Annotated in this window: 206 protein-coding genes, 1 tRNA gene and 1 pseudogene; 109 read left to right on the forward strand and 99 right to left on the reverse strand. The window is 63.6% G+C overall.

Features of this window, described 5'->3' with window-relative positions; translation table 11 throughout:
* Positions 1–137: 137 nt before the first annotated feature.
* The 3 genes from RCO31_RS16450 to RCO31_RS16460 are packed head-to-tail and all read right to left on the reverse strand — an operon-like array spanning position 138 to position 2154.
* The gene (locus tag RCO31_RS16450) at positions 138–344 is read right to left on the reverse strand and encodes a hypothetical protein (protein ID WP_308969504.1); all 207 of its coding nucleotides are present in this window, start codon (positions 342–344) and stop codon (positions 138–140) included.
* 58 nt (positions 345–402) lie between these two features.
* Positions 403–882 (reverse strand): DUF2269 domain-containing protein, encoded by a 480-nt coding sequence (locus RCO31_RS16455; protein WP_308969505.1) that lies wholly within the window; start codon positions 880–882, stop codon positions 403–405.
* Positions 883–2154, reverse strand: coding sequence for an SDR family oxidoreductase (locus RCO31_RS16460; RefSeq protein WP_308969506.1), 1272 nt, complete (start codon positions 2152–2154; stop codon positions 883–885).
* Between the two features lie 279 nt (positions 2155–2433).
* On the opposite strand from RCO31_RS16460, the gene ppc reads away from it, so the two are divergent.
* Together ppc and RCO31_RS16470 are read left to right on the forward strand one after the other, a co-directional pair.
* Positions 2434–5205, forward strand: a complete 2772-nt coding sequence (gene ppc / locus RCO31_RS16465; RefSeq protein ID WP_308969704.1) for a phosphoenolpyruvate carboxylase — start codon at positions 2434–2436, stop codon at positions 5203–5205.
* A gap of 53 nt (positions 5206–5258) precedes the next feature.
* A complete protein-coding gene (locus RCO31_RS16470; protein WP_308969507.1) occupies positions 5259–6452 on the forward strand; it encodes an aspartate kinase in 1194 nt (397 codons plus the stop codon).
* A gap of 5 nt (positions 6453–6457) precedes the next feature.
* Here the strand turns inward: RCO31_RS16470 and RCO31_RS16475 are convergent, their stop codons facing one another.
* The 10 genes from RCO31_RS16475 to RCO31_RS16520 form a co-directional block, all read right to left on the reverse strand.
* The gene (locus RCO31_RS16475; RefSeq protein ID WP_308969508.1) at positions 6458–7132 is read right to left on the reverse strand and encodes an HAD hydrolase-like protein; all 675 of its coding nucleotides are present in this window, start codon (positions 7130–7132) and stop codon (positions 6458–6460) included.
* Between the two features lie 99 nt (positions 7133–7231).
* Complete coding sequence (locus RCO31_RS16480; protein ID WP_308969509.1) at positions 7232–8398, reverse strand: mandelate racemase/muconate lactonizing enzyme family protein; 1167 nt, start codon at positions 8396–8398, stop codon at positions 7232–7234.
* 26 nt (positions 8399–8424) lie between these two features.
* A complete protein-coding gene (locus RCO31_RS16485; protein WP_308969510.1) occupies positions 8425–9099 on the reverse strand; it encodes an SDR family oxidoreductase in 675 nt (224 codons plus the stop codon).
* A 5-nt stretch (positions 9100–9104) separates the two neighbouring features.
* On the reverse strand, positions 9105–10091 hold the full coding sequence (locus RCO31_RS16490; protein WP_308969511.1) for a tripartite tricarboxylate transporter substrate binding protein: 987 nt from the start codon (positions 10089–10091) through the stop codon (positions 9105–9107).
* Between the two features lie 37 nt (positions 10092–10128).
* A complete protein-coding gene (locus RCO31_RS16495) occupies positions 10129–11076 on the reverse strand; it encodes a dihydrodipicolinate synthase family protein (RefSeq protein WP_308969512.1) in 948 nt (315 codons plus the stop codon).
* 10 nt (positions 11077–11086) lie between these two features.
* Positions 11087–11914 carry an IclR family transcriptional regulator gene (locus RCO31_RS16500; RefSeq protein ID WP_308969513.1) on the reverse strand — a complete coding sequence of 276 codons (828 nt, stop codon included), beginning with the start codon at positions 11912–11914 and terminating at the stop codon, positions 11087–11089.
* Positions 11915–12163: 249 nt separating this feature from the next.
* Entirely contained in the window at positions 12164–12724 is a 561-nt protein-coding gene (gene eda, locus RCO31_RS16505; RefSeq protein WP_308969514.1) for a bifunctional 4-hydroxy-2-oxoglutarate aldolase/2-dehydro-3-deoxy-phosphogluconate aldolase, read from the reverse strand.
* Positions 12725–12761: 37 nt separating this feature from the next.
* Positions 12762–13688, reverse strand: a complete 927-nt coding sequence (locus RCO31_RS16510; protein WP_308969515.1) for a sugar kinase — start codon at positions 13686–13688, stop codon at positions 12762–12764.
* A 58-nt stretch (positions 13689–13746) separates the two neighbouring features.
* A complete protein-coding gene (locus RCO31_RS16515) occupies positions 13747–14133 on the reverse strand; it encodes a DUF2721 domain-containing protein (protein ID WP_308969516.1) in 387 nt (128 codons plus the stop codon).
* 67 nt (positions 14134–14200) lie between these two features.
* On the reverse strand, positions 14201–15460 hold the full coding sequence (locus RCO31_RS16520) for a PLP-dependent aminotransferase family protein (protein ID WP_308969517.1): 1260 nt from the start codon (positions 15458–15460) through the stop codon (positions 14201–14203).
* A gap of 134 nt (positions 15461–15594) precedes the next feature.
* Here RCO31_RS16520 and RCO31_RS16525 point away from each other — a divergent pair, with 134 nt between their 5' ends.
* A complete protein-coding gene (locus RCO31_RS16525) occupies positions 15595–16236 on the forward strand; it encodes a hypothetical protein (protein ID WP_308969518.1) in 642 nt (213 codons plus the stop codon).
* Here the strand turns inward: RCO31_RS16525 and RCO31_RS16530 are convergent.
* Complete coding sequence (locus RCO31_RS16530; RefSeq protein ID WP_308969519.1) at positions 16214–16798, reverse strand: hypothetical protein; 585 nt, start codon at positions 16796–16798, stop codon at positions 16214–16216. The two genes, RCO31_RS16525 and RCO31_RS16530, sit on opposite strands and share 23 nt — an antisense overlap.
* A 140-nt stretch (positions 16799–16938) precedes the next feature.
* Positions 16939–18180, reverse strand: a complete 1242-nt coding sequence (locus RCO31_RS16535; protein WP_308969520.1) for an acyl-CoA dehydrogenase — start codon at positions 18178–18180, stop codon at positions 16939–16941.
* Positions 18181–18439: 259 nt separating this feature from the next.
* Between RCO31_RS16535 and RCO31_RS16540 the strand changes: the two genes are divergently transcribed.
* Both RCO31_RS16540 and RCO31_RS16545 read left to right on the forward strand, forming a co-directional pair.
* Positions 18440–19594, forward strand: a complete 1155-nt coding sequence (locus tag RCO31_RS16540) for an acyl-CoA dehydrogenase family protein (RefSeq protein WP_308969521.1) — start codon at positions 18440–18442, stop codon at positions 19592–19594.
* A 44-nt stretch (positions 19595–19638) separates the two neighbouring features.
* Complete coding sequence (locus tag RCO31_RS16545) at positions 19639–20466, forward strand: enoyl-CoA hydratase-related protein (protein ID WP_308969522.1); 828 nt, start codon at positions 19639–19641, stop codon at positions 20464–20466.
* Positions 20467–20547: 81 nt separating this feature from the next.
* Here RCO31_RS16545 and RCO31_RS16550 read toward each other — a convergent pair whose 3' ends face one another.
* From RCO31_RS16550 to RCO31_RS16570, 5 genes are all read right to left on the reverse strand, one after another.
* A complete protein-coding gene (locus tag RCO31_RS16550; RefSeq protein ID WP_308969523.1) occupies positions 20548–21540 on the reverse strand; it encodes a tripartite tricarboxylate transporter substrate binding protein in 993 nt (330 codons plus the stop codon).
* Between the two features lie 194 nt (positions 21541–21734).
* Positions 21735–22109 (reverse strand): response regulator, encoded by a 375-nt coding sequence (locus tag RCO31_RS16555; protein WP_308969524.1) that lies wholly within the window; start codon positions 22107–22109, stop codon positions 21735–21737.
* Between the two features lie 270 nt (positions 22110–22379).
* Positions 22380–23360 (reverse strand): tripartite tricarboxylate transporter substrate binding protein, encoded by a 981-nt coding sequence (locus RCO31_RS16560; RefSeq protein ID WP_308969525.1) that lies wholly within the window; start codon positions 23358–23360, stop codon positions 22380–22382.
* A 70-nt stretch (positions 23361–23430) separates the two neighbouring features.
* Positions 23431–24489 carry a tripartite tricarboxylate transporter substrate binding protein gene (locus RCO31_RS16565; RefSeq protein WP_308969526.1) on the reverse strand — a complete coding sequence of 353 codons (1059 nt, stop codon included), beginning with the start codon at positions 24487–24489 and terminating at the stop codon, positions 23431–23433.
* A 40-nt stretch (positions 24490–24529) separates the two neighbouring features.
* Positions 24530–25510, reverse strand: a complete 981-nt coding sequence (locus RCO31_RS16570; RefSeq protein WP_308969527.1) for a tripartite tricarboxylate transporter substrate binding protein — start codon at positions 25508–25510, stop codon at positions 24530–24532.
* Positions 25511–25729: 219 nt separating this feature from the next.
* On the opposite strand from RCO31_RS16570, the gene RCO31_RS16575 reads away from it, so the two are divergent.
* The 4 genes from RCO31_RS16575 (at position 25730) to RCO31_RS16590 (ending at position 30399) form a co-directional block, all read left to right on the forward strand.
* Positions 25730–26533 (forward strand): alpha/beta hydrolase, encoded by an 804-nt coding sequence (locus RCO31_RS16575; RefSeq protein ID WP_308969528.1) that lies wholly within the window; start codon positions 25730–25732, stop codon positions 26531–26533.
* Positions 26534–26558: 25 nt separating this feature from the next.
* Positions 26559–27779: an LLM class flavin-dependent oxidoreductase gene (locus RCO31_RS16580; protein ID WP_308969529.1), complete on the forward strand. Its 1221-nt coding sequence runs from the start codon at positions 26559–26561 to the stop codon at positions 27777–27779.
* 269 nt (positions 27780–28048) lie between these two features.
* Complete coding sequence (locus RCO31_RS16585) at positions 28049–29098, forward strand: extracellular solute-binding protein (protein WP_308969530.1); 1050 nt, start codon at positions 28049–28051, stop codon at positions 29096–29098.
* A 122-nt stretch (positions 29099–29220) separates the two neighbouring features.
* Complete coding sequence (locus tag RCO31_RS16590; protein WP_308969531.1) at positions 29221–30399, forward strand: cobalamin-independent methionine synthase II family protein; 1179 nt, start codon at positions 29221–29223, stop codon at positions 30397–30399.
* 95 nt (positions 30400–30494) lie between these two features.
* On the opposite strand, the gene RCO31_RS16595 is transcribed toward RCO31_RS16590, so the two are convergent.
* Positions 30495–31313: an IclR family transcriptional regulator C-terminal domain-containing protein gene (locus RCO31_RS16595; RefSeq protein WP_308969532.1), complete on the reverse strand. Its 819-nt coding sequence runs from the start codon at positions 31311–31313 to the stop codon at positions 30495–30497.
* A 178-nt stretch (positions 31314–31491) separates the two neighbouring features.
* Between RCO31_RS16595 and RCO31_RS16600 the strand changes: the two genes are divergently transcribed.
* Positions 31492–32109 carry a TetR family transcriptional regulator gene (locus RCO31_RS16600; protein ID WP_308969705.1) on the forward strand — a complete coding sequence of 206 codons (618 nt, stop codon included), beginning with the start codon at positions 31492–31494 and terminating at the stop codon, positions 32107–32109.
* Positions 32110–32155: 46 nt separating this feature from the next.
* Here the strand turns inward: RCO31_RS16600 and RCO31_RS16605 are convergent, their stop codons facing one another.
* Together RCO31_RS16605 and RCO31_RS16610 are read right to left on the reverse strand one after the other, a co-directional pair.
* Complete coding sequence (locus tag RCO31_RS16605) at positions 32156–33238, reverse strand: amidohydrolase family protein (RefSeq protein ID WP_308969533.1); 1083 nt, start codon at positions 33236–33238, stop codon at positions 32156–32158.
* A gap of 14 nt (positions 33239–33252) precedes the next feature.
* Positions 33253–34593 carry a tripartite tricarboxylate transporter substrate binding protein gene (locus RCO31_RS16610; RefSeq protein WP_308969534.1) on the reverse strand — a complete coding sequence of 447 codons (1341 nt, stop codon included), beginning with the start codon at positions 34591–34593 and terminating at the stop codon, positions 33253–33255.
* Between RCO31_RS16610 and RCO31_RS16615 the strand changes: the two genes are divergently transcribed.
* On the forward strand, positions 34592–35509 hold the full coding sequence (locus RCO31_RS16615; protein WP_308969535.1) for a tripartite tricarboxylate transporter substrate binding protein: 918 nt from the start codon (positions 34592–34594) through the stop codon (positions 35507–35509). The genes RCO31_RS16610 and RCO31_RS16615 overlap by 2 nt on opposite strands.
* A gap of 25 nt (positions 35510–35534) precedes the next feature.
* Here the strand turns inward: RCO31_RS16615 and RCO31_RS16620 are convergent, their stop codons facing one another.
* From RCO31_RS16620 to trpS, 3 genes are all read right to left on the reverse strand, one after another.
* On the reverse strand, positions 35535–36401 hold the full coding sequence (locus RCO31_RS16620) for an IclR family transcriptional regulator (RefSeq protein ID WP_308969536.1): 867 nt from the start codon (positions 36399–36401) through the stop codon (positions 35535–35537).
* A 396-nt stretch (positions 36402–36797) separates the two neighbouring features.
* A complete protein-coding gene (locus RCO31_RS16625; RefSeq protein WP_308969537.1) occupies positions 36798–37655 on the reverse strand; it encodes a Ku protein in 858 nt (285 codons plus the stop codon).
* Between the two features lie 109 nt (positions 37656–37764).
* A complete protein-coding gene (gene trpS / locus RCO31_RS16630; RefSeq protein WP_308969538.1) occupies positions 37765–38778 on the reverse strand; it encodes a tryptophan--tRNA ligase in 1014 nt (337 codons plus the stop codon).
* 352 nt (positions 38779–39130) lie between these two features.
* Here trpS and RCO31_RS16635 point away from each other — a divergent pair, with 352 nt between their 5' ends.
* From RCO31_RS16635 to RCO31_RS16645, 3 genes are all read left to right on the forward strand, one after another.
* Positions 39131–40225, forward strand: a complete 1095-nt coding sequence (locus RCO31_RS16635) for a trypsin-like peptidase domain-containing protein (protein ID WP_308969539.1) — start codon at positions 39131–39133, stop codon at positions 40223–40225.
* 206 nt (positions 40226–40431) lie between these two features.
* On the forward strand, positions 40432–41487 hold the full coding sequence (locus RCO31_RS16640) for a tripartite tricarboxylate transporter substrate binding protein (RefSeq protein ID WP_308969540.1): 1056 nt from the start codon (positions 40432–40434) through the stop codon (positions 41485–41487).
* Between the two features lie 17 nt (positions 41488–41504).
* Positions 41505–42350, forward strand: a complete 846-nt coding sequence (locus RCO31_RS16645; protein ID WP_308969541.1) for an amidohydrolase family protein — start codon at positions 41505–41507, stop codon at positions 42348–42350.
* 68 nt (positions 42351–42418) lie between these two features.
* Here the strand turns inward: RCO31_RS16645 and RCO31_RS16650 are convergent, their stop codons facing one another.
* Entirely contained in the window at positions 42419–43297 is an 879-nt protein-coding gene (locus RCO31_RS16650) for a DUF3313 domain-containing protein (protein ID WP_308969542.1), read from the reverse strand.
* Positions 43298–43643: 346 nt separating this feature from the next.
* Between RCO31_RS16650 and RCO31_RS16655 the strand changes: the two genes are divergently transcribed.
* The 4 genes from RCO31_RS16655 to RCO31_RS16670 all read left to right on the forward strand — a co-directional run bounded on the left by RCO31_RS16655 (position 43644) and on the right by RCO31_RS16670 (position 47744).
* Entirely contained in the window at positions 43644–44405 is a 762-nt protein-coding gene (locus RCO31_RS16655; protein WP_308969543.1) for a response regulator, read from the forward strand.
* Positions 44402–45652 (forward strand): ATP-binding protein, encoded by a 1251-nt coding sequence (locus tag RCO31_RS16660; RefSeq protein WP_308969544.1) that lies wholly within the window; start codon positions 44402–44404, stop codon positions 45650–45652. Before RCO31_RS16655 ends, RCO31_RS16660 begins: the two co-directional genes overlap by 4 nt.
* Positions 45653–45827: 175 nt before the next feature.
* Positions 45828–46337, forward strand: a complete 510-nt coding sequence (locus tag RCO31_RS16665; RefSeq protein WP_308969545.1) for a DUF1772 domain-containing protein — start codon at positions 45828–45830, stop codon at positions 46335–46337.
* A 216-nt stretch (positions 46338–46553) separates the two neighbouring features.
* Positions 46554–47744, forward strand: coding sequence for an MFS transporter (locus RCO31_RS16670; protein ID WP_308969546.1), 1191 nt, complete (start codon positions 46554–46556; stop codon positions 47742–47744).
* Positions 47745–47815: 71 nt separating this feature from the next.
* Here the strand turns inward: RCO31_RS16670 and RCO31_RS16675 are convergent, their stop codons facing one another.
* The 3 genes from RCO31_RS16675 to RCO31_RS16685 form a co-directional block, all read right to left on the reverse strand.
* Entirely contained in the window at positions 47816–48142 is a 327-nt protein-coding gene (locus tag RCO31_RS16675) for a DUF2853 family protein (RefSeq protein WP_308969547.1), read from the reverse strand.
* A 184-nt stretch (positions 48143–48326) separates the two neighbouring features.
* Complete coding sequence (locus RCO31_RS16680; RefSeq protein ID WP_308969548.1) at positions 48327–48761, reverse strand: CBS domain-containing protein; 435 nt, start codon at positions 48759–48761, stop codon at positions 48327–48329.
* Positions 48762–48773: 12 nt separating this feature from the next.
* Positions 48774–49253: a DUF2267 domain-containing protein gene (locus tag RCO31_RS16685; protein ID WP_308969549.1), complete on the reverse strand. Its 480-nt coding sequence runs from the start codon at positions 49251–49253 to the stop codon at positions 48774–48776.
* Positions 49254–49721: 468 nt separating this feature from the next.
* Between RCO31_RS16685 and RCO31_RS16690 the strand changes: the two genes are divergently transcribed.
* From RCO31_RS16690 to RCO31_RS16705, 4 genes are all read left to right on the forward strand, one after another.
* Positions 49722–50141 carry a hypothetical protein gene (locus RCO31_RS16690; protein WP_308969550.1) on the forward strand — a complete coding sequence of 140 codons (420 nt, stop codon included), beginning with the start codon at positions 49722–49724 and terminating at the stop codon, positions 50139–50141.
* A gap of 162 nt (positions 50142–50303) precedes the next feature.
* Positions 50304–50624, forward strand: a complete 321-nt coding sequence (locus RCO31_RS16695; RefSeq protein WP_308969551.1) for a DUF3175 domain-containing protein — start codon at positions 50304–50306, stop codon at positions 50622–50624.
* Between the two features lie 76 nt (positions 50625–50700).
* Entirely contained in the window at positions 50701–51087 is a 387-nt protein-coding gene (locus tag RCO31_RS16700; protein WP_308969552.1) for a DUF3775 domain-containing protein, read from the forward strand.
* Positions 51088–51089: 2 nt separating this feature from the next.
* A complete protein-coding gene (locus tag RCO31_RS16705) occupies positions 51090–51602 on the forward strand; it encodes an HD domain-containing protein (protein ID WP_308969553.1) in 513 nt (170 codons plus the stop codon).
* A 7-nt stretch (positions 51603–51609) separates the two neighbouring features.
* Here RCO31_RS16705 and RCO31_RS16710 read toward each other — a convergent pair whose 3' ends face one another.
* Entirely contained in the window at positions 51610–52980 is a 1371-nt protein-coding gene (locus RCO31_RS16710) for a TIGR03808 family TAT-translocated repetitive protein (RefSeq protein ID WP_308969554.1), read from the reverse strand.
* 325 nt (positions 52981–53305) lie between these two features.
* Here RCO31_RS16710 and RCO31_RS16715 point away from each other — a divergent pair, with 325 nt between their 5' ends.
* Positions 53306–54130 (forward strand): glycosyltransferase, encoded by an 825-nt coding sequence (locus RCO31_RS16715; protein WP_308969555.1) that lies wholly within the window; start codon positions 53306–53308, stop codon positions 54128–54130.
* A gap of 9 nt (positions 54131–54139) precedes the next feature.
* On the opposite strand, the gene RCO31_RS16720 is transcribed toward RCO31_RS16715, so the two are convergent.
* From RCO31_RS16720 to RCO31_RS16755, 8 genes are all read right to left on the reverse strand, one after another.
* The gene (locus tag RCO31_RS16720; RefSeq protein ID WP_308969556.1) at positions 54140–55396 is read right to left on the reverse strand and encodes an O-antigen ligase domain-containing protein; all 1257 of its coding nucleotides are present in this window, start codon (positions 55394–55396) and stop codon (positions 54140–54142) included.
* Between the two features lie 333 nt (positions 55397–55729).
* Positions 55730–56779: a glycosyltransferase family 4 protein gene (locus RCO31_RS16725; protein WP_308969557.1), complete on the reverse strand. Its 1050-nt coding sequence runs from the start codon at positions 56777–56779 to the stop codon at positions 55730–55732.
* Positions 56780–56798: 19 nt separating this feature from the next.
* Positions 56799–58109 carry a hypothetical protein gene (locus tag RCO31_RS16730; protein WP_308969558.1) on the reverse strand — a complete coding sequence of 437 codons (1311 nt, stop codon included), beginning with the start codon at positions 58107–58109 and terminating at the stop codon, positions 56799–56801.
* A 259-nt stretch (positions 58110–58368) separates the two neighbouring features.
* Positions 58369–58956, reverse strand: a complete 588-nt coding sequence (locus RCO31_RS16735) for an SAM-dependent methyltransferase (protein WP_308969559.1) — start codon at positions 58954–58956, stop codon at positions 58369–58371.
* A gap of 206 nt (positions 58957–59162) precedes the next feature.
* Positions 59163–60539: a HAMP domain-containing sensor histidine kinase gene (locus tag RCO31_RS16740; protein ID WP_308969560.1), complete on the reverse strand. Its 1377-nt coding sequence runs from the start codon at positions 60537–60539 to the stop codon at positions 59163–59165.
* Positions 60536–61210, reverse strand: coding sequence for a response regulator transcription factor (locus tag RCO31_RS16745; RefSeq protein ID WP_308969561.1), 675 nt, complete (start codon positions 61208–61210; stop codon positions 60536–60538). Before RCO31_RS16745 ends, RCO31_RS16740 begins: the two co-directional genes overlap by 4 nt.
* Before the next feature lie 152 nt (positions 61211–61362).
* Entirely contained in the window at positions 61363–63300 is a 1938-nt protein-coding gene (locus RCO31_RS16750) for a PAS domain S-box protein (RefSeq protein ID WP_308969562.1), read from the reverse strand.
* Positions 63301–63790: 490 nt separating this feature from the next.
* A tRNA-Glu gene (locus RCO31_RS16755) sits at positions 63791–63883 on the reverse strand.
* A 133-nt stretch (positions 63884–64016) separates the two neighbouring features.
* Between RCO31_RS16755 and RCO31_RS16760 the strand changes: the two genes are divergently transcribed.
* Positions 64017–64271, forward strand: coding sequence for a hypothetical protein (locus RCO31_RS16760; RefSeq protein WP_308969563.1), 255 nt, complete (start codon positions 64017–64019; stop codon positions 64269–64271).
* A 70-nt stretch (positions 64272–64341) separates the two neighbouring features.
* On the opposite strand, the gene RCO31_RS16765 is transcribed toward RCO31_RS16760, so the two are convergent.
* Both RCO31_RS16765 and RCO31_RS16770 read right to left on the reverse strand, forming a co-directional pair.
* Positions 64342–64806, reverse strand: coding sequence for a CBS domain-containing protein (locus RCO31_RS16765; protein WP_308969564.1), 465 nt, complete (start codon positions 64804–64806; stop codon positions 64342–64344).
* A 126-nt stretch (positions 64807–64932) separates the two neighbouring features.
* Positions 64933–65088, reverse strand: coding sequence for a hypothetical protein (locus tag RCO31_RS16770; protein ID WP_308969565.1), 156 nt, complete (start codon positions 65086–65088; stop codon positions 64933–64935).
* A 143-nt stretch (positions 65089–65231) separates the two neighbouring features.
* Between RCO31_RS16770 and RCO31_RS16775 the strand changes: the two genes are divergently transcribed.
* On the forward strand, positions 65232–67220 hold the full coding sequence (locus RCO31_RS16775; RefSeq protein WP_308969566.1) for a protein-L-isoaspartate(D-aspartate) O-methyltransferase: 1989 nt from the start codon (positions 65232–65234) through the stop codon (positions 67218–67220).
* Positions 67221–67607: 387 nt separating this feature from the next.
* Here the strand turns inward: RCO31_RS16775 and RCO31_RS16780 are convergent, their stop codons facing one another.
* The 6 genes from RCO31_RS16780 to RCO31_RS16805 all read right to left on the reverse strand — a co-directional run bounded on the left by RCO31_RS16780 (position 67608) and on the right by RCO31_RS16805 (position 72762).
* On the reverse strand, positions 67608–68045 hold the full coding sequence (locus RCO31_RS16780) for a low affinity iron permease family protein (protein WP_308969567.1): 438 nt from the start codon (positions 68043–68045) through the stop codon (positions 67608–67610).
* A gap of 49 nt (positions 68046–68094) precedes the next feature.
* A complete protein-coding gene (locus RCO31_RS16785) occupies positions 68095–68844 on the reverse strand; it encodes a hypothetical protein (protein ID WP_308969568.1) in 750 nt (249 codons plus the stop codon).
* Positions 68841–69236, reverse strand: a complete 396-nt coding sequence (locus RCO31_RS16790; RefSeq protein WP_308969569.1) for a phage holin family protein — start codon at positions 69234–69236, stop codon at positions 68841–68843. Before RCO31_RS16790 ends, RCO31_RS16785 begins: the two co-directional genes overlap by 4 nt.
* A 2-nt stretch (positions 69237–69238) precedes the next feature.
* Positions 69239–69787, reverse strand: coding sequence for a hypothetical protein (locus tag RCO31_RS16795; protein WP_308969570.1), 549 nt, complete (start codon positions 69785–69787; stop codon positions 69239–69241).
* Between the two features lie 14 nt (positions 69788–69801).
* The gene (locus RCO31_RS16800) at positions 69802–70839 is read right to left on the reverse strand and encodes a DUF3618 domain-containing protein (RefSeq protein ID WP_308969571.1); all 1038 of its coding nucleotides are present in this window, start codon (positions 70837–70839) and stop codon (positions 69802–69804) included.
* Between the two features lie 90 nt (positions 70840–70929).
* A complete protein-coding gene (locus tag RCO31_RS16805; RefSeq protein ID WP_308969572.1) occupies positions 70930–72762 on the reverse strand; it encodes an AI-2E family transporter in 1833 nt (610 codons plus the stop codon).
* 567 nt (positions 72763–73329) lie between these two features.
* On the opposite strand from RCO31_RS16805, the gene RCO31_RS16810 reads away from it, so the two are divergent.
* Entirely contained in the window at positions 73330–73527 is a 198-nt protein-coding gene (locus RCO31_RS16810; RefSeq protein ID WP_308969573.1) for a hypothetical protein, read from the forward strand.
* Positions 73528–73721: 194 nt separating this feature from the next.
* A complete protein-coding gene (locus RCO31_RS16815; RefSeq protein ID WP_308969574.1) occupies positions 73722–74693 on the forward strand; it encodes an ATP-dependent 6-phosphofructokinase in 972 nt (323 codons plus the stop codon).
* A 21-nt stretch (positions 74694–74714) separates the two neighbouring features.
* On the opposite strand, the gene RCO31_RS16820 is transcribed toward RCO31_RS16815, so the two are convergent.
* The 3 genes from RCO31_RS16820 to RCO31_RS16830 are packed head-to-tail and all read right to left on the reverse strand — an operon-like array spanning position 74715 to position 75973.
* Positions 74715–75119, reverse strand: a complete 405-nt coding sequence (locus RCO31_RS16820; RefSeq protein ID WP_308969575.1) for a YccF domain-containing protein — start codon at positions 75117–75119, stop codon at positions 74715–74717.
* Between the two features lie 35 nt (positions 75120–75154).
* Complete coding sequence (locus tag RCO31_RS16825) at positions 75155–75340, reverse strand: hypothetical protein (protein ID WP_308969576.1); 186 nt, start codon at positions 75338–75340, stop codon at positions 75155–75157.
* A 33-nt stretch (positions 75341–75373) separates the two neighbouring features.
* Positions 75374–75973: a cupin gene (locus RCO31_RS16830; protein WP_308969577.1), complete on the reverse strand. Its 600-nt coding sequence runs from the start codon at positions 75971–75973 to the stop codon at positions 75374–75376.
* Between the two features lie 217 nt (positions 75974–76190).
* Here RCO31_RS16830 and RCO31_RS16835 point away from each other — a divergent pair, with 217 nt between their 5' ends.
* The 4 genes from RCO31_RS16835 to RCO31_RS16850 all read left to right on the forward strand — a co-directional run bounded on the left by RCO31_RS16835 (position 76191) and on the right by RCO31_RS16850 (position 77330).
* The gene (locus RCO31_RS16835) at positions 76191–76532 is read left to right on the forward strand and encodes a hypothetical protein (protein ID WP_308969578.1); all 342 of its coding nucleotides are present in this window, start codon (positions 76191–76193) and stop codon (positions 76530–76532) included.
* Positions 76533–76545: 13 nt separating this feature from the next.
* A complete protein-coding gene (locus RCO31_RS16840) occupies positions 76546–76713 on the forward strand; it encodes a hypothetical protein (RefSeq protein ID WP_308969579.1) in 168 nt (55 codons plus the stop codon).
* Positions 76706–76885, forward strand: coding sequence for a hypothetical protein (locus RCO31_RS16845; protein WP_308969580.1), 180 nt, complete (start codon positions 76706–76708; stop codon positions 76883–76885). Before RCO31_RS16840 ends, RCO31_RS16845 begins: the two co-directional genes overlap by 8 nt.
* A gap of 292 nt (positions 76886–77177) precedes the next feature.
* A complete protein-coding gene (locus RCO31_RS16850) occupies positions 77178–77330 on the forward strand; it encodes a hypothetical protein (RefSeq protein WP_308969713.1) in 153 nt (50 codons plus the stop codon).
* Between the two features lie 182 nt (positions 77331–77512).
* Here the strand turns inward: RCO31_RS16850 and RCO31_RS16855 are convergent, their stop codons facing one another.
* The 3 genes from RCO31_RS16855 to RCO31_RS16865 form a co-directional block, all read right to left on the reverse strand.
* On the reverse strand, positions 77513–78112 hold the full coding sequence (locus RCO31_RS16855; protein ID WP_308969581.1) for an alpha-ketoglutarate-dependent dioxygenase AlkB: 600 nt from the start codon (positions 78110–78112) through the stop codon (positions 77513–77515).
* A gap of 33 nt (positions 78113–78145) precedes the next feature.
* On the reverse strand, positions 78146–78385 hold the full coding sequence (locus RCO31_RS16860; RefSeq protein WP_308969582.1) for a hypothetical protein: 240 nt from the start codon (positions 78383–78385) through the stop codon (positions 78146–78148).
* 73 nt (positions 78386–78458) lie between these two features.
* Positions 78459–79073 (reverse strand): MarC family protein, encoded by a 615-nt coding sequence (locus RCO31_RS16865; protein ID WP_308969583.1) that lies wholly within the window; start codon positions 79071–79073, stop codon positions 78459–78461.
* A 318-nt stretch (positions 79074–79391) separates the two neighbouring features.
* Between RCO31_RS16865 and RCO31_RS16870 the strand changes: the two genes are divergently transcribed.
* Together RCO31_RS16870 and RCO31_RS16875 are read left to right on the forward strand one after the other, a co-directional pair.
* Positions 79392–79604, forward strand: a complete 213-nt coding sequence (locus RCO31_RS16870; protein WP_308969584.1) for a hypothetical protein — start codon at positions 79392–79394, stop codon at positions 79602–79604.
* Between the two features lie 479 nt (positions 79605–80083).
* Entirely contained in the window at positions 80084–80899 is an 816-nt protein-coding gene (locus RCO31_RS16875; protein WP_308969585.1) for a methyltransferase domain-containing protein, read from the forward strand.
* A gap of 28 nt (positions 80900–80927) precedes the next feature.
* On the opposite strand, the gene RCO31_RS16880 is transcribed toward RCO31_RS16875, so the two are convergent.
* Complete coding sequence (locus RCO31_RS16880) at positions 80928–81197, reverse strand: hypothetical protein (protein WP_308969586.1); 270 nt, start codon at positions 81195–81197, stop codon at positions 80928–80930.
* Positions 81198–81732: 535 nt separating this feature from the next.
* Between RCO31_RS16880 and RCO31_RS16885 the strand changes: the two genes are divergently transcribed.
* Complete coding sequence (locus RCO31_RS16885) at positions 81733–81951, forward strand: hypothetical protein (RefSeq protein ID WP_308969587.1); 219 nt, start codon at positions 81733–81735, stop codon at positions 81949–81951.
* Positions 81952–81995: 44 nt separating this feature from the next.
* Here RCO31_RS16885 and RCO31_RS16890 read toward each other — a convergent pair whose 3' ends face one another.
* Both RCO31_RS16890 and RCO31_RS16895 read right to left on the reverse strand, forming a co-directional pair.
* Positions 81996–82358 carry a hypothetical protein gene (locus tag RCO31_RS16890; protein WP_308969588.1) on the reverse strand — a complete coding sequence of 121 codons (363 nt, stop codon included), beginning with the start codon at positions 82356–82358 and terminating at the stop codon, positions 81996–81998.
* Positions 82359–82374: 16 nt separating this feature from the next.
* Positions 82375–82542, reverse strand: a complete 168-nt coding sequence (locus RCO31_RS16895) for a hypothetical protein (RefSeq protein WP_308969589.1) — start codon at positions 82540–82542, stop codon at positions 82375–82377.
* 96 nt (positions 82543–82638) lie between these two features.
* Here RCO31_RS16895 and RCO31_RS16900 point away from each other — a divergent pair, with 96 nt between their 5' ends.
* The 7 genes from RCO31_RS16900 (at position 82639) to RCO31_RS16930 (ending at position 86794) form a co-directional block, all read left to right on the forward strand.
* Positions 82639–83568, forward strand: a complete 930-nt coding sequence (locus RCO31_RS16900; protein ID WP_308969590.1) for a YihY/virulence factor BrkB family protein — start codon at positions 82639–82641, stop codon at positions 83566–83568.
* 97 nt (positions 83569–83665) lie between these two features.
* Entirely contained in the window at positions 83666–84376 is a 711-nt protein-coding gene (locus RCO31_RS16905) for a hypothetical protein (protein ID WP_308969591.1), read from the forward strand.
* Positions 84377–84407: 31 nt separating this feature from the next.
* Complete coding sequence (locus tag RCO31_RS16910; protein ID WP_308969592.1) at positions 84408–85136, forward strand: methyltransferase domain-containing protein; 729 nt, start codon at positions 84408–84410, stop codon at positions 85134–85136.
* Between the two features lie 155 nt (positions 85137–85291).
* A complete protein-coding gene (locus RCO31_RS16915; protein ID WP_308969593.1) occupies positions 85292–85570 on the forward strand; it encodes a DUF1236 domain-containing protein in 279 nt (92 codons plus the stop codon).
* Positions 85571–85808: 238 nt separating this feature from the next.
* A complete protein-coding gene (locus RCO31_RS16920) occupies positions 85809–86111 on the forward strand; it encodes a CsbD family protein (protein ID WP_308969594.1) in 303 nt (100 codons plus the stop codon).
* A gap of 22 nt (positions 86112–86133) precedes the next feature.
* Positions 86134–86445, forward strand: a complete 312-nt coding sequence (locus RCO31_RS16925; protein WP_308969595.1) for a polyhydroxyalkanoic acid system family protein — start codon at positions 86134–86136, stop codon at positions 86443–86445.
* 37 nt (positions 86446–86482) lie between these two features.
* Positions 86483–86794, forward strand: a complete 312-nt coding sequence (locus RCO31_RS16930; RefSeq protein WP_308969706.1) for a four-helix bundle copper-binding protein — start codon at positions 86483–86485, stop codon at positions 86792–86794.
* A 60-nt stretch (positions 86795–86854) separates the two neighbouring features.
* On the opposite strand, the gene RCO31_RS16935 is transcribed toward RCO31_RS16930, so the two are convergent.
* Complete coding sequence (locus tag RCO31_RS16935; RefSeq protein WP_308969596.1) at positions 86855–87073, reverse strand: hypothetical protein; 219 nt, start codon at positions 87071–87073, stop codon at positions 86855–86857.
* Between the two features lie 133 nt (positions 87074–87206).
* Between RCO31_RS16935 and RCO31_RS16940 the strand changes: the two genes are divergently transcribed.
* Complete coding sequence (locus tag RCO31_RS16940; protein WP_308969597.1) at positions 87207–87437, forward strand: hypothetical protein; 231 nt, start codon at positions 87207–87209, stop codon at positions 87435–87437.
* 365 nt (positions 87438–87802) lie between these two features.
* Complete coding sequence (locus RCO31_RS16945; RefSeq protein WP_308969598.1) at positions 87803–88579, forward strand: Crp/Fnr family transcriptional regulator; 777 nt, start codon at positions 87803–87805, stop codon at positions 88577–88579.
* 219 nt (positions 88580–88798) lie between these two features.
* Here the strand turns inward: RCO31_RS16945 and RCO31_RS16950 are convergent, their stop codons facing one another.
* The 4 genes from RCO31_RS16950 to RCO31_RS16965 form a co-directional block, all read right to left on the reverse strand.
* A complete protein-coding gene (locus RCO31_RS16950) occupies positions 88799–90382 on the reverse strand; it encodes a porin (RefSeq protein ID WP_308969599.1) in 1584 nt (527 codons plus the stop codon).
* 448 nt (positions 90383–90830) lie between these two features.
* Complete coding sequence (locus tag RCO31_RS16955) at positions 90831–91130, reverse strand: hypothetical protein (RefSeq protein WP_308969600.1); 300 nt, start codon at positions 91128–91130, stop codon at positions 90831–90833.
* 212 nt (positions 91131–91342) lie between these two features.
* Positions 91343–91690 carry a response regulator gene (locus RCO31_RS16960; RefSeq protein WP_308969601.1) on the reverse strand — a complete coding sequence of 116 codons (348 nt, stop codon included), beginning with the start codon at positions 91688–91690 and terminating at the stop codon, positions 91343–91345.
* Between the two features lie 102 nt (positions 91691–91792).
* A complete protein-coding gene (locus RCO31_RS16965) occupies positions 91793–92146 on the reverse strand; it encodes a hypothetical protein (RefSeq protein WP_308969602.1) in 354 nt (117 codons plus the stop codon).
* Positions 92147–92188: 42 nt separating this feature from the next.
* Between RCO31_RS16965 and RCO31_RS16970 the strand changes: the two genes are divergently transcribed.
* Positions 92189–92452 (forward strand): hypothetical protein, encoded by a 264-nt coding sequence (locus RCO31_RS16970; protein ID WP_308969603.1) that lies wholly within the window; start codon positions 92189–92191, stop codon positions 92450–92452.
* A gap of 49 nt (positions 92453–92501) precedes the next feature.
* Here RCO31_RS16970 and RCO31_RS16975 read toward each other — a convergent pair whose 3' ends face one another.
* Positions 92502–92633 carry a hypothetical protein gene (locus tag RCO31_RS16975; protein WP_308969604.1) on the reverse strand — a complete coding sequence of 44 codons (132 nt, stop codon included), beginning with the start codon at positions 92631–92633 and terminating at the stop codon, positions 92502–92504.
* A 373-nt stretch (positions 92634–93006) separates the two neighbouring features.
* Here RCO31_RS16975 and RCO31_RS16980 point away from each other — a divergent pair, with 373 nt between their 5' ends.
* Positions 93007–93237 (forward strand): hypothetical protein, encoded by a 231-nt coding sequence (locus RCO31_RS16980; RefSeq protein WP_308969605.1) that lies wholly within the window; start codon positions 93007–93009, stop codon positions 93235–93237.
* A 218-nt stretch (positions 93238–93455) separates the two neighbouring features.
* A complete protein-coding gene (locus RCO31_RS16985; RefSeq protein ID WP_308969606.1) occupies positions 93456–93716 on the forward strand; it encodes a hypothetical protein in 261 nt (86 codons plus the stop codon).
* A 38-nt stretch (positions 93717–93754) separates the two neighbouring features.
* On the opposite strand, the gene RCO31_RS16990 is transcribed toward RCO31_RS16985, so the two are convergent.
* Together RCO31_RS16990 and RCO31_RS16995 are read right to left on the reverse strand one after the other, a co-directional pair.
* Positions 93755–94486, reverse strand: coding sequence for a 50S ribosomal protein L11 methyltransferase (locus tag RCO31_RS16990; RefSeq protein ID WP_308969607.1), 732 nt, complete (start codon positions 94484–94486; stop codon positions 93755–93757).
* Between the two features lie 94 nt (positions 94487–94580).
* Positions 94581–94997, reverse strand: coding sequence for a hypothetical protein (locus RCO31_RS16995; protein WP_308969608.1), 417 nt, complete (start codon positions 94995–94997; stop codon positions 94581–94583).
* A 109-nt stretch (positions 94998–95106) separates the two neighbouring features.
* On the opposite strand from RCO31_RS16995, the gene RCO31_RS17000 reads away from it, so the two are divergent.
* Together RCO31_RS17000 and RCO31_RS17005 are read left to right on the forward strand one after the other, a co-directional pair.
* Positions 95107–95298, forward strand: coding sequence for a hypothetical protein (locus RCO31_RS17000; protein ID WP_308969609.1), 192 nt, complete (start codon positions 95107–95109; stop codon positions 95296–95298).
* A 196-nt stretch (positions 95299–95494) separates the two neighbouring features.
* The gene (locus RCO31_RS17005; protein ID WP_308969610.1) at positions 95495–95698 is read left to right on the forward strand and encodes a hypothetical protein; all 204 of its coding nucleotides are present in this window, start codon (positions 95495–95497) and stop codon (positions 95696–95698) included.
* A gap of 206 nt (positions 95699–95904) precedes the next feature.
* Here the strand turns inward: RCO31_RS17005 and RCO31_RS17010 are convergent, their stop codons facing one another.
* The 3 genes from RCO31_RS17010 to RCO31_RS17020 all read right to left on the reverse strand — a co-directional run bounded on the left by RCO31_RS17010 (position 95905) and on the right by RCO31_RS17020 (position 97804).
* Positions 95905–96297 carry an endonuclease domain-containing protein gene (locus RCO31_RS17010; protein WP_308969611.1) on the reverse strand — a complete coding sequence of 131 codons (393 nt, stop codon included), beginning with the start codon at positions 96295–96297 and terminating at the stop codon, positions 95905–95907.
* A 112-nt stretch (positions 96298–96409) separates the two neighbouring features.
* Complete coding sequence (locus tag RCO31_RS17015) at positions 96410–97063, reverse strand: TerC family protein (RefSeq protein WP_308969707.1); 654 nt, start codon at positions 97061–97063, stop codon at positions 96410–96412.
* A 366-nt stretch (positions 97064–97429) separates the two neighbouring features.
* A complete protein-coding gene (locus RCO31_RS17020; RefSeq protein WP_308969612.1) occupies positions 97430–97804 on the reverse strand; it encodes a hypothetical protein in 375 nt (124 codons plus the stop codon).
* 58 nt (positions 97805–97862) lie between these two features.
* Here RCO31_RS17020 and RCO31_RS17025 point away from each other — a divergent pair, with 58 nt between their 5' ends.
* The 4 genes from RCO31_RS17025 (at position 97863) to RCO31_RS17040 (ending at position 100134) form a co-directional block, all read left to right on the forward strand.
* Positions 97863–98162: a helix-turn-helix transcriptional regulator gene (locus RCO31_RS17025; protein ID WP_308969613.1), complete on the forward strand. Its 300-nt coding sequence runs from the start codon at positions 97863–97865 to the stop codon at positions 98160–98162.
* A gap of 447 nt (positions 98163–98609) precedes the next feature.
* The gene (locus RCO31_RS17030; RefSeq protein ID WP_308969614.1) at positions 98610–99299 is read left to right on the forward strand and encodes a hypothetical protein; all 690 of its coding nucleotides are present in this window, start codon (positions 98610–98612) and stop codon (positions 99297–99299) included.
* Between the two features lie 73 nt (positions 99300–99372).
* On the forward strand, positions 99373–99561 hold the full coding sequence (locus RCO31_RS17035; RefSeq protein ID WP_308969615.1) for a hypothetical protein: 189 nt from the start codon (positions 99373–99375) through the stop codon (positions 99559–99561).
* A gap of 198 nt (positions 99562–99759) precedes the next feature.
* Positions 99760–100134, forward strand: a complete 375-nt coding sequence (locus RCO31_RS17040; protein ID WP_308969616.1) for a nuclear transport factor 2 family protein — start codon at positions 99760–99762, stop codon at positions 100132–100134.
* Between the two features lie 6 nt (positions 100135–100140).
* Here the strand turns inward: RCO31_RS17040 and RCO31_RS17045 are convergent, their stop codons facing one another.
* Positions 100141–100503 (reverse strand): response regulator, encoded by a 363-nt coding sequence (locus RCO31_RS17045; RefSeq protein WP_308969617.1) that lies wholly within the window; start codon positions 100501–100503, stop codon positions 100141–100143.
* A 191-nt stretch (positions 100504–100694) separates the two neighbouring features.
* On the opposite strand from RCO31_RS17045, the gene RCO31_RS17050 reads away from it, so the two are divergent.
* The gene (locus RCO31_RS17050) at positions 100695–102236 is read left to right on the forward strand and encodes a serine hydrolase (protein WP_308969618.1); all 1542 of its coding nucleotides are present in this window, start codon (positions 100695–100697) and stop codon (positions 102234–102236) included.
* A 155-nt stretch (positions 102237–102391) separates the two neighbouring features.
* A complete protein-coding gene (locus tag RCO31_RS17055; RefSeq protein WP_308969619.1) occupies positions 102392–104164 on the forward strand; it encodes a serine hydrolase in 1773 nt (590 codons plus the stop codon).
* On the opposite strand, the gene RCO31_RS17060 is transcribed toward RCO31_RS17055, so the two are convergent.
* From RCO31_RS17060 to RCO31_RS17075, 4 genes are all read right to left on the reverse strand, one after another.
* Positions 104151–105137, reverse strand: a complete 987-nt coding sequence (locus RCO31_RS17060; protein ID WP_308969620.1) for a tripartite tricarboxylate transporter substrate binding protein — start codon at positions 105135–105137, stop codon at positions 104151–104153. The genes RCO31_RS17055 and RCO31_RS17060 overlap by 14 nt on opposite strands.
* 185 nt (positions 105138–105322) lie before the next feature.
* Complete coding sequence (locus RCO31_RS17065; RefSeq protein ID WP_308969621.1) at positions 105323–106621, reverse strand: MFS transporter; 1299 nt, start codon at positions 106619–106621, stop codon at positions 105323–105325.
* Positions 106622–106795: 174 nt separating this feature from the next.
* On the reverse strand, positions 106796–107164 hold the full coding sequence (locus RCO31_RS17070; RefSeq protein ID WP_308969622.1) for a hypothetical protein: 369 nt from the start codon (positions 107162–107164) through the stop codon (positions 106796–106798).
* 116 nt (positions 107165–107280) lie between these two features.
* Positions 107281–107889 carry a S24 family peptidase gene (locus RCO31_RS17075; protein WP_308969623.1) on the reverse strand — a complete coding sequence of 203 codons (609 nt, stop codon included), beginning with the start codon at positions 107887–107889 and terminating at the stop codon, positions 107281–107283.
* A 116-nt stretch (positions 107890–108005) separates the two neighbouring features.
* Between RCO31_RS17075 and RCO31_RS17080 the strand changes: the two genes are divergently transcribed.
* The 10 genes from RCO31_RS17080 to RCO31_RS17125 all read left to right on the forward strand — a co-directional run bounded on the left by RCO31_RS17080 (position 108006) and on the right by RCO31_RS17125 (position 116666).
* Positions 108006–108248 carry a hypothetical protein gene (locus RCO31_RS17080; RefSeq protein ID WP_308969624.1) on the forward strand — a complete coding sequence of 81 codons (243 nt, stop codon included), beginning with the start codon at positions 108006–108008 and terminating at the stop codon, positions 108246–108248.
* Between the two features lie 34 nt (positions 108249–108282).
* A complete protein-coding gene (locus RCO31_RS17085; protein ID WP_308969625.1) occupies positions 108283–108774 on the forward strand; it encodes a helix-turn-helix domain-containing protein in 492 nt (163 codons plus the stop codon).
* Positions 108775–109635, forward strand: coding sequence for a hypothetical protein (locus RCO31_RS17090; RefSeq protein ID WP_308969626.1), 861 nt, complete (start codon positions 108775–108777; stop codon positions 109633–109635).
* Entirely contained in the window at positions 109632–110195 is a 564-nt protein-coding gene (locus tag RCO31_RS17095) for a hypothetical protein (RefSeq protein WP_308969627.1), read from the forward strand. Before RCO31_RS17090 ends, RCO31_RS17095 begins: the two co-directional genes overlap by 4 nt.
* Positions 110195–110704, forward strand: coding sequence for a hypothetical protein (locus RCO31_RS17100; protein ID WP_308969628.1), 510 nt, complete (start codon positions 110195–110197; stop codon positions 110702–110704). The genes RCO31_RS17095 and RCO31_RS17100 overlap by 1 nt, the downstream gene beginning before the upstream one ends.
* A 133-nt stretch (positions 110705–110837) precedes the next feature.
* Positions 110838–111470: a spore coat U domain-containing protein gene (locus RCO31_RS17105; RefSeq protein WP_374991495.1), complete on the forward strand. Its 633-nt coding sequence runs from the start codon at positions 110838–110840 to the stop codon at positions 111468–111470.
* A gap of 11 nt (positions 111471–111481) precedes the next feature.
* Complete coding sequence (locus RCO31_RS17110; RefSeq protein ID WP_308969629.1) at positions 111482–112204, forward strand: molecular chaperone; 723 nt, start codon at positions 111482–111484, stop codon at positions 112202–112204.
* The gene (locus tag RCO31_RS17115) at positions 112173–114596 is read left to right on the forward strand and encodes a fimbria/pilus outer membrane usher protein (RefSeq protein WP_308969630.1); all 2424 of its coding nucleotides are present in this window, start codon (positions 112173–112175) and stop codon (positions 114594–114596) included. The genes RCO31_RS17110 and RCO31_RS17115 overlap by 32 nt, the downstream gene beginning before the upstream one ends.
* Before the next feature lie 17 nt (positions 114597–114613).
* Positions 114614–115570 carry a spore coat U domain-containing protein gene (locus tag RCO31_RS17120; RefSeq protein ID WP_308969631.1) on the forward strand — a complete coding sequence of 319 codons (957 nt, stop codon included), beginning with the start codon at positions 114614–114616 and terminating at the stop codon, positions 115568–115570.
* A gap of 556 nt (positions 115571–116126) precedes the next feature.
* Positions 116127–116666: a hypothetical protein gene (locus RCO31_RS17125; RefSeq protein WP_308969632.1), complete on the forward strand. Its 540-nt coding sequence runs from the start codon at positions 116127–116129 to the stop codon at positions 116664–116666.
* A gap of 20 nt (positions 116667–116686) precedes the next feature.
* On the opposite strand, the gene RCO31_RS17130 is transcribed toward RCO31_RS17125, so the two are convergent.
* Together RCO31_RS17130 and RCO31_RS17135 are read right to left on the reverse strand one after the other, a co-directional pair.
* On the reverse strand, positions 116687–117004 hold the full coding sequence (locus tag RCO31_RS17130; protein ID WP_308969633.1) for a DUF1648 domain-containing protein: 318 nt from the start codon (positions 117002–117004) through the stop codon (positions 116687–116689).
* 54 nt (positions 117005–117058) lie between these two features.
* Positions 117059–117208, reverse strand: a complete 150-nt coding sequence (locus RCO31_RS17135) for a hypothetical protein (RefSeq protein ID WP_308969634.1) — start codon at positions 117206–117208, stop codon at positions 117059–117061.
* Between the two features lie 230 nt (positions 117209–117438).
* On the opposite strand from RCO31_RS17135, the gene RCO31_RS17140 reads away from it, so the two are divergent.
* The 3 genes from RCO31_RS17140 to RCO31_RS17150 all read left to right on the forward strand — a co-directional run bounded on the left by RCO31_RS17140 (position 117439) and on the right by RCO31_RS17150 (position 119033).
* On the forward strand, positions 117439–117660 hold the full coding sequence (locus tag RCO31_RS17140) for a hypothetical protein (protein WP_308969635.1): 222 nt from the start codon (positions 117439–117441) through the stop codon (positions 117658–117660).
* A 20-nt stretch (positions 117661–117680) separates the two neighbouring features.
* Positions 117681–118154 (forward strand): GcrA family cell cycle regulator, encoded by a 474-nt coding sequence (locus tag RCO31_RS17145; protein ID WP_308969636.1) that lies wholly within the window; start codon positions 117681–117683, stop codon positions 118152–118154.
* Between the two features lie 84 nt (positions 118155–118238).
* Entirely contained in the window at positions 118239–119033 is a 795-nt protein-coding gene (locus RCO31_RS17150; RefSeq protein ID WP_308969637.1) for an alpha/beta hydrolase, read from the forward strand.
* A 205-nt stretch (positions 119034–119238) separates the two neighbouring features.
* Here the strand turns inward: RCO31_RS17150 and RCO31_RS17155 are convergent, their stop codons facing one another.
* Both RCO31_RS17155 and RCO31_RS17160 read right to left on the reverse strand, forming a co-directional pair.
* Positions 119239–120498, reverse strand: a complete 1260-nt coding sequence (locus RCO31_RS17155) for a serine aminopeptidase domain-containing protein (RefSeq protein ID WP_308969638.1) — start codon at positions 120496–120498, stop codon at positions 119239–119241.
* 107 nt (positions 120499–120605) lie between these two features.
* Positions 120606–121113: pseudogene (locus tag RCO31_RS17160) on the reverse strand (GrpB family protein).
* 611 nt (positions 121114–121724) lie between these two features.
* Here RCO31_RS17160 and RCO31_RS17165 point away from each other — a divergent pair.
* The 3 genes from RCO31_RS17165 to RCO31_RS17175 all read left to right on the forward strand — a co-directional run bounded on the left by RCO31_RS17165 (position 121725) and on the right by RCO31_RS17175 (position 125591).
* Complete coding sequence (locus RCO31_RS17165) at positions 121725–123143, forward strand: FAD-binding oxidoreductase (RefSeq protein ID WP_308969640.1); 1419 nt, start codon at positions 121725–121727, stop codon at positions 123141–123143.
* A 317-nt stretch (positions 123144–123460) separates the two neighbouring features.
* Positions 123461–125014 (forward strand): Fic family protein, encoded by a 1554-nt coding sequence (locus tag RCO31_RS17170; RefSeq protein ID WP_308969641.1) that lies wholly within the window; start codon positions 123461–123463, stop codon positions 125012–125014.
* A gap of 148 nt (positions 125015–125162) precedes the next feature.
* A complete protein-coding gene (locus RCO31_RS17175; protein ID WP_308969642.1) occupies positions 125163–125591 on the forward strand; it encodes a cupin domain-containing protein in 429 nt (142 codons plus the stop codon).
* A gap of 85 nt (positions 125592–125676) precedes the next feature.
* On the opposite strand, the gene RCO31_RS17180 is transcribed toward RCO31_RS17175, so the two are convergent.
* The 3 genes from RCO31_RS17180 to RCO31_RS17190 all read right to left on the reverse strand — a co-directional run bounded on the left by RCO31_RS17180 (position 125677) and on the right by RCO31_RS17190 (position 129700).
* On the reverse strand, positions 125677–126906 hold the full coding sequence (locus RCO31_RS17180) for a patatin-like phospholipase family protein (protein ID WP_308969643.1): 1230 nt from the start codon (positions 126904–126906) through the stop codon (positions 125677–125679).
* 28 nt (positions 126907–126934) lie between these two features.
* Complete coding sequence (locus RCO31_RS17185; RefSeq protein ID WP_308969644.1) at positions 126935–128605, reverse strand: serine hydrolase; 1671 nt, start codon at positions 128603–128605, stop codon at positions 126935–126937.
* Positions 128606–128701: 96 nt separating this feature from the next.
* The gene (locus RCO31_RS17190) at positions 128702–129700 is read right to left on the reverse strand and encodes an SMP-30/gluconolactonase/LRE family protein (RefSeq protein ID WP_308969709.1); all 999 of its coding nucleotides are present in this window, start codon (positions 129698–129700) and stop codon (positions 128702–128704) included.
* A gap of 213 nt (positions 129701–129913) precedes the next feature.
* On the opposite strand from RCO31_RS17190, the gene RCO31_RS17195 reads away from it, so the two are divergent.
* On the forward strand, positions 129914–130387 hold the full coding sequence (locus RCO31_RS17195) for an FKBP-type peptidyl-prolyl cis-trans isomerase (RefSeq protein ID WP_308969710.1): 474 nt from the start codon (positions 129914–129916) through the stop codon (positions 130385–130387).
* Positions 130388–130483: 96 nt separating this feature from the next.
* Positions 130484–130831, forward strand: coding sequence for a Lin0512 family protein (locus RCO31_RS17200; RefSeq protein WP_308969645.1), 348 nt, complete (start codon positions 130484–130486; stop codon positions 130829–130831).
* Between the two features lie 93 nt (positions 130832–130924).
* Here RCO31_RS17200 and RCO31_RS17205 read toward each other — a convergent pair whose 3' ends face one another.
* On the reverse strand, positions 130925–131317 hold the full coding sequence (locus RCO31_RS17205) for an endonuclease domain-containing protein (protein WP_308969646.1): 393 nt from the start codon (positions 131315–131317) through the stop codon (positions 130925–130927).
* A 229-nt stretch (positions 131318–131546) separates the two neighbouring features.
* Between RCO31_RS17205 and RCO31_RS17210 the strand changes: the two genes are divergently transcribed.
* Entirely contained in the window at positions 131547–133244 is a 1698-nt protein-coding gene (locus RCO31_RS17210) for a GMC family oxidoreductase N-terminal domain-containing protein (RefSeq protein ID WP_308969647.1), read from the forward strand.
* 154 nt (positions 133245–133398) lie between these two features.
* Here the strand turns inward: RCO31_RS17210 and RCO31_RS17215 are convergent, their stop codons facing one another.
* Both RCO31_RS17215 and RCO31_RS17220 read right to left on the reverse strand, forming a co-directional pair.
* Positions 133399–134616 (reverse strand): tetratricopeptide repeat protein, encoded by a 1218-nt coding sequence (locus tag RCO31_RS17215; protein ID WP_308969648.1) that lies wholly within the window; start codon positions 134614–134616, stop codon positions 133399–133401.
* A gap of 44 nt (positions 134617–134660) precedes the next feature.
* Positions 134661–135824, reverse strand: a complete 1164-nt coding sequence (locus tag RCO31_RS17220; protein ID WP_308969649.1) for an LLM class flavin-dependent oxidoreductase — start codon at positions 135822–135824, stop codon at positions 134661–134663.
* 149 nt (positions 135825–135973) lie between these two features.
* Between RCO31_RS17220 and RCO31_RS17225 the strand changes: the two genes are divergently transcribed.
* From RCO31_RS17225 to RCO31_RS17255, 7 genes are all read left to right on the forward strand, one after another.
* Entirely contained in the window at positions 135974–137254 is a 1281-nt protein-coding gene (locus RCO31_RS17225; protein ID WP_308969650.1) for a CoA transferase, read from the forward strand.
* A gap of 150 nt (positions 137255–137404) precedes the next feature.
* Positions 137405–138511, forward strand: a complete 1107-nt coding sequence (locus RCO31_RS17230) for a TRAP transporter substrate-binding protein (RefSeq protein WP_308969651.1) — start codon at positions 137405–137407, stop codon at positions 138509–138511.
* Positions 138512–138563: 52 nt separating this feature from the next.
* Positions 138564–139127: a TRAP transporter small permease subunit gene (locus RCO31_RS17235; protein ID WP_308969652.1), complete on the forward strand. Its 564-nt coding sequence runs from the start codon at positions 138564–138566 to the stop codon at positions 139125–139127.
* A complete protein-coding gene (locus RCO31_RS17240; protein ID WP_308969653.1) occupies positions 139124–140545 on the forward strand; it encodes a TRAP transporter large permease subunit in 1422 nt (473 codons plus the stop codon). The genes RCO31_RS17235 and RCO31_RS17240 overlap by 4 nt, the downstream gene beginning before the upstream one ends.
* Before the next feature lie 223 nt (positions 140546–140768).
* Positions 140769–142277, forward strand: a complete 1509-nt coding sequence (locus tag RCO31_RS17245; RefSeq protein WP_308969654.1) for an AMP-binding protein — start codon at positions 140769–140771, stop codon at positions 142275–142277.
* Positions 142278–142364: 87 nt separating this feature from the next.
* Positions 142365–142694, forward strand: coding sequence for a hypothetical protein (locus tag RCO31_RS17250; RefSeq protein ID WP_308969655.1), 330 nt, complete (start codon positions 142365–142367; stop codon positions 142692–142694).
* A gap of 186 nt (positions 142695–142880) precedes the next feature.
* The gene (locus RCO31_RS17255; protein ID WP_308969656.1) at positions 142881–144050 is read left to right on the forward strand and encodes an acyl-CoA dehydrogenase family protein; all 1170 of its coding nucleotides are present in this window, start codon (positions 142881–142883) and stop codon (positions 144048–144050) included.
* Positions 144051–144101: 51 nt separating this feature from the next.
* Here RCO31_RS17255 and RCO31_RS17260 read toward each other — a convergent pair whose 3' ends face one another.
* Positions 144102–144722: a VTT domain-containing protein gene (locus tag RCO31_RS17260; RefSeq protein ID WP_308969657.1), complete on the reverse strand. Its 621-nt coding sequence runs from the start codon at positions 144720–144722 to the stop codon at positions 144102–144104.
* Between the two features lie 178 nt (positions 144723–144900).
* On the opposite strand from RCO31_RS17260, the gene RCO31_RS17265 reads away from it, so the two are divergent.
* Positions 144901–145272: a VOC family protein gene (locus tag RCO31_RS17265; protein ID WP_308969711.1), complete on the forward strand. Its 372-nt coding sequence runs from the start codon at positions 144901–144903 to the stop codon at positions 145270–145272.
* Between the two features lie 78 nt (positions 145273–145350).
* On the opposite strand, the gene RCO31_RS17270 is transcribed toward RCO31_RS17265, so the two are convergent.
* Together RCO31_RS17270 and RCO31_RS17275 are read right to left on the reverse strand one after the other, a co-directional pair.
* Entirely contained in the window at positions 145351–145776 is a 426-nt protein-coding gene (locus tag RCO31_RS17270; RefSeq protein WP_308969659.1) for a hypothetical protein, read from the reverse strand.
* Positions 145777–146133: 357 nt separating this feature from the next.
* Complete coding sequence (locus RCO31_RS17275; protein ID WP_308969660.1) at positions 146134–146466, reverse strand: hypothetical protein; 333 nt, start codon at positions 146464–146466, stop codon at positions 146134–146136.
* 155 nt (positions 146467–146621) lie between these two features.
* Here RCO31_RS17275 and RCO31_RS17280 point away from each other — a divergent pair, with 155 nt between their 5' ends.
* The 3 genes from RCO31_RS17280 to RCO31_RS17290 all read left to right on the forward strand — a co-directional run bounded on the left by RCO31_RS17280 (position 146622) and on the right by RCO31_RS17290 (position 148261).
* Positions 146622–147131 (forward strand): NUDIX hydrolase, encoded by a 510-nt coding sequence (locus RCO31_RS17280; protein WP_308969661.1) that lies wholly within the window; start codon positions 146622–146624, stop codon positions 147129–147131.
* Positions 147132–147227: 96 nt separating this feature from the next.
* Positions 147228–147680, forward strand: coding sequence for a mobile mystery protein A (locus RCO31_RS17285; protein ID WP_308969662.1), 453 nt, complete (start codon positions 147228–147230; stop codon positions 147678–147680).
* Positions 147677–148261 (forward strand): mobile mystery protein B, encoded by a 585-nt coding sequence (locus tag RCO31_RS17290; RefSeq protein WP_308969663.1) that lies wholly within the window; start codon positions 147677–147679, stop codon positions 148259–148261. The genes RCO31_RS17285 and RCO31_RS17290 overlap by 4 nt, the downstream gene beginning before the upstream one ends.
* A 6-nt stretch (positions 148262–148267) precedes the next feature.
* Here the strand turns inward: RCO31_RS17290 and RCO31_RS17295 are convergent, their stop codons facing one another.
* Complete coding sequence (locus RCO31_RS17295) at positions 148268–149146, reverse strand: DMT family transporter (protein ID WP_308969664.1); 879 nt, start codon at positions 149144–149146, stop codon at positions 148268–148270.
* A gap of 220 nt (positions 149147–149366) precedes the next feature.
* Here RCO31_RS17295 and RCO31_RS17300 point away from each other — a divergent pair, with 220 nt between their 5' ends.
* The 8 genes from RCO31_RS17300 to RCO31_RS17335 all read left to right on the forward strand — a co-directional run bounded on the left by RCO31_RS17300 (position 149367) and on the right by RCO31_RS17335 (position 156908).
* Positions 149367–149717, forward strand: a complete 351-nt coding sequence (locus RCO31_RS17300; protein ID WP_308969665.1) for a response regulator — start codon at positions 149367–149369, stop codon at positions 149715–149717.
* A gap of 121 nt (positions 149718–149838) precedes the next feature.
* A complete protein-coding gene (locus tag RCO31_RS17305; protein WP_308969666.1) occupies positions 149839–150003 on the forward strand; it encodes a hypothetical protein in 165 nt (54 codons plus the stop codon).
* Positions 150004–150212: 209 nt separating this feature from the next.
* The gene (locus RCO31_RS17310) at positions 150213–151820 is read left to right on the forward strand and encodes an alpha-amylase family glycosyl hydrolase (protein ID WP_308969667.1); all 1608 of its coding nucleotides are present in this window, start codon (positions 150213–150215) and stop codon (positions 151818–151820) included.
* A gap of 199 nt (positions 151821–152019) precedes the next feature.
* Positions 152020–153168 (forward strand): glycosyltransferase family 4 protein, encoded by a 1149-nt coding sequence (locus RCO31_RS17315; RefSeq protein ID WP_308969668.1) that lies wholly within the window; start codon positions 152020–152022, stop codon positions 153166–153168.
* 10 nt (positions 153169–153178) lie between these two features.
* Positions 153179–155389: an amylo-alpha-1,6-glucosidase gene (locus RCO31_RS17320; RefSeq protein WP_308969669.1), complete on the forward strand. Its 2211-nt coding sequence runs from the start codon at positions 153179–153181 to the stop codon at positions 155387–155389.
* A gap of 322 nt (positions 155390–155711) precedes the next feature.
* Positions 155712–156032 (forward strand): DUF1236 domain-containing protein, encoded by a 321-nt coding sequence (locus tag RCO31_RS17325; protein WP_308969670.1) that lies wholly within the window; start codon positions 155712–155714, stop codon positions 156030–156032.
* 232 nt (positions 156033–156264) lie between these two features.
* Positions 156265–156495, forward strand: coding sequence for a hypothetical protein (locus RCO31_RS17330; RefSeq protein WP_308969671.1), 231 nt, complete (start codon positions 156265–156267; stop codon positions 156493–156495).
* 32 nt (positions 156496–156527) lie between these two features.
* Positions 156528–156908 (forward strand): hypothetical protein, encoded by a 381-nt coding sequence (locus RCO31_RS17335; RefSeq protein ID WP_308969672.1) that lies wholly within the window; start codon positions 156528–156530, stop codon positions 156906–156908.
* Positions 156909–156947: 39 nt separating this feature from the next.
* Here RCO31_RS17335 and RCO31_RS17340 read toward each other — a convergent pair whose 3' ends face one another.
* Both RCO31_RS17340 and RCO31_RS17345 read right to left on the reverse strand, forming a co-directional pair.
* Positions 156948–157475 carry a periplasmic heavy metal sensor gene (locus RCO31_RS17340; protein ID WP_308969673.1) on the reverse strand — a complete coding sequence of 176 codons (528 nt, stop codon included), beginning with the start codon at positions 157473–157475 and terminating at the stop codon, positions 156948–156950.
* A gap of 102 nt (positions 157476–157577) precedes the next feature.
* Entirely contained in the window at positions 157578–157775 is a 198-nt protein-coding gene (locus tag RCO31_RS17345; RefSeq protein ID WP_308969674.1) for a hypothetical protein, read from the reverse strand.
* Between the two features lie 239 nt (positions 157776–158014).
* Here RCO31_RS17345 and RCO31_RS17350 point away from each other — a divergent pair, with 239 nt between their 5' ends.
* From RCO31_RS17350 to RCO31_RS17360, 3 genes are all read left to right on the forward strand, one after another.
* Complete coding sequence (locus tag RCO31_RS17350) at positions 158015–158200, forward strand: hypothetical protein (protein WP_308969675.1); 186 nt, start codon at positions 158015–158017, stop codon at positions 158198–158200.
* Positions 158201–158333: 133 nt separating this feature from the next.
* On the forward strand, positions 158334–158531 hold the full coding sequence (locus RCO31_RS17355) for a hypothetical protein (RefSeq protein WP_308969676.1): 198 nt from the start codon (positions 158334–158336) through the stop codon (positions 158529–158531).
* A gap of 346 nt (positions 158532–158877) precedes the next feature.
* Positions 158878–159051, forward strand: coding sequence for a hypothetical protein (locus RCO31_RS17360; protein ID WP_308969677.1), 174 nt, complete (start codon positions 158878–158880; stop codon positions 159049–159051).
* Here RCO31_RS17360 and RCO31_RS17365 read toward each other — a convergent pair.
* The 4 genes from RCO31_RS17365 to RCO31_RS17380 all read right to left on the reverse strand — a co-directional run bounded on the left by RCO31_RS17365 (position 159048) and on the right by RCO31_RS17380 (position 160662).
* Positions 159048–159251: a hypothetical protein gene (locus RCO31_RS17365; RefSeq protein WP_308969679.1), complete on the reverse strand. Its 204-nt coding sequence runs from the start codon at positions 159249–159251 to the stop codon at positions 159048–159050. The two genes, RCO31_RS17360 and RCO31_RS17365, sit on opposite strands and share 4 nt — an antisense overlap.
* Before the next feature lie 118 nt (positions 159252–159369).
* Positions 159370–160092, reverse strand: coding sequence for a DUF72 domain-containing protein (locus RCO31_RS17370; protein ID WP_308969681.1), 723 nt, complete (start codon positions 160090–160092; stop codon positions 159370–159372).
* Positions 160093–160169: 77 nt separating this feature from the next.
* Positions 160170–160400 (reverse strand): hypothetical protein, encoded by a 231-nt coding sequence (locus RCO31_RS17375; protein ID WP_308969682.1) that lies wholly within the window; start codon positions 160398–160400, stop codon positions 160170–160172.
* A gap of 52 nt (positions 160401–160452) precedes the next feature.
* The gene (locus RCO31_RS17380; protein WP_308969683.1) at positions 160453–160662 is read right to left on the reverse strand and encodes a hypothetical protein; all 210 of its coding nucleotides are present in this window, start codon (positions 160660–160662) and stop codon (positions 160453–160455) included.
* 927 nt (positions 160663–161589) lie between these two features.
* On the opposite strand from RCO31_RS17380, the gene RCO31_RS17385 reads away from it, so the two are divergent.
* On the forward strand, positions 161590–162219 hold the full coding sequence (locus tag RCO31_RS17385; RefSeq protein ID WP_308969684.1) for a histidine phosphatase family protein: 630 nt from the start codon (positions 161590–161592) through the stop codon (positions 162217–162219).
* Between the two features lie 177 nt (positions 162220–162396).
* Here RCO31_RS17385 and RCO31_RS17390 read toward each other — a convergent pair whose 3' ends face one another.
* Positions 162397–162984 (reverse strand): hypothetical protein, encoded by a 588-nt coding sequence (locus RCO31_RS17390; RefSeq protein WP_308969685.1) that lies wholly within the window; start codon positions 162982–162984, stop codon positions 162397–162399.
* Between the two features lie 100 nt (positions 162985–163084).
* Entirely contained in the window at positions 163085–163405 is a 321-nt protein-coding gene (locus tag RCO31_RS17395) for a hypothetical protein (RefSeq protein WP_308969686.1), read from the reverse strand.
* A 179-nt stretch (positions 163406–163584) separates the two neighbouring features.
* Between RCO31_RS17395 and RCO31_RS17400 the strand changes: the two genes are divergently transcribed.
* The 6 genes from RCO31_RS17400 (at position 163585) to RCO31_RS17425 (ending at position 170420) form a co-directional block, all read left to right on the forward strand.
* A complete protein-coding gene (locus RCO31_RS17400; protein WP_308969687.1) occupies positions 163585–163923 on the forward strand; it encodes a hypothetical protein in 339 nt (112 codons plus the stop codon).
* Positions 163924–164028: 105 nt separating this feature from the next.
* Positions 164029–164280: a hypothetical protein gene (locus tag RCO31_RS17405; RefSeq protein ID WP_308969688.1), complete on the forward strand. Its 252-nt coding sequence runs from the start codon at positions 164029–164031 to the stop codon at positions 164278–164280.
* A 247-nt stretch (positions 164281–164527) separates the two neighbouring features.
* Positions 164528–166981: a PAS domain S-box protein gene (locus RCO31_RS17410; protein WP_308969689.1), complete on the forward strand. Its 2454-nt coding sequence runs from the start codon at positions 164528–164530 to the stop codon at positions 166979–166981.
* Between the two features lie 173 nt (positions 166982–167154).
* Positions 167155–167409 carry a hypothetical protein gene (locus RCO31_RS17415; protein ID WP_308969690.1) on the forward strand — a complete coding sequence of 85 codons (255 nt, stop codon included), beginning with the start codon at positions 167155–167157 and terminating at the stop codon, positions 167407–167409.
* A gap of 9 nt (positions 167410–167418) precedes the next feature.
* Positions 167419–167607: a hypothetical protein gene (locus RCO31_RS17420; RefSeq protein WP_308969691.1), complete on the forward strand. Its 189-nt coding sequence runs from the start codon at positions 167419–167421 to the stop codon at positions 167605–167607.
* Between the two features lie 161 nt (positions 167608–167768).
* Complete coding sequence (locus RCO31_RS17425; RefSeq protein ID WP_308969692.1) at positions 167769–170420, forward strand: EAL domain-containing protein; 2652 nt, start codon at positions 167769–167771, stop codon at positions 170418–170420.
* Positions 170421–170484: 64 nt separating this feature from the next.
* Here RCO31_RS17425 and RCO31_RS17430 read toward each other — a convergent pair whose 3' ends face one another.
* A complete protein-coding gene (locus tag RCO31_RS17430; RefSeq protein WP_308969712.1) occupies positions 170485–171987 on the reverse strand; it encodes an AMP nucleosidase in 1503 nt (500 codons plus the stop codon).
* 287 nt (positions 171988–172274) lie between these two features.
* Here RCO31_RS17430 and RCO31_RS17435 point away from each other — a divergent pair, with 287 nt between their 5' ends.
* Positions 172275–174077 (forward strand): FAD-binding oxidoreductase, encoded by a 1803-nt coding sequence (locus tag RCO31_RS17435; RefSeq protein WP_308969693.1) that lies wholly within the window; start codon positions 172275–172277, stop codon positions 174075–174077.
* An 87-nt stretch (positions 174078–174164) separates the two neighbouring features.
* Here RCO31_RS17435 and RCO31_RS17440 read toward each other — a convergent pair whose 3' ends face one another.
* The 3 genes from RCO31_RS17440 to RCO31_RS17450 all read right to left on the reverse strand — a co-directional run bounded on the left by RCO31_RS17440 (position 174165) and on the right by RCO31_RS17450 (position 177293).
* Complete coding sequence (locus RCO31_RS17440; protein WP_308969694.1) at positions 174165–174893, reverse strand: SDR family oxidoreductase; 729 nt, start codon at positions 174891–174893, stop codon at positions 174165–174167.
* A gap of 164 nt (positions 174894–175057) precedes the next feature.
* Positions 175058–176008, reverse strand: a complete 951-nt coding sequence (locus RCO31_RS17445; protein WP_308969695.1) for an MBL fold metallo-hydrolase — start codon at positions 176006–176008, stop codon at positions 175058–175060.
* A 79-nt stretch (positions 176009–176087) separates the two neighbouring features.
* The gene (locus RCO31_RS17450; RefSeq protein ID WP_308969696.1) at positions 176088–177293 is read right to left on the reverse strand and encodes an NAD(P)/FAD-dependent oxidoreductase; all 1206 of its coding nucleotides are present in this window, start codon (positions 177291–177293) and stop codon (positions 176088–176090) included.
* A gap of 735 nt (positions 177294–178028) precedes the next feature.
* Between RCO31_RS17450 and RCO31_RS17455 the strand changes: the two genes are divergently transcribed.
* The 3 genes from RCO31_RS17455 (at position 178029) to RCO31_RS17465 (ending at position 180432) form a co-directional block, all read left to right on the forward strand.
* Positions 178029–178976, forward strand: a complete 948-nt coding sequence (locus tag RCO31_RS17455; RefSeq protein ID WP_308969697.1) for an AraC family transcriptional regulator — start codon at positions 178029–178031, stop codon at positions 178974–178976.
* Between the two features lie 131 nt (positions 178977–179107).
* Positions 179108–180055, forward strand: a complete 948-nt coding sequence (locus RCO31_RS17460; protein WP_308969698.1) for an AraC family transcriptional regulator — start codon at positions 179108–179110, stop codon at positions 180053–180055.
* A 152-nt stretch (positions 180056–180207) separates the two neighbouring features.
* Positions 180208–180432 (forward strand): hypothetical protein, encoded by a 225-nt coding sequence (locus RCO31_RS17465; RefSeq protein WP_308969699.1) that lies wholly within the window; start codon positions 180208–180210, stop codon positions 180430–180432.
* A 94-nt stretch (positions 180433–180526) separates the two neighbouring features.
* On the opposite strand, the gene RCO31_RS17470 is transcribed toward RCO31_RS17465, so the two are convergent.
* The gene (locus RCO31_RS17470) at positions 180527–181123 is read right to left on the reverse strand and encodes an HXXEE domain-containing protein (RefSeq protein WP_308969700.1); all 597 of its coding nucleotides are present in this window, start codon (positions 181121–181123) and stop codon (positions 180527–180529) included.
* A 328-nt stretch (positions 181124–181451) separates the two neighbouring features.
* On the opposite strand from RCO31_RS17470, the gene RCO31_RS17475 reads away from it, so the two are divergent.
* The 3 genes from RCO31_RS17475 (at position 181452) to RCO31_RS17485 (ending at position 183219) form a co-directional block, all read left to right on the forward strand.
* Positions 181452–182162, forward strand: coding sequence for an SDR family oxidoreductase (locus RCO31_RS17475; protein ID WP_308969701.1), 711 nt, complete (start codon positions 181452–181454; stop codon positions 182160–182162).
* Between the two features lie 218 nt (positions 182163–182380).
* Positions 182381–182629: a hypothetical protein gene (locus RCO31_RS17480; protein ID WP_308969702.1), complete on the forward strand. Its 249-nt coding sequence runs from the start codon at positions 182381–182383 to the stop codon at positions 182627–182629.
* A gap of 182 nt (positions 182630–182811) precedes the next feature.
* Positions 182812–183219 (forward strand): VOC family protein, encoded by a 408-nt coding sequence (locus RCO31_RS17485; protein ID WP_374991496.1) that lies wholly within the window; start codon positions 182812–182814, stop codon positions 183217–183219.
* Positions 183220–183287: the final 68 nt, after the last annotated feature.

The raw sequence follows: 183287 nt of genomic DNA on the forward strand, positions 1-183287 counted from the left end.
TACTTTGCAGCGAGCTCAGAGCGAACTTCGGATTCGATCAGGACACTAGCAAGTTTATGATTCTAGTGTCGTTTATGGATCAGAAATTCGCACGATGGACTCGCGGCAACGATGGTGCGAATTTCTGATCCACGACACTAGGCCGTGTGGCCTGGATCGACGTCCGGCGGCATCTTTTTCCTGCGCTGCGGCGTCATTTGTGCGGGATCGGGCTTGCCCGGCTCGCCACGTGGGCCAAGTTCGGCACGCTGGATATCGTCCTCGGACAGTCGCGGCCGGCCGTCATCGAGCTGGCGGCGGCGGCCGTCGAGGAATTCATCGAGGAAGGTTCTCTTAGCTGGCATGGCTCGCGGTAACGCCCGGGCCCGTCGCGTGTTCCGGGTCCGCTCCCTGAGACCGGGGTCAGTAGAAGAACTGGATCTGCGGCCGGGCAATCATCAGCCAGATGATGATTGTAACGGCGATGAAAGCCGGCACGCCAAAGGCGCACCACCACATGAAGATCCGGTAGTAGGCGTCGGGCAGCGGCTGGTTGTTTTCGACGGCCTCGGTCGCAAGATCGCGCAGGCGCATCTGCATCCAGACCACCGGCAGCCAGAACAGGCCGGTGAAGACATAGAGCACGATCGACCACATGATCCAGCCTTCGGTGATCGAATAGCCGACCTGCCAGACCAGAAGCAGGCCGGTAACCGGTTGGGCGACGACCGCGGTGGCGGTGAACAGGAAGTCGGCGATCACGACGATGCGGGCGACGCCGGCGATGACCGCCGGTTTTCCCTGCAGTTGCGCTGCGAGCATAAAGAACGCGATACCGGAGCCGGTGCCGAGCAGAACGGTGGCACCGATGATGTGCAGATATTTAAGCACGAAATAGAGCATTCAGCGGTCCTCGCGAATGGCAAGGGCCACGAGATGCAGGACGATGATCGGCCATATCTTGAGCATGGGCCCGAGCGGATCGGCCCAGAGCCTTGGGACGAGAATGGTGCCGATAATGGCATAGGCAAAGGAAATGACGATTGCCGCATAGAGGCCGAGCCGGCTGGTCGGCCGGTAGGCGATCGCCAGCCCGATGCAGAGATCGGCGAGCGCACCCGCAATCACCGTCAATGTAGCCGCCGTGCCTTCGACGCCGCCCTCGCGCATGAGGCCGATGCCGTGATCCCAGCCCGGGCCGAGCGAGACCAGCGCCGTGGAAATCCAGAACAGTGCCAGCACCGCAAAGATCAGCGGCTTGACGAAATACATCCGGGCGAACCAGCGTTCCTGCACGGATGCGGGCTCACGCGCCAGCGCCTGACGAAGGGGCGTTGCCGTCAGCGGCATTTGCACGGCCGTCGGGTCGACAACCGCGCCGCGGGTCATCTCCTTTTGCGCCGTGCTGCGCACTGGCGGGCGCCATCCGAGCAGCGAAATCAGGTCGCCTGCCCAATAGGTCAGCTTGGCAAGGCCTGCCGGCAGCCGAATGGTCGATGCCGCCGGCCAGCGCATCCACTTGCGCAGCGTCGCCACGACATCCTCGAAGGAGAACGTGTCCGGTCCCGCAAGTTCGACGATCTGTTTGCCCGCCGCGTCGGGCGACAGAAAATGCTCGACTGCTGCCACAACGTCCTCGAGCCATATCACCTGCAGCGGCGCGTTGGCTGGCATCACCGGGCAAATGGGGAGCGCGGCCAGCCCGCGCATCAGCGCGCTCCCACCATAGGCGGCCCGGCCCATCACCAGCGAAGGTCTCAAGATCACCCAGTCGAGATCGAGCCGCACCAGGGCTTCGTCACCCGCGCGCTTGCTCTTCGAGAAATTGCTCGGCGTCGCGCGGTTTACGCCCATCGCCGAAAAATGGATGACCTTTCCAACCCGCAGCGTTTCGCAGGCCTTGAAGAGACTTGTGATGCCGGTGTGATGTACCGCCGCGGTTGACTCGCCGGGTGCGTCCTGCAGCAGGCCCGCGCAGTTGACCACGGCATCAACACCCTTCAGGTGCGCAAGCCAGAATGCTTCGTCCGCTTTTGCAAGATCGACAGCCAGGCGGTCAGGCACGGTGGCGGGCGGATGGCGGCTTGCGATGATGACGGTATGTCCCCGCGCCGACAACCTCGCTGTGATTGCTGAACCGATCAGACCCGTGCCGCCGAGAACCAGGACTTTCATGGTATGTCTACGCGCGCGCGGCTACTCGCCGCTCGCGCGCAAGCCCCCGATCGGCCCTCCCGCATGGGACAGCACCTCGCATATCAGTACCGTGCACATTACGTAACGCCACGGTGGCAGTCCGGTTTCACGGCGAGCGCCGTCCGCAGTGCTGATATCTTCAGCTGGACGGCGAGTCCAGCGAAGCTAGACTGATGCTCTGCACGCCGGCAACGCCGGCTCATTTGGCGAGACGCACGATTGATCGCACGAGACTCCAAGACCCGACGCAGCAAGGGCCTGGCGACGAGCAGCGCCGGCGGCGCGCACGCGGACGATACCAGGCTGCGCGACGACATTCGCCTGCTGGGCCGGGTGCTCGGCGACACTGTCCGCGACCAGGAGGGCGTCCCGGTCTTCGATCTGGTCGAAACCATTCGACAGACGTCGGTTCGCTTTCATCGCGATGACGACGAACCGGCGCGGCGCGAGCTGGAAGACATTCTCGACAGCATGTCGATGGACGACACGCTTCGTGTGGTCCGCGCGTTCAGTTATTTCTCGCATCTGGCCAATATCGCCGAGGACCAGCAGAACATCCGCCAGCTCCGCGCCCAGAGCACCGGACCTCACGATGGCGCCGGCATGGCGTCACAGCATGGCATGCTGGCCGCCGCGATTTCACGCGCGCGTGACGCGCAAATCTCGACGGACGATCTGCGCAGCTTCTTCAACGGCGCGCTTGTGAGCCCGGTGCTGACCGCACATCCGACCGAGGTGCGGCGCAAGAGCACCATCGACCGCGAGATGGAGATCGCGCGCCTGCTCGACAGGCGCGAACGCATGCAGCTCACGATGGACGAGTTTGCAGCCAGCGAGGAGCAATTGCGGCGCGCGGTGCTGACGCTGTGGCAGACCAACCTGCTTCGCCGCACCAAGCTCGGCGTGCTGGACGAGGTCGCCAACGGCCTGTCCTTCTACGACTACACGTTCTTGAGCGAAGTGCCGCGGATTCATTCCAGGCTCGAGGATGAGCTTGCATCGCCCGCGGGCGACAGCGCGCCGCTCGCATCATTTCTGCGGATGGGCTCCTGGATCGGCGGCGACCGGGACGGCAATCCGTTCGTGACGGCAGACGTCATGCGCGGCACGCTGCACATGCAGTGCCGTCGCGCGCTGAATTTCTACCTCGAGGAACTGAACGAGCTCGGCGCCGAATTGTCGATCGCAGCCAATCTGGCGGACGTGTCGGTGGAGCTGCGGGCTCTCGCCGAGAGCTCTCCCGATCCCTCGCCGCACCGTGCGGGCGAGCCTTACCGGCTGGCGGTGAGCCGGATCTATGCCCGTCTTGCAGCAACCGCGCGCAAGCTCAAGGTCGAAGTGCGGCGGGCGCCGGTTGCGGAGGCAGCGCCGTACGCGGACGTGACCGAGTTTCAGCGCGATCTGGACATTCTGCATCGTTCGCTGATCGCCAACCAGTCCGGGGTCATCGCGCGTGGGCGGCTGCGATGGCTGCGCCGTGCGGCCGATTGCTTCGGCTTCCATCTGGCGAGCCTGGACATGCGGCAAAACTCCGCCGTGCATGAGCGGACGATTGACGAGCTGTTCGAGAAGGCAGCTCCCGGCACGCACTATGCCAAACTCACCGAAGACGCGCGCATTGCGCTGCTGACGACGGAGATCACGACTGCGCGGCCGCTGATTTCGCCGTTCATAAACTACAGCGAAGAGACGCTGAGCGAGCTCGCAATCTTCCGCGCGGCGGCGGAGGCTCACACGGTGTTCGGCGAGCGTGCCATTTGCCAATGCATCATCTCGATGACGCGTGGCGTCTCGGATCTTCTGGAAGTCGCGTTGCTGCTGAAGGAGGTCGGGCTGGTCGATCCGGCAGGGACGAGCCGGCTCAATATCGTGCCGCTGTTCGAGACGATCGACGATCTCAGGCATTGCGCGCAGATCATGGACCGGCTGCTGGCGCTGCCGGACTACCGGCGGCTCGTGGCGAGCCGAGGCAATATCCAGGAGGTGATGCTCGGATATTCCGACAGCAACAAGGACGGCGGGTTCGTCACATCCGGCTGGGAGCTGTACAAGGCGGAGATCGAGCTGGTCGAGGTGTTCGAGCGGCACGGCGTGCGGCTGCGCCTGTTTCACGGTCGCGGCGGTTCAGTCGGCCGTGGCGGCGGGCCGAGCTACGACGCAATCCTGGCGCAGCCCGGCGGCGCCGTCGATGGACAGATCCGCATCACCGAACAGGGTGAGACGATCTTCAGCAAGTATGCGAACCCGGATCTCGGGCGCAACAACCTGGAAGTTCTTGCCGCGGCCACACTGGACGCGAGCCTGCTGCAGCCGCGCCACAGCGCGCCGCGCGCCGAATATCTCGCGGCGATGGAGGAGTTCTCGTCGTTCGCTTACGCGGCCTATCGCGGCCTCGTCTACGAGACGGAAGGCTTCGTCGACTATTTCTGGGGCTCCACGGTTATCGCCGAGATCGCGACGCTGAACATCGGCAGCCGCCCCGCGTCACGTTCGACGACCCGGAAGATCGAGGACCTTCGGGCCATTCCGTGGGTGTTCAGCTGGGCGCAGTGCCGTCTGATGCTGCCCGGATGGTACGGATTCGGCAGCGCCGTCGAAGCTTTCATTGCCAAGCATCCGGACAAGGGCATGGGATTCCTGCGCGAACTTTACCGCGAATGGCCGTTCTTCCGCATGCTGTTGTCCAACATGGACATGGTGCTGGCGAAAAGCAGCATCGCCATCGCCTCGCGTTATGCCGCGCTCGTGCACGATGAGACGCTGCGACAGACGATCTTTGCCCGCATCCGCCACGAATGGCAGACATCCATCACCGCGCTTCTGGAGATCATGGGGCATGAGCGTCTGCTGCAAGGCAACCCGCAGCTCGAGCGGTCGATCCGCAACCGCTTTCCCTATCTGGACCCGCTCAACCACGTGCAGGTCGAATTGTTGCGGGCGCACCGCGAGCGCGGCAGCGACGAGCAGGTGTTGCGCGGCATCCATCTCACCATCAACGGTATCTCCGCCGGGTTGCGCAACAGCGGATAATGCTGTGGGTGCTCTTAAGGTATTTTTATAAATGGAATGCGCATATAGATAGAATGCACAACAAGCCCATCATCGTGCAGAAGTACGGCGGCGCTTGTCTTGAGACGCCGGAGAAGCTGCGCGCAGTCGCGAGCAGTCTCGCCGAGCTGCAGGGCCGTGGTCATCGCGTCGTGGTGATTGTCTCGGCAATGGGCAAGACCACCGACGAGCTTATCAGGATGGCCTATCAGGTCAGTCCGCATCCAAATCGCCGTGAACTCGATATGCTGCTGACCACCGGCGAACGGATCAGCATGTCACTGATGAGCATGGCGCTGTCGGACCTCGGCGTGCCGGCGATCAGCTTTACCGGCAGTCAAGCCGGCGTGATGACCGATGAATCCCATTCGTCCGCGCGCATCGTCGATGTGCGCCCGGTTCGTGTGCGCGAAGAACTCGACCGCGGGCGCATCGTCGTGCTCGCGGGTTTTCAGGGCGTGAACCCCATCACCAAGGAGATCACCACGCTCGGGCGCGGCGGCAGCGACACGACAGCAGTCGCCATGGCCGCGGCGCTGAAAGCCGAGTTCTGCGAGATCATCAAAGAGGTCGACGGCGTGTGTTCGGCCGATCCGCGCATCGTTGCGAATGCGTTGCCGCTGCGCCGGCTGGATTTGGCGTCGTTGTCGGAAATGTGCTTCTGGGGCGCCAAGGTTTTACATTTCCGCAGCGTCGAGTTGGCGCAGAGCCAGAACGTCCCCTTGGTTTTGAGGCAATGGGGGGGTGCCGAGCACGCGACGCGCGTGGTGAAGGAGGTCGCAGGCATGGAAAGCGGAAAGGTCTTGGCGGTGAACTCGATGGCCCGCATCGAGCACATCGAAATCGACTCGACGGATCTCAATGAGGGCTTTGAGAAGTTCGCGCAGCATCTTAAGCAGAACGGCCTGTCCTGGCCGCAACTTCTCGCGTCGGCCTTCACCGCTGGCAAAGCGCGCATCATGCTGACGTCCGATCCGGAGTCGCTCGACGCGTTGTTGCGCACGCTGGAAAAGAGCCGAGAGTTGCGCAAGCAGCGCGAGACGCTGAGTTCTGTGAGCCTCACCTGCTTCGGCGGCGTTTCTTCAGATCTGCCTGCCCGGGCGGTCGAGATATTGCGACGTCACGGGATCGTCGCCGACAAATATGTGTTCTCACCGCAATCGGTCAGCCTGTTTGTTCCGGTGGAGAGCCGCGAGGCTGCCGTCAAGGCCTTGCACGCGCTGATCTAGCAGGCTCATCGAGTCCGGCCGCCGACCGTCGCAAGAACGGCCGGCGCGAGATCTGTAGTGGATTCCACCAGTTGATCCGCGCCCGCAGTCTCGAGTTCATCTCGGGTCCCGTAACCCCAGAGCACGCCAAGACCGCGTATTCCAACCGCATGGGCGCCGGAGATGTCATAACGTCGGTCGCCGACCATCAGACTCTGGTCGGGCAGGAGATTGTGCTGCGACAGGACATGGGCGAGCAGTTCGGGCTTGTGATCCAGCGCTCCGCCCGGCACTGATCCGTGAATGCCATCGAAGTACGTCGCAAAGCCCAAATGGTGCAGAATGCGACTGGCGAACGTTTCGCGCTTCGACGTTGCAAGGTAGATCCGCAATCCGGCCTGCCGCATCTCCTCAAGGAAGCTGCCGATTCCCGGATAGGGCTCGCTGCCGAGGAAACCGGTCTCGCCGTAGTGTTGACGATACGCGGCCACCGCGTCGTCGACCCTGTCGTCCCCATACGCTTGCAGCAGCACCCGCATGATGTCGTCGATCGGCGGGCCGATGATGCTTCGGATGTCGAGTGCTTCGTCCGGCTCATGCCCAAGCGCACGCAGCGCCGCCAGGCAGCTCGCGAGAATGCCGGGCTGCGAGTCGATCAACGTGCCGTCGAGGTCAAGGAGAACGGAGCGGGGCGGGGTCATGGCCTTAACATAATGGCCAGAGGCCAGCCGGTACAGATCCGGTCGATCCCCGAGGCCGCTCCGCTCTGCTGCGTGCAAAGACAGGATAACCAGTCACGTTCACGCGAGCGCCGCCATCTCGGTTCTGAGATCGGTCTTGCCTTCAAATCCGATGCCCGGAAGATCCGGCAGCGTCACGTAGCCGTCGATCACCACAGTGCCGTCGGGAAAGCCGCCGTAGGGCTGAAACAGGTCCGGATAGCTCTCGTTGCCGCCGAGGCCGAGCCCGGCCGCGATCATCAGCGACATCTGATGGCCGCCATGGGGAATCACGCGCCGCCATGACCAGCCATGGGTCGCAAGCACATCCAGCGTCCGGCGGAATTCGACAAGACCGTAGGAGAGTGCGCAGTCGAACTGCAGGAAGTCCCGGTCGGGCCGCATGCCGCCGTAGCGCAGCAGGTTGCGTGCGTCCTGGTGGCTGAACAGGTTTTCGCCCGTCGCCATCGGCGCGGGATAGAATTCCGCGAGCGCCGCCTGCAGGGCGTAGTCGAGCGGGTCGCCGGCCTCCTCGTACCAGAACAATGGATATTGCATGAGCATCTTGGCGTAGGCGATCGCGGTTTCGAGATCGAAACGGCCGTTGGCGTCGACGGCGAGTTGGGCACGCGAGCCGATCTCCTGCAGCACCGCCTCGATGCGGCGGGAATCCTCGGTGAGGCTGGCGCCGCCGATCTTCATCTTCACGACCGTGTAGCCGCGTTGCACATAGCTCGCCATCTCCGCCCGCAGCATGTCGAGATCCTTGCCGGGGTAGTAGTAGCCGCCGGCGGCATAGACGAAGACCTTCGGATCGGCCGCGCGTCCCTCACGCTCGGCCAGCAGGCGAAACAGCGGCCGGTCCGCGATCTTGGCCACCGCATCCCAGATCGCCATGTCGATCGTGCCGACGGCGACGGAACGTTCGCCGTGACCGCCCGGCTTCTCGTTCGACATCAGCGTTGCCCAGCATTTTGCGGGATCGAGATTGTCACCGGTCGCATCCGCCAGTGACGCGGGCTCCGCCTCGAGCAGGCGGGAGCGGAAGCGTTCGCGGATCAGCCCGCCTTGGCCGTAGCGGCCGTTGGAATTGAAGCCGTAGCCGACGACGCGCTTGCCGTCGCGCTCCACGTTGGTGACGACCGCCACAAGGCTGGTCGTCATCTTCGAGAAATCGATATAGGCGTTGCGGATCGGCGAGGCGATCGGCTTGGTGATTTCGACGATGTCGAGAATACGAACGGTCATGGTCTCTTTGCTTGCTGGCGGCGGCGCTAAAGCGATGCGCCGCCGCAGATGGATATCTCTTGTCCGGTGATTGCGGCAGCGTCTTTGGACAACAAGAACGACACAAGTGCGGCAACCTCATCGGGTCTGATGCGGCGTCCGATCGGCGGCGTTTCCGGTGGCACGATAGCGCGATCCGGATCGGTCATCATCGCCGTTTCAGTTGCCGCCGGCGCGACGACGTTGACGGTGATGCCCCGTCCCACGACTTCCTTCGCCCATGCCCGCGCGAGTGCGGTCAGCGCGGCCTTCGCCGCGCCATACTGGCTCTTCGCGACCACGCCCTGGGCGGCCCGGCTGCCGATCAGGACGATACGGCCGCCGTCGCGAAGCCGAGGCGCAAGCTGATCGGCGAGCCCGATCGCGGCGTCCACATGAATTCGCCACAACAGGTCGCCTGCCTCATGATCGAGATCGCCCAGCCGTCCGCCGCGCATGACGCCCGCGGCGTGCACCAGCGCGTCAACGTGCCCGATCTTTGCGATCGCGTTCTGTCGGGCGGCGCGATCGCCGAGGTCGAGCTGGATCGGCGTGAACGCGGCGTTCGCAAGCGTCGGCGGCGCCCGATCGAGACCGGTGACGCGCCAGCCGCCCGCAAGCAGGCGCGTGGCGATTGCAGCGCCAATACCGGAGCTGGTCCCGGTCACCACGGCGGTTCGCATCGCCGTCAGCTCGGCTTGAAGTCGACGCTCTTCAGCAGCTCGCCGGCGCGCACGATTTCGCTGCGGATGAACGCCTTGCTGTCGTCGATGCTCTCGGCCACCGGTTCGATGAGCGTCTTACGCAGTTTGTCGGCAATCGCCGGATCGCGCATGGTGTCCTGCACCAGGCGGTTCACCTTTGTTGCAACGTCGGTCGGAATCCCTTTCGGCGCCCACACGCCGTACCACGAATTGAACTCGAAGCCGGGAAGGCCCGCCTCGGCCATGGTCGGAACGTCGGGGGCGAGGACAGACCGTTGTTTCGTTGCGATGCCCAGGGCGCGGACCTTGGTGGGGTCTTGAGCCGCCGGCAGAAGGGCGAAGCTTGGGTCGATCAAGAGTTGGATGGAGCCACCCATCAGGTCCGTCAATGCCGGCTGGGTGCCCCGATAGGGCACCATGTCGATCGGAACGCCGGTGCGCCGGATGAACTCGATCGTGGCGAGATGTCCGGCCGAACCCAGCGACGAGATGGCGAAATTCCATTTCTTCGGATCGGCTTTCGCCGAGGCCAGCATCTCGGCAAGCGTCTTTTCGGGTCGACTTGCGCTCATGACGCAGACGAGCGGCGCAACCGCAGTTCGTGCCAGCACCTCGAGATCGGTTTCCGGATTGAAGTCGGCGGACTTCAGAACGAGCGGCATGACGGCGGTGTTGAACGCGCTGGCGAGGAATGTGTAGCCGTCGGGCTCCGACTGGATCACCGCCTTCGTTCCGACAAGGCCGGCGCCGCCGACCCGGTTCTCGACGATCGACGTCACGCCATATTTGTCCTGAAGTCGTTCCGCCAGCAGACGTCCCAGCGCGTCATTGGCGGCGCCGGGCGGCCAGGGCACGATCACCTTGATCGTTCGTTCCTTCTGCGGCCACGCCGTCTGCGCCACCGCGGGGGATTTCAGGGCAGCCAAGGCCGCGGCGCCTGCCGCCGCCTTGATCAGATCGCGTCTCCTCATTGCGCTTCTCCCTTCGGCTATGATCTTTGTTGTTCGGTTATTCGGCTGCGGCGGCGGGCTTCAGTCCGGCGGCGGCAACGGCCGCTTCGATCTGGGCGAGCTCGGCCCGGTTCGGCGCTATTGTCGGCGGACGCATCGTTCCGTCCTTGAAGATGCCCGCCGCGACCATCGCCGCCTTCATGTTGGCATGGGCTTCGCCAGTCGGCTCGCCGCCGCCATAGACGGCGTCCTTCAAAGGATCGATGCGGGCCTGAAGCGCCACGGCGCGATGCAGGTCGCCGGCCTTGACCGCCTGAAGCAGCTCATGAATGAGACCCGGAATGAGCGATGCGAAACCGACGAGCGCGCCGTCGACGCCCTGAACCATCGACGCGAGCAGATACTCGTCGTGGCAGGTCAGCAGGGCCTTGTCAGGCGCCACGGCGCGGATCGCCTGCAGGTCGCGCTTGTATTTGTTCATCTCGCGCGTGCCGATCTTGAAGGCGCGGACCGATCGCAAATTCGCGAGTTCGGCGAGCAGCTCCGACGAGAATGACGCTTTGGTCCACGCCGGATAGACGTGCACGATCAGTGGAAGGCGAGTTGCTTCACCGATGGCATTGAAATAGGCGAGCACGTGATCAGCGCGAAAGCCGAAGCGCAGCCAATGGTGCGGCGGCATGATGTCGAGCGCCTGTGCGCCGGCCTCCTTGGCCCAGCCGGCCTGCTCGACGGCGTCGTCGATGCCTTCGCAGACGACTGACGATATCACCGGGCAGATGCCGTCTGCCGCTTTGGCGACGATGCGCGTCACCTCGGCGCGCTCGCGCGGCTTCAGCGAAAAGACTTCGCCGGTATGGCCGTTGGTCATCATGCCGACGACACCCGGCTGCACCGCGAGCCAGCGGCTGAATGCCGTCAGCTCTTTTTCGTCGATCGAATGATCGGCGCGAAACGGAACGGCCATGGCTGGTATCAGGCCGTGAAAGTTGGTCATGACGGGCATGGGCTGGTCCTTAACTGCGAGGAGATTGGCGTTTTATCGGCATGGTGCCGGCGCCTGCCGCCTGAACGGCACGCGACAGTTTCTTTGCGGCCGCAATCACCGGGCCACGACTTGACGTCTCGAATGTCTTGAGCGGCATGGCGAATGCGGGTGCGGCAACAGACAGTGCGGCGAGCGGAACGCCGTCGGCGTCCAGCACAGGCGCGGCGAGAACCCGTAAGCCCGTGACGTTTTCCTGGTCCGAGAGCGCGAAGCCTTTCTGTCGGACCTGCTGCAGACGCGCGAGCAGCGCATCCAGCGCCGTCAATGTCGTTGCCGTCAGCTTGCGGCGCGGCGCCGCATCGAGCGCGGCGACCTGCGCGTCGCGCGGCAGATAGGCCAGAATGATCTGTCCGACCGCGGTTGAATAGGCCGGCACGCGGCTGCCGATGCGGACATCGACGCCGAGGCGGGCGAGGCCGGCCTGCACCCGTTCGATATAGACCACCTCCGAGCCGTCCGGCACCGCGATCGATGCGGCCTCGATGGTCTCGTTGACGAGTTCGCGCAGCAGCGGCCGCGCCAGCTCCCGCAGGTCGGTCCGCGCAATCGCGCTGAAGCCGAGATCCAGACATTTCAGCGTCAGGCGGAAGCGCTTGGTCTCGGAAATCTTCTCGATGTAGCCGAGCTGGACGAGCGTGTTCAGGAAGCGAAACGCTGTCGCATTGTCGACGCCGGCAGCCCGCGCGACCTCTGCGAGGCCCATTTCTAGCCGCTCGGCAGTGAAGGCCTCCAGCACGCGGAAGCCTTTGGCGAGGGACTGCACTGAATTCTTCTCTGACGGCGCCGTGTCGCTCACGAAGATCACTCGCTGGGTAAGTTCGGATTGCGAACTTTTATTCGCAATAACCAGTGTGCAAGCGCAGACGCTTTGCGTCAAGGCACAAGGTGAGAGCTTCGGGAGCGCTGGCGCCAACCGTCATTGCGAGGCACAGCCGTTCGTAAGAACGGCGTCGCTTCACTCGCCTATGGCGACGAAGCAATCCAGCGCTGAGTCCGTATTTGGTTCAGCGCTGGATTGCTTCGCTTCTGCGCTCGCAATGACGAGTCACACGTTGCGCGGGATGATCCACGAGCCGCCGACGGCGAACACGTTCGGCAAGGCGAGATAGCTTGCCACGTTCGACTGATCGATGCCGCCTGTGGGGCAGAACTTCACGTCCGGCAAGACCGGGGCCACGGCTTTGAGGAAACTCGTGCCACCCGCCGGTTCAGCGGGAAAGAACTTCAGATGATCGAAACCGGCCTCGCTGAGAAGCATCGCTTCCGATGGCGTAGCAATGCCGGGCAACCACGCGTGCTGTCCGGAGCGCGCAGCATCGATCAGTCGCTGACTAGCTCCCGGCGACACCAGGAACTTCGATCCAGCGTTGCGGGCAGCATCCATCTGCTGCGGCGTCAGCACCGTGCCGGCACCGACGATCACGTCGGGCAGGGCGTCGACGATGGCGCGAATGCAGTCGAGCGCGCGGGGCGTTCTCAGCGTGACCTCGATCGCGCGTATGCCTGCGGTGGCGAGCGTCTGCGCGACGCGGACGGCCTGTTGCGGATCATCAAGCGTGGCCACAGGGATGATGGTTACGCCGGCAAAGATCGTTGAGAAGTTCATCGTCGGACAGTCCTGCTGCGGATGAAACGTCGCGCAATCATGCGCCTGACTCCAGTGCCTTCTTCACCTGGTCTGCGCGCGGGATCGGCGCGACGGCGCCGAAGCCGGTGGTCGAGATCGCCGCGGCGACGGCTGCATACCGGCCCGCGGTTGCAAGATCGTCGCCCAGGAGCAGCCGGGCGACGAAGGCGCCGCCGAATGTATCGCCCGCTCCGGTGGCATCCTGCGCTCTGACGGGGAAGGGCGCAATGTGATGCCGTTCCGTTGCGCTGGCGACGATCGCGCCCCTGTCGCCGAGCTTCAGCGCAACGATCCTGGCGCCGCGCGCGAGCGCGAAATCCACCAGTGCCTCCGCATCGTCAATTCCGGTCAGCGCGAGCATGTCGTCATATGACGGCAGGCATATATCGCAGAGGCTCATCATGTCGGTTGTGACCGCCCGCGCGCGATCCTTCGGCCAAAGCTTGAGCCTGAGGTTGGTATCGAAGGACACCATCCGCCCGGCTGCCTTGGCCGCTTCGACGGCGGTGTAACAGGCGTCACATGCGCTCGCGGAGATGGCGAGGCTGATGCCGGAGCAATGAACGACCCGCGCACTGGACACGTAGTTGCGGTCGATGTCGGACGGAGCAAGGCGGCTCGCCGCCGAGCCGGTCCGGTAGAAATGGAAGGCGTGTCCGCCGGCATCGTGGGTGACGAAGTACACAGCGGTCGGCGCCGTGGGATCGATCTTGACGGCGGCGGAATCGACACCTTCCGCGCGCCAGAGATCGAGAAACATCCGGCCATAGGCGTCGTCGCCGAGCGCTGTCAGATAACCGGTGCGCGCGCCCTGGCGGGCAGCCGCAATGATGAAGTTGGAGCTGTCGCCGCCAAAACCTTGCAGATAGTGCAGCCCGTCATCCTGACCCGTCTGATTGAACTCGATCATCGGTTCACCGATGGCGACGATGTCGAACGACATGGGTCTGGCTCCCGGTGCTATGCTGTCTCGAACGCGCAGGTCCTCTCGCGGCCGGCCGTCACCGCGGGCCGAACTTGAGATTGCTGATCGCGAGATGGACTTCCCGCACAAAGACAACAAGTGCTGCAATGAAGGCCAGCATGGCCGCGACGAACAGCAAGCCAATCGGCACGCCCAGGCGGATCTCGAAAAACGAGCTGGCGAACAGCCCGATGATGACGCTGCAAATCAGAAGCGCGCACAGCACGCAGAGCGTCATCGCTGCATAGATCAGCTTGCAGCGACGCTCCTGCAGCTTGAGCTCGGCATTCAGCCGGTCCCGCTCCAGATCGGTCGCGGCGTCGCGTCCTTCAACCAGGCGGGCACGGTCGACGGCGCGGCCGAGGCGGCCGCTCAGCACGCTCAGCATGGCGCCGACGCCGGTCAGCAGGAACACCGGCGCCACGGAGAGCTGAATGACGTGACCGATCTGAATGACGTGGCTTGCAGGATCCATCGCCGCGATCGCGCCGTCAGCGGGTGACGTTGGCGCTGCGCTCCGGCACGCCAAACTCGCGCCGGCAGGTTTCCGCAAGCACGGCGACGCCGTCGCGGATGGCCTCGAGCGAAGGGCTCGCGAAGCAGAGCCGCAGCCGGCTCCTGGCATGCGCGGCATCGACCGACCACTCAGGGCCGGGATTGATGGCGACGCCGTCGGCGAGAGCGGCTTGCCGCAGTTTCATCGTATCGACGTTGTCCGGCAGCTTCACCCAGAGGAAGATGCCGCCTTTCGGATCGTCGAACTCGGCGGCCGTACCGAATTGCTCCGCCAGCGCCTCCATCAGCGCCTCGCACTTCACGCGCAGGCCCTTCTTGAGGCTGCCGACATGGTCGTGGAAGTGCGCCGGGCAGAATTCGGCCAGCACCATCTGTTCCAGCGAGCCCGTGCCCGCGTCGGTCTTGATCGCCAGGATGCGCGACATCACGTTCCAGTTCGCGACGATGTAGCCGACGCGCAAGGCCGGTGCGATCGACTTCGAGAACGAGCCGATATAGATCACGCCGCCGCTCCGGCTCATCGCGTAGAGTGCCGGCGGGCGCCTGTCCTCCCAGACGAGGTCGGCGTAGCAATCGTCTTCGAAGATCGGCACGCCATAGTCTTCTGAGAGCCGCAGCAACTCGCGGCGGCGCGTCTCGCTCATGATGGTGGCGGTGGGGTTCTGCACGGTTGGGATCGTGTAGATGTATTTCGGCCGTACGCCGCGCTGCTTCAGCTCGGCGAGCACGTTGGCCACTGCATCGGTGCGCATGCCGTCGCGGTCCACCGGGATGCCGATCGGCGTGACGCCACGTCGCATCAGCCGGCTGATCGAACCCTCGTAGCAATCCTGCTCGATCAGCACCGTGTCGCCGGCTTCCGTGAGCACGCTGTTGACGAGATCGAGGCCCTGCAACGACCCGGACGTGATCAGGATGTCATCGGCGCTGCAGGTAATGCCCGCATCGCGCTTCAACTTTCCGACCAGGAACTGCCGCAAGGGCAGGTAGCCGAGCGGGCCGGTCAGGAGATTGTAGGTGGCGAGGTTTCGGCCCTCGCGCTGCAAGACGCTGGTCGCTGCCGCTAGCAAACGGTCGACCGGGACCTGGTCGGCATCGTTGTTGCCGCCGATGAAGTGATACTTCTGCAAGCCGCCCCACTTGGCCGCCGGCGGCGGCAGAGTGCGCGAAAACAAGGGGCCAAAGTCGAACGGAACAGCGGCGATGTCGGCCGCGCGTGGTGAAGCCGGGCTCATGTGTTCTCTTTCGTGATGTCAGCCTGGTGCGAACCATAGACGCAAAGCGGGCCTCGTGTAACGCTGCACTGCAGCTTGGCCACAACGACGCATGCAACGAAGTGCACGCACGGGCTTGCCGCGCCGAAGCCCGAATGGGCGAAAGGCGGGACTTGCGTGTCTTCGTGGCGCAATGGCATTACACCGGCCCGGAAGAAAAGGACCGCCGCATGCGAAGCATCGCCATTGCATTGATTGCCCTGCTGTGGGCAGGGGCAGCGCTTGCGCAGGGCGCGACCTATGACATTGCGGTCAAGGTCGATGCGACCAAGGCCTCGAAGAGCCCGTGGGATGGCGTGCCGGGACTCGGCGCCAGCCGAGCAAACATCAACGCTGCGCCGGACATCGCCATCTGCCTCGTGCGGGCCGAGGGCAGGCCGCAATGCCTCTGGCGCCCGCAAGGGCGGCGATTGCTGTCACAATGCCAGAACGCGACCAGCTGCACTTTCGAGCAGGTTTCGCTCCGGCCGGTACCGATCGGGCTTCTGTTCATCGACATCGACGCACGTCGGCACGACCTGATCGACATCGTGATCCTGTCCGGCAATGCGACGGCCGAGGGTGAAGCCGACGTCGAGCGCGCACTGCGCGCAGCCCTTGCGAAGCTGGTGCCGAACCTGTCGGAAAGCGCGAAGGAGCGGGGACTGGACAAGGCAAGAGTGCTGCCGCTGGATCAATGCAGCACGTCAGCGTGCAGGCTCACCCAGTCCGAGTTCAGGCTGACGCGCCGGGACTAGGTTCGAGCTCCGGCCGCTCAGGCTTTGTCGTCGCGGTGAGGTTCGCGCGGCGCAGCACGAAGGTGTGCGGGCTCGGCTCGGGACGCGGCTGCCGCGCCTCGGGCGCGGGGGACTGTTGCTGATGCACCAGCCACTTCGCGGCGTAGTCGCTGGTCAGCGCCTTGACGAACCGGCTCATCTCCTGTTCCAGCGCGCGAAGAATGAGTGCCCAGTCGCGCGGGCCGAGCTCGTCGGCTGCGTGCGCAATCCGCTTGGCCGTCAGGTGCGATGTCTGCCGGTGAATACGTGCGACAAGGGAATCCGGGACGAAGTCCTTGTTGATCTGGTAGCTTGCAACCGTGAACATGCGCGGATCGAAGTCGCATGCCGGCCGGTCCTTGTAGAACTCGATCAGGTTGCGTGCGTGCAGGAGGAAGGCTTCGACCAGCGCATTATGTTCGGCGGCAGGCTTGGACGCACGCGCGAGATCATAGGTCGCACGCAGCATGCTGATCTCGTAGGGAAGATGTTCGTTGAAGAACTCTTCCTTCAGATGAGGCGCTGGTTTCTTGTTCGTCGTCACTCGGCGCTCCGCGTTAGCTCCCGACTCAAAACCCCTTTCGCCATTATGCACTGCTCAGGCCAACGGCCAAGGCGATGATGGCGGGGCGGAAGCGGGCCGGCGCCGTCAAGACAGCGCCGGTTCACTCGGAAATCGTGCGGTCAGCGCCCCTTCACGGCGATCTTGTTGAACGGGACGTCCTTGTCGACCCGGATGTCTCCCGGCAGGCCGAGGACGCGCTCGGCAATGATGTTGCGGAGGATTTCGTCGGTGCCGCCGGCGATTCTGGCGGATGGCGACCGCAGCAGCATCGCCTGGAACTCGCCGGCCGCGTCGGCTGTGGCAGGATCGGAGACCACGCCCGCGGCGCCCTGCAACTCGAGCGCATAGGTGGCAATTTCCTGCAGTGTCGAGCCGGCGACCAGCTTGCCGATGGAGTTCTCCGGTCCCGGCCGTTCCCCCTTGGAGAGCGCCGACATGGTCCGGTAGCTGGTGTACTTCAGGCCGCTGGTTCGCACCGCCCAGGTGGCGAGCTTTGAACGGACGGCGCGGTCGTCGATCGCAGGTCCGTCCTCGAGCATCAGGTTGTTGCAGAATTCGAACACCTCGGGAAAGCCGGTCGCCACGCGCGCGCCGATCGACATCCGTTCGTTCATCAGCGTCGTCAGCGAGACGCTCCAGCCCTCGTTGACGTTGCCGAGCCGCTGGCTGTCGGGAATGCGGACATTGGTGAAGTAGACTTCGTTGAATTCCGACTCGCCGCTCGCCTGCTTGATCGGCTTCACCTCGACGCCCGGGCTTTTCATGTCGAGGAAGAACATGGTGAGTCCCTGATGCTTCGGCACGTTGGGATCCGTGCGGGTGATCAGCAGCCCGTAGTCAGAGTAGTGCGCCCCCGACGTCCAGATCTTCTGGCCGTTGATGACCCAGTCATCGCCATCGCGTTCGGCGCGGGTGCGCAGGCCTGCCAGATCGGAGCCGCCGGCGGGCTCGGAGAAGAGCTGGCACCAGATCTCCTCACCGGAGGCGAGCTTCGGCAGCCGCTCGCGCTTGTCCTTTTCGCTGCCGAAGGCCATGACCGTTGGCCCGCACATGCCCTGGCCGATGTTGAACGGCTGGCTCAGCTTGATGTAGTTGCCTTCCTCCTGCTGCCAGATCACCCGCTGGATCGGCGTCGCATCGCGGCCGCCATACTCGCGCGGCCATTGCATGCACGCCCAGCCGCCGTCGGCCTTCTTCTTCTGCCAGGCCTTCGCCGTTTTCAGGAAATCTGCGCCGCTCACCGCCTTGCGCGCGCCCGACTGCGAAAGCTGATCGGCAAGTTCCTTGGGCGCATTCTGATCGATCCAGGCGCGGACGGTGGCGCGGAATTCGGCTTCCTGCGGGGTGTCGTCGAAATTCATGGACCTGATCCTTCCTGTCGCGGTGAGCGCCCTGTTTCCGCCCCGTCCGATTGATCGAAAGGCCAGAAACACCACACCAACGTGGCCGGATCATAGCGGCCAAGATACCTTGCCGGAAGCTATTCCAGAGGGGTGCGTCAACCCTCTCGTGCATTGACGCATGTCCGCTTGGCGCTTGACGCGGAATCTCAGGACCATAAACGTTGTCTCGACATGCCGCCGCAGAACCTCGCGGCGGCCAAGACGAAGGGGAAGCCAAGTGCAATTGGACGACGACACCAGGATGATCCAGGAGACGGTCGCGAAGTTCGTGGACCGCGAGCTGATCCCGATCGAGAATGATGTTCTGAAAGCCAGATCGCATGGCGGCGAGGGGCCTGGTCCGAACGAAACGCAGAGCGAGCGCTTGCGGAAGGTTTCGCGCGAGCTTGGTCTGTGGGGTCTGGACGCGCCGGTCGAGCTCGGGGGCCAGGATCTGCCGGCGGTGACGATCGCGGCGGTCAAGGAGGAGATGGGGCGTTCCTGCGTGAACTTCACGCTGCCGCCGGATTCGCCGAACCTGCGCATGCTGGCTGCAGTCGGCACCGAGCCGCAGAAGCAGCGCTACCTAAAGCCGTACATCGAGGGGCGGATGACCTCGGCCATCGCGATCTCCGAGCCGGGTGCCGGCGGCGATCCGGCCGGCATGAAGACCCGCGCCGTCCTGCAAGGCGGGCAATGGGTCATCAACGGACGCAAGATCTGGATCTCCAACGCGAAGAATGCGGATTTCGTCATCGTCATGGCGCGGGTCGGCGAGGGCGAACGCCGCGGCGGCATCACCTCGTTCATCGTCGACAAGGGCACGCCCGGCTTCATCATCGAACGCGAGATCCCGATGGTGGGCGGCGCGCGGACTTACGAAATCGTTTTCGACGATTGCCGAATTCCCGAAGATTCAGTGCTCGGCGTCGTCGGGCAGGGCTACGCGCCGATGCAGCTACGGCTTTTGACGCGCCGTCTCGAGATGGGCTCGACATCGATCGGCATCGCCCGGCGCGCGCTCGAGATGATGTGCGAGCACGCCAAGCAGCGCGAGACATTCGGTGTCCGCCTTGCGGACCGTCAGGCGATCCAGTGGTGGATCGCCGACACTGCAACGCGCATCCATGCCTGCCGGCTGATGGTGCACGACGCGGCGGAAAAGACCGACCGCGGCGAAGACGTCCGTCACGAAGCGTCGATGATCAAGGTGTTCGCGACCGAGATGGCCTATGACGCGTGCGATCACGCGATGCAGACGCTCGGCGCGCTCGGCATGACGGTGGAGCTGCCGCTCAACGCGCTGTGGCAGAAGGCGCGCATCATGCGGATGTACGAAGGACCGAGCGAGGTGCATCGTCAGACGATCGCCCGCAGGGTGCTCGGACGCTGAAGGACAGATAATAAAGATTTCAACATCGCGATCTGGAGGACGCCATGACCGCTTCGACTGCGACTGCAGCTTCAAGTGCAACTTCAACTGCCACGCCGCTGCTGGAAAGCCGCGACGGGCGCATCGTCACGCTGACGCTGAACCGACCGGAGCGGCTGAATGCGCTGTCGGCGGAGATGAGCGACATGCTCTACGAGGCCGTCATCCGCACCGACAAGGATCCGGATGTCGGCGTCGTCATCGTCACCGGCGCCGGCCGCGGCTTCTGCGCGGGCGGCGACGTCAAGAACATGGCCGAGCGCAAGAACCCTAACCGCGAAGAGCGCCTCGAGCATCTCAAGCGCTCGCACCGCGTGCCGCTGGCGATGCGCAACAGCTCGAAAGTCTTCATCTCCGCGATCAACGGCCCCGCGACCGGCGCGGGGCTCGGCATCGCCACCGTCGGCGACATCCGTATCGCGGCGCGCAGCGCGCGCTTCGGCGCAGCATTCGCCAATGTCGGCCTCGCCGGCGACTGGGGCGTCTCATGGCTGCTGACGCGGACGATCGGTCCGTCGATGGCGCGGCAGATGCTGCTCTCGGCGGAACTGATCGATGCGGCCCGTGCGCTGCAGATCGGCCTCGTTCACAACGTGGTGGACGATGCCGCGCTGATGGACGAGGCGAAACGGATTGCCACGCGCTATGCCGAAGGACCCGGCATGTCGTTCAAGCTGATCAAGCAGAACCTGCTGCACGCGGAAGGCGCGACCTTCGCCGAGTCGCTCGACGTCGAGGCCGAGAACCAGGCCACCGCGATGATGACCGAGGATCACAAGGAAGCGGTCGCGGCCTTCCTCGGCAAGCGGAAGGGGAATTTCAAGGGCAGGTAGACCGGCCGATCGTCCGCTACGGTTGCTGCGAGTGCCCGCCGGTTCACGCCGGCGGGTTCAAGTCCACCCTCAATTGATGCGTCAATTGGGTGACAGTTCGAGCTTGCCGGTCAGTTCGGACCAGACGGGTCCTTCCTCGGTCACCCACCGCTTGAAATCGGCCCGGCCGATCGCCCGCTGCTCGGCGCCGGCGATCATGAACTTTTCCCACGTCGCCTCGTCGCGGCCGGCGTCGACCGCGAGTTTTGAAATCGTATCGATGATGGAATCCGGAAGGCCGGCCGGCGCCAGGATGCCGGTGACGCTCATCAGCGAAAGCCCCGGATCCGGCGCGCCCAGCTCGAGGAATGTCGGAACGCCAGGATATTTCGAGAGCCTGTTGCGGCCCTGGATTGCGAGGGCCGTCCCCTTGCCAAGCTGGATGACATTCATTCCCACCGCCCCGCTGGCGATGCCACCTTGCAGCGAGCCAGCGGCGACATCGGCCCACATCAGTCCGCTGCCGCGGTAATGCACCGCCGTGAACGGCGCCTTGTAAAATCTCTCCAACGCGGCAACGCCAACATGCGCCAGTGATCCGGCGCCATAGGTGCCGATGTTGGCTGGATTCTTGCGGGCGTATTCGACGAACTGGTCCATGGTTTTAACGCCGGTCGATACGTTGACGATAAGCGGCAGGCCTGCAACGGGCTGGGCGGCCACAGGCTCGAAGTCCTTGACGGGATCGTAAGGAAGATTCTTGTGAAGAATCTTCTGCGTCATCAACGCAGAGCCCACCATGTAAAGCAGCGTGTAGCCATCGGCGGGAGCGTTTTTCAATTCCGTGGCCGCAACGACGCCGTTGGCTCCGGGCCGGTTGTCGGCGATGACGGGTTGGTCCAGCTTCTTCGAGAGATACTCGACGAAGATGCGGGAGACCTGATCGGTGCCGCCTCCTGCCGCATCGCCGATAATCATCCGGATCGGCTTTGATGGACGCCAGCTTTGTGCAATCGCCGGCGCCGCAAGGAGCGACGCGCTTGCCGCACCAACACCTGAAACAAGGATATCACGACGCGTGAAACGCCCGGTCATCTGCGCAACCTCCACATTTATTGTTCTTGCGGAGATGAGCGTAACCGAAATCGCAAACGCAAGCCACTTCGACGAGCTCCTTCGTCGACATGGCTTGACTGTCATGTCGAGGGGCCGCTCGACCGAGTTGCGCGCGATTCAGAAAACAACCGAAGCAGATCGCGAATCTGACCGGCGGGCCGGTCAGAGCGCTCTCAGAGCTGTGGTTGGCGGGACCGTTCGGCCTCGCGCATCAGATCCAGCGGCCGCCACGGCTTGAGCATGAAGGCGGCGCCGGGCGGAAGCTGAGTCGACAGATCGCCTGACGCGACGACCACATGCACGTCCGGGTAGCGCTGCCGGGCAAGCCGAGCGAGTTCGAGGCCGCTCATGTCGCCGCCGAGGTGGACGTCGGCATAGATCAACGACAGATCGCCGCCCGCCTCCTTCAGCACGGCGGTCGCAGCCTCCGCGCTGTCGCAGGCGATTACCTTCATCTCGCATTCTTCGAGCAAGAACGTCACCATCGAACGCTGGATGTCGTCGTCTTCGACCACCAACGCAGTTGGTCTTATCGCTGTGATTGTCATGTGATGCCCTGCCATCGGCGCGACCATGCGCGCGTGGCATGCATAGAACCGAGGCGTGGCCGCTCGCGATATCGGAAAAGCTACCCTTTCAAAGGCAGGGAAAACCCGTATGTGGCACAATTGCCGATGCAAAGCATTTGAGACAAAGTGTTCGTCATTGCGAGCGGAGCGAAGCAATCCAGCCGCGCGAAGCGTGCAAAGAAAGCGCGGCATGTGCGTCTGACTCAGACTGGATTGCCGCGTCGCTGCGCTCCTCGCAATGACGAAGTGCTATTCGATCGACAGCTTCAGGCTCTTGATCAGTGGCGCCCACCGATCCGTTTCTGACTTGATGAAGCTGCCGAGCTCTGCCGGCGTCGAGTGAACGAGCTCGATCGCCGTCAATCGCTCGCCGAGATCGGGCGCCTTCACAATGCGCGCCATCTCGGCGTTGAGCTTGTCGATGATCGGCTGCGGCGTTCCGGCCGGCGCCAACAGGCCGTACCATTCGGTCGTCACCACGTCGAAGCCCTGCTCCTTGAAAGTCGGCACCTCGGGGATCGACGGATAGCGTTGGTCGGAGGAGACGGCGAGCGCCTTCAACACACCCGCCTTGTACTGCGGCAGCGCCTGAGCGACCGTGCCGAAGCTCATCGGCAGATGCCCGGCGATCAGGTCGTTCATCGCCGGCGTGCCGCCGCGATAGAGGATGTGGGTCATATCCACTTTGGCGTTGGTCTTGAACAGCTCCGCGGTGAGATGCGTCATCGTGCCGACGCCGGCGGAGGCGAAGTTGAGTTTCGTCTCCGTCTTCGCGTGAGCGACCAGCTCCTTGAGGTTGTTCGGCGGGAATTTCGGGTTCGCGTAGAGGACCACCGGCGCCTTGGCGAGCAGGGCGATCGGCGCGAAGTCCTTCTCCGTATCGAACGGCAGCTTGGTGCTGAGGCTCGGATTGGTGGTGTGGCTGCTCACCGCGATGATCAGCGTGTAGCCGTCCGGTGGCGCCTTTGCGAGCGCAGTGGTGCCGATGATGGTGCTGGCGCCGGCGCGGTTCTCGACCACGACCGGCTTGCCCCAGGCATCGTTCAGCTTCTGGGCGATGGTCCGCCCGAGCACGTCGACCGAGCCGCCCGGCGGGAACGGCACGATGATGGTGATCTGGCGTTCGGGGTAGCTTGCGGCCGATTGGGCGTGGCTGTCGCCGCTGGCCAGCACGGCCAGCGGGATGATGAATGCGGCCCAGATCAGCATCGTTCGCCTGCGCATTGTCATTCCCTCTATATCCCTTATCCCTTGTGCGCTTCATGCGCGGTGTTTTCCGTCATGGTATCGCCGCGCCCGCTTACTCAAGCTTGGCACCGGATTCCCGGATGATTGGCAGCCACCGTTCGCCTTCGGCCATGATGTAGGCGTGCGTGCGTTCCGGCGACATGCCGGGCGTTTCGACCGAGCCAAGTTCCTTGATGCGGTTCGAGACGGTCTCGGTCTTCATGATCGCGTCGATGTGCTCATAGAGAAACTGGACGATAGGCTTCGGCGTACCCTTCGGCGCCGACCACGGCGTCCAGCTTGTCGCAACCAGTTCGGGAAAGCCGACGTCGGTGGCGCTTGGCGTGTCGGGCATGGCCGGCACGCGCTTCTCTTGCCAGACCATCAGCGCGCGTCCCTGTCCGGCCTTCACGCGCTCGACCCAGGTGGAAACCGTGTCGATGGTGAAAGACACACGGCCGGCAAGCAGGTCGCTCACCACGCTGGCTGACCCCCGATACGGCACGTGTTGCGCGGAGGTGCCGAGCTTCTTCATCAGATAGAGTGCGGCGATGTGGGCGCTGGTGCCGACGCCCGCCGAGCCGAAGTCGTGCCGGTTCGGCTCCCGTTTCAGCAGCGCCTGAAATTCGCTTAAGTTGGCGGCAGGCAGATCCTTGTTGACGATGAGCACGAGAGGCGCACCACCGGTGATGGTGATGTGCTCGAGATCCGTCATCGGATTGACGGCCGGGTTCTGATGCAGCGCCAGATTGTAAACGTGGGTGCCGGGTGAGCCGGCGATCAGCGCGTATCCGTCGGCCGGTGACTGGGTGGTCGCAAGGATCGCCACCATGCCGCCACCGCCGGTTTTGCTTTCCACCAGCACGGGCTGTCCGACGCGTTCGCTCAGCATGTTCGAGATCAGCCGGACGATGATGTCGGTGTTGCCGCCCGGAGTGAACGGAATCAGCACCTTGATCGGCTTGTTGGGATAGTTCGTCCCGGGAGCGGTTGCGTGCTGCGCCAGTGCTGGGAGAGAAACGGTGCTCGCAGCGACGAACGCAGCGCCGGCGCGCAGAACGTCGCGGCGGCGCACGGCCCTGACAGGGAGGTCCCGGTTTCGCAGGTCGCGATCGAAAGAACGATCCGTCATCAGCGTCCCCCGCGTTCGTGGTGTCGGCTGCGCGTGCCGCTCATTCCGCCTTGATGCCCGAAGCCTTGATCACCCGGTCCCAGCGCTCGATGTCCTGTTCCAGGAACGCGCGAAACTCGGAGGAACTGCTGCCGACGACATTGCCGCCGAGCTTTTTGATGCGCTCCATCGTCTCAGGTTTCCGCAACGACTGCTGCAATGCCCCGGTGAGCTTCTGCACGATGGGCGCAGGCGTCTTCGCCGGCGCAAACATGCCGATCCACGGCGCGGTGTCCTCGAAGCCGCTCAGCCCTGCTTCCGCCATCGTTGGCACATTCGGAAAATCCGCCTGCCGCTGCTTTGTGCCGCTTGCGAGAACCTTCAGCTTGTTGTCGGCGACGTAGTCGGCGATGCCGATCATCGGATAGAACATGAACGAGATGCGGCCGGCGAGCACTTCGGTCAGCGCCGGCGCGTTGCCGCGGAACGGCACATGGCCCATCTTCACGTCGGCCGCGCGCGCGAGCATCGCCGCCGCAAGATGCGCCGAGCCGCCGTTGCCCGCGGAGCCATACAGCAACTCGCCGGGCTTCTGCTTGGCGGCCGCGATCAGCTCCTGCAGCGTGTTGTACGACGAACCGGCGGCGGTCACGATCACCAGCGGCGTCACCGCAGCGTTGCCGATCGGAACGAAGTCGTTCAACGGATGGTACTTCACGTTCGGCACGATCAGGAAGTTCACGACGTGCGACAGCGAGGTGCACAGCAGCGTGTACCCGTCCGCGTCCGCGCGAGCCACGGCTTCGGTCGCTACCTGCGCATTGGCGCCCGTGCGGTTCTCGACGACGACCGACTGACCGAGCGTGGCGGACATGTCCTGGGCGACAATGCGGCCGATCACGTCGGTCGGGCCGCCGGCCGCAAAGCCGATGATCAGCCGGATCGGCCGATCAGGATAATTGGATTGTGCGGTGGCGCGGTCCGGGATGCCCGACGCGAGCAAGGCCGCACCCGAGGCCAGCATCTGGCGGCGTGAGATCATCGCTCCTCCCCAGGGGCTCGGCGGCCCGCACGTTCTATAATATTTATTTTTCAACCAGCTTATGGAACGTCTTCCGCGTGTCAAGGCGATGGTCGGTCAGGCGCTGTTTCGAGCCGGAAAAAGCCGCAAGGCGCCTTGACGGCAAGGTGGCTGACGTCTCATGATATGGTAGGAAGAACCAGAATATAGAACGTCGGCAAAACGACAATGGACCCGAGGATGACGCATAAATTGAACACGACAGAAATCGCTGTCGCGGGCGCGAAGATCAAGGTTCTGGAAGGCGGGCAGGGGCCGGATCTGCTCTTCCTGCACGGCGCCGAAGGTCCCGACACATACTCGTCGGTCTACCTCGAAGAGCTTGCGAAGAACTTCCGTGTGATCGCGCCATGGCATCCGGGTTTCGGCCATTCGGAGCGGCCGAAGAGCTTCACGAAGGTCGACGACCTCGCCTACTTCTACCTGGACCTCGCCGACCACTACGGTCTCAAAGACGCTGTGCTTGCGGGGGCGTCGTTCGGCGGCTGGATTGCACTGGAAACGGCGGTGCGGTCGGCCGCGCGTTTCTCGCAGCTCGTGCTATCGGCGCCGTTCGGCTTCAAGGCGGGCGGGCGCGAGACGCGCGACATCTTCGACCTCTATCTCGTCGGACCCGCCGAATGGCCGGAGTATTTCCTGGCCGACAAATCGCTGCTGCCTGACTATCCCAAACGTTCGGCGGACGAGTTGATGGGAATTGCGCGCAGCCGCGAGGCCATGACGCTCTACGGCTGGCAGCCCTACATGCACAATCCGGTGCTCGGGCGATGGCTGCACCGGATCAAGCTGCCGACGCTGTTCGTCTGGGGCGACAAGGATCGGATGGTCAGTCCGGACTATGGGCGCGCCTACGCGGCGCGCATTCCGGGCAGCCGGTTCGAGCTCATCACCGGCGCCGGGCATCTCGCTCATGTCGAGCAGCCGGCGAAGTTCCGCGATCTCGTTCTGGACTTTGTCGGCAACAAGAAAAGCGCCGCAGCCTGAGCTTTCGGCTGTCACGGAGGATTCGATGAAGATCTGGCATTTTTCCGAACAGGCCTATCCCGACGCATGGACCAAGGATCCGGTGTCGCTGCGGGTGACGCTGCCGAACAAGCATTTCGATCCCGTCGAAGGCGGCAAGCTCCTGAACCGCTATCTGGACGAGTGGGCGTATTGCGACGAGATCGGCACCAACATCATGGTCAACGAGCACCACAGCACGGCGACGTGCCTGAGCTCGTCATGCACGCTGCAGCTTGCGATCCTTGCCCGCGAAACCAAGAAGGTGCGGCTCCTGTGTCTCGGCGTGCCGCTCGCGAACCGGACTGATCCGGTGCGGGTCGCGGAGGAACTCGCCTATATCGACTGCATCTCCGGTGGCCGGCTCGAAATGGGGTTCGTGCGCGGAATCCAGTACGAAATCTCCGCCGTCAACTCGAACCCGGTCAACATGAGCGAACGCCTGTGGGAGGCGCATGACCTGATCATCAAGGCGATGACGACCCATGACGGCCCGTTCAACTGGGAGGGGGAGCATTATCACCACCGTCAGGTCAACATCTGGCCGCGGCCCATTCAGCAGCCGCACCCGCCGGTGTGGTCGAGCACGGGCAGTCTTTCGAGCGTCGACAAGATCGCCGAGAAGAATGCCACCGTGACCGCGATGAACAGCGGCTTGCGCGCGAAGGGACTGTTCGCGCGGTACCGTCAGCGCCTGGCCGAATTCGGCCGTCCGCGGCCGGGCCTCGACAAATTCGCTTACATGAGCCTTGTCTCCGTCGCCGACACACAGGCGGAAGCATTCAAGCGCCTCGACAAGATCCGCGGCTATCTGCGGACGACGACAATCGTCGGCAAGGGTCTCGCCAATCCGCCGGGCTATGCGGCGGCTGGCATCAACGCGGATCTGCTCGCCAATCCGCAAAAGGGCGAGCTAGGCATCATCGATCGCGATTCCAAGCCGGTGAACCTGCGCACGGCGCCGCACGAGGCCCTGATCGACGCGGGCGCGGCGTTCGCCGGCACGCCGGATCAGGTGATCAAGCAGATCAAGCGTTTCCACAACGATATCGGCGGCATCGGCAACTTCATCATGATGGGGCAGGGCGGCGACCTCACCCACAAGGAGACGCTCGACAATCTCGGCCTGTTCGCGCGCGAAGTGACGCCAGCGCTGCAGGACCTCAAGGAGCCGGAAGACGCGGCATCCGAGGCGCACGAACGTGTCCGCGAGCGCGCCGCGAGCTGATAACACTGATCCCCTTCGGGGATGCCGAAGATGCTGCGTCGACGGTCTTGATGGCGCGTTCGGGTAACGGCATGGATCTCGCATGCACGTGCGGTCCCGTACCCGAAAAGCGGCTTTGCACCCGATCAAATATGGGAGATGCTGATCCGGCGAGCCGGGCGCGGCCACCAATAGCGCGTTGCAACGCGGCGAAGTGGTCGAGGACGTGACAAGAATATCAACGGCGCCATAAGCATCGGCAGGCCGACGCCCACGGGAGGACCGCAATCGTGCGAACTTTCGTCCCGCAATGGTGCAGGAGACGGATCATCGTCCCTGCCGCAATCTTGTTCGTAGCCGTGTTCGCATGTGCCGCCCATGCGGCCGAGCCCGTCTACGAGGCGCCGGCCGATCTGCTGGCCGCGGCGAAGAAGGAAGGCAAGATCGTCCTTTACGCGGCCAACTTTCTCGACACTGAGCAGGCCGTCGCCAAGCGCTTTTCCGAGCGCTTTCCCGGCATCGCGATCGAGATCGTGCGCGCGCCGACCGGCCAGTTGATCACACGCATCAAGACCGAGGCGGCGGCCAACCGCATGATTGCCGACGTCATCGACATCTCCGACCGTGTACAGGCGCGGGCCATGATCGAGTTGTTCGCGCCTTATGCGCCGCCGAACGCAGCCGACTATCCCGAGGTGGCGCGCACGGCCGACCGCCTCTGGCCACGGTCCGGCAACGCCTGGACGATCACGTACAACTCCGAACTCGTGAAAGACCCGCCGAAGTCGTGGGCCGACCTGGTGAAGCCGGAATTCGGCAAGCTGCGCCTGGGGCAGACCGTGATCGCGTCCGGTGGCGCACCTTTCAACCGCGCGATGTTCGAACGCAAAATGTTGGGCGAAGACTACTGGACAAAGCAGGCGGCGCTCAAGCCGCTGCTGTTTCCGAGCCAGGCCCCGATGGTCGATGCCATGATCCGCGGCGAGATCGCGATTGCGCCGCTGGTGACCAACCTTGCCATTCCACTGGCCGCTCAAGGCGCGCCGCTCAAATGGTTCTTTGCTCCTGAGGGCGTTCCCGTCACGGTGTTCAGCGCCGGCATTGCCAAGGGCGCGAGCCATCCGAATGCCGCCAGGCTGTTCCTCGACTGGGCGCTGTCGCGCGAAGGTCAGGCACTGATGGTCGAACTCGGCTCGTTCTCCTCCATGGCGCATGCGCCGATGCCACCCGGCGTCGACGCCAGGGCCATCAAGCCCTGGTATCCCGACGACGCCGAGATCGAGAAGATATTCAAGTCCTGGACCGACGACTGGAACAAGGCCTACAACTACCGCCAATAACGCCGGCGTCGTAGCGCCTCTGACTCTCCTCATCGACTCCGTCGCAATGCTGCCGTGCGCGATCGCCGGCATCAACGGGAAGACGGCTGCTCTATCATTTGCCCGCAACCGAGGAGGCGCCCATGCTCACCGTCACACGCGATATGGTTCTGCCCACCACCATCACCGGATCCTACCCGCGGCCGCTTTGGTTCGACCGCAGCCTGGAGGGCCGAGCGTTCAAGTCTGCGCTCGGCGATTCCCTCTTTCGCGAACAGTACCTTGATGCGGTCGCCAGCATCATCGCCGAGCAGACAGCAGCAGGGCTCGATATCGTAACAGACGGCGACAGCCGTTTTGATCTCACCGTGGGCGGCAAGTCCTGGTTTTTCTATCCAATCGAACGTCTCGGCGGCGTCTGCGGTCACCGCGACACCTCGCGGGGGTGGATGTCGAGACACGGGCTGCGCCCAGGCAAAATTTTGTGGGAGGTGCAGGAGGCCTACCAGCCCGGTGTCGTGTGTGAAAAGCTCACGCGTGGTCCGCTCGAATACGCCGCGCTTTGGCAAGTCGCGCAACGCATGACTGACCGGCCGGTGAAGTTCGGCACCATCTGCGCTCCCGCCATCGCCGGGATGCTGTGGAACGAGTTCTATGCTGACGACAAGGCGATGATCCTCGACCTCTGCGATATCATGAACGCTGAGCTCCGCGATGTGGCCGCCGCCGGCTGTCCATTGATTCAGGTGGAAGAACCGCCGCATCATATGCGCGCTCAACAAGCGGAGTGCACGGACGCCGATCTGGAGTTCCTCACCGAGGCATTCAATCGCCAGCTCGTCGGCGTCAATGCCGAAATCTGGGTGCATACCTGCTGGGGCAATCCGAACCAGCAGCGCGTCCATTGGAAGGTGCCGAGCTACGAGCGCGCCCTGCCGCATCTGTTGCAGCTCAACTGCGATGTGCTGACGATCGAATGCGCGAGTTCAGACGGGCAGGACCTGCATCTCTTCAAGCACATCAAGACCGACAAGAAGATCGCCATCGGTGTGGTCAACCATTGCGACACGGTGGTCGAACCGGCCGAGCACGTCGCGGCGCTGATCCGCAAGGCGCTCGAATACATCCCCAAGGAACAGCTCGTCATCAGCACCGATTGCGGCTTTGGCCGCGAGGGCCTGTCGCGGCGGATCGCATTCTACAAATGCGTCGCGCTGGTTGAGGGCACGAACATCGTTCGCCGGGAGCTCGGCTTGCCGCAAGCGCATGTGCGCGCCGCCGACCCGAAGCTGTGGTTCGCGGGCCGGGAGCTCGCGCAGTGAAGTCCGCAGTTGGTGCACGAGGATATTGCCACTGACGTGTTCGACGATTGCTACTGCAGGCAGCGCTGTCGACGCCGGGTGTCGCTTCGCTGCGATCAGTTGCGCGCCGGCCCGCGGGGAAGCCGGATCTCGTCCGGCGGCAGGTGGTCGTAGGGATTGCGGAAGCGCTCCGGCTCAAGCTGGATGACGCCCTCGATTCGCCTGGCCGCCGCGACGACGGTGGCGAGGACTTTCGGCCGGTTCGACTTCACGGCGAGCGATCCGCCCTGGACGGCGATCGACGCCAGCGCCTCGCCTTCGATACTGCGGATCGGCACGGCAAGCTGGCCGCCCGCTTCGGCATCGGACAGCGACAGGGCGTAACCCTGGGCACGGATTTCGGCGAGCCTCCTGCGGATCGCCGCCGGCTTGCCAAGCTTGTGCTTCTGGACCCAGGCGAGGTAACGCTCGAGCCTAGCCTTGGGCAGGAACGCGAGCAGGGCCAGGCCCGAAGCGCTGTTGTGAAGCTCGACGCTGCTGCCGACGGGTGCGCGATCGGCGACCTCATTGAGGCCGAGCACCGTCGCGACCGTCAGCGCGTACCAGCCGAGCGGGACGCACAGGGTGGTCGTTTCCTGACTGGCCCCGGCGACATAGCGCAGATAGTGCAGCGATACGCCACGGACCGCGAACCGCGCCAGCAGCGCCTTGGTCAGCTGCTTGGTTGCGCTCGCAAGCACATAGCGTGACCACATCGGATGCTGCGCGATGTATCCGCTTTGCTCGAGCGTGTGGATGCCGCGGTGCGTCGTCGTGATCGGCAGTTTCAGCCGGTTGGCGATCTCGATCGCGCTCGGCGGCTCGGGCGCCGTCGCCACGAGCTCGAGAATGTCGAAGATCCAGTGTGACGACTCGTTACGGGTTGCTGCAGCCATCTTGATAACGCCCGGGCTGTGGAGCATGTTGAGCTGGTGACGCCATAGCCGCTAACACTGGTATATTGCGTATCGTCATTATAGCAACGGTGAACACGTGAGCGCGGCGCGGAAGCAGAGGGTTGTCCAAGCCAAGGCAAAGCCCACCGACGACGCCGAGATTGCGGTCCGTCAGAGAATGATCGATTCGGCGGTTGCCTTGTTCTCGGACAAAGGCGTGGACAACGTATCGGTGCGGGAATTGACAAGCCACGCTCAAGTGAACGTCGCGGCGATCAACTACCACTTCGGCAGCAAGGAGCAGCTTGCAGAGCTCGTGTTCGAGCAACTGACGGCGCGCATCAGCAAGAGCCGGGCAGACGAGTTGGAGCGTGTGCTGGCCGCTGCCAAGGCGCGAGCATCCCGCCCCGAACTGGAAAGTATCGTGCGGGCATTCATCAGGCCGTATGTCGACCTGTCGATGCGAACGGAGGGCGCGCTCCTGGCGCAGTTCATCCTGCAGCATCGCCTTCGACCCAGCGCGATGACGGCGCGCCTCATCGGGAAGTATTTTGATCCGTTGGCCCGCGCGTTCATCGACGCCATGGCCCAAGCTTGCCCAGCTGTTCCGCGCACGGAATTCTACTGGCGCTATACGTTCATGGTCAGCACTGTCGTCCTGACCGTCAGCGACACGACGAGAATAAATCGGCTGGTTCGCCTTTCTGACGGAAAAGCAGATCCCTCCGACACAACCGCTCTGGAAGGAGCGCTGACGCGATTTCTGCTGGGCGCGCTCAGCGCGCCGAAGGCTTAAGCTGATTGAAGCGCTGCGTTCGGACTGCCCCGTCCGGAACCTGACCCTAAGCCAAACGGCGCCCGGTCAATCGCTCCGCGTTGCTGTGGCAGATCTGTTGGACCTCCGCAGTCGTCAAGCCCGGGACCTCGGCGAGAAATCCGTGGATGTCGTACATGCCCATGTCATACGGATAGTCCGATCCAACAACGATCTGGCTCAAGCCGACGACGTCGATGAGATGACGTAACCCGAGCGGCTCGTAGACGATAGAATCGAACCACATGCGCTTCAGATAGGCGAGGGGTCGTTCGCTCGTCGTTCGAGCGTCCGGCCGTACGCACCACGCATGCTGAGAGCGACCAACATAGCTCGGCAGGTAGCCGCCACCATGAGCAGCCAGTATTCGCAGGCCTTGGTGACGGTCCAGCACGCCGGCGAAGATAAGCCTTGAGAGCGCGATGGTCGTTTCCAGCGGCTGACCAACGACGTTGGTGAGGTATTGTGAATCAAGTCGTGGCCACACAGAGCTTCCCAGAGGGTGGATGAACACGACGCATTCGAGCTCGCTCGCCGCGGCCCAGAATTCCTCAAAAGCGGGATCGGCGAGCTCCAGGCCCTGCACCGCCGATGAGACCTCGACACCCAGCAGGCCATGATCCCGTACGGCTCGCCGGAGCTGCGCCACGGCCAGTTTTGGGTGTTGCAGTGCGACGTTTCCGAGAGCCAGAAAGCGTCCCGGATGCTGCCGACATAGCTGACCAAGATTGCAGTTCTGGCGCTCGACGATGTCTTCTGCAAGCGGAGGTTCTGCCCAATAATAGTATTGGGTCGGGGCGGGACTGAGGACCTGCATGGCTACGCCCATCTCATCCATATCGGCCAGTCGTCGCTCCACGCGCGTGAGCGGTTCGGCAACGCGAGGCGCCAGGACTTTTGCGTTATATGCAGCGGATTCTGCACCGAGCGTCTGGGCGGCTTCATTCCTTTCCCGGGCCCGGCCCGGATGGTCTGCGAGCAGTTGCTCGACGGTCAGGTCTAGGACGTGTGCGTGAAGATCGACGGTGAACGTCTTGACGTGCGCTGCGGTCGGCGGCGCAGACGAGCGTTTGGACCCGCAACCGCAACTGCAGAAATCGATGAGCGGCATGGCCGGACCTTCGTTCAGTTACCAAGATTGAGATTCTTGACCCTTACCAACGTCGCCCACATCTCGGCCTCATCTTTCAGTCGCTTGATGATGGCATCGGGGGCGATGATTAGCGGATCGTATCCCATATCCTGGAGTTTTTCCCGCACCTCCGGTCGCTCGGCTGCCTTCTGCATCTCCGCCTGCAGTCTCCTGAGCACCGGCGCGGGCGTGCCCGCGCGCGCCCAGATGCTATGCCACCCAAAGATCGCAGTGCCACCTGTGATCTCCGGCAATGTAGGGACGTCCGGCAGCGACCGGTGGCGCTTCGATCCCGTATAGGCGATTGCTTTGATATGCTTTGACTGGATGAGAGGGAGCGCAGTGCCGACAGGCTCGGCGAGCATCGCGATCTGGCCTCCGATCAGGTCCTGCAGCACGCCGGTCCTGTATGGGACGTGGATCAGGTCCAGGCCATGACCCTGAGCGATCTGCTCAATGGCAAGATGCGGCAGGCTGCCGGCGCCATAGGATCCATAGCTTATCGCTCCCGGGCGCGACCGCACTTGTGCAATGAGCTCACTCATGTTGGTCGCGGGAAATGCGTTGTTGGCGACGACCACGAGTCCCTGTTCAATGGTGGTGCCGACCGGCTCGAACGCGTCGAGGGGCTTTCTCACAAAAGACGGGCTTGCTTCCTCCTTGCCGTAGATCAGGGGATTGACCGTGAACACGTTGTTCACGGCGTAGAAGAGCGTGTAACCATCCGCAGGTGCCTGAACGACCGCAGTCATGGCGATGATCGAACCGACGCCAGTCTTGTTTTCCACGACGACCGGAACGGAAAGCGAAGTGCTGAGCGCCGATGCAAACATGCGCCCGATCAGATCGGGCGGTGTCCCCGGAGCACCCGAAAGAACCAGCTTGATCGGTCTCGAAGGCCAGGAGGCGGGCTGAGCGTGAGCCGGAAGGCACAGAAGGCTCAGGCAAAGAACGATCATGGAAACGTACGGTGCCATACTCTGTCGCCTAAAACGTATGATTAAAACAGTTGTTTTAATTCTCCTACCTGACTTGTCACGGTCGATCAAGCGTTGCTCGCGTCGGAAGTGCGAACCCGGCGACGACGATGGGGCAGGCGCCATGGCGATCGGTTTGGATGCGCGCACATCCCGAAATGCTTGCCGATGGCCCGCATTGACAACGCGCTCGCGTGTTTGATTAAATGAAATCAAGAACCAAAATATAGAAAGTTGGCCGACCGGTTCCGGTAGGTCGGGGATCGCGGACGCGAGGTGGAGCATGCTGAGTTGGCGCCAGCTGACCCATGTCTTGGTGCTTGGCTTCTTGGTGCTTGGTTTGGCCGTGGTCTCCATGGCTTCCGCCGCGTGGGCCGATCAATATCCGTCCAGGCAGGTCACGATCGTCGTGCCGTATCCGGCGGGTGTGCCGTTTGACCTCTTGGCGCGCGCACTTGCCGAGCGCATACGTCCGAAACTGGGCGCACCGGTCATCGTCGAGAATCGTCCAGGAGGGAACGGGATCGTTGCGACGCAAAGCGCGCTTCAAGCCAAGGCGGACGGACACACCCTTTTGCTGGGCTCCTCGGCGTTCACGTCCATCCCGTTGCTGATGGACAAGCCGGGCTATGCGACGACAGATTTCGTGGCGGTCGCGCCGCTGGGCATGGCGTCGTACATGCTGTTCGTCGGTGGCAACGTTCCCGCAGGCGATATTCCCTCGCTCATTTCGTACATGAAGGCGAATGCCGGCAAGATCAATATGGGTGTTCTGGCTGCGGGCGGGACCGTGCAGCTCCTCGCCAGGCGGTTTGCCGCCGTTGCCGGCGTCGAACTGACGGAAATTCGCTATCGGGGATCCACGGACATGGCCGCAGCGATGGTGACGGGCGACATCCAGATGATGTTTTCCGCCTACAATTCGGCGAGGCCGTTCCTGGAGAGCGGCAAGATCAAGGCTGTCGCGGTCGGTACGGACGATCGTTCGAGCCTTCTGCCAGATCTGCCGACGTTCAAGGAGAAGGGATTTCCGACGGTGACCGGCTCGGGCTGGCTGGCCCTGTATGTCAGGGCGGAGACGCCGCCTGAGATCGTGTCGAAGATCAAGAGCGCTGTCGCCGAAGTGATCAAGGATCCTGCGTATCGCGAGGCGTTGCGAGCAGGCGGCATGGATCCCTGGCCGATGCCGCTCGAGAACCTGCAAGCCTATATCGATGAAGACACCAGGGCCTGGGATCGCGACATCAAGGAGCTCAAGCTGAAGCTCCAGTAGGCCGCTTGCCGCGGCCAGCATCTCGCTAGACCGTCTGTTGCGAGATGAAGATGGGGCTTGCGTCGAGCAGCGACGCCTCCCGATTGAGTTCTGCCATCACGTCGGCAAGCTGCGGGATCAGCGCATACATCTTGTCTTTGGTGAAGCGTTCCTTCGGCCCGCCGATGGTGATGGCGCCGTGCGGTCGGCCGAACTCGTCGAGCACCGGGAATGACACGAAGTTCGATCCGACAACGCGGTCCTCATAGCCGATGGCATATCCCTTGCGGCGAACCAGCCGCACTTCTGCGCGCAGCTTGTCCGGATCGGTGATGGTCGTCGGCGTGATCCGCCTGAGCGGCGTCGCAAGGCGGATGTATTCCTCGATCTCGTCGTCATGCAGGAACGACAGGATTGCGCGCGAGCCGGGGCTCGCATGCAGCGGGACTGGCACCCAGTTGACGCGAAGGAAGCGTCTGCCCGTTTGGTCGACGCCATCGATGGTCACGAGGTTGGATCCCATCGGCACCGAGAACACGACGCTCTCGCCGCTGATCTCCTGCAGGATGTGCATGTACTTCACGCACAGCGCCCGGATGTCGGTCTCCTCGCTGCCCGCGTCCATGAACATGAGGACACGGTAGCCGAGCTCGTACCGCTTGCCGGTGGCGTCGCGAACGACGAAGCCTTCGTCGAGCAACGTGCCGAGCGCCCGGAACGCCATGTTCTTGGTGATGCCGAGCTTTGCCGCGAACTCGCTGACGCCGAACGACTGCTGCTCGCTGGTGAACGAGTAGAGCGCTTTCAGGATCAGCACCGAGGACTTGTTGACGGGCGGCCCGGAGGCGGCAGCGCGAGGTTTCGCCTTTCGGGCCGGGCCTGCGCGCCTGGACTGGGCTTTCTTCGTGCTCATGCGAACGGTGACACGGCCGATGCGAACAAGGAGGTCGCAACGAACTCTGAGCGCTCCCTCTCCCTGGTCGAAGTCGGATGTTTCCGACTTCGACCACTTGATAGTGCCGAACTCGGGTAAACCCGAGTTCGGGTGGGGAGAGGGGCGGGGTGAGGGGCAGTGAATCCGTCGTGTCGCACAGCTGATCGTCGAGAGTGCTTTCTTTTGCGGCGTGTCGAGTCCGGGCCTTCGCACCACAGCGGCCCGAACCCCCTCACCCTAACCCTCTCCCCGACGGGGAGAGGGGACGCCGCCGAATGCATGGCTCGCCTCATCTGCGATGGACTTGGATGCAACGAGTGCTCGAAGCCTGGATTCCATAGCAGCGATGACAACCGGCATGCAAATCGAAGCTGCTCAGGCGGCCCGGCGGCGGGCGCGGCGCTTCGGGGCCTGCGCGGCGGATCGGCGCGAGGTGCCGCGCGCCCGGCGGGCCGTCGGCCGCCGTCCGAGGCTTTGCTTGAGCGCCTGCATCAGGTCGGCGGGTTGCTCCTCCGCCTCCTCGCGATCGGGCACCTCGATGGTCTTGCCGGCGGCCTTGCGGCGGACAAGCTTCTTCAGTGCCATTTCGTACTTGTCCTTGAACTTGCGCGGATCGAACTTCGCAGCCTTGGTGTCGAGGATATGGGCGGCGAGGTTGACCATCTCCTTGGAGACGCGTGGGCTCGGAATATCCCGGAAGTAGTCCGCTTCATCGCGAAGCTCGTACGGGTATCTCAGCGTGGTGCCGAGCAGGCCCTTGCCGAGCGGCTTCAACGCCATCACGTGCTCGCGGTTCGTGAGGACGATGCGGCCGAGCGCCACCTTGCCCTTGCGCTTCATGGCATCGCGAATGACGGCGAAGGCGTCGGCGCCGGACTTGCCGTTCGGCGCGATGTAGTAGGGGCGGTCGAGATAGCGCTCGTCGATCTCGTCCTGCGGCACGAAATCGTCGATCTCGATCGTGTGGGTGCTTTCGACCTCGACGGCTTCGAGCTCCTCTTCCTCGATCTCGACGTAGCGTCCTTTGGAAACCTCATAGCCGCGGCCCTTGTTCTCCTTGTTCACCACGCGGCCGGTTTCGGAATCGACCATCTGCTGCCGCAGCCGATTGCCGGTCCGCTTGTTGATCTGATGAAAGTGCGTTTTCTCGGCTGCGGTGGATGCCGGATAAAGCGCGATCGGACAGGTGACGAGCGACAGCTTCAGAAAGCCCTTCCAGTATGCGCGCGGCATCTCGCTGCTCCGTTTTCATCGGTCACCGATTTCATGAGAAACCGGCCATCAGGCACGAGTTTTCAACGGCAGCAGACACGTATCGTTCCGTGCGGTAGGGGGCGTCGGCTCAGAGGCGAAAAAGCCCCAGGCCGGTGATGATCTCCTCCTTCGTTTGTTCGGTGATAGCCCGGCCGCGCTTTGCGCCTGTTCGCAGCATGTCCATGATGGCGTCCGGATCGCGGCCGAGTGCCGCGCGGCGTTCCCGGATCGGCGCGATCGTCGCTTGAAGAATGTTCGTCAGCCGCCGCTTCAACGCCATGTCGCCGAGGCCGCCGCGTCGATACTGCGCCTTCAGATCGGCGACCGCTTCGACATCCGGGTCGAAGGCGTCGAGATAGATGAAGACGACATTGCCTTCGACCTGTCCCGGGTCGGATGCACGAAGGTGATTGGGATCGGTGTACATGCGCTGCACGGCAGCGGCGATCTCCGAGTCACTCGCAGACAGCGGCACGGCGTTGCCCTGGGACTTGCTCATCTTCGCATCGCCATCGACGCCGGGCAGGCGCCCCGTCTGCGAAATCAGCGCTCTTGCCTCCGGCAGCAACGGATGGCCGATCTGCCGGTTCAGCCGGCGGACCAGCTCATTGGTCTGCTCGATGATTGGCACCTGGTCGTCACCGACCGGAACCACGGTGGCCTTGAACGCGGTTATGTCAGCCGCCTGCGCTGCCGGATAGCACAGGAAGCCCGCGGGAATATCGCGACCGAAGCCTCGCATCCGTATCTCGTCCTTGATGGTCGGGTTGCGCTCGAGCCGGGCGACGGACACGAAATTGAGGTAGAGAAGCGTCAGCTCCGCCAGAGCCAGCAAGGCGGATTGAACGCAGATCGTGGACAGCTCCGGATCGATGCCGATCGCGAGATAATCCAATGCGACTTCGATGACGTTGCGACGCACCTTGGCCGGATCGTCGGCATTGTCGGTGAGGGCCTGAGCATCGGCGAGCAGCACGTATTGCTCGTGGGTATGCTGCAGCGTCACGCGGTTGCGAAGCGAGCCGACATAGTGTCCGAGATGCAGTGGTCCCGTGGTCCGGTCGCCGGTCAGGATCACCGGACGCGAGGAAGAAGAGGGCATTGGCAATTCTCCGAGAATTGCCGCTGCTGTCGCCGGACGAAATTTTCTGAAAAAACCTGGCCGCCGAGAGCAGCGGCTGAGGTCAAAGGTTATTGACTGGCCGCGCTTAGATCGCGGGCCACCAGCATTGCGTGGTGAGCGGCAGGCGGTTCGTCATGGAGCCATCATAGCAGTCTGGTGCGCTGCGCCAAGAAAGGAATATCGGTCCGCGACTTTTGAAATGATCTCTTTTCAAATTTTGCGCCGGCGGAGTGCGCCGGATTCATGAAAACTATATCTCGGCGCCACAAAGGTGGAACCTAACGGCGGTCTGAGGTTTAAGCCTTGCCCGCCCACAATCCTGCATAGGCGCATGAGAAACCTGCTTCGCGCTATCCTGCTTCTCGCCGTCGTGCTCGGTGGACTCTGGCTGTTGCAGCCGCACCTGAGACAAATGTTTTCTGCGGCAACCGAACAGCGGGCGATCGCGCCACGCGGAGCGTTGGCGGACTACGAGCAAACTGCGATCAGCCTGTTCGAGCGCGTCTCGCCGTCGGTGGTGCAGGTCGTGGTGCAGCGACATGGATCGCCGATCCAGGGCGAGGATCACGCGGGCGGGCAGCAAGGCAGCGGCACGGGCTTCCTCTGGGACGGCGCCGGCAACATCGTCACAAACGCGCATGTGGTCGGCGACAGCGATCAGGTGATGATCCGCACCTCGACGGGCGACGTGATGCCGGCAGAAGTCGTCGGACGCGCGCCGAACTACGATCTCGCCGTCGTGCGGATTGCCGCGCGCGGCACATTGCCCCCGCCGGTATCGGTCGGATCGTCTTCCGATCTGAAGGTGGGCCAGTCGGTGTTTGCGATCGGCAATCCGTTCGGACTCGATCAATCGCTGACCACGGGCATCATCAGCGCGCTGAAACGGCGGATGCCGACCGCGGGCGGCCGCGAGGTCGCCGATGTGATCCAGACCGACGCTGCCATCAACCCGGGAAACTCCGGCGGACCGCTGCTGGATTCCGGCGGACGGCTGATCGGCGTCAACACCGCGATCCTCTCACCGTCCGGCACCAACGCCGGCATCGGCTTCGCGATCCCGGTCGACATCGTCAACCGGGTGGTGCCGGAACTGATCCGCACCGGCCGCGTGCCGACGCCCGGCATCGGCATCGTTGCCGCAAACGAGAGCGTTGCGACCCGGCTCGGCGCCGACGGCGTCGTCATCGTCAATGTCGCGCCGGGATCGCCGGCGGCCCGTGCCGGCTTGCGCGGCGTCGACATGAGGACGGGGACGGTCGGCGACGTGATCGTCGAAGCGAACGGCAACCCGGTGCGTCGTCTGGCCGATCTGACCGATGTTCTGGAAAAGACCAAGATCGACGACAACGTCACCTTGACGGTGCTGCGCGACGGCGCACGGCGCAACATATCGGTCGGCGTCGTCGATATTTCCCGAAGCTAGGCGATCTGCGCTCGACGGTCACGCCTGGAAGCTTGCCGGCTTCGCCCCTTGCACCGTTCAACGACGCAGAAACGATCGCTGCAGGCCTGCCGCGCCAAGAGTTCGAAGCCAGCGTGCCACGGTGTGGAATGCGCGAACAACTTTTGGCGGCCGCCGGCGATTGCATGACATGATCGAATTTCGAGAAGTCATAAGGGGCCACACCAATGATGGCGCTGGGAGGGAAGGTCGATCTGCTCTGCGGAAGGGCCGGCGGTATCACGCGTAACAGCGGGCTGGACGCAGCCTGTTCGGTTGCTCGTACGGTCGGCGCGATCGCTCTTGCCGCATGCGCAATGGTTGTCGCGGCGCCAACGCTGGCGCAGGCGTGGCCCGACCGCCCGGTGAAGGTGATCGTGCCGTTCCCGGCCGGCGGATCGAACGATGTAGTGGCCCGCATCTTTGCCAAGGTGCTTGGCGAGAAGCTCGGCCAGCCGTTCGTCATCGAGAACAGGGCGGGCGCCAATGGCAATCTCGGCGCTGCCGCGGTGGCGGCCGCCCCGCCTGACGGCTACACGCTGCTGTTCACCAGCACCGGCCCGCTCGTCTATAACAAGGTCATCTACAAATCGAGCATGACCTTTGATCCGGCGAAGGACTTCACGCCGATCGTCGAGGTGGCGAAAATACCGCTGATCATCGCCTCGAATTTGACGCTTCCCGCGAAAAGCTTCCAGGAGATGGTCGCTTATGCCAAGGCCAACCCGGGCAAGGTGACCTTCGCGTCACCAGGCAACGGTTCGATGGGTCATCTCACCGCCGACCTCGTGCAGACGAACCTGGGCTTCCGGCTGACGCATGTGCCGTATCGCGGCTCGGCGCCGGCGATGAACGACCTGCTCGGCGGCGTCGTCAATATCAATGTCGATTTTGCATCGAACTATGCGCCGCATGTGCAGGCCGGCACTTTGCGGGCACTCGCCATCACTGCGCCCAAGCGGTGGTCGCTGCTGCCGGATGCGCCGACCTTGTCCGAACTGGGGATGCCCGATTTCGACGCGACAGGCTGGATCGCCATCGTCGGCCCCGCCGGAATCCCTGTCGAGGCCGTCGGCAAGATCAACAAGGCGGCGAACGATTTCATTGCCACCCGTGAGGGAATCGAGGCGCTCGAAAAACAGGGCATGGTTCCGGTCGGCGGTTCGGCAGAGAATCTGCGCAGCTTCATGGCCTCCGAGCTTGAAAAATGGCGGCCGGCGGCGGAGAAGATCACGCCGGAGTGACGGCGGGATCACGTTCGATGCAACAGACTGATGCGGAGCAGGTGAGGGGGCGTTCGAGCGAGGGTCCCCTGGTCGACACCCACGCACATGCCTACACGCTCGACATGCCGCTGAGCCCGACGGCGTGGCACCGGCCGCCGCATGACGCGCCGATCGAGGCTTATATCAAGGAGCTCGATGCACATGGGGTCACTCACGCGGTGCTTGCCGGCGCGAGCATATTTGGAGACTATAACGACTATCAGATCGCGGCATTGCGCAAGTATCCGCGCCTGCGCGGCACGGTGATCCTGAACAATCCGGCGACCGATCGCTACATCCTCGAGATGATGAAGGCCGACGGCGTGGTCGGCGTCCGCTTTCAGCGCCGCAACGTCGCGAACCCACCCGACTTGTCTTCGCCGGAGTACAAGCTGCTGCTTCGGCGCATCGCCGATCTCGATTGGCATGTGCATCTTCTCGAGAACGACGGCGAACGGATCATCGCGCCGATCGCCGCGCTCGAGACGGCCGGCGTCAAGCTGGTGATCGATCATTTCGGCCGCCCCGATCCGGCAAGGGGCGTCAATTGCGAAGGCTTCAAGGCGGTTCTTCGCTCGGTCGAGAAGGGCAACACCTGGGTCAAGCTCTCGGCCGGCTACCGCCAGGGATCGGGCGAGGTGGCGAAGACCCTTGCCGCCGAACTGCTGAAGACGGCCGGGCCGGAGCGGTTGTTCTGGGGCAGCGACTGGCCGTTCGCCGCCTTCGAGGACAAGGTCTCCTATGCGGACACGATCCGCGATTTCTTCGACTGGATTCCCGACCCTGCCGCACGACGGAAGATCGGCGGGGAGACAGCATTCCGCTTCTATTTCGGCGAGTGACTTGGCGCTCGGATCACGTCGCGGCGGGACGGCCGCGGGCATGACGGCAACCTAATTTTCGTTATGCACTAATTGCCGGCCGCGGCTTCATTCTTTTTGGCACCTTTGTCGGTCCATTCAGGCGGCAGTCCGAGCCTGTCGCCGACGACTCCGACAAGTCCGGGCGCCCGGCCGTAGCTCTCGCATGCGGCGTACTTGGGCGCGAGGCCCACGGCGGAATTGATCTTTTGCAAGGAGGGGATGCTCGGCGTGGTCTTCTTGAAGGGGCTTTCGCCTTTGACGAGCAGATAGCCGAAATCGTCGCCGAATGCGGCAGCGAGGTCGTACGCGTCGCTGGCCTTCGATGCTTTGGGCGAGCTGAACAGCGCGGTCGCGCCCCGTCCCCAGAGCATCGCCGCCTGCTGCTGACCGAATTGATCGATCGCCTCGGCCTCAAGCGAAAGATTGCCCAGGCCGATCGGAATACGCGGTATCGGCACCGGCGCGCCCATGTCCACGAATTTCGTGCCGATCGAGACGGCGGCGGAAAGGCCAGCCGCGACCTCGTCGGTTTCCGTTGCCTGCGTGACGACGGCGCGGACGGTCAGGTCGGCCGGCAGCTCAGGCGCGACGACCGTGAAGCGGTCGCTGAGGCTGACACATAGCGCGCGGTTGATGGCATTCGCCACCAGCGCGCGCTGTCGGTCGGTCAGCTTCGGCGCCGCCGTTGCCGTGAACGACGCGGGGACGATTCTGACGGTCTTCGCCTCCTGCACGAAGGGCTTGTTGACGTGAATATGCGACTTTGTGAGCATGCCGTCGGACGGGGCAAGACCGCCATAGGACGACAAGGTGCGCCCCTGCACCAGCGGAGCGGACGCGCAGGCCGGCAGCAGACTGACAATGGCCAGGGCGAGGACGGCGCGTGCCGGGCCGAGGCGCAGTCCCGCGTGGCGCCGTGTCGGCAAGGTGTATCTCTCGTGAACTCTGGCAAGACCGCGCATTCGCCCCCCAAGTGTTACCTCGGGATCTCAATAGACCGCTCTCCTGGACCAAAATCTGGCCTCAGATGTCTGAACATTTCTGTGCGACGGCTTTTTGTGTCGAAACATGTCTGGCCGGTCTGCAGACAGAATTTCGTTACAAATTTGTCCTCTGAGCTGTCGTAGCCGGGCATAGTCGCTCGACGAACGGCGTCGCTTCGCTCGCCTATAGCCGTTCGAAGAACGGCGTCGCTTCGCTCGCCTATGACCCGGCATCCCGCTTAGGGGCGCAGTGCCTTCCTGATCGGGATGGCCGGGTCAAAGCCCGGCCATGACAAAGACCGCGACCATTCCGTACCCGCCGATGACCAAGCACACGCCTCAAATTCTCGTTGTCGATGACGATTCCGAGATCCGAAAGCTTTTGTCCCGCTACTTGCAGGAGCAGGGATTTCGCGTGCGGCTCGCGGCCAATTGCAAGGAGGTCCATGAGCGGCTCGTCACCAATCAGATCGATCTCATCGTTCTCGATGTGATGTTGCCGGATGGTTCGGGGCTTGATCTGTGCCGCAACCTGCGTTCGCAGCGCTCCAAGGTCCCGATCATCCTGTTGACGGCCCTCAAAGAGGACGTCGACCGGATCATTGGCCTCGAGACCGGCGCTGACGACTATCTCGGCAAGCCGTTCAATCCGCGCGAGCTCGTGGCCCGCATTCGCGCGGTGCTGCGGCGCGGTCAGGTCTCCCGCTCCGCGCCGGGCGAGGCGGCGCGTTATCACTTCGAAGGTTTCGTGGCGGACCCTTTCACCCGCACACTGACCGATCCGGATGGCGGCGACATACAGCTCACCGGGGCCGAGTTCGATCTGCTCATGACATTCCTGGATCGGCCCGGCCGCGTGCTCTCGCGCGATCAGCTTCTCGACCTGACGCGCGGACGCGACGGTGACGTCCTCGACCGTTCGATTGACGTGCTGATCAGCCGTCTCCGCCGGAAGCTTTCGGACGGTGGCGCGGCGCAGATGTTCAAGACCGTCCGCAATGGCGGCTACCAGCTTGCCACCAAGGTGAGTGTCATGGATCGGTCGACGTGAATACGCTTCGTGCCAAGATGGCGCTGCTGCTTGTGGCCTCGATCGTCTCGGTGGTGGCGCTCATCACGCTCGCGATCATCTACGCGTCCGTGGTGCCGGGGAGCGTCATGATCGACATGTTCGCCAGACAGTGGATCACGATGGAGCGCCTCGCCAGCCACGGACCGGGCGCCGCCGACTTGTCGCCTCGGCCTGCACCAGGTGAGGTGGATCAGGAGCAAACCGAGTTGTTTCGTGCCGCAACCGCGAGGCTCGGCACGCCACTTGACCTCGTGATCACGCACAAGGACGAAACGGCAAGCCCACGATTTCGAACGCTCTCTGTTCGCGTTGGGACGTCCGGCTGGCTTCTGCACGATATCGTTGTTCCGATCCGGGATTCCCGCCGCTGGATGTGGTTTGCCTTCATCGCGATCGGTGTCGGCACGGTCGCGGTGTTCTCGGCCTATCGGATGACCAAGCCCTTGGCGATGCTCGAGAGTGCGGTCGAGGCGGTGACGCCGGACGCCATTCTCCCGGTACTCCCCGAGCGCGGGCCGGCCGAGGTGCGCGCGACCGCCGCGGCATTGAACTCGCTTTCCGCGCGGCTGAAGCGCGTGATCGAAAGCCGCATGCGGCTTGTTGCTGCCGCAGGGCACGATCTGCGCACGCCGCTGACGCGCATGCGGCTGCGCGCCGAGTTCGTCCGTGATGATGAGGAGCGTTCGTTGTGGCTCAAAGACATCGATGAGCTTGGACGTATCGCCGACAGCGCAATTCAACTCGTGCGTGAGGAAAGCGCGAAAGAACTGACTGAGATCGTTCCAATCCATGAGCTGGTGAGAAGCGTCGCGGCCGAACTTCGTGATCAGAACTTTGAAATCGACGTGGGCGATACCGGCGAAGCTTACGTCAAGGCCAGCCGTCTGGCGCTAAACCGCGCCTTGCGGAATCTGTTGATCAACGCGGCAACGCATGGTTTGCGCGGCATTGTGAGCGTCACCGGAGGTGCAATGGCGCAGATCACGATCGCCGATCAGGGACCGGGCATTGCGCCCGATCTCCTGGACCAGGTGTTCGAGCCGTTCTTCCGCGCCGACCGCGCGCGGATTCAGCAAATTCCCGGCGCCGGCCTCGGTCTCACCATTTCCCTTGAAATTGTTCGCCGGGCAGGCGGCGACATCAGCATCGCCAATCGGCCGGACGGTGGCCTGCTTCAGATCGTCGAGCTGCCAACGGTGAGCGTATCCGCTGAGGTGATGGCCTAGCGCGGCTGTCCATCGTCCGAAAGCGGACAGGTCTTCGCGCCGCCTGATTACGCAATCTTAATGCGGCACCGGGGAACAATCGCCGACGCCGTCTCTTCCTCCCTGAACGTTTCTAACGATCGGGCCCCGCGGATCGGGCCCGCTTGCGCCCGGACGAACGTGCCGGCGAGGTTTGATGAGAGATTCCCAATCAAGTTCCAGCCAAGGTCTCACCGCCAGTGACATGGTCGCTTTTGTCGCGTTGCTTGCAACAGCGCTGGCGATGGGCGCAGCGCTGGCGCATGCGCTCGAATTTCCCAACAAGATCGAGCTTTCGCCCGACAACTATTTGATCGTCCAGACCGCCTATCGAGGATGGTCGCTGCTCGCCTTTCTGCTCGTCATCGAAGTGGCCGCGATGCTGTGGCTCGCTGTTCGTTATCGCGCCGTGCCGCGTGTATTCTGGCCGACGGTTGCTGCGCTGGCCTGCGTGGCCGCGGCGCAGGCAATCTTCTGGATCTGGACCTTTCCTGCCAATCAGGTGACCGACAACTGGACGGTGCTGCCCGACAACTTCGAGACGCTGCGCGCGCAGTGGGAATATTCGCACCTGGCCGGAGCGGCTTTTCAGGTGCTTGCGATGGCGGCCATCGCCATTGCCGTGATTGCGCGCTGCAGCGCGCGCGAGGCAGTCGAGACGCCTTAGATTCGTTTGTTTGGTCGCATTTTCTGCGGAAAACCGGTGTCCACTTTTCCGGAAAATGCTCCAGCATTCACCTCGCGCAGAAGATGCGAGACAATATTGCCCTCGAGCGCCGATGCCGGTAACAACGACTCGGACAAAATGACGTGCCACTGAAAGCACGCTTGGAAAGTGACCGGGAAACAAACAGGGCAGGGCGAGAGTAGCCGAAATTCTCGGTTGCCACGGCAGGCAGACTTCTGGCGACTTTGGCTCGTCGGACTGATGATGTTCACCGTGCGCTGGATCGAGCTGCTGGTCGTCGCGGTTTTCACTTACCAGGTCACCGGCTCTGCCTTCATCGTCACGATGATGACGCTGCTGCGCCTTCTGCCGATGGCCTTGTTCGGCGCATTCATGGGCGCATGGGCCGACCGCCTCGATCGCAGGCTGGGTATTCTGGCCGTGCTCGTGGCCCTATTGCTATCGTCCGCAGCCATTGCAGGTCTTGCCTGGGCCGGTCGGCTCGAGGTGTGGCATCTCGCCGTATCCTGCTTCATCAATGGCACCGCGTGGGCGACGGACAATGCGCTGCGGCGCATCATGATCGGCGAGGTGGTCGGCGCCGACAAGATGGCGACCGCGATGGCGTTCGACATCGGCGCAAACAATGCGAGCCGCATGGTCGGTCCTGCCGTGGGCGGCGTACTGATCGCGACCGCCGGTATCGAGCAGGCCTACATCGTCAGCGTCGGGCTTTACCTTGTCGGCATCGGCGCCGCGTTCGGCCTCAAATACCGCGAGCCCTTCACGCATCTCGCCGGCGCGGGCTCGACGCTGAGCCGCATCGTCGAAGGATTGCGCGAGGCGCGGCGCAGGCCCCACCTGCTTGGCATTTACCTCGTGACCGCGATCTACAATATCTTCGGCTGGCCGATCTACAGCCTCGTGCCGGTGATCGGAAAGGACAATCTCGACCTTGGGCCTGGAGGCGTTGGGCTTTTGTCCAGCATGGACGGCGTGGGCGCGATGCTGGGCGCCGCGTCGGTCGCCATGCTGGCGAGGCCCGCGCATTTTCACGCGCTCTATGTCGGCGCCGTCGCGGTTTTCCAGCTGATGATGGTCGGCTTCGCGCTGATGTCCGAGCCGTTCATGGCCGGAACGTTCCTGGTGATGGCGGGCATCAGCGGCGCCTGTTTTGCCGTCATGCAGACGACCCTCATCTATCGCGCGGTGACGCCGGAGTTGCGCTCGCGCATGCTGGGCCTGCTGTCGGTCAGCATCGGCATCGGGCCGATCGGGTTTCTGCAGATCGGCCTGTTCGCAGAGGCACTCGGCGCCGGAGCCGCGGTGATTATCAGCTCGCTCGGAGGTCTGCTCGCGCTCGCCCTGACATTTCCGCTATGGCGCCCGCGCGGCGACGCCGATTAGCTGGGTGTCGGGCCAATGACTGGAAAAAAATGCCCGCGCCGATACTGCGCGGGCGCGCAGTGTGTTTGCGCTCAGGAAAAGAGCGAAAGCTTGCCGTGTCGCTCGGCGAGCAGATAGTAGAATGCGACGCGGGACTTGTCGCGATCTCCGTGCATCTTCTGGCAGACCTCGACAACGGATTTGTCGAGCTCGGCGTCGGAAGCCGTCAGCCCAAGCTTTTGCTTGAGGAAGCTTTCGCGAACACGATCGTGTTCGGCCTTGTCCTCGCAGGCGACGAACGAACTGTCGCGGCTATGCAGCGCGGCACCAAGGTACTTTACGATGCCGTTGACCGCCGATTCATTGGCCGCCGCAACGTATTTCTTCACGTCGTGCGACCAATCGTGAACTGTCGTCATGCCTCAACTCCCCTCTCATGTTGGAAGCGGGCAGGATAGGCGGTCGTCCGGAACAGATCGTGATCGCAGGATCGCGCGTTTGAGCTAAATTGAATGCAGGCCACGCGCTTTCGATCCAGCTACGCCAGCTGCTTCTGCAGGCGGCTCGGCAGCTCGCGCACGCGGATACGGATAGACGCAGTGCCTATGCGCCGCCTGGATTGTGCTGAGCGCTCGGCCGCGCAATCCCGCGCAACGCGGTCGCGGCACCTGAGCCGTCGGTCAGAGCGATGTCGCCGAGCGAGATGATCCCGACCAGCTCCTTGTCGCGGTTGAGCACGGGCAGCCGCCTGACCTGGATGTCACCCATGTTGTCGGTGACGTCCTCGATCTCCTGGTCGTCGAAGCAATACATCACTTCCGACGACATGACGTCGCGCACCTTGGTGTCCGGCCCCTTGCCGCCTGCGACCGCGCGGACCGCGATATCACGGTCGCTGAGCATGCCCACCAGCCGGCCTTCGTCACCTACCGGCAGAATTCCCGTATCCATGACCGCCATCATTCTGGCGGCCTGTTGCAGGTTCTCCTCCGCATTGATGATCGCGACGTCGCGTGTCATTGCTTCACGAACTCGCATGGCATGTTCCTTTCAGCTTGGCTGTTTTTCCCGCGCAGCTTTCCGCTCCGGAGCAGTCTTGCTTTGCTCAGTCGTGAGCCAGGATTGCCGAAGATCTTCGGGAAGAGCATCCTGAACCTTCGCGACCTGGCCGGCAGAGACGTGCCGCGAGAGCACGCCGAACACACTGCGTATGCCTTGCTCGGCATTCACCGGCCGGATATCCGAAAGCCATCGCTGAACTTCAGCGACGAATGCATCGCGATCCCAATCGGTCGGCTGCTTGGAGGGTTGGAACTGATCGTAATAGACGCCGCGGACCAGCAGCGGCAGCTCCGCACCGAGATGTACTGCAAGAGTAACTGGCAGCCGATCGCGCAGCTTGTGGAGCACGACCGAAAGCACCTTCCAGGCGACCTGCCGATCAGGCCCGACCTCGGCCTGGATTTCGTTCAGCCAGATGTTCGTGGTTTGCAGCGTCTTGTCGAACACGTCGAGTCCGGATGCGCTCATCTTGTCCTCCGGGGTTCGTACGGGTTCAACGGCGAACGCTAGCCGTTGCTTATCGTTCCTCAGCCGACTGTCGCGACATCCTTTCAAGATTTCCCGCGCCGCTTGAGGAACGCTGCGGCGTTGCCGCCTCGCAAGGATCTGATCGCGGTCGTCAAACGCCATCTACGGCGACTGCACCGTGAGCAGCTTCGGAAAAATTCAGTGCGGCGTTCGCCGCCGCAAGCCTGCCGCCCGACAGTCTGGACGCGATGGGGCGGCGGAGAGGTCTGCGGCCGGACACCGGTGTTCTTCGGCCCGAACAGGACGCTCTCCGGGAGGTTCCCCGGCCGGCGGGAGGCGTCGCGGGGGCACGACAATTTGACCCAGCCGGATGCAAAATTCTGCAGAAAATCGAGGAACCGCCCGCCACAAGGCCTGATTGATATACCGCGGACGTGGAATGGTCCGTGCAAGCACGGGAGATAACCTATGTGCGACTACAGCCTTGAGAACGTTGCATCAAGAGCAGCAATCGCCGGCGAGAAGCTCATATCGACTCGATTCCCGAATGCGATGACGAAGGGATTCGCCGGCGTCGGTGAGCCGGGCATTGCCGTTTGCCTCCGCCCGGGCACCGAACTCGCTTTCGACGATACTGTCGAATTCGAGAAAAGCTGTGTCGAAACGATGCGCACAAACCAGAAGGTCGCGACCTTCCGGCAGATCGACCTCGACAACCGCTTTGCGCATCATGATGCGCTCGAGTTTTCCGACGGACAGATTGTCAGGCTGTCGAGTCTGATTCCGGGGCAGACCGCAGTGATTGTGCAAATGCCGTACGACGCGACCGAAGAGCCGGCCGCTCATGAGCATGAGCACACCGAGCTCGACAAGGTCACGCCGCTATAGCGGCGCGATGAGGTGACGGGATAACGCGAAGGTAGCTCCATCCGAGACTACCTTCGTCCGTCGAGACGACGCGTGAATAGATTAATCCGCGAGCGCCGCGGGTCGGCGTCAATCGCGGACAGAAAGCTAGTGCGCCCGGGTGAGCATTGGAGCAGGCCGAAGATGCCAGCCAAGCAACCAAGAAAGACGACGAAGAAAGCGGGTCGAAAAGCGCCCAAGCGCTGGTCGAAGAAAGTGACCGAGACCAGCGACGCCATGACGTTGGACGAAGGCGTCTTCAAGAAAAGCCCCCATGCCATTGCACTGTCGCTGAAGCGATCGGCGGAGCGCAGCCGCCGCCGTAAATCGACACCATTCCGCTCCGCCATGTCCATGCTGACGTTCTATGTCAACCGCGGAGGCAAGAATCTTTCCGCCGCGCAGAAGCGGAAGCTCAACGAAGCGAAGGACGAACTGCGCGAACTGTACGGCAAGGCGGGCTGAGCGTCGCGGAACCGTCCGCGGCGCGCCCGCATATCTCTCACGTACTTGCATTTGCTGTCAGGCGCGGAGCGTGGCGATGCCGGAACTTTCGATCTCGAAGGACAAAATCGACTTTCTCGTCACCAAGGCGCGCGAGTTCGCCGGCAAGGACATCGCCGTGGATCCGGACGATGCCTCTAACCCGACCGACGACCGTGTCGTCGACGTGCTGGAGGACCGTGGTTCTCATGACGCAGTGGTGCGCGAGTTCGTCGGCCTGGTCAACGCACTGAGCACCGACGAGCAGGTCGATCTCGTCGCCTTGATGCGGCTCGGTCGCGGCGACGGCGGCGTCGAGCAGTGGCAGGAGCTGCGTCGCGAAGCCGCGCGTGGCCATAACGCCCACACCGCACGGTATCTGCTCGGCGAGCCACTATGCGGCGACCTGATCGAGGAAGGCCTCAACCAACTTGAAGCGGCCTGACCATGGGCACAGCCGATGGCTCCACCCTGGTGTTGCGTGCCGCCCGCTTTGCCTGCGAACGTCACGCCGGCCAGAGCAAGCCGCGCCAGAAGCGTCCGGTCGCCGATCATTGCCTGGAGGTTGCGCTGCTCGTGAGCGAAGCCGGACAGCCGCCCGTGGTGGCGGCGGCGGCGCTGTTGCATGACACGCTTGAAAAGACGGCAACGACGGCGGATGAGCTCGAGGCGGTGTTCGGTCCGCGCATCCGCGCGCTGGTCGAGGCCGTCACCGACCTGCCCGGCGAGTCCGACGAGACAACGCGAGCCCGCCTGCAGCGCGCGCCTGCCGAGGCGCAGTTGATCAAATGCGCCGACATCGTCAGCAATCTGGAGGCCCTGGCGCGCGCCGGCGAACTGACCGGCAAGGATCTCAGTGACAAGGCGGCAACGCTGCAGGTGCTGCAGCACGCCGAGCCGTCGCTTGCCGAACGCGCAGCGCGCATCATCGCGCGCGGGACGCCGGGCGGCGCCGGTTGAGGCGCGTCTAGCGAATGAGGTTCGAGCCGATCGACAGCTGCGGGTGCTTCGCGGCGACATCAGGTGTCAGCTCGCCCGTCACCCGCGTGTAATGATCGAAGCCGATCACGCCGCCGGTCTTGACGTTATCGATGATGTTGCTGTGCACCAGCGCCGGCCCGGCGCCGGGCGCGACCGATAAAGCGATGCCGACGTCGGCCGTGCGGATAACATTGCCGGTGATCGCGACGTCGCGCAGATAGCGACCCCAGCCGGCATAGATGCCGAAGCTTTCGGCGTTCTCGATCACATTGCCGGTGACCGAGACATCCGCCTCGACGGAGATGGCGATGCCTGAGCGGTCGTCCGGCGCCGGGTTCTTGCGCCGGTTGAAGACGTTGCGCAGGATATTGCCCTGCACGACGGCGATGCGGCCGCCTTCGTTGAAATTGGCGGCGACCGCGCCGATCGCGCACATATCAACCACGTTGTTGGCGATGATCGCGCCCTCGAAGCCGAACTCCGAATAAAGCGCAACCTCGCGCACGTCGGTAACGCTGTTGCCGACGATCTGGATATTGGAGGCGGAATTGCCGCGGATGGCCGAGAAGTCGCAGTTGCGGATGCGATTGCCGCGCACGATCACGTTCGCCGCCCGATACGCGTTGATGGCGTTGCCATACTGACCGGAGCCGCCGGGCCCCGCGACGATGTCCTCGAGGCGGTTGTCGATGACAAGCGTGCCATCGTCGCCCATCTGGTGGCGGATGATCTCGATGCCGTTGCTGCGCGTGCCGAGGATGGTGTTTTGCGCAACCAGCAGACCCTGCGCGTCGAACGAGGTGAAGGCGGTGGTCGCGGTGTTGCGGAAGATGTTGTTGCGCACCTCACCGGAAACCTGATCGAACCAGATCGCATTGGCGCCGCTGTCGATGAATTCGCAGTCGACGACGCGCACCTCACGACCGTTCTCGCAGTGGAACAGGCCGCGACGGCTCGGCAGACCGATCAGGCTGCCGTCCAGCGTCAAGGCCGTGAGCGAAACGTTCGATGCGCCTTCGCTTGTGAGCAGCGACGGCCCGCCGCCGGCAAACTCCAGCCGTGTGGCACCGCGCACGCCGACGAGATGTGCATTCGCCGGCAAGCGCAGGGCCCGTGTGCGGTAGACGCCGGGCGGCAGCGCGAGCGGTGTGCCCGTTCTTGCCGTATCGTCGACTGCGCGTTGCAGAGCGCGCGTCTGATCGTCAGGGCTGCCGGGCCGGACACCAAGCTGGGTCGCATCGCGTCCAAGTGCCGACATCAGCGGCGCGGCGCTGGCCGGCGTTGCAACAGCGCCGGCAGCACCCGCGGCGAGCGCAGTGGCTGACGTGTTCAAGAGGTGACGGCGGCTCACATCCATGGGTCTACCTTTGGCTAAAGCATGATGAGTTCAAGTTTGCCGTCATGCCTGCAAGGCGGACATCCAGTACTCCGCAGCAGCATTTGCGACGACGCCGAACGGTGCTCATCGACCCTACAAACCTGATTTCATCATGCACCAAATCGTCATCCGGCGAATGAAGCATCTGTTCCGGATTGGGGTGGAATTAGCCATGAGGGATTAGGTTAAAGCTAACGATACGCATCAAAGCTTAGGCTGTTCGCACCGGGCTGCGCAGGCGCGCTTGACCACGGCGGCCGTCGTTGCGACTTACGTTCCACCCGCAAGTGGAAAGAGCAGGTTAATGCCCGACGTCGCCGTTGTGGTGGCCGCATATAACGCCGAGGCGACGATCCGCGAGGCCGTGGAGAGCGTGCTGTCGGCGAAGGTCGACTGCGTGGTCTATGTGGTCGACGATTGCAGCCGCGTGCTGGCGAACGAGGTCCTTCACGGTCTCTCGGACCGCATCGTCTTCATCCGCATGGAGCAGAACAGCGGGCCGGCTGCGGCCCGCAACGCAGCGCTCGAGCTGATCCTGCAATCGGACTTCAAATACGTCGCCATTCTCGATGCCGACGATATCTCCGCGCCCGGTCGGCTTGAGAAGCAGGCGGCCTTTCTTGACGCCCACCCCGACGTCGGCGCATGCGGCTCGTATATGCGCGAGTTTCACGAAGTGACCGGCGAGACGATCAGGATCTTCAAGCGGCCCGCCGCGCCGGACGACGTTCGTGACATCATGTTCTTCAACATGGGCGTCAACCATGCGAGCGCGATGATCCGGACGGACGCGCTGCGCAAGGTTGGATTGTACTCGCTGGATTACAAGGCCGCGGAGGACTACGAACTGATGCGCCGGATCGGCACGCATTACAAGCTCGCCAACATTCCCGAGTGTCTGGTGCACTACCGCATCTCCTCGCGCGGCCAGTCGCACCGGCTGCGCCGGCGCCAGGTCTACGAGCGGATGCTCGTGCAGCTGAAATACTTCGAGATCTCTCAGTGGCGTGCCTGGGCCGGTATCGCCCGGTCGTTCGCGGCGATGATCGCGCCGCCGCGCATCATGCAGGCGGGCGAGGCGGCCCGGGCCGCGCGCGGAAGCGCGAACGAGCTTCCGTTACCGCGGTAGGGCATTCCTTCACGGCGCGAGGCCTGCGCGGCGCCGCATCGTATAGCGTGCGCTGGCGATCGAGATGCCCCAGACGAGCCCCAGCAGCATGTAGTAATGGCGCCAGTGATCCACGTCGATGATGAAACTCTCGAACGTTGTCACGACGAAGGTCGAGAAGACAATGATGTAGAGGTTGCGCCACGGTGTCGGCTGCAGGACGGCTCGCGTGCCCAGGAGGAGTGTCGTGGCGATCAGGATCAGGTAGATCAGGCCGCTCAGCCATCCGCCCGACATGAAGGCGTTCAGGAACGAGTTGTGGGTATGTTCAGTGAAGAAGCGCGCGAACTGCAGCGGGCCAATGCCGAAGGGATAATCCAGCGCCATCTCTGCGCCCAGCAGGTGACGGCCGAAACGGCCGAACCGACCCACGTCGTAGGATTGAGTGAGGCTCGCGCGCTCTTCGAACAATGATGCGACCTGATCGGACGACAACAGCGCGATGATGGCTATGACGCCGAGCGCAATGCTGAGCGACGCAAGCAGAATGATGCGCACGCGCTGGCGATTGGTCGGAGCCGTGATGTACATCAGGATGACGGCCAGCATCGCCGATCCGACGAACACGGCCCAGGCTCCGCGCGAGAAGGCGAGGAAGTTCGCCAGCGACAGGATCAATAGCGCGCAGGCGCTGCGAAAGGCGGGCCAGAACGAGCTGTCGACGATGCGCTGGACGCAATAGACCGCGGGATAAACCAGGAACGCGCCGAGCACGTTGGGATCCTTGAAGGTGCCCTTGGCGCGTCCGGCGTAGGTGAGAAGCTCCTCCGTGCCGGGGATCAGATGAAAGTAGCCGACAATGGCTGCGACCGCGGCGATCAGCGCGCCGAACAGGTAGCCGCGGCTGAGTGCGTCGAGCCGCCCGGCGGTGTCGTCGACGAGCGTGAGCGCAAAGAACGTACAGGCGAGCGCCATGTACCAGGAGGTGAGGATCCAGTAGATCACCTCCGGCTTCTCCATCACCTGGATCGCACTGACCGAATAGCCGATATTGAGGCCGACCAGCAGCACGATCAGAGGAAATGCCGCGCGGGGCAGCCGCAGGCCGGTGACGATCATGACGATGAACGCCATGATCATCGCGAGCTCGAACGGGCTCGGTTCGATGAAGACGATGGCGCCGGCCGCCCCGATCAGCCAGAAGAACTTGCGCTGCAAGGCCGCAATTCCTTGCGTCACATGCGGAGACTGCAGGTCCGTGCGGTCAGTGCCGGCAAGATAGGTCATTCGTCAGCCTTATCGACGCGCAGCCCGTGCGCCGTGTCGATCGTTCGAGATTGCACGCGTCAGGCGAGGAATGACCGACGTTTGCCCTCCGATGAAAGGCGAACTCCGACGCCTCGCAATAGTGAAAACATATGGTTAAAGGATCGCTAAGGTCCGGCGCGGATTGCCGTTCGCATCGACGATCGGCGGCAACATGGCTACAATTCCACAAGATTTGCAGCGATCGTGCCCGCGTCGCTAAACGAGCGGCGGGCGAAGTCAGCAAGCTTCCGGGCACGACCGATCTTGGCAATGCACGAGGAGTGGCTTTGCCAACGTCAGGTTGATCCTGAACTACTCGTTCACCTGACCTCCGATTGCGCTTTTTGACAGAGTTGCCTCACGGATCAACCGCTCGCAATTGTCCATCAGTGCCGACTTGCTGAAGAGCTTCAGGTGCTGCGGAATTTGCGCCTTGCAGCTTTCATAGAGCGTGGCATCCGTGGTCAGCCGTGTCAGAGCTGCCGCAAGCGCCGGCGCCGAGTCCTTGGCAACAACCATTCCGCAGGGGCCGATGGCCTCTGGCAGGCCGCCGCTATCGGCTCCAACCACGACGCAGCCGCAGGCGAGCGCCTCGACGGCGGAAATCGGCAGGCCTTCGAACCAGCGCGAGGGCATTGCCATCAGGCGATGGCGCGCGAGCGTGCGCGCCAGGGTTTCGCCGCGCAGCGCGCCTGTGAATTCGACTAGCTCAGCAAGGCCATGTGCTGAAGCCTGCGTCTTGAGCGCCTGCTCCTCCGGTCCCGAGCCGATGATGGTCGCACTGAGCGGCGTTCCCTCCGCCGCGAGCGACGCCAACGCGTCGATCAGGATGTCGGCGCCTTTCTCCCGCACTAGTCGTCCGAGAAACACGACGTCGCGATCCCGCACGACATCGGGCCACGCATGGAAGGTCGCCTCGTCATAGGTGTTGTAGATGACCCGGCCCGGAAGATCGGCGGCTTCGCGATACGCCTCGCTGACAAAGGCGTTGTGTCCAAGCATGCAAGCCATACGCTTGAGCGCGCTGAAGCGCGGACCTGGCCCTGTATCGGTCGCAAGCGGAGAGTGATGCACGAGCACAAGCGGCCTGCGCACCAGGAGGATCGGCCAGAGCAGGCGGAGGCTGACCTGATTGTGCCAGACAAGATTGGCAGCCTTGAACAACCTCAGCAGCTCGAGTGGGCCTGGGTTGCGGACGATGCGAAAAGGAAAGGTCGCAGTGTCCTCGTCCGTCGCCGGGCTCACGGTCACAACGGTGATGTCATAACCGCGCTCGGCGAGCCCGGTGGCGAGCGTCAGGCCGGCGGTCTCGGTGCCGCCGATGCGCGGGTAGAAGTCGTAGGAGCAAATCAGAATCCGCATAATCATTCCGTCATGAAAATCATGAATGTGAAGTCAGGTCTCTCGCCGCCGCCCGGCTCACCAGGAATCTCGCCGTCAGCAAAGCCGACGACGTCAGGATGTAGGCGAGCGCGGATCCCCATAATCCCGCGAGCGGCGTCAGCACGAGATTGAGCGCCGCCGACGTCAGTGCGCCGCAGACCGCAATCACTGCGATGGCGCGGTCGCGATGGAACGCATAGATGGCGAAGCCGTAGCTGTCGGCGGCGATGCGCACCAGCGTCGCCAGCAGGATCAGCCAGAACACCGGCAGATAGTCGTTCATCAGCGGCCGATCGAGAAAGCTCACGAGAAACGGCGTCAGCGCCGCGACGCCGCCGGCGAACAGCACCGCCCAGCCGGAGGCCGTGATCTGCAGTTGCCGCTCCAGCGCGCGGAATTCCGCGCCGGTGCGCTCCTTGGCGGCGGTGATCAGCGATGCGATGCGCGTCTGCACCACGCTGAAAACGACGAGCGAATGCACGACATTGGCGATGGACCAGAACAACGAGTAGACGCCTGAGAGCTCGAGTCCCAGGAACAGCGAGATCAGGAAGCGATCGGCGAAGGCGCTGACAGTGCCGCTGATGTCTCTGATGTAGAGCAGGAAGCTGCCGCGCAGCGCGCCAAGCAGCATGTGTCCTTGCAACTGCACGTAGCGCCAGCGGCCTTGTCGCAGCAGCAGACAGACGAGGATGAGACACGTCAGGACGAGCGCGGCGCACCAGAAGGCCAGCAGCATGTTCAGGCTGCGCGTTTCCGGGACGAGCAGCCCCAGCGCGATCACCGGCAGCGGCCAAAGCCCCTGGCGCAGAAAGTTCAACCAGTTGGCCAGAAAAATGCGCCGGCGTGCGATCAGCACGTCGCTGATCTCTGTCGCCAGCGTTTCCATCAGGAGGATCGCGCCGCATAGCAGCGCAAGCGTCAGCGGTATCGGTCGCCCGGCGAGAATGAAGCCGAGCAGCACCAAAGGTTGGCCGATGAGGTGGATCAGGAGGGTAAGTGCCGAACGGCTCGCGACCAGTGGCAGCGCCTGGGCCAGCGGCAGCTCCACGATCCGCCGTACGATCCAGTCGGTGAGGCCAAGTCCGGCGACGGCCGGGACAATGATGGTGCTGCCCACCAGCAGTCCGTAAATGCCGAGGTCGGACAGGGAGAGATAGCGCGCGGTGTAGATCGCCAGCAGGAACTTCGAGCCGGTCATGCCGGCGCGCAGGCCAAATAGTGTCAGTTGACCGAACGTCTGCCTGAACTTCCCGCCTGGAATTGACAACGACACGCCCTTCATCGAGCCAAATAGGCGGTCGATCATAGTTTCAATAGCTTAAAGAACTCCGGCATGGCGGCCGCGCGGACTGGCCTCATGCGAACGTTCAGAGCGGCTCCGTGTCCTGCGCGGACAAGATCGCGTTCACATCGTCGGCGCGTTTATTGCTGAAGTGCAACGTCTGGCGGCGTTCCCGAACTGAGATTGAACAACCGGGTGTTAGCAGCGCAATTCAACTTGCCACCAGGGTTAAAATGGTGAGTGGCGGAACGATAAAGATCACACACGAACCGGCGATCGGCCGTCAAAGGTGCGCGAACCTGCCCGGCGCCCGCCTGGTCAGGCGATAGACAGCCGCCGGCGGCACATTGAGCAGGGCGCGGTCGAGCAGCGTCGCCTTCAGCCCGAGCCTGTCGAGAACCGGCCGGGGCACCGGGCATCGCATGCCGTAGGTGAACTGATAGAAGGCTGCACCGGGCCGCATGTAGCTGAAGGCGCCGCTGAGAATGGCGACGATCTTGCGCGTCGACATGTTCAGAAGCGGCAGGCCGCTGATCACCGCGCCGACCGGCGCCCCCTCGAACAGCCGGCTGCCGGCCAGCCGTCCGGCATCCATCCAGAGCACGCGGGCGCCAGGAAAACGCATTTGCAGCAGCCGCGTGAAATCGGAGCCGTATTCGATCAAGGTGAGATCTTCCTGCGGAACGCCGCGCTGCAGAAGCTTGGTGGTGAAGGCGCCGGTGCCGGGCCCGAGCTCGATGATGGGTCCGGTCGATGCGGTGATCTCGCGGGTGATCAATTCCGCCAGCGCGATGCCGGACGGCGCAATCGCTCCAACACGGCCGGGCTCCGACATCCAGGCGCGAAAGAAAGAGAGCAGGTCCTGCGACATGTCGGCTCCGACGTCATCTGATGCGAGCGAGATGCCTCTCGATTCAGACTCACGTCTGACGCGTGGCGTGCAAACGTCGCTGTCGTGCATTACGACAACATTGCGCGCGGCTGCGTCTGGCGGAAATTCGTAGTCACGATCACGTTGCAAGCGAGGTCGCGCGCCCGCGACAGCTCTGTGCGCGGCGGCTACTGTGCCGGTGATCGCTACTGTGCCGGCGACAATGGCGGGAAGCTCATCCGCAGGCGGGCGCCGCCATGTGGTCCGTCGAGCGCGGCCACCTCGCCGCGATGCAGACGGACGATCTCGCGGACCAGGTTGAGGCCAAGCCCGGCGCCGTGATCACGCGGACGCAAGCGATAGAACGGCTCGAAGATCTGCTTGCGCTGGTCCGGTGGAATGCCGCCGCCCTGATCGCTGACGTCGATGCTGCCGGACGCGCTGACGCGGATGCTGATGGTGCCGTGGCGGTCGCCATGCTGGATTGCGTTCTGCACCAGATTGGTAAGGGCGCGTTCGAGCGATGCCTGATCGCCAAACACGTCGACACGCGCGGTCTCAGGCTCGAACGATATGTCATAGCCGGCGGCAATCGCGATCGGCGCAAGATCGGCGGCGACGCGGCGCCCGATCGCGACGAGATCGACGCGGTCGAAGCGGGGACTGCTCTGATCGAGGCGCTGAATGTCGAGCAACTGTTCGGCCAGAATCGCCAGCCGGCCGACATCTTCGAGCAGGCGGATCTTTTCTGCACTCTGCGGCAGCGCTTCAAGCCGCGTGTTCAGGATCGCAATCGGCGTGCGCAGTTCATGCGCGGCATTGGCGACGAACCGCTGGTGGCGGGAATAGCCCTCGTCGAGCCGAGCCAGCGCGTCGTTGACCGCGGTGACGAGTGGCGTGATCTCGGTCGGGACGCTCGCCACCGGCAGGCGCGTGCCGCGCTTGCCGAAGTCGATCTGCCGCGCCTGATCGGCCGCATCGTCGAGCCCGGCCAGCACGCGATGGACGACGATCGGTGTGGCGATCAAGGTGGCGAGGGTCATCAGCAGAACGCTTGGAAGAACGAAGCTCAGGAACAGCGTTGATGTCGCCCGCACCGCTTTGCTGGCTGACATGCTGCCTTGTGTTGCGGTCATGATCTGGACGTCGCCCGCGGCGCTTTCGACCCGTTTGAGCCGTGCAGCAGGTTTGCGCGGGTCGTCGTGCAGAAGCTGCCAGCCGAGCCGCGCCTGGCTGACCTGATCGAGGGCGTCGCCGATCCGCGCGAACTCCTGTGGGACCGTACCTTCCGACAGGGTGTGTCCCTGCGCGTCCCTGATCACGAACCAGAGGTCCGGCGCCTCCGCTCGCAACGCGGCAAGCTCCGGCGTCGCACGCAACGCAAGTCCGCCGGCGGGGCTGCGCTCGATGGCCTGTTGCAGCACGTCGATCGCCTGGTCTTCGTCGCGCTCGGCGAGCAGGCAACCGGTGGCCCACAGCGTGCCGACGACCAGCAGCGCGAGCGCAGCGAACATCGCTGCCTGCAGCGGCACCAGCCGCCGGACGAGTCCGGTCCCGAGACACGGCGCGTGTGGTGATGTCATTGTGCCTGTTTCAACAGATATCCGACGCCGCGGATGCCATGAATTTCAACGCCGGCCTGCACCTCGGCAAGCTTGCGCCGAAGCCGGGACACGTGCGTATCCAGCGCGTTCGACTGGATCTCGTCGTCGAAATTGTAGACTGCTTCTTCAAGCGACGATCGCAGCACCGTGCGCCCCATGCGCCGCAGTAGCGTCTCCAGCACGAGCAGCTCGCGACGCGGCAGCTCCAGCGTCCGTCCTTCGACGCTGGCCTCGCGGTGGGCGCAATCGAAGGCGAGGCGGCCGACCCGCAGCAGGTCGCACTGCAAGCCGGCGGGCCGACGCAGGACGGCGCGCAATCGCGCCAGCAATTCCTCGACGGCGAAGGGTTTCGCAAGATAATCGTCCGCGCCGTGGTCGAGCCCGGCGATCCGATCGGCCAGTTCGCCGCGTGCCGTCAGGACGATGATCGGAATGCCGTCGGCTCTCGCCCGAAGCTTTGGAATGAGGCCGAGGCCGTCACCATCCGGCAACTGACGGTCGAGCAGCACGGCCCGGTGAACATCCGCTGAAATCGCTTCTTCGGCCTGGGCGAGCGTCAGCACATGGTCCACGACCATGTCGTAGCCCTTCAAGGCCCCGGACAAGGCCCCGGCCATCTCCGGTTCATCCTCCACCAGCAGGATACGCATGCAGCCCACTCAATGATGATCAATGCCGATCCTTAGAGACCGTACATTGCGGCTGCATTGCGGAGCGTGCCTGGAGCGGCCAACCACGATGCCGTGACGGCCGGTCGGAATTTAGCAGAAAGCCTCCAATTCCGACCAGCGCAAGCCCAGCCTCACTCGGTCAGGCGGTCCGGGAGCATGATGACGTCGACGGTCAAGCCGCCGGGATTCCAAACGTGGGTGATGCTGCCGCCAAACTGGTCCTTGACCGTTTGCCGGGCGAGCAGGCTGCCGAACCCCTCGCTTGCCGGCGCGCCGGCGAGTGGCGGGCCGCCTTGCTCCGTCCAGGTCAGCCGCAGTCCCTCGGGCTGAACGGACCAGTCGACACGGATACGGCCGGCTGAAGAGGACAGGGCACCGTATTTGGCCGCGTTGGTTGCAAGTTCGTGCAGCACAAGTGCAAGGCTCCTCGCCGCGCGCCCGCCGAGTTGCACATCGGGCCCCGCGGCCGTGACGCGATCTGCGTCCTCCGCGCCATCGAGGTGTGGCGCGACAATAGCGCGCAGGAGAACGCCAAGCGTCGTCGCCCGGTGGGACGCCGGACTTTGCCCGGAAAGGTCAGGCAGCGTGAGATCGTGGGCGCTCGCCAGCGCTTGCAGCCGCCCCTGGACCGCGATGGCCAGGTCCTCCGGCGTTCGGGCTGATCGCTTGCTGAGGGAGACCATGCCACTGGTGAGCGTGAACATGTTTTTCACGCGATGGTTCATCTCTCGCAGCAGCAGCTCCTTCTGCTGCTCGGCGAGCCGGTATTCGGTCATATCCCTGGCGATCTTGGATGCACCGGTCACCCGGCCGGTGGCGTCCCTGACCGGCGACACGCTCAACGATACGTGGACGAGGCTGCCGTCCTTGCGCCGACGGATCGTTTCATAGATCTCGACGCGCTCGCCGCGCGAGATGCGCTCGATGATCGCGGGCTCTTCATCGCTCCGGTCCTCGGGGATGAGGATGTTGATCGGCCGTCCGATCACCTCTTCAGCGCTATAGCCGAAAAGCCGCTCGGCGCCGCGATTCCAGCTGGAAATGATACCCTTGAGGTTCTTGCTGACGATGGCATCGTTGGAGCTCTCGACGATGGCAGCCAGCCGCGCCGCGGCCTCCTGGTCGTGCTTGATCTCGGTGAGGTCGACCAGCATGTTGATCGCGCCCACCAAGCGACCCGAAGCGTCGAATATCGGTGACGGGAAGGGCATGAAGGGCACTCGCGTGCCGTCCGGCCGCTCCGCCACTGCCTCGATGCCTCTGATCGGCCGCCGCTCTTTCAGCGCCAGCGCCATCGGACACTGGTCGTGCGGCAGCGGTGTGCCGTCCGGCCAGTACAGCTTCCAGGTGACACACCATGTATCGACGCCGATCTCGGGCACACGGCCTGAAAGCTCGACCGCGGCCTTGTTGAACATGGTGATGCGTCCGTCGGCATCGGTCATGTAGATGGCGGCCGGCAGCGCTTCGAGCAGATCCGCCGCTGACGGTTCGCCAGCGTGTGATGTTGCAGGCGCTCCAACGCTTGTGAAAAGAATAGGCTTGGCGCGTGCCGCGGGCCTCGACCGCGCTTCCGACTGTCGTTCGCGATCGAGAGCGGCGTTGGTATCGTGATCCGCGCGGGCCTGGACGTTGCTTGCGACACCCATCGTCCGCATGCAGGTGATCGCGCCGACGATCTCTCCAGCACTGTCCCTGAGGGCGTCGATATCCAAAGAAGCGAGAATGCGGGACCCGTCCGGCCGCTCGATCAGCAGCTCCCGACCGCGCACGGAATTTCCGCTCCGCAATGTCTCTGCCACCGGGTATTCCGAATGAGGCAAGAGGATACCGTCCGAACGGTACAGCCGTAGTGATCCGCAGAAGCGCTGCGTGGGATCGCGCGGGGTCGGCGCGCGACCCCACAGTTCAGCAGCATGGCGATTGTAATGGATGATCGCTCCGTCACCTGCGCAAACGTAGCCGGCGACCGGCAGGACATTCAGTGCGTCGCTGGCCGTGACAAGGATCGGGTCGTCGAGCAGCTTGCTGAACGGCGGCTCGCCCGCGGCCTCCGTGAGTGGTGTCATGCTGGTCCTCGACCGTTCGTGCTGTCCACTGTCCCACCCATGTGACGACAGTGGTCCTGAAGGATAGTCGAACCGGCGGGGAGGTGCACGTCCTGCCAGGTGCGAACGCGACCTTCTCGCCTGAATTCCTCCGCTTGCGCGGCGGTCCCCTTTAAGTAACCCGAAAACCGCGCGCGAAGTGTGTAGGAGTGCACATTGGCTACGTGCATTGAAGAATATTTTCTGCACCATCGTCAGCTGTCTGCAGCGAGTGCTGATAACGACAGCACGGGCCGGTTGCACAGACGCTGCACGGGAAATCGGCAGGTGGACGGAGGCAATCGGAGATCGTGCTAAGGATGAGCTTCCCAAGCGGCGCATCACCCGTCTTCCCTCGACAGGATTCACCAGGAGCAAATGCCGACGCGGGACGGCTTTTCGAACGAAAAGCATGGGTGAGGGCGCAGCGTCAGGGCGCGCGGGGCGTTTGGGCAAAGTTGGAAAGAGCGGGTGGCGGAGAGGGAAGGGATTCGAACCCTCGATAGACGTGGAGCCTATGCCGCATCCGAAAACGCGGTGCAATCAGCCGCTCTGCCACCTCTCCGTCGACTTAAGACCTACAGGCGCCGAGCTTTACGATCAGTAAAACGGATGCAGCAAATTAACCCAAAATCGGCGACGCTCTTGCAAGGTCCGGCAGCGTTATGGTGGAGGTAGGGCGACGAAACGGACGCGCCATGCCGCAGATCGTGCCACAACCGAAGCTCCGCGCCGATGAGCGGGCCAACCTGAGCCTCTGGATTGCCGGCGGACTGCTGGCGTACGTGGCCCTGGGCTTTCTGTGCGCACAGTGGACGCACGGCAAGTATCTGCCGGTGGCCATGTTCGCCGCTGGCCCCTTGCTGATGGCGTTGCTGGCGGTCGCCGCCTTTGCCGCGTTTCAGCTCGCGGTGTTCTTTGTGGAGCTGCGCAGCGGCTATACCAAGGATTGACACGGCCGGGTTCGCACCGGCCGTGCTCTAAGCGCGGACTGCGCCATCGCCCCAATCGCCCTGACCGTCATCAATGACTGTTGATCCGGTCGTCGGTCTGCGAATGGGCGCCGCCCGGATGCGAAATTCCAGCCAGCGCCTGTCCGACCTTTTGCATCATCGGCGAGCCTTCCTCCGACACGGCGAGATCGCCGAGCGTCAGGATGCCGACCATTCGCTTCGCACGGCTAAGTACCGGCAGCCGCCGAATCTGCTTGTTCGCCATGTTGTCGGCGACGGCGGCGACCTCTTCGTCCTCGAAGCAGTAGCAGACCTGCGACGACATGACCTCACGCACCGGCGTGTCCGCGCTCTTCCCGAGCGCCACGGCGCGCACGGCAATATCCCGGTCCGTGATCATTCCGACCAGCCGGTCGTTCTCGCCGACCGGCAATGCACCGACGTCCATGTCGCACATGCACTGTGCGGCTTTCTGGATCGGCTGGCCGGGATCGATGACCTCGACATGCCGCGTCATCACTTCGCTCACCCGCATCGGTAACACTCCTCTGAAATTGTGGAACCACGCACAGCAGGGATGCGCACGAAAGCGACGAACAAGTTCGTCCTTTAGTTCCTCAGCGATTGGCGCCACCGCCGGATTTAATTTCCGAGGCGCTTGCTAGCGGTCGGTGACCGCCGGTGCATTCGCCGTCCGGGGGATTTGATTGACCGGCCCGGTGAAATGGAAGCCGAGCGCGAGCGTCAGCAGGATGACTGCCAATCCAAGCAGCACGCCTGTGCCGATTCTGGCGTCCGGTCGATGCAGCTGTTTCATGCGGCCTCGCAGCCTCGGCTGCCTTTGCGGGACAAGCGCGGAAGCCGCCGGTCCGTTCCGCGAGCTCGGTCGGAACGCGGCGGAACGAGGATGTTCGTTCCGCATTGGATTGCTGGAGGGCTCACCCTTACAGCGAGGCGAGAATGCCGGTTTCCGCTGCGCGCGCGAAGATGGTCGAGCGACAGCTCAGCCGGCGCGGCATTCGCGACGAAGGCGTTCTGCGGGCGATGCGCGACGTGCCACGCGAGGACTACGTCGAACCCGGCATGGAAGAATTCGCGTTCGACGATTCGCCGTTGCCGATCGGCGAGGGCCAGACGATCTCGCAGCCCTATATCGTCGCGTTCATGGCGGAAGCCGCGGCGCTGTCGCCGGGCGACAGGGTGCTGGAGGTCGGCACCGGATCGGGCTACGCGGCCGCGGTGTTCAGCCGGCTGGCGAAGGCCGTCTACACCGTCGAGCGTTACCCCTCGCTTGCGGACGCAGCGAAGCAGCGCCTCGCACGCGCCGGCATCGGCAACGTCTTCGTGCAGTTCGGTGACGGCACGCTCGGCTGGGCTGATGCTGCGCCGTTCGACGCCATCATTGTCGCAGCCGGCGCTCCCGAAGTGCCGGCCGCGTTGAAGCAGCAGCTGGCGATTGGCGGCCGTCTGATCATTCCGGTCGGCGCGTCCGGGGAGAGCCAATCTCTCTTGAAGGTCACGCACGTCACGGAAGCCCTTTACGAGACTGAAGAGCTTGCACCGGTCAGGTTCGTGCCGCTGGTCGGTGCCCAGGGCTGGACCGAAGACGGGCGCCGCGCGGCCGCGCCCCATGTGCCTGCCCAGATGAGCTGCCTGACCTTGCCGCAGACCATCGCAAGAGCCGCCGAGCCGCTACCGGATTTCGACGATCCCGCCTTCGGCGCGCTGTTCGACCGGTTTGCCTCCAGGCGTGTCGTGCTGCTTGGCGAGGCGAGCCACGGTACCTCGGAGTTCTATCGCGCCCGGGACGCCATTACGCGACGGTTGATTGCGCAGCACGGCTTTTCGATCGTCGCGGTGGAGGCCGATTGGCCGGACGCCGCCGCGATCGATCGCTACGTGCGCCTGCGGCCTGACAGGCACGGCGATGGCGCGCCGTTTCAGCGCTTCCCGACCTGGATGTGGCGCAACACTGACGTCGCAGCCTTCGTCGTCTGGCTGCGGCGACACAACGAGACCGTGCCGCAAGACCGGCGCGCCGGCTTTTTTGGACTGGATATCTACAACATGCGCAGCTCGATCGCGGCCGTGCTCGCCTATCTCGACCGGGTCGATCCTGACGCGGCCACGATCGCACGCGAACGCTATGGCTGCCTGACGCCCTGGCAGAAGGAGCCGTCCATCTACGGCCGCGCGGTGCTGACCGAGGGCTACAAGACATGCGAGGGCGCGGTCGTGCGCCAGTGCAGGGATATTCTTGCGAAGCAGCTCGACTACACGCGGGACGACGGCGATCGTTTTCTCGACGCCGCGCAGAATGCGCGGCTGATCGCGTCCGCGGAGCGCTACTACCGCATCATGTATTACGGCGGCGCCGAATCCTGGAATTTGCGCGACACGCATATGTTCGAAACGCTCGAGCATCTGCTGCGTGCAAAGGGAGACGAGGCGAAGGCGGTCGTCTGGGCGCACAACTCGCACATCGGCGACGCGCGACATACCGAAATGGGTTCGGTGCGGTCCGAACTGAATATCGGACAGCTCTGCCGCGAACGGTTCGGCGCCGATGCAGCCCTCATCGGCTTCAGCACTCACACCGGCACCGTGGCTGCGGCGGCCGACTGGGACGGTCCGATGGAGACGATGCAGGTCCAGCCCTCGCGTCGCGACAGCTTCGAGCGCGCCTTCCACGACTCGGATGCGCGGCGATCGCTTGTCGATTTCAGCCGTGACGCGGCGTTGCGCGAGCTGTTGCGCGAACCGAGGCTCGAGCGCTTCATCGGCGTGATCTACCGACCCGACAGCGAGCTGATGAGTCACTATGCGGAAGCGTCGCTCTCGCAGCAGTTCGATGCGATGGTCTGGTTCGATGAGACGCAGGCGGTCGAGCCGTTGAGCCGTTCGCGGGGCCAGCAAGGAGTGCCCGACACCTATCCGTTCGGCCTCTGATCAGGGATTTCCGGCGCGGGCGGGTGGGGCGGCGTCTCGGCGGGTTGAGCGGGACGGGCAGGCTGATCGGGTACGGGATGGACCTCCGGCGGACCATGCGGCGGCACACCCGGCGGCGGTTGCGACGGCTGCGGATCGGCAGGGCGCGGAACTTCGGGTGGCGTTCCACCGGGAGGTTCGGTCGGTCCCATGGATCAGTCCGCACGTGTGTAGATGACGAAGTAGGCCGCCGTCATTGCGCCGACGACCAGCATCAAAGCGAGTGCGATCAGCAGTCCATTCGGAAACTCGGTCATCGACATCTTCCTCGACAAGAAGGACGGCTGCATCGAGGTGGTGATGAAGCCGGAACTGCCGCAATAGCGCGAGCCACGTCGCTGCCGCGCGTCATGCCGCTGCGTGCTTTGCCCTGCGCTTGGCGTGTCGTGCGTCTCGATGCCTCTGCGCCGCGTTTTCCTGCGCTTCCTTGGCGCGGCGCTCGCATTTTTCGCGCAGCTCCTCGAGCTCTTCCTCCGTCAGGTGTTCGATGCCGATGAAGGAATTGCCGACCGTGCCGTTGCGGATGATCTCGTCGAGCTTGACCTGGATCGCTGCGCTGTCGCGGTTCTGAGAGCTCTGGATCAGGAAGACCATCAGAAAAGTGACGACGGTTGTCCCGGTATTGATGACGAGCTGCCAGGTGTCGGAGAATCCAAACAGCGGACCAGAGATGGCCCAGACGATCACGACCCCCGCGGCGAGCGCAAAAGTGACGGCCCGGCCGGCGGCATGTGATGCAGCGTTCGCAAGATGAGCGAACGCTTGTGAGGTGCGGCTTGCTTGCATGCGTTCAGAACGCCGCGCCGGCTGTCGCGGTTCCTCTCGCGGGGAGATGTCAGGTCCGCCCTGCGTCGACGGTATCCCTGACATTCTGAACGGCCTCAGCGCCGGTCTGGCGAAGCTGATCGACAGCGTCGCTGGCTGCAGCACGGAATTCCTGACCGGCGTCGCCGGCTGCGCCCTGAGCGGCTTCCGCCACGCGTGCGGCCCGGTCCTTGACCGCATCTTTCACGCTGTCGCTGGCCGAACCGGCCCACTGGTTCTCAAAATCGGTGCTGGCGAGCGCGCTGGCGACACCAGCACCAATCACGAGTCCGATCGCACCGAGCACGAGCGGCTGTGTTTCAAACAGCTCGTTCAGCGTCGATTGCGCGCCGGCATATCCCTTGCGAAGGCTGGGCAGGGGATTTGGTGCTGCGCGAACCGTCTCGGCTCCGCGTTGGAACGCATCGTTGGCGCTGCTCACCGCGTCGCCCATGTGATCCTTCACCGCTGCAGCTTGCTCCGAGACCGCTGACATGCCGCGGGATGCGGCGTCGCTCGCCTTCTGGCTCGCAGACCGTGCAGCTTCCATTGCGGCTTCGCTGGCGCGCGTGCTGGTGTCTTTCATGGTCTCCGCGGCGTTCGACGCGCCGCGCATCCCGGCATCTGCCACCGACCTGGCCGCCGAGCTGACGCCATCGGCTGCGCTGCGCCTGCCGAACATGAGCCATAAGGCGCCGCCGCCGATCAGCGCCGCGGCGAGCGGGTTGTCCCGCGCGGCCTGCCTCAGGCTTGAAACGAAAGTGTCGGTTTGCTGATTCATCGCACAAATCCTTGCACGGTCGCCTTGTCCCGCTCGAGCTGGCCGAGGGTTTCCGAAGGCTTCAACTTTTCGGGTTTCAGTCGTTGCATCCCGACCAATGCGAAGATTGCAGCCAGCACCACGGCCGCGAGTGCGGAGATCAGGTAGGCAACCGGCTCCGACCACCCGCCTTCGACCAGCGCCGCCGAAAGTGCAAACAGCGCCATCATGATCGCGGGGATCACCAGGACCGCGGCGCCGAAGAGGAAGCCGCTCGCAACGCCGACGTGCTGCGCCTTTTCGCCGATCTCTGCCTTGGCGAGGTCGATCTCATTCTGAATCAGCGTCGAGAACTGCGACAGGGCGTCGCCCATCAGCGTGCTGATTGCACGAAGATCGGTCTTGTCGGTCATGGCTACGACCTCCGTGCGTCGTCTTGTTCGGAGGCGTCGCCCGACGTTGCGTCGGACGCCTGAGATCCGCCCCCTGAGGCCTTCAAGAACCGAACAGCAGCGAAGCCGGCAAGCACCGACAGGCCGAGGAAGGCGGCGGGCTGTCGCCGCGCAAATGACGTGACGCTGTCCACCACGTCGTTCATCGAGCCGTCGCGCATCTTGTCAGCCGCGCCATCCACGTAGCCCGCCGCTATTGCGATGGTTCGGGCGGCCATCGGGGTGTCCTGCTGGAATGCCTTTGCCGCACTACGCATGTTGTCGGCGAGGCGGTTGGCATAGTCGGCGCCCACATGCTGCTGCTTATCGAGCTGCCTCTTCACCTCGTCGACCGCGTCGCCGGCCGTCTCCTTGGCGGCCGCGCCGACCTGCTCCAGTTTCTCGCGCGCGGCATCGGAGGTCGCGCCGAGGGCGTCGGATGCCTGCTGCTTCGCGCCTTGACCCGCCTGCTGGAGCTTGTCGGTCAAGCTTTGCGACGCTGGGTTGCCGCCCTTGAAATGGGTATCGCTCATGTTCTGTCCTCGCTCTAACGGTGATCGGTTTGCGACGGATCGAACGCCGTCGTGATGGCTTCGTCGGTAACGGTCTTCAACTTTGCGGTGGCATTTTCCGTCGGACGTGAGCGATCCGCAGCATCGGCGATCGTCTGAGCCGCGGTCTCTGCCGCGTCCTTCACGTCATCCAATTTTTGCGAGGCGGCATCGGCACCGGTCTTGCGCCCCCTGTTGCTTGCCTGACCCATCGTGCTCCGCTCCGTCCTGGTGGACGGCAGCGAAGCTGCGATCAGCGCGCCGAGCGCAAGGCCAAGACCGGCAACGAGTGCAGGTCGGTCGCGCACGATCGTCTCAGCCGATGCGCGGGTGGTCTTGAACGACTCAGCCGCCTTCGTGCGGGTCGTATCGAGCGCAATCCTGGTCGTCTCGGAGGCCGTGTCCATCGTTGAACTCAGCGTCTGTTTGGCTGAACCCAGACTGTCCTTGGCGTGAGCGCTCAACTCTGCAGCGTGGTGCTTGGCGCTATGCGTCAACTGCGATGCTGCTTCACGCATTTCCGCGGCCTTGGCTCCCATCGTGTTGCGTGCATCGTCGGCTGCGTCTTCCGCCTGGCTCCTTGCGGACTGCCATCGTTCACGCGCAGCATCGGCCGCGTCGGTCAGCACATTGCCGCCGTCGGCGGTTTCCAGAGCCTCCGACAACTTGTCGGCGACTGCGCCGCGGACGCGGGGAGAGGTCAGCACCAGCCCGGCCCCGATCATCAGCAACGGCGCTGGCACGCTGCGTATCAATTTCAACGCGGGCACGGCGATTGCGGTGCCGGCCGCCAGGGTCTGCATCGGATTGTCCATCGCCTGCTGCTTCAGGCTGTCGAACCAGTTTCGACCCTTGGCGGTGACATAATCGGAGACGCCCGCCTTGATGTGGTCGGGCGACACCTTTTGCCGGAGATCGGTAGCGGTGTCGTTGATCCTGGTTCGCAGGATCTCCACGGTCTGCGAAAGCTCAGCGCGCGTCCGCTCAGACTCCCGCCGCAGCTCAGCAACCGATCGGTTGTGGTTGTGCGCCATCGGATTCGCCCTTTTCGACAATTCTTGTCGGTCTCGAACGTGCGATGAGGCGGCTTGGTTCCTCCCACATGGGGATGACAAACAGGCACACTAATCCGGCCTGGCCTGCGGTTTGGCACTGTCCGGTTTGATGGCACGCAACGCGTCGATCACGCCGTCGAGCGTGGTGACCGTCGTTTCCGGTCGGGATCTGTGGTCAGGGGCGACATGGCTGCCCAGCGCGACGATGATCAGGGGCTGCTTCGCACCCGTCCGCCGCAGCCGTCGAACGGTGTACCGCTGGACCGATTCACGCAGCGGCGAGACCTGACAGACGCAGACGGCTACCGCGTTGCCGAAATCCGCCAGCGACGGCGCGCTTTGTTTGGGAACCTCGGCCTTGAAGCCTTCGCGGGCAGCGATAAAGGCGACAATCAGCGCTGCAGCCCGATCAAGCCGGCCTCGCCCCGGCAATGCTGCGATGCTGCGCGGGTGATCGCGCCCCGACAGCCGCACGATGTTTGTCGACGCGTCCTTGTCTGAGGCGAGAGGAGCTTTCGGTTCCCGCTCGGTATCGGTTTCCTCAAGCTCTGTCAGGTCGTCGATGATCTCGTCGACGCAGTGGTTGATATCCGCAACTCGATCCGAGTCCAGCCGCCCGCGGTCGAGATCGGCCTGCGCCAGTTTCAGTGCGCCGAGCAGGACGTCATTGCAATAATCGAACACGCTTATTTTCTTCAGCGCGCGAGCCGCATGATCGGCCGCCTCCACCGGATCGCCGGCGAGCATGCGCTGATAGAGGACCTGCTGCGGCGTGAGAGGCGGCTGGTCGCCGAACATGATGTCGATGAATTTCAGACGCTCGACGTGGCGCGACAGCACGACGACGCACAGTGTCAGCGGCGTGGAAACCAAAAGCCCGATCGGGCCCCATAGCCAGGTCCAGAACACCGCCGACAGCACGACCGCGACCGGCGAAAGGCCGGTCCGGTGGCCGTAGGCCAGCGGCTCGGCCACCTGTGCGGTGAAGGGCTCAACCACGGCGAACAGCAGGACGGTCCACAGCACCATCGACCAGTCGGGGCCGACGGCCGCGGCAAGCGTGATCGGCAGCAGCGCGCAGAGGATCGCTCCGACGTAGGGGACGAAGCGCAGGACCATCGCCAGGAGCCCCCACAGCGGCGCGTTCGGCACGCCGATCAGTGTGAGACCGAGGCCGATCACGAATCCGAACGCCGCGTTCAGCAGAAGCTGCATGGCAAACAATCGCTGCAAACGGTGTCCGGCGTCGTTCAGCGCCGCCGTCGTCCGCTCGATGTCGTGCGAGCCGGCAAGGCGAATGATCCTGTTTCGCAAATCTTCGCGCTGAAACAGGAAGAACGTCGCGAACAGCAGCACGATGCCGGTCGTGGTGAGCGGTGAGACCAGTGGCGAGAACAGGCTGACCAGACGCTCGGACACACTCGGCGGCGGCTGATGGATCTCGACCGGCAGCGGCCTCTGCTCCTTCTGCGGGTTCGCTTCGCCCGGTGCGACCGTGATGGTCGTCGAGCGGGGCCGGTCAAGCTCCTTGTCCAGGTCGCTCAGAAGATCCGCCAGATTCCGGAACACGCCCGGCCCGACGAAGTTGTCGCGAAGATGCTGCACCTTCTCGCGCAGGGTCGCCTGATAGCGCGGCAGCTCGCCCGCGAGCTGGTTGACTTGGCTCGCGACCATTGAACCAAGGCTCAGAATGATCATGATGGCGACCAGCGCCGCGGCAATGACCGCGACGGTACGCGGCACGCGCCAGCGCTGCAGCAAAGTGACGATCGGCGTCAGCACGAAGGTGAGCAGGACCGCGAGCACCACCGGGATGAGGATCTCGCGGGCAAGATAAAACGCAGCGACGATGATTGCGCCCGCGAGCAGGTTGATGAAGGCTGGTCCGCCAGCTACGACCACGTCCGTTCACCTCCCGGCGTACCGAAAACCTTTGATGTTGTCGCCGTGTGGGTAACCCGGCGGCGCGGGCGAAGGTTCCTCGGCGCCGACCCTGATCCCGCCCGGGCTCACGCGAGCCGACTGCAGCATCGCGGGACCGGTTCTGGTGTGGTGTCTGATGCGAGACTAACGCCGCTCAAGTTGTACGATGACCAGACAACCATGCGGGACGCGCCGGCGGCGAAGGTGGGCGGGCAAACGGAGAGGGGAGGAGCAGGCAGCAGCAGGCAGCCAGAGAGGGGGGATCGGCGACAGCGCTTCGATCGGAAATCGGTGGCCGGTTGCCGCTGCGTCGACCGGCAAGAGATTTATCTTTGATGACACCTTTATGTTTTATGTGGCAGGCGGCGCGCCTGAAACGTGTGCACGACGGACGCGAAGCGGCCCGCCCAAATTCGGCCGCAGAGGCAGGGAAGTTTTGGGACAGTCGTGATTTGTTGGGCATGAGCTGATCCGAAAGCGAAGATCCACTTTCGGAATTTCATCGACCGCTCTATCCTACGACAAACCAGCAAGGTGCGCCCCCCGATGAAGAACGGACTTGTCTCGCCCCCCGGTTTGGCAGTGATGGGCACTGCGATCGTGCTTGGAGGCTTTGTTGCTCCGCTGCTTGCCTTCCTGGGCGCCGCGTTCATCGGCGGCGCCGTGAGTGCCCGTATCGAGGATCGGCGACGTCGGCTCCTTCCCGTGCCGGTGACCGTAAACGTCAGGCGCCGCGCGTTCTGACATTCGCTGACATTATTGGCCTGCGGCAGGCGATGGCGTCCGGCGTGCGACAGCGCCGGCTTTGCGATTCGCGCTGTTTCCCGATCCGTGCCGTTTCCCGATTCGTGCCGTTTCCATGGCTGCCCGGTTTTTTCGGGACAGCCATTGCCTGCAGGGCATGGACCTGCAACCGCTGCTGATCGTAACATTACCGCATGAAAAGCATTGCGATTCTGACGAGCGGCGGCGACGCGCCGGGCATGAATGCAGCCATTCGCGCCGCCACCCGCAGCGCCCTCGACCAGGGGATGGCCGTCTTCGGCGTGCGGCAGGGCTATCAGGGGCTGATCGAGGATCAGATCCGTCAGCTCAATGCGCGCGACGTCGGCGGCATCATCCATATGGGCGGCACGTTCCTGGGGAGCGCGCGATCCAAGGAGTTCCGCGAGGAGTCCGGCCGCTCCAAAGCATTGCGCAATCTTGCCCGGCACGGCATCGACGGTCTGGTGGTCATCGGCGGCAACGGCTCGCAGACCGGTGCCTATATGCTGAGCAAGCTCGGCTTCCCGGTGGTCGGCGTCGCATCGACGATCGACAACGATCTGTTCGGAACCAACGTCACGATCGGAAGCGATACCGCCGTCAATGTCACGCTCGAAGCGATCGATCACTTGCGGACGACGGGCTCGTCGCACAATCGGGCGTTCCTGGTCGAGACCATGGGCCGGGACTGCGGTTACCTTGCGATGATGGCCGGCCTTGCCGGCGGCGCGGAGGTGATCTCGACGCCCGAGTTCGAGGTTCCGGCGAGCGAGATTGCCGATCGGCTGCGCGCTGCCTATGAGCGCGGCAAGACGCACGCGATCGTCGTGATCGCCGAAGGCGTGAAGGACAATTCAGAGCGCATCCTCAGCTTTTTCGAGAAGGACAAGCGCATGGTCGGGTTTGAATTGCGCGCGACCGTGCTTGGTCACGTCGTGCGCGGGGCTCCGCCGACCGCGTTCGATCGCTTTCTGGCGACCCGCCTTGGCGTCGGCGCCATTGCCGCTCTCAGCAAGGGCCAGTCCGGCGTGCTCGTGGGCTATGAGAGCGGCGACGTCATCGCCACGCCGCTTGCCGAGGTAGCCGGGCGCACCAAGCCTATCGATACCGATCTGGTCGAACTCGCGCGCATCCTCGCGAAATAGCGCGAGCCGCGCTTCCAGCATTCACGCCGGTACGATGGTCTTGCCGATGGGCCAGAGCGCGATACCGGCGAGCTTCAGGTGCGCCCACGCGAACGGGATGCCGATGATGGTGATGGCAAGACCGATCGCGGTGATGAGGTGCGCCAGCGCGAGCCACCAGCCCGCCAGAACGAACCAGATGATATTGCCGATGACGCCAAGCGCGCCGGTGCCGACGTCCTCGCGCCCGGTGTAGAGGTCGCGCGACACGGCGCGCTGGCCGAAGGGCAGCAGGGTGTAGGCGGCAATGTTGAAGGCGGCCCGCGCCCAGGGGAGGCCGATGATGGTGATCGCCATGATGATCGCGGCGATCACCCAGCCGGCCGCCATCCAGAGTCCGCCAAACACGATCCATGCGAGGTTGAGGAGAAAGGACAGGGGCGACATCAGCGGCTCCTTGGCCCACGCGAGATCGGCGGTGCTCAGGACCTATGTCGGCGGCCACGCAATTCAAGGCCTTTTGCCGCGTCATCGGCTGGCTCGTTCGTCGCAGCAGTCGTGTCGTCGCGTGTGACGGACTTCACCAGTTTGCGCGCGTACTGATGCTCGATCACGTCGGCGATCTCGTCCTCGAGGTCGCGAGCGATACTGTCGGGATGCTGCTTCATGACGGCACCTCGTCTGCAGGCGTCAGCTATCTCTTATCTCTTCCACGCACTCACGAGACGTCCTTGCGCGCCATAGATCGGGTCGCGGCGCGGGCGCGGCACCCTGCGGACGGTCTTCACCGCGAGCCTGTGATCTTCGCTGGTGGTGCATTCGTCGTAGGTGCCCGATGGCGGATAGGCGCCCACCACGAGAAAATCCTCGCTGGCTTTGAGACAGCGATGTCCGGTCCCCGCGGGCAGAATCGCCACATCGCCGGCCTGCAGCTTCAGCGTCTTGCCGCGCAGTCCGCCAAATTCGACGGAGGCCTGTCCGCGAGCAACCCCGAGCACCTCGTGAATGCGCGAATGGTAATGGACATAGTCATAGATGCCGTTGCGCCAGGAATTGCCCCAGCCGTTGCTGCGAAATACCTCTTCGACCACCGCCGCCGGATCAAGTCCCTCCCGCAACCAGATCGCGCTGCGATAGACGATCAGCGGCCAACGCGGATGGTTCGGAATGATGCCATCGTCCTGCAGGCGAAACGTTCGGCCCTTGCGCGCGCGAATGAATGTCTGCACGTCGTCGCGCTTCGGACGACCGATGCCGGTGATCTTCCCTGCAAACGTCTTGATGGTCTCGAGCGTGGGCATAGGACTTCAATCGATCCTCGAAGCTTTGGTTCCCTCTCCACAGGAACCACTTGGCCGGCAAGGCTGATTCTTTTCGCCTGCCGTGCTGTCAGGAACTGTCATGATCGGTGCGGCGTTGGCCCAACGGATGGCGTGACCCGCCGGGCGAGGCGTCAGCACAAGCGGACGGCGCCCGCCCTTCGAACGAAGTCGCGCCGCATATCAAGGAGGCTGCGCCATGTTTGACTTTTTCGCAGGCGCCTCGCCGGCGCTGGGCTTATGGGCGCTCGGGGCCGCCATTCTCGGAGCCGCGTTGATCTACGGTGTGATGCGTGCCGGGTGGCTGCGGCCGCACGAGCGCGCCGAACTCGACCACCAGACACGCGTGCAGCAGGGCCGCGAGGACCCGCAAAAGAGCTCGCAGACCACGATGAACAGGAGCGACCTGCGTGCGACGGAGATGCCCGACAAGGGCGCTGACAAGCCGTGGGAACGCCCGGGCCAGCTTAGCCAAAATCCTGATTGGAAAGGGGCGGGCAAACCCGATCTCGAGAGGTGGAAACAGACCGGAACGCACTGAACGGAGAAGCATCATGGCCGAGAAGGAAGCGCTGATGACACAAGCGCAGCGCGAGGAGATCAAACACCTCTGCGACGAAGCCAACGTTCCTGACAAGTCGGGCGAGTTGCTGACGAAGGAAGGTGCGCAGCACTTCATCGACGATTTGCTGCGGCAGGCCAGCGAGCGCCGCCATGGCTGAGACAAAACGGCGCGACGAGCCGGAGAGCAAACGACCGAAAGCGCCGCCGACGGACAAGATTCCGCCGGCCGGTCCGCACGCGAAGCCGGAGCTGACCGACAAGGAGCGGACGCCGGGATCCGGCGTGCTGCCGGATTCTGATCCGAAGGAGACCGAGGCGCCGACCGGCTAGTGCATGTGGAACTCCTGGCCTGCAGCGACCTCGGCGCGCCCCCTCTCCCCCGCTGGGGAGAGGGTTGGGGTGAGGGGCCGTGACACCGATGGCGTCGCGCGTACTTTACGTCCGGCATCTCGTGTCGAAGCTGACACTCTTCGCATATCGCATACGACAGAACGTGCCCCGGCCCCGCACCCTAACCCTCTCCCCAACGGGGAGAGGGAACACCGGCTGCGCGTGGTCACTGTTCGTGCAGATGCGATAGCACGCTAGGAGGCGTGGACCTTGGTCTGTCCGGGAAAACACGATGCAGGATTCCTACAGCAGAATGGCGTTTGGCATGTCGGTAGGTCTCGGCATCGGCGCTCTCGTGGGCGGCGCGATGGACAATGTCGGGCTCGGCATTGGTCTCGGCATCGCGCTTGGCAGTGCCGTCGGTGCGCTGGCTGGTCGCAGCTAAAAGCGCTAGTGTCCCGAATCCGAAGTTCGCTATGCTTTGCAGCGAGCTCAGAGCGAACTTCGGATTCGATCAGGACACTAGCAAGTTTACGATTCTAGTGTCGTTTATGGATCAGAAATTCGCACGATGGACTCGCGGCAAGGATGGTGCGAATTTCTGATCCACGACACTAGATCGCGACGTCAGGGCGAAGGCCGGGAAGGCCGGCTTGCCATCGTACGAAACGTGATCGAGTAGCGCGGTTCATCAACGGCGGGGATGCCGTGCTCCCAGACATGCCGGGCATCGCCGGTGAGCAGATAGAGCGAGCGTGGCTCTGCATCCAGCGTGAAGCGCTGCCATCGATCGCGGGATTTCCTGCGGAAGCGAAAGCGGCATGCTGATCCAAGCGACAGGCCGAACACCTGCTCGAACTGCGGCTTGTCGCGATGCCAGCCGATGCCGACGCCGATATCATATTCCGTGCACAGGACGTGACCGATCGCGCCCGCGGCCAGCTCGCGAAAGCGTTCGATCTTCTCCGCCTGCTGCCGCAGCCAGGCAGGCACGGGTTCGGCGTCTTCGAGCCGCCGCGCCGTGTAATCGTAGTGAAAGCCGAAGGATGCGACCCTTCGCTTGCCCTCATAGGCGCCGAACTGAAACGGCTGAAGCGGCAAGGTCCGGATCATTCCGATCAGATGCCGTTCGTCCTCGGTGGAGATGACGTCGGGCCAATACTCGAGCCCCGCCGGCCGATCCGCGTCGTCGGCGAACAGGGAGAGCTGGGTTGGCGTGCTCATCATGGATGACGATCAGTCGAGTTGCCGGTTCGAGGTTCACTCGCGCTCGCGTCGGTCGCTGCCCGGAAGCTGATCGTAGCCGTGCCGGCTGCTGTAGAACATCAGCGCCATCAGCCCGATGCCGACGACCAGCGAGAACACGATACCGAGCGCCATGGCGGTCCAGCCATGCACGCCGAGTTCGGCGTGATGGCCGCCGACCAATCCGAAATAGACGAAGACGCCGGTGCCGGCCAGCAGGGCCAGGAGCACGACGATGAGCAGGACATTACGCATGATGGGCTCCTCGCTGCGGATGCCGTTCTGAAGAACGCCCCCGGTCGCGGCGGCGTTCCTCCCGCGACAGAGCTTAGAACGTTGCTTTCAGGCCATCGATCAGGAATTGGATCGCAAAAGCCGCCAGAATGACGCCGAGCACCCGCGACAGCACGATGTTGCCGGTGATGCCGAGCAGCTTGGAGATCCGGCCGGCGGCGAGAAAGCAGATCGTGCAGGCGGCGATCACCGCGACGATGACGCCGATCAGCGTGACGAACGCCTCGGCTTCGCCGTCGGCGCGGCCGGACAGCAACAGCGTCGCCGTCAGCGCTCCCGGCCCGGCCATCAGCGGGATTGCCAGCGGGAAGGCGGCAATGTTGGTGACGTGCTCCTTCAGCGCCTCGCCGGCTTCGCGTGCATGATGTTCGGGCTCGGTGCCGAACACCATGCGGAACGCCACGCCGAACAGCAGCAGTCCGCCGGCGATCTGAAACGCGGGGACGCTGATCTTGAGCTGGCCGAGCAGCCAGCTTCCGCCGAGCGCTGTGAGAATGAGAATGCCCGCGGCGATGATCGACGATCGAAATGCGACCTCGCGCTTGAAGCGGGGATCAAGCCCGTCGGTGAGCGAAATAAAGGCCGGCACCAGACCGACCGGATCGATCACCAGCAGCAGCGTCACGAAGGATGAGGTCGCGAACTCCATTCGCCTGCCGCGATCAGTGCGAACGCGCAAGCGCGAACGCACTGATCATCCGACCTCGGTTCTTGTTCCTCGCCGTGATCAACTGGATTGGCGAACCGGTCCGAACAACTCGACAGGAGGTGGCAGCGAACTGTTTACTCGTCATCGACTCACCTCCTGGAGGCGAGGTGCAACAGCCGGACGAGGAAAGAAGTTCCACCGCTTCATTGCAACGGCATGGGAATGCAGCAGATTGTGCTGTTTTGAGACTGCGATCCATCGCACCGATCGTCGCCTGTTCGTGAAGCGAACGCTCCGGTGTGTTCCGCGTTATCAAGCATGTCCGATATTACACACTACTTCATGGCGCATGCCCGGTCCGCGGTCCGAAAGGCGCGTGGGATGAAGCGCGGAACGAGCCATCGCAATCGGCAGCGCACGGTCGCGCGCGTCTATCATCTTCTCGCGAAGGAAGCGGCTTACACGTCGAATGTCCAATACCTGGATGACTTCCGCAAAATCCAGCGACTGGAGCGCGCGATCGGAGGTTGAGGTGTTTCTGTTCTTCTCGAACCGCACCGGCATCATCGGCTCGCTTCTGATCTCGTTGCTGCTTTCTGCAGTGCTGCTTTACGCATGCAGCGGAAACTGACGGCGGAACATCGGCCGCTTAAGAAAGTTTTCAAGACAGGCCGTTCTTCAACGCAGCGCGTCAACCGCGTTGCAGGAGCGCGTGTGGCCGACAAGAAAAACGCGCTGACCAAGGGAGGATGTTATGGGACTCGGAAAGGGTGCATTGCTCTGGCTTCTTGGTATTCCGCTGCCAATCATTCTGCTGTTGGCACTGTTCTGGAATTAGCAGACGCGGAAGCAAGGCCCTTCGGGGCCTTCTTTTTTGCCGATCGTCTTTTGGCGACACTGCAGCTCTGCCGGTGTCGATTGCCGAACATCCGGCTCATCGCTGTCAGAGTGGCAGTCTCTCTCCTGGCGTAATAGGATTTCCCCGGGTGGACAGGAGGGAAGACGCAACCGTGACAACGAATGATGCGGACAAGGTCTTTGCCGGCTCGATCCCGGAGATCTACGACGAATATCTGGTGCCCCTGATTTTCGAACCGTACGCGACCGACCTGGCCGGACGGCTATCAGCGTTCAAGCCCGAAAGCGTGCTGGAGACCGCGGCTGGTACAGGAGTTCTGACCCGCGCACTCGCCGCGTCTTTTCCGGACGCGGCCATCGCCGCTTCAGATCTCAACCAGCCGATGCTCGATCGCGCCGCCGCGCGCTTCGGCCGGTCAGCTCGTGTGACCTGGCAGCATGCCGATGCGCTCGCGCTGCCTTTTGCCGACGAAAGCTTTGACGCGGTCGCCTGCCAGTTCGGGGTGATGTTCTTTCCGGACAAGATACGCGGTTACAAGGAAGCACGGCGGGTGCTGAAGCGCGGCCGGCCTTTTGCCTTCAACGTGTGGGATCACATCGAGCGGAACGAACTGGTTGCGGTCGTCTCGGAGGCGCTGGAGACATTCTTTCCCGATGATCCGCCGCGGTTCATGGCGCGCACGCCGCACGGCTATCACGATGCCGACGAGATCAGACGGCATCTCGGCGATGCCGGATTCATCGATATCGTCATCGAGAGGGTGAACGCCCGAAGCAGGGCGCCTTCGGCGTATGATGCCGCGTTCGCCTTTTGCCAGGGCACGCCCTGGCGCGCCGAGATCGAGGCGCGCGGCGGGGCTGGAGGACTGCAGAAGGCGACGCAACACGCCGCCGACGCCTTGATCGGGCGCTTTGGCGCAGGCCCGATCGAAGGCGGTATCGCGGCCCTGGTCGTGATGGCGAGGTGACTATCCGAGCCGCGGGCGGGCGCGTTCGTCAGAACTGATTGCGAAGGCGCAGGTCGTCGTCATACATCCGCTGACGGACATTGGGCGACGGGTCGCGGCCGACGAAGCGGCCCGATGGCGAGTAGACGTTGGGCCCGCGCAGATAACCGTCGCCTCGGTACATGTTGCGGCTGCCACGCCAGTCGCGCTCCTGCTGGTAATAGCCTTGCGCCTGCCGGGGCATCTTTTTCTTCGTGCTTGCTGCGAGCGCCGGAGTGGCGACGAGCACCGCAAGAGCAATGATAGGAACAATTTTCATGGGCTTTCCTTTTCATTTCCCCAGGCGAGAACAGAAGGAGCCATGAGACGTTCCACTTTGCCGCCTCGACGAAGAAACGGATTCATGCCGGATCGCCTGGCCAGATATGCGCGAGGATGATGCTCGACGCGGAACGAGGCGTCGGGGTCGGCGTTAACCGAACAATCCGATTAGCCGTACGTGGAGAAGTGCCACACCTCGGCAGAGGTGAAAGCACGACAGACCCCGCCACTCACGCAAAGTGAATGGCGGGGTTCGTCGTTTCGGCCACCCGCAATGCCGCGGCGACGGCGGGCTCGCGTCTTACGCTTCCCGCCCTTGATCTTGCTGGAAATTCCTCGATCCGATTGGTCCGGCGGCGATTTTTCGCTGTGGATTGCGTGTGAACAGCGGGGAAAATGAACCTGTGCGGGGTCTCTTTTCGGAACCCTTTCATGAATTGCGGCTTGGTATGAGCGGGTTAGCGTGGTGGTTCAAACGTTCTCGTCGCTTGGTTGGCTAACCTCCGATTCGAGACACCAGGTGGAGAGTTGAAATGCAGCAGTACAGTTTCAGCGTCACCGATCTGACGAATTTCGACAGTTCGGCAGGCAGCTTTGAGTTGACCGATGCGGAGGCGATTGAATTCGGCAAGGAGTATGCGGCAAAGCTGCTCGATGCGCAGCCGGAAATCCGCAATCAGGGACTATGCGTGGTCGCCTTCGATCAGTCAGGCCATGCGCGCTTCATTCAGCCGATCGATACCGTTCATTAACCGTTCCGCTGCCGGCGACTGAACGATCGAGCGATCGCGGTCTGCTATTCGTTGCCCGCCGTTACTCTCTCCCAACCCTTCCATCTGCGATCGGCCCACCGAAAGGCGCCGAGCAATGGCCGCTGCAGCAGACGCAGGTCCTGCGACAGGATGATGAGCCCGAGCGGTAGCATCCAGATGCCGAGCACGGGCAGGAACGACAGCACGCCGCCGACCATCAGCAGCAGCGAAACGGCAATGCGGATGAGCAGCCGTGAGGGCCGACGCAGCCAGATCACAAAGCGGCAGAACCGGGCGGGAAGATATCGCCCGATCGAATCGAGATAGAGGTTCAGTTCGCGCTGAACCGCCGCGTCGCTTGCGCTCAGGCGACGTCTGCGCCGGACGCGAGCACCCGGGACGCTCACAGAGGCGTGCTCCGTATTAGCGACCGTCACGGGCTTCGGGCATCGGGCGTTGCGCCTCGGCGAGCTTCAATCGCCGCAGCAGGATCTTCAGCGGCTCCGGCACATCATCGTCGACCGAGATGTGCGACGAGAGACCGCGACCGATCCCGTCGCGAAGGCCCTTTAGGTCTTGATTGCTGTCCATCAGCCTTCTCCTCTTCGGTGATCAACGGGCCGGTTGCTCAGACCGTTCCGGTGGAACAAGTTGAAGCGAGCCGGGATTTCTTCCCGAGAAAGGCGGATGCAGGTGTCAGCGCAGGCCGGCATGCGAGAAAGCGCCGAACCAGCCCGTGTGGCCCGGGGCTGGAAGCAGATCCTGCTTGGCACCTATCGCAGCATGTCGGAAGACCGGGTCCTTGCGGTTGCCGCCGGCGTCACGTTCTACGGACTGCTCGCCGTGTTTCCGGCGGTCGGCGCGGTCGTCTCGCTCTACGGCCTGTTCACTGACGCCGCGACGATCGAAGGCAATCTCGCCCGCCTGTCGTCGGTCTTGCCGACCGGGGCCCTCCAAATCATCGGCGATGAAGTTCGGCGCGTGGCCGCGGCAAGCGGACGCGCGTTAAGCGCCAGTTTTCTCCTGGGACTGGCCATCGCGATCTGGGGCGCCAATGCCGGCGTCAAGGCCGTGTTCGACGCGATGAATGTGGCCTATGGCGCCAACGAAGAGCGAGGGTTCTTCAAGCTGAATTTCACCTCGCTCACCTTTACTGCGGCAGCGATCGTGTTCGCGGTGCTTGCGCTCGCGGCCGTGGTCGTCGTGCCGGTCTCCTTCCACTATCTGGGGCTCGACGTCGCGCTCGGCGCGATCCTGCTTTACGGCCGCTGGCCGCTGATCTGGCTGGTCGTCGCACTCGGACTTGCCTTGCTCTACCGCTTCGGGCCGACGGATTCCCTCCATCCGAAATGGCGGTGGATCAGCTGGGGAAGCGCGTCCGCCTCGGTGGTCTGGCTCGCCGCCTCCGTGCTGTTCTCGTGGTACGCGGCGAACTTCGGCAATTACAACAGGACCTACGGCTCGCTCGGCGCCGCGATCGGCTTCATGACCTGGATGTGGATCTCCGCTGCGGTGATCATCATGGGCGCCGAGCTCAATGCCGAGATCGAGAAGGCCGCCGACGAGCCGCACGCGCAGCGGCCCAAGAACGCCGAACGCGACAATCGCGCGGCCTGATTGGAGCGGACTTCCACGACTGTCCGAACGCATCGTGCGGGGTGCAACTGGCCCGGCATCGATGGTAAACATCGGCGCGCGAGAGGCGGAAACACGCATGGCCAACGAGATTTCATTCGGACCCCTTCGTTACGAGCGGCAGCGCGGGCTGGATGGCGCGTTCTTTCTTGGCGTTCCGGCCGCGCTCGCGGTGACCATGTCGGTCGTCGGCGGCTATATGAACACGCTGGGCGCGTTCGGCGGGCTCCTGTACGTGGCGGGGCTGTCGTTCATGCCTTGGTGGATGGCCGGGCTGGCGACGGCCGTCGCCCATGTCGGATTGCGGCGCTTCCGCCTGCCGCTGTGGGCGCTGACGGTCATCGGCGCCAGCGCCGCATCGCTGCTGCTGATCCCGATCACGCATGAGTTGAACGGTTGGTTTCGCACACACTGGCCGGGCGGCCTCCTGCTGCACGAGATGTCTTGGCCGGTGACGCTCGATCGCGTGCGCGAAATCGCCATCAGCGCCGGGCGAGCGACCGCGCTGTGGACCGCCTTCTGCTACGTGTTCGCGACGACGCTTGGCTGGTCGCGCTATCAGTATGATCCCGAAGCGGACCGCGCATCTGGTCCAGTGGTCGACACGCCGCCGTCGCGGTTCGAAAACAGCGGCCGCAACTGGACGAAAGAGGCCGATCTGCAGCTCGCCCGGTACGTTGCGGATGGCCTGCCTCCAGGCGAGATCGCGCGGCACATGCACCGGACGGTGGCTGCCGTCAGGATCAGGATCGCAAAGATCAACGCGGCGGCGCGCCGCAAACGCGATTGAGCCGGACCGACAACCAACATTCTTTGTGCAAATGGCCCAGAACATCTACGACAACGCCGAATTCTTTGCCGGCTACAGCGGCCTGAGGCGGTCCGTACACGGCCTCGCCGGCGCACCGGAATGGCCGGCAATCCGCGCGCTGATTCCGAACCTTGCCGGCAAGCGGGTGATCGATCTTGGTTGCGGCTTCGGCTGGTTCGCGCGCTGGGCGCGGGAGAACGGCGCGGAGCACGTGTCCGGCTACGATCTGTCGGAAAAGATGATCGCGCGGGCGAAGGCGGATACCTCCGATCCGAACATCGTCTACACGATCGCTGATCTGGATCGGCTGGAGCTGCCCGAGGCATCATTCGATTTCGCCTACAGCTCGCTCGCCCTGCATTACGTCGTCGATTTCGAACGACTGATAAGAGCAGTGCATCGCGCGCTACTACCGGACTCGCAGTTTGTGTTCACCATTGAACATCCGATCTACATGGCTCCGAGCAGGCCGGGATGGACGGTCGACAGCGAAGGCCGCAGGACGTGGCCGGTCGATGGCTACGCGATCGAGGGCCCGCGCGTCACCGACTGGCTGGCCAAGGGCGTGGTCAAGCAGCATCGGATGCTCGGCACGACGCTGAATGCCCTTATCAAAACCGGCTTCAGCATACGTCACTTGCAGGAGTGGAGTCCGACGGGCGAAGACCTCGCGGCGATTCCTGATCTTGCCGACGAGCGCGAACGGCCGATGATGATGATCGTGGCGGCAGGCCGGTAAGCAACACTGCCCGTTGTTCCGGGACTATTTCCGCAGCGCATTATTCGCAGCTCGCGGAAGTACTCTCCCTTTCGAACCTCCGGAACAAACCGATGTTGCTGTCGATTGGCCGGTGCGGACGGGCGCGAGCCCGGTTCAACCTGGGAGGAGGTATCATGAAGAAGGTTGCAGTCGTTCTGGCGACGCTTGGTGCCTTGAGTGCAACAGCGCCGGCTTTCGCGCAGACGGTCGGTGTCGGTGTGACGTTCGAGCCGGAAGAACGCACCCGCATCAAGGAGTATGTCATCACGGAGCGCGTCGCGCCTGTCACGATGCACGAGCGCGTCAGCGTAGGCACCAGGCTGCCTGCCGACGTTGAGCTCCGCACAGTGCCATCGGCCTGGGGGCCCTCGGTCTCGAAGTATCGCTACGTGTACTCCGACGATCGGGTCTAGTCGAGCCATCGAGCCGCGAAGTCGTGCACGTGCTCGACTGACGCGTCATTGACGAGAAGCGAAACACAGGGCTCCGGCACAGCCGGGGCCCTTGGCTTGTCCACCGCGAAACACCGGGGGCTCGCCCCGAGGCCTTTGCCGGCCGGCCGATGTTCCTGAGAACATTTCGGTTGGCGGTGCGTTGTCCCTTCAGCATGCGCCGGGTGTCAACCGGCCATAACGGAGAAGATGGACGCAGTTGATTTTGCCGGTTTCTAACTGCGGCAGCAACGCATTGGTACGCGTGGCATCTAACCCGTTCCCGGCGCATGCGCTTTGCGCAGGAGTGAAGGATTTGAACAAACTTGGAAGGGCTGCAGAGAAGGTGGCCGGCAAAAGCAAGCAGGCGGTTGCCGAGGTGACGGGCGACGGCAAGCTCGACGAAGAGGGCAGGCGGCAGGTGAAACGAGCCGAACAGCAAACCCGGCGGGACGAGGCCGCGGAGCAGGCCGAGCGTGCAGAGACGCCGAAACTGTCCACCATCGCCAACAACCTGACCTGAGACCCCACGTGAGCGACGTCGCATGAGTGCACCGCTGGTCGTCGAGATCCCGCACCGTCTCGGCAGGGAAGAAGCGGTCCGCCGCCTGAAGGGCGGTCTCTCGCGCGCGAGCTCACAGTACGGCAACGTTCTGCAGGTGCACGAGGAGATCTGGTCGGGCGACCGGATGAGCTTTCGCGTCGAAGCGTTGAAGCAGATCGCGTCAGGCACCGTCGACGTGCGCGAAGACAATGTGCGTGTCGAGGTGACGCTGCCATGGCTGCTGGCGCGGCTTGCGACCGGCATTCAGGCGGCGATCCGCAAATCCGGCACGCTGATGCTCGAGAAGAAGTGAATGCGACCTCACGGAGGTGAAGATGCTCTCTGCCGAGATGACCCGCTGCGTCGAGACCTGCCTGAAGTGCTACGCGACCTGCCTGGAGACCGCGATGAACCACTGCCTCGAAGCGGGCGGCAAGCATACCGAGCCCCGGCACTTCCGTCTGATGATGGCTTGCGCGGAGATCTGCCGAACGGCGGCGCACTTCATGCTGGTGAACACGCCGCATCACAAGCATACTTGCGCCGAATGTGCGGAAATTTGCAACGAATGCGCCGATGACTGCGCCAGGATCGGCGGCATGGACGAGTGCGTCCGCCAGTGCCGTGCCTGTGCACAATCCTGCGCGGCGATGGCGGCGTAGCCGACTTGTGATCAGAACTGCACTCTGGTCACGACTGCACAGCGCAGCGGCGGAGTGCGCTCACGCCGCAACGGCGTCATGCCGCTCGAGATAGATATCGATGGCGATATTGGCGATGCGGATCTTGTGGCTCTCACCCCTGCGGAGCAGATCCATGATGATATTGCCGAGCTCGACCATTGCGGTGTCCGGGTCATCGATCATGCCCATGCGCTCGAGATAATCCCAAGCGATCATGAACGACTCTTCGGCAAGGTTTTCGACATCGAAGGTCAGCATGCGAGGCTAACCGCAAGGAGTCGGGAAAGTTCCTGTGCCGCTGCCGCTCTGGGTGACTTGCATGTCGCGAATTTCGCAACATCAGAAACAAATGCGTGACAACGGCGTTATCGAATTGTCGTTAAACCGAAGCATGACAGGTCTCCCAATGGGCGCTCATCGGTCGTGGACCACCGAGGATACCGAGCGACTTCGCCTGCACATCGAGCGGGGCGGATCGGCCGCGCGAGCGGCGGTGATGTTCAAGCGAACCGGGCAGGCAGTGCGCGCGCATGCGAGCGCTTGCGGTTGGAAGTTTCCGACCATCCGCGAGTTGCGAAGAAGGGCGACAGGCTCGGAGCGCTACACGCCGCCGGAAATCTGACCGCGGATGTTTGGGCCCAGTGTCTGCCGTCGCTCGCGAATGCGGCGCCTGTCAGCAGATTGGCTTGAAAGCCGTCGTCCGGCGTGAACGCGGCCGCGCGCGAAAATCAGGACGAACTGCTCAGTGATTCGTTCGTGTAGGCGCAAGCCTTTGCGCAGTTACCCGTGTTCGGCGCACGATTGCAATATCCTGGTTAGCTGCACCGCTCGCACAACCTGAGCTTGGTCCGATATCGGACCGTCCGGCGGATGCCGTTGCGTTACTTCGCCGCAACACGATAGTCTTAACTTGTGAAATCATAATGTCGCCTGTCATCTCGCGGGGGCGCGCAAAAGCAATCACAAAAACACTGGGAAGAAGACAAGATGCCCACGGCGACCGCGGCGACGGTGACGGCGGACCCTCCGACGTCCTATGTGATTCAGAACCTGGTTCTCTCGACACTCTCTGCGGCAGATTTCGAATTGCTCCGGCCCCTGCTTGTGCCGGTCGAGCTCAAGCGCAACGCAATTCTCCACGACACCAACAAGCCGGTCGAGGCCGTGCACTTCATCGAGAGCGGTGTGCTGTCCCGGGTTGCGCGAACGCAGCTCGACGGTCCGGTCGAGGTAGCGATGGTCGGGCGGTTCGGATTCGTCGGCGTTTCGGTCGTCCTCGGGACGATGGCGGCGCTCCAGCGCACGGTCGTTCAGGTCCCCGGGCTCGCGCTCAGGATCGATGCGAATGACCTGCAACGCGTCATGCAGCAGTCGCCGTCGATCAGGGATCATCTGCTTCGCTACGTCCAGCTGCTGCTGATGCAGAAGGCGCAGCTTTCGCTCTGCAATGCAAAGCACGAGATCGACAAGCGGGTGGCGCGCTGGATGCTGCTGGCGCGCGAACGCCTGCAGAGCGATCAGCTTCCCGTGACGCACGATCTGCTCGCTTCGATGCTGGGCGTAAGGCGGCCTGGCGTGTCGGAAGCGCTCGCCGCACTTGAATCCGAGGCGATCGTTCAGCGATCGCGCGGGTCGCTCCAGATCCTGGATGTGGAGAGCCTCAGGCACAAGAGCTGCGAGTGCTACAGGATCATCCACGACAGGTTCGGGATGCTTCGCGAGATGAACCAGCACGAGCACGTGCTGGAGATCGGCGAGGATTAGTCGGAGATTCTGAGCTGATTCCGCGGTCATGCCCGCGCAGGCGGGCATCCAGTAACCCGCAGCGTTGGCGATAAGAGCGCTGAGGCTCTGGAATGTTAGGTCCCCGCCTGCGCGGGGACGACGCCGAATGTGTGTTGTCGACTTTACAAGCACGAAAAGAAAAATCCCCGGCAGGTTGCCCTGCCGGGGATTGTCGTTTGCTGAGGTCTGATCAGGCGATCAGAAGAAGCGTCGAACCGAGAAGATGCCCGAGAACACGTCCTGATCCTTGATCTCGTAAGACGCATTCGGCTTGAAGCCGGCGATTATCGGCTGGTTGTAGACCACATTGTCGCCGTGGCTCACGCTGTGGTTGGTCCACATGAACTCGACACCGATCGTCAGGTCGCGAACCGGACTCCAGTACGTGCGGCTGCCGACGCCGACGACACGGTAGTCCCAGTTGCAGGCGCCGGTGTTGGAGACATTGACGCCGGCCGCATTGGTCAACGTGCCGGACGAGCTGCCGACCCCGAACCGCGAGCACAGGATCGCATTGGCCGTGTCGCTGTAGTCGAGGAACTGCGCTCCGCCGAACACCGATGTCCGCCACTCGGCGTTCCAGCCGTGCTCGAAGGCGATCGATCCGCCATAGGCGGTCGTCAGCTGCTGGCCGGTGGGACCAACCGCGACGCCCGCGCCGTTGCGCGCCGTCGAGGTGTACACCGAGTCGAAGACGTAGCTGCCGACAATGCTTCCATATGCGCCGAGGCCGTTCGCACCGCCGTAGATGCCGAACGCCGAGCCCTGGCCGATGTTGGCGAACACGTCGGTGGTGGCGCCCTTCGAATACGTGCCGCCGATGTACAGTGCATCTCTGACGCCGGTCGGCATGTTGAACTTGAAGGCCGCGTTCACGCCGCCACCGATCTTGTCGGACGGGGCGCCGGCGAGCTCGGAGCAGCCGCCGAGCTGAACCGTGGTCGTGCTGGAGACGCCGCCGCAGTTATAGGCGACGTGGTTATTGACGATCATGCCGGACAGGTGGAAGCCGCCCCAGGCCTGGTCGATGCGGAGCTGACCGACGATCTCCGGCCAGGTGTTGCCGCCGCGCGTCTCGAGGCCTGGTGAGAGGCCAATGATCGTCAGCGGGTTGGCGCCGTTGTAGTTGCCGCGCTTGCGCTCCTTGCCGTCTTCCAGCGACAGGGTGCCGGACACGCCGTTGCCGAACTGGTGCGTATAGGCGGCAACGAAGCGGCCGCCGGCCGTATCTGGATTGCCGAGCCAGCCGGTGCCGCTCCACTTGTAGGCGTAGGCCCACGGGTTGTCGAAGTACGACGTGCCGGCGCGGCCGATCGTGAAGCCGCCCCACTGGATGATGCCCGAGTCGATCGCGACGACGCCGGCGCTCGAGCCGACGCCGGAGGACGTGAGGCCGGTCGGCGTGTTGACCTCGGCGCGCACCACCGAGAACGTGCGCAATGTGCCGAACGCGGTCTGCGTGCGCGTATCGACGTTGGTGAACACGCGGCTACGTGTAAAGAAGATGTCCCGGTCGCGGGTCTGCGTGTTGTTGCCGTTTCCTGTGTTCCACGACTGCAGGTGCGTCGCACGTGCATTGAAATTGATCTCGGCGCGGATATGGCCGCCGATGCGGATACAGGTGTCGGTACCCGGAATATAATAAAATCCGGCGCCGTACAGAGAGCAGACCTTCACATATTCGACCGGCTTGGCCTTCATCGGAAGATCGGCTGCCTGCGCCCCCGTCAGTGCGACGAGTCCCGCCGCAGAGCCGAGGAGTAGGCTCCTAACCATCGTCATTTCAGAACCTCCAAAGTTTGCGTTTCCCCATCCCGCTTCGCGCTTCTCGAACCCCCGCTTCGGCGCGAGCGACTTTTGAGCGAACCTTGACGGGACGATTCGAATTGTTTCCAAATCGCACTTCGGACGATGGTGCAGGCGCCTGCAAAGGGCACTTGGGATGTCGGTCTGAAAGCAGACGGATCGGAATACTTTCCGGAAGTGAAGCGCAAAAGACGCAAGAAAGCGTACCGAGACGGGAACGCCTCCGAAGCCGCGCCATAAAAAACGCCAGAAGGCCGCGCAGGGGGCATCCCACGCGGCCTCATCTTTGGAAGTTGACGTTGAAGCCTGAAGCCCAATTCGTCGCGTCAAGCATGACAATATTCGCGCGACGACGCAGCAGTTAACTCGGTCTCGAAACAGACCGAGCGGCAAGTTTTCCGCTCACAAGAGCAAACGTAGCTTTCTAATCCGGCCAGCTCGACGGAATTGATTTGTCCTTCGTGTCTTCCGGTTGCACGGGTGGTGCATGCTCCAGGGGCGGTGCGTGGGTCGCGCTGCTGCTCTCCTGAAACAGTTGCCAGATGTGGCTGATCTGGCCCTCGACCATTCGCAACTCTTCGACTGTCAGCGCAGCCGCGCTCAGGATCGCATCGTTGGATTTGCCTTGCGGCGAATTGCACACCGCCACAAGGAACTCCTTCACCTCCTCGGTGCACTGCTCAGCCTTCTGCAGCATTTCGCGATAGTCCGGTTCCGTTGGCATCGTGTTCTCCCGTTGCCGTTGGAGCAAGGCGCGCGTTCTGCGAGAGCCTGCGGGCTTCATCGCCTTGCGATTGGAACGCGCCACCTGCGATCCAGGCCCGGAACGCCTTCCTTTCACGTCAGGCAAATCCGCCTCGCAGGAATGCTTTGAAAGCCAACGCCGGCCCGTGAGCTTGGTTTCCTCGCGTCACGGAACCGGGTCCAGGTGGGGACCTACGAGACGGAGGTCGCTTCCCGCAGGAGATCGAGCGGTGTCCACGGCTTGGGCAGGAACGTCGCCCCGTCGGGCAGCGAAGGTGGAAACTGATCGCCCGAGGTCACCACCACTTTTGCGTCAGGATACCTGACATGTACGAGGTGAGCGAGGTCGGCACCGGTCAACACGCCGGGCAGGACCGCGTCGGTGAAAATGAACGTTGGCGGCTGGTCACGCGCTTCCAGCACGGAAGCCGCGGCTTCGGCGCTGGTGCACGGAATGACCTCCATCTCGCACTCTTCGAGCAGCATTGCCGCAAAGTCTCTCTGGCCTTCGTCCTCTTCGACGACAAGCGCAATAGGCATCAATTGTCCCATCTCTGAACCTCCCTTAGTTGGGCTAATTCAGGAACTCTCCAGGGGTTCACTATTCTTGACGGTTAATTCGGCCGCGTTGCGGTGCGACCACTATTGCAGACGGGCCGGCAGCTGCGCATTCACCGCGGCCTCGAGCTGGCGCGCCAGCGCGATCACCCGTTCATCGCTCGAACTGCTTGCGCAAGTCGCAAACTGATTGACGGATTTCACCAGCGCCGCCTTTTCCTCATCGCTGCGGGTGACGTCCGGATGAGACAGGGCAAGCACGATCTCGCCGAGGCGGATGAGGATCTCGTCGATGGCCTGGTCGAACATGGCGGCTTCCCCACGGATTGTCGGAACCAATCCACGACGGGTACGCGCCGTTCCACCCGAGGCCGCGCACGGTAAACGGCGTCTTAAGCGGTCTTCGATGTGAGCGCCGTCACGGTTTTGCAGGCGCATGCTCTGGCATCCTCCCGTCATCGCAGGAGAAGGACCACGCCCATGAAGACCGTTATCGCAGCGACACTGGTTCTTGTTTGCCTTATCGAGTCCGCGCCTGCCTTCGAGGCTCCGAATATCGACGGCCTGGAAGGTGTTCAGCAGATGCTGCGAAGCCACGTCGGCAGGCGTGGCCAGCAGCGTGTGCAGCAAGGCGAGGAACGCCAGCAGAGATCCCGCACAGGCGGAATGCAGGGCATGATCAAGGGCATCACGGCCGGAGACACTTCGGGTCTTCAGGACATGATGACGTCGTTCGGCCAGTAAAACGAGCCGTTACGGTCTCTGCGTGTGTCTGAACGACAAACCCCGCCGATCAGGCGGGGGTCTTGCGTCGTCGGTAACTGTCTCGTGCCAGTGAGCATCCGATCAGCGCGAGGCTTGCCGCCACGACGGCGATCGGTACAGCCACCACAAAGAGAACACTGAAGCCTGTTGCGACTGTCATTGCGGTCCCTCCAAGCGCGAATCAGTCTCTGCCTGATTCGTTTGCCTGTCCACGGGCCGCAGCGGAGTGGCGCCTGCACTTCTATCCGGATGACTATCGCGGCGTTGCAGGCGTCGTTACAACACTGAAGAAAATTGCAACGAGCCATTGGCAATGCAGAAACGGTGATGCGCTGGTTCGCAGTTGCCGAACGTTTTTGGGCGGCGAACGCATCCCGGTGGCCCGCGGCGAGATGCCGACAGTTGCCACGACCAGGCTTGAGCTTTCTTGCCGGAACCCGGCGCCGGGCCGTCCATTGTTATCTCCCGCCGTGCGGCGGACTGTGCACGAATCTTGCTTTGCTGTTGGACGCAACAAGTCGTTGGAGGATGCCATGATCTACGCGGCGTACGTCCCGAGCCAGGAAGAGGTGGTTGCGGAGCAGGCGTTCAGGATTGCATGGGACTATCTGATCGGCAGCGGCTATGAGGACTGCGTGCCGCATCAGGTGGCAGTCGTCGGCTACATCAACGAGCAGATCGAGCGCGGCGTCACGCACAAGCTGGTGCTCGCCAACAAGGCGATCATTGCCTTCGAAAAGGCCAAGGCGGAATTCGCCAGCTAGTGTCCTGATCGAATCCGAAGTTCGCGCTGAGCTCGCTGCAAAGTATAGCGAACTTCGGATTCGGGACACTAGGCCCGGCCGGCAGAACCTCGAATTCGCGGCCGAAGTGTCTGACGATTTTAAGCTGAATTTCCTGTTGCTGTGCATCACGCACTTGTTCCCAGCGGGCCGGAACGACCCGATCCGGCTGGCAGTTAAGCCTCCAAATGGAGGCGATGATGAAGAAGCTCATCATTTCCCTTGTAGCCGGTTGCGTTGGTTTGTCGTCGGTTGCCGCCAACGCGACGACGCTGACGCTTACGAGCAAAATCGTCGACAACGGCTGGGAAAAGGTGCGCATGAATTGCGACCAGTTCGGCCGCTGCTGGAAGGAGCGCGGTCCGCGCAATGCGCTGCTCGACAGCTACAACTATGCGCCACCGCGCCCCGGCGCCTTTGCGCCCACCGGCAGCGTCAGGATCGGGCCGAGCTTCTGGTAACCGCCGACGCGCGCGGCTGAGCGCGCGTTGGTTCTGCTTCAGGCAGCGAGCGGGCGCTTGGCCAGACGGTAGATCATGAAGGCCTCGACCCAGATCGAGTGTCTTTCGATTTCCTGCCAGCCGAAGTTCGCCTCGCGCGCCAGCGTCTCCATCAGCACGACGTCGGTGTCGGACGACAGCAGCACGTACATCACGCCGTCGTTCGCCAGGTGCCGGTACGCCTGATCGAACAGGCTGGTGATATCGCGATAGGAGGGGCCGGCATGCCAGGCCCGGTCCGCCATGTCGCGTGGCTCGCCTGAAAAGGACGGCGGGCTGGAGATGATCACGTCGACGATCTCGTCAGCTCTCGCAGCCGAGAGAAGATCGGAAACGCGCGCCGACACGACGGCCGAGAGGCCGTTCATCGCCGCGTTCTTTTGCGCAGCGCTGACGGCGGCCGGGTTGATGTCGAGCGCGAGCACCGATCGCGCACCGGCCCGTGCGGCCGACAGCGCCAGGATGCCCGAGCCCGTGCCGACCTCGATGACGGACTTTCCGGCCAGGTCAAGCGAGCGCAGGAAGGCGGAGAAGATCCGGCTGGTGAGGAATATGCCGGGATGAAACACCGAAGGCAGAACGACGAGCTGAAGGTCGCCGACGCGAACCGTGCGCGTCCGCTTGCTGGTCAGGATGAAATTGTAGGACGCCCAGTGAACGAATTTGCGAAACAGTTGGCGGGGCAGACTATAGACCTGTGGCGCGCCACGGCGCGCAAGAAGTTCGCTCATGTTTCCATCCCGCCCGGCGATTGCTATTTTCTAATCCGGGCCAAAGTCGCACAAGTGGTTGTGAAGTTCTACCGGGCGAAGACGCGGCAATGAGTCAGCCCCCGCCGCCAGTCTTGGGCCTGCGGCCGGTGTCCTTGTTCAGCGGACCGGTGCGCTTGCGTTGCAAACCGTCGGGCAGCGGATGTCCGGCTTCCGCCGGATCGAGCACGCCATGATCGCCGTCGTTGCGCGACAGACTCTCAGGCACCGGCTTGCCGTGATCGGGGAGGATTGCGTCGTCTTCAGGCACCACACCCGGCGCGGCATCACCGAGCTGCATCCTCTCGCCGTCGGTCGGATGCTTACGCACTTCCTGCGGCTGGTGTGCGGTGTTCGGGTCGAACCGTCCGCTCTTCAGTTCGCGTCGCAGCTCGCCGCGATCGTCGCTTCCGGCTGGCGCCGCTTCAGGCGGCATCTTCGTTCCCCATTGCACCGTGTTGCCCGGGATCGTCTCGTCGGTCTTTGCGGCCATGCTACGTGCTCCCTTTAGGCATCAATGGATCGCATCGCACGAAGTTCCGCGAACGCGCCGCCGCAACTCCTCAGTTGCGGCGGCGTTGCCTATTCAAGGGAGAAACGCCATGACGAAGATGCCGCCAGTTCCACCGGAGCAGCGCAAGCGCAAGGGTCCGGCTGAGGTCTATCAGGATGTGAAGGAAACGGAGCCGTCCGAAGTTCTGCGAGATTTCGAGAAGGAGAACGCGGAGCAGAAGGGCCAGCAAGGCAACATCCGTCAGAACACGCGCAATCAGGGCTATCGGCAGGACCGATAGTAAAAGTCTCCGGGGGAAGAGGCCAGCGCGACTCCCGTTACGCGCGATCTTCAGGACAAGGGCGGTCGTCAGCAGGGTGGGCCCCGGCGTCAGGACGGTAGGATCGCACTGGCGGTCCTGCCGCCCGCCCTTGATCGGCTCTATGGCGTGCGCCACATTCAGTGGCATGCGTACGCCGCGTGACCTGGCGAACCGGATGAAGCACCGCGGCTCGGCTGCGGGCGATGATGGATTCCATCGCGAGACCTTCACGCTGCCGCGCGAGCAGGCGCGGCTGAAGGCAAAAGAGCAGTTCCGCAAATTTCCCAGCGCCGCCTACATGACCAGTATCGAAAGCTGGCGCGTGCTGCCCGGTGACAGGATCGAGTTCACCATGCGGCGGCTGAAGAGCGCGGATTAAGGCGCGGACAGCGTCCGTTGCACCTTGTACAGCCAGCACGCCTCGCCCCAGAATCGGCAATCCGAATCGCAAAGGGGGCCAACATGGCGAAGCGGAAGAAGAAAATGTCCGTCATGCAGGCGGGCAAGAAAGCCTTTGCCTATCTCGTCAAGCGCGGCCTCTGGCGCGCGCGGTGAGGTGGTGTTCGCGGTAGCTCCGCCACGCGTTCAGCCATGTCCCCTCTCCCCGGCGGGGAGAGGGTTAGGGTGAGGGGGGTCCGGCGGTAGTGTTGCGACGATCTCTTCGAGCACGCCATCGATGTTGCCGAGCACATCGTTGTTCCAGAAGCGAAGCACGAGATATCCCGCCGCTTCGAGAACCTCAGTACGTTTAGCGTCGGCTGCGACTCGAACGGCGTGCTGTCCACCATCCACTTCGATGATCAGGCGCGCGTCGGCGCACAGGAAGTCGACGACGTATCCGCCGACGGGTACCTGACGCTTGAATTTCCAACCGCCAAGCCGGCGATCACGGATGTGGTGCCACAACGTCCGCTCGGCATCGGTCAAATCGCGACGGAGCCGTCTGGCTAAGTTGGTGGGGCGCTGTGCTCTCGCCATTGGCTCCGAGTCCCCCTCACCCTAACCCTCTCCCCGGCGGGGAGAGGGGACATTCCGAGTGCGCGGCTACGCGTGCTCACAATCGAACCGCGACCGCCCTCATTTTCACCCGCTACTGCACCATCGGTGCGACCTGCGGGATGACCTCGAGTGTGCCGCGATAGATCATCTCCAGCGAGACATAGAGGATCACCGCGAGACCGACATAGGCGATCCAGCGATGGTTCTGCAGCAGGCGGGCGATGAACGCAGCTGCGATACCCATCAGCGCGATCGACAGAGCGAGGCCGAACACCAGCACCCAGGGGTGCTCGCGTGCGGCGCCTGCGACTGCGAGAACGTTGTCGAGCGACATCGACACGTCGGCGACGATGATCTGCCAGGTCGCCTGCGCCAGTGTCTTGCGCGCCGGCTGTCCCGCGAGACTGTTGTCTGCGTCGCCTTCCACCGCGTCGACCGCGTCTTCATTCCTGCCGTGATCGGCCCGCAGCTCGCGCCACATCTTCCAGCAGACCCAGAGCAGCAGAATGCCGCCGGCGAGCAGCAGGCCGACGATCTGCAACAATTGCGTCGTCACGGCCGCGAAGCCGATACGCAGCAGCGTCGCGGCGATGATGCCGATCAGGATCGCCTTCTGGCGTTGCTGGGCGGGAAGGCCGGCGGCTGCGAGGCCGATGACGATTGCATTGTCCCCGGCCAGCACCAGGTCGATCATAATAACTTGCGCCAGCGCGCTCAGCGCCTGCGCGGAAAACAGTTCGGCCATCATCGGTCCAGATCCACTCTTAGTCGGCTGGTTGTCATTGAGTTGGTTGTCATTGCGCTGGTCGTCACAGGGCGTGCGTCAGCATTTGTTCGGGCAGGGAGTCCGAACGGCGATCGCTATCGGGCGGGCGAAACACGCCGGCCGACGCCGACGTGGCGCAAGCGCGCGCGCCGCCACGATGATGCGAACTCAGACGATGACAACGGGTAGTTCCGCAGTACGTGGTACTGCAAGACAGATAGGGCAAGGGGCCACTCCATTTTACGGATTCCAGTCCGACATCGCAGCTAAAGCTGCCAGAGGGGCCCGGCCTGGCAAAGATGATTTCAGTTTATCGTTGCATCAATACCTGCACATCCCAGTGAGTTAGTGATCGCCGCGGCTTTCGACCAGTCGGACCAGTTGGTCCGGATCGATCGTCGCTGCGACGAAGAATCCGATCAGCGTCAGCGCGCCGGCGACATCCGCATACGTAACCTGTGCGGAAGCGACCTGCGTGCCCTCCACTCGGCGGCGGCGCCAGGCAACCGTGCCGATGCCGGCGGCAAGCACGAGAAACAGCGTCGCGACGAGAGGCATGACCATGTCGGGCGGCAGCATTGCCTGCGACACGCTCCAGGTGGCAAGGGCAATTATTGTCGCACCCAGGAATCCCGCCTGAGGGCCGGAGACGGCGCCGCGGAGTTTTTCCCACTGTGGTCTGAGAGACCGGATCGGATCGTTATTCCGTCCTGACGGCATTTGGTCGTCCAGTCGAAACCTGTTCTTCGAACATTAGAACTGTGATAGTTTAGTAATTATGAAACTTGCGTCAAGCCTGCGGAACCGCAAACACGCGGGCATCTGGTTGAAGGGACTGAGGGAGAAGGCCGGGTTGTCGCAGGTCGAACTCGCGCGCCGGCTGCGCTTCAAATACTACTCTTTCATCTCGCAGGTGGAGACCGGCTTCAGCCGGGTGCCGACCGAGAAGATGGAGGATTGGGCGAAGGCGCTCGGTGTCGATCCCACACATTTCGCGCGGCATCTGACCTCGTTCTATGATCCGGAGTTGCACCGGCTGTTGTACCGGCCGAAGTCGCGCCGCTCGCGCGCCGGATAAATTTCCGTCAGCGACAGTGCTTCGCTCTTTTGACGAATGCTTTTGAAGCCGTCCCTGCGAAAGCAGGGACGCATGACCACGGCGTCAAAAGTCTTCGCGCAAGCGTGGGCTCACGAAAGGCAACGCGCACGTCGCGTATGACACGGCGTATGGGTCCCTGCTTTCGCAGGGACGGCTTGAGATGCTTGCTGACGAGAACGCTTGCCGACGCCGCGTAGCCCCTTGCGGATCATATCCCTATGCGCCAGTCACGATGAGAGACGTGTGTTCATTCGAACGCTGCGTCACGCTGTTCAGCAAGCATCTCGTGGTTTTTTCAGCAAAGCAAAATTGAACTGCATTGTCGCCAAGCGGAACCTCACGGCCGTGTGACGAGACGCGTTCATGCGATGGGGAACGTGGCCGCTGCCGGGTCATTGTCCTCGCTCAACCACGTGGGAGCAAATCATGAAACTCAAGATGCTTGCTAGTGCGGCTGCTATTGCCGTGCTGGTTGGAACACCGGCTGTTGCGCAGCAGACGGAGAGGTTCGCCGGCCCGCAACAGCAGAGCCCGAGTATGACGGGCGGGCAGCGGATGCAGAGCCAGTCTCAGTATGGCTCTCAATCCGGCTCGTATTACAACAGCGGGCGGCGAAGCGGGATCGCTCCTGTCGACGCTGCTGCCGGCGTCGCAGGCGCTGCGGTTGGCACCGCGGGCGCGGTCGCGACGGCGCCGCTCCGTGGCGACAGCTACGCCTATCAGGGCCAGACGATGACGCCGCGCGCGCAGCGCCAGGCGAGGAGCATGCGCGGACAGTACCGCGATAGCCAGGCCTACTACACTGGCCAGCGCGGCAGCCAGGCCTACTCCGCTGGAAGCGGTCAGGCCTATTACGGTGGACGCGGCCAGGCGTACTACGGTGGTAGCGGGGTCGCGCCGCTCGATGCAGCCGCCGGCGTAGTCGGCGGAGCAGTTGGCACTGCGGCCGCAATCGCAGCATCGCCGTTCACCAACGCGGGCTACGGCTATCGTGACAGCTACGCTTACAGCCCGGGCGTCGTCACGAACGGTGGCTACGGTGTCGACTACAACGGACCGTACTGTGCGCCGGGCACCTTCGTCATGATGGACGGCGAGCCCGTGCCTTGCCAGTAATGGTCAGGCTCTGAACCCGTGCTGGAGGCCGCATGGACAGTCCATGCGGCCTCTCTGCCAATTGGTGAAGCGAATGACCGATCGCGACACCGCCTCCGGGCGCTTCTGGCGTCCAAAACTTCAGGTCCGATGGATCGTCACGGCGGCAGGCGCCGTTGCGATGATCCTGATTGCGGCTGTGCTGATCTTCAACGTCATCACGTCGCCGCAACCTCTTGCCCAGCTGATTACGCGCGACGCTCCGACGAACACCGGGCGATAAACCCGAGGTTTGCGTCGTCCCCGCGGGTATGACGGCGGAGACTCAGCTTAAAGCGATCACGGTGCAGGTCTCTGCTTCGCAGGGACGACGCTGAATGCTTGACAATGACGGCTCAATTCGTCGTCGAATTCGTCAACAAGCGCGACAAATGACGTGATATGGTCCGGCCCGGCTGAAATGCGGTCAAGGGAGGCGCCAGTGTCGCACGATCGTTCCACCGTCGAGAAAGTGATCCAGCTCTATTTCGACAGCCTTTACGAGGGCGATGCTGAAACGATGGGAGAGGTCTTTCATCCTTCTGCCGACCTGCGCTGGCTGGAGAAGGGCGAGTTGCAGGTCTTGAACGTGCCGGACTGGCTCGACCGCATCCGCAAGCGGCCTTCGGGCAAGGCGGAAGGCAAGCCGCGCGAGGATTTCGTCGTCACGATCGATCGCTCTGACGAGTCCACCGCCTTCATCAAGGTCCGCTGCCAGCTTCCGCCGCGCTACTTCACCGACTACCTCGTCGCCATGAAGCTCGCCGACGGCTGGAAGATCGTCTCGAAGTCCTATCGATACGATTTGAAGGAGTGAGTGCGGTCACGCCGTGACGGCCTGGGCTTCCCGCATCAGGTCGAGCGGCTTGTACGGCTTGCGCAGGAAGGTCGTGCCTTCGGGAAGGGTCGGCAGCAGATCCTTGCCCGATGTCACGATCACCTTGATCTTCGGAAATTTCTGGTCGGCATGTTTCGCGAGCTGCGATCCGGACATCTCGCCGTTCAGGCGCACATCGGTCACCATCAGTGACAGGTCATGTCCCACTTCCTCGAGAATGATCATCGCCGCCTCGGCGGTGTCGCTCTGCAGAACGTCGAAGCCGCTGTCCACGAGAATGACATTGATCAATTGCCGCTGCAGCTCGTCGTCCTCCACCACCAGCGCGTAGCGTTTGGCTTGCGGCATGATCGCCTCCTTCAGAAATCGCCCCGCTCGAAGTGACAACGCCGCTCATGGGAATCAGTTCTTACGAGGGTCCCGCCAGGCTTAAGCAGGCGCCAATGCCCGCAACCGAGTTTGCGTAAAATATCCGTCGATCCATTAGTATTCGCTGCAAGCTCGTATATAGTCGGCGAATAATTTCACAGGTGGGCATCGTGAATTTGAGACGCACGACGATTGCGGCGCTCATGATTTTCGCGGCCGCCCATGTGTTCGCCCTCAACGCGGATGCGCAGGAAGGTCAGGCAACCGTCTGGCCCACGAACGGCTGGCAGACGTCGACGCCGGAAGAGCAGGGCATGAGCTCTGAGGCGATCGCACGGCTGGTCGACGACGTCGGCATGTACAAGCAGGATAGCCTGCTGGTCGTCCGCAACGGCAGGATCGTGGCCGACGCCTATTACGCGCCTTACGTCGCCGGCATCAGGCACGATCTGCGATCGGTCACCAAGAGTGTCGTCGGCACGTTGATCGGCATCCTCGTCCAGCAAGGCAAGGTCGGGCTCGACCGACCGGTGGTCGATCTCTATTCCGATGTCACCATCGCGAACGCCGACGAGCGCAAGCGGGCGATCACGCCGCAGCACCTTCTCGACATGGCGTCAGGCATCGAATGGGTGGAGCGTCGCTATACGCCGGATGAAGCGATCTGGCGGATGCACAAGAGTCCGAACCCGATGGAGTTCGTTCTGAACGAGCCGATGGCGCAGATGCCTGGAGCAAAGTTCAACTATAACGGCGGCAACACCTACCTTTTGTCGGCGTTGATCAACAGGACGACCGGTCAGAACGCGCTGGAGTTTGCGAAGAAGGAGCTGTTCGCGCCGCTCGGAATTACCGATGTCCGATGGCCCTGGACCGACAAGCAGGGCATCACCAACGGCGAAAGCGGATTGTTTCTGGCGCCGCATGATGTGGCGAAGATCGGTTACCTTTACCTGCGCAACGGCATGTGGGACGGCAGGCAGGTCGTTTCCGCGTCCTGGGTCGAGCGGGCGCGGAAAGGGCAGGTCGATACCGATTTTGGAAAGTATGCGAACCTGTGGTGGTCGTTGCCGGCCCGGGACACGTTCATGGCGCTTGGCCGGCACGGACAGTTCATCGTCGTGCTGCCGAAACTTGATGTCGTCGCCGTCATGACCGGCGTCGTGCCCGATGGCGAACAGCGCTATCCGCTGCGCAAGCTGATAGATCACCTGCACAATGCGGCTCGATCCGACAAGCCGCTGGAGGCTGACCGTGAAGGCGAGGTGCTATTGAAGGCGGCGCTGCTTGCGGCCGCAACGGAAAAGCAGACGAACGTCTCGCCGGCATCGGAGTTGGCCGGCACGGTCTCGGGCAAGACGTGGCGCTTTGACGACAACGCGCTGTTTGTGCGGACGGTCACGCTGAGTTTCGATGAAGTCGAACCGCGGTTTGGATTCACGACCTATGCCGCGCGAGATGGCGGCCCCGGCGCAGTCTATTCGGAGCCGCTGGGGGTTGATGGCCGCTCACGCGGCAAGCGGGCCGACTATGCCGTCGTCGCCAACAAGGCGGCGTGGCTGGATGGCCATACGTTCGAGATCCAGCGCCGTTTCCTTGGTAACGGCCAGCTGGCATTCTGGACGTTCCACTTCGATAACGACAAGCTGAAGCTCCGTTTCAGAAACACCGATGGCTTCTCGACGGAGCTGAGCGGCGAACGGGTGAATTGACGCGCGTTCCTCCAGCGTGGACCGATAGCTTCCGCGCGTGCTATGTACGCAGGCGTTGAGGATGACGAACATGTTGGTTGGCTGCTTTCGACCCTGAAGGTTGCCTGCACGCGCTTTGAATTCCAGAGTGTGCTTTTCCTGCTCAAGGCCTCTCCATGAACGCTCCATCCGTGGCGTCAGACGCGCCGATCGCCTCGTTCGTTCCCGAGCTCGACACCATTGCCGCCGCCGCCATGGCCGACTGGAAGGTTCCGGGCGCTGCCGTTGCGGTGGTGCAAAATGGCAAAGTCATACTGCTCAAAGCGTATGGCCAGCGTGATGTCGAAGCGAACCTGCCGGTCACCACCGGTACACAGTTCCTGATCTGCTCGATCACCAAATCATTCACTGCCACCGGCATGGCGCTCTTGCACAACGAGAGACGTCTCGATTGGACCAAACCGGTGCGCGACTACATCCCTGAGTTTCGCCTGCACGATCCGGTGGCGACCGAGCGGATCACCGTGGGCGATTTGCTGTGCCACCATTCCGGCTTGCCGCGTCATGATTGGGTGTGGATGCCCGGCGATATATCACGGGATGAGATGCTCACCGCCATGCGGCACCTCGAACCGAGCCGCGACATCCGCGCGGCCTGGCAGTACAACAACCTCGGCTACAACATTGCCGGGGCGGTCATCGAGCGCGTCACCGGTACGAGCTACGAAAGCTTCATGCGGAAGCGGCTCACAGACAAGCTCGGCATGTCCGTCAGTTTCACCGTCGATGCGCTTGCCGCGGCGGAGGATGCGGCGGTGCCCTACGCGATCAACGAGAATACGGTGTTGCGGACGAAGTATTGGCCCATCACCTCCACGGCGGCTGGAGCGATCAACACGTCGATCACAGACATTGCGAGCTGGCTGCAACTGCATCTCGACAAGGGCAAGTTCGACGGCGAGCAATTGCTGCCGGCAACCTCGATCGCGGAGTTGCATGCTCCGCGTGCGTATGTCGCTGCGCCGGAGTTCGCCGAGTTCGGACCGTGGCATTACGGCCGGGGCTTTGTCTCGACGACCTATCGCGGCGATCGTCTGGCGTCTCATTCCGGTGGCTGGATCGGCTGGGGTACGCTGATGACCGTTCTGCCGGAGAACGGGATCGGCGTCGCCGTCTTCACCAACCGCAGTTCAAACCCGGTAACCGATATCCTGACGCGATACATCATCGATCGGCTGCGGGGCCGGGAGACTGTCAATTGGCTCGAAAGATACGGTGAACGGCGGCGCAAGGCGCTGGCGCAAATCCAGACCGACAAGGACGCGAGGCAGAAAGCACGCCATCAAAATACCCGGCCCTCGCGCGTGCTTGCAGACTACGCCGGAGACTACGAGCATCCCGCCTATCGGGTGATGTCGGTCACCGAGGAGGGAGGCGCGTTGCGCTGGGCCTGGCGTGGTATGTCGGGAGTGCTTGAGCACCGCCACTATGAGACCTTCGAACTGCCGGAGGTGCCGGATAGATTGTTTCCCGACCGGCTCCCCATCACGTTCTCGACCGATCGTGATGGCAATCTCGTCAGCCTGTCGGCGCCACTTGAGCCGATGGTCAAGGACATCGTGTTTGTGCGTCGCGCCGTCGGTGACTGCACGGATCCGGCGTTTCGTCAGGCGTGCATCGGCGTGTTCACGACTGGCGCCACCACGCATCAGGTAACGCGGGATGCCGATGGCAATCTCATGCTGAAGCCTGATGACCAGCCGGCCTATCGGCTGGCGCCGCATCAAGGGCGGAAATTTCGCATCGTCGAACTGGACGGCTACGTCGTGGAATTTCTCGGTGAGGATGCTCGCGTCGACGAAATCATCTTCCATCAGCCGAACGGCACGTTTCAGGCGAAGCGGGTGGAGGCCGCCACACCGCAGGAGCCGCCCGTCAGCTCGCCTTGATCCCGAGCTCCTTGATGAGCCGGGCGTACTTTTCGGAATCGGCGCGTGCGACCTTGCCGAGGTCTTCCGGGGTGCCGCCGATCGGCTCGACCACGCCCTTGGTGAAATTCTCCAGCAGCTTCGGATCGGTGAGGGCCTTGTTCATCTCGCTGTTGAGCCGCGCGATGATCGCGGGTGGCGTGCCTTTCGGAACGAACGCGCCGTACCAGGCGTCCAGCACCATGCCCTTGAAGCCTGCTTCCTCCAGTGTCGGCACGTCTTTCAGGATCGGTGACCGCGCCGAGGCCGATTGCGCCAGCAGCCGCAGCGTGCCGGCGTCATAATGCGGCTTCAGCGCCGTCGGTCCGAGGAAGGCGATCTTCACATGCGCGGCGATCAGGTCGTTGATCGCCTGACCGGCGCCACGATAGGGCACGTGATCGAGCCGGATGCCGGCCTCGCGCTTGAACCACTCGCCGACCACATGCTGGTTGGTGCCGACGCCCGAGGTCGCAAAGCCGAGTCCCGGGTTGGCCTTCACATGCGCAATCAGCTCGGCGACGTTCTTCACGCCGAGGGTGGAGTGCACCGCGAGGATCTGTGATTGCCGTCCGAGATAGCAGACCGGGACCAGCTCCTTGGTGTAGTCGTGCGCCAGACCCATGATGTGCGGCGCGCTCGCCGCGTTGTCGTTGGTGATGAGCACCGTGTAGCCGTCCGGCTCGCTCTTCATGGCGAGATCCATGCCGAGCGTTCCACCGGCACCGGTGCGGTTTTCGACGACGACCTGCTGACCGAGCGTGCGCGTCAGGACGTCACCGACCTGCCGCGCGATGAAATCGATGGCGCCGCCCGGCGCCAGCGGCACGATGAAGTGCACGTTCCGGCCCGGCCAGTTGCCCTGCGCCATCGCGCGTGAAGGGGCCATCGCGCCCGCCATGGTGAGCCCCGCGGCCGCTCCCGCAATGAACCCGCGTCGCCCGATGCTGGCCATGCCGTTCCTCCCAGACCGAGTTTTTATTTTTTTGATTTGCGGCAAGCTTCTCGTATTTCAGCGCCTGCCGCAACAGCGGATGCAACGCAAAAGGCCAGGCGCTGTCACGGGCCGCAAGGCGAGCCCGGATCCAGGCGGGACGATTCCCCGCGATGCGCTTTGCGTCAGTGCGCGGGGCTTTTGCTTCAGTGGGCGGGGCTCGGCGTCGGGCGCTGGAAGCGCAGCCAGATCACTGCGGCCGCGGCGGCAAGGATCAGCAGCACCGAGAACCAGTTGAGCGGGTACCAGCCCCAGCGATCCTGCAGGAAGCCGGCCATGAAGCTCGACGTCGCCGTGGTGCCGAACACAAGGAAATCATTGAGCGCCTGGCTCTTGCCGCGTTCGTTCGGCCGGTAGCAGGTCGTCACCAGCGTGGTGGCGCCGACGAACAGGAAGTTCCAGCCGATGCCGTTGAGGGTCAGCGCGATGCGGAAATTCCATTCCGTCATGCCGCTGAGCGCGACCGCGACGCCGGCCAGCATCAGCGCGGCGCCCCAGGCCATCACGGTGGTGGTGCCGAAGCGGTTGATCAGGTTGCCGGTGAAGAACGACGGCACGAACATGCCGAGCACGTGCACGAAGATCACCCAATGCGCTTCCGCGTGCGGAAATCCGCAGCCGACGATCGCCAGCGGCGATGCGCTCATGATGAAGGACATGGTGCCGAACGCCAGCATGCCGGCGACGGCCGAGGCGATGAAGCGCGGCTGGCTCGCGATCTCCCACAGCGGACGCGGCGGCGCCAGCACCTCGGCCTCGACCGCGGGTGAGGCCGAGGTGGCGACCGCCGGAAACTTGATGAACGACATGATCGTGAACACGACGATGTGCAGGCCGAGGATCGCCGCGTAAGTCGCAAGGTAGAGCGGCATTACGAGATCATGGGTCACGCGCACGAGGCTCGGGCCGATGACGGCTGCGGCGACGCCGCCGGCCGTCACCCATGAGATCGCCTTGGCGCGGTAGTGCATCGGCACCAGCTCGGCGGCGGCGAAGCGATACATCTGCAGGCAGGCGACGGCGTAGCCGAGGATCAATCCGCCGCCGCACATGGCGAGGAAGTTGCCGGTGAACAGCCCGAAGCACATGACGATCGCGCCGGCCATGCCGAACAACGAGCCGACGCGGAAGCCGATGCTGCGTCCGACGCGCTGCATCAGCAGCGCCGCCGGGAACACCCAGAGCATCACGCCGATGTGCTGCATGGTGACGGGCAGGTTGGCGAGATCAGGCCGGTGATAGAAGGTGATGACGGACAGTCCGGTCGCCGCGAACATCATGGTGTTGCAGGACTGGCCGACAGCCTGGCAGCACGTCAGCAGCATCAGGTTGCGGTACGCAGGCCGGTCGAGACGTTGCGGCTGTTCGGGCTTCGGTGCGTCAACGGATTGCGGCGCGCGATCGGTCTCCGGCTTGAGCCCGGATTTTGGGTTTATTGCATCCATTCTTCTTGGGCCCGGCTCCGACAACCATGCGCGGGGTTGACGCCTCTCGGCGCGCGCACCCGCGATCGAGAAGCGTGTACTACGCAATCGCAGATTTGGAGAGGATTTTTGCTGCCTGAGCCCCAGTCAGGAGGAGGGTCTGCTATGCCGGAGGTGACGCCCGGTTTGCTGGCTTTATGACGCGGCCGCGAGCACGGGCAGGGTGGCGTCGCGGTCGGCGAGCGCGGTCCACGCTTCGTCGAGTTCGGCGGTCACTTCGCCGGTCGCCAGCAGACTGTCGACGGTCCGTTCGAACAGTGTCTGCGCCTCGGCTGTCGTCCGTTGCCATTGCGTACGCGCCGCATCGCGCGCGCGGTTCGCGCGCGGCCCGGTGACGCCGAGCAGCGCGTGCATCGTCGCATCGAACTCCGCCTTCTGCCGACGCGTCGCCTGGTCGAAGTACCAGCCGGCGTCCTGCTCGGCCGCCCGCACGCGGCGCTGCGCATCTGCGGCCGCGTGGGCCGTCCAGTCGTCCTGCAGGTGGTTTCGCGTGTAATACGACATTGCTTTCGCCGGGAACTTTTTCGGAATCGCCGAAACAGTTCCAGTCGAAATTTTGCAAAATCAGAAACAAGCTGTGTGCAAACCTGTGAACAACGCCGCCGCCGATTCGCGAGGTCCTATCGCCGCCGCGCGACCTTGGCCGGTTTGCGGTTGGCGATGCGGGCGATCTGCCCGGCGCGGATGACGAGGTAGATCTCGCCGATCCATTCGAGCTTGACGTTCTCGATCGGCTTGGCGTTCCAGCTCGTCAGCGTCGCCACCGCGCGGGTCCTGCCCTGCGTGATCGTCTTCAGATAGCGCCGGCCGTCCTTGGTGCGCACCGTGGCCTCCTCACCGTAGAACGTTTCGGTCGCGCGCTTCTGCTCGGCCCAGACCACGACGATGTCGCCGGAATCATAGCGCGGCATCATCGATTCGCCCTTGACTTCAAAGGCGATCAGCTCGCCCGGCAGCGCGATCGGCACGCGCACGGTGCCGAGGTCGTCGGCGACCACCTGCTCGTAGTCCGGCTCGATGTCGCCGCCGGCGCCGACCCGTCCCATGATCGGCACGCGGTCGAGCTCGAGATACTCGACGATCAGCGGCAGCTCGTTGGCGCGGATGTTGCGATCGCCGGCGAGGATCTCGGTGATCGCCGAATTGCGCAGCCCGAGATGCGTGGCAAGTCCGCCCTTGCTCTTACCCGTGCGCTTCAGCGCATCGATCATCTGCTTGGGGGTGATCATGAACGTCCTCTTTATTCCCACATGGCGGCCCATCTTTCTGTGTTTCAGAAAAAATAGCAATGCGGAAAATCAGAAATATGCTTGACTGGAATTTCGCTGCCCTTGAAACTATTCCCATGAACCCGGCAGCAAACATCATCGCGCGTCTCGGCGGCGAGGCGCAGGTCTCCTTCATCACCGGCACGGCCTACACCGCGCCCTACCGCTGGCAGGCGGCGAGGGCGAAGGGCGGCACCGGCGGCGTCATTCCGCAGCGCCATCACCGCAGGCTGATCGACCACGCCCGCGCCAACGGCATTCCGCTCGACGCGGAAGAATTCCTGCCGGCGAGCAACAAAGACGAGGAGACGCCCAGATGATGACGGTTGCGGGCGGGGACAATGAGGGCCTCGCATGACGATGCTTGATCTCCTGCAACAGGCGCGCAAGGCGCGGCTGCAACGCATCGCCTCGCGTGCGGTCGCGCAGACGCCGTCTGCAGCTACAACGACGACTGCAGGGGCTGTGAAGTGGAGTCCGCCCGCGCCCGGCGCCGATCGCCAGTACGAGCGCGCGTGGGCGGTGGAGATCCTCGGCGCTTCCGGCAAGGCGAGGTCTGCCAAACCGGCGGTCAGCGACATCCTGCGCGCCGTCGCGCGCCACTATGACGTTCGCCGCGACGACCTGCTCGCGACACGCAGGACGCGCGACGTGGTTCGGCCGCGCCAGGTCGCGATGTATCTCGCGAGGCAGCTCACCGCGAAGAGCTTTCCCGAAATCGCGCGCAGCTTCCGCCGCGACCACGCCACCGTCATCCATGCCGCGCGCACGGTCTCACGGCTGCTCGCGCACGATGACGAACTCGCCGCGGATATCGCCCGTATCCGCGAGATGCTGGAGGACTAGATGGCGCGCATCCGAACCATCAAGCCGGAATTCTGGAGCAGCGAGCAGGTGATGAACTGCGAGCCGCTGGCGCGCCTTCTGTTCATCGGCCTGTGGAATTTCGCCGACGATCTCGGCCACATCCCGAAGTCGCTGCGCACCATCAAGGCGCAGGTGTTTCCCGGCGATGCGATCGAGCCGGCCGAGATCGAGCGCCTGCTGGCGCAGCTCGTTCAGAACGCCTTGCTCGTGGAGTACGTCGCCGAGGGCCGGGCCTATCTCGCCGTCACCGGCTGGAAGAAGCATCAGAAGATCGACCGACCCTCGGCGCGATATCCCGTGCCGTCCACCGAACCTTCGACGGACCTTCAGCGAGCGCTCGCCGAGCCTTCGCTTGCGGAAGGGAAGGGAGAGGAGGGGAGTCTAGTCGAAACGAAGGGAAGCGAAACGGACGCGGGCGCGCGCGAACTTCGATTGATTGCAGATTTGCAGGCGGGAATCGCCAGGGCCTTCGCGGCGGCAAATGCGCCGGGCGTGCCCGACACCTCGCGCGCGGCGATGTGGATCAGCCAGGGCTACGAGGCCTCGATCATCCTTGCCGTCGTCACCGAGCTTCTGCAGCGCAAACCGTCGATCAGCTCGTTGAACTACTTCGATCCCGCGATCCGCGAGGCGCACGCAAGCCGGACGCCGCGCCGCATCGAGGTCGGCCCGGAGCCGCCGAAGGACTGGGACAAGCAGGTGCAGCGCTTCAAGCGCGGCCTTCCATGGACGACGAGGATCTGGGGGCCGGAGCCCGGACTGGGCGGCTGTCAGGTGCCACGCGAGATCCTCGAACGATACGGCTACATCACCCCGAAAAAACCGGAGAATGCAGGTTGAAAGCAAAACGCAGAAAGCCGTCGGCGCCGTTCGCGCCGGCATCAGTTGCAGTGCATGGCCGCCGCGCGGCCAGGATGAGGCTCCAGGCGGACACTGCCGAGATCGAGGTCGATGATCCGCATGCGGCGCGTGCCGGCGAGAAGATCACGGTGCTGCGGCAGTTGCGCAGCGATCCGCTCGCGCGGCTGCACAGCCATCGGCAGATCGACGAGGCGCAGTATCGCGCCGGCCGCGCCTTCCAGCGCGACTGGGAGGTGGCCGAACGCGGCGTCCACGCGATCGATCTCACCCGCGAGCGCGTCGACGGCGGCCAGACACCCGAACCCCTGTCCGAGCGGCAGGCCCGCGCCCGCAAGCGTCTGATCGAACGCGAGCGCGTGCTCGGCCGCACCATGCACCGCGTGATCCATGCCGTGCTCGTCGACGGTCTCAGCATGGAGCTGCTCGCCCAGCGCCTGTTCAACCGCGAGGGCGAGGTGGCGGCGAAATACTACGGCCGCCTGTTTCGCGACGCGCTGGACGTGCTCGCGGTCGAATACGGCCTGGCGGGGAGGGCATGATGGGACCGGTCGTTGACACGATGTGTCACTGCCGCCTTGCGGCGGCGACGTCACCACCGGTCGCTGCCACGCCGCGAGCCGCGCAGGCGGTGAAACGCATGCTGGTGTTCGTCCTGCTCGGGCCGCTGGTCGCGGGCATCATCCTCGGCGACTGGGGTTTCTTTCTCGGCATGCCGCTGGATCAGGCGCTGTTCGTGCTCCACTGGAGCGTGGTCCTCTCCTACATCTTCGGCGTCGTCCCGGCGTTCCTGACCTCGCTCGTCGATATCGCGCTGGCAAGGACCCGCATCGGATCATGGCCGCGCGCCGCCATGGCCGCGCTCGGCGGACTGATGATCAGCGGCAGCGTGCCGTCAGCCTTCGCGCAGATGGCCGCACTTCACGGAAGCAGCGCCAGAAGCTTCATCGCCGTCGGCCTTCTCGGCGCGGTGTGCGGCGGCGTGTGCTCGTATGTCTGCGGACGGGATGAGGGGCGCGGCCCGGATGAACGGGCGGCTTCGCGGATATGACGACTGTCATTCTTCGCGCACTCACAAATCGCTTGCCAGAGGGTGTGGAAACGTTTCTTCCATTAACTGAACATTAACCATACGACCACAGTCTGCATCGCGGGCAGGGGTAGAGCGGAGAGCTTACCCCGACATGAAACGTACACATTTTCATAGCCGGCCGTCGCGGCCATTGCTTCTCGTTCCGGCCGCGCGCGCTCAGGTGCAAGGTGCGGCGCGGCGACGAATTCCTTCCCCGGGTGGCTGCAACACGGCCACCAGCCGGGCTCCGGCGACGATGCTCTGCGCGCTGGCCGGACTCGGGGTGGTAGCGATCGTCGTTCCGCAACGTGCTCACGCTGCAACCGCGACAGGCCAGTTCACGGTGCGAATCACAATCGCCGCGGAGTGCAGGGTCAATTCGGCGACTGATCTCGACTTTGGAACCAGCGGTGTCATTGCGGCAAACGTCGATGCCCAGAGCACCGTCACCGTCCAGTGCACCAACACGACTCCCTACACCGTCGGCATCAACGCCGGCACCGGGTCGGGAGCGACAATCGCCAATCGCCGCATGTCGGGACCAGGTGGCGCGACGCTCGGCTACGCAGTCTACCGCGACACGGCCCGCACGCAGGTCTGGGGCGTGACGGTTGGCACCGACACCTTGGCGGGAACAGGCAATGGCAACGCGCAAGCGATTCCCGTCTATGGCCGTGTTCCGGCACAGGCGACGCCCGCGGCCGGAGCCTACACCGACACGCTCACGATCACGGTCACCTATTGAGGCGCAGCGCCATGGTGTGGATAAAGCCGAGTGCTCTTGCACTCATCGTCGTCTCATACGCGGTCCCTGGCGAAGCGGCATCGTTGCGCGTCGCTCCGACAACGCTGGAGCTTCTGGCGCCTGACAGCGCGGCCACGCTGACGCTGCGCAACGATGGGGACCAGCCCATCAACGTGCAGATCCGTGTGTTCCGCTGGACTCAGAATGGCGGCGTCGACCGGCTCGAACCGACGACCGATGTCGTCGCGAGTCCCCCGGCTCGATCGCTCGCTCCGAATGCCGATTACGTCATCCGCGTCGTCCGTGTGAACAAGCAGCCGGTGACGGCCGAGGAAGCCTACCGCGTGGTGGCGGACGAACTGCCTGATCCGTCCCGGCGCAGAGCCGGCCTCGTCAACCTCGTGTTGCGCCATTCAGTGCCCGTGTTCTTCCGAAAACCCGACGCCAAGCAACCGCTCGTGTCGTGGTCGGTACGGCGCAAAGGCGACACGCTTGACGTAACGGCACAGAATGCGGGCCAGCAGCGGCTCAGGATTGCAGACCTTCGCCTTAAGGACAGCGGCCAGGACGTCGCGCTCCGCGAAGGGCTTGTCGGTTATGTTCTGGGCAATGCGACCGTGCAATGGTCGTTTCCCGCACGGGGCGCCAGCCTGTCCGGACGCACTGTAACGCTTTCGGCGAAGACCGACGGCGGACAAATTGATGCGACGGCCGCAGTGCAAAGCGGCCAGTGAGGTGGTTCTGCTGCTGGTCGGGCTTGCTGCGTCGGAGCGTGCGCAAGCTCAAGGACTCATGGACATCCCGCCGCCAGCGCCTTCGACTGTCGTCAGCACAAAAACCGCCGGCGACCTGCAGCTCAACGTCTCGGTCAACGACACGCCGATCAATCTCATCGGCTCATTCAGGCGGCTGCCGGATGGCTCGATCGCGGCCGCGCCGGAGGAGCTCAACGAACTTGGCTTGCTGCCTGCCAAAGGCAGGCCGGGCCCCGATGGACTCATCCGTCTGGATACGTTGCCGGGGGTAACCTACCGTGTGGATGATGCCATGCAGGTCATCTGGATCAACGCGCCCGATGCGGTGCGACGTCCTCGCGTCATCAATCTGCGTCCTCACGATGATCACGCGCCCGAAGCGCAGCGTAGCTTCGGCGGCATCATCAACTACACGCTGTTCGCGGCCTCGGATGGGGACTTCTGGCGCGACATCAAAGCCTTCCAGGGTGTGTCCGGCGCATTCGAAGGTCGTCTGTTCAGTCCCTACGGCACGTTCAATCAATCCTTCATCGGCAGCACCGCGTCGGGCGAACTGGGCGGGTTCACGCGCCTCGACACGACATGGAGCTATTCAAGCCCTCAGGACCTGATCACCTACCGCGCCGGCGACATGATCTCCGGTGGCCTGTCATGGACGCGGTCGGTGCGGATGGGAGGCATCCAGATCCAGCGCAACTTCGGTCTGCGACCTGATCTCGTGACGATGCCGATTCCCGTGCTGTCCGGCAGCGCAGCGGTGCCCTCGACCCTCGATGTCTATACCCAGAACGTACGAACCTTTTCAGGCGCGGTTCCGGCAGGTCCCTATGAGGTCACCAACTTGCCTGTTGCCACCGGCGGCGGGACCGCGCGGGTCGTGCTGCGCGACGCGCTTGGCCGCGAAACAGTCACCACGCTGCCGTTCTACGTCTCGAGCCAGCTTCTCCAGGAAGGCCTCACCGATTTCTCGGCCGAGCTCGGCTTTGCGCGCCGGTTCTACGGGATCGCATCCAATGGCTACGATGGGCGCCCGGTGGCCTCAGGGAGCATGCGCTACGGTTTGACCGACTGGCTCACGCTCGAAGGACATGCGGAAGGCGGAGCTGGTCTTCTCAATGGCGGTGTCGGCGCCTCGTTCGCGCTCGGTTCACGCGGCGTCGCGTCGCTCGCGGTCGCCGGCAGTCGCCTGAACGGACGGGCCGGCGGTCTCGTCAACGCCGCGATCGAGCTCAGCCTTGGGCAATTGTCGCTGTACGCGCGGACGCAGCGGACGTTCGGCGAGTACGATGACATTGCCTCGGTGACTGCGCCCGCTTTCGATCCCTGGCTCAACCATGACTTGAACGTCTTCAGCGCGAAAGTGCCGAAGGTGCTGGATCAGATCAGCGTCGGCATGCCGCTGCCCTTTGATCGGTCGAACCTCAACCTGAGCTACACTCAGCTCGAAAGTGCGTGGGGAGACCGCGACCGCATCGTCGGCTTGTCCTACAGCCGGGGCTTCGGCCGCAACGCCACGTTCTATGCCACCGCCTTCAAGAGCCTCGATGACCGCGACGGCTTCGGCGTGTTCGCCGGGATCTCGTTCCCCTTGGGCGATGACATCACGCTCTCAGGTGGCGTTCAGAATGGGCCGAACGGCACATCGGCGGTGGTGGATGCAATCAAGTCCGAGCGGCCGGAGGTGGGGAGCTACGGCTGGCGCGTCCGTGACGCGGAAGGCGGAACGACCGACCGTTCGGCGGCGGCGAGCTATCGCGGGTCGTTCGGCCGCGTGGAAGCCGGCGTTCAGCAGTTCGAGAACAGCGTTCGGGCAACGGCCCAGTTCGGAGGCTCCATCGCGTTCGCCGGTGGCGGCGTCTTCTTCGGCAATCGGATCGACGACGCATTTGCCGTGGTGGATGCGGGGGCACCCGACGTCCTCGTGCGGTACGAGAACCGGCCGGTCGGCAAGACGAACGGCCGCGGGCTCATTCTCGTTCCCTATCTGAACTCCTACCAGAAGAACAAGATCTCGATCGACTCGGAGAAGCTGCCGGTCGATGCGGAAATCCCGACGACCGACAAGGTCGTCGTTCCGGCTGACCGCAACGGCGTGGTCGTGAAGTTCGGAGTCGAGCAGACGTCGGAGGCCGCGCTGATCACATTCGTGGATGCAAGTCGGAAACCCATCGACGTTGGGTCGCAGGGCATCCTTGAAGGTTCCGACGAGGGCTTCGTCGTCGGCTATGACGGGCAGTCCTATCTTCGCGACCTCAACGCACACAACGCCGTGCGGATCGGTCTCGCGGGCGGCAACACGTGTCGCGCGGAATTTGACTACAGCCGGCAGCCGGGCGAGCAGGTCGCGATCAAAGACGTCGTCTGTCAATGAGACGAAGAGGGAAGGGCATGTTGCGATGGCCGCTCACATTGCTGTTGCTGCTCGCGTCGTCGGTTGCGGCCACGGCTCAGACTTGCAGTTACTCCGTCACGAATGTGAATTTCGGATCGGTCAATGTCCTGTCGAGCGCTGCCATTGATACCACCGCAACGATCACCATCAACTGTAGCGGTGGCGCGGTGCTGGGCACTGTTCGGCTTTGCCCGAACCTCGGGGAAGGAAGCGGTGGCGCAACAGCCACGGTGCGACGGATGGCGATGGGCGGAAGCCTGTTGAACTACCAGCTTTATCAGGACGCGGCACGAACCACCGTATGGGGCTCCTACCTCTGGTCATTCACCCCACGCCCGCCCAGCCTCTCACTGACCTTGAGCGCGTTGGGGAGTGGGTCGCTGACACGCACGGTCTACGCGCGCCTCCCTGGCGCGCAGTCCACCGCGCCTCCCGGCGCCTATCTGTCCACCTTCTCGGCGACAAACGCGCAACTGCGTTATGCGCCGTGTGCCATCGTTGGTGGATGTCCTGCGTGTAGCGCAACCTTGGCCGGCGTCACCAACGCAAGCTTTACGGTGAATGCGACGGCGACGAGCAACTGCATCGTGACTGCGCAGAACGTCGACTTCGGCACCTCGGGCGTCCTCAGGAGCAACGTCGATGTGGCCGGGCAACTCACCGTCACCTGCACAGCCAACACGAGCTACACCGTCGGCCTCAACGGCGGCACCACCAACTCACCACCCGCAAGCCGGAAGATGACGAAGGGAGCGGAAGCCGTCACCTATGGTCTCTATAAGGATGCGGCACGCGCCCAGATCTGGGGCGATGCCGCAACGCCGGGCAGCACCGTTCCCGGGACAGGCACGGGCCTTGCGCAAAACCTCGTCGTCTACGGCCGGGTCCCACCGCAAGCGACGCCGTCACCCGGCGCCTATTCGGACACGGTCGTGGTGACGGTGACGTATTGAGGCACGGTTCGTCGTGCTGTGGTCGCGCTTCACAGCAGCAGCATGCGAAGCTTCATAGCCGTCGGCCTTCTCGGCGCGGTGTGCAGCGGTGTGTGTTCTTACGTTGCGGAGGACGCGAGGCTGCAGGCCGGGCCACAACCGTGGGTCAATGTTGCCCATCCCTTTCGGCTTGATTGCGGGGGTCTTTTCGTTGGATTATGAAACTGATTTTTTAAAGTAAAATCATAAGTTTATTGGCGTGAGGCATGATTTTTTTGAACCTGCGGCGGAACTGCCGGTCAGGTTTCTGTTGACAGATGTCAACAGAAACATACATTTGGGCTCGTGATGGCCAAGCGGCCGACGCACCCAAACAAAGAGATTGAGGCTGCCGTCGTGTACGCCGAATCCTTGGGTTGGAGGTTCCGCAAAATGGGGCATTGGGGCCGCCTCTTTTGCGCTCATGCAAATCAAGACGGCTGCCAGTTCGGCGTGAACAGCACTCCGCGGAGCGCTGACGCGCACCAAATTCGCCGTGCAGTCGATCGCTGCCCGCATAAAGAAGAGGAGAAGAACGGTGAAAGCGTTTGAGTTCAGCGTCATCGCTTCGGGCCTCGATCCGAGTGCGGAGGACTTTGAGGCGCGGTTCTATGAAGCGGGCTGCGACGACGCGTTGATAGCTTTCCAAAAGGGCCACATCATTGTGGACTTTGCTCGGGAGGCGGCGACGATTTATGAGGCGGTAGCATCGGCAGTGGAAAACGTTCTCAAAACTGGAGCGCGCGTCGACCGAATCGAACCTGATCCGCTTGTGAACCTGACGGACATCGCCGCTCGTTCCAAGCTGACGAGACAAGCCATTTCCAACTATGCCAAGGGCACGCGCAAGGATAACTTCCCAGCACCCGTCGCCCGCGTCACTTCCGAGACGCCGCTGTACGACTGGTCCGATGTTTCTCATTGGCTTGCCAAAGAGAAAAAGATCGATCCTTCGGAGGCGATCTTCGCCAGCGTGGTGAAAGAAGCAAACGACGCAATTGAAAGCGGTGAGACCCGGCTTGCTCTTCGCCTAAAGAAACGCGCGGAGGAAGAAGAGCGCGCGCTCGAAGCAGCATAAGTTTCGTCAGTCTTAAATTCCTATCTCGCCCGCGCGGCGCTGCGCAGGATCCAGAAATGGGCCGCCGCGATGATGATAGCGAACAGGGGCAGGCCGATCTCCGGCGAATCCACCCGCTCCGGCACGTAGATCGTTGCGGCCCAGATCGCCAGCCGCACGGCCAGCATGAGAACCACGGTACCCCAGAGCCCGATGCTCTTGGGCGCGTACCATGTGGGCTTGCCGTCGAGTCCCCACTGCATCGCTATGCGCTCGCTTCTGATGCGCGGCGCGTAGTGGAGACTACACGCGGCAACGAAGGCGACGGCAGGCCAGAACACCAGGTCAGCGGCTAGCATCGTTCGTCCTCTTGCAAGGCCGCCCGATTGGCGGCCGCGCGTCGTCACTCCGCGTCATTCGCCCTGGTGCGGGCTGCCGCCTTGACTGGATGTGTCGTGGTCGGCGCGGTCGCTCGGATTGGTTCGCCCTGACTTCACGAAGGCAAAGTACAGGAACGCCACGATCGCCGAAAATCCGAGAAGCGGCGCCACCCAGCCAGGCATGACCATCTCCAGCAGTCGGCCGCATCAGTCGATGGGCCTTGCACTCTTATTCACAGACCGAGGCTCGATCGCAAACCGCGAAAGCATCCGGATTTTTGACCCCTCGGGCCACTCCAGGCGGGACGACGGTATTATTACACCGGGAATCATTGGGTCACCCTGCCTTGACTCTTAACAGACTCTAAAGAGATACTTTTCCGTACACTCTAGTTGGCGTAGCGTTTTGGACCATGGCGACTGAACGAGCGGAAACGGACCGGATTCCGGTCACCCTGGCACTGTCGACGATCGGCTATCTCGAAAAGCTGGTCAGGCAGGGCACCCACGGCACCAGCGTTCCTGGCGTGGCCAAAACCCTCATCGAGGAGGGCATCCGGCTGGCGATCAAGGACGGGCTGCTGTCGATCCGCGACAACCCCAGAGGCCCCAACAACAACAACGGGCATTCGTAACGCCCGGCAAAGAGCCAAGGATGTCTTTGACCCCATCGCCCTGGACACCGGATCGCATCGCAGAACTCAGGCGCCTGTTCGAGGCGGGGTATAGCTGCAGCCAGATCGCGCGCGAGATCAGCGTCAGCCGCAACGCGGTGATCGGCAAGCTGTCGCGCCTCGGGCTGAACCGGCCGCCCGGCGAACGCGGACCGCAAAACCGGCCGGGGCCGAAGCAGACGATCCGGCGCAGCCCCTTTCGCATGCTCAGCGTGGTGCGGGCAGGGGCAGACGGCAAAGCGCCGGTGGTGGACGACTACGTCGATGACGGCCAGCGCTGCTCGTTGTTCGAACTGAGTCCGCAGAGCTGCCGCTGGCCGATCGGCAGTCCGGGCGCAGACGATTTCGGTTTTTGCGGCAACGCGCCCGCCGCCGGCCTTCCTTATTGTCCGCACCACGCCCGCATGGCCTATCAGCCTGCCGCCCGCCGGCAGACGGGAACGGGCGGCCGCTAGCCGCATGCCGCGGCCGTCGCTGCAAGCGCGCCGCTTGCGCGTCATCTCAGCATGCTACGCGTCGCGCAGGTGAGAGACGCATCCATGACAACGCCGTACGCTCCGAAACAGACAGCCGCGCGCGGGCGTACCGTTCAGATCGACAACATCGAGATGTACTACGAGGAGCACGGAGCCGGAAAACCCCTGGTGCTGCTGCATGGGTTTGGCGGTTGTGCGCAGAACTGGCATCCCTTCACCGCGAGCCTCTCGGAGCGCCATCGACCGATCGTCGTGGATCTGCGTGGTCATGGTCACTCCACCAATCCCGGGAACACGTTCACACATCGCCAGGCGGCCAGTGACGTATTCCTTCTGCTTGACAAGCTTGGTGTCGATCGCTTCTCGGCGATGGGCATCAGCTCCGGCGGGATGACGCTGCTGCACATGGCAACGAGCCAACCCAAACGCATCGACGCAATGGTGTTGATCAGTGCAACGACCCATTTCCCCGATCAGGCAAGGGCCATCATGCGCGGCGCTTCGCTCGGCACCATGCCGCAGCAGGTCCGGGACATGTATCGGGAGTGCGCAAGGCGCGGTGACGAACAGGTTCGCCAGCTCATTGCACAGTTCAACGCGTTGCAAGACAACCACGACGACATGAATTTCACGGCACAAAGCCTGTCGACCATTTCAGCGCGGACGCTCGTTGTGCACGGCGATCGCGACCGCTTTTTCCCCGTTGAGATCGCTGTGGGCATGTCCCGTTCGATTCCGGATGCCGCTCTGTGGATCATTCCTGACGGCGAGCACGCGCCGATTTATGATCCCGCCGTTCCATTCACCTCGACGGCCCTGCAATTCCTCGATGGGCCGGACAGCAAGTTGCATCCGTAGGATCGCGCGCAGATCAGACTTGCCCGCAATTCGGCGTCGTCCCAGCGCAGGCGGCGACCGAGTATTCGAGAGCGTCGGAGCTTGAGCGCAGACGCTGCGGGTTGCTGGATGCCCGCCGGAGCCTGTCCTCGGGCCGGCCGCGCTTCGCGCGGACCCGGGGGCGGGCATGACGATGGAAATTCAGAAGTCATCACGCTGTAAGGTTTCAGGGCCCCAGCGATTTCAGATAGCGGTCGATCGGATCTGACCACCGGTCCGGATGGCCGGCGACGAAGTGTCCTTGCCCCGGCGGCATGTCGAACTCGTAGAACGCGCCGCGGCCGCCGGCCTTCTCGAAGGCGGCAAAGTTATCGCGGCTGTGAGGTATCGAGTAGAACCTGTCGTTACGGCCGTACAACCAGATGGTCGGCCGTGGGTAAGCGGCGCCTCGTTCGAACAGTGTCTGATTGACAGTGCCGGCAACCGGGCAACCGTCGCCAAGCCAGCCGCCGACAAAGTTGATGACTCCGAAAACCTGTGCTGGATGCCGTCCCGCATAGGCGACCGACAGGATGCCGCCGCGCGAGATGCCGCCGATGAGGAGAGGAGTTGGAGCGACGTCTTGCCGACGCTGAAGCGCGGTGATCGCGCTTTCGATATCGCTTAAGGCCCGATCTGCGCCCCGCAGCGTAATGTCGGCGCAGATGTAACCGAGGCTGCGGTTTTCTGCGAAGCCTTCGTCATAGAGTCCATCGGACTTGCCGCGGCCCCGGCGCTGCGGGAAAGCCACCATCCAGCCGCGCTCATTCAAAAAGTCGGCGAGGTCGGTCGCGACCCGTGTTTCGGTGAACAGCGCCGGGTTGCGACCCCCGCCGGTCGACCCGTGGTTGATCACCGCGAGCGGGAAGGGCCCGGCTCCGGACGGCTTGAAGATCACCACCTCGAGGCGGACCGGCTTGCCGTGCTCGACGAAGTCCGTCTGCAAGAATTCAGACTTGCCGCGGGTCCAGGCAACAACGGCGTCCGGATTTCGCAGGCTCGCAAGGTCGGCTTTCGCCATATGCGCGCGACTGGTGCTGCCGCCGCGCTTGAATTCAGCTTTCAGCGCGCCGTCTTCCGTCATCTCGTAGGTCGCCGAGAAGCCGGCACCCGTCACCTTGAGCGTGCGCCCGGCTGCTAGCGCTTGCGGGCGGGACCATCCGCGTTGAGCTCCGGGAGGACCGGCCCCGATTGCATAGACGACCCGCGCGGCGCCATCCGCGCCAACCGATTCCACGAGCAGGATGTGCTTGCGACTGCCGCCCCAGGCGCCGACCCAGACGCCGCTCCATCGCTGCTGAATGTCCGTCGGTGATGCGACGGGCACTGCAATGCTTGCATCCGCCGGAAGCGGCACGCCGTCGATCAGAAGATCATCCATTGCACGCGCGTGCTGGGTGAGCGTCACGGATGCGAAAGTGAGGAGGACCAGTAGATAACGGAACATGGACCTGCACGGAGTTGCGTTGCTTCGCGATGATGCTCGTCGGCCTTCAAGGCAATTGCAAGGTCATCGCGCCTCACGCATTCAAGCTGCGGGCGGGGACACGTTCATCATTGCGGGAGTCCAGTCGCTTTCCGCATCACCTGCGCAACGTAATCGGTCTTCGCTGTGGTGTAGGCTTCGCGGTCGATCCTGTGCTCGGCGGCGAGCCTGAGCTTCAGAGCTTCGTAGCGAAGGGCCTCATCGGGGTGGTCGCGCAGGTAGTCGCGAAACGTCAGGCGCTGGCTCGGTGACATGCACATGGTGCGTGCGCCTTTCGCCATAGGGCGGCATGCCCTTGACGAAGAACAGCCGGTCGGCCTTCGGGTTGTCGGACCAGAATACGTAGTCAAGGACCTTCAGCTTTGCCGGAAAGTTCGCGCGTGCGGCCGCGAGCGTAGGAACGGCGATCAGGATGTCGATGATCGGCTTCGCGGCGAGGCCTGCGATCGCCGTGCTGCCGAAATGCTCCAGTCCCGTGATCGGCTCGCCGTTCAGGGCCGCGCGCAGCCGTGTCGCCTCGTGTTCGAACAATGCCGGCCAGTTCGGGTCGTAGGCAACGATCTCGATGTCATCCATGTCGATATGCGGGCGTAACGATTCATTTCAGGCGAACACTCGGCGAAGCGTCGCATCGTCGCTCGTCAAAGCCCAGATGGGCAGGCGGGCATCAGGCAGGCGAAATCAAGGTCAGCACTGCCGCCCTATCTCAAGCCGCATCGCATTCAACTGCGGGTCGGCTTGTCGAACTTGCGCTCAACCTGACGCGCGCCTAGCATCCGGGTGCGGCCGACGAGGGGGCATGAGCACATGTCTTCACCGCGATCCATCACATTCAGGCTGCACGCTCTCGTCAACATTGCCCGCGCGCTGCCACGCATCGCGTCGAATGCCGCATTGCCGGATGTGATGGCGGCTGCGGACGATCGGCTAAATCTCATGGACGACCGGCCAACTGCGAACTCGTTTTTCGCCGAACCTTCCCGCGCGCGGTCGAGACGCAATCGATGCGGGCTTGATCTCAACGGGTTCTGACAGAGCCTTTGCGTCGTTGCGGCGGAGCAGCAACATGGACCAGACGCCACCTGATCGGTTCCGCCAAGGCCGTTGACAGAACAAGCCGAAAAACACGGCGGCCGAAGTCTGTGCCTTTGAAAATGCGCGAGCGACCTATCAAGGGAGGAACGACGATGGCGACCCCGGTTCTCAACGAAACCCCAACGCAAACAGTCGATGCCGGCGCGATCAGCGCGCTGCAGGCGGTCCTGCGCGGCAGCGTGCTCGATCAATCGACGTCAGGTTATGACGACGCGCGGTCGATCTGGAATGCGATGATCGATCGCCGGCCGGCGCTCATCGTCCGCTGCGCGGGCGCTGCAGACGTGGTCCAGGCGGTGCGCTTTGCGACCGCCAATGCGCTGCCGATCGCCGTTCGCGGCGGCGGCCACAACATCGCCGGCAACGCCATGTGCGACGACGGCCTGGTGATCGACCTGTCGCAGATGAAATCCGTGCGCATCGATCGCGCCTCGCGACGGGCCTGGGTCGAGCCCGGCGCCACGCTCGCGGATCTCGACAAGGAAGCGCAGGCGTTCGGTCTCGTGGTGCCGACCGGCATCAATTCGACCACCGGCATCGCCGGCTTGACGCTGGGCGGCGGCTACGGCTGGCTCACCCGAAAGTTCGGCCTGACCATCGACAACCTTCTGTCCGCCGACGTCGTCACCGCGGATGGCGAACTGCGTCGCGCCAGCGCGACGGAGCAGCCGGACCTGTTCTGGGCGCTGCGCGGCGGCGGCGGCAATTTCGGCGTGGTGACCGCCTTCGAATTCCAGCTCCATCAGCTCGGACCGCAGGTGCTGGCCGGTCTGGTCGTGCATCCGTTCGACGACGCCGAGCGCGTGCTGCAGGACTATCGGCGGATCGTCGCCTCGGCACCGGATGAACTCACCTGCTGGGTGGTGATGCGCAAGGCGCCGCCGCTGCCGTTCCTGCCGGACGCGTGGCACGGGCGCGAGGTGCTGGTGCTCGCCATGTGCTACGCCGGCGATGTCGCCGAGGGCGAGAAGGCCACGGCCGAGCTGCGCAAGCTCGGCAATCCGATCGCCGATGTCGTCGCGCCTGTGCCGTTCGCCGCCTGGCAGCAGGCTTTCGATCCGCTGCTGACGCCGGGCGCGCGCAACTACTGGAAGAGCCACGACTTCATCGACCTGTCGGATGATGCGGTGGCGACGTTGCTGAAAGCCGTGCTCGAGCTGCCGGGGCCGGAATGCGAGATCTTCGTCGGCAATGTCGGCGGCGCCGCTGGCCGGGTTGCCGCCGACGCGACCGCGTTTCCGCAGCGGAATGCGCGCTTCGTCATGAACGCGCACGCGCGCTGGCGCGAGCCGTCGATGGACAATGCCTGCATTGGCTGGGCGCGGAAGCTGTTCGAAGCGGCGGCGCCGCACGCGGCCGGCACCGCCTACGTCAACTTCATGCCGGCCGACGAGACCGACCGCGTGGAGAAGGCGTACGGGCAGAACTACAGCCGCCTGTCGCAGACGAAGCGTCGCTACGACCCGTCGAATCTATTCCGGATGAACCAGAACGTTCGGCCCGCCAACTGACCGGGCGGCCTGGTTCGGGCGATCCTCATGGGCCTCCTGATCAAGGTCCATGAGGACGCTTTTTGTTTTGCCGGAACGCCTCGCGTTCGACCGGGACGGAGGATTCGAGGCAGAAATCGACCCTGACGATCGCTTTTCGATGCGGATTTGCGGTTTTCGGCCGAATTCGGCATGTTGGGGCAATTTTCGACACATATGCGGATTTTGACATGAAAATCGTCGGTTTCGATTGAATTTCGACGGACGTGGTGATATGTATTTCGACAATATCCGGCTTCATAAGCCGCTTTTCGACCGTCACGAAGGATTTTCGACCGATGCGCCTGGATTTGTCCGGGATCCGCATGTTTCAGGACAGGCTGCTGACCGGCGAGACCAGGCCGGCCGGGCTGGCGGCGCTGGTCCATGCCCTGTCGGTGAAAGCGCCTGTCCGCCAGCCGAGCGCCGTCTCCGACAAGCACATCCGCGGCAGCCATCGCGACGAAGGCGGCTGGCGTCTCTACGACAAGCGATATTGGCCCGGCGAGACGTTCGCCGACCATCTCACCTTTGCCTTGCGCCATGAGAACCTGGACCTGCTGGTGCTCAAGCGGATTTTCCGTGCGGCGCCAAAAGCGGAGATCGAAGCCTTCGTGAGAGCCGCGCCGACGGGCGTGCCGGCGCGCCGCGCGTGGTTTCTCTACGAGCTGCTGACAGGCGACACGCTCGACATTGCCGACACGCCGAATGTCGCCGCGGTCGATCTTCTGGATGACAAGGCGTATTTCACCGGCAAGCCAAGGCTCTCCAAACGGCATCGCGTTCGCGACAACCTGCTCGGAACGAAAGACTTCGCGCCGGTGATCAGGAGGACGCCCGCGCTTGCAGGCTTCACCGGCAGCGATCTTGCGGCCAAGGCCAGCGACACGGTCGGGCGGACGGGCGCGCATGTCATCTCGCGGGCCGCGAGTTTTCTTCTCCTGGCAGACAGCCGCGCCAGCTTCGCGATCGAAGGCGAGAGCCCGCCGAGAAACCGTCTCGAGCGCTGGGGACGTGCGGTCGTGCAGGCGGGCAGGCATCCGCTGACGGTCGACGAGATCGTGCGGCTGCACGGCGTGCTGATCGAGGACAACCGGCTGATTCATCCGGGGCTGAGGCCGGACGGTGTCTTCCTCGGCGAGCGCGATCACGAGAACAATCCGCTTCCCGAATTCATCGGCGCCAGACCCGGCGACCTCGACGGCCTCATGGCGGGCCTGATCGACGCGAACGCGCGCATGCGCGAGGACGGTCTCGATCCGGTCCTGCAGGCGGCGGCCACGGCCTTCGGCTTCGTGTATGTGCATCCGTTTCAGGACGGCAACGGCCGTCTGCACCGGTGCCTGATCCATCATGTGCTGGCGGAACGCAAGTTCACGCCGCCCGGCCTGGTGTTCCCGGTCTCCTCGGTCATGCTCGACCGGATCGACGACTACCGCACCACGCTGCAATCGCATTCGGGACCGTTGATGGAGTTCATCGACTGGAGGCCGACGCCTGAGCGGAACGTCGAGGTGCTGAACGACACGGCAGACCTCTATCGGTATTACGACTGCACCGAGGAGGCCGAGTTTCTTTACGGCTGCGTCAAGCGGACGGTCGAGCACGACCTGCCGCATGAGATCGATTATCTGCGCCGCCATGACGAGGCGCGGCGCAAGATCATGGAGACGGTGGAGATGCCGGACCGTCTCGCCGACGATCTTTTGCTCTTCATCCGCCAGAACAACGGCACGCTCTCGAAGAAGCGCCGCGAGAAGGAGTTCGAGGCTTTGACCAACGACGAGGTCGAACGCATCGAGCAGGTGGTCCGCGACGCGTTCGACGGCTTCGAGAACGGCGCGCACGCGTAGGCGGGCCGCCGCCGTTCCGAAGCCGGTACCCGGTGGTTGGATGTTGAGGCCGGCATGCGACCCGACGCATCATTGTCGGTCGCAAAGAGTTCATCCGTTCTCGGGAGTTTGCCGTACTCTTTCTTTTCAGATGCGCAGGGAGGGATAGATGGCCGAAGCGATTGATATGGGCTCAATCCAATTGCGGTTCTTGCAAAGCAAGGACAGCACCGATGGCGCCGTCGATCTCTTCGAGATGACGCTGCAGCCCGACGCGCGGATGCCGGTGCCGCACTACCACGACTCATGGGACGAGACCATCTACGGTATCAGCGGCGTCTCGACGTGGACCATTGATGCTCTGGAGACCGACGTGAACCCTGGCGACAGCGTCTTCATCAAGCGCGGGATCGTGCACGGCTTCGCCAACCGGTCGCCGGCGCCGACCACCTGCCTTTGCCTGCTGAGCCCGGGCGCCCTGGGGCCGCAGTATTTCAAGGAGATTGCCGCGCTGCTGCGCGGCGGCGCCCCGGATCCCGCGAAGATGAAGGACGTCATGCTGCGATACGGACTCGTTCCCGTGCCGCCGAAAACCTGAGCTGCCGCTCACGCCGGCTTCGCGGGCATGACGGTGGCGTTTGAATTTGGCTCCGAGATTCAGCGTCGCGCACGCGGCACGACGGTCACCCGCCGTCGGCGGTGCGCCCGGGTTGTGCTTGCAGGGCCTCGATGATCTTGCCGAGCTCGTCCTTGTGAGTGGCGATGTAGTCGCGGGCGAATTGCCTCAGGCGGGCAATGTTTTCCGCCGATCCGTTGAACTGGCTGTCATCCCAGGGGATTTCGGGGGCCATGCGAAATGCCTTGAGGTGATAGGACGTCCTGGCGTTCTGAAGCACGTCGAGCGTCGATGTGCTGATGTCCTCCTGGCCGTTGATCACCATCGCGCGCATCGGCGCAAACCACTCCAGCGCACCGCCGCTGACACCGTCATGCAGGCTGACATCGCGCCGGTGCCGCGTGCCGAGCGAAACGACGACGAAATCGCCGTCCGGAAATTGTTGCAGAGCATGGAGAAAGGCGAGCTGGGCCGGATTGTCGACGATGAGTGCCGCGTCGGCATAAAGCCCGTCCCCCGCCGCGTTTCCCTGCAACTGCACGGCGGGAAAGTAGGTCGGAGCGCTGGTCGCAGCAGCAACCGCGGGACCGATCAGCATGTTGGCGCCGCGCTCGGTCCAGTTGCGGAAGGTTTCGAGCCCGGACGCTTTGCGCGAGAACACCGGCAGCAGCGCTGGACGGCTGAGGTCTGCAAGCCTCCTGTTCGCGAAGATGTCCTGGCCCATGACGATCCGCGCATGATTGAGCAGCCGCGGTCCCAGCAGGCCATTCAGGGTCAGAAGCCTGTGGTACAGCGGCGCATAAAGGATCTTCTGCGCGAGATCGCTGTATTCGGTGATCAATCTGTCCGCGGAATATTGCGGACGTCCCTTGCCGTCGGTCAGCAGCAGGCCGACCGTGATGATCGCGCCGGTGGAGGTCCCGCTGATGAAATCGAACTGCTTTGCGATCGGCTGGCCGGATTGCTCCTCAAGATACTTCAGGATCTCGAGCGTGACGATGCCGTCGACGCCGCCGCCGTCGATGGCAAGGACTCTGAGCTTGTTGGGGTTGTCGGGCTTCCATTGCACCGGCGCGACGAACTGCGACTGCGGCGGCCAGGCGCGCAGCTCGGACTCATAATGCGCAAACTGATTGTAAAGGTAGGCGGAGACGGCGAATGCGAGCGCCAGCACACCGACCGAAACAAAAGAAAACTTTAGGATTGTTCGAAGGAGGCTGGCGGGCGCAACGACGTCGGCATCGCCGGCCGATTTGCCGGCACCGCCCGTCATCTTATCGAATGCAGGCCGCTTCATCTGCTCCAGCTCCCGACGGCGCCACTAACTATTGCTGGCGAGAATCGTTCCTTCGGCAATGAACGCCGGCGCATCTCGTTTCGTGGACGAACGTGCCCATGCCGTGTTCATTCAGATATTCGATGGTCAGGCTGCCGAAGCCCGCGCGGCCTTCCGACTTGAACGTCGCAAGCGAGATCGAACCGTTGGGTTCGTTCTCGCTGGACGGATGGAAGGTGAACGCATTTCCGTCCCAATGGGTCAGCGGATACGCGATGCCCGCCGGACCGATCTTCAGCACAAGGCCATCGCCGCGGCGGATGATCTCGGCCTTGCCGAAGTAATCGTTCGCGTAGCTTCCGAGGTAATCCGCAAGCCTTGCGGCCGGTGCCGGATTGGCCGGCTTCGGCTTGCCGACGAGACTGCCGACCGGCGCGATGAACGGCGCCAGCATCGGCGCATAGGCTGTGAACCAGTCGCGCTCGATCCTGCCGAACTGCACGAGATCGGTGAACTCGGTCGCCAGCGTTTCCGCCACGCCGATCGGCCAGGCGTTGGTCACGACGACGATGCCGACCCCTGCCGAGGGGATGATCGCAAAATTGGTGCCGGCTCCCATGGCGAACGCGCCGGAATGTTTGATCACCACGCGTCCTGCCGGGCTGACGCCGACATCGAAGCCGAATCCGTAGAAGCTCGCACGGGCGTCGCTCGTCGACGCGTGCGCCGAGATCATCTGCGGCGAGATCGCCGGCAGCAGCGCCGGCGCGGCGATGATCTGCCGGCCGTCGAACGTGCCGTTCTGCAGGACCATCGCTATCCAGCGGGCGAGATCGTTCACCGACGAGCTGACGCCGCCGGCCGGCGACTGCGCGTCCGGCTGCCGTTGGTATTTCGGCTGATACACGCCGTCGACCTTGACGTGGCCAGACGCGCGGTTGGTCCGTGCCGCGAAATCGGCAAAGCGCGAACTGGTCGAGGTCATGCCGAGCGGCTTGTAGAGAACGTCGTCGGCAAGCGTCGCCCAGGGCTTGCCTGAAGCTGCGGCGACCGCCGCAGCGCCGGCAGTGAAGCCGAAGTTGCTGTAGGCGTAGGTCGTGCGGAACGGCGCCAGCGGCAGGAAGCGCAGGCGTTCGAGCACCTGCCGCTGATTGTATCCGAGGTCTTCCAGCGCATCGCCGCCGTGATCGGGCAGGCCGGAGCGATGGCTGAGGAAGTCGGCGACGGTGACGTGGCTCGTCACCCAAGGATCCTTCAGCCGGAACCACGGCAGATGTTTTACCACCGGCGTGTCCCACGACACCGTGCCGGCGCCGACCTCGTGCGCGACGATCGTGCCTGTGAGCGCTTTCGACAGCGACGCGATCTGAAACACCGTATCGGCATCGACCGGGCCCGGTTCGCCGGCTTTGCGCACGCCAAATCCCTTGGCATAGACGGTGCGTCCGTCGCGCACGACGGCGACCGCCATTCCCGGAATTCCCGACTTCGCCATCAGCCGATCGGCGAGCGCATCGAGCTGGCCGATCGCCTGATCGATCTGGCCTGCGGGAATCGGAACGGCGGAAACCTGTGGCGGCGGCTTGTCGTCTGCTGTGACCTGCGCGCTGGTGAGGGTCACGGCCGCACTAACCGCCGCTGCGGTTAACGTGCGAGAGGTGAGGCCGCGCACGGTTCTTCGAAGCTGATGCATCGCCCGGTTCATGAATGCAGCACGCATGATCGCCGGCCCGCCTTGCCCCGGCGGCGCGATCATAAGCGGACATTCGCGGATCGAATGTTAATGGAATGCGCTGCTTTTGCGCCGGCAGCGCCATCAGCCGCCGGGCGCGCCTTGCGTGTTCACATAGAGTGAATAGAGCGAGTGGCTCGCGGCCATGAACAGGCGGTTGCGCTTGACGCCGCCGAAGCAGACGTTGGCGCATCGCTCCGGCAGCGCGATGAAGCCGATCGGCTTGCCGGTCGGGTCGAACACCTTGACGCCGTCCTGCTCCTCGTTGCCCATGCCCCAGCCGCACCACAGGTTGCCGTCGACGTCGACGCGAAAGCCGTCGGGCGTGCCGCCGGGCTCCGCGCTGATGAATGTGCGGCCGTTGGCGAGCTTCGTCCCGTTGTCCACCACGTCATAGACGCGGATCACCCGCGGGGTGACGTTCGCCTCGACGATGTACATTTTCGATTCATCGGGTGAGAACGCGAGCCCGTTCGGCCTGTCGATGTCGCCGGCGGCCACCGTCGCGCGGCCGGTTTTCGGATCGAGCCGATAGACGTTGGTCGGCAGCTCCGGCGTCGCCGTGTGTCCTTCATAATTGCCGAGGATGCCGAACGGCGGATCGGTGAACCAGATCGTGTCGTCGGACTTGACCACGACGTCGTTCGGCGAATTGAGCGGCTTGCCGTCGAACTTGTCCATGAGCACCGTGACGGTCCCGTCGTGCTCGGTGCGGGTGACGCGGCGCGCGTCGTGCTCGCAGGTCACCAGACGCCCCTGGCGATCGCGGGTGTTGCCGTTGGAATTGTTCGACGGCTCGCGAAACACGCTGACGCGGCCGGTTTCCTCCTGCCATCGCATCATGCGGTTGTTGGGAATGTCGCTCCACACGAGGTAACGGCCGCCGCCGAACCAGGCCGGCCCCTCGCACCAGCGCATGCCGGTGGCGAGGCGCTCCACGCTTGCCAGCACGAGACGGTATTTGGCAAAGCTCGGATCGAGCAGCCTGATCGCGGGATCCGGATAGCGCTCGCTCGGCCGCCACTGGCCGAATGCGCTCGGCGCCACCGCGGCGCTTGCCAGCGCTGCGCCTGACGTCGTCATGAATGCACGGCGGTCCTGCGTCATGTGTCCCTCCCTGGACAACGTATCGTTTCTGGTCCGACCCCAGCTCCGGACTTTGTTTGGTTGGTCGCAGAGGTCCACGTTAAGGCGCGCAGTGTCGGGACGATTTAAGGCGAGCGTTGGACAGACGATCTATAATTTGACAAGGAAAGCCGCTAATAGTCCGCGCCGCTCAACAAACAGACGGAAATGATGATGCCCATTCGCCGGAAGGAATTCGTCCTCGCTGCAGCACTTGCCTGCGCAGGGATCGTGTCGAGCAACCATCCTGTCGTCGCTCAGGCCTCCGACAAGGCCAAGACCCAGGCCCAGACCAAGACCCTGCCGTCGGGCCTGCAGGTGATCGATACGGTGGTCGGCACCGGCGCGTCGCCGAAGGCGGGCGAGACCTGCATCATGCATTACACGGGCTGGATCTACGAGAACGGCCAGAAGGGAAAGAAATTCGATTCTTCGGTCGACCGCGGCCAGCCGTTCGAATTCCCGATCGGCGTCGGACGCGTGATCAAGGGCTGGGACGAGGGCGTTTCGACCATGAAGGTGGGCGGCAAGCGCACGCTGATCATTCCGGCCTCGCTCGGATACGGCGCACGCGGCGCCGGCGGCGTCATTCCGCCGAACGCAACGTTGATCTTCGACGTCGAGCTGCTCGGCACCAAGCGCTGAACGAAGGCCTGAATGCGCGGCGCCGGCGCCGTGGACAGGTGCCGGCGCAACTGCCATCCTTCGCTATCCTCACAACAACGACAAGAGCAGGACCAGATGGCACGTGTGCGCTGTATCACCGAGATGGGCATGGGCGTCGATGTTCACGGACGCGACGCCACCAAGGCCGCGAGGCGCGCGGTCTCCGACGCGATCCGCCACTCGAGCCTTAGCTTCGTGCGGATGATGGGCAAGACGCCGCACGACATGATCGTCGATGTGACGATCGGCGTGCCGGACCCCGGCGCCGTCGACACCGCCGCAGTCGCCAAGGAACTGCCCTACGGCACAGTCACCGTCACCGCCGTGAAGGGCGGCCTCGAGATTCCCGCCGAAACCGGCACCGACGCCATCACCATCGCCAACGCCGCCGTCATCGTCAGCCTCGACGACGGCAAGGCGTAGGGTGGGGGCGGTTCCTTGTGGTGGTAGTGCCACTTGCTCGATCGTCGTCGGAGGGTAAGGCCATCGCGCATTTGAGCAGAGGCCGCCACGCATTCAGCCTTGTCCCCTCTCCCCAGCGGGGAGAGGGTTAGGGTGAGGGGGCTCCGGCGGTAGCGTTGCGATGATCTCTTCCAGCACGCCATCGATGTTGCTGAGCACATCGTTGTTCCAGAAGCGAAGCACGAGATATCCTGCCGCTTCGAGAACCTCCGTACGCTTCGCGTCGGCTGCGACTCGAACGGCGTGCTGTCCACCATCCACTTCGATGATCAGGCGCGCGTCGGCGCACAGGAAGTCGACGACGTATCCGGCGACGGGAACCTGACGCTTGAACTTCCAGCCATCGAGTCGACGATCGCGGATGTGGTGCCACAACGCTCGCTCGGCATCGGTCAAATCGCGACGGAGCCGTCTGGCTATGTTGGTGGGGCGCTGCGTTCCCGCCATTGGCGCCGAGTCCCCCTCACCCTAACCCTCTCCCCGGCGGGGAGAGGGGACTTGCTGTGCTCGCTGCAATCTCTGAGATCTAACATGCTGCTTATCATGAATTCGGAGATCATATGCGAGAGCTCCTCGTATGACCGACCCCCACAAACTTGCGACCAGTGAAACGGCCGCGTGACCTCGGGGCGAAGCTGCGCTAGCCTGCTTGGATAAAAACAAGGGGAAACGCCAAGTGTACGACACTATTATCATTGGTGGCGGCTCGGCTGGCTCGGTCATGGCCCACCGCCTTTCGGCCAAAAGCTCCGACAAGGTGCTGCTTTGCGAAGCGGGGCAGGATACGCCGCCCGGCAATGAGCCGCCGGAAATCCGCGACAGCTATTCCGGTCTCGCCTATTTCGATCCGCGCTTCCACTGGACGGAGCTGCGCGTCACCACCCAGGTGGTCAGCCACAACAATCCGGATGCGGACCGGCCGCCGCTGCGCAAGTACGAGCAGGCGCGCGTGCTGGGCGGCGGATCGTCGATCAACGGGCAGATGGCCAATCGCGGCGCACCGACCGACTACGACGAGTGGGAGGCGCGCGGCGCTGCCGGCTGGAGCTGGAAGGACGTGCTGCCTTACTTCAAGAAGGTCGAGCGCGATCTCGATTTCGACGGACCGTTCCACGGCAAGGACGGCCGCATTCCCGTGCGCCGCATTCCGGAAGCGCACTGGACGCGGCACTCGCAGGCCGTCGCCGAGGCCTGCAAGCTTGCCGGCTATCCCTATCTGCCGGACCAGAACGGCGAGTTCACCGAAGGCTACTTCCCGGTGACGCATTCCAATCAGGCCGAGCAGCGCGTCTCGGCGGCGATGGGCTATCTCGATCGCGAGACCCGCAAGCGCCCCAACCTGACGATCTCGACCGAGACGCAGGTGAAGGAGCTGCTGTTCGAGGGCACGCGCTGCGTCGGCGTGAAGGCGCTGGTGCGCGGCCAGGAGCAGGAGTTCCGCGGCCGCGAGATCATTCTGTCATGCGGCGCGATCCACTCGCCGGCGCATCTGATGCGCGCCGGCATCGGCCCGGTCGGTCACCTGAAGGACATGGGCATCCCGGTGCTGATGGGTCTTCCGGGCGTCGGTCAGCGGCTGATGGATCATCCCTCGATCGCGCTGTCGTCCTACATCCGCCGCGGCGCGCGCATGAACACGCACACCCGCCGCCACATCCAGATGGGCCTGCGTTACTCCTCGGGCCTGCCGGGCATACCGCGCGGCGACATGTTCGTCGCGGTGCTGTCGAAGTCGGCCTGGCATGCGGTCGGCGAACAGATCGCCTCGCTGCTCACCTTCGTCAACAAGACCTACTCCGAAACCGGGCAGGTCAAGCTCGTCTCGCGCGATCCGCGGACGGAGCCGAATGTCGAGTTCAACCTGTTGTCCGACCGGCGCGACCTCGACCGGCTGATGACCGGCTTCCGCAAGATGGCGACGCTGCAGATGAGTGAGCCGCTGAAGGCCGTGACCGACAAGCCGTTCCCGGCCTCGTACTCCGACCGCGTGCGCAAGATCGGCGTGGTGAACACCAAGAACAAGATGCTCACCGCGATCGCCGCCACCTTGCTCGACGGACCGGCGGCGCTGCGCCGCTACATGATCGACACGTTCGTGGTCGAAGGATTCACGTTCGAGCAGGTCATGACCGACGACGAGGCGCTGGAAGCGTTCGTGCGCAAGGCGGCGATCGGCGTCTGGCACGCCTCGTGCTCATGCCGCATGGGCCGGGACGACGATCCGATGGCGGTGGTCGACGGCCAGGGCCGCGTCAGGGGCGTACAAGGCCTGCGCGTCGTCGACGCCTCGATCTTCCCCGTGGTGCCGTGCGCCAACACCAATTTCCCGGTGCTGATGACAGCGGAGAAGATCGCAGACACGATGCTGCAGTGAAGGGGCTCGAACCATTGACGATCGTTGGTGGCGAAATCGGCCACCACGCCGTCATTGCGAGCGCAGCGAAGCAATCCAGCGCGGCATCCGCGGCGGACTCAGACTGGATTGCTTCGCTGCGCTCGCAATGACGAGTTTGGCGCTTTGCCCGCGATCAGAATCCCAGCGTGCGGAGATATTGCTTGCTGATGCGGTCGGCGGCGTCGATTGATTGGGCCTTGCGGAAGTCTTCGATCGCCTCGGTGCGGCGGCCCAGGACTTCATGGGAGAGGCCGCGGTTGTTGTAGGCCTCGACATACGACGGATCGAGCTGGAGCGCCTGCGTGAAATCCGTGATCGCGCGGTTGCTGTCGCCCTTGGCCACGTAGGCTTTGCCGCGGGAGTTGAAGGCGTTGAAGTCCTTGGGGTTGATCGCGATCGCCTGGTCATAGTCGGCGATCGCCTCATCGGTCTTGCGCAGCGCCATATGGGCGTTGCCGCGATTCCAGTACGCCACGCCGTTCTTTGGATTGATGTCGATCGAGCGGTCATAGTCGGCGATCGCGCGGCGATAGTTCCGCTGGCCTTCGAAGGCGACGCCGCGGCAATTGTAGCCGCTGGGATTGCCGGGCTCGCGCCTGATCACCTCGCTGCAATCCGCAACGGCGAGGTCATATTGGCGGTTGTTGCTGTAGGCAACGCCGCGCGAACTGTAGAGCCAGAGCAGACTTGGATCGAGCCTGATCGCCTCGCTCAGGTCTGCGATCGCCGGCTCCCATCCGCCTTTCTTGGTGATCAGCCTCTTCCTGAAATGCGCCTGACCCCTCTGGCCGAAACCAAAGGCGTAGGTCGGATCGATGGTGATCGCCTCGGTGAGATCGCCAATGGCCTGGTCGAACTCACCCTTTTCGATCCGCGCCATGCCGCGGCGGGCAAGGGCCCACACGTCGCTGGAATTAAGCCGGACGGCCTCGCTGTGGTCGGCCAGCGCGGCGTCGTAGTCGTGCAGGCCATGATGGGCGACGCCACGGTTGACGTAGGCCCAGCCATATTTCGGATCGATCCTGATCGCCTCGGTGCAATCCGCAACGGCGGCACGGTGATCGTCCTTGCCCGCAAAGGCCTGACAGCGATGGGCAAAGGCCACCGCGTCGTTCGGGCCGAGCTTGATGGCCTCGCCATAATCGGCAATCGCCGCCTCGTAATCCTTGCGGTTGAAGGCGTCGCGACCGCGGGTCTTGAAGGCCTTGGCGCGTTCCGTTGCCGGCTCGCCCGCATCGTCGATGATGCGACTGCAGGCGGCGACACCGACGTCGGGCTTGTCGGCACTGGCGCACGCGCGCCGGTCGGCCGGCGTCGCGGCCAGCGCCGGCATCGCCAGCAAAAGACTCACGCAAAGAAGCGGAACTCCCGATCCGCTCGTTGCGATGAGTTTCATCACGTCCCTGTCTTTGCCTTGCGCGCAGCCTGCTTTTCGATTTCGGAAGCGACGGCGGCGGCGGACTCCTTGGTGAATTCCTGAAAGTGCGCGGCGGCGTGCGTATAGGCTTCGACGCGCGGTGCGAAGCTCTTCTGGAAATGCGGGTGCACGTAGCGGGCCATCAGCTCGTAGTGCCTGCGCGTCGCGTCCCAGTCGGCCCAGTTGTGGGCGAGCTCCATGATGACGCCGAAGCCGCCCGAGCCCTGCAGCAGCTTGTCGATATACTCGATCGCGTCGTCGGGTGTGCCGATACAGGCGGCGCCGGTCTCGATCAGCCAGTCGCAATCGTCGGACACATCCGGCGGAACGATCGGGAAGGTGGCGATCTCGCGGAAATAGTCGCAGAACGCCTTGAGCCCGAACCTGACGTTCTTGCGCGCCTGCTCGCGCGTCTCGGCCACATGCATCAGCGTCACGACGCGCCATTTGTTGCGGTCCGGCACATGGCCGGCGCGCCGCGCCTCTTCCTCGTACAGGCCCCAGTTGGCGGTGTGGTGGGCGATCGAGGTCGGCGTTGCGCCGCCGATCGACAACATGCCGATGCCGTGGCGGGCGGCGGCAAGCGCGCCTGCCGGCGACTTCGAGCTCGCGACCGCCATCTCGATCATCGGCCGGGTGTAGCAGTTGAGCTGCAGCCTGGCGTCGCGGACCTTGAACCAGTCGGTGTCCTTGTTGACGGTCTCGCCCTTGAACAGCGCGACGATGACGTCCAGCGACTCGTTCATCATGCGCCGCTGGTCGGCCGCGGCGACGCCGATCTTGTAGGCGTCGTAGACCAGGGCGCCGGGGCCGACGCCGAACATGGCGCGGCCGCGGGTCATGTGGTCGAGCTGGACGATGCGGCTCGCGAGCATGAAGGGGTTGTGGTAGGGCAGCGAGGAGACGCCGGTGCCGAGACGAATGTGCCTCGTGCGCTCGGCCGCAGCGGCAATGAACATCTCCGGCGCGGCGATGATCTCGACGCCGCCGGAGTGATGCTCGCCGATCCAGGCCTCGTGATAGTTCAGCTTGTCGAGATGCTGCAGCAGCTCGAAATCGCGTTCGAGGGCGAGCGTCGGGTTTTCGCTCTTGGCGTGGAACGGCGCCAGGAAGATGCCACTGCGAAGCTGAGACACGCTCATTGAGCCTCCCGATCAGTTTGTTTGTTTGAGTCAAGCATAGGCCCGCGGTCTCATGACTTCAACGCATAGCGGAATCTTTGTCGGCTAGTGGACTTTATGAGGCCCAGCCGACAGAAAGAAATCGAAACAAAAACAAGAGGAATGTCTCGATGCCTGTCAGACCGGAACTGCCGGAGCGTACGCCACGCGCCAAGGGCGAGCCGACCGCGCTCGATGGTCTGCTGGTGGTCGATTTCACCCGGGTGGTCGCGGGGCCGGCCTGCACGCAAACGCTCGCCGATTTCGGCGCCGAGGTCATCAAGATCGAAAATCCGGATGGCGGCGACGACACGAGGGCGTACGACCATGCGGAAATCGGCGGCGAGAGCGCGGCCTTCCTGAGCCTGAACCGAAACAAGCGGGGGATTGCGCTGGACTTCACCAATCCGGCGGCGCTCGAGGTTGTGCGGGAGCTGATCGCCAAGGCGGACGTCGTGGTGGAGAATTTCTCCGGTGGCGTGATGAAGAAGTTCGGTCTCGACTATGCGTCGGTCCAGCCGACCAATCCGCGCCTCGTCTACTGCTCGATCTCGGCCTATGGCCGAGAGGGGGCGTACGCCCTGCGCCCGGGCTTCGACCCGATCACCCAGGCCGAAAGCGGCTTCATGTCGCTGAACGGCTTTGCGGACGGGCCGCCGGTGCGCACCGGGCCGCCGATCGTCGACCTCGCGACCGGCATGTCGGCCTGCAACGCCATCCTGCTTGCGCTGATGGCGCGCGAGAAGCTCGGCCGCGGCCAGCATGTCGAGGTCGCCTTGTTCGATATCGCCATGGCCATGACCGCCTTCTACGGCATGGCCTATCTCATCAGCGGCGAGAATCCGGGCCGGTTCGGCAACTCGCCGAACGGCTCGCCGACCGTCGGCCTGTTCGAGGCATCCGACGGCCCGCTCTACATGGCCTGCGCCAATGACCGGCTGGTCCGCCGCCTGCTGGTGGAGGTGTTCGAGCGGCCGGATCTCGTCACCGATCCAAGGTTCGACTCGCGCAAGACACGCACCGCCAACAAGGATGAGCTGCGCTCCGTCATCGCCGGCATCTTCAAGCAGGACAAGCTGGAGAACTGGATGGCGAAGATGAAAAAGGCCAACGTCCCCGTCGGTTACCTTCGCACGGTGGAGCAGGGCTTCAACGCTCCCGAAGCGCGCGACCGCCGCCGCCTGAGCCAGATCCCGCATCCGACCGCGGGCTCGGTCCCGAACATCGAGCCGCCGGTGCAGATGCGCTCCACCCCGGTGGTCGACCCGGTGGCCGCGCCGCTGCTCGGCCAGCATACGAACGAGGTCTTGCGCCGAACGCTGCGCTACGACGATCGCCGTCTCGCGGCATTGGCCGAGGCGGGTGCTTTCGGCAAGGCCCCGTCCAAAGGCGCAGGTCAGGACGAGCCGTGAGCTGCCTGCGGCGTTAAGCCGGGGCGCAACGAACAACCAAGATGACAAGCCGAGGCCGTGGTGGCAGACTTGCCCTCACGCCTCGGCGCGACAAAAAAATCGAACAAAGCATTTCCGCCCGGGCCACGCGTCAAAGGGAGGAGATGGCTCATGAAACGCTTGTTTCTGAGAGTGATGGCTGGTGCCGTCATGGCATCGGCACTTGTCGCATCGACGACAGCAGCTACGGCACAGACGAAAACGCTGAAGATGCAAGCCACTTGGCCGGCATCGCAAACGCTCTACGAGAACTTCACCTACTTCGTCGAACGTGTGAACAAGCTCTCCGGCGGCACGCTGAAGATCGAAGCGATGCCCGCCGGCCAGGTCGTGCCGGCATTCGAGGTGCTGGATGCGACCCATAAGAAAGTGCTCGACGGAGCGCACGCCTGGGCCGGCTACTGGACCGGCAAGAACAAGACCGCGATCCTGTTCACCGGCGGACCGGGCGGCACCTTCGGCATGGACTACATGGACGTGATGGGCTGGTTCTATCACGGCGGCGGGCTGGAGTATTACAACGAGTTCTACCAGAAGGAGCTCAAGCTCAACGTCGTCGTGTTCCCGATCTTGCCGTCAGGCCCGCAAGCGTTCGGCTGGTTCAACCGGCCGATCCAGACCGTGGATGACATGAAGGGCATGAAATGCCGCCAGACCGGCATGGCCGGCGAGGTGTGGCAGGCGCTCGGCTTCACCGTCGTCAACATGCCGGGCGGCGAGATCATTCCCTCCGCCCAGCGCGGCGTGATCGATTGCGCCGAGTGGGTCGGCGGCGTCGAGGACCTGCGGCTCGGCTTCCACAATGTCTGGAAGTACCACTATTCGCCCGGCCTGCATGAGAACGTGACGGTCGGCGAGTTGCTGATCAACGGCGATGTATGGAAGGAGCTGACGCCGCAGCAGCAGGAGATCATCAAGTCGGCGGCGAACGAAACCTTCCTCGTCTGGTGGACCAAGTGGCAGCGCCAGAACGCCGACGCGCTGATCGAGTTGCAGGAGAAGCACGGCGTGCAGATCCTGCGCACGCCGCCTGAGATCCTGATGGCCTTCATCAAGAAGTGGGACGAGATTGCCGAGGCCGAAAGCGCCAGGAATCCGTTCTTCAAGAAGGTGCACGAGTCGCAGAAGGCCTATGCCAGCGCGGTGGTGCCGTACAAGCGGTCGTACTTCCCGCCGTACTCGTTCATGGCGAACTACTACTTCCCCGACAAGAAATAGGTCTCCTGGGGCGGCCAACCCGGCCGCCCCCGGATTCCAGCAGGGGAAGCGGATGGTCAAAATAACCGACAGGCCGTCGCCGGCGCTGCTGACCGCGATCCGGCTGATCGACGGCTTCACGGACAGGACAGGCACGATCATCTCGTGGCTGTCGCTGCCGCTGGTTCTCGGCGTCGCTTACGAGGTCGCCGCGCGCTACCTCTTCAATGCGCCGACCGTGTGGGTCTACGACATGACCTACATGCTCTACGGCTCGCTGTTCATGCTCGGCGCGGCCTACGCCCTGCACAAGGGCGCGCACATCCGCACCGACTTCTTCTGGGAGAAGTTCTCCATCCGCCGGCGGGGCTGGATCGACTCCATCTCCTATGTCGTCTTCTTCTTTCCGAGCCTGATCATGCTGCTGCTGATCAGCTGGAACGAGTTTCACTACGCCTTTCAGATCAACGAGACCTCGGACCAGACGCCGTGGCGGCCGGTGCTGTGGCCGTTCAAGTTCGTCGTTCCGGCCGCCTGCCTGCTGTTGCTTATCCAGGGTGTCTCCGAACTGATCAAGAGCATCTACATGGCGCGCACGGGCATCGAGCTCGAGCACAAGGAGAAGGTCGAGGTATGACCGCAGAAGCGCTCATCGGCCTGATCATGCTCCTGGTGCTGCTGGGTGCGATCTTCATCGGCGTGCCGATCTCATTCACGCTGCTGTTTCTCGCCTTCGCATTCGGATACCTCGGCATGGGAGCCACGGTGTTCGACCTGGCCTATTTCCAGACCATCGGCCTGATGAAGGAGGAACTGCTGGCCGCGGTGCCGCTGTTCATCTTCATGGGGTTCATCACCGAGCAGGCGGGGCTGATGGAGCGCCTGTTCATGGCGTTCCGGATGCTGTTCGCGCCGGTGCGCGGCGCGCTCTACCTCGTCGTCATCCTGACCTCGACCGTGTTCGCGATGGCGACCGGCATCGTCGGCGCGGCAGTCACCGTGCTCGGCATCATGGCCTCGCCGATCATGGTGAAGTCGGGCTACGACGCGAAGCTCTCGGCGGGGACCATCACCGCGGGCGGCACGCTCGGCATCCTCATTCCACCATCGGTGATGCTGGTGGTGATGGGACCGGTGCTCGGCGTGTCGGTGGCCGATCTCTATGCGGCAGCGTTGGGGCCGGGCTTTCTGCTGGCCGGCATCTACATCATCTACCTGATGGGCCGCGCCTTCCTCGACCCGCGTCTCGGACCGCCGGTGCCGATCGACCAGCGCGTCCATTCAGCCGGCAAGATCGTGCGTGAGGTGATCGTCGGCACGGTGCCGCTGCTCGGGCTGATCACCGCGACGCTGGGCTCGATCATTGGCGGGCTGGCGACGCCGACCGAGGCCGCCGGCATCGGCAGCGTCGGCGCACTCGTGCTCGCCATCGCCTATGGCAAGCTGTCGCTTCCCGGACTGCAGCGGGCGATGATCTCGACCATGGCGACGTCGAGCATGGTGCTGTTGCTGGCGGTCACGTCGAACATTTTCGGCGCGGTGTTCGCCCGTCTGGGCTCGGCGAACTGGATCACCCAGACGATGCTCGGCCTCGAGATACCGCCGGGCCTGATGCTGGTGCTGGTGCTGGCGCTGATCTTCCTTCTGGGATGGCCGTTCGAGTGGCCGGCCATCATCCTGGTGTTCCTGCCGATCTTCTATCCGGTGGTGAAGGGGCTCGGCATCGATCTCGTGTGGTTCGGCGCGCTGGTGGCAGTGGTGCTGCAGACCGCGTTCCTGTCGCCGCCGGTGGCGATGTCGGCCTACTACCTCAAACAGGTGGTCAAGGCCTGGAGCCTCGGCACCATCTATTCCGGCATGTTCCAGTTCATGATCCTGCAGGTGATCTGTGTCGGGCTGATGCTCGCTTTCCCCGCCATCGCCACCTGGTTTCCAGAGCGGCTGCAGGAAGCGTCCCGCAACCAGCCGATCCCCGACGAGTACAAGAAGATCCTCGAACAGCAGAAGCGCGCCCCCTCGCTCGAAGACGACGACTGGACGACGCCGAAGAAGTAGCGGACAGGCGACGACACGTCATTGCGCGGAGCGCAGGGACGAAGCAATCCAGCGCGGCGATTGCGGCAGATTCAGACTGGATTGCTTCGCTTCGCTCGCAATGACGGTTGGGGAAGCCCATTACAACTCGCCGCCGTCATGCCCGCCTGTGCTTTCAGCCCTTTACGCTCGCCGCATGATCCTGGAAAATCTCGCCGTCTTTCAAGCTTCTGTGGAGTGCCTGATGAACATTGCGACCTGGCTCGAACGCGCAGGCCTCAGCCATCCTGACCGGCCGGCGATCGGCTACGGGACGCGTGTGGCGCGCAGCTATGGCGAGCTCAGCGGCCGTGCGGGGAGGCTTGCCGGTGCGCTGCGCGCGCAGTGCGGGCTGTCGCCGGGCGAACGGGTCGCGATCTTCGCCAAGAACTCGCCCGACTACATGGAGGCGCTCTATGCGATCTGGCATGCGGGGCTTGCCGCCGTGCCGGTCAACGCCAAGCTGCACGGACGCGAGCTCGCCTATATCCTGGAGCAGTCCGGCGCCCGCGTGTGTTTCGTCTCCAAGGATCTCGAGACCGCGGCCGCCGCGCACGCGCCGGCGACGCTGCAGCGGCTGATCACCATCGGTTCGCGCGAGCACGAGCAGCTGTTCGCGGCCGATCGCGTCGCAGTCGCTGCGCGCAGCGACGATGATCTCGCCTGGCTGTTCTACACCTCCGGCACCACCGGGCGGCCGAAGGGGGCGATGCTGACGCACAAGGTGCTCGCCTGGGCGAGCCACGCCTATCTCGGCGAGGTCGACCAGACGGTCGCCGGCGACGCGGTGCTGCATGCGGCGCCGATGAGTCATGGTTCGGGCATGTACATCATGCCGCACGTGGCGCGGCTCGGCATCAACGTGATTCCCGAATCCGGCGCGTTCGAGCCCGACGAGATCTTCGAGCTCGTGCGCCGCTGGCCGCGCACCTCGATGTTCGCGGCGCCGACCATGATCAAGCGGCTCACCGAAAGTGCTGCGGACTGCGATCCGGCCAACATCCGCACCATCATCTGGGGCGGCGCGCCGATGTATGTGGAGGACGCGGTCAGGGCGCTCGACCGGTTCGGGCCGCGCTTCGCGCAGATCTACGGGCAGGGCGAAGCGCCGATGACCATCACGACGCTGACCAAGGAAGACATCGCCGACCGCAACGATCCGCGCTGGGCCGAGCGGCTCGGCTCCGCGGGACGGCCCTATGCCTGCGTCGAGGTGATGGTGGCGGACGGCGAGGGCCGGCCGCTGCCTGTCGGCGAAACCGGCGAGATCTGCGCCCGTGGCGACGTGGTGATGCCGGGCTACTGGCAGAACCCGGACGCCACCGCCAAGGCGCTGCAGAACGGCTGGCTCCTGACCGGCGATGTCGGCGCGTTCGACGCGCAGGGCTACCTGACGCTCAAGGATCGCTCCAAGGATGTGATCATCTCCGGCGGCTCCAACGTCTATCCGCGCGAAGTGGAGGAGGTGCTGCTCAAGCACGATCGGGTGCGCGAGGTGTCGGTGATCGGCCGGCCCGATACGGAGTGGGGCGAGATCGTCGTCGCCTATGTGGTCGGCGACGTCGGCGCCGAAGACCTCGACCGGCTCTGTCTCGACGAAATCGCCCGCTTCAAGCGGCCGAAGGACTACGTGTTCGTCGAGCAGCTTCCGAAGAACAACTACGGCAAGATCCTGAAGACCGAGTTGCGCGAAAAGGACACGCGACGGGCCTGATTCCTGGGGAAAAGCTGAGGCCCGCGCGGAACCCGCGCCTTGCCGCTTTGTTCTGGTTGTGGCGCCAACCGCCCAGAGGAGAGATACATGAGAAGCGTCATACTTGCAGGCGCGATCGCGATGATCTGCACGGCCGTGGTCGCGCAGACGCCCGCGCCGACCACGCAGGCCCCGAAGGCTCCGCCCGCTGCCGCCGCGCCTGCGCCGGCTCCGACAAGCCCGACGGCTGCGACCGGCACGTGCTCGTCCCAGGCGGCGGAGAAGCGGCTCGCGGGTGCCGCGAAGAACAGCTTCATGAAGAAGTGCCAGACCGACGCCTCGAAAGTCTGCGACGCCGACAGCAAGGCGAAAAACCTCAAGGGCGCCGCCAAGAACTCGCACATGAAGAAGTGCGTCAACGACGCCGTGGGCACGTAGGCTCAGTCTGAAGCTCAGCCTGTAGCCCGGTTGAGCGAAGCGACATCCGGGGACCCAGTGACCACAGAGTCAGCCCCGGATATCGCTGCGCTCATCCGGGCTACGGTCGTGCTTGCCCTTGCCTCGCCGCGCCGTAAAGGCGAAAACGCGTCGTCCGACGTGGCGCAGGCAGGAGCGAAAGAGCACATGAACCATCCATCATCCCGGGCGGACGAGATCGCCTCAAGGGTCGAGGCATTCGTTCGCGGCACGATCATTCCCTATGAACGCGATCCGCGCCGATCGAGCCACGGGCCGAGCGACGATCTCGTCACCGAGATGCGGTCGAAGGCGCGGGCGGCGGGTGTGCTGACGCCGCACATCCTGCCGGACGGCAGCCATCTCACCCAGCGCGAGACGGCGCATGTGCTGAAGAAGACCGGGCTGTCGCCGCTCGGGCCGCTCGCCTGCAACACCGCGGCGCCGGACGAAGGCAACATGTATCTTCTCGGCAAGGTCGGCAGCCCGGAGCAGAAGAAACGCTTTCTCGATCCGCTGGTGAAAGGCGAGGCGCGCTCGGCGTTCTTCATGACCGAACCCGCCGAGACCGGCGGCGCGGGCTCCGATCCCTCGATGATGCAGTCGACTGCCGAGCGCAGCGGCAACCACTGGGTCATCAACGGCCGCAAGGCATTCATCACCGGCGCCGACGGGGCCAAGGTCGGCATCGTCATGGCGAAGTCGGCGGAGGGCGCCTGCCTGTTCCTCGTCGATCTGCCCAATCCCGCCATCCGCATCGAGCGCGTGCTCGACACCATCGATTCATCGATGCCGGGTGGTCATGCCGTGGTGACGATCGACAACCTGCGCGTCGCCGCCGATCAGATGCTCGGCGAAAGCGGCGAAGGTTTCAAATATGCGCAGGTGCGCTTGAGCCCGGCGCGGCTGTCGCACTGCATGCGCTGGCATGGTGCTGCGACACGCGCGCAGGAGATCGCCACCAACTATGTCTGCCAGCGGCAGGCCTTCGGCAAGCTGCTGATCGATCATGAAGGCGTCGGCTTCCAGCTCGCCGACAACCTGATCGACCTCAAGCAGGCTGAACTGATGATCGACTGGTGCGCGGATGTGCTCGATACCGGCTCGCTCGGCACGGCGGAAAGCTCGATGGCGAAGGTCGCGGTCTCCGACGCGCTGTTTCGCGTCGCCGATCGCTGCGTCCAGGTGATGGGCGGCACCGGCGTGACCCAGGACACGATCGTCGAGCAGGTGTTTCGCGAGATCCGCGCGTTCCGCATCTATGACGGACCGACCGAAGTTCACAAATGGTCGCTCGCAAGGAAGATCAAGCGGGACTTCACCCACGGTTCAAAGTGATCAGCCGCGCCGCGCGACACTGATCCTGATCTGAGCGGGCCGCGGCCACGATCAGGTGGTCGGGCTCCGATCGGGATCGTCGAGGTCGGCGAAGGACGATCGCGCGCGTTTGGCGATCAGGTAGACCATCAGCGCGCTGGTCACGACGCCGGCGACGATCATCGCCTCGCCGAGGATCGAGGAGGAATCGCGGAGCAGGGCGGCGCGGCCGGCGGCGCCGAGACACACAAAGAGAATGACCTGCGGCGCGCAGAAGATGAAGGTCGCCCAGGTGTAGGGCCAAAGCCCGATGTTGGTCATGCCGAACAGATAGTTCGAGGCGAAGCCCGGTACCGGTCCCGCAAACCGCATCAGCGCGACGATGCGCCAGCCTTCCTGATCCACGGCCTTGGAAATCTGCCGCAGCAATCGTTTGCGTCCGATCAGTCTTTGGACATGCTGGGCGGCGATATAGCGTGCGGCGAGAAAGGCGATCACTGCGCCCACGGTCGCGGCCGGAACGGCGATCGGGATCGCCGCCACGCCGTAGGCCGCGCCGGCCAGCACGCACACCGCCGCGCGCGGAACGGGGAGGAGTCCGGAGACCAGAAACGCCAGCATCACGACCGCGACGGAGAAAGGCGTCAACTCGTGGCTTGTCTTCAGGTATTCCGTGATGGCTTCGATGAACATGCGCCCCGTTTAGCACGCCGTGCCCGATGCGCAACGAATATGCTGCGCGGCCAACCGGTCTTGGCCGCCGCGCTGATTGCAGCCGACACTGGCGCCGAACGATGAACGTGCTAACGTGAGCCGCCGCAAGCGGCCAAACGCACTCAAGGACGTCAACCTGCTGGAAGGAAATGCTGGGATGTTTTCGCACGTGATGATCGGCACCAACGACCTGGAGAAAGCCAAGTCATTCTACGATACCCTGCTCGGGACGCTCGGCGTTCCGCCCGGACGCGTCGATCGCCATCGTGTTTTCTACAGAACCCCGACCGGCGTCTTTGCCGTCAGCAAGCCGATCAATGGTGAGCCGGCGGTCGCAGCCAATGGCGGCACCATCGGCTTCACCTGCACCTCGACTGAACAGGCCGCGGCATGGCATGCGGCCGGCGTCGCCAATGGCGGCACCTCCTGCGAAGATCCCCCCGGCGTGCGCGAAGGCGGCAAGTCGTATCTCGCCTACCTGCGCGATCCCGACGGCAACAAGCTCTGCGCCGTCGCGCGCGTAGGCTAGGCCGACGCGACGACTATCTCACCGCGAGGACATCGTCCTCGCGGCTGTTGCGCGTATGACACCCGCGAGTGGATCGTGTCAGGGCTTCCTGGTGTTTGTCGTTTTTGCGCGACTTGCGGGCCGGCTCTTGTTGTCCGGCTTCTCCGCCGCAGCCGGCCTGGTCTCTTTGGCCGTCGATGCAAATGAACTCAGCGCTTCGAACTTCTGGCCGAGCGCCTGCAGCTCTCCCCTGAGCTTCGTGATTTCCGCGTCCTGCGCCGTGACCCGGTCCTGCAGAAGCTGAAGGTCGTCAACCAGCACCTGTTGCGCGCCCTCGAGCTGGTTGAGCGCTGCTGAGGAATCGACGACCGGGGCAGGGGGAGGTGCAGTGGCCGGAGTGGAGCTGACAGTCTTCGCGATCGCCGGTCTTGGGCTCTCGCCGGTGAAATATCTCCATCCAGCGAGGCCAAACACGACAGCGATGCCGCAGATCACCGCGATTGCAACTCGTCGACCGGTCAGCAAGAGCGCACCAATCTTTTCGGATCAGCTTATGACTTACTTCCTACTTGTAAGCCTTTTCCCGGATTTGCAAGCAACGAAAAGTTGTCTCCGCATCCGGAACAACTTTAGCCATGCCTGAGCACGGCCTGATACGCCGGCAGCCTAGCAGATTGCCACCGCGTTTTGAGCCGGACGGGCAGGTTATCCTCCTGTTCCGTGACGATTGAACGGCAGTATGGCGGTCGAACCATGCCGCAACGGCGGTGCATGTTCGGCGCTGCGCCGGTCCGAACATGGTGAGCGTCTTCATAAGACGATCCGTACAATCGTTTGAAAGCGACCTGCGCAGCAGAACGCAACGCACCTTGCGGATGCGAGCTACGGTCCGTGCGCAAGCGACCAGGGCGCGACGTAGGCGATCAGCGTGTGCGGCATCGCTTCTTCCACACGCCGCAGCTCTTCAAGCTGGTCGCTCCCCAGCACGGCCGCTTTCACGCTCCGGCACAAGTGACGCGCGATGGTGCGCGGCTGCGGTCGCGCGTAAGCGACCACATGACATCGAAGTCCATGACGTCCAAGTCTCTGTGTCAGCCGATGGAGCTGCATCCGCTCGGCTTCCGACAGCGTCGCGAACTGTGCAGGGTCGAGCGGACCAATTCGTTCGATCAGGCGGGCAAGGTCGGGATCGTTCAGCATGCGCGAGTTCAACATGGCGCCGCTTGCTATTTCAAGCGCGCGTCGGGTGACGATCGCGCGCGGTTGCACCGGTTGCAGTCGGCGTGTGTGGAAGCCGCGGCCGGCGTGACGTTCATCACCGGCAACGATATGGTGCGATACCTGCGCAAGAACGTGAAGGTCCGCGCTGCATGCGAAAGACATTGTACGAAGGCAAGTTCATCCGGCTCATGGATGACGACGGCTGGGAATTTGCCGATCGCGTCGTCGGCGACGGCGTGGTCTGCATTGTCGCCATCGACGACGGGCATGTCATTCTCGTCGAGGAGTTTCGGCGCGCGGTGCAGGCGCCGGTGATCTCGCTGCCCGCCGGACTGATCGATCGCGCGGAAGCGGGAAGGACGCAGGAGACCGCCATCGAGGCGGCGGTCAGGGAGTTGCGCGAAGAGACCGGATACACCGCCCGCAGGATCGAACAGGTCGCGAGCGGGCCGATCTCCGCCGGCATGACCACCGAGCGGCTGACGTTCTTCCTCGCGCAGGATCTTGTGGCCGGGCCGTCGGAGCCGGACGAAAGTGAAGACATCAAGGTGCACAGGGTGCCGCTTGAGCGCCTGTCCGGATGGCTCGCCGAATGCACGGCGCGAGGGGCCGAAATCGATCCGAAGATTTTCGCGGGCCTTTACTTCGCGAAACCGTAACGCAATTTTCTATAGGGTAAATCCTATTATTTTATACGATCTCAATAGGATATATCCTATTGACTAAGGGCATTTGAATAGGGTATATCTTATGGCATGAATGATGCCATTCGCCATCTGGACAAGCGCTTTGTCACTCTTCGACCCTTGGCCAATACCCCGCTTCCGCCAAGGGGATGGCTCAGGGCCATTCGCGACGCCCTCGGTATGACCACCGCACAAATGGGGCGGCGGCTTCAGGTTTCTCAGCCGAGGATTGTCGAACTCGAGCAATCGGAAATGAGCGGCAGCGTTACACTGAATACGCTGCAGCGTGCGGCGGAGGCGCTCGGTTGCCGGCTCGTGTATGCGCTTGTGCCGGAGCGTCCGCTTGTGGACTTCGTTCACGAGCGCGCTGACCTGATCGCAGCGCGCCGGACCAAAGCTGTCGCGCAGAGCATGCGCCTTGAAGATCAGGAGGTGAAAAGCGGGGATGCCGCGAAGCAACTGCATCGCCGCGAGGTCGAGCGGCTTCTCAACCGTCCCGCAAGGCTTTGGGATGAGGAATGAAAGACCTGTTCGGTGCGGACGATTTCGCGACACCGATCGGACCGGCGGAACGGGAAGGACTTATTCCGACGCATGTTGCCCTGCGTGGTGAGTTGAACGAACTTGAGCAGTTCAATATCGCCGATGCGAGTGGCTGGGCGTTCGAGCGCAAGCGCAACGTGCTGGACGAACGCTTCCTGCGTCGACTGCACGGCCGCATGTTCAATAAGGTGTGGCGCTGGGCGGGCGAATATCGAAAGACCGAACGCAATCTCGGCGTACAACCTCATCTGATTCAGCCCGGCCTGATACAAGCGATCGACGATGCGCGGAGCTGGATTGAATATAAATCCTACGAGAGTGATGAGTTGGCAGTTCGCTTTCATCACAAGCTCGTTTTGGTGCATCCGTTTCCAAACGGCAACGGTCGATGGTCGCGGCTGGCAGCGGATTTGTTGGTCGTCGCGCGAGGTGTCCCCCGGTTCAGTTGGGGAGGTGCCAACCTTCAGGCGTCTGGCAACGTCCGAAAGGACTACATCAACGCGCTCCGTGCGGCCGACAATCATGATTTCTCAATGCTCGTCACATTTGCAAGATCGTAGCGTCACTCACCGTTTGATCGCCAGCGCCACGCCGCCGAGCGTCAGCGCTGCGGCGAGGATCTCGCGTGTGCCGAGCGGCTCGCCGAGCAGGAGCGCGGCGGCGACGACGCCGATGAGGGGGACGATCAGGGTGCCCATTGCCGCGGTGGACGCGGGCAGGCGCTGCAGCGCCGCGAACCAGGTGAGGTAGCAGAGCCCCATCGGCACGAGCGTCATGTAGATCAGCACCGTGAGGCCGGTCCGGCTCAACGCAGCGACGTCCGGCTGCTCGAAGGCGAGGCCGAACAGCACCATCGGCGCGCAGCCGAGCCCGACCTGCCACGCCACCAGCGCGATCGGGTCGATCGGCAGCGGCGCCCGGGTCCGCACGCTGCCGAGCGCGAACAGGATCGCGGAGGACAGCGCCAGCGCAATACCGCCGAGCTTGCCGGCGCTGAACGCGAACTGGCCGCCTGCGAACAGCACGAGGATGCCCGCCAGGCCCAGCAGCAGCGCCACGACGTCGCGCGCCCGCGGACGGGCGCCGAGCAGCGGCCAGGCGAACAGCATCGCCCAGATCGGCATGGTGTAGACGAGCAGGGTGCCTTCGCTGATCGAAAGATCGACCATCGCCGCGGTGCCAAAGCCCATCCATGCAAAGACGTTGGTGAACGCGGCCACGAGCAGGGCCGGCACCACGCTGCGCGGCACCTTCAGGCTTTCGCCGCGCGCGCTGGCGACGGCCGCCAGGATCACCGCGGCGGCGACCCCGGACACGCCGCGCGAAAACAGCGGCGGCCAGTCACGCAGCAGCAGCTTGATGAAGGCCCAGTTCAGCCCCCAGCCCACGGCGGTGACGGCGAGCAGGACGAAGCCGGCCCAGCGTGCGTCAGTTCGATTCTGCATTCCGCGCCTTTCATAACAGACACGCCGGGCAGGGGCAGTCCGTTCGACGGAAGATGCCACGCGGAAACCGTGCGGAAGCGCGTTTCGATGCGGGCCGGGCCGGAAGCCTTCCGGTTTTCCACACCGGCGATGCGCATCGTCGCTTCGCATTGAAATTTTCATCGAACCTTTATGTGACGAACGCTTTAACCCCGAATTGACTCAACGGGGGAGGCCGTCCATGTCTGAGGTTCCTCAGCTCGCTCTCATCGTCGAGGACGATCAATTGCAGCGCGAGATCCTGAGTGACCTGCTAACCAGCGAGAACATGGACGTCATCCAGTGCGAGAGTGCCGAAGCGGGCGAGCTCGTGCTCGCCCTGGTCGGGCTGGAACTGTCAGTGATGGTGACCGACGTGGCTCTGGCCGGCGCCAAGAACGGCCTGGAGCTCGCCCAATCGGCACTCGAGCGGTTTCCGCATCTGAAGGTCGTGATCGTTTCGGGGCAGGATGGCCTGGTCATTCCGCCGGGCGCCTGCTGGCTGCGCAAGCCATGGCAGCCGCTCGACATGCTGCGCGAGACTGCGCGCTGACGGTACGGTCGATCCCCGGGCATTGCGTTCCGCCACTCGAAAGTGGAAGCGCGAACGGCATAAGGAACGCCGTTCGGGCTCCCGCGTTCGGCGACAGATGGAACGCGGAAGGGAGCCCGCAATGCCTCAGAACCAGACGACCGAACAGATCACGACGGCGCAGCGTCAGGAAATCCGCAGGCTCTGCCAGGAAGCACGCGTGCCGGACAGGTCCGCCGAGCCGGTAACGCAGGATGACTACCAGCGCATCGTCGCCGACCTGAAAGAGAAGGCGCGGATGGAGTAGTCCCGAGCCGCCGCCTTTCCAGCCCGACGATCGTCGATCTCGCGGGCGAGCCGCACAAGCTGCCACGGCAGCGGAACGGCCGACATGCTGCTGTCAACCTCCATCGATAGCGAGAGGCGCTCACCGGAGTCGGCGTTGTGCTCTCCGGCGCAAAGCTTCGCAAGCGGCAACGCGCCGGCGCCCGTGTCGGAACGAGGGGATGGGAATCGATGAACGCACACTGGTGGCAGACCGCGGTGATCTATCAGATCTATCCGCGCTCGTTTCAGGATGGCGATGGCGACGGCGTCGGCGACCTGCGCGGCATCATGCGACGGCTGCCGCATCTCGTCGAGCTCGGCGTCGACGCGTTGTGGCTGTCGCCGATCTTTCGCTCGCCGATGGCGGATTTCGGCTACGACGTCGCCGACTACACCGCGATCGATCCGCTGTTCGGCACGCTCGATGATTTCGACGCGCTCGCACACGCCGCGCACGCGCTCGGACTGAAGATCATCCTCGACCTCGTGCCGAACCATACGTCGGACCAGCATCCCTGGTTCATCGAAAGCCGGGCGTCCCGCGACAACCCGAAACGGGACTGGTACATCTGGCGCGACGGTGCCGCTGACGGCGGTCCGCCGAACAACTGGCAATCCGACTTCGGCGGCAGCGCCTGGCAGCGCGACGATGCGACCGGCCAGTACTACTACCATGCGTTCCTGTCGGCACAGCCGGATCTGAACTGGCGCAAGGCGGACGTTCGCGCCGCGATCTATGACGCCATGCGCTTCTGGATGCGGCGCGGCGTCGACGGCTTTCGCGTCGACGTGATCTGGCACCTGATCAAGGACGCTGAGTTTCGCGACAACCCGCCGAATCCCGATTTTCGTCCCGACCGCCCGTCGCACGAGGCGGTGCTGCCGCTCTACACCACCGACCGGCCGGAGGTTCACGACATCATCAAGGAGATGCGCGCGGTCACCGACGAGTTTCCGGAGCGTCTGCTGATCGGCGAGATCTATCTGCCGATCGAACGCCTGATGGCGTATTACGGCCGCGACCTCGACGGTCTGCATCTGCCGTTCAACTTCGCGCTGATCTCGGCGCCGTGGAATGCGCGCGGCCTTGCGACGCTGATCGGCGAGTACGAGAAGGCGCTGCCGCCGGGCGGATGGCCGAACTGGGTGCTCGGCAATCACGACCGGCCGCGCATCACGAGCCGCGCCGGCGCCGACCAGGCCGGCGTCGCGGCGATGCTGCTGCTCACCCTGCGCGGTACGCCGACGATCTACTATGGCGACGAGATCGGCATGGAGCAGGTGCCGATCGCCAGGGAACAGGTGCGTGATCCGCTCGAGCGCAATGTGCCGGGCATCGGCGTCGGCCGTGACGGATGCCGCACGCCCATGCAATGGGAGGAGGCGCCGAACGCAGGCTTCTCCATAAGCGATCCGTGGCTGCCGCTGGACGATGCGCACCCGATGCGCAACGTCGCTGTCCAGCGTGAGGACAAGGCCTCGATCTATAACCTCTATCGACGGCTGATCGCGCTACGACGCGCGCACCGCGCGCTGAACTCCGGGACCTACCGTTCGGTCGCGGCCGATGGCGATCTCTTGCTGTTCATTCGCGAATACGAACACGAGCGGATGCTGGTCGCGCTCAACCTCGGGGACGAGCCCGCGCAGGTGAGCTTTCCGGGACATCCGCTGACCGGCCGGCTGGTCCTGTCGACGTTCGGCGATCGCACAGGCGAGCCGCTGGACGGCGATGTCGCCCTTCGCGGCAATGAAGGGGCGATCTTCGCGCTCAGTGGCGACAGCCATGTGCCCTAGCCGCGGCACGCTGCCTGCGAAATCGGCATCTGCGCCAATTGCATGCGCGTACGCAATCAATTGGGATTCATTCGCCAAATATTTGGCGAAAAGCCAAGTTTTTCTGAACCGCCCGGCATTCCGGACGTTGGGGTGCGGGGACTTCGTTTCATCTCATCACTGACCGGCTGACAGTGTTGTTTACAGGAGTGCGACACACATGCGTATCGCCCAGGTGGCCCCGATTGCCGAGGCCGTGCCGCCAAAACTCTACGGCGGTACCGAACGGGTGGTATCGTGGCTGACTGAGGAACTGGTACGCCAGGGACATGAGGTTACGCTGTTTGCCAGCGGCGACTCCGTCACCGCGGCCGAACTGGTGCCGGTGATACCGGAGGGGCTGCGCCTTGCGGGCATCCGCGATCACGTAGCAAGCACCCTCGTCATGCTGGATCAGCTTCACAAGCGCGCGAGCGAGTTCGACATGATCCACTTTCATGTCGACCTTCTGCACTTCCCAATGTTTCAGAAACTCTTCCACAAATGCATCACAACGCTGCATGGCCGGCTGGACCTGAAGGATTTCCATCCGATCTATCGCGCCTTTCCCGATATGCCGCTGGTGTCGATTTCTGCCGCGCAACGCGCGCCGATGCCGAAAGCCGTCAACTGGCACGCGACCGTCCATCACGGGCTGCCTCCGGATCTCCATCCATACAACCCGAAGGGAGGCGACTACCTGGTCTTTCTCGGCCGCATCGCGCCGGAGAAGCGGCCGGACCGCGCCATCGAGATCGCCAAGCAGGCGGGCCTGCCGCTGAAAATCGCCGCCAAGGTCGATGCGGCCGACGCGAAATACTTCCGTGACACCATCGAGCCGATGCTCAAGCACCCGCTCGTCGAGTTCATCGGCGAGGTGAATGATGCGGCCAAGCGCGAACTGCTCGGGAACGCGCTGGCGCTGCTGTTTCCGATCGACTGGCCCGAGCCGTTCGGCCTCGTCGTGATCGAGGCGATGGCATGCGGGACCCCGATCATCGCCTGGAACAACGGCTCGGTGCCCGAGATCGTCGACGACGGTGTCAATGGTGCGATCGTCGATTCGATCGAACAGGCTGTGGACGCGATCGACCGCGTGCGCAGGTTGAGTCGGCGGACCATCCGGCATAGCTTCGAGCGTCGCTTCACGGTGGCGCGCATGGCGAGAAACTATGTCGCGGCCTATCAGGAGATTCTGTCCATGTCCGACAAGCCGTCACAAACAGCGAGAACCGCGAGCGAGCGGCAGCGTGCGATCGCCGCGCCCGCACCGGTGGTGCCCGATGCGGGGCTCCTGCTCACACAGCAGCCGGCTGCGGCCGCGAAGTGAGCGAGGACCAATGGTGGATCAAGTCCGGTCGATCAAGCGGAAGGATGAGTCCCAGCCGCGTGGTCCCAATCTCTGGTCAGAGTACGAGATCGAAGCCAAGAGCTCGCTGACCGATCGCACTCTGCGCAATCTCAAATACGGCGATGCCTTCGCCGTGATGGATGACCATGGCGACATCGGCACGCTGAAGGAGACCGCCGAGGGTCTCTATTATCGTGACACCCGCTATCTCTCCAAGTTCGAGCTGTGGCTGGAGGGCAAGCGGCCGCTGCTGTTGAGCTCCGCGGTGCACGAGGACAAGGCGGCCCTGTCGGTCGAGCTGACGAATCCGGATGTCGAACGGGGCGCGGAGGAGCGGCTCGGGCGCGATACGATTTTCGTGCAGCGGACGAAGTTTCTCTATGGCCCGTGCAGCCACGAGCGCATCGGCATCAAGAGCTTCGCGCCGGTGCGCCGACGCCTGCTGATCGATTTTCTCTACGAGGCCGACTTCTCCGACATGTTCGAGGTGCGCGGCACGCGGCGGCTGCGGCACGGGCAGATCAAGGCAAGTGTGACCGACAAGGGCACGGTGGAGTTCGTGTATCGCGGCCTCGACCGGGTCGAGCGGCGCACGGTGATCGAGTTCAGTCCGGCTCCCCTGGTCGTCGATGAGGGCCGCGCGACAATCGAGGTCGAACTTGCACCTTACGAGCACACGTCGATCTTCGTGACGGTCTCCTGCCTGGACTCGGAGGTGAAGCCGCTGGTTGCGAGCAGCTTCCTGTCCGCCTATCGCGGCATCCGCAAGGCGCGCCGCAGGGCGACCGAAGACATCGCCACAGTCCGAAGCTCGACCGTCTCGCTGAACGACATCGTCTGCCGCGCCACCGCCGACGCCTACACGCTGATCTCGTATGGCGAGTATGGGCCGTACCCTTATGCCGGCATTCCGTGGTTCAACACGATCTTCGGCCGCGACGGCATCATCACCGCGATACTCATGCTGTGGACCGACCCGTCGATTGCCCGCGGCGTGCTGCGGACACTTGCGGCGACGCAGGCCAAGGAGGTCGATCCCTACTCGGACGCCCAGCCCGGAAAGATCATCCACGAGATGCGGCATGGCGAAATGGCGAGACTGCGCGAGGTCCCGTTCGCCCATTACTACGGCACGATCGACGCGACGCCGCTGTTCGTCGTGCTCGCCGGCATGTATCTGGAGCGCACCGGGGATCTGAAGACGATCCGCGAGATCTGGCCCAACATCTACGCCGCGATCGGCTGGATCGACAATTACGGCGATCTCGACGGTGACGGGTTCGTCGAATACGCGCGCGCGGAGGAGAGCGGTCTCGCCAACCAGGGCTGGAAGGATTCGCACGACGCGATCTTCCACGCGGACGGATCTGACGCTGTCGGGCCGATCGCGCTGTGCGAGGTGCAGGGATACGTGTTCGCCGCGCGAAACCATGCCTCTCGCATTGCCGTCAGGCTGGGACTGCTCGACCTGGCGGAGACTTTGTCGTCGCAGGCCGAACGGCTGCGCGCGGATTTCGAGCAGGCCTTCTGGTGTGACGAACTGGGCACCTATGCGCTGGCGCTGGACGGCGAGAAGCGCCCCTGCCGCGTGGTCGCCTCGAACGCCGGCCAGGCGCTGTTCTCAGGCATCGCCTCGCCCGAGCGTGCGCGCAGCGTTGCCGCCAATCTTTTGACCGCCGACGCCTTCAGCGGATGGGGAATCCGTACCCTGGCAGTCGGCCAGCCGCGCTACAATCCGCTGTCGTATCACAACGGGTCGGTGTGGCCGCACGACAATGCGCTGATCGCCATGGGATTTTCGCGTTACGGGTTGCAGGCGGACGCCTCGCGCGTGTTCGCCGGCATCTTCGACGCGGCGCGGCATCAGGATCTCAGCCGGCTGCCGGAGCTGTTCTGCGGCTTCAACCGGTCGCCACACCGCGCGCCGACACCTTACCCTGTTGCCTGCGCGCCGCAGGCCTGGGCCGCGACCTCGATCTTCGGATTGCTGGGCGCCTGCCTCGGCCTGGAACTGGTGCATGACGAATGCGAGATCCGCTTCCGCAACCCGGTGCTGCCGGAGTTCGTGGACGAACTCATCATTCGCAATCTGCGCCTGAAGGACTCGCGGGTGGACATCCGCGTTCACCGCTACGGTCACGATGTCACGGCCAACGTGCTGTCGCGCGAAGGCCAGGCGAAGATCGCCATCCTGAAGTAGACCGCCGCGGGACTTGTCCCGAGAGAGCACGCGAACTCGGCGCGCTCCCTCTCCCGCTTGCGGGAGAGGGTTGGGGTGAGGGGCAGTAGCACGGATGGTGTTGCACAGCCGTCCGCAGAGCATGCTTCGCTAATTATGTCGAAGCCTCGGCCTTCGCGGTATCACCACTGCGCGTGCCACGGCCCCTCACCCCAACCCTCTCCCCGCCGGGGAGAGGGGCGCGCCGAGTTCGTGGCCGCCTCTTATATTTCAAATGGATAGTCCGTCCCCGCTCTGGAACAGACTGCACCCGCCGCTGTTTCATCCTGTTGGAGGAAACGCCATGACGAAACTGTTCCTGGTTTCGGGCATTCTCGCCGCATTGACGGTCGGCGCACAGGCTCAGATGGCGACAGTGAAGTTGACCGCCGAGGACAATCACACGATCAAAGAGATCGTCCTTAACGAAATGAAAACGCCGAAGGCGGCCTCCGGCGATTACAAGATCGGCGAGAAAGTCCCTGAAGGTATTGAGCTGCGGGCGTTTCCGGCATCGGTCGGAAGCAAGGTGTCTGCCGTCAAGTCGCATCGCTTCTTCGTCAGCGGCGAAAGAATTATCGTCGTCCACCCCAAGGACAACACAATCGCCGAAATAATCGAGTGATGGCCCAGACGTTTCTCGCAGTCGCGCTCGCAGGAATGGTGATCTTGATCGGAACCCTTTGCTGGGCGGTTCTGTTGTAGCGGGCCGAACGGCGATCATCTTGGCATCTGACATTTCCAGCATAGGTGTTGTAAGTCGCATGAGTGCCGTCAGCGGTCGGACGCGGTCACTCATGGTTCGGCCACGATATGATGACACGAGAGATCGCTTCCGTACGCATTGAGGGGGACCAATGAGTCGCTTGCAGAAGTTCATCGAGCTGAGAGCGGATGCCGGACGCAGTTCGGGACGGACCGCCTACGTGCTCGACGCCACGCGCCTGCCGCCGCCGTCGGAGAATTGCACCTGGAAGCTTGCGATGAACTTCAACGCCGCCGAAGAGATCCTTGCCAATCCAGACCTCAAGAGCGCGTACAAGCAGGCGCTCGGCGAGGGCTGTTCAGTGGTCACCACGTCGCGGTGAGATCAATCTGCGTCCTCGCCGTCGCGGTATCGATGTCGGTTACGACATTCCTGCCGGCCGCGTCTGCCCAGGATGTTGCCACGTTCGGGGCCGGCCTCGCAGAGGCCGAGATGCCTCCGCAGCGCTCGGCGGAGTGCCGCGAACTGCGGCCGACGCTCGACCGCTTGCCGGAATTCGATCGGCGCATCGATCTCTGGGTGGTCGGAAATGCCGTCGGCGTGCAGACCGATGGCGCGCTCTGGTATGTGGTGTTATGCGCGTCGCCAGACATCCGCGTTCTGTGCGTGACGTATGAGGGCAACGGAATCCAGAACGATCATCGTGTGCAGGCACGCGGCGCCTATTCGAGGCGCGATGACAATCACGTGCTCCTGGATCCCTGCCTGGCGAACATCGATGAGGAGGGGCGTTAGCCACCCTTCACGCCGGGCGGTCGCCCGCGCGATGTCGATCTATCGATGCCGGTGCGCCGGATGGTGGCCGGCACCGTAGCCGCGCAACTCGGCATATTTCTGCTTCTGCACAGCGCTCAGTTTCTCGGCCGCAGCAAGGTGGTATTTGAGGTGCGCTTCCCGCAGCGCGCCTTGCGTCGCGGCCACTGCAGCGGTCGCCGCCTTCAGGCTTGCCGGCGTCACCGCGCGGCTGGCGAAGAGGCGATCGAGCTCGGCCTCCTGTTCGATGAGCCTGTCGCCGAGCGCAATCGCCTCAGCCTTCATGGCGGTGAACATCGCCTGCATCGTCGTGCGCTGCTCCGCGGACAGCTCCAGTTTCTCCGAAAGCTCCAGAACGTGCAGCGGTCCCGGATAGCCGTTCAGTTCGGCCGGCAGCGCGAGGCCCATGCCGCGACCCGCCTTCAGGTCCGCCAGTTGCTGACCTGACAGTGACGTGATGGCACGCGACTGCATTCCAGCGTAGGGCGATTGTGCAACAACCGCGGTGGAGGCAAGCAGCATGGCGGACAGAATGACGGCGCGGATCATGGAACGACCATCTGAGATTGCGGGAAGCGTCGATCGCGCAGCATCTCTCCGGGCTCGAGCATAAGCTCGCAGCTTGAATGCTGCCTTAGAACATCGGCTGACTTATTTGTGCTGCAGCGGCATCGGCTCTGCGTCGGCCCAGCGTTTGACGCTTGCATACATGCGGAGCTGAGCAACTTCCTTCAACACGGATTGCCTGGTTGCGCCGGGTGGCAGCAATGCGGCGTCGGCCTCACGCTCCTTGATGCGCACCTCGAGTTCGTCGGAAGACTGATAGGTTGTCCTTGGGATTTTCTTCATCGCACGCCTCCTACACCCTGCCCGGAGAGGTGACACCATACACCAGTGCGGCATGCCTTCGCTTCAAAGTCATGAGGCGGGCTTCGTTTTTTCGGTCCGCTCCGCGACGGACGGGCGCGCCTCCTTGGCGGACAGGCGGCCGCTGCTCTTGACGGACGAGGTGCCGGTTCCCATCTCGTTTCGCGGTTCCGCGAACATTCAAGGCTACGCGACCGGATGTTCTTGGGAGAAGGCGACACATGAGTGCGAAACAACCGCCCCCGCCCGATATACCGATTGTCTTCTGCAAAGCCTGCAATAAGGCGCCGATGATCGCCAAGACCATCAGGGAGCATGCGCATGGGGCCGACATCGAACTTACGTGTCCGAACTGCGGCGCGACCATCGCCGAGAAACTTCCTGCCTCGACAAAGCCCGATAGCTAGAGCGTGGCCCGCACGCCTCACTGAAACGTTCGTGCGGATTTTTGCGTGCTAAAGTGAACGCAGCCCGGAACGAAATACCGCGCTATGCGTAACCGGACGTGGACCCACGCGAGGGGAAAGCATGGTTCCGGGGATGATCGATAAAGACTATTTCAGACGGCAGGCGAAAACGCTCCGCAAGATGGTGAAGGTCGCACAGGATCGGACGGTCGCAGATCGCCTGAGCGAGATGGCTGCCGACTTCGAGGAAAGAGCGAAAGACCGCTCCGATGATCTTCCCAGATTTCGTCCGACGCTTTTGGAAGCCGACGGCGATGAGGGGCACGGATAAGCAGGCTTTCGATCATCTCCGTCCGCGCGACGACGGTCGTCGTCGCGCAAGACGTGTCAATCGCGCAGTGCTTTCATGCGGCTAGTGTCGTGGATCAGAAGTTCGCGCCATCGTTGCCGCGAGTCCATCGTGCGAATTTCTGATCCATAAACGACACTAGAATCATAAACTTGCTAGTGTCCTGATCGAATCCGAAGTTCGCTCTGAGCTCGCTGCAAAGTACGGCGAACTTCGGATTCGGGACACTAGAACGATCTCGGGCGAGGAACTCGGTTCCCGCTCGGCGATTTGTTCGCGTATGGTTACCCGTGCCTCAACGCCGTCCACTTTGAAGGCCGGAGACCGCGTGCGATTGTCCGAACTCGGCCAAAGCCGCAGTCCGCTCATGGTCCGAACCGGGGTGATTGTTTCGGGCTCGCGAACCGGGACGACGTATCAAGTCCTGCTGGACGGCCGCAAGCGACCGGTGCTGCTGCACTGGACCTACATCGAGCCGGTCATGCAGTCAGATCGATCCTAGCGCTTCGCCCTTTTCGCCTTCGGTGCGACAGGCTCGGCCTCGGCCGCAGCACGTTCTGCGGCTTCCTTCGCAAGCCGCAATTCGCGCAAGCGTAGCGTGTTCTTTTCGACGAAGGCCTCCCGCGCTGCGCGTTCGGCCATGGCGATGCGTCCTTCGGCGGCCGCCCGCTCGCGTTTTTCAGCCTGCGATTCCTTGCTCACGCTAATTCCTTTGACGCCATTGAACCTTGCAAACAACATAGCTGCCAACAACATATAGGTATTCGCCGGCCCGAAGGAAACCCCACCTGGCCCCCGCGAATACAACCGGCCTTGGCCGCTACACCAGCGCTCTCAGGCGCATGGCGTCCCTCGGCGCGGCGCTTTTCTGGTCATTGTCGAAAAACACGAACACGTCCCGGCGCTGCCGTTTCCAGGCAGCGATTTTTCGCGCCCAGCTCTCCAGGGTCTTCGTTGTGTAGTGTCCCTTGTAGCGGCCGCCCGGTCCGTGTCCCCGGACGTAAACAAAATCGGCGGTTCGCTCCCACGGTGCCGGCGCGTCGTGATGATCCGACAGGCACAGGGCGATATTCGCATCCGACAGGATCCGCAGCACCTTCGTGTCGTACCAGCTCGGATGGCGGAATTCGAACGCGTAGCGCCGCTTGCGCATCAAAAGCTTGACGAAGCCCGCGAGCCGCTCGGCATCCGCCTCGAACTGCGGCGGCAGCTGAAACAGCACAGGTCCGGCCTTGCCGCGCAAAATCGCGAGCCGTTCCTCCATCAGCTGCAAGCTGTTGCGGGACGCGTCCGACAGCCGCTTCCAGTGGGTGATGAATTTCGAAGCCTTCCACGCGAACACGAAATCATCGCAGGTGGTATCGCGCCAGGCGGCGACGCTTTCCTTGCTGGGCGTCCGGTAGAACACGCCGTTCAGCTCGGCCGTGGAGAACTGGGTCGCGTAGTACTGCAGCTGATGCTTGACCATCAGCTTCGGCGGGAAGAACGGTCCGCGCCACGACGCGTAGTGCCAACCGGAGGTGCCGATCAGAATTCTCGCCATCGATCGGTCGCGACCTCAGGTCCTCGACAGAACAATTCTCTGCGCTCGCGAACCGGTCGCCCGTTGCGCCACGTGGCTTACTTCTTGTCCGGCGCGGGAGCCGGTGCTGTCGCGGGCGGCGCCATGCGCGTCGTGTTCGGGCTTTGGCCGGTGGTCATGCCGGATTTGCCGTCGCCGGCGAGATGCAGGCTACCCCACGGCGCCCAAAGGAAGAGTGCCGCGGCCAGGAAAACGGCGGCCAGCATCGCTGCGATCACGCCAGGCGTGAAGAAGGCTTCGTCCCGGGGATTATGGATGTCGTCTCTCATGATCAACCCCATACGTGTCGGTTCCAACATCGGATCGAGTCGGTTGGTTCCTTCAACGATGCGCTCCCTCGGCGCCGGGTCGACCTTCCGGGGTCTCGTTCTCCCGCGGTGGTTCGATCGGCCTCGCACCTTCGGGCACCACCGGATGGGCCTGCTTCAAGCGCTGCGCCTTGGCATGGAAACTTTCGGCCGCCTGCGCTGCGCGCGCGGACCAGCGCTCTTCGAACCGTTTCTGGATATCCCGCGGCAGTATCAAGGTCATCTTGACCTCCGGCGGTGCCGCACGAATGCAGGCAGTTCGTGCGAGCCTTCAATGCCCCGCCCCCGCACGCGTTCCTCAGCGATCGGAGAATTATTCTTTCACCGGGGCCGGCGCGCCCGATCACGCGCCTTGCGCAGCGCCGCGGCGATCGATGCCATCCACGAATGGGAAGCCAGCGATATCGAGGGCGGCGGGGCGTTTTCGTCATCCGATCCGGACCTGGCCTGCGAAGCCTGGCGGGCGGCCCGGTGCATCAGGAAGCTCGCGGTCAGCGACCGCCTTGTCCAGGGGGATATCTTCACGTTCCGCAGCAGTCCGTGGAAACCGCTCCGCCCGATCATCGCTGCTCCGCCTCCAATTCGGGTCGCGGATCCGTTGCGGGATGCGAGCCCAGAATTGACAGGCGGGATTCGTCGTGGGCGACCTTCGGCTGTTGTTCGATTTCCATGGCGACCTTCCCGGAAAAAGAACACTTGCGCGAGGCGAGCGTTCCTCACGGGCGGACGGCCTCACGCTTTAAGTCGCGCTCCGCGAGCCCGGCACCGTCAATACCGGTCCAGGCCCTCGCTCGGAACGTGAAAATCTGAACGTCCCGCCGGAAGGGTCATCCGGCAGACCCGGTATCTCGGCGCGCCGAGCCGAGTCATCAGTCGCCCGCAGACCGCGCACGTGAACTCGGAAGGGTCGCCTTCGAGCGTGGTGGATTCAGCGACGTCGTATGTGGCGCCGCATTCGTTGCAGGTTAGATCGAACATCCTCATTCGCTCCAAACGCCGCCATCGCGAGAGCGTTTCCGGAACGAAGCAAAAAAATCTCGCCCCAAAATTGTCGGTGCTCAATCAATGATCGTTGGTGCGAAGTATTCTGCTGCCGCCAATTTGTCGTCTTTCGCGATCGTACTCTGGCTGCACACCAAAGGGGCACTTCATGAACAAGATCGCACTGCGTTTCGCACCGCTGCTGCTCATCGCCTCCATCGGCCCGGCATGGGCGATCGATCCTGCAAGTTTTGCATCACTGAAGCAGGGCGGGCACGTCATCATCTTCCGACATGTCGCGACCGATGACAGCCAGAAGGACATTTATCCGTTTCGTTTCGATGACATGAAGGCGCAGCGACAGCTGAGCGACAAGGGGCGTAGCGCGGCGCGCGCGATCGGTGCGTCCCTCAAGACGCTGGGAGTTCCGCTCGGCGAGATCTACACAAGCAGGCTCAACCGCGCCGTCGAGACCGGCAAGCTTCTTGCCGACAAGGATGTGATCCCCCGGGATGAACTGACCGATAGCGGCGCGGGCAGCGCGTCGAAGATGGCGAACCCGGACGGTGACAACGAGAAGATCGGACGCGCGATCCGCGATCTCGTGAACAACGCGCCCAAGGCGGGCGCGAACAATGTCGTCGTCACCCACAAGACCAATGTTGCCGACGCGTTCGGCAAGGATTTTGCGGATGTCCAGGAAGGAGAGGCATTGGTCTACCGGCCGGCCGCATCGGGCCCGGTGCTCGTCGTACGCGTCAAGGCCGATGCGTGGCAAACGGACGTCGCCAGCAAGTAGCCGTACCCCTTGGGCCCACCCGTCATGCCCGCCCCCGGGTCCGCGCAAAGCGCGACCCGAGGACAGGCTCCGGCGGGCATCCAGTAACCCGCAGCGTCTGCGCTCAAGCTTTAACGTTCTGGAATACTAGGGTCCCCGCCTGCGCGGGGACGACGCCGAGTATGTATTGGTCATGCCTTAGCGTGCATCGCACCAGGGGCGGGGCGGGCGGCAGTTGCCGCCGACGCATGATGTGCGCTCGGCCAGCCCTTCGGCGATCAGCCGTTCGCCGACGTCCCAGCCGTTGGCGCGCAGGATGCCGCAGCGTTGGCCGGGATTGCACGCCTCGGTGTCCTCGGTGTTCGACGTGCAGGCGCAAGGCGCGGCCTGAAATTCCAGGTCGGCGCTCGCGATAATGGCGCGCAGCCGGCGCATCGCTGTGTAGCCGCGCTCGCGCTCCGCGTCGCAGCGCGCACGCGCGGTCTCGGGCGTGTTGAAACCGATCAGGCGGATTTCGTCCTGCCGGCCGTGCAGCCGGATCGTGTCGCCATCGACGACCTGCACCTGGTGGGCGGACAGTTGCTCGGGCGCCCCGGCCTTCGGCTTAAGGGCGGCTGCCAGATCGTGCCGCAGGTAAACCGCGGCAAAGGCGAGCGCCATGAGGATCGCGACCAGCACCCAGAACCATGGCGCGCCGCGCGGCTTCGGCGGCTCGTCGAGCAGCATCCGAAGCTTCTCGGGCTCGCCCCATTTGGTCGTTCTGACCTGGCGGATGTGACCGGACATGCCGCGATATTGGACAAGCCCGGTTAATGTCAGGTGACCTGATGGTCTCGCGTTTCCCGACGGTCGGCAGGCGCGTCACGCGGGCTGCGTCTGCTATCGCTTACCAGTATGGCTTGAAGTGGAAGGGCGGCCACGCGCGGTCGCCGGGGTCAGGTCCATAACCCCAGCCCGGCTGGATGCCGCGATAGTAGCCTTGACCATAATAGCCGCGGCGATAGGGCCGGTCGTAGCCGTAGGAGTAACGGTAACCGCGATAGGCCTGCGGCTGACGGCGCACCTTCTTGCGCGCGCTTGCATCCGTTGCGGCGCCGGCTTCCGACGTTGCCTGCGCAGTCACGGTCCTGTCGGAGGCTGCGCTTGCCGAGCTGCTGATGAGCATCGGCGGCACGGCGAGCGCGAGCACGAGGGCAATCGTCTTCATTCGAAATCTCCGTCGCATTTTCACAACCTCAACAAGGCGTTGCACCGGAATGTTCCGGAGAGCCTGAACACGAAGCTCAACAAAAAGGTGAGGTATCCTGGCTCATGAGGAACGTCTTGCGGCGCGAATGATTCCCGCATCGGACCTCCTGAGGAGGCTCGAGCGGAGGAGCATTCGAAATGAAGGCCGTAACTGTCTCGCTCGCCGTGCTCGCCATCGTCATTACGTTTGGCGGCGCGAATGCGCAGAGCTCCGGACTCGATCAGCAAGACCGCAGCGCCGATACCTTGTGCTGGGACACGCTGCAGAACATTGCACGCGAGAAGTTCCCGGGCAAAGGAACGCTTGGCGCGAGCGGTGACCCGCAAGGCCGAACCACCGGCAGTTCGGCGGGGGACGACGTGCAGGGAGCTGGCGGAGGGGCGAAAGACTCCAACCGCGTGACCAGCGGCGTGACGAGCGAGGGTCGCATGACGAGCGGCGGCCCGGTGCGCCCCGCCGGCATCCCGGATTGCTGATTCTGGCAGGCCAGCAGCAAACCATGGTACTGTCCGGCGTCTGAATACCGGCTCCCTTGGGATAGGGAACCGGAGGTGGAGTGGCGTGTGAGTGGCGTGTGAGTGATGGACATCGAGCCGAACGATTTTTCCAGTTTTATTGTGCGAACGGTCGATGGCCTGCGCGTTGCGGTTGCCGGATTGCCGCAGACAATGCCGGTCGACGTGACCGGGGTCGTCCTTGATGCGATGACGATCGAGGACCTGCGCGCGCTGACGACCTTGCCGCACCCGCTCAGCGTGCTCATTCCCCACCGCCTGGCGGACGACAGCCGTGTCCAGGTCGGTGCAGCCGAGGAGAGTGAGCGCGACCCCTGAGGGGGTCGGTCTCATTTGGCCTCGCGCAATGCCGCAGGGCGACGGACCGCGGTTCCGTGTCGGAGGCCCGGCGAGCGCGTGCGATTTGTCCCCGGACTCTTGCTGCTTCCCAAGTTACGATTGGGCAAAGGGAAATGCCCGTCCGCGCCTGTTCTCATCCGGCCGCGAAATCCCTATAGGATGAGCGACGATTGGCCGTCCCCCGCGAGGGTGCTCCTGATCGTCAACGAGCCTCAGCTGACGCCGCATGACCAGTCCTTCCGGTTCCGCTTCGGACCCACTGCGCAGCCTCGATGCCGAAGAGCTGCATCAGCATCTTGCTGAGCTGGCGCACGAGCGCGACGAAGCGTATCGGGTGTTGCAGGAGCGCGAGGCCGAGCTTGCGCTGATCCAGCGCATCGGCCGTGTCGGTGGCGTCGAGGTCGATCTGCGCGAGGGTTTTCGCAATCGCCGGCGCTCACCCGAATATCTCATCATCCACGGGTTGCCGCCGAGTGCGGCGAATGAAACCCATCAGGACTGGCTCAACCGGATCCATCCCGCGGACAGGGCGCGCGCCGAAAGGCAGTTCCTCGACGCGATCGGAGGCACGGTCGAACACTACCACGCCGAATACCGGATCATCCGCCCGAGTGATGGCGAGGTGCGTTGGATCGGTGTCACCGCCAGGATCGAGCGCGACGACGAGGGGCGGGCGCTGCGGCTGGTCGGCGCGCATATCGACATCACCGAGCGCATGCAGGCGCAGGAAAGCTTGCGCGAAAGCGAGGAGCGCTTCCGTCAGATCGCCAACAGCGCCCCGGTGCCGATGTGGGTCACCAAGCTCGACCGCACCCGCGCTTTCGCCAACCAGGCCTATCTCGATTTCCTCGGGCTGCCTTACGACGAGGCCGTCGTGTTCGACTGGCGCAAGGCGCTGCATCCGGACGACCTGGCGCGCATTCTCAAGGAGCAGATCGCCGGCGAGTCGTCGCTGAAGCCTTTCGTGCTGGAAGCGCGCTATCGACGCGCCGATGGCGAATGGCGCTGGCTTCGTTCGGAATCGCAGCCGCGCTTCGATCCTTTCGGAAACCACATCGGCTTCATCGGTCTCGCCCACGACATCACCGTGGCGAAGCAGGCGGAAACCGGGCTGCGGCAACTCAACGAAACCCTGGAAAGCCGCATCAGAGAGCGCACCGCGCAGCTCGAAACGCAGCAGGCGCAGATGCTGGCGATCCTCGACACGACGCACCTCTACCAGACCCTGCTCGATCTCAACGGCAACGTCATCCACGCGAACAAGACAGCGCTCGCAGGAATCGGCGCGGACGCGTCCGATGTGCTGGGCAAGCCGTTCTGGGAGATGTCGTGGTTTACCGGCACGGAAGCGATGCCGAGTTTCGTGCGCGATGCGTTCGGCATGGTGCTGCGCGGCGAAAGCGTGCGGGAGGAGGTGATGCTGCATCTGTCGATCGGCGACCGCTTCTTCGATTTCGCGATGCGGCCGGTGTTCGACCGCCACGGCAAGGTATCGGCGGCGCTGTCGGAGGCGGTGGACATCACCGAGCGCCGCGCGGCCGAGGAAGTGCTGCGGCAGTCGCAGAAGATGGAGGCGGTGGGCCAGCTCACCGGCGGCGTCGCGCATGACTTCAACAATCTCTTGACCATCATCCGTTCGGCCACCGATTTCCTGCGCCGGCGCGATCTGCCCGAGGAGCGCCATCGCCGCTACATCAATGCCATCACCGAAACCGTCGATCGCGCCGCGAAGCTGATCGGCCAGCTGCTCGCGTTCGCAAGGCGTCAACCGTTGAAGCCGCAGGTCTTCAACGTGGGCGAACAGGTCGAGAGTATCGCACAGCTGATCCGGCCGCTGGTCGGCAAGGGAATCGAGATCAAGGTCGGCGTCGAGGGCGGCGGGTATTTCGCCGTTGCGGATATCGGACAGTTTGAAACCGCGATCATCAACCTCGCCGTCAACGCGCGCGATGCGATGGCGGGCGAGGGCAGCCTCGAAATCCACGTCGCCAAGGTTCTGGAGATTCCGCCGCTGCGCGGCCAGTCGCGCCGTGCGGGCGAGTTTGTGGCGGTCTCGGTCGCTGACACCGGCACAGGCATTGCGGCCGAGAAGCTCGATATGATCTTCGAACCGTTTTTCACCACGAAGGAGGTCGGCAAGGGCACGGGCCTTGGCCTGTCGCAGGCGTTTGGTTTTTCCAAACAGTCAGGCGGTGACGTCGAGGTGAAGAGCGCCCTCGGCAAGGGCGCCACGTTCGTGATCTATCTGCCGCAAGCCGTCGCGCCCCGAAGGGTCCGGGGCAACTCGGCGAAGTCCGCGGAACCTGCGGTGAGCGGCCGCGGCTATTCCGTGCTCGTGGTCGAGGACAACGTTGAGATCGGCCGGGTGTCCACCGAGGTCCTGCACGATCTCGGCTACGCGACCGCCTGGGTCACCGATGCGCGCGCTGCGCTCGCGGCGCTGGAGAGCAGCGAGTTCGATCTCGTGTTCTCGGACATCGTCATGCCCGGAATGAACGGCGTCGAACTCGCGGCGATCATCCGCGAGCGCCGCCCGAACCTGCCGATCGTGCTGACGTCAGGTTACAGCAACGTGCTCGCCGAAAACGCGCATCACGGGTTCGAACTGATTCAGAAGCCTTACTCGATCGAGGTGCTCTCGCGCGCCTTGCGGAACGCGATCGCGGCCAGGCAACCGTGAGATCGTGGACATTGCGGCCGCCACATATGCGGCGGAACCGAACTTAATTGGCGGCGGTAAAATCACGCCGGGAAGTCGCTGCAACAATAGGTCGCGACCTGTTGAAACATCGCCACATTTTGGTCCCGGAACCATCTCTCTTCGCCCGCGTTTTTCAGCGAAGGATTCCGCCCATGCGCGAAAAGGACGAAACCCATAAGAATGGATTGCCGCCGCGTGAGCGCAACGCGGACGTGACGGAGCGTGGAAGCAACCCGATCGCTTGGACGGCGGGCCTGATCATCGCTTGTGCGATCGCGGCTCTGGCATTGTTCGGCACCACACGCACGAACGACACTACGACGGCATCCGATCCAACCCTGAACACGGCACCGGGAACTACGACCGGTTCGGTTCCCGCACCGCCATCGAAGGGCGCAGAACAGTAAGAGCACGAAATGCCGACAGACTTCGACTCCAACTCGCCGCCGCCGAATCGCAAGTGGATCGCGCCGCTCGTCATCGCGATCGTGTTCAGTGTGGCGATTGCGCTTGCCAATCGGCAGGTCGACCGTACGACGGCAATGGCGCCCGACAAGGCGCCATCGGAAAAGACGGTCGGTTTGGCGCCGCAAGGGTCGCGCTAGGCTCATTGGATCGCAGGCGAATCGCGGCTTCCGCGTCATTCAACGCGGCAGCCGGTGCGTTCCCGCGCGCCGGCATTAAAGACGATTAAAGACAAAGTAACCGAACTTGGTAACGCGGGCTCTACCTGTGGGGCATAATCATGCCGCGCGGAGCAGGGTCCATGGCGCGCGGACTTTCGAGTGATCACTTGCGGCGAGGACCGATCCTGGCGCTTGCGCTGGGCGGTGCGATTCTGGTTGCGGCCATCGCGGTCGCGACCGCCGCCGCCGTGTTTGCATCGCGCGATCGCGCGATTTCGGCCAGCGAGCGCGAGCTGGAAAACAATGCGCGACTCCTGTCGCGACATATCGAGCAGACTCTCACCGATTTCGTGTTTCTGCAGAAGGTGATCGTAGCCGAGCTCGAACTCGAGCAGATCGAGTCGCCCGAGACGTTCAAGGGCGCCATGGGAACCCAGTTCATCCATCGCATGCTCGCTTCGAAGGTCATGAGTGCACGCGACCTCGTCGGCGTGAGTCTCTGGACCGCCGATGGTGAGTGGCTGAACTCGTCGCAGACATGGCCGGTCGGCGAGCGCTCGATCGCCCAGCGCAATTATTTCAGGGCATTGAAGTCCAACAGCGCTGGAACGCCGCTGCTGATCGAGCTGATCCGAAGCCAGTTCATCGAAGGTCACGCGATCATCTTCGCGCAAAGGATCGTCTCGCCCAACGGCGTGTTCCTCGGGCTGACCACCCGGGCACTGTCGCCAAAATCGTTTGAGCATTTCTTTGCCTCGGTCGCGCTCGACAGCGATGCTGCATTCTCGCTGTTTCATTCCGACGGAACGCTGATTACGCGCTTTCCCCACGCCGATCCTCTTCCCCAGCCGTCGCAAAACCCCGACAACACCGCTGCCGTCGCGCTGTGGAGCTCCACTGCCGACGAAGAGGCGCGTTTCGCCGCGCCGGCCCAGGTCGGCAATTTTCCGCTGCGGGTTGTCGTCTCGACCAGCGCCGATTCCGCACTCGGCGAATGGCGGAAGCAGACCAGGCTGCTGGTCGTCGCCGCGTTGCTGTCATCGCTGGTGATCTCGCTCACGCTGTTCATGATCATCCGTCAGCTCAAGCGTCAATACGACGCCAGCCGCCAACGGCTTACCCTCGAGAAGCAGCGTCTCGACACGGCCGTGAACAACATGACGCACGGGTTGCTCCTGTTCGACTCCAACCAGCGGCTGGTGCTGAGCAACGATCGCTACATCGAGATGTTCGATGTCTCGCGCGACGTGGTCAAGCCAGGCTGCACGCTGCGCGAGCTGATTCAGCATCGCAAGGACAGGGGCAGCTTTCACGGCGACGTGGACCAGTACTGCGCCTTGTTCATCGACGGCGCGCGCGAGGGAAAGACGAAGCGCGCAACCATCACCGGTGTCGCCGGTCGGATCGTCGAAGTGACTTTCCAGCCGCTGCCGCAGGGCGGCTGGGTGACGACGCTGGAGGACATCACCGATCGTCGCCGCTCCGAGGAACGCATCGCGCATCTCGCGCACTACGATCCATTGACCGAGCTGCCCAATCGGCTCTTGTTCCGCGAGCGCCTCGGTGAGGCGCTGCGCCAGATCGGGCGTGATTCGAAAATCGCCGTGCTCTACATCGACATCGACGGCTTCAAGACCGTCAACGACTCGCTCGGTCATTCGGTCGGCGACGAACTGCTGAAAGGCATTGCCGGGCGGCTTCGCGAATGCCTGGATGACGACGGCGTGGTCGCGCGCCTCGGCGGCGACGAGTTTGCCATCATCCGGACCGGCGTGACGAGCGAGACCGAGCTGACCGGGCTGATCGAACGGATCTATCAGGCGCTGCATGAACCGTTCGAATGCATGGGGCATCGGCTCATGACCGGAGCGAGCATCGGCATCGCGCTCGGCTCCGCCAGCGACAACGACCTCGAGCAGCTGGTGAAGAACGCGGATCTTGCGATGTACGACGCGAAGGCCGGCGGCCGCCGTACCTTCCGCTTCTTCGATCCCGCGCTCGAGGCGCGCGCCAAGGCCCGTCATCTGCTCGAGCGCGACCTGCGGCAGGCGGTGGCTGAAGGGAGCCTGGACGTCTACTATCAGCCGGTCGTCGACCTTCGCTCCGAAAGAATTGTCGGATGCGAGGCGCTTGTCCGGTGGTTTCATCCGGAACGAGGTTGCGTCTCGCCTGCCGAGTTCATTCCGATCGCCGAGGACATCGGCCTGATCGACGAAATCGGCGAATGGGTGCTGAACACCGCCTGCATCGAGGCGACGGGCTGGCCCGCTCATGTGAAGATCGCGGTCAACGTCTCGCCGATGCAGTTTCGCAGCCGGACGCTGCCGTTGAAGGTCGCAAGCGTGCTGGCGCGATCGGGGCTGCCGGCGGAGCGGCTCGAACTCGAGATCACCGAAGCGGTGCTGATCCACGACCATGACACCGCGTTCGATATGCTCGACAAGCTCCGTTCGCTCGGCGTGAGCATCGCGCTCGACGACTTCGGCACCGGCTATTCATCGTTGAGCTATCTGCACCGGTTCAGGTTCGACAAGATCAAGATCGACCGCAGCTTCATCTCGAGCCTGTCGGAGGACAAGAGCCTGCCGATCCTGCAGGCTGCACTCGGCATTGCCGCCTCGCAACGCATGATCACGACGGCGGAAGGGGTCGAGACCGAGGCGCAGCGGCGGCTGTTGCGCGAGCTCGGCTGCGCGCAGATGCAGGGCCACCTGTTCAGCCCGGCGCGGACGGTGACCGAAATCCGGAAGCTCCTGCGCGACGACCCAAAGCGCATCGCAGCCTCGGCCTGATCCCGCGAACAGCCGGCCTGGATTGAGAGGGCCGGGCGCTTGCCGCTTGGCTGTCGATCGTCGTCTACTGAAAGGCGACCTCGGCGAGCGTTCTGAGCTTGCGCGAGTGCAGGCGCTCCCGTTCCTGCGACTTGAGCTTTTCAATCGCCTTGAGACCGATTTCGAGATGCTGCCCGACGCGCTGGCGATAGAAATCGCCGGCCATGCCGGCAAGCTTGAGCTCGCCGTGCAGGGGTTTGTCGGACACGCAGAGCAGTGTCCCGTAAGGGACGCGGAAGCGGAAACCATTGGCGGCAATCGCCGCCGACTCCATATCGAGCGCAATGGCCCGTGACAGCGACAGGCGGCGAAGCACGGCGGCGTGATCGCCAAGCTCCCAGTTGCGATTGTCGACGCTCGCCACCGTTCCGGTCCGCATGACGCGCTTCAACTCATAGCCGGTCAGGCCCGTGACCTCGCCGACGGACTGTTCGAGCGCCACCTGCATCTCGGCCAGCGCCGGAACGGGAACCCACAGCGGCAACTCCTCGTCGAGCACATGATCTTCCCGCACATAACCGTGCGCCAGCACGTAGTCGCCGAGCTTCTGGCTGTTGCGCAATCCTGCACAGTGGCCGAGCATCAGCCAGGCATGCGGTCGCAGCACCGCGACGTGGTCGGTGATGTTGCGCGCGTTCGAAGGACCCGTGCCGATATTGATCATCGTGATCCCGCGATGATCGGGCGCAACGAAATGAAACGCCGGCATTTGCGGCATGCGCTCCAGAGGAGCGCCGCCGCCAGGGCGCATCTTCGTCGTGATCAGATTGCCCGGTTCAACGAACGCTTCATAGTCTGTGTCGCCCGCCGCCAGCCGCTCGCGACAGATGCGGGCGAACGCATCCACATAGAACTGGTAATTCGTGAAGATCACGAAGTTCTGGAAATGGTCGGGGTCAGTGCCCGTATAGTGGTAGAGCCGATGCAGTGAATAATCGACGCGGGATGCCCGGAACATCGCCAGCGGCTGCGGCGCGCCGGCCGGCAGCCGCAATGTGCCGTCGACGATCGCGTCGTCGATGGTGGCCAGGTCGGGTGTATCGAAAACGTCGCGCAGCGGGCGATCGAACTGCGGGACGCCGCCGCCGGCAAGCGCCGCCTCGATATTGATATTGGATCGATAGGCAAAGTGGATCGGGATGGGTTCGTTGGACTGCCCGATCTCCACCGGCAGGCCGTGATTGGTGATCAGGAGGTCGATCTGCTCGGTCAGATAGTCGCGAAACAGATCGGGCCGTGTCACCGCGGTTTCATGAATGCCGGGACCGAAAACGAAGCCGTATGCGAGGCGTGAGTCGACGCGGGCGTGCGTATCCGTCGCAATGCGCACGAAAGGGTAGGTGGCGCGCACGCGCCCACCGAGCGGCTCGCCACCGGCATACGCTTCAAAACGGGATCTGAGAAAGCCGACGTTACGCTCGTAGATCTCTTCGAGCCTTGCGACCGCGGCCGCTGCATCTGTGAAGGCCTCGGTTTCGATCGGTTTCGGTGACAGGACCTTGTCGGCGACGGAGGGGCGAGGTGTCATCGGCATAAGCCGAGGTTTCTCCTGTGTCACCGCGAAGTCAAGGCCGCTGTGCGCAGCGGATGCGGAATGAATGCTACGTTATTTCGTCACCGGCGCGCGCGGTGACCAAACATTTCTCCATTATGATCATTCGATGATTATTCGCGGCTTTGTTCACGCTCCGCCCATGTGGCGGAGCGAAAGCAGAACCGGCGCGCAGGCTGCGCCGGGCCCGACCGCGCCCACGCATTCTCCCTCTTTGTATGGCAGGATGGCCGGAGATCACTTTCGAGCGCCGGGGGCAACGCATGAACCGGAGACATCTGCTTGAATTCATCGCAGCCGTGTTCAGTCAGGCCTCCTGGCCGTTGACGTCGGCGCAGGCGTCGTCGCGATCCTCGCGCGTTCGACCATCGGATCCATCCTGGCCGTCGGCGGCGGATTGGCAGCAGCTCGATCGCGCGACCGCAGGACAATTGATCAGGCTGCAGTCGCCGTTCGACGCGTGCGCCACCGATCCGTCCGGGCAGGCCTGCGCGGACCTCTTCAGGCGGCTGAAGAATCCGTACTTTCTTGGCGACGATGCCGCGCTGACGCAGACCCTCGGCTGGGTCGGCGCCTGGACGTCGAGGCCGAGCGTGTATGCGGTGAATGCGCATCGCACCGACGACGTTGTCGCGGCGGTGAACTTCGCGCGCGAGCACAATCTTCGGCTCGTCGTCAAAGGCGGCGGGCACAGCTATCAGGGCACGTCCTGCTCCGCCGACTCGCTTCTGATCTGGACGCGAAAGATGAACGCGATCGTGTTGGACGATGCGTTCGTCGGCGCGGGGTGCGCCGGCCGCGTCGCGCCGCTGCCCGCGGTCACGATCGGTGCCGGCGCGATGTGGGGACAGGTTTACGACGCGGTCACGACGAAGGGCGGCCGCTACGTGCAGGGAGGCGGCTGTCTGACAGTCGGCGTGGCAGGTCTGATCCAGAGCGGCGGGTTCGGCAGCTTCAGCAAGGCGTATGGATTGGCTGCTGCAAGCCTGCTTGAAGCCGAGATCGTGACGGCGAACGGCGAAGTGCGAATGGCCAATGCATGCACGAACCCGGATCTGTTCTGGGCGATCAAGGGCGGTGGCGGTGGCAGTTTTGGCGTGGTGACGCGGCTGACGTTGCGAACGCATGATCTGCCGGATGTCTTCGGTGCCGTGTTCCTGTCGGTTCGCGCGGAGTCGGAGACGGCTTTTCGGCGGCTGATCGAAAGGACGATCGAATTCTACCGGAGCGCGCTTTTCAATCCGCACTGGGGTGAGCAGATCACCTTTCGACCCGGCCATGTCATGTCGGTCGCCATGGTGTTTCAAGGGCTCACGCAGCAACAGGCGCAGGTGACCTGGCAGCCGTTGTTCGCATGGCTCGAAGCATCGCCACGGGACTTCACCATCATCGAGGCACCGCAGGTCATGGCGCTTCCCGCCGGCCGGCTCTGGGATGTCGACACGCTGAAGCAGGTGCCGGGACTGGTGCTTGCCGACGATCGTGCGCATGCGCCGGCGACCAACGTGTTCTGGGCCAGCAATCTGGGGGAGGCCGGGCGGGTGCTGCACAGCTATCAGTCGGCCTGGCTGCCGGCCGCGCTGCTCGCCGACGATCGCCGCGGCGACCTTGTCGATGCGCTGGTTGCCGGCGCGAAACACTGGAGCCTCTCGCTGCACATCAACAAGGGCCTCGCCGGTGCGCCGAAGGCCGTGATCGATGCGGCGAAAGACACGCCGATGAACGGCGCGATGCGCGATGCCTTTGCGCTGGTGATCTGCGCTGCGCAACAGCAACCCGCGTATCCCGGCATCACCGGCCGCGAGCCCGATCCGGCACTCGCGCGCCGTCACGCACAGGCGGTCGAGGACGCAATGCGGGAGCTGCGCAGGCTGGCGCCGGACGCCGGATCGTATGTGTCCGAGAGCGACTTCTTCGAGAAGGACTGGCAGCGATCGTTCTGGGGCGAGCACTATCCGCGGCTGCTGGTGACGAAGGACGTTTACGATCCCGACGGCCTGTTCATCGTGCATCACGGCGTCGGCAGCGAGCGCTGGAGCAGTGATGGGTTTACGAGGGTGACCTAGCTGGCGTGATGAAATCAGGTTCGGTGTCGATCACACTCTGCGTCACTCGGAGCGGCATGCGTCCCCGAACGATCGGATGCGCGGAGATCAAGCCAGCCCCAGGCCGCCATCGACGGCGACAACCTGGCCCGTGATCCATTGCGAGCCGGGGCCTGCGAGCTGGACGATCCATTGTGCGATGTCGTCGGGAACGCCGCGCCGGCCGAGCGGGATCCGTGCGCGCTCCTCTTCCTCGACGGCTTCTGCCATGTCCGCGGACAGCCCCATCATTCCGGTCAAGGCGCCGGATTCCGTCGGGCCGGCTGCGACCGCATTCACCCTTATTCCGAGCTGCGCGAGCTCGAGCGCCCAGCAGCGGGTCAGGTGCTCGAGCGCCGCCTTGCTGGCGGCATAGTGGGATAGTCCCGCGGCCGGCCGGTGACCGAAAGTCGAGGAGATGTTGACGATGGTGCCCTGCGTCGCTTTCAGGTGCGGAAGGGCGGCTCGGGCCAGCAGGGTTGGGCCGACCACGTTGACGGAAAAGATGTCTGCGATCCGATCGGCCGTTGCATCCGATAACGGAAGGATGGCTCCTGCGCCGGCGTTGTTGACGAGCGTGTCCAGCCGGCCCCATTTGCCGACCGCCTCGGCAATGGTCCGCTCGGCGTCTTCGGCGGAGGCGGTATCCGCAATCAAGCCCGCGATATTCTTATGCTCCGCCATGGTTTGCTCGAGAGGGCCGGCGCGGCGGCCGGTGATGAGCACCTTGTCGCCCTGGTCGGCGAAACGGAGCGCGGCGGCCCGGCCGATGCCGGAGCTTCCGCCCGTTATGATCACGACTTTCTCGTTCTGCATGTTCATTCGAATGTGTTGCGCCGTTCGAAGTCGTCCAAGCGAGCGTAAACCAGCGTGGCGGCTTCGACGGCTGAGTGGCTGGGAAGAATGAACCAGGACGTGCACCATGAGTGCGCGCCCTGGTTCGGGTTCAATCCAACAAGCGATCAGTAGTCCCAGAAGACCGGCACCCAGCGAAAGGCGTCGCCTTCGACGGCCACGCGGCCGACGGACGGGAACGGCAGGTGGGTTGCCACCAGCATCTCGCCGGTCTCGGCCAGCTCCCGCAGAAGACGGATGCGAACGCGGGCCGCCTCCTCGGGGTCGTGTTCGAAGCCGTTGAACCATTCGGGCTGCTCGAACCCGACCGCGAACACGGCGTCGCCGGCGAACGTCAGCGCGTCGCCGCCTGACGCCACGCGAACCACGCTGTGCCCGGGCGTGTGACCGCCGGTGCGACGGGCGACGACGCCCGGCGCAACTTCGTGCTGCTCATCGAACTGCCGGAGCTGACTGCCGAACTCCTTCACGAACCGCTTGGCGGTCGCCCGGAGCGCGTCGGGAAATCCCTGCGGCATGTCGGTGTGGGAGAAATCGGGCGCCTCCCAGAATTTCACCTCGGCGGCCGCCACGTGGATCCGCAGGTCCTTGCGCAGCCGCTCCTTCACACCGTCGACGAGCAGCCCGCCGATGTGGTCCATGTGCAAGTGGGTCAGCACCAGGTCGGTCACGGACGCGAGATCGATGCCGGCAGCTTCCAGTCGCCTGATCAACTGCCCGGCCCGCGGCAAGTTCAGGTTCGGGTCGGACCCCAGTCCGGCGTCGATGAGGATCTTCTTGTCGCCGCTTTGGACCATGACCGCATTCAGCGCCCAGTCGAAAGCGTCGGACGGCAGGAACATGTCGTCCAGCCAGGCCGCCCGCTCGGCCGGCGCGGCGTTGTGGGCCAACATCTTGGTTGGCAGCGGCAGCACGCCGTCGCTGACGATCAGCACGTCGATGTCGCCGACCCGTACCGCATAGCGCGACGGAACGAGTTCTTCGGGTTTCTGAGCGACGTGTGCAATATCCAGGCTCATGTTTGTCTCCTGTTGAGTGTTGCGGACCACGTGATTCATCTTTCAGTTCTCCTCGCTGGTTGATTCTGAGTGACCGCGCTTGTCGCGGACGAAGGACGGTTTGTTGCTGGTGTGGTGATCAGAGATCGGTGACACGCTCGGGATCGGCCGATGCCAGGGCAGCGGCACGCTCGGCCTTCGGCGGATAGATCCACACGGTGTTGATCTCCTGCTTGGTCTTCTTCGCGACGTCGCCGACCATCTCCACCTTGCGCTCCCAGCCGCGCGTGAACAGTGCGCCGGCATCGCCGAGGTCGAGACAGGTCACGTAGGCCTTCTGGTGGTAGGGTCTTGTCGCAACTCCGAGCAGCTCCGCAGCCGCGTTGTTGCCGGCGAAGGCGCCCATCCGTGTGGCGTGCTGACACGACATCAGCGAGTAGTTGCCGATATCATCGCAGGCGGCGCGAGCGGCGTCGCCGGTCGCGAAGACGCCGTCGACGCCCGGGACGCGCAGATCGCGGTCGACCAGCAGCCGGCCGAAATTGTCGCGCTCGGCTGGAATCTGCGTGGTCAATGGCGCGGCGCGAATGCCCGCCGCCCAGATCACCGTCTCGGTTTCGATGTGCTCGCCATTCGAGAGCGTGACGCCGGTTTTGTCGAGCGAGGCCACACCGGCGCCGAGACGCGTTTCCACGCCAAGCTTGTGCATGGCATCCTCGATGATCGGGCGGGGACCTGCGCCCATGTCGGGCGCTATCGCGCTGTTGCGGTCGACGATGATGACGCGGGTCTTGGCGTCCTTGCCGAAGATCTCGCGAAGCCGCGCCGGCATTTCGGTGGCCGCCTCGATGCCGGTGAAACCGCCGCCGGCAACGACAATCGTGTCGCGCCCGTTGGCGGCGGGCCGCTTGGCGAGGCCATGCAGGTGCTTGTCGAGGGCAATCGCATCGTCGAGCTGGTCGACGCTGAAGCTGTGCTCGGCAAGACCGGGAATGTTCGGACGAAACAGCCGGCTGCCGGTGGCCACGACCAGGCGGTCGTAAGACAGCGTCTTCCGCGCGCCTTTGCCGGTCGTGATCTGCACGGTGCGGGATTTGGTGTCGACCGTCTCGGCGCTGCCTTGCACATAGGTCACGTCGACGGCCTTGAGCACATCGAGGAGTGGCGCGGTGAGGGTTTCGGGATGCGGCTCATACAGCCGGGGGCGAACCACCAGCGTCGGTTCAGGCGAGACCAGCGCGATCTCGAGTCTGCCGGCGTCGACGCCGTGGATTTCGCGCAAGCGCGCAGCGGAAAGGGCGGCATACATGCCGGCGAAGCCGGCGCCGATAATGACTAGTCGCATGTGATATTCTCCTCTTGTTGGGTCTTCTCGGGTACAGACGCGTTGCGACCGCCGCTGCCGGATTGCGGCAAGCCTTGTTGCGGGCAGCAACAGCGCAAGTTGGTAAAATGAACTCGCCGGTTCTCAGGGAGCGATGCAGCCGGGCGGTGACCAGCTCGGCTGCCAGCTCTGGCGAGAAACGATCGGCTGCGCAGACCTGCGGTCCCATTCGTGAGAGGGATCGCGCGAGCTATCCCTGGTCATGATTGACAACTTCAGATGCGCAAGTTGTGCGGGAGGCGTCGAAATTTTCATCTCTTCTCCCGCCGCAGAGGTGAAGCGGACGACCAGCGAAAGTCCGTACACCAGGGCGGTCACGAGGCCCCTTCGTGGTGACGGGATTGCCAGCCGGCCGACGAAGTTCTTTCCGACCATCATTTGTCTCCGTCCGTTCGACATGGTGATGGTCTAAATGATCAGGTCTGCCGCTGCGCCAGAGCGATTGCGGTCCTTGTAGAGCGATTGCTGCTAACGCCGGCGCGCCGCCAAGTCGCTGAAAATTGCCAGGATGGCCCGGCCGCTCATGTGCCTTCCGCGGATCACGGCCGCAGGTGTGGATCACACTATCTTTAAGGATAGTGGACGTGCGCACATGTCCAATATATCTCCGTCAGCTCCAGAGCGATGCGGCTTGCTTGCGGGGCGCCATCGTGGCGGCCGAAGCGTCGTATAAACTACTTAAAGGTCGCATAAACTATGAGTAAGTCGACCACGCGCGATCCGCTGCAGGAGACTCCGTCCACCGCGTCCGAGACGCGGCAAAGCAACGTGCCGGATGCCGAGGGGCGTCCCGATGTGGAGATGGCACGCGTGCTTGGGACCACACCTTTTCACATGGCTTTGGATTCCTCCGGTGCGGGGATAGCGCACTGGAAGCATGAGCCATTGCACGACGTCGTCGCGCCGATGGCCCATCACGTCATCATGGCCTACAACGGCTCGGTGCAGCGCATGGAGCGGCGGTCAGGAAAGTCTGTCTCGATTGGCACGTTTCGTCCTGGAGTGGTGATCATCATTCCGGAAGGATCAAGCTCCCGATGGGATATTCCGAAACCCGTCGACGTCGTTCAGCTCTACCTCCCTCGCACAACGATCGAGCGGGTTGCCCGGGAAACAGACACGGGCACATCGGCCGAACTTCTGGAGCGAACAGCCTATCCTGACCCCATTACCTCCCGGCTGCTCGTGAGCGCGGCGGACGTTCTGGATGGCAACGAGGCCCTGGATGCGCTCTTCAGGCAGCAGCTGACGGATCTCCTGGCCACCCGGCTCCTGGCTGCGCACACTGGCTCGCCGCCCGCCATCCAGCCCGCCATGGGTGGGCTGTCGCCGAAGGTTCTACTCCGTGCCATCGAACGCTTGCGCGCGGACAGCGTCGCCGACGTCTCTCTCTCGGCGCTGGCTTCGGATGCCGGCCTGTCGCACTTCCACTTCTGTCGTGCCTTCAAGCAAAGCACGGGACTCTCACCTCATGCCTGGTTGCGCCAGCATCGCCTTGAGCAGGCCATGAACATGCTGCGCGACACTGACGAGTCGATCGTCTCGATCGCCGCAGCGCTCGGCTATTCCTCGCAAACGGCGTTCGCCGCGGCGTTCAGGAAGCTGACCGGACAAACGCCTGGCGACTGGCGGCGCAAGCGTTGATTTGCGAGTTCAGGGTCCTGGGGCGCATATTCATAAATTCGACATGTCCGCGACGAATGACATACCGCCGCGCCGCAAATGCGCCGAACAAATCCAATTGAAGTGTCCCTGAACGGACGAAGTCATTGACCATGAGTTGCGGGCCAATCCTGCGTGACATCTCGCAGCCGCCTCAGTCTTCCGAGGCGACTCAGCACCCTCTGCCGAACGGTGAGCCCCGTTCCGCCGATCTCGAAATGGCGCGCGTGCTGAAGACCGCGCCGGTCAGAATGGCCTCAGATCCGGACAGCGGAGCCATCGCTCACTGGAGACATGGCGCCCTGCATGATGTCGTCGAGCCCATGGTGGACCACGTTATCATGACGTATCCAACCGGCGCGCAGCGGCTGGAGCGGCGCAACGGAAAATCAGTCGCGATTGGAACGGCACGCGCCGGGGTGGTAACGATTATTCCGGCCGGCTCAAGCGCGCGCTGGGACATTCGCGGGCCCGTCAATGTCGTTCAGCTTTACCTTCCCCGCAGGACGCTCGAGCGCGTAGCCGACGAAGCCGGCAGATCGGCAGCGGAGCTGCTGGAGCGGACGGGGCATCCCGATCCCGTCACATCCGGTCTCCTCATGAGCGCATCGGATGCGATTGAAGGCAGCGCGACGCTGGATGCGCTGTTCAGGCACCAGCTCAATGATCTTCTTGCCACCCGCCTCCTGGCCGCGCATGCCGGCGCGCCTGCCGCGTTTCAGCCGAGCCTGGGAGGCCTTTCGCCAAATGCGCTGCGCCGCGCGATCGAGCGTCTGCATTCGAACGACGATACGGACGTCTCCCTCGCCGCATTGGCTTCAGATGCCGGCTTATCGCGCTTCCACTTCTGCCGCGCCTTCAAGGAGAGCACCGGGCTTTCGCCGCATGCCTGGCTGCGACAGCACCGGCTCGAGAAGGCCATGAAGCTGCTGCGCGACACCGACCACTCGGTCGCCGCGATCGCCGCGGCGTTTGGCTACGCCTCCCAGACCGCCTTCGCTGCGGCCTTCAGGAAGCTGACCGGCGAAACTCCGAGCGACTGGCGGAGGCGCATGCGTTAGCCGCAATCGCTCGATAGCCGCCGCAATCGCGCTCGCGCAGCGGCCGGCGTGACCAGCTAGACCACGATCATCATCTCCATGCCAACTGACGGAGACAGATGATGATCAGCAGGAACTTCATCGCCCGGGCAATCGCGCCACGAAGGCGCCTCATGACCGCCGTCGTGTACGGACTTTCTCTGGCGGTCCGCTTCACATCAGCGGCGGAAGAAGCGCCGCAATCCGCACAGCGCGCGCACCCGCCGATTTCGATCATGACCAGCGACAGCTCCCGCCTTCCGTATCAGCACGGGGGCGCCAATTCTGCGCAGCCGATCTTCTTTCGTCGTGGCTGGCCGAAGGCGGGTGATTCAGTATCCCAGAGCGCCAGAGTCTAGATCGCCAACGTTGCGGGGTACTTTCGCGGGCATGACGGTAGGGGCTCAGCTTAAAGTCATCACGACGAAATGAGATATGTGACGTCGATGCGAGCTAAGTGCTGGGGAGCGGCGTTTCGGTGGATGTGGCCCGACGGCGGACGTACACAAGGAGGGCGGCGTGGAAAAGCACCGCGACTGCAAGCCCGATGACGTGATCGCGTGCGTTCACGGTCGGGTCGTGCGACAGCACCCACAAGGTCCAAATCGTGAGCGGAAAGAACAGGACAACGGCGCTGCCGAGGCCGGGGTTGTAGCGGCGTAAAAGAGCGGAGGCGGCGACGTGCGTCAGCGCGTTGACGAGCATGAGGTAGACAGCGATGAGCCCGAGGCCGAGCTCGACAAAACGCGCCAGGTATAGCGCAGCGAGGTTGACGCCCCACACGCCCGCAATGTTGACCCAGACGACCGCTGTGGTCGTCAGCGCCTCACGCCCGTGGCCGATCTGCTGGTTGACGAAGCGGCGAAATCGATCGCCTGCGTGCTCCTCCACCTGGTGCAGCATGTAGACGGGTCCGTGCAGATAGATGAGAAGCAGCGCGAGGCTCCAGTTCGCCGCGAGCAGCGGCACCAGAGCCAGCAGAAACAGGCCGGCGATGAGGCCGGCATACATCCAGTTGGCGAACAGCCATGTGCGGATGGGGGAGATCATTGCGACAGCTCCGGGCGGCAGGCGTTGTTGCATATGATCTGTTCGCTTCGATTGGTTATGAAACCGTTCGATCGGTAACGCGTTTTATCGACGTGACCATCGATGCGATGGACTTTCTTAAATAAGTGCATACTGGCCCGCCTCGCTCCCCGCCCGGCGGGCGCTTTTTTGCCGGGGAACAAATCCTTCGCTCGCCGCATTACGGTCCGTGGTTTTTCGGCTCTTGCCCCGGCCAAACCGCTCTGAGCGACCTCGGATTCCATCCTTGGGGATTGCGACGCGGCGCCGATGTGCGTGAATCGGATCGCAGCGTACCGGGAGGATACCGATGCCAGGCCCGCTCGTCGTCATCACCGGGGCAACCCGCGGCATCGGTCACGCGCTCGCATCGAAGTTCTCACAAGCCGGCCACGCGCTGCTGCTCGTGTCGCGCCATGCCGCTCCCGATGGCGATTTTCCCGACTGTCTGCACGCCGTTGCCGATGTCGCCGATTACAAGGCAATGAGCCTCGCCATTCAGCGCGCGGAGGAGGCGTACGGACCGGTCGAGTGCCTCGTGAACAATGCAGGGTTCTTGAAGGTCGCGCCGCTGCAGGCGCGCGATGCCGGCGAGATGTCCTACGAGGTCGACGTTCTGCTCAAGGGCGTGCTGTACGGCGTGCGCCTGGTGCTCCCGGGCATGATCGAACGCAAACGCGGCACGATCATCAACATCAGCTCGATCGGCGATCGCACACCCGGACCTGACGGGGAGGTGTATCACGCCTGCAAGGCCGCGGTCCGCTCGCTGTCGCTCACGCTGCACAAGAGCCAGGCGCCGCACAATGTCCGCGTCGTCAACGTGGCGCCGGGCCTCGTGAAGACGGACATCCACGAGGAGATGGGCATCTCGTTCGAGGAGTACAGCAAGCTGCTCGGCAATCCGACCTTCATCGAAGCGGCGGAGCTGGCAGACATCATCTTCTACTGCTGGCACCTGCCGCAACGGATCTGCGTTCGCGATCTCGTCGTCATGCCGACGGATTGCGCATTCGGATAGCGCAAGGCGTGTCGCAAACCGGACGAAGTCGCGCTCTCAAGCTCGCCCGGCCACGTCAGGGCTGGAACAATCCTGCGGTCCCGGCGGTTCCTGAGTCGGTTCGACAGGAGGAGCAGCCGTTGCTGCTGGCGACGTTTCATGCGTCGGCGCACATCAACCGGGGCACGGTCGCGGCAACGCGCAGCCCGTGAACCGGGGACCTCCAAAGGAGTGATGCCATGCAGGACGATCAGGACTTGCGCGAGGACCAGGACGACCGGCGGAATGCGATGACGACCGGGGTCATCGTTTCAGTGCTGGCCATCTTCGGGGTGGTCGCACTGACCATGTGGTACGGCGGCTGGTTCGGCGGAGCGGAGAGCGGAGGCTCAGCGTCGGCGCCCACTGCCAGTCAGACTGCACCGGCACCGTCCGGCTCCGTTGGCCAGGCGCCGCAGAATCCGGGACCGCCCCAGACCAATCGCTGAGCCCGGCGCAGGGATCAGGCGTGCGGCCTCCGATGGAGGGGCCACCCATCTGTTTTACTTGATCCGTGTTCGCTCTGCGTCCTCGCGGCTCGCGCGAGCGATGATTGGCGTTTCCAGCGGTTGTCGACGCGGTGCCCGCCATGCGACAGTGGCGCAGGTCAGCGCTATCCATGAGGGCAGTCGTGAGCGAGCGGAAGTCCGGTTCGGCTTTTCAGGCCATTCGGGCGATCGACTACACCGTCATCTTCGTGCGCGATATGGCGGCGATGCGCCGCTTCTATGAAGACATCCTCCGCTTTCCGCTGTTGCGGGAGCTTTCGCCCGGGTGGATCGAGTACCGGATCGGCGAGAACACCCTGGCGCTGGCGAGGCCAAGCCTGACGGCTGCAGATGCGCCGACGCCCGCCGGCAGCGCCGCGCTTCAGCTTGCCTTCAAGGTTTCCGCAGCGGAGGTCGATCAGTGCGCCGACGAGCTCGCGCAGCAGGGCGCGAGTGTGCTCTCGCCGCCCACCGACCGGCCTTTCGGACACCGCACGCTGTTCTTCCGTGATCCGGATGGAAATCTGCTGGAGGTGTTCGCCGAGATCTAGTGTCGTGGATCAGAAATTCGCACCATCGTCGCCGCGAGTCCATCGTGCGAATTTCTGATCCATAAACG

The sequence above is a fragment of the Bradyrhizobium sp. LHD-71 genome, assembly GCF_031157255.1.
In the GTDB taxonomy this organism is placed as follows: Bacteria; Pseudomonadota; Alphaproteobacteria; order Rhizobiales; family Xanthobacteraceae; genus P52-10.

Coding starts and splice junctions, on each gene's coding strand:
- RCO31_RS16450 (WP_308969504.1), bottom strand. CDS start 344: ATGCCAGCTAAGAGAACCTTCCTCGATGAATTCCTCGACGGCCGCCGC.
- RCO31_RS16455 (WP_308969505.1), bottom strand. CDS start 882: ATGCTCTATTTCGTGCTTAAATATCTGCACATCATCGGTGCCACCGTT.
- RCO31_RS16460 (WP_308969506.1), bottom strand. CDS start 2,154: ATGAAAGTCCTGGTTCTCGGCGGCACGGGTCTGATCGGTTCAGCAATC.
- RCO31_RS16470 (WP_308969507.1), top strand. CDS start 5,259: ATGCACAACAAGCCCATCATCGTGCAGAAGTACGGCGGCGCTTGTCTT.
- RCO31_RS16475 (WP_308969508.1), bottom strand. CDS start 7,132: ATGACCCCGCCCCGCTCCGTTCTCCTTGACCTCGACGGCACGTTGATC.
- RCO31_RS16480 (WP_308969509.1), bottom strand. CDS start 8,398: ATGACCGTTCGTATTCTCGACATCGTCGAAATCACCAAGCCGATCGCC.
- RCO31_RS16485 (WP_308969510.1), bottom strand. CDS start 9,099: ATGCGAACCGCCGTGGTGACCGGGACCAGCTCCGGTATTGGCGCTGCA.
- RCO31_RS16490 (WP_308969511.1), bottom strand. CDS start 10,091: ATGAGGAGACGCGATCTGATCAAGGCGGCGGCAGGCGCCGCGGCCTTG.
- RCO31_RS16495 (WP_308969512.1), bottom strand. CDS start 11,076: ATGCCCGTCATGACCAACTTTCACGGCCTGATACCAGCCATGGCCGTT.
- eda (WP_308969514.1), bottom strand. CDS start 12,724: ATGAACTTCTCAACGATCTTTGCCGGCGTAACCATCATCCCTGTGGCC.
- RCO31_RS16510 (WP_308969515.1), bottom strand. CDS start 13,688: ATGTCGTTCGACATCGTCGCCATCGGTGAACCGATGATCGAGTTCAAT.
- RCO31_RS16520 (WP_308969517.1), bottom strand. CDS start 15,460: ATGAGCCCGGCTTCACCACGCGCGGCCGACATCGCCGCTGTTCCGTTC.
- RCO31_RS16525 (WP_308969518.1), top strand. CDS start 15,595: ATGGGCGAAAGGCGGGACTTGCGTGTCTTCGTGGCGCAATGGCATTAC.
- RCO31_RS16535 (WP_308969520.1), bottom strand. CDS start 18,180: ATGAATTTCGACGACACCCCGCAGGAAGCCGAATTCCGCGCCACCGTC.
- RCO31_RS16545 (WP_308969522.1), top strand. CDS start 19,639: ATGACCGCTTCGACTGCGACTGCAGCTTCAAGTGCAACTTCAACTGCC.
- RCO31_RS16550 (WP_308969523.1), bottom strand. CDS start 21,540: ATGACCGGGCGTTTCACGCGTCGTGATATCCTTGTTTCAGGTGTTGGT.
- RCO31_RS16555 (WP_308969524.1), bottom strand. CDS start 22,109: ATGACAATCACAGCGATAAGACCAACTGCGTTGGTGGTCGAAGACGAC.
- RCO31_RS16560 (WP_308969525.1), bottom strand. CDS start 23,360: ATGACAATGCGCAGGCGAACGATGCTGATCTGGGCCGCATTCATCATC.
- RCO31_RS16565 (WP_308969526.1), bottom strand. CDS start 24,489: ATGACGGATCGTTCTTTCGATCGCGACCTGCGAAACCGGGACCTCCCT.
- RCO31_RS16570 (WP_308969527.1), bottom strand. CDS start 25,510: ATGATCTCACGCCGCCAGATGCTGGCCTCGGGTGCGGCCTTGCTCGCG.
- RCO31_RS16575 (WP_308969528.1), top strand. CDS start 25,730: ATGACGCATAAATTGAACACGACAGAAATCGCTGTCGCGGGCGCGAAG.
- RCO31_RS16580 (WP_308969529.1), top strand. CDS start 26,559: ATGAAGATCTGGCATTTTTCCGAACAGGCCTATCCCGACGCATGGACC.
- RCO31_RS16590 (WP_308969531.1), top strand. CDS start 29,221: ATGCTCACCGTCACACGCGATATGGTTCTGCCCACCACCATCACCGGA.
- RCO31_RS16595 (WP_308969532.1), bottom strand. CDS start 31,313: ATGGCTGCAGCAACCCGTAACGAGTCGTCACACTGGATCTTCGACATT.
- RCO31_RS16600 (WP_308969705.1), top strand. CDS start 31,492: ATGATCGATTCGGCGGTTGCCTTGTTCTCGGACAAAGGCGTGGACAAC.
- RCO31_RS16605 (WP_308969533.1), bottom strand. CDS start 33,238: ATGCCGCTCATCGATTTCTGCAGTTGCGGTTGCGGGTCCAAACGCTCG.
- RCO31_RS16615 (WP_308969535.1), top strand. CDS start 34,592: ATGGCTTCCGCCGCGTGGGCCGATCAATATCCGTCCAGGCAGGTCACG.
- RCO31_RS16610 (WP_308969534.1), bottom strand. CDS start 34,593: ATGGAGACCACGGCCAAACCAAGCACCAAGAAGCCAAGCACCAAGACA.
- RCO31_RS16620 (WP_308969536.1), bottom strand. CDS start 36,401: ATGAGCACGAAGAAAGCCCAGTCCAGGCGCGCAGGCCCGGCCCGAAAG.
- RCO31_RS16625 (WP_308969537.1), bottom strand. CDS start 37,655: ATGCCGCGCGCATACTGGAAGGGCTTTCTGAAGCTGTCGCTCGTCACC.
- trpS (WP_308969538.1), bottom strand. CDS start 38,778: ATGCCCTCTTCTTCCTCGCGTCCGGTGATCCTGACCGGCGACCGGACC.
- RCO31_RS16635 (WP_308969539.1), top strand. CDS start 39,131: ATGAGAAACCTGCTTCGCGCTATCCTGCTTCTCGCCGTCGTGCTCGGT.
- RCO31_RS16640 (WP_308969540.1), top strand. CDS start 40,432: ATGATGGCGCTGGGAGGGAAGGTCGATCTGCTCTGCGGAAGGGCCGGC.
- RCO31_RS16645 (WP_308969541.1), top strand. CDS start 41,505: ATGCAACAGACTGATGCGGAGCAGGTGAGGGGGCGTTCGAGCGAGGGT.
- RCO31_RS16655 (WP_308969543.1), top strand. CDS start 43,644: ATGACAAAGACCGCGACCATTCCGTACCCGCCGATGACCAAGCACACG.
- RCO31_RS16665 (WP_308969545.1), top strand. CDS start 45,828: ATGAGAGATTCCCAATCAAGTTCCAGCCAAGGTCTCACCGCCAGTGAC.
- RCO31_RS16675 (WP_308969547.1), bottom strand. CDS start 48,142: ATGACGACAGTTCACGATTGGTCGCACGACGTGAAGAAATACGTTGCG.
- RCO31_RS16680 (WP_308969548.1), bottom strand. CDS start 48,761: ATGCGAGTTCGTGAAGCAATGACACGCGACGTCGCGATCATCAATGCG.
- RCO31_RS16685 (WP_308969549.1), bottom strand. CDS start 49,253: ATGAGCGCATCCGGACTCGACGTGTTCGACAAGACGCTGCAAACCACG.
- RCO31_RS16690 (WP_308969550.1), top strand. CDS start 49,722: ATGTGCGACTACAGCCTTGAGAACGTTGCATCAAGAGCAGCAATCGCC.
- RCO31_RS16695 (WP_308969551.1), top strand. CDS start 50,304: ATGCCAGCCAAGCAACCAAGAAAGACGACGAAGAAAGCGGGTCGAAAA.
- RCO31_RS16700 (WP_308969552.1), top strand. CDS start 50,701: ATGCCGGAACTTTCGATCTCGAAGGACAAAATCGACTTTCTCGTCACC.
- RCO31_RS16705 (WP_308969553.1), top strand. CDS start 51,090: ATGGGCACAGCCGATGGCTCCACCCTGGTGTTGCGTGCCGCCCGCTTT.
- RCO31_RS16710 (WP_308969554.1), bottom strand. CDS start 52,980: ATGGATGTGAGCCGCCGTCACCTCTTGAACACGTCAGCCACTGCGCTC.
- RCO31_RS16715 (WP_308969555.1), top strand. CDS start 53,306: ATGCCCGACGTCGCCGTTGTGGTGGCCGCATATAACGCCGAGGCGACG.
- RCO31_RS16720 (WP_308969556.1), bottom strand. CDS start 55,396: ATGACCTATCTTGCCGGCACTGACCGCACGGACCTGCAGTCTCCGCAT.
- RCO31_RS16725 (WP_308969557.1), bottom strand. CDS start 56,779: ATGCGGATTCTGATTTGCTCCTACGACTTCTACCCGCGCATCGGCGGC.
- RCO31_RS16730 (WP_308969558.1), bottom strand. CDS start 58,109: ATGATCGACCGCCTATTTGGCTCGATGAAGGGCGTGTCGTTGTCAATT.
- RCO31_RS16735 (WP_308969559.1), bottom strand. CDS start 58,956: ATGTCGCAGGACCTGCTCTCTTTCTTTCGCGCCTGGATGTCGGAGCCC.
- RCO31_RS16740 (WP_308969560.1), bottom strand. CDS start 60,539: ATGACATCACCACACGCGCCGTGTCTCGGGACCGGACTCGTCCGGCGG.
- RCO31_RS16745 (WP_308969561.1), bottom strand. CDS start 61,210: ATGCGTATCCTGCTGGTGGAGGATGAACCGGAGATGGCCGGGGCCTTG.
- RCO31_RS16750 (WP_308969562.1), bottom strand. CDS start 63,300: ATGACACCACTCACGGAGGCCGCGGGCGAGCCGCCGTTCAGCAAGCTG.
- RCO31_RS16760 (WP_308969563.1), top strand. CDS start 64,017: ATGCCGCAGATCGTGCCACAACCGAAGCTCCGCGCCGATGAGCGGGCC.
- RCO31_RS16765 (WP_308969564.1), bottom strand. CDS start 64,806: ATGCGGGTGAGCGAAGTGATGACGCGGCATGTCGAGGTCATCGATCCC.
- RCO31_RS16770 (WP_308969565.1), bottom strand. CDS start 65,088: ATGAAACAGCTGCATCGACCGGACGCCAGAATCGGCACAGGCGTGCTG.
- RCO31_RS16775 (WP_308969566.1), top strand. CDS start 65,232: ATGCCGGTTTCCGCTGCGCGCGCGAAGATGGTCGAGCGACAGCTCAGC.
- RCO31_RS16780 (WP_308969567.1), bottom strand. CDS start 68,045: ATGCAAGCAAGCCGCACCTCACAAGCGTTCGCTCATCTTGCGAACGCT.
- RCO31_RS16785 (WP_308969568.1), bottom strand. CDS start 68,844: ATGAATCAGCAAACCGACACTTTCGTTTCAAGCCTGAGGCAGGCCGCG.
- RCO31_RS16790 (WP_308969569.1), bottom strand. CDS start 69,236: ATGACCGACAAGACCGATCTTCGTGCAATCAGCACGCTGATGGGCGAC.
- RCO31_RS16795 (WP_308969570.1), bottom strand. CDS start 69,787: ATGAGCGATACCCATTTCAAGGGCGGCAACCCAGCGTCGCAAAGCTTG.
- RCO31_RS16800 (WP_308969571.1), bottom strand. CDS start 70,839: ATGGCGCACAACCACAACCGATCGGTTGCTGAGCTGCGGCGGGAGTCT.
- RCO31_RS16810 (WP_308969573.1), top strand. CDS start 73,330: ATGAAGAACGGACTTGTCTCGCCCCCCGGTTTGGCAGTGATGGGCACT.
- RCO31_RS16815 (WP_308969574.1), top strand. CDS start 73,722: ATGAAAAGCATTGCGATTCTGACGAGCGGCGGCGACGCGCCGGGCATG.
- RCO31_RS16820 (WP_308969575.1), bottom strand. CDS start 75,119: ATGTCGCCCCTGTCCTTTCTCCTCAACCTCGCATGGATCGTGTTTGGC.
- RCO31_RS16825 (WP_308969576.1), bottom strand. CDS start 75,340: ATGAAGCAGCATCCCGACAGTATCGCTCGCGACCTCGAGGACGAGATC.
- RCO31_RS16830 (WP_308969577.1), bottom strand. CDS start 75,973: ATGCCCACGCTCGAGACCATCAAGACGTTTGCAGGGAAGATCACCGGC.
- RCO31_RS16835 (WP_308969578.1), top strand. CDS start 76,191: ATGTTTGACTTTTTCGCAGGCGCCTCGCCGGCGCTGGGCTTATGGGCG.
- RCO31_RS16840 (WP_308969579.1), top strand. CDS start 76,546: ATGGCCGAGAAGGAAGCGCTGATGACACAAGCGCAGCGCGAGGAGATC.
- RCO31_RS16845 (WP_308969580.1), top strand. CDS start 76,706: ATGGCTGAGACAAAACGGCGCGACGAGCCGGAGAGCAAACGACCGAAA.
- RCO31_RS16850 (WP_308969713.1), top strand. CDS start 77,178: ATGCAGGATTCCTACAGCAGAATGGCGTTTGGCATGTCGGTAGGTCTC.
- RCO31_RS16855 (WP_308969581.1), bottom strand. CDS start 78,112: ATGATGAGCACGCCAACCCAGCTCTCCCTGTTCGCCGACGACGCGGAT.
- RCO31_RS16860 (WP_308969582.1), bottom strand. CDS start 78,385: ATGCGTAATGTCCTGCTCATCGTCGTGCTCCTGGCCCTGCTGGCCGGC.
- RCO31_RS16865 (WP_308969583.1), bottom strand. CDS start 79,073: ATGGAGTTCGCGACCTCATCCTTCGTGACGCTGCTGCTGGTGATCGAT.
- RCO31_RS16870 (WP_308969584.1), top strand. CDS start 79,392: ATGTCCGATATTACACACTACTTCATGGCGCATGCCCGGTCCGCGGTC.
- RCO31_RS16880 (WP_308969586.1), bottom strand. CDS start 81,197: ATGAAAATTGTTCCTATCATTGCTCTTGCGGTGCTCGTCGCCACTCCG.
- RCO31_RS16885 (WP_308969587.1), top strand. CDS start 81,733: ATGCAGCAGTACAGTTTCAGCGTCACCGATCTGACGAATTTCGACAGT.
- RCO31_RS16895 (WP_308969589.1), bottom strand. CDS start 82,542: ATGGACAGCAATCAAGACCTAAAGGGCCTTCGCGACGGGATCGGTCGC.
- RCO31_RS16900 (WP_308969590.1), top strand. CDS start 82,639: ATGCAGGTGTCAGCGCAGGCCGGCATGCGAGAAAGCGCCGAACCAGCC.
- RCO31_RS16905 (WP_308969591.1), top strand. CDS start 83,666: ATGGCCAACGAGATTTCATTCGGACCCCTTCGTTACGAGCGGCAGCGC.
- RCO31_RS16910 (WP_308969592.1), top strand. CDS start 84,408: ATGGCCCAGAACATCTACGACAACGCCGAATTCTTTGCCGGCTACAGC.
- RCO31_RS16915 (WP_308969593.1), top strand. CDS start 85,292: ATGAAGAAGGTTGCAGTCGTTCTGGCGACGCTTGGTGCCTTGAGTGCA.
- RCO31_RS16925 (WP_308969595.1), top strand. CDS start 86,134: ATGAGTGCACCGCTGGTCGTCGAGATCCCGCACCGTCTCGGCAGGGAA.
- RCO31_RS16930 (WP_308969706.1), top strand. CDS start 86,483: ATGACCCGCTGCGTCGAGACCTGCCTGAAGTGCTACGCGACCTGCCTG.
- RCO31_RS16935 (WP_308969596.1), bottom strand. CDS start 87,073: ATGCTGACCTTCGATGTCGAAAACCTTGCCGAAGAGTCGTTCATGATC.
- RCO31_RS16940 (WP_308969597.1), top strand. CDS start 87,207: ATGACAGGTCTCCCAATGGGCGCTCATCGGTCGTGGACCACCGAGGAT.
- RCO31_RS16945 (WP_308969598.1), top strand. CDS start 87,803: ATGCCCACGGCGACCGCGGCGACGGTGACGGCGGACCCTCCGACGTCC.
- RCO31_RS16950 (WP_308969599.1), bottom strand. CDS start 90,382: ATGACGATGGTTAGGAGCCTACTCCTCGGCTCTGCGGCGGGACTCGTC.
- RCO31_RS16955 (WP_308969600.1), bottom strand. CDS start 91,130: ATGCCAACGGAACCGGACTATCGCGAAATGCTGCAGAAGGCTGAGCAG.
- RCO31_RS16960 (WP_308969601.1), bottom strand. CDS start 91,690: ATGCCTATTGCGCTTGTCGTCGAAGAGGACGAAGGCCAGAGAGACTTT.
- RCO31_RS16965 (WP_308969602.1), bottom strand. CDS start 92,146: ATGCGCCTGCAAAACCGTGACGGCGCTCACATCGAAGACCGCTTAAGA.
- RCO31_RS16970 (WP_308969603.1), top strand. CDS start 92,189: ATGAAGACCGTTATCGCAGCGACACTGGTTCTTGTTTGCCTTATCGAG.
- RCO31_RS16975 (WP_308969604.1), bottom strand. CDS start 92,633: ATGACAGTCGCAACAGGCTTCAGTGTTCTCTTTGTGGTGGCTGTACCG.
- RCO31_RS16980 (WP_308969605.1), top strand. CDS start 93,007: ATGATCTACGCGGCGTACGTCCCGAGCCAGGAAGAGGTGGTTGCGGAG.
- RCO31_RS16985 (WP_308969606.1), top strand. CDS start 93,456: ATGAAGAAGCTCATCATTTCCCTTGTAGCCGGTTGCGTTGGTTTGTCG.
- RCO31_RS16990 (WP_308969607.1), bottom strand. CDS start 94,486: ATGAGCGAACTTCTTGCGCGCCGTGGCGCGCCACAGGTCTATAGTCTG.
- RCO31_RS16995 (WP_308969608.1), bottom strand. CDS start 94,997: ATGGCCGCAAAGACCGACGAGACGATCCCGGGCAACACGGTGCAATGG.
- RCO31_RS17000 (WP_308969609.1), top strand. CDS start 95,107: ATGACGAAGATGCCGCCAGTTCCACCGGAGCAGCGCAAGCGCAAGGGT.
- RCO31_RS17005 (WP_308969610.1), top strand. CDS start 95,495: ATGAAGCACCGCGGCTCGGCTGCGGGCGATGATGGATTCCATCGCGAG.
- RCO31_RS17010 (WP_308969611.1), bottom strand. CDS start 96,297: ATGGCGAGAGCACAGCGCCCCACCAACTTAGCCAGACGGCTCCGTCGC.
- RCO31_RS17015 (WP_308969707.1), bottom strand. CDS start 97,063: ATGGCCGAACTGTTTTCCGCGCAGGCGCTGAGCGCGCTGGCGCAAGTT.
- RCO31_RS17020 (WP_308969612.1), bottom strand. CDS start 97,804: ATGCCGTCAGGACGGAATAACGATCCGATCCGGTCTCTCAGACCACAG.
- RCO31_RS17025 (WP_308969613.1), top strand. CDS start 97,863: ATGAAACTTGCGTCAAGCCTGCGGAACCGCAAACACGCGGGCATCTGG.
- RCO31_RS17030 (WP_308969614.1), top strand. CDS start 98,610: ATGAAACTCAAGATGCTTGCTAGTGCGGCTGCTATTGCCGTGCTGGTT.
- RCO31_RS17035 (WP_308969615.1), top strand. CDS start 99,373: ATGACCGATCGCGACACCGCCTCCGGGCGCTTCTGGCGTCCAAAACTT.
- RCO31_RS17045 (WP_308969617.1), bottom strand. CDS start 100,503: ATGCCGCAAGCCAAACGCTACGCGCTGGTGGTGGAGGACGACGAGCTG.
- RCO31_RS17055 (WP_308969619.1), top strand. CDS start 102,392: ATGAACGCTCCATCCGTGGCGTCAGACGCGCCGATCGCCTCGTTCGTT.
- RCO31_RS17060 (WP_308969620.1), bottom strand. CDS start 105,137: ATGGCCAGCATCGGGCGACGCGGGTTCATTGCGGGAGCGGCCGCGGGG.
- RCO31_RS17065 (WP_308969621.1), bottom strand. CDS start 106,621: ATGGATGCAATAAACCCAAAATCCGGGCTCAAGCCGGAGACCGATCGC.
- RCO31_RS17070 (WP_308969622.1), bottom strand. CDS start 107,164: ATGTCGTATTACACGCGAAACCACCTGCAGGACGACTGGACGGCCCAC.
- RCO31_RS17075 (WP_308969623.1), bottom strand. CDS start 107,889: ATGATCACCCCCAAGCAGATGATCGATGCGCTGAAGCGCACGGGTAAG.
- RCO31_RS17080 (WP_308969624.1), top strand. CDS start 108,006: ATGAACCCGGCAGCAAACATCATCGCGCGTCTCGGCGGCGAGGCGCAG.
- RCO31_RS17085 (WP_308969625.1), top strand. CDS start 108,283: ATGACGATGCTTGATCTCCTGCAACAGGCGCGCAAGGCGCGGCTGCAA.
- RCO31_RS17090 (WP_308969626.1), top strand. CDS start 108,775: ATGGCGCGCATCCGAACCATCAAGCCGGAATTCTGGAGCAGCGAGCAG.
- RCO31_RS17100 (WP_308969628.1), top strand. CDS start 110,195: ATGGGACCGGTCGTTGACACGATGTGTCACTGCCGCCTTGCGGCGGCG.
- RCO31_RS17105 (WP_374991495.1), top strand. CDS start 110,838: ATGAAACGTACACATTTTCATAGCCGGCCGTCGCGGCCATTGCTTCTC.
- RCO31_RS17110 (WP_308969629.1), top strand. CDS start 111,482: ATGGTGTGGATAAAGCCGAGTGCTCTTGCACTCATCGTCGTCTCATAC.
- RCO31_RS17115 (WP_308969630.1), top strand. CDS start 112,173: ATGCGACGGCCGCAGTGCAAAGCGGCCAGTGAGGTGGTTCTGCTGCTG.
- RCO31_RS17120 (WP_308969631.1), top strand. CDS start 114,614: ATGTTGCGATGGCCGCTCACATTGCTGTTGCTGCTCGCGTCGTCGGTT.
- RCO31_RS17130 (WP_308969633.1), bottom strand. CDS start 117,004: ATGCTAGCCGCTGACCTGGTGTTCTGGCCTGCCGTCGCCTTCGTTGCC.
- RCO31_RS17135 (WP_308969634.1), bottom strand. CDS start 117,208: ATGCCTGGCTGGGTGGCGCCGCTTCTCGGATTTTCGGCGATCGTGGCG.
- RCO31_RS17140 (WP_308969635.1), top strand. CDS start 117,439: ATGGCGACTGAACGAGCGGAAACGGACCGGATTCCGGTCACCCTGGCA.
- RCO31_RS17145 (WP_308969636.1), top strand. CDS start 117,681: ATGTCTTTGACCCCATCGCCCTGGACACCGGATCGCATCGCAGAACTC.
- RCO31_RS17150 (WP_308969637.1), top strand. CDS start 118,239: ATGACAACGCCGTACGCTCCGAAACAGACAGCCGCGCGCGGGCGTACC.
- RCO31_RS17155 (WP_308969638.1), bottom strand. CDS start 120,498: ATGTTCCGTTATCTACTGGTCCTCCTCACTTTCGCATCCGTGACGCTC.
- RCO31_RS17165 (WP_308969640.1), top strand. CDS start 121,725: ATGGCGACCCCGGTTCTCAACGAAACCCCAACGCAAACAGTCGATGCC.
- RCO31_RS17170 (WP_308969641.1), top strand. CDS start 123,461: ATGCGCCTGGATTTGTCCGGGATCCGCATGTTTCAGGACAGGCTGCTG.
- RCO31_RS17175 (WP_308969642.1), top strand. CDS start 125,163: ATGGCCGAAGCGATTGATATGGGCTCAATCCAATTGCGGTTCTTGCAA.
- RCO31_RS17180 (WP_308969643.1), bottom strand. CDS start 126,906: ATGAAGCGGCCTGCATTCGATAAGATGACGGGCGGTGCCGGCAAATCG.
- RCO31_RS17185 (WP_308969644.1), bottom strand. CDS start 128,605: ATGCGTGCTGCATTCATGAACCGGGCGATGCATCAGCTTCGAAGAACC.
- RCO31_RS17190 (WP_308969709.1), bottom strand. CDS start 129,700: ATGACGACGTCAGGCGCAGCGCTGGCAAGCGCCGCGGTGGCGCCGAGC.
- RCO31_RS17195 (WP_308969710.1), top strand. CDS start 129,914: ATGATGCCCATTCGCCGGAAGGAATTCGTCCTCGCTGCAGCACTTGCC.
- RCO31_RS17200 (WP_308969645.1), top strand. CDS start 130,484: ATGGCACGTGTGCGCTGTATCACCGAGATGGGCATGGGCGTCGATGTT.
- RCO31_RS17205 (WP_308969646.1), bottom strand. CDS start 131,317: ATGGCGGGAACGCAGCGCCCCACCAACATAGCCAGACGGCTCCGTCGC.
- RCO31_RS17220 (WP_308969649.1), bottom strand. CDS start 135,824: ATGAGCGTGTCTCAGCTTCGCAGTGGCATCTTCCTGGCGCCGTTCCAC.
- RCO31_RS17225 (WP_308969650.1), top strand. CDS start 135,974: ATGCCTGTCAGACCGGAACTGCCGGAGCGTACGCCACGCGCCAAGGGC.
- RCO31_RS17230 (WP_308969651.1), top strand. CDS start 137,405: ATGAAACGCTTGTTTCTGAGAGTGATGGCTGGTGCCGTCATGGCATCG.
- RCO31_RS17235 (WP_308969652.1), top strand. CDS start 138,564: ATGGTCAAAATAACCGACAGGCCGTCGCCGGCGCTGCTGACCGCGATC.
- RCO31_RS17240 (WP_308969653.1), top strand. CDS start 139,124: ATGACCGCAGAAGCGCTCATCGGCCTGATCATGCTCCTGGTGCTGCTG.
- RCO31_RS17245 (WP_308969654.1), top strand. CDS start 140,769: ATGAACATTGCGACCTGGCTCGAACGCGCAGGCCTCAGCCATCCTGAC.
- RCO31_RS17250 (WP_308969655.1), top strand. CDS start 142,365: ATGAGAAGCGTCATACTTGCAGGCGCGATCGCGATGATCTGCACGGCC.
- RCO31_RS17255 (WP_308969656.1), top strand. CDS start 142,881: ATGAACCATCCATCATCCCGGGCGGACGAGATCGCCTCAAGGGTCGAG.
- RCO31_RS17260 (WP_308969657.1), bottom strand. CDS start 144,722: ATGTTCATCGAAGCCATCACGGAATACCTGAAGACAAGCCACGAGTTG.
- RCO31_RS17265 (WP_308969711.1), top strand. CDS start 144,901: ATGTTTTCGCACGTGATGATCGGCACCAACGACCTGGAGAAAGCCAAG.
- RCO31_RS17275 (WP_308969660.1), bottom strand. CDS start 146,466: ATGTTGAACTCGCGCATGCTGAACGATCCCGACCTTGCCCGCCTGATC.
- RCO31_RS17280 (WP_308969661.1), top strand. CDS start 146,622: ATGCGAAAGACATTGTACGAAGGCAAGTTCATCCGGCTCATGGATGAC.
- RCO31_RS17285 (WP_308969662.1), top strand. CDS start 147,228: ATGAATGATGCCATTCGCCATCTGGACAAGCGCTTTGTCACTCTTCGA.
- RCO31_RS17290 (WP_308969663.1), top strand. CDS start 147,677: ATGAAAGACCTGTTCGGTGCGGACGATTTCGCGACACCGATCGGACCG.
- RCO31_RS17295 (WP_308969664.1), bottom strand. CDS start 149,146: ATGCAGAATCGAACTGACGCACGCTGGGCCGGCTTCGTCCTGCTCGCC.
- RCO31_RS17300 (WP_308969665.1), top strand. CDS start 149,367: ATGTCTGAGGTTCCTCAGCTCGCTCTCATCGTCGAGGACGATCAATTG.
- RCO31_RS17305 (WP_308969666.1), top strand. CDS start 149,839: ATGCCTCAGAACCAGACGACCGAACAGATCACGACGGCGCAGCGTCAG.
- RCO31_RS17310 (WP_308969667.1), top strand. CDS start 150,213: ATGAACGCACACTGGTGGCAGACCGCGGTGATCTATCAGATCTATCCG.
- RCO31_RS17315 (WP_308969668.1), top strand. CDS start 152,020: ATGCGTATCGCCCAGGTGGCCCCGATTGCCGAGGCCGTGCCGCCAAAA.
- RCO31_RS17320 (WP_308969669.1), top strand. CDS start 153,179: ATGGTGGATCAAGTCCGGTCGATCAAGCGGAAGGATGAGTCCCAGCCG.
- RCO31_RS17325 (WP_308969670.1), top strand. CDS start 155,712: ATGACGAAACTGTTCCTGGTTTCGGGCATTCTCGCCGCATTGACGGTC.
- RCO31_RS17330 (WP_308969671.1), top strand. CDS start 156,265: ATGAGTCGCTTGCAGAAGTTCATCGAGCTGAGAGCGGATGCCGGACGC.
- RCO31_RS17335 (WP_308969672.1), top strand. CDS start 156,528: ATGTCGGTTACGACATTCCTGCCGGCCGCGTCTGCCCAGGATGTTGCC.
- RCO31_RS17340 (WP_308969673.1), bottom strand. CDS start 157,475: ATGATCCGCGCCGTCATTCTGTCCGCCATGCTGCTTGCCTCCACCGCG.
- RCO31_RS17345 (WP_308969674.1), bottom strand. CDS start 157,775: ATGAAGAAAATCCCAAGGACAACCTATCAGTCTTCCGACGAACTCGAG.
- RCO31_RS17350 (WP_308969675.1), top strand. CDS start 158,015: ATGAGTGCGAAACAACCGCCCCCGCCCGATATACCGATTGTCTTCTGC.
- RCO31_RS17355 (WP_308969676.1), top strand. CDS start 158,334: ATGATCGATAAAGACTATTTCAGACGGCAGGCGAAAACGCTCCGCAAG.
- RCO31_RS17370 (WP_308969681.1), bottom strand. CDS start 160,092: ATGGCGAGAATTCTGATCGGCACCTCCGGTTGGCACTACGCGTCGTGG.
- RCO31_RS17375 (WP_308969682.1), bottom strand. CDS start 160,400: ATGAGAGACGACATCCATAATCCCCGGGACGAAGCCTTCTTCACGCCT.
- RCO31_RS17380 (WP_308969683.1), bottom strand. CDS start 160,662: ATGACCTTGATACTGCCGCGGGATATCCAGAAACGGTTCGAAGAGCGC.
- RCO31_RS17385 (WP_308969684.1), top strand. CDS start 161,590: ATGAACAAGATCGCACTGCGTTTCGCACCGCTGCTGCTCATCGCCTCC.
- RCO31_RS17390 (WP_308969685.1), bottom strand. CDS start 162,984: ATGTCCGGTCACATCCGCCAGGTCAGAACGACCAAATGGGGCGAGCCC.
- RCO31_RS17395 (WP_308969686.1), bottom strand. CDS start 163,405: ATGAAGACGATTGCCCTCGTGCTCGCGCTCGCCGTGCCGCCGATGCTC.
- RCO31_RS17400 (WP_308969687.1), top strand. CDS start 163,585: ATGAAGGCCGTAACTGTCTCGCTCGCCGTGCTCGCCATCGTCATTACG.
- RCO31_RS17405 (WP_308969688.1), top strand. CDS start 164,029: ATGGACATCGAGCCGAACGATTTTTCCAGTTTTATTGTGCGAACGGTC.
- RCO31_RS17410 (WP_308969689.1), top strand. CDS start 164,528: ATGACCAGTCCTTCCGGTTCCGCTTCGGACCCACTGCGCAGCCTCGAT.
- RCO31_RS17415 (WP_308969690.1), top strand. CDS start 167,155: ATGCGCGAAAAGGACGAAACCCATAAGAATGGATTGCCGCCGCGTGAG.
- RCO31_RS17420 (WP_308969691.1), top strand. CDS start 167,419: ATGCCGACAGACTTCGACTCCAACTCGCCGCCGCCGAATCGCAAGTGG.
- RCO31_RS17425 (WP_308969692.1), top strand. CDS start 167,769: ATGGCGCGCGGACTTTCGAGTGATCACTTGCGGCGAGGACCGATCCTG.
- RCO31_RS17430 (WP_308969712.1), bottom strand. CDS start 171,987: ATGACACCTCGCCCCTCCGTCGCCGACAAGGTCCTGTCACCGAAACCG.
- RCO31_RS17435 (WP_308969693.1), top strand. CDS start 172,275: ATGAACCGGAGACATCTGCTTGAATTCATCGCAGCCGTGTTCAGTCAG.
- RCO31_RS17445 (WP_308969695.1), bottom strand. CDS start 176,008: ATGAATCACGTGGTCCGCAACACTCAACAGGAGACAAACATGAGCCTG.
- RCO31_RS17450 (WP_308969696.1), bottom strand. CDS start 177,293: ATGCGACTAGTCATTATCGGCGCCGGCTTCGCCGGCATGTATGCCGCC.
- RCO31_RS17455 (WP_308969697.1), top strand. CDS start 178,029: ATGAGTAAGTCGACCACGCGCGATCCGCTGCAGGAGACTCCGTCCACC.
- RCO31_RS17460 (WP_308969698.1), top strand. CDS start 179,108: ATGAGTTGCGGGCCAATCCTGCGTGACATCTCGCAGCCGCCTCAGTCT.
- RCO31_RS17465 (WP_308969699.1), top strand. CDS start 180,208: ATGACCGCCGTCGTGTACGGACTTTCTCTGGCGGTCCGCTTCACATCA.
- RCO31_RS17470 (WP_308969700.1), bottom strand. CDS start 181,123: ATGATCTCCCCCATCCGCACATGGCTGTTCGCCAACTGGATGTATGCC.
- RCO31_RS17475 (WP_308969701.1), top strand. CDS start 181,452: ATGCCAGGCCCGCTCGTCGTCATCACCGGGGCAACCCGCGGCATCGGT.
- RCO31_RS17480 (WP_308969702.1), top strand. CDS start 182,381: ATGCAGGACGATCAGGACTTGCGCGAGGACCAGGACGACCGGCGGAAT.